Origin of the sequence: Fulvimarina uroteuthidis (assembly GCF_034321785.1) — a bacterium.
GTDB classification, from domain to species: domain Bacteria; phylum Pseudomonadota; class Alphaproteobacteria; order Rhizobiales; family Rhizobiaceae; genus Fulvimarina; species Fulvimarina uroteuthidis.
In genome coordinates, this window is record NZ_JAXLPB010000002.1 from 1 (window position 1) to 228122 (window position 228122).

The 228122-nt window shown below is 65.7% G+C and carries 207 protein-coding genes, 3 tRNA genes, 1 other RNA gene, 5 pseudogenes and 1 riboswitch (1 of these 217 running past the window's edge); of the genes and pseudogenes, 105 read left to right on the plus strand and 111 right to left on the minus strand.

What is annotated here, in order from left to right; translation table 11 throughout:
- Nucleotides 1–328 (plus strand): aminotransferase class I/II-fold pyridoxal phosphate-dependent enzyme (locus tag U0C82_RS04980; RefSeq protein ID WP_322185984.1); only part of this gene is annotated, 328 nt, incomplete at its 5' end.
- A gap of 158 nt (nt 329–486) precedes the next feature.
- A complete protein-coding gene (locus U0C82_RS04985; RefSeq protein WP_322185985.1) occupies nt 487–792 on the plus strand; it encodes a hypothetical protein in 306 nt (101 codons plus the stop codon).
- Nucleotides 793–1037: 245 nt separating this feature from the next.
- Here the strand turns inward: U0C82_RS04985 and U0C82_RS04990 are convergent, their stop codons facing one another.
- On the minus strand, nt 1038–1994 hold the full coding sequence (locus U0C82_RS04990; protein WP_322185986.1) for a DMT family transporter: 957 nt from the start codon (nt 1992–1994) through the stop codon (nt 1038–1040).
- 137 nt (nt 1995–2131) lie between these two features.
- Between U0C82_RS04990 and U0C82_RS04995 the strand changes: the two genes are divergently transcribed.
- On the plus strand, nt 2132–2593 hold the full coding sequence (locus tag U0C82_RS04995) for a YaiI/YqxD family protein (RefSeq protein WP_322185987.1): 462 nt from the start codon (nt 2132–2134) through the stop codon (nt 2591–2593).
- Between the two features lie 367 nt (nt 2594–2960).
- On the opposite strand, the gene U0C82_RS05000 is transcribed toward U0C82_RS04995, so the two are convergent.
- Nucleotides 2961–3860, minus strand: a complete 900-nt coding sequence (locus tag U0C82_RS05000; RefSeq protein WP_416186622.1) for an N-formylglutamate amidohydrolase — start codon at nt 3858–3860, stop codon at nt 2961–2963.
- Between the two features lie 221 nt (nt 3861–4081).
- Here U0C82_RS05000 and cpdR point away from each other — a divergent pair, with 221 nt between their 5' ends.
- Nucleotides 4082–4447 (plus strand): cell cycle two-component system response regulator CpdR, encoded by a 366-nt coding sequence (cpdR, locus tag U0C82_RS05005; protein WP_416186623.1) that lies wholly within the window; start codon nt 4082–4084, stop codon nt 4445–4447.
- Between the two features lie 115 nt (nt 4448–4562).
- Nucleotides 4563–4637, plus strand: a tRNA-Val gene (locus U0C82_RS05010).
- A gap of 674 nt (nt 4638–5311) precedes the next feature.
- Here the strand turns inward: U0C82_RS05010 and U0C82_RS05015 are convergent.
- From U0C82_RS05015 to ftsE, 4 genes are all read right to left on the minus strand, one after another.
- A complete protein-coding gene (locus tag U0C82_RS05015; RefSeq protein WP_322185989.1) occupies nt 5312–6103 on the minus strand; it encodes a lysophospholipid acyltransferase family protein in 792 nt (263 codons plus the stop codon).
- A 165-nt stretch (nt 6104–6268) separates the two neighbouring features.
- A complete protein-coding gene (locus U0C82_RS05020) occupies nt 6269–7042 on the minus strand; it encodes a YdcF family protein (protein WP_322185990.1) in 774 nt (257 codons plus the stop codon).
- 48 nt (nt 7043–7090) lie between these two features.
- Nucleotides 7091–8029: a cell division protein FtsX gene (locus U0C82_RS05025; RefSeq protein WP_416186646.1), complete on the minus strand. Its 939-nt coding sequence runs from the start codon at nt 8027–8029 to the stop codon at nt 7091–7093.
- Between the two features lie 43 nt (nt 8030–8072).
- Nucleotides 8073–8732 carry a cell division ATP-binding protein FtsE gene (gene ftsE / locus U0C82_RS05030; RefSeq protein ID WP_322185992.1) on the minus strand — a complete coding sequence of 220 codons (660 nt, stop codon included), beginning with the start codon at nt 8730–8732 and terminating at the stop codon, nt 8073–8075.
- A 278-nt stretch (nt 8733–9010) separates the two neighbouring features.
- On the opposite strand from ftsE, the gene U0C82_RS05035 reads away from it, so the two are divergent.
- The 3 genes from U0C82_RS05035 to U0C82_RS05045 all read left to right on the plus strand — a co-directional run bounded on the left by U0C82_RS05035 (nt 9011) and on the right by U0C82_RS05045 (nt 11035).
- A complete protein-coding gene (locus U0C82_RS05035; RefSeq protein WP_322185993.1) occupies nt 9011–9787 on the plus strand; it encodes a hypothetical protein in 777 nt (258 codons plus the stop codon).
- On the plus strand, nt 9784–10329 hold the full coding sequence (gene hpt, locus U0C82_RS05040) for a hypoxanthine phosphoribosyltransferase (RefSeq protein WP_322185994.1): 546 nt from the start codon (nt 9784–9786) through the stop codon (nt 10327–10329). The genes U0C82_RS05035 and hpt overlap by 4 nt, the downstream gene beginning before the upstream one ends.
- A gap of 301 nt (nt 10330–10630) precedes the next feature.
- Nucleotides 10631–11035, plus strand: coding sequence for a response regulator (locus tag U0C82_RS05045; RefSeq protein ID WP_322185995.1), 405 nt, complete (start codon nt 10631–10633; stop codon nt 11033–11035).
- Nucleotides 11036–11141: 106 nt separating this feature from the next.
- Here the strand turns inward: U0C82_RS05045 and U0C82_RS05050 are convergent, their stop codons facing one another.
- The gene (locus tag U0C82_RS05050) at nt 11142–11729 is read right to left on the minus strand and encodes a hypothetical protein (RefSeq protein ID WP_322185996.1); all 588 of its coding nucleotides are present in this window, start codon (nt 11727–11729) and stop codon (nt 11142–11144) included.
- 165 nt (nt 11730–11894) lie between these two features.
- On the opposite strand from U0C82_RS05050, the gene thrC reads away from it, so the two are divergent.
- The 4 genes from thrC to U0C82_RS05070 are packed head-to-tail and all read left to right on the plus strand — an operon-like array spanning nt 11895 to nt 18224.
- Entirely contained in the window at nt 11895–13304 is a 1410-nt protein-coding gene (gene thrC / locus U0C82_RS05055; RefSeq protein WP_322185997.1) for a threonine synthase, read from the plus strand.
- Nucleotides 13301–14611 carry a M16 family metallopeptidase gene (locus tag U0C82_RS05060; protein ID WP_322185998.1) on the plus strand — a complete coding sequence of 437 codons (1311 nt, stop codon included), beginning with the start codon at nt 13301–13303 and terminating at the stop codon, nt 14609–14611. Before thrC ends, U0C82_RS05060 begins: the two co-directional genes overlap by 4 nt.
- 18 nt (nt 14612–14629) lie before the next feature.
- The gene (locus U0C82_RS05065; protein ID WP_322185999.1) at nt 14630–15253 is read left to right on the plus strand and encodes a GNAT family N-acetyltransferase; all 624 of its coding nucleotides are present in this window, start codon (nt 14630–14632) and stop codon (nt 15251–15253) included.
- 31 nt (nt 15254–15284) lie between these two features.
- Complete coding sequence (locus U0C82_RS05070; RefSeq protein ID WP_322186000.1) at nt 15285–18224, plus strand: putative bifunctional diguanylate cyclase/phosphodiesterase; 2940 nt, start codon at nt 15285–15287, stop codon at nt 18222–18224.
- A 99-nt stretch (nt 18225–18323) separates the two neighbouring features.
- Here U0C82_RS05070 and U0C82_RS05075 read toward each other — a convergent pair whose 3' ends face one another.
- Entirely contained in the window at nt 18324–18926 is a 603-nt protein-coding gene (locus U0C82_RS05075) for a YqgE/AlgH family protein (protein ID WP_322186001.1), read from the minus strand.
- Nucleotides 18927–19123: 197 nt separating this feature from the next.
- Between U0C82_RS05075 and U0C82_RS05080 the strand changes: the two genes are divergently transcribed.
- A complete protein-coding gene (locus tag U0C82_RS05080; RefSeq protein ID WP_322186002.1) occupies nt 19124–19948 on the plus strand; it encodes a protein-disulfide reductase DsbD domain-containing protein in 825 nt (274 codons plus the stop codon).
- Nucleotides 19949–19993: 45 nt separating this feature from the next.
- Here the strand turns inward: U0C82_RS05080 and rnhA are convergent, their stop codons facing one another.
- The 11 genes from rnhA to coxB form a co-directional block, all read right to left on the minus strand.
- Nucleotides 19994–20446 (minus strand): ribonuclease HI, encoded by a 453-nt coding sequence (rnhA, locus tag U0C82_RS05085; RefSeq protein WP_322186003.1) that lies wholly within the window; start codon nt 20444–20446, stop codon nt 19994–19996.
- Nucleotides 20443–21423, minus strand: a complete 981-nt coding sequence (locus U0C82_RS05090) for a homoserine kinase (RefSeq protein ID WP_322186004.1) — start codon at nt 21421–21423, stop codon at nt 20443–20445. Before U0C82_RS05090 ends, rnhA begins: the two co-directional genes overlap by 4 nt.
- A 13-nt stretch (nt 21424–21436) precedes the next feature.
- On the minus strand, nt 21437–22465 hold the full coding sequence (gene ispH, locus U0C82_RS05095; RefSeq protein WP_322186005.1) for a 4-hydroxy-3-methylbut-2-enyl diphosphate reductase: 1029 nt from the start codon (nt 22463–22465) through the stop codon (nt 21437–21439).
- A gap of 31 nt (nt 22466–22496) precedes the next feature.
- Entirely contained in the window at nt 22497–23294 is a 798-nt protein-coding gene (locus U0C82_RS05100; protein WP_322186006.1) for an SURF1 family protein, read from the minus strand.
- Nucleotides 23291–23719 (minus strand): DUF983 domain-containing protein, encoded by a 429-nt coding sequence (locus U0C82_RS05105; RefSeq protein WP_322186007.1) that lies wholly within the window; start codon nt 23717–23719, stop codon nt 23291–23293. The genes U0C82_RS05100 and U0C82_RS05105 overlap by 4 nt, the downstream gene beginning before the upstream one ends.
- Nucleotides 23720–23929: 210 nt before the next feature.
- Nucleotides 23930–24802, minus strand: coding sequence for a cytochrome c oxidase subunit 3 (locus U0C82_RS05110; protein ID WP_322186008.1), 873 nt, complete (start codon nt 24800–24802; stop codon nt 23930–23932).
- Between the two features lie 111 nt (nt 24803–24913).
- The gene (locus tag U0C82_RS05115; RefSeq protein WP_322186009.1) at nt 24914–25540 is read right to left on the minus strand and encodes a cytochrome c oxidase assembly protein; all 627 of its coding nucleotides are present in this window, start codon (nt 25538–25540) and stop codon (nt 24914–24916) included.
- A complete protein-coding gene (locus U0C82_RS05120) occupies nt 25537–25686 on the minus strand; it encodes a protoheme IX farnesyltransferase (RefSeq protein WP_322186010.1) in 150 nt (49 codons plus the stop codon). Before U0C82_RS05120 ends, U0C82_RS05115 begins: the two co-directional genes overlap by 4 nt.
- The gene (locus U0C82_RS05125) at nt 25683–26615 is read right to left on the minus strand and encodes a heme o synthase (RefSeq protein WP_322186011.1); all 933 of its coding nucleotides are present in this window, start codon (nt 26613–26615) and stop codon (nt 25683–25685) included. Before U0C82_RS05125 ends, U0C82_RS05120 begins: the two co-directional genes overlap by 4 nt.
- A gap of 213 nt (nt 26616–26828) precedes the next feature.
- Nucleotides 26829–28430, minus strand: coding sequence for a cytochrome c oxidase subunit I (gene ctaD / locus U0C82_RS05130; RefSeq protein WP_322186012.1), 1602 nt, complete (start codon nt 28428–28430; stop codon nt 26829–26831).
- A gap of 32 nt (nt 28431–28462) precedes the next feature.
- Nucleotides 28463–29392, minus strand: coding sequence for a cytochrome c oxidase subunit II (coxB, locus tag U0C82_RS05135; protein ID WP_416186624.1), 930 nt, complete (start codon nt 29390–29392; stop codon nt 28463–28465).
- A 531-nt stretch (nt 29393–29923) separates the two neighbouring features.
- Here coxB and U0C82_RS05140 point away from each other — a divergent pair.
- Both U0C82_RS05140 and tldD read left to right on the plus strand, forming a co-directional pair.
- Entirely contained in the window at nt 29924–30595 is a 672-nt protein-coding gene (locus U0C82_RS05140) for an invasion associated locus B family protein (RefSeq protein ID WP_322186013.1), read from the plus strand.
- 116 nt (nt 30596–30711) lie between these two features.
- Nucleotides 30712–32127, plus strand: a complete 1416-nt coding sequence (tldD, locus tag U0C82_RS05145) for a metalloprotease TldD (protein ID WP_322186014.1) — start codon at nt 30712–30714, stop codon at nt 32125–32127.
- 73 nt (nt 32128–32200) lie between these two features.
- On the opposite strand, the gene U0C82_RS05150 is transcribed toward tldD, so the two are convergent.
- Complete coding sequence (locus tag U0C82_RS05150) at nt 32201–32881, minus strand: TetR family transcriptional regulator (protein ID WP_322186015.1); 681 nt, start codon at nt 32879–32881, stop codon at nt 32201–32203.
- A gap of 91 nt (nt 32882–32972) precedes the next feature.
- Between U0C82_RS05150 and U0C82_RS05155 the strand changes: the two genes are divergently transcribed.
- The 3 genes from U0C82_RS05155 (at nt 32973) to U0C82_RS05165 (ending at nt 38302) form a co-directional block, all read left to right on the plus strand.
- Nucleotides 32973–34343, plus strand: a complete 1371-nt coding sequence (locus U0C82_RS05155) for an efflux RND transporter periplasmic adaptor subunit (RefSeq protein WP_322186016.1) — start codon at nt 32973–32975, stop codon at nt 34341–34343.
- Nucleotides 34340–37522, plus strand: a complete 3183-nt coding sequence (locus U0C82_RS05160) for an efflux RND transporter permease subunit (RefSeq protein ID WP_322186017.1) — start codon at nt 34340–34342, stop codon at nt 37520–37522. Before U0C82_RS05155 ends, U0C82_RS05160 begins: the two co-directional genes overlap by 4 nt.
- A gap of 69 nt (nt 37523–37591) precedes the next feature.
- Nucleotides 37592–38302, plus strand: a complete 711-nt coding sequence (locus U0C82_RS05165) for an NAD-dependent deacylase (protein ID WP_322186018.1) — start codon at nt 37592–37594, stop codon at nt 38300–38302.
- 66 nt (nt 38303–38368) lie between these two features.
- On the opposite strand, the gene U0C82_RS05170 is transcribed toward U0C82_RS05165, so the two are convergent.
- Genes U0C82_RS05170 through pdxH form a run of 3 tightly spaced genes read right to left on the minus strand, consistent with a single transcriptional unit; the run spans nt 38369 to nt 40351 of the window.
- Entirely contained in the window at nt 38369–39001 is a 633-nt protein-coding gene (locus U0C82_RS05170; protein ID WP_322186019.1) for a TIGR04282 family arsenosugar biosynthesis glycosyltransferase, read from the minus strand.
- Entirely contained in the window at nt 38998–39708 is a 711-nt protein-coding gene (locus U0C82_RS05175) for a TIGR04283 family arsenosugar biosynthesis glycosyltransferase (RefSeq protein WP_322186020.1), read from the minus strand. The genes U0C82_RS05170 and U0C82_RS05175 overlap by 4 nt, the downstream gene beginning before the upstream one ends.
- Nucleotides 39709–39721: 13 nt before the next feature.
- Nucleotides 39722–40351 (minus strand): pyridoxamine 5'-phosphate oxidase, encoded by a 630-nt coding sequence (gene pdxH / locus U0C82_RS05180; RefSeq protein WP_322186853.1) that lies wholly within the window; start codon nt 40349–40351, stop codon nt 39722–39724.
- 287 nt (nt 40352–40638) lie between these two features.
- Between pdxH and U0C82_RS05185 the strand changes: the two genes are divergently transcribed.
- The 3 genes from U0C82_RS05185 (at nt 40639) to U0C82_RS05195 (ending at nt 43392) form a co-directional block, all read left to right on the plus strand.
- On the plus strand, nt 40639–41640 hold the full coding sequence (locus tag U0C82_RS05185; RefSeq protein WP_322186021.1) for a J domain-containing protein: 1002 nt from the start codon (nt 40639–40641) through the stop codon (nt 41638–41640).
- Between the two features lie 296 nt (nt 41641–41936).
- Nucleotides 41937–42758, plus strand: coding sequence for an enoyl-ACP reductase FabI (fabI, locus tag U0C82_RS05190; protein ID WP_322186022.1), 822 nt, complete (start codon nt 41937–41939; stop codon nt 42756–42758).
- A gap of 40 nt (nt 42759–42798) precedes the next feature.
- Nucleotides 42799–43392, plus strand: coding sequence for a histidine phosphatase family protein (locus U0C82_RS05195; RefSeq protein ID WP_322186023.1), 594 nt, complete (start codon nt 42799–42801; stop codon nt 43390–43392).
- Nucleotides 43393–43434: 42 nt separating this feature from the next.
- On the opposite strand, the gene U0C82_RS05200 is transcribed toward U0C82_RS05195, so the two are convergent.
- Nucleotides 43435–43686, minus strand: a complete 252-nt coding sequence (locus U0C82_RS05200) for a DUF1344 domain-containing protein (RefSeq protein WP_322186024.1) — start codon at nt 43684–43686, stop codon at nt 43435–43437.
- Between the two features lie 315 nt (nt 43687–44001).
- On the opposite strand from U0C82_RS05200, the gene aroC reads away from it, so the two are divergent.
- From aroC to U0C82_RS05235, 7 genes are all read left to right on the plus strand, one after another.
- Nucleotides 44002–45105, plus strand: coding sequence for a chorismate synthase (gene aroC, locus U0C82_RS05205; RefSeq protein ID WP_322186025.1), 1104 nt, complete (start codon nt 44002–44004; stop codon nt 45103–45105).
- An 89-nt stretch (nt 45106–45194) separates the two neighbouring features.
- The gene (locus U0C82_RS05210; protein WP_322186026.1) at nt 45195–46121 is read left to right on the plus strand and encodes a histone deacetylase family protein; all 927 of its coding nucleotides are present in this window, start codon (nt 45195–45197) and stop codon (nt 46119–46121) included.
- A 56-nt stretch (nt 46122–46177) separates the two neighbouring features.
- Nucleotides 46178–46450 (plus strand): exodeoxyribonuclease VII small subunit, encoded by a 273-nt coding sequence (locus tag U0C82_RS05215; RefSeq protein ID WP_322186027.1) that lies wholly within the window; start codon nt 46178–46180, stop codon nt 46448–46450.
- 189 nt (nt 46451–46639) lie between these two features.
- Entirely contained in the window at nt 46640–48559 is a 1920-nt protein-coding gene (gene dxs / locus U0C82_RS05220; protein WP_322186028.1) for a 1-deoxy-D-xylulose-5-phosphate synthase, read from the plus strand.
- A 97-nt stretch (nt 48560–48656) separates the two neighbouring features.
- Entirely contained in the window at nt 48657–49457 is an 801-nt protein-coding gene (locus U0C82_RS05225) for a TlyA family RNA methyltransferase (RefSeq protein ID WP_322186029.1), read from the plus strand.
- Complete coding sequence (locus U0C82_RS05230) at nt 49454–50692, plus strand: class I SAM-dependent RNA methyltransferase (RefSeq protein ID WP_322186030.1); 1239 nt, start codon at nt 49454–49456, stop codon at nt 50690–50692. Before U0C82_RS05225 ends, U0C82_RS05230 begins: the two co-directional genes overlap by 4 nt.
- Entirely contained in the window at nt 50689–51339 is a 651-nt protein-coding gene (locus U0C82_RS05235) for a DedA family protein (RefSeq protein WP_322186031.1), read from the plus strand. Before U0C82_RS05230 ends, U0C82_RS05235 begins: the two co-directional genes overlap by 4 nt.
- Nucleotides 51340–51370: 31 nt before the next feature.
- Here the strand turns inward: U0C82_RS05235 and trmD are convergent, their stop codons facing one another.
- Nucleotides 51371–52069 carry a tRNA (guanosine(37)-N1)-methyltransferase TrmD gene (gene trmD / locus U0C82_RS05240; RefSeq protein ID WP_322186033.1) on the minus strand — a complete coding sequence of 233 codons (699 nt, stop codon included), beginning with the start codon at nt 52067–52069 and terminating at the stop codon, nt 51371–51373.
- 10 nt (nt 52070–52079) lie between these two features.
- On the minus strand, nt 52080–52382 hold the full coding sequence (locus U0C82_RS05245; RefSeq protein WP_322186035.1) for a putative quinol monooxygenase: 303 nt from the start codon (nt 52380–52382) through the stop codon (nt 52080–52082).
- A 302-nt stretch (nt 52383–52684) separates the two neighbouring features.
- Between U0C82_RS05245 and U0C82_RS05250 the strand changes: the two genes are divergently transcribed.
- Nucleotides 52685–54274, plus strand: coding sequence for a solute:sodium symporter family transporter (locus tag U0C82_RS05250; protein ID WP_322186036.1), 1590 nt, complete (start codon nt 52685–52687; stop codon nt 54272–54274).
- Nucleotides 54275–54482: 208 nt separating this feature from the next.
- Here the strand turns inward: U0C82_RS05250 and U0C82_RS05255 are convergent, their stop codons facing one another.
- The 3 genes from U0C82_RS05255 to U0C82_RS05265 all read right to left on the minus strand — a co-directional run bounded on the left by U0C82_RS05255 (nt 54483) and on the right by U0C82_RS05265 (nt 57933).
- A complete protein-coding gene (locus tag U0C82_RS05255) occupies nt 54483–54617 on the minus strand; it encodes a hypothetical protein (RefSeq protein ID WP_322186037.1) in 135 nt (44 codons plus the stop codon).
- Between the two features lie 231 nt (nt 54618–54848).
- On the minus strand, nt 54849–57164 hold the full coding sequence (locus U0C82_RS05260) for an FdhF/YdeP family oxidoreductase (protein WP_322186038.1): 2316 nt from the start codon (nt 57162–57164) through the stop codon (nt 54849–54851).
- A 253-nt stretch (nt 57165–57417) separates the two neighbouring features.
- Nucleotides 57418–57933: a L,D-transpeptidase family protein gene (locus tag U0C82_RS05265; RefSeq protein ID WP_322186039.1), complete on the minus strand. Its 516-nt coding sequence runs from the start codon at nt 57931–57933 to the stop codon at nt 57418–57420.
- A gap of 115 nt (nt 57934–58048) precedes the next feature.
- On the opposite strand from U0C82_RS05265, the gene U0C82_RS05270 reads away from it, so the two are divergent.
- Together U0C82_RS05270 and U0C82_RS05275 are read left to right on the plus strand one after the other, a co-directional pair.
- Complete coding sequence (locus U0C82_RS05270; RefSeq protein WP_322186040.1) at nt 58049–58732, plus strand: response regulator transcription factor; 684 nt, start codon at nt 58049–58051, stop codon at nt 58730–58732.
- A gap of 24 nt (nt 58733–58756) precedes the next feature.
- The gene (locus tag U0C82_RS05275; RefSeq protein WP_322186041.1) at nt 58757–59215 is read left to right on the plus strand and encodes a cyclic nucleotide-binding domain-containing protein; all 459 of its coding nucleotides are present in this window, start codon (nt 58757–58759) and stop codon (nt 59213–59215) included.
- 170 nt (nt 59216–59385) lie between these two features.
- On the opposite strand, the gene U0C82_RS05280 is transcribed toward U0C82_RS05275, so the two are convergent.
- The 6 genes from U0C82_RS05280 to U0C82_RS05305 all read right to left on the minus strand — a co-directional run bounded on the left by U0C82_RS05280 (nt 59386) and on the right by U0C82_RS05305 (nt 66021).
- Nucleotides 59386–60840, minus strand: coding sequence for an alpha,alpha-trehalose-phosphate synthase (UDP-forming) (locus tag U0C82_RS05280; protein WP_322186042.1), 1455 nt, complete (start codon nt 60838–60840; stop codon nt 59386–59388).
- A complete protein-coding gene (gene otsB, locus U0C82_RS05285; protein WP_322186044.1) occupies nt 60833–61603 on the minus strand; it encodes a trehalose-phosphatase in 771 nt (256 codons plus the stop codon). The genes U0C82_RS05280 and otsB overlap by 8 nt, the downstream gene beginning before the upstream one ends.
- Nucleotides 61604–61686: 83 nt before the next feature.
- Nucleotides 61687–62493, minus strand: a complete 807-nt coding sequence (locus U0C82_RS05290; RefSeq protein ID WP_322186045.1) for an N-acetylmuramidase domain-containing protein — start codon at nt 62491–62493, stop codon at nt 61687–61689.
- Nucleotides 62494–62609: 116 nt separating this feature from the next.
- Nucleotides 62610–63884, minus strand: coding sequence for a D-amino acid dehydrogenase (locus tag U0C82_RS05295; RefSeq protein ID WP_322186046.1), 1275 nt, complete (start codon nt 63882–63884; stop codon nt 62610–62612).
- 218 nt (nt 63885–64102) lie between these two features.
- Nucleotides 64103–65200 carry a TRAP transporter substrate-binding protein gene (locus tag U0C82_RS05300; protein ID WP_322186047.1) on the minus strand — a complete coding sequence of 366 codons (1098 nt, stop codon included), beginning with the start codon at nt 65198–65200 and terminating at the stop codon, nt 64103–64105.
- 74 nt (nt 65201–65274) lie between these two features.
- Nucleotides 65275–66021, minus strand: a complete 747-nt coding sequence (locus U0C82_RS05305; protein ID WP_322186048.1) for a DUF6894 family protein — start codon at nt 66019–66021, stop codon at nt 65275–65277.
- Nucleotides 66022–66289: 268 nt separating this feature from the next.
- Here U0C82_RS05305 and U0C82_RS05310 point away from each other — a divergent pair, with 268 nt between their 5' ends.
- Nucleotides 66290–67042, plus strand: coding sequence for a gamma-glutamyl-gamma-aminobutyrate hydrolase family protein (locus U0C82_RS05310; protein ID WP_322186049.1), 753 nt, complete (start codon nt 66290–66292; stop codon nt 67040–67042).
- A 99-nt stretch (nt 67043–67141) separates the two neighbouring features.
- Here U0C82_RS05310 and cbiB read toward each other — a convergent pair whose 3' ends face one another.
- The gene (gene cbiB, locus U0C82_RS05315) at nt 67142–68128 is read right to left on the minus strand and encodes an adenosylcobinamide-phosphate synthase CbiB (RefSeq protein WP_322186050.1); all 987 of its coding nucleotides are present in this window, start codon (nt 68126–68128) and stop codon (nt 67142–67144) included.
- Nucleotides 68129–68295: 167 nt separating this feature from the next.
- The gene (locus U0C82_RS05320) at nt 68296–68562 is read right to left on the minus strand and encodes an SMc00767 family acetate metabolism repressor (protein WP_322186051.1); all 267 of its coding nucleotides are present in this window, start codon (nt 68560–68562) and stop codon (nt 68296–68298) included.
- A gap of 339 nt (nt 68563–68901) precedes the next feature.
- Between U0C82_RS05320 and U0C82_RS05325 the strand changes: the two genes are divergently transcribed.
- The 3 genes from U0C82_RS05325 to U0C82_RS05335 all read left to right on the plus strand — a co-directional run bounded on the left by U0C82_RS05325 (nt 68902) and on the right by U0C82_RS05335 (nt 71525).
- Complete coding sequence (locus U0C82_RS05325; RefSeq protein WP_322186898.1) at nt 68902–69039, plus strand: hypothetical protein; 138 nt, start codon at nt 68902–68904, stop codon at nt 69037–69039.
- 94 nt (nt 69040–69133) lie between these two features.
- Nucleotides 69134–70576 (plus strand): helix-turn-helix domain-containing protein, encoded by a 1443-nt coding sequence (locus tag U0C82_RS05330; protein ID WP_322186052.1) that lies wholly within the window; start codon nt 69134–69136, stop codon nt 70574–70576.
- Nucleotides 70577–70730: 154 nt separating this feature from the next.
- The gene (locus tag U0C82_RS05335; RefSeq protein WP_322186053.1) at nt 70731–71525 is read left to right on the plus strand and encodes an aspartyl/asparaginyl beta-hydroxylase domain-containing protein; all 795 of its coding nucleotides are present in this window, start codon (nt 70731–70733) and stop codon (nt 71523–71525) included.
- Between the two features lie 58 nt (nt 71526–71583).
- Here U0C82_RS05335 and U0C82_RS05340 read toward each other — a convergent pair whose 3' ends face one another.
- Nucleotides 71584–73422 (minus strand): ABC-F family ATP-binding cassette domain-containing protein, encoded by a 1839-nt coding sequence (locus U0C82_RS05340; protein WP_322186055.1) that lies wholly within the window; start codon nt 73420–73422, stop codon nt 71584–71586.
- Nucleotides 73423–73618: 196 nt separating this feature from the next.
- A complete protein-coding gene (locus U0C82_RS05345) occupies nt 73619–75196 on the minus strand; it encodes an alkaline phosphatase D family protein (RefSeq protein WP_322186056.1) in 1578 nt (525 codons plus the stop codon).
- Between the two features lie 253 nt (nt 75197–75449).
- Between U0C82_RS05345 and U0C82_RS05350 the strand changes: the two genes are divergently transcribed.
- The 5 genes from U0C82_RS05350 (at nt 75450) to U0C82_RS05370 (ending at nt 79659) form a co-directional block, all read left to right on the plus strand.
- Complete coding sequence (locus U0C82_RS05350) at nt 75450–77276, plus strand: flavin-containing monooxygenase (RefSeq protein WP_322186057.1); 1827 nt, start codon at nt 75450–75452, stop codon at nt 77274–77276.
- A 320-nt stretch (nt 77277–77596) separates the two neighbouring features.
- Nucleotides 77597–77764, plus strand: a complete 168-nt coding sequence (locus tag U0C82_RS05355) for a DUF1328 domain-containing protein (protein ID WP_322186058.1) — start codon at nt 77597–77599, stop codon at nt 77762–77764.
- Between the two features lie 267 nt (nt 77765–78031).
- The gene (locus U0C82_RS05360; RefSeq protein ID WP_322186059.1) at nt 78032–78604 is read left to right on the plus strand and encodes a sigma-70 family RNA polymerase sigma factor; all 573 of its coding nucleotides are present in this window, start codon (nt 78032–78034) and stop codon (nt 78602–78604) included.
- The gene (locus U0C82_RS05365; protein ID WP_322186060.1) at nt 78601–79368 is read left to right on the plus strand and encodes an anti-sigma factor; all 768 of its coding nucleotides are present in this window, start codon (nt 78601–78603) and stop codon (nt 79366–79368) included. The genes U0C82_RS05360 and U0C82_RS05365 overlap by 4 nt, the downstream gene beginning before the upstream one ends.
- Before the next feature lie 156 nt (nt 79369–79524).
- Entirely contained in the window at nt 79525–79659 is a 135-nt protein-coding gene (locus U0C82_RS05370; RefSeq protein ID WP_322186062.1) for a hypothetical protein, read from the plus strand.
- 22 nt (nt 79660–79681) lie between these two features.
- Here the strand turns inward: U0C82_RS05370 and U0C82_RS05375 are convergent, their stop codons facing one another.
- From U0C82_RS05375 to U0C82_RS05395, 5 genes are all read right to left on the minus strand, one after another.
- The gene (locus tag U0C82_RS05375) at nt 79682–80443 is read right to left on the minus strand and encodes an SDR family NAD(P)-dependent oxidoreductase (protein ID WP_322186063.1); all 762 of its coding nucleotides are present in this window, start codon (nt 80441–80443) and stop codon (nt 79682–79684) included.
- 273 nt (nt 80444–80716) lie between these two features.
- Complete coding sequence (locus tag U0C82_RS05380) at nt 80717–82996, minus strand: transglycosylase domain-containing protein (protein ID WP_322186065.1); 2280 nt, start codon at nt 82994–82996, stop codon at nt 80717–80719.
- Between the two features lie 317 nt (nt 82997–83313).
- Nucleotides 83314–83991 (minus strand): LutC/YkgG family protein, encoded by a 678-nt coding sequence (locus tag U0C82_RS05385; RefSeq protein ID WP_322186066.1) that lies wholly within the window; start codon nt 83989–83991, stop codon nt 83314–83316.
- Nucleotides 83988–85439 carry a LutB/LldF family L-lactate oxidation iron-sulfur protein gene (locus tag U0C82_RS05390; RefSeq protein WP_322186067.1) on the minus strand — a complete coding sequence of 484 codons (1452 nt, stop codon included), beginning with the start codon at nt 85437–85439 and terminating at the stop codon, nt 83988–83990. The genes U0C82_RS05385 and U0C82_RS05390 overlap by 4 nt, the downstream gene beginning before the upstream one ends.
- A 307-nt stretch (nt 85440–85746) precedes the next feature.
- Nucleotides 85747–86541, minus strand: a complete 795-nt coding sequence (locus U0C82_RS05395) for a (Fe-S)-binding protein (protein WP_322186068.1) — start codon at nt 86539–86541, stop codon at nt 85747–85749.
- A gap of 164 nt (nt 86542–86705) precedes the next feature.
- On the opposite strand from U0C82_RS05395, the gene U0C82_RS05400 reads away from it, so the two are divergent.
- On the plus strand, nt 86706–87986 hold the full coding sequence (locus U0C82_RS05400) for a DUF3422 family protein (protein ID WP_322186070.1): 1281 nt from the start codon (nt 86706–86708) through the stop codon (nt 87984–87986).
- 45 nt (nt 87987–88031) lie between these two features.
- Here the strand turns inward: U0C82_RS05400 and U0C82_RS05405 are convergent, their stop codons facing one another.
- Nucleotides 88032–88823 (minus strand): chromosome partitioning protein ParA, encoded by a 792-nt coding sequence (locus U0C82_RS05405; protein WP_322186071.1) that lies wholly within the window; start codon nt 88821–88823, stop codon nt 88032–88034.
- 394 nt (nt 88824–89217) lie between these two features.
- Here U0C82_RS05405 and U0C82_RS05410 point away from each other — a divergent pair, with 394 nt between their 5' ends.
- The 8 genes from U0C82_RS05410 (at nt 89218) to putP (ending at nt 96256) form a co-directional block, all read left to right on the plus strand.
- Nucleotides 89218–90711, plus strand: coding sequence for an FAD-linked oxidase C-terminal domain-containing protein (locus U0C82_RS05410; RefSeq protein ID WP_322186072.1), 1494 nt, complete (start codon nt 89218–89220; stop codon nt 90709–90711).
- Nucleotides 90712–90714: 3 nt separating this feature from the next.
- Nucleotides 90715–91329, plus strand: coding sequence for a Uma2 family endonuclease (locus U0C82_RS05415; RefSeq protein WP_322186073.1), 615 nt, complete (start codon nt 90715–90717; stop codon nt 91327–91329).
- On the plus strand, nt 91326–92579 hold the full coding sequence (gene glcE / locus U0C82_RS05420) for a glycolate oxidase subunit GlcE (RefSeq protein WP_322186074.1): 1254 nt from the start codon (nt 91326–91328) through the stop codon (nt 92577–92579). The genes U0C82_RS05415 and glcE overlap by 4 nt, the downstream gene beginning before the upstream one ends.
- 40 nt (nt 92580–92619) lie before the next feature.
- Nucleotides 92620–92835 (plus strand): DUF433 domain-containing protein, encoded by a 216-nt coding sequence (locus U0C82_RS05425; RefSeq protein WP_322186075.1) that lies wholly within the window; start codon nt 92620–92622, stop codon nt 92833–92835.
- Nucleotides 92832–93080: a DUF5615 family PIN-like protein gene (locus U0C82_RS18930; RefSeq protein WP_416186625.1), complete on the plus strand. Its 249-nt coding sequence runs from the start codon at nt 92832–92834 to the stop codon at nt 93078–93080. The genes U0C82_RS05425 and U0C82_RS18930 overlap by 4 nt, the downstream gene beginning before the upstream one ends.
- Nucleotides 93011–93193, plus strand: a complete 183-nt coding sequence (locus U0C82_RS05430) for a hypothetical protein (RefSeq protein ID WP_322186076.1) — start codon at nt 93011–93013, stop codon at nt 93191–93193. Before U0C82_RS18930 ends, U0C82_RS05430 begins: the two co-directional genes overlap by 70 nt.
- Before the next feature lie 123 nt (nt 93194–93316).
- Nucleotides 93317–94660 carry a glycolate oxidase subunit GlcF gene (gene glcF, locus U0C82_RS05435; RefSeq protein WP_322186077.1) on the plus strand — a complete coding sequence of 448 codons (1344 nt, stop codon included), beginning with the start codon at nt 93317–93319 and terminating at the stop codon, nt 94658–94660.
- 87 nt (nt 94661–94747) lie between these two features.
- Entirely contained in the window at nt 94748–96256 is a 1509-nt protein-coding gene (putP, locus tag U0C82_RS05440) for a sodium/proline symporter PutP (RefSeq protein ID WP_322186078.1), read from the plus strand.
- 364 nt (nt 96257–96620) lie between these two features.
- On the opposite strand, the gene U0C82_RS05445 is transcribed toward putP, so the two are convergent.
- The 6 genes from U0C82_RS05445 to U0C82_RS05470 all read right to left on the minus strand — a co-directional run bounded on the left by U0C82_RS05445 (nt 96621) and on the right by U0C82_RS05470 (nt 103245).
- The gene (locus U0C82_RS05445) at nt 96621–98855 is read right to left on the minus strand and encodes a xanthine dehydrogenase family protein molybdopterin-binding subunit (protein ID WP_322186079.1); all 2235 of its coding nucleotides are present in this window, start codon (nt 98853–98855) and stop codon (nt 96621–96623) included.
- Nucleotides 98852–99823: an FAD binding domain-containing protein gene (locus tag U0C82_RS05450; RefSeq protein ID WP_322186080.1), complete on the minus strand. Its 972-nt coding sequence runs from the start codon at nt 99821–99823 to the stop codon at nt 98852–98854. Before U0C82_RS05450 ends, U0C82_RS05445 begins: the two co-directional genes overlap by 4 nt.
- A complete protein-coding gene (locus tag U0C82_RS05455; RefSeq protein WP_416186626.1) occupies nt 99820–100368 on the minus strand; it encodes a 2Fe-2S iron-sulfur cluster-binding protein in 549 nt (182 codons plus the stop codon). Before U0C82_RS05455 ends, U0C82_RS05450 begins: the two co-directional genes overlap by 4 nt.
- 173 nt (nt 100369–100541) lie before the next feature.
- Nucleotides 100542–101021: a PIN domain-containing protein gene (locus U0C82_RS05460; protein WP_322186081.1), complete on the minus strand. Its 480-nt coding sequence runs from the start codon at nt 101019–101021 to the stop codon at nt 100542–100544.
- Nucleotides 101018–101296 carry a hypothetical protein gene (locus tag U0C82_RS05465; RefSeq protein WP_322186082.1) on the minus strand — a complete coding sequence of 93 codons (279 nt, stop codon included), beginning with the start codon at nt 101294–101296 and terminating at the stop codon, nt 101018–101020. The genes U0C82_RS05460 and U0C82_RS05465 overlap by 4 nt, the downstream gene beginning before the upstream one ends.
- Nucleotides 101297–101415: 119 nt before the next feature.
- On the minus strand, nt 101416–103245 hold the full coding sequence (locus tag U0C82_RS05470; protein WP_322186083.1) for a M3 family oligoendopeptidase: 1830 nt from the start codon (nt 103243–103245) through the stop codon (nt 101416–101418).
- Between the two features lie 246 nt (nt 103246–103491).
- Here U0C82_RS05470 and U0C82_RS05475 point away from each other — a divergent pair, with 246 nt between their 5' ends.
- Both U0C82_RS05475 and U0C82_RS05480 read left to right on the plus strand, forming a co-directional pair.
- A complete protein-coding gene (locus tag U0C82_RS05475) occupies nt 103492–104979 on the plus strand; it encodes a sigma-54-dependent transcriptional regulator (RefSeq protein ID WP_322186084.1) in 1488 nt (495 codons plus the stop codon).
- A gap of 359 nt (nt 104980–105338) precedes the next feature.
- Nucleotides 105339–106892, plus strand: a complete 1554-nt coding sequence (locus U0C82_RS05480; RefSeq protein WP_322186085.1) for a peptidoglycan L,D-endopeptidase MepK — start codon at nt 105339–105341, stop codon at nt 106890–106892.
- 110 nt (nt 106893–107002) lie between these two features.
- On the opposite strand, the gene U0C82_RS05485 is transcribed toward U0C82_RS05480, so the two are convergent.
- From U0C82_RS05485 to ssrA, 4 genes are all read right to left on the minus strand, one after another.
- Nucleotides 107003–107245 carry a ribbon-helix-helix domain-containing protein gene (locus U0C82_RS05485; RefSeq protein ID WP_322186086.1) on the minus strand — a complete coding sequence of 81 codons (243 nt, stop codon included), beginning with the start codon at nt 107243–107245 and terminating at the stop codon, nt 107003–107005.
- A complete protein-coding gene (locus U0C82_RS05490) occupies nt 107242–107466 on the minus strand; it encodes a DUF4169 family protein (protein ID WP_322186087.1) in 225 nt (74 codons plus the stop codon). The genes U0C82_RS05485 and U0C82_RS05490 overlap by 4 nt, the downstream gene beginning before the upstream one ends.
- A gap of 54 nt (nt 107467–107520) precedes the next feature.
- Complete coding sequence (locus U0C82_RS05495; protein ID WP_322186088.1) at nt 107521–108090, minus strand: SspB family protein; 570 nt, start codon at nt 108088–108090, stop codon at nt 107521–107523.
- 55 nt (nt 108091–108145) lie between these two features.
- Nucleotides 108146–108522: a transfer-messenger RNA gene (gene ssrA / locus U0C82_RS05500) on the minus strand.
- 243 nt (nt 108523–108765) lie between these two features.
- On the opposite strand from ssrA, the gene U0C82_RS05505 reads away from it, so the two are divergent.
- The 8 genes from U0C82_RS05505 (at nt 108766) to U0C82_RS05540 (ending at nt 117409) form a co-directional block, all read left to right on the plus strand.
- On the plus strand, nt 108766–109560 hold the full coding sequence (locus tag U0C82_RS05505; RefSeq protein WP_322186089.1) for a thymidylate synthase: 795 nt from the start codon (nt 108766–108768) through the stop codon (nt 109558–109560).
- Complete coding sequence (locus U0C82_RS05510) at nt 109557–110090, plus strand: dihydrofolate reductase (RefSeq protein WP_322186090.1); 534 nt, start codon at nt 109557–109559, stop codon at nt 110088–110090. Before U0C82_RS05505 ends, U0C82_RS05510 begins: the two co-directional genes overlap by 4 nt.
- A gap of 223 nt (nt 110091–110313) precedes the next feature.
- Nucleotides 110314–111531 carry an FtsH protease activity modulator HflK gene (gene hflK, locus U0C82_RS05515; protein WP_322186091.1) on the plus strand — a complete coding sequence of 406 codons (1218 nt, stop codon included), beginning with the start codon at nt 110314–110316 and terminating at the stop codon, nt 111529–111531.
- Entirely contained in the window at nt 111531–112736 is a 1206-nt protein-coding gene (gene hflC, locus U0C82_RS05520) for a protease modulator HflC (protein ID WP_416186628.1), read from the plus strand. The genes hflK and hflC overlap by 1 nt, the downstream gene beginning before the upstream one ends.
- Nucleotides 112733–112918 (plus strand): DUF2065 domain-containing protein, encoded by a 186-nt coding sequence (locus tag U0C82_RS05525; protein ID WP_322186092.1) that lies wholly within the window; start codon nt 112733–112735, stop codon nt 112916–112918. The genes hflC and U0C82_RS05525 overlap by 4 nt, the downstream gene beginning before the upstream one ends.
- 296 nt (nt 112919–113214) lie before the next feature.
- The gene (locus tag U0C82_RS05530; RefSeq protein WP_322186093.1) at nt 113215–115128 is read left to right on the plus strand and encodes a Do family serine endopeptidase; all 1914 of its coding nucleotides are present in this window, start codon (nt 113215–113217) and stop codon (nt 115126–115128) included.
- Between the two features lie 460 nt (nt 115129–115588).
- Entirely contained in the window at nt 115589–116407 is an 819-nt protein-coding gene (locus tag U0C82_RS05535; protein WP_322186094.1) for an outer membrane protein, read from the plus strand.
- Nucleotides 116408–116527: 120 nt separating this feature from the next.
- Complete coding sequence (locus U0C82_RS05540) at nt 116528–117409, plus strand: SMP-30/gluconolactonase/LRE family protein (protein WP_322186095.1); 882 nt, start codon at nt 116528–116530, stop codon at nt 117407–117409.
- A 139-nt stretch (nt 117410–117548) separates the two neighbouring features.
- Here the strand turns inward: U0C82_RS05540 and pnp are convergent, their stop codons facing one another.
- The 3 genes from pnp to U0C82_RS05555 form a co-directional block, all read right to left on the minus strand.
- Nucleotides 117549–119681, minus strand: a complete 2133-nt coding sequence (pnp, locus tag U0C82_RS05545) for a polyribonucleotide nucleotidyltransferase (protein WP_322186096.1) — start codon at nt 119679–119681, stop codon at nt 117549–117551.
- A 364-nt stretch (nt 119682–120045) separates the two neighbouring features.
- Nucleotides 120046–120315, minus strand: a complete 270-nt coding sequence (rpsO, locus tag U0C82_RS05550) for a 30S ribosomal protein S15 (RefSeq protein ID WP_322186097.1) — start codon at nt 120313–120315, stop codon at nt 120046–120048.
- 495 nt (nt 120316–120810) lie between these two features.
- Nucleotides 120811–121269 carry an ion channel gene (locus U0C82_RS05555; RefSeq protein ID WP_322186098.1) on the minus strand — a complete coding sequence of 153 codons (459 nt, stop codon included), beginning with the start codon at nt 121267–121269 and terminating at the stop codon, nt 120811–120813.
- A 398-nt stretch (nt 121270–121667) separates the two neighbouring features.
- On the opposite strand from U0C82_RS05555, the gene U0C82_RS05560 reads away from it, so the two are divergent.
- The 4 genes from U0C82_RS05560 (at nt 121668) to U0C82_RS05575 (ending at nt 125563) form a co-directional block, all read left to right on the plus strand.
- Entirely contained in the window at nt 121668–121850 is a 183-nt protein-coding gene (locus U0C82_RS05560) for a CsbD family protein (protein WP_322186099.1), read from the plus strand.
- Between the two features lie 255 nt (nt 121851–122105).
- Nucleotides 122106–122564: a (2Fe-2S)-binding protein gene (locus U0C82_RS05565; protein ID WP_322186100.1), complete on the plus strand. Its 459-nt coding sequence runs from the start codon at nt 122106–122108 to the stop codon at nt 122562–122564.
- Nucleotides 122565–122568: 4 nt separating this feature from the next.
- Nucleotides 122569–124758 carry a xanthine dehydrogenase family protein molybdopterin-binding subunit gene (locus U0C82_RS05570; RefSeq protein ID WP_322186101.1) on the plus strand — a complete coding sequence of 730 codons (2190 nt, stop codon included), beginning with the start codon at nt 122569–122571 and terminating at the stop codon, nt 124756–124758.
- Between the two features lie 112 nt (nt 124759–124870).
- Nucleotides 124871–125563: an Isoquinoline 1-oxidoreductase subunit gene (locus U0C82_RS05575; RefSeq protein WP_322186102.1), complete on the plus strand. Its 693-nt coding sequence runs from the start codon at nt 124871–124873 to the stop codon at nt 125561–125563.
- A gap of 153 nt (nt 125564–125716) precedes the next feature.
- Here U0C82_RS05575 and guaD read toward each other — a convergent pair whose 3' ends face one another.
- From guaD to minC, 11 genes are all read right to left on the minus strand, one after another.
- Nucleotides 125717–127135, minus strand: coding sequence for a guanine deaminase (gene guaD / locus U0C82_RS05580; protein WP_322186103.1), 1419 nt, complete (start codon nt 127133–127135; stop codon nt 125717–125719).
- The gene (locus U0C82_RS05585; RefSeq protein WP_322186104.1) at nt 127132–128406 is read right to left on the minus strand and encodes a urate hydroxylase PuuD; all 1275 of its coding nucleotides are present in this window, start codon (nt 128404–128406) and stop codon (nt 127132–127134) included. Before U0C82_RS05585 ends, guaD begins: the two co-directional genes overlap by 4 nt.
- 383 nt (nt 128407–128789) lie before the next feature.
- Nucleotides 128790–129881 carry a BMP family ABC transporter substrate-binding protein gene (locus U0C82_RS05590; protein WP_322186105.1) on the minus strand — a complete coding sequence of 364 codons (1092 nt, stop codon included), beginning with the start codon at nt 129879–129881 and terminating at the stop codon, nt 128790–128792.
- Between the two features lie 30 nt (nt 129882–129911).
- Complete coding sequence (locus U0C82_RS05595; protein WP_322186106.1) at nt 129912–130826, minus strand: ABC transporter permease; 915 nt, start codon at nt 130824–130826, stop codon at nt 129912–129914.
- Entirely contained in the window at nt 130823–131911 is a 1089-nt protein-coding gene (locus U0C82_RS05600) for an ABC transporter permease (protein ID WP_322186107.1), read from the minus strand. The genes U0C82_RS05595 and U0C82_RS05600 overlap by 4 nt, the downstream gene beginning before the upstream one ends.
- The gene (locus tag U0C82_RS05605) at nt 131908–133458 is read right to left on the minus strand and encodes an ABC transporter ATP-binding protein (protein ID WP_322186108.1); all 1551 of its coding nucleotides are present in this window, start codon (nt 133456–133458) and stop codon (nt 131908–131910) included. The genes U0C82_RS05600 and U0C82_RS05605 overlap by 4 nt, the downstream gene beginning before the upstream one ends.
- A 44-nt stretch (nt 133459–133502) precedes the next feature.
- Nucleotides 133503–134312 carry a xanthine dehydrogenase accessory protein XdhC gene (gene xdhC / locus U0C82_RS05610; protein WP_322186109.1) on the minus strand — a complete coding sequence of 270 codons (810 nt, stop codon included), beginning with the start codon at nt 134310–134312 and terminating at the stop codon, nt 133503–133505.
- 168 nt (nt 134313–134480) lie between these two features.
- Nucleotides 134481–135998 (minus strand): sensor domain-containing diguanylate cyclase, encoded by a 1518-nt coding sequence (locus U0C82_RS05615; RefSeq protein ID WP_322186110.1) that lies wholly within the window; start codon nt 135996–135998, stop codon nt 134481–134483.
- 233 nt (nt 135999–136231) lie between these two features.
- Nucleotides 136232–136498, minus strand: coding sequence for a cell division topological specificity factor MinE (gene minE, locus U0C82_RS05620; RefSeq protein ID WP_322186111.1), 267 nt, complete (start codon nt 136496–136498; stop codon nt 136232–136234).
- Nucleotides 136495–137310, minus strand: a complete 816-nt coding sequence (minD, locus tag U0C82_RS05625; protein ID WP_322186112.1) for a septum site-determining protein MinD — start codon at nt 137308–137310, stop codon at nt 136495–136497. The genes minE and minD overlap by 4 nt, the downstream gene beginning before the upstream one ends.
- Before the next feature lie 114 nt (nt 137311–137424).
- Entirely contained in the window at nt 137425–138222 is a 798-nt protein-coding gene (minC, locus tag U0C82_RS05630) for a septum site-determining protein MinC (RefSeq protein ID WP_322186113.1), read from the minus strand.
- Nucleotides 138223–138550: 328 nt separating this feature from the next.
- Nucleotides 138551–138650: riboswitch (TPP riboswitch) on the plus strand.
- 144 nt (nt 138651–138794) lie between these two features.
- Between minC and thiD the strand changes: the two genes are divergently transcribed.
- Both thiD and U0C82_RS05640 read left to right on the plus strand, forming a co-directional pair.
- Nucleotides 138795–139616: a bifunctional hydroxymethylpyrimidine kinase/phosphomethylpyrimidine kinase gene (thiD, locus tag U0C82_RS05635; RefSeq protein WP_322186114.1), complete on the plus strand. Its 822-nt coding sequence runs from the start codon at nt 138795–138797 to the stop codon at nt 139614–139616.
- Nucleotide 139617: 1 nt separating this feature from the next.
- Nucleotides 139618–140304: a TenA family protein gene (locus tag U0C82_RS05640; RefSeq protein WP_322186115.1), complete on the plus strand. Its 687-nt coding sequence runs from the start codon at nt 139618–139620 to the stop codon at nt 140302–140304.
- A 218-nt stretch (nt 140305–140522) separates the two neighbouring features.
- On the opposite strand, the gene U0C82_RS05645 is transcribed toward U0C82_RS05640, so the two are convergent.
- The 8 genes from U0C82_RS05645 to U0C82_RS05680 all read right to left on the minus strand — a co-directional run bounded on the left by U0C82_RS05645 (nt 140523) and on the right by U0C82_RS05680 (nt 149519).
- On the minus strand, nt 140523–141431 hold the full coding sequence (locus U0C82_RS05645; protein ID WP_322186116.1) for a dihydrodipicolinate synthase family protein: 909 nt from the start codon (nt 141429–141431) through the stop codon (nt 140523–140525).
- Between the two features lie 171 nt (nt 141432–141602).
- Entirely contained in the window at nt 141603–142349 is a 747-nt protein-coding gene (gene phoB / locus U0C82_RS05650) for a phosphate regulon transcriptional regulator PhoB (RefSeq protein WP_322186117.1), read from the minus strand.
- On the minus strand, nt 142346–143083 hold the full coding sequence (phoU, locus tag U0C82_RS05655) for a phosphate signaling complex protein PhoU (RefSeq protein WP_322186118.1): 738 nt from the start codon (nt 143081–143083) through the stop codon (nt 142346–142348). Before phoU ends, phoB begins: the two co-directional genes overlap by 4 nt.
- Before the next feature lie 131 nt (nt 143084–143214).
- Nucleotides 143215–143973 (minus strand): phosphate ABC transporter ATP-binding protein PstB, encoded by a 759-nt coding sequence (pstB, locus tag U0C82_RS05660; protein WP_322186855.1) that lies wholly within the window; start codon nt 143971–143973, stop codon nt 143215–143217.
- A 61-nt stretch (nt 143974–144034) separates the two neighbouring features.
- The gene (gene pstA, locus U0C82_RS05665) at nt 144035–145360 is read right to left on the minus strand and encodes a phosphate ABC transporter permease PstA (RefSeq protein WP_322186119.1); all 1326 of its coding nucleotides are present in this window, start codon (nt 145358–145360) and stop codon (nt 144035–144037) included.
- Nucleotides 145357–146847: a phosphate ABC transporter permease subunit PstC gene (gene pstC, locus U0C82_RS05670; RefSeq protein ID WP_322186120.1), complete on the minus strand. Its 1491-nt coding sequence runs from the start codon at nt 146845–146847 to the stop codon at nt 145357–145359. The genes pstA and pstC overlap by 4 nt, the downstream gene beginning before the upstream one ends.
- Nucleotides 146848–147012: 165 nt before the next feature.
- A complete protein-coding gene (locus U0C82_RS05675; protein WP_322186121.1) occupies nt 147013–148065 on the minus strand; it encodes a PstS family phosphate ABC transporter substrate-binding protein in 1053 nt (350 codons plus the stop codon).
- A gap of 191 nt (nt 148066–148256) precedes the next feature.
- On the minus strand, nt 148257–149519 hold the full coding sequence (locus U0C82_RS05680) for an ATP-binding protein (RefSeq protein ID WP_322186122.1): 1263 nt from the start codon (nt 149517–149519) through the stop codon (nt 148257–148259).
- 905 nt (nt 149520–150424) lie between these two features.
- Here U0C82_RS05680 and U0C82_RS18935 point away from each other — a divergent pair.
- The gene (locus tag U0C82_RS18935) at nt 150425–151384 is read left to right on the plus strand and encodes a GGDEF domain-containing protein (protein ID WP_416186647.1); all 960 of its coding nucleotides are present in this window, start codon (nt 150425–150427) and stop codon (nt 151382–151384) included.
- Between the two features lie 436 nt (nt 151385–151820).
- Nucleotides 151821–152693: an SDR family oxidoreductase gene (locus U0C82_RS05690; RefSeq protein WP_322186124.1), complete on the plus strand. Its 873-nt coding sequence runs from the start codon at nt 151821–151823 to the stop codon at nt 152691–152693.
- Nucleotides 152694–152882: 189 nt separating this feature from the next.
- On the opposite strand, the gene U0C82_RS05695 is transcribed toward U0C82_RS05690, so the two are convergent.
- Both U0C82_RS05695 and U0C82_RS05700 read right to left on the minus strand, forming a co-directional pair.
- Nucleotides 152883–152959, minus strand: a tRNA-His gene (locus U0C82_RS05695).
- A 97-nt stretch (nt 152960–153056) separates the two neighbouring features.
- Nucleotides 153057–153701 (minus strand): LysE family translocator, encoded by a 645-nt coding sequence (locus U0C82_RS05700; protein ID WP_322186125.1) that lies wholly within the window; start codon nt 153699–153701, stop codon nt 153057–153059.
- 175 nt (nt 153702–153876) lie between these two features.
- Here U0C82_RS05700 and U0C82_RS05705 point away from each other — a divergent pair, with 175 nt between their 5' ends.
- The 11 genes from U0C82_RS05705 (at nt 153877) to cysN (ending at nt 168198) form a co-directional block, all read left to right on the plus strand.
- On the plus strand, nt 153877–155100 hold the full coding sequence (locus tag U0C82_RS05705; protein ID WP_322186126.1) for an argininosuccinate synthase: 1224 nt from the start codon (nt 153877–153879) through the stop codon (nt 155098–155100).
- Nucleotides 155101–155272: 172 nt separating this feature from the next.
- Nucleotides 155273–156751: a glucose-6-phosphate dehydrogenase gene (gene zwf, locus U0C82_RS05710; RefSeq protein WP_322186127.1), complete on the plus strand. Its 1479-nt coding sequence runs from the start codon at nt 155273–155275 to the stop codon at nt 156749–156751.
- Between the two features lie 98 nt (nt 156752–156849).
- Entirely contained in the window at nt 156850–157554 is a 705-nt protein-coding gene (gene pgl / locus U0C82_RS05715; RefSeq protein WP_322186128.1) for a 6-phosphogluconolactonase, read from the plus strand.
- Nucleotides 157555–157681: 127 nt separating this feature from the next.
- Nucleotides 157682–159505: a phosphogluconate dehydratase gene (gene edd, locus U0C82_RS05720; RefSeq protein ID WP_322186129.1), complete on the plus strand. Its 1824-nt coding sequence runs from the start codon at nt 157682–157684 to the stop codon at nt 159503–159505.
- A gap of 173 nt (nt 159506–159678) precedes the next feature.
- Nucleotides 159679–161691 carry a nucleoside-diphosphate sugar epimerase/dehydratase gene (locus U0C82_RS05725; RefSeq protein ID WP_322186130.1) on the plus strand — a complete coding sequence of 671 codons (2013 nt, stop codon included), beginning with the start codon at nt 159679–159681 and terminating at the stop codon, nt 161689–161691.
- 198 nt (nt 161692–161889) lie between these two features.
- Nucleotides 161890–162240: a DUF2849 domain-containing protein gene (locus U0C82_RS05730; RefSeq protein WP_322186131.1), complete on the plus strand. Its 351-nt coding sequence runs from the start codon at nt 161890–161892 to the stop codon at nt 162238–162240.
- A gap of 88 nt (nt 162241–162328) precedes the next feature.
- On the plus strand, nt 162329–164017 hold the full coding sequence (locus U0C82_RS05735) for a nitrite/sulfite reductase (RefSeq protein ID WP_322186132.1): 1689 nt from the start codon (nt 162329–162331) through the stop codon (nt 164015–164017).
- Nucleotides 164017–164526: a DUF934 domain-containing protein gene (locus tag U0C82_RS05740; protein ID WP_322186133.1), complete on the plus strand. Its 510-nt coding sequence runs from the start codon at nt 164017–164019 to the stop codon at nt 164524–164526. The genes U0C82_RS05735 and U0C82_RS05740 overlap by 1 nt, the downstream gene beginning before the upstream one ends.
- The gene (locus U0C82_RS05745; RefSeq protein WP_322186134.1) at nt 164523–165296 is read left to right on the plus strand and encodes a phosphoadenylyl-sulfate reductase; all 774 of its coding nucleotides are present in this window, start codon (nt 164523–164525) and stop codon (nt 165294–165296) included. The genes U0C82_RS05740 and U0C82_RS05745 overlap by 4 nt, the downstream gene beginning before the upstream one ends.
- A 241-nt stretch (nt 165297–165537) precedes the next feature.
- Nucleotides 165538–166440 (plus strand): sulfate adenylyltransferase subunit CysD, encoded by a 903-nt coding sequence (cysD, locus tag U0C82_RS05750; RefSeq protein ID WP_322186135.1) that lies wholly within the window; start codon nt 165538–165540, stop codon nt 166438–166440.
- A gap of 3 nt (nt 166441–166443) precedes the next feature.
- Nucleotides 166444–168198: a sulfate adenylyltransferase subunit CysN gene (cysN, locus tag U0C82_RS05755; RefSeq protein ID WP_322186136.1), complete on the plus strand. Its 1755-nt coding sequence runs from the start codon at nt 166444–166446 to the stop codon at nt 168196–168198.
- Between the two features lie 474 nt (nt 168199–168672).
- On the opposite strand, the pseudogene secG reads toward cysN, so the two are convergent.
- Together secG and tpiA are read right to left on the minus strand one after the other, a co-directional pair.
- A pseudogene (gene secG, locus U0C82_RS05760) lies at nt 168673–169092 on the minus strand (preprotein translocase subunit SecG); the annotation flags it as partial.
- A 69-nt stretch (nt 169093–169161) separates the two neighbouring features.
- Nucleotides 169162–169971, minus strand: coding sequence for a triose-phosphate isomerase (tpiA, locus tag U0C82_RS05765; RefSeq protein WP_322186137.1), 810 nt, complete (start codon nt 169969–169971; stop codon nt 169162–169164).
- A gap of 174 nt (nt 169972–170145) precedes the next feature.
- On the opposite strand from tpiA, the gene U0C82_RS05770 reads away from it, so the two are divergent.
- The 5 genes from U0C82_RS05770 to U0C82_RS05790 are packed head-to-tail and all read left to right on the plus strand — an operon-like array spanning nt 170146 to nt 175628.
- Nucleotides 170146–172035 (plus strand): peptidyl-prolyl cis-trans isomerase, encoded by a 1890-nt coding sequence (locus tag U0C82_RS05770; RefSeq protein WP_322186138.1) that lies wholly within the window; start codon nt 170146–170148, stop codon nt 172033–172035.
- Nucleotides 172032–173063 carry an anthranilate phosphoribosyltransferase gene (gene trpD / locus U0C82_RS05775; RefSeq protein WP_322186139.1) on the plus strand — a complete coding sequence of 344 codons (1032 nt, stop codon included), beginning with the start codon at nt 172032–172034 and terminating at the stop codon, nt 173061–173063. The genes U0C82_RS05770 and trpD overlap by 4 nt, the downstream gene beginning before the upstream one ends.
- Entirely contained in the window at nt 173060–173890 is an 831-nt protein-coding gene (trpC, locus tag U0C82_RS05780) for an indole-3-glycerol phosphate synthase TrpC (protein WP_322186140.1), read from the plus strand. Before trpD ends, trpC begins: the two co-directional genes overlap by 4 nt.
- Nucleotides 173887–174420, plus strand: a complete 534-nt coding sequence (moaC, locus tag U0C82_RS05785; RefSeq protein WP_322186141.1) for a cyclic pyranopterin monophosphate synthase MoaC — start codon at nt 173887–173889, stop codon at nt 174418–174420. Before trpC ends, moaC begins: the two co-directional genes overlap by 4 nt.
- Nucleotides 174417–175628, plus strand: a complete 1212-nt coding sequence (locus U0C82_RS05790) for a molybdopterin molybdotransferase MoeA (protein ID WP_322186142.1) — start codon at nt 174417–174419, stop codon at nt 175626–175628. The genes moaC and U0C82_RS05790 overlap by 4 nt, the downstream gene beginning before the upstream one ends.
- A gap of 25 nt (nt 175629–175653) precedes the next feature.
- Here the strand turns inward: U0C82_RS05790 and clpS are convergent, their stop codons facing one another.
- Entirely contained in the window at nt 175654–175959 is a 306-nt protein-coding gene (gene clpS / locus U0C82_RS05795) for an ATP-dependent Clp protease adapter ClpS (RefSeq protein WP_322186143.1), read from the minus strand.
- Between the two features lie 291 nt (nt 175960–176250).
- On the opposite strand from clpS, the gene U0C82_RS05800 reads away from it, so the two are divergent.
- From U0C82_RS05800 to U0C82_RS05825, 6 genes are all read left to right on the plus strand, one after another.
- Nucleotides 176251–177297: an aldo/keto reductase gene (locus U0C82_RS05800; RefSeq protein ID WP_322186144.1), complete on the plus strand. Its 1047-nt coding sequence runs from the start codon at nt 176251–176253 to the stop codon at nt 177295–177297.
- Nucleotides 177298–177413: 116 nt separating this feature from the next.
- Nucleotides 177414–178022, plus strand: a complete 609-nt coding sequence (locus U0C82_RS05805; protein WP_322186145.1) for a CDP-alcohol phosphatidyltransferase family protein — start codon at nt 177414–177416, stop codon at nt 178020–178022.
- 63 nt (nt 178023–178085) lie between these two features.
- Nucleotides 178086–178760, plus strand: a complete 675-nt coding sequence (locus U0C82_RS05810; protein ID WP_322186146.1) for a ceramidase domain-containing protein — start codon at nt 178086–178088, stop codon at nt 178758–178760.
- A gap of 142 nt (nt 178761–178902) precedes the next feature.
- Nucleotides 178903–179844 carry an ABC transporter ATP-binding protein gene (locus tag U0C82_RS05815; RefSeq protein WP_322186147.1) on the plus strand — a complete coding sequence of 314 codons (942 nt, stop codon included), beginning with the start codon at nt 178903–178905 and terminating at the stop codon, nt 179842–179844.
- Entirely contained in the window at nt 179841–180602 is a 762-nt protein-coding gene (locus U0C82_RS05820; protein WP_322186148.1) for an ABC transporter permease, read from the plus strand. Before U0C82_RS05815 ends, U0C82_RS05820 begins: the two co-directional genes overlap by 4 nt.
- 111 nt (nt 180603–180713) lie before the next feature.
- Nucleotides 180714–181361, plus strand: coding sequence for an MBL fold metallo-hydrolase (locus U0C82_RS05825; protein ID WP_322186149.1), 648 nt, complete (start codon nt 180714–180716; stop codon nt 181359–181361).
- A 36-nt stretch (nt 181362–181397) separates the two neighbouring features.
- Here the strand turns inward: U0C82_RS05825 and U0C82_RS05830 are convergent, their stop codons facing one another.
- The 3 genes from U0C82_RS05830 to U0C82_RS05840 form a co-directional block, all read right to left on the minus strand.
- Nucleotides 181398–182135, minus strand: coding sequence for a hypothetical protein (locus tag U0C82_RS05830; protein WP_322186150.1), 738 nt, complete (start codon nt 182133–182135; stop codon nt 181398–181400).
- Between the two features lie 321 nt (nt 182136–182456).
- On the minus strand, nt 182457–183134 hold the full coding sequence (locus U0C82_RS05835; RefSeq protein ID WP_322186151.1) for an SDR family NAD(P)-dependent oxidoreductase: 678 nt from the start codon (nt 183132–183134) through the stop codon (nt 182457–182459).
- A gap of 76 nt (nt 183135–183210) precedes the next feature.
- Entirely contained in the window at nt 183211–184272 is a 1062-nt protein-coding gene (locus tag U0C82_RS05840) for a histone deacetylase family protein (protein WP_322186152.1), read from the minus strand.
- Between the two features lie 96 nt (nt 184273–184368).
- Here U0C82_RS05840 and apaG point away from each other — a divergent pair, with 96 nt between their 5' ends.
- A complete protein-coding gene (apaG, locus tag U0C82_RS05845; RefSeq protein ID WP_322186153.1) occupies nt 184369–184764 on the plus strand; it encodes a Co2+/Mg2+ efflux protein ApaG in 396 nt (131 codons plus the stop codon).
- 38 nt (nt 184765–184802) lie between these two features.
- Here the strand turns inward: apaG and U0C82_RS05850 are convergent, their stop codons facing one another.
- Genes U0C82_RS05850 through U0C82_RS05860 form a run of 3 tightly spaced genes read right to left on the minus strand, consistent with a single transcriptional unit; the run spans nt 184803 to nt 188012 of the window.
- Complete coding sequence (locus U0C82_RS05850) at nt 184803–185825, minus strand: Hsp33 family molecular chaperone (RefSeq protein ID WP_322186154.1); 1023 nt, start codon at nt 185823–185825, stop codon at nt 184803–184805.
- A 15-nt stretch (nt 185826–185840) separates the two neighbouring features.
- A complete protein-coding gene (gene argF, locus U0C82_RS05855; RefSeq protein WP_322186155.1) occupies nt 185841–186779 on the minus strand; it encodes an ornithine carbamoyltransferase in 939 nt (312 codons plus the stop codon).
- 18 nt (nt 186780–186797) lie between these two features.
- Nucleotides 186798–188012 (minus strand): aspartate aminotransferase family protein, encoded by a 1215-nt coding sequence (locus U0C82_RS05860; protein ID WP_322186156.1) that lies wholly within the window; start codon nt 188010–188012, stop codon nt 186798–186800.
- Nucleotides 188013–188514: 502 nt separating this feature from the next.
- Between U0C82_RS05860 and U0C82_RS05865 the strand changes: the two genes are divergently transcribed.
- The 4 genes from U0C82_RS05865 to U0C82_RS05880 all read left to right on the plus strand — a co-directional run bounded on the left by U0C82_RS05865 (nt 188515) and on the right by U0C82_RS05880 (nt 192280).
- Nucleotides 188515–189111 carry a GcrA family cell cycle regulator gene (locus tag U0C82_RS05865; protein WP_322186157.1) on the plus strand — a complete coding sequence of 199 codons (597 nt, stop codon included), beginning with the start codon at nt 188515–188517 and terminating at the stop codon, nt 189109–189111.
- A gap of 109 nt (nt 189112–189220) precedes the next feature.
- Nucleotides 189221–190213: a Bug family tripartite tricarboxylate transporter substrate binding protein gene (locus U0C82_RS05870; protein WP_322186158.1), complete on the plus strand. Its 993-nt coding sequence runs from the start codon at nt 189221–189223 to the stop codon at nt 190211–190213.
- A gap of 72 nt (nt 190214–190285) precedes the next feature.
- Entirely contained in the window at nt 190286–190717 is a 432-nt protein-coding gene (locus U0C82_RS05875) for a tripartite tricarboxylate transporter TctB family protein (RefSeq protein ID WP_322186159.1), read from the plus strand.
- An 18-nt stretch (nt 190718–190735) separates the two neighbouring features.
- On the plus strand, nt 190736–192280 hold the full coding sequence (locus tag U0C82_RS05880; protein WP_322186160.1) for a tripartite tricarboxylate transporter permease: 1545 nt from the start codon (nt 190736–190738) through the stop codon (nt 192278–192280).
- A gap of 27 nt (nt 192281–192307) precedes the next feature.
- Here U0C82_RS05880 and U0C82_RS05885 read toward each other — a convergent pair whose 3' ends face one another.
- The 12 genes from U0C82_RS05885 to U0C82_RS05940 all read right to left on the minus strand — a co-directional run bounded on the left by U0C82_RS05885 (nt 192308) and on the right by U0C82_RS05940 (nt 203652).
- A complete protein-coding gene (locus U0C82_RS05885; protein WP_322186161.1) occupies nt 192308–192928 on the minus strand; it encodes a nicotinate-nucleotide adenylyltransferase in 621 nt (206 codons plus the stop codon).
- Between the two features lie 38 nt (nt 192929–192966).
- Nucleotides 192967–194211 carry a glutamate-5-semialdehyde dehydrogenase gene (locus U0C82_RS05890; protein ID WP_322186856.1) on the minus strand — a complete coding sequence of 415 codons (1245 nt, stop codon included), beginning with the start codon at nt 194209–194211 and terminating at the stop codon, nt 192967–192969.
- Nucleotides 194212–194339: 128 nt separating this feature from the next.
- Nucleotides 194340–195491 carry a glutamate 5-kinase gene (proB, locus tag U0C82_RS05895; RefSeq protein WP_322186162.1) on the minus strand — a complete coding sequence of 384 codons (1152 nt, stop codon included), beginning with the start codon at nt 195489–195491 and terminating at the stop codon, nt 194340–194342.
- Nucleotides 195488–196546 carry a GTPase ObgE gene (obgE, locus tag U0C82_RS05900; RefSeq protein ID WP_322186163.1) on the minus strand — a complete coding sequence of 353 codons (1059 nt, stop codon included), beginning with the start codon at nt 196544–196546 and terminating at the stop codon, nt 195488–195490. Before obgE ends, proB begins: the two co-directional genes overlap by 4 nt.
- A 46-nt stretch (nt 196547–196592) precedes the next feature.
- Nucleotides 196593–197141, minus strand: a complete 549-nt coding sequence (locus U0C82_RS05905; RefSeq protein WP_322186164.1) for a DUF3833 family protein — start codon at nt 197139–197141, stop codon at nt 196593–196595.
- A 1-nt stretch (nt 197142) separates the two neighbouring features.
- On the minus strand, nt 197143–197715 hold the full coding sequence (locus tag U0C82_RS05910; protein WP_322186165.1) for a GNAT family N-acetyltransferase: 573 nt from the start codon (nt 197713–197715) through the stop codon (nt 197143–197145).
- Nucleotides 197716–197851: 136 nt separating this feature from the next.
- Nucleotides 197852–198121, minus strand: a complete 270-nt coding sequence (gene rpmA, locus U0C82_RS05915) for a 50S ribosomal protein L27 (RefSeq protein ID WP_322186166.1) — start codon at nt 198119–198121, stop codon at nt 197852–197854.
- 119 nt (nt 198122–198240) lie between these two features.
- On the minus strand, nt 198241–198543 hold the full coding sequence (gene rplU, locus U0C82_RS05920; protein ID WP_322186167.1) for a 50S ribosomal protein L21: 303 nt from the start codon (nt 198541–198543) through the stop codon (nt 198241–198243).
- Nucleotides 198544–198772: 229 nt separating this feature from the next.
- A complete protein-coding gene (nadC, locus tag U0C82_RS05925; RefSeq protein WP_322186168.1) occupies nt 198773–199642 on the minus strand; it encodes a carboxylating nicotinate-nucleotide diphosphorylase in 870 nt (289 codons plus the stop codon).
- Nucleotides 199643–199676: 34 nt separating this feature from the next.
- On the minus strand, nt 199677–201380 hold the full coding sequence (locus tag U0C82_RS05930; protein ID WP_322186169.1) for an L-aspartate oxidase: 1704 nt from the start codon (nt 201378–201380) through the stop codon (nt 199677–199679).
- A gap of 84 nt (nt 201381–201464) precedes the next feature.
- Nucleotides 201465–202466 carry a quinolinate synthase NadA gene (gene nadA, locus U0C82_RS05935; protein ID WP_322186170.1) on the minus strand — a complete coding sequence of 334 codons (1002 nt, stop codon included), beginning with the start codon at nt 202464–202466 and terminating at the stop codon, nt 201465–201467.
- Nucleotides 202467–202665: 199 nt separating this feature from the next.
- A complete protein-coding gene (locus U0C82_RS05940) occupies nt 202666–203652 on the minus strand; it encodes an NUDIX hydrolase (RefSeq protein WP_322186171.1) in 987 nt (328 codons plus the stop codon).
- Between the two features lie 196 nt (nt 203653–203848).
- Between U0C82_RS05940 and U0C82_RS05945 the strand changes: the two genes are divergently transcribed.
- Together U0C82_RS05945 and U0C82_RS05950 are read left to right on the plus strand one after the other, a co-directional pair.
- Nucleotides 203849–204400, plus strand: coding sequence for a TadE/TadG family type IV pilus assembly protein (locus U0C82_RS05945; RefSeq protein ID WP_322186172.1), 552 nt, complete (start codon nt 203849–203851; stop codon nt 204398–204400).
- 14 nt (nt 204401–204414) lie between these two features.
- Nucleotides 204415–204975 (plus strand): TadE/TadG family type IV pilus assembly protein, encoded by a 561-nt coding sequence (locus U0C82_RS05950; protein WP_322186173.1) that lies wholly within the window; start codon nt 204415–204417, stop codon nt 204973–204975.
- Between the two features lie 133 nt (nt 204976–205108).
- Here U0C82_RS05950 and U0C82_RS05955 read toward each other — a convergent pair whose 3' ends face one another.
- From U0C82_RS05955 to U0C82_RS05965, 3 genes are all read right to left on the minus strand, one after another.
- On the minus strand, nt 205109–206797 hold the full coding sequence (locus U0C82_RS05955; RefSeq protein ID WP_322186174.1) for an ABC transporter permease: 1689 nt from the start codon (nt 206795–206797) through the stop codon (nt 205109–205111).
- Between the two features lie 88 nt (nt 206798–206885).
- Nucleotides 206886–207932 (minus strand): Fe(3+) ABC transporter substrate-binding protein, encoded by a 1047-nt coding sequence (locus U0C82_RS05960; protein ID WP_416186629.1) that lies wholly within the window; start codon nt 207930–207932, stop codon nt 206886–206888.
- A gap of 409 nt (nt 207933–208341) precedes the next feature.
- Nucleotides 208342–212364, minus strand: a complete 4023-nt coding sequence (locus U0C82_RS05965; RefSeq protein WP_322186175.1) for an ATP-binding protein — start codon at nt 212362–212364, stop codon at nt 208342–208344.
- Between the two features lie 283 nt (nt 212365–212647).
- Here U0C82_RS05965 and U0C82_RS05970 point away from each other — a divergent pair, with 283 nt between their 5' ends.
- The 3 genes from U0C82_RS05970 to U0C82_RS05980 all read left to right on the plus strand — a co-directional run bounded on the left by U0C82_RS05970 (nt 212648) and on the right by U0C82_RS05980 (nt 215725).
- Nucleotides 212648–213112 carry a phasin gene (locus U0C82_RS05970; RefSeq protein ID WP_416186630.1) on the plus strand — a complete coding sequence of 155 codons (465 nt, stop codon included), beginning with the start codon at nt 212648–212650 and terminating at the stop codon, nt 213110–213112.
- 286 nt (nt 213113–213398) lie between these two features.
- Nucleotides 213399–213473 (plus strand) — tRNA-Gln (locus U0C82_RS05975).
- A gap of 104 nt (nt 213474–213577) precedes the next feature.
- Nucleotides 213578–215725, plus strand: coding sequence for a DUF6538 domain-containing protein (locus U0C82_RS05980; RefSeq protein WP_322186176.1), 2148 nt, complete (start codon nt 213578–213580; stop codon nt 215723–215725).
- A 286-nt stretch (nt 215726–216011) separates the two neighbouring features.
- Here U0C82_RS05980 and U0C82_RS05985 read toward each other — a convergent pair.
- A pseudogene (locus tag U0C82_RS05985) lies at nt 216012–216167 on the minus strand (IS3 family transposase); the annotation flags it as partial.
- A 333-nt stretch (nt 216168–216500) separates the two neighbouring features.
- Nucleotides 216501–217282 (minus strand): annotated as a pseudogene (locus tag U0C82_RS05995) (IS3 family transposase); the annotation flags it as partial.
- 87 nt (nt 217283–217369) lie between these two features.
- Here U0C82_RS05995 and istB point away from each other — a divergent pair.
- Nucleotides 217370–218110, plus strand: a pseudogene (gene istB / locus U0C82_RS06000) (IS21-like element helper ATPase IstB).
- A gap of 337 nt (nt 218111–218447) precedes the next feature.
- On the opposite strand, the gene U0C82_RS06005 reads toward istB, so the two are convergent.
- From U0C82_RS06005 to U0C82_RS06025, 5 genes are all read right to left on the minus strand, one after another.
- On the minus strand, nt 218448–219038 hold the full coding sequence (locus U0C82_RS06005) for an NADPH-dependent FMN reductase (protein ID WP_322186859.1): 591 nt from the start codon (nt 219036–219038) through the stop codon (nt 218448–218450).
- Nucleotides 219039–219081: 43 nt separating this feature from the next.
- Nucleotides 219082–220842, minus strand: a complete 1761-nt coding sequence (locus U0C82_RS06010) for a monovalent cation:proton antiporter-2 (CPA2) family protein (RefSeq protein WP_322186177.1) — start codon at nt 220840–220842, stop codon at nt 219082–219084.
- Between the two features lie 71 nt (nt 220843–220913).
- Entirely contained in the window at nt 220914–222167 is a 1254-nt protein-coding gene (locus U0C82_RS06015; protein ID WP_322186178.1) for a DUF5996 family protein, read from the minus strand.
- Nucleotides 222168–222252: 85 nt separating this feature from the next.
- Complete coding sequence (locus U0C82_RS06020) at nt 222253–223188, minus strand: pirin family protein (protein WP_322186179.1); 936 nt, start codon at nt 223186–223188, stop codon at nt 222253–222255.
- 174 nt (nt 223189–223362) lie between these two features.
- Complete coding sequence (locus U0C82_RS06025) at nt 223363–224256, minus strand: LysR family transcriptional regulator (RefSeq protein ID WP_322186180.1); 894 nt, start codon at nt 224254–224256, stop codon at nt 223363–223365.
- Between the two features lie 143 nt (nt 224257–224399).
- Here U0C82_RS06025 and U0C82_RS06030 point away from each other — a divergent pair, with 143 nt between their 5' ends.
- Nucleotides 224400–225053, plus strand: coding sequence for a hydrolase (locus tag U0C82_RS06030; RefSeq protein ID WP_322186181.1), 654 nt, complete (start codon nt 224400–224402; stop codon nt 225051–225053).
- On the opposite strand, the gene U0C82_RS06035 is transcribed toward U0C82_RS06030, so the two are convergent.
- Nucleotides 225022–225432 carry a hypothetical protein gene (locus U0C82_RS06035; protein ID WP_322186899.1) on the minus strand — a complete coding sequence of 137 codons (411 nt, stop codon included), beginning with the start codon at nt 225430–225432 and terminating at the stop codon, nt 225022–225024. The genes U0C82_RS06030 and U0C82_RS06035 overlap by 32 nt on opposite strands.
- 252 nt (nt 225433–225684) lie before the next feature.
- Here U0C82_RS06035 and U0C82_RS06045 point away from each other — a divergent pair, with 252 nt between their 5' ends.
- The 4 genes and pseudogenes from U0C82_RS06045 to U0C82_RS06060 form a co-directional block, all read left to right on the plus strand.
- Nucleotides 225685–226692 (plus strand): homoserine dehydrogenase, encoded by a 1008-nt coding sequence (locus U0C82_RS06045; RefSeq protein WP_322186182.1) that lies wholly within the window; start codon nt 225685–225687, stop codon nt 226690–226692.
- Nucleotides 226693–226706: 14 nt separating this feature from the next.
- Nucleotides 226707–226853 (plus strand): hypothetical protein, encoded by a 147-nt coding sequence (locus U0C82_RS06050; protein WP_322186183.1) that lies wholly within the window; start codon nt 226707–226709, stop codon nt 226851–226853.
- Nucleotides 226846–227106, plus strand: a pseudogene (locus tag U0C82_RS06055) (integrase core domain-containing protein); the annotation flags it as partial. The gene U0C82_RS06050 and the pseudogene U0C82_RS06055, both read left to right, overlap by 8 nt.
- A gap of 304 nt (nt 227107–227410) precedes the next feature.
- Nucleotides 227411–228122 carry the 5' portion of a LysR family transcriptional regulator gene (locus U0C82_RS06060; protein WP_322186184.1) on the plus strand. The gene runs 221 nt beyond the window's last position, so 712 of the gene's 933 nt are visible here — the first part of the coding sequence; the start codon lies at nt 227411–227413; the stop codon falls past the right edge of the window.

Consider the following 228122-nt stretch of genomic DNA (forward strand, 5'->3'; position numbering starts at 1 on the left):
GCGCCAGGCCGCGCGCACGAAGACGGTGCTCGGCGCCAGCGATCTGCCGGTCATGCCCTCCGACACGCATATCGTGCCGGTGCTCGTCGGCGATCCGGACCTTTGCAAGCGCGCCTCCGATCATCTCCTGGCCGTCCACGGCATCTACATCCAGCCGATCAACTACCCGACCGTGCCCCGCGGCACCGAGCGGCTCCGCATCACGCCGACCCCCCTCCACGACGACACCCTCGTCGAGCACCTGAAGATCGCCCTCGTCGAAACCTGGCAAACCCTCGGAATCGCGTTCGCCTCCGAGACGCAGGCCGCGCGACTGGCCGCCGAGTAACACCGCGCCACCCGGCGCCTTGGATTCATCCGGGAATTTTCCGGGCGGATTCGTCCGGGCGCCCGCGCGGGTCCGCTCGGCCTTGCGACATCGGAACCAAACGATGATGGTCCGTGTTTAGTGCCTGAAGGTTACCCTAACCAATCAGGAGACGTTTCATGTTGCCTTTTCGTCATCTCATTCTGGCCGCTGTCATTCCCCTCTCCACCCTCGGCCTTGCGGCGTGCGGCGATTCGGATGAAGCGGCCGAAACCGAGGTCGAAACCGAGGTCGAGACCGTCGAGCCCGCAACGGACAGCGCCGTGACGACCGATCCGGCGGATACGTCGACCGACAGCAACATGGCGACGGATGTCGGAAGCGGTGACGGCGCAACGAGCGGCGCAGGCTCCACCAATCCGGGCGTCGAGACCGACGGCGGCGAGAGCGATCCGATCACGGGGACGACGCAGCCTGCCAACTAAGGGTCGTTTTTCGATCCTCGACATTGCGGCGGCGGGAGCATTGCGCTCCCGCCGCCTTTTTTTCGACAGCCGTCGCTGCGGATATTTTCAACCCGGTCGCCTCTTCGTCGATATCGTGCCCCCCTAGCGCACGCGTCCCGCGACACAGGTGCGATGATGTGATGTTTGCGGCGGAACGCGCCCCTTCGGGACGGAAGCGGCGCAAGGCGGTGTTCGCCGCAACCCTGTCGCCGGCCTCGGCACGCCTACAGCGCGTTTGGGACAGGAGCCGGCACCTGTCGGCGTCGGTGGCTTCGCCGTTCGAGCCAGTAGAGGACGAGCCCGGAGACGATGACGATCACCATGCCGATCCAGCGGATGCGATCCGGCAGATCGCCGAAGAACAGGTAGCCCGCGATGATCGCAAAGATCAGTTCCGCATAGTTGAACGGCGCCAGAACCGCCGCGGGCGCGCGCGCGTATGCTTCCAAGGTGAGGAGGTGGGCGAGCGTTCCGACGACGCCGACACCGAGGACCAACCAGAAGGCGCGCCCCTCGCTCGGCCAGGAGAACGCCAGGATGCCGATATCGAAGGGCATGGCGAGCACCATGATCACGGCCACCGTGACTGCGCCGCCGGTGCCGGCATGAAACATCATCGCCAGCGGGTCGGTCCCGCGCGAGGCGAACCGGCTCAGAATGATATAGAGCGATACCAGGAAGGCGGTCGCGAGCGGCAGAAGCGAAGCGAGCCCGAAGATGGCATAGCTCGGCCGGACGATGACCAGCGCGCCGACGAGACCGATCAAGATGGCCAGGATGCGCTTCCAGCCGATCGGCTCCTTCAGGATCGGCACCGCCAGAAGGACCTGCAGCATCGGGGCGATCATGAAGATCGCGACCGCATCGGCGAGCGGCATGAAGCCGAGGGCCGCGAAGAACAGGATGCCGCCGACGCCGAGCAGCGCGCCGCGCAGGAGGTTCAACCCGAGTTGCGGGGTGCGGAAGCCGCCGACGCCCCGTCTCCAAAGAAGGAAGGGCACCATCCAGAGCGCCTGTTGCACGAGGCGCACCAGCGCGACTTCGGCGCCCGACATGCCATGGTTGGTGATCAGCACCTTTCCGCCCGCGTCGAGCACCGGAAAGATCGCTCCGGCCATCAAGAGGATGGCGATCCCGCGAAGGCTGCGGGCGGACAGGTCGGAGGGGGATGCAGGGCTCATGTCCGGATCATTGCCACGAACCACCTGTGCGGGCCAGTGGCCCCGGGCACCGGTTCCGACTGAGGATCCGTTGCGTTTCCATGGTAGGACATGCCGCAACCAACGATCCGCCGTTTCGAAAGGGCTTTCGCGTTCCCATGCCGACATCCGACCTGACCGTCCTCATCGATGCCGACGCCTGTCCGGTGAAGGACGAGGCCATCGATATCGCCATCCGGTACGGGGCGCGTGCCCTGCTCGTCTCGAACGGCGGCATGCGTCCCTCACGCTTTCCCGAGGCCGAGATCGTCACGGTCTCGGCGGGGCCCGATGCTGCCGACGACTGGATCGTCGAGGCCTGCACGGCACGTTGCCTCGTGATCACCACCGATATACCGCTGGCCGCCCGCGCGCTCGAACGCGGTGCCCAGGCGCTTCGCCCGACGGGCCGGGCGTTCACGCAGGAAACGATCGGCGAGGCGCTGGCCATGCGCGCCTTTTCCCAGCATCTGAGGGAAACGGGGGAATCCAAGGGCTACAATGCCGCCTTCACCGGCGCGGATCGCTCCCGCTTCATGGGGACAATGGATCGCCTGATGCGCCGGCTGGCACAGGCCTGAAAAACCGTTCGGCCTGACGCCACCTCTGGACAGGCCGCGACCGAGGCGCCCGCAGGCAGAGGGCCCGCCGGCTTTCCGCAAGGGAAGGCAGATATACAACAGTCGCCTCATCTTCGTAAGACCGGCCGTTGACGTCCGTCCTGTGTCGGCATAGCCTTTGGGTACAGTCGTATGGCTGCAGCCTTTCGAGGCGTTTCCTCCCTAGACTTCAAAACCGCGCTGGTGTCCAGTTGCGGTTTCTTTTTGTCCGGAGGCCCTACTCTCTTTCATCATGATCCGGGACCGGTCCCAAGAACAGACCATGTCTCGGCCGATCGGGAAGCGTGTCTTCGGCGCACCGATGCGTGATGGCCGAGCCGTGATGCCTCTATTCGGCTGCGATGGAGTGCGGATAGGTCTCGCGGATCTTGTGGGCGACCCAGCCGAACACCGACCGCAGATCCGCCTCCAGCCTCGGAAAATCCTCGCTTTGCCTGAAATGCGCCTCGTCCGCATAAAGCGCGCGCGAGATTTCCACCTGAAGCGCATGTTCGCCGATCGCCGGCTTGCCGTAGCGCTCGGTGATGTAGCCGCCCGCATAAGGCTTGTTGCGCATCACGTCGTAACCCTCGCGCGAAAAGCCGGACGTCACGAACGAGACGAGCCGTGCGGCGGCGCTGGTGCCGTAGCGATCGCCGATGATGATGTCCGGGCGCCGGCCGCCCGGCGCCGGGCGCACGCTCGAGGGCATGGAATGGCAGTCGATGAGGATCGCCATGCCGTGGATGCGCTTGGTTTCGGCGATCAGGCCGGAGATCGCGGCATGAAAGCTGTGATGATAGGTGTCGATCCGCGCAAGTCCCTCCTCCACCGTGATCTTGTCGCGATAGATCTCCGTGTTTTCGGCGACGATCTTCGGGATCGTGCCGAGCCCGCCTGCAACGCGGACCGAATGGGAATTGACGTAGAGCGGCAGTTCGCCTTCGAACATGGCCGGGTCGAGTTCGTAGGGTTCGCGATTGACGTCGAGAAAGGCACGCGGAAAGCGGGCCGAAATCAGCGGCGCGCCGATCGTCTCGACGAACCGGTAGAGTTCCTCGACATACAGGTCTTCCGAGCGGCGGATCGCATCGGTCGGCAGGCGGGAGCGGTCGAGGAACGAGGCCGGATAGTCGCGGCCGCCATGGGGCGAGCAGAAGATCAGCGGCGTCGTGCACGCCGCAGGTCTCCGAATGACGAATGCCGGCTTGTCTCCCTCATGGGTTCGGATGGTCGGAACGCTGTGCACATACGCCTCTTCACGCTTGTCGGCCTGTCGTCGTCGGTGGCAGTCGGACGAGCGCGGGCCCGTGCCCCGCGCCGACCCGTTGCGGAGCTTGTGTGAAAATAGCGTCTTAACCCTAGAGTTCCAATCTCTTTAGGTTTTGCCGCGGCGTTCTGTTATAAAGGTCTCTCCATGACAAGGCACGCTTTCGAGAGCTGCCCGCTTCAGCAACCTGGACAATGACGATGACGAAAATTCTGCTGGCGGAAGACGATAACGACATGCGCCGTTTTCTGGCCAAGGCGCTCGAGCGCGCCGGCTACGAGGTGATCTCGTTCGACAATGGCGGGAGCGCTTACGAACGCCTGCGCGAGGAGCCGTTCTCGCTTCTCCTGACCGACATCGTGATGCCGGAAATGGACGGAATCGAACTGGCGCGTCGCGCCACCGAGCTCGACCCCGACCTCAAGGTCATGTTCATCACCGGGTTCGCGGCGGTTGCGCTCAATCCCGATTCGAAGGCGCCGAAAGACGCCAAGATCCTGTCCAAGCCGTTCCATCTGCGCGAGCTGGTGGACGAGGTCGGCCGCATGCTCGAAGACGCCGCCTGAAGCCTCCGGGGCGGAAGGACGCCGGTCTTCGCACCGTCGTCCGCGAGGAACCGAAAAATCCTCCAGCCCCTATTGACCGGCGGCTAGGCCTATGGTCTACCGCGATCCGTCGGATGGGCGTGTAGCTCAGCGGGAGAGCACTTCGTTGACATCGAAGGGGTCACAGGTTCAATCCCTGTCACGCCCACCATCCGAACCTCCCAAAAACGAAAGCCGCGTGCGGCCCGTTGCATGATCGCAGCTGCCATCGCGTCCGGACAGGACGGCAGGATGACCGTGAGGCGATCGCGGCTCGATCCGCGCGGCGGACATGTCGCCTGTCCGGAGCGGACGATGGCGACCGCGTCAGACCGAATTGCATGACATTCGCCGCCCGGGCCTTCGGACGGGCACGGGACATCGTGCCGCCGCGGCCCCCCGTTTCAGCGCCGAGCCGGTGCGGCCGGCGCGACCCGTTCACGGGCTGTGCGGATGATTCGGGCAGCCGGAACCTTTTTGCGTCAAGGCTGGCGGCTTGCGATCACCACGCGCGTCCGTCCATTTCGCACATGGCCCTGGTTCGAACACGGCCCTTGCGACGCGGCCGCGCAACGCGCTTGGATTCCCGGTGCCGGTGGCTTGCCGCAGGCTCGGACGCCGTCCCATCTTGCCCGGACGCGGAGAATCGGCCCGAAGATCGGAGTCGCGTTCCGGAAGGCTCGATGCGTGAAAGCAAGGATTTAGCGTGAGCATCCTTGCGTCCGAATCCACGCAAGGACGCGCTACAGCCTCAGGCGACAACTCAGCATGGCCTCAGACTGTGGGCTTCTTGATCGGCGCGCCGGGTCGATCGAAACACCGGAACCGATTTTTTCGTCCGGCGCGCTAGCCGGCCGGCCGGCCGAGGATCTCCCGCAGCTTCTCACGGCCTGCCTCCTCGAGCGGCTCCATGCCATCGGTTCGGTAGGCCTCGGCGAGAAGTTCGTCCGACCGTTTCTCGATGCTGCCGCGCAAGTGCGGGAAGAAATCGACGCGCGACAGGCCGGCCGGGATCGGCTCGAGGAAATCGGCCCGGATCGTGCCCGGCCAGCGGCGCACGTCCTTTCGCGGCCAGTAGAGGCCGGAATTGAGCGCTACGGGAACGACCGGCATGGCGAGCGTCTCGTAGAGCCGGTAGATGCCCTGCCGGTAATCGGGCGCGGCGCCCGGCCGGCATCTCGTACCCTCGGGGAAGATCACGATCTGGCGGCCCTGGCCCGCGGCGATCGTCGCGTTCTCGAGCATGGAGGCGATGGCGCCGCCGCGCTTGGCCCGGTCGATCGGGATCATTCCGAGCTTGCGCGCATAGCGCCCGAAGACGGGAATGCGCATCAGCTCCTGCTTCAGGATGAAGGTCGGACGATCCAGATGGGGCACCAGCGCGATGATGTCCCAGAAGGACTGGTGCTTGGAGGCGATGATCGAGGGACGGGTCGGCACATGTTCGAGCCCGGTGACGACCGAACGCGTTCCGGCGACATGGCGCAGGAGCCACAGGCTCATGCGGCACCAGCCGTTGACGATGCGCCAGTTCATCTTTTCGGACAGCAGCGAGGTGAGCACCAGGGCGAAGCTCAGCCAGATGGCGAAGTTCACGTAGAACAGGACTTGAAACGCGATCGAACGCAGCATCAGCATGGGAAGACCTTTCGGCGGCGGCGCGGCTTCATGCCGGGCCCACCCGTCGGGCTCTTCGAAACCCCATTGCTTCGCGAAGGTCAACCGCGAAGCTCCGCGGCCCGCGCCGAGGCAGGGCATGAAAGCGCGACGGGAACCCGTGGCGTCGGCGCGCCGCGGCTCCGGTCAGCCGGCCGGTTCGGCGTTCGCCGTGGAGACGATCGGCTCGGCTCCGACGATCGCGGCGCGAATGCGGGCGGCCATCAGCTTGGCATATTCGGTGACGAGCACTTCCAGCCCGCGCCGGGTGGGTACGATGTCGTCCCGCCACAGATCGTCGAGACGAACGGCGACGGGGGTGATGCGCTTCAGGTCGCCCATGCGGTCGAATTCGATCAGGGAACGCGACATGTGATAGTCGCTCGTCACCAGGATGAGGTCGTCGAACCCGTGCTCGTCGGCCCATCGCAGCGCCTCGACGGCGTTGCCGACCGTATCGAGCGCCGCCATGTCGATATCGACGCAGCATGCGAACCATCTGGGATCGGTGTTGGTGGTCCTGGCGATGGCGCCGGCGCTCGTGTCCTTGTTGACGCCGCTGATGAGAAGCCGCTTGCCGTGCCCTGCCTTCAGAAGCGCGAGCGCGCGCTCGATACGGTTCGCGCCGCCCGTCAGGACGACGATCGCGTCGGCCTGCGGAACGTCGGCGATACGCGAGGCTTCCGCGGTCGATTCGGCAAAGCGCAGGAACCCGCCGGCGATGAACCCGCCGACGACGAGCAAGAGGAGGCACAAAAAGGCCAGACGCCGCTTGCGTCCCGCCGGGCGCGGCGCCGTCGACCGCTGCCCGTCCGGCGCGCGACCGTTTCGCTCGTTCCAGCTTCCGCCGGTCATGAAGTCCTCATCGGCATCAGGTTCCCAGCCACCATCGGCTTCGCTCGTGGTTTTATCAATAAGCATGCAGGCTGATGCCGGACCTGCCTCTTGATAAGAATGTTCAACTCGGCTTCAGGTTTCCACCGGCGACAACATGTCGATCAGGGACAATTGTTTCAGCACGGTGAAACGCGATGTGAGCCCCGTGACGAGACCGACAAAGGCGATCAGAAGCGCGACGCCCAGATAGCCGGTCCAGCCGATCGCGAACGATCCGAACAGGGCGGAGATCTGGTCGGCTTCCGGACGCGCCCGGTTGCTGGCCGTCCAGAGCCCCATGATCCAGAACAGGCAGACCGCGCACGCGCCGCCGCTGAGCGCGCCCAGAAGCCCGATCCGCAGGAAGTGCCTCTGGAACTGTTCGGCGATGAACTCCGAGCGCGCCCCGACGAAGTGCAGCACCTCGACGATCTGCTTGTTGCCGGCCATCGCGCCCCGCGTGGCGAAGACCACCGTCAGCGCGGTCGCGACGAGCACCAGGACGAGGACGCCGGTGCCGGTCAGGATCATCGCGTTCGCCATGGAGACGAGGCGCGAGACCCAGGCGCGGTGGTCGTCCAGTTCGGCCTGCGGAACCTTGTCTTCGAGCTCCTGTCGAAGCGCATCGAAATCCGGCGGCGCCTCCCCGTCGATCGCGATGATCACGAGGCGGGGAACCGGCAGTTCGCCAAGTTCCAGTCCGGCGCCGAGCCAGGGCTCGAGAAGCCGCGAGGTCGCGGCGTCGGTTAGCCGCGCGGCGCTGGTCACGCCGGGCGTGCGGCCGGCGATCTCCTCGACGGCTGCGAGCGCGGCGTCCATGTCGAGATCGTCCCGCGGAATGATCTGGACCGTGATTTCGCTGGCGATGTCGTTCTGCCATTCGCTCGCCGTTTCCGACACGAGCGTGACCGCGCCGACCGTGAGGCTGGCAAGGAACGTCATGATCGCGACCGTGATGACCAGCGCGCGGCCCGCAACGTTTCCCGGCGGCACGATCGGTGTCGGACGCACGGCCCTGCGGTGCTCGATCATCGTGCGGACACGGTCGAGGGTCGGCTGGAAGCGCGACAACAGGTCAGTCCTCGATTGCAAGTCGCCCCTCCCCCAGAACGAGTCGGCGTGCGCCGATCTGGTCCATCAGGCCGAAATCATGGGTCGCGATCACCACCGCCGTGCCCGTGCGGTTGAGCTCCAGGAACAGACGCAGGAGCCGCCGCGCCATGGGCGGATCGACATTGCCGGTCGGCTCGTCGGCCAGAAGGATGTCCGGCTGGTCGATCAGCGCGCGCGCGATCGCCGCACGCTGCTTCTCGCCGCCGGACATGGTGACGGGAAACGCGTTCATCCGTTCGCCGAGCCCGACCCATTCGATGAGATCGGTCACGTCCTGCCGATAGCTCGCTTCCGTGCGCCCGCGCACGCGAAGCGGCAGCGCGACGTTCTCGAACGTCGTCAGATGGTCGAGCAGGCGGAAATCCTGGAAGACGACGCCGATGCGGCGGCGAATGGACGGCAGGTCCTTGCGCGACAAGGTCGCGACGTCTCTGCCGAGCACGGTGATGGCGCCGCGTGTCGGACGCAGCGCCAGGAACAGCATGCGCAGGAGGCTGGTCTTGCCTGCGCCGGAGGGCCCGGTGAGAAACTGGAACGACTGCTTGCGAATCTCGAAATTGAGATCGCTTAGGATCTCGTGCCCCGCATCGTACCGCAAACCGACATTGTCGAACTTGATCACCGCTAGGCCGCTTTCTTCTTCTCTCGCTCGATCGGCGCGATCGCGCGCTCTTCGACCCTGCCGAAGAAAGCGGCGAAACTCCGACGCCCCCGTCCGGGCGATCCGCCCTTCGGACGCCGGGCGCCCGGAACCCCGGCGCCTGACACCAGCCGGGCCGCGCCGCGCAAGGTCCGCCCCGGCCTCGAATGTCGCGCACGCACCCTGCGCGAGGCTCGCGCGAGCTTTCGATGCTTGATATATCGCCGCGATCGAGAACCGCCGGAGCCCGCGTGACGAACATGAGCGAACGGAAAGACTTCGTCCCCCGTGCGCCGCGCGAGCGGCATGGGACGAGGCGGCGCAAACCGCTCGTCATCGACGGCAGTGCGCGGCGGCTCGACGAGAGCAGGTCCCGCCTCGGCGCACAGGGCGCCCACGGCCCGGCCCACTTCCCCGCGGCGCGGCGCGGTCCGGACGCCCCATCGGCTTTCTCGCCCCCCTCGCCCAATCCGTCGCGGCCGCAATCGGTCTCGTTCTTCGGACGGCGCGCTGAACCCGAAGTCGATCTCCTGCGCCATGGCGAGGCCCGCACGGATCAGCGCCGGGACTGGGACCGGGAGCCCGCACCGCCCCCCTCGAACATGCCGATCAAGATCGGAATGGTGGCGGGGCTCATCGTCGGCGCGCTCTTCATCCTGCCGGGCCTGTTCGGCCTTGCGAGCGGCCCCCAGACGCCGACGATCGTCGCGCCCGCGAGCGAGGTCGCCCTCGGCCAGGGCCTCGGCGTGTCGAGCATCACGGCGAACCTCGTCGACCGGGACGGCGCGTCCGTCCTGATGCTCGGCGCAACGCTTTCGAACGCCTCGTCCCGCCCGGCCATCGTCCCCCCGCTCGACATCGTCCTGACCGACGCGGCGGGCGGGCGCATCGTACGGCGCATCGAGATCCTGCGACAATCACTCGACGCCGGCGAAATCGTCGGCTTTTCGTCTTCCGTCATCGTTCCCGTTCCCGTTCCGGCTGCAAAGCGTTACGACCTTTCAATCGAAGCAAGAAAAACGGAAACGAACCGATGATCATCCATGGCAGGCACGTCCAGGAACTCTTCAGCGCCGATGCGATCGCCGCCGAGGTCGAGCGCATCGCCGAGGAGATCGCGGCGCATACGCCGGGCGACAATGCCAATCTGATGCTGGTCTCGGTGCTGAAGGGCGCCTTCGTCTTCACGGCCGACCTGATGCGCGCGCTCCACCGGGTGGGGATCGCCCCGGAGGTGGAGTTCATCTCCCTGTCGAGCTACGGCGCCGGCACGAGCGGCGGCGAGGTGCGGCTGTTTCGCGATATCGAGCGCCCGGTCGACGGCCGGGACGTGATTCTCGTCGAGGATATTCTGGAAAGCGGGCGAACGGTGGATGTCGCGCGCAAGCTGATGCTGGAGCGCGGGGCTCGATCGGTGCGCGTGGCGGTGCTCCTCGACAAGCCCGGACACCGCAAGGTCGCGATCGAGGCCGACCATGTCGGCTTCGTCTGTCCCGATAAGTTCGTCGTCGGCTACGGGCTTGACGCCGCCTATCGCTTCCGAGAACTGCCCTTCGTCGGCTACCTGACCGAGGACTAATGCGCGCAGGGACTGTGCACGCCCTCGCAGGGCCCGCCGCCTTCCGCAAGGAATTTCAAACGCTTGCTTTCGATGACTTGACTGTGGAAAAGCTGTTGGTGCACAGACGCTTGCCACCCAAATCCAGCCTCGGGACTGTTTCAGGTGGAAGTTTCGATTTCGGTGGCACGTTGAGGCTCTCCAAAACGTGAAAGCTGGACCCTCTGCGGACCAGTTCTCAAGGGCCGGCCGGCAATTCTACTGTCGGTCGCCGCAGTCGGCGAAAGCGTCTTGCCAGATGACGGGATGAGGAGACGGGACCATGGCGAATATTCTGGTGGCCGAGGACGAACAGGCCGTCCGCCATCTCGTCTCGCGCGCGCTGCGCATGGACGGTCACAGCGTCTGCGAAGCCGATGACGGCGAGGAAGCGCTCGAACTGCTGACCGAGGCGGGCGGTGGCTTCGACCTGATCCTGTCGGACATCCGCATGCCTGCCATGACCGGCATCGAACTGGCGCACGAGGCGGCCCGGCGCTGGCCGCGCATCAGGATCCTCCTCATGACCGGCTATGCCGAGCAGAAGGAAGCGGCCGAGGATCTTGTCGCGATCGTCGAGGATATCCTCGACAAGCCCTTCGCGATCAGCGACGTGCGCAAGCGTGTCTTCGAGATTCTGGCCAGGCCGGCCGGCACGGCGGCCGCCTGCGAGGCCGTCTGCGCCTGACCTGGCCGGCGCGCGAAGCACCAGGTGTCGATCGTTGCGGTTCAGGGACGCGCCGAGCCTGCCGTGCGGCCGCGATGCGGCAACGCCTGACACCGAGAGATCGGGCCTATTGCGGCGGACCTTCGTCGAAACCGGTGAACACGGTGATGTTCTGGTCGCTCGGCACGGCGAAGGCGATGCGGTCGTCGACATAGGAAAAGTTCTGCGCCTCGCCCCCCGCCACGGCCCTGGCCGATGCCCGGCCGAGCTCCGAATAGATGACGTCGTCGCCGCGCAGGATGGCGATGCGAAGCGGCAGTTCGACGGTGCCAGGCGCCGCCGGACCCGGCGCGACGCGCCCCGCGACCTCCACCTTCATCCGCAACTGTCCCGCGACGACGCGGCAGGTGCTCTGCGCGCCGATAATGTTGGCATTGTAGGCCGATTGCTGACCGGCGCGCTTGTCGATGATCCCCGTTCCCTCGCGCACCTCGACCTTGGGGCAATAGGGCGCAGGTTCGCCGAGGCTCGCAAAATCGGTCGCCGCCGCCTGCTGCGGCGCGGGTTCGAGGCTTGCGGCGGTCTCATCGAGCCCGTCGCCCGAGCCCGTCGAGGAGCAGGCCGCCAGGAAAGCAGCCAGAAGCGCGGCGCCGAGCGAGAGATGCGGGGCCCTCGTGGGGCGGGTGAGCTTGGTCGGCGGCTTGCCTTGTATCATCGATCGGTTCTTCCCTTTCCGGTCGGCGAAGGTCTATATCAGGCGATCGGGCCGGACGCGACCTTCGGCCTTCGACATGACAGAGGCTTCGAGCCCCAAAATGACATTGCCATGGCAGATAGCGCCAAACGAGGCGTTTAACTATCGCCGGCACCGGGAGACGATGTGGATTACGTAAGCACAAGGGGTGAGGCACCCCGTCTCGGATTTACCGACACTCTGCTCGCGGGCCTTGCGGCGGACGGCGGCCTCTACGTGCCGACCGCCTGGCCGCAGCTCAGCCAGGAGACGATCCGCGGGTTCCGGGGCGCGCCCTATGGCGAGGTCGCCTTCAAGGTGATGGCCCCCTTCGTCGGCGAGGACATCGCGCCGGAGGATCTGCAGCGCATGATCGACGACGCCTACGCGACATTCCCGCACCCGGCCGTCGCGCCGCTGGTGCAGATCGGCGCCAATCATTTCCTGCTGGAGCTCTTCCACGGCCCGACGCTCGCCTTCAAGGACGTCGCCATGCAGCTGATCGCGCGGCTCATGGACCACGTCCTTGCCGAGCGCGGGCGACGCGCCACCATCGTCGGCGCGACGTCCGGCGACACCGGTGGCGCGGCGATCGCGGCCTTCGCCGGCAGCGAGCGGGCCGATATCTTCATCCTGTTTCCCAAGGGACGGGTCTCACCGGTGCAGCAGCGCCAGATGACGACGTCGGGCGCGTCGAACGTCCATGCGGTCTCGGTCGACGGAACGTTCGACGACTGCCAGGCGCTGGTCAAGGCGATGTTCAACGACCCACGCTTTCGCGAGGATGTCGGACTGTCGGGCGTCAACTCGATCAACTGGGGCCGGATCATGGCCCAGATCGTCTATTATTTCACGGCCGCCGCCAGCCTCGGCTCTCCGGACCGGGACGTGTCGTTCACCGTCCCCACCGGCAATTTCGGCGATATCTTCGCGGGCTTTGCCGCCAAGCGCATGGGCCTTCCGATCGACCGGCTGGTCGTGGCGACCAATTCCAACGACATACTGGAGCGCACGCTGAAGACCGGGCGCTACGAGATGGACGGCGTCGAGGCGACCATGTCGCCCTCGATGGACATTCAGATCTCGTCGAATTTCGAACGGCTGATCTTCGAGGCGTGCGGGCGCGATGCCGAACTCGTCCGCCGGCTGATGGACCTGCTCAAGCAGTCGGGCGCTTTCACCCTCCCCGATGCCGTGATCGACGCGATCCGCCATGAATTCGATGCCGGCCGCACCGACGAGAAGGCGACGGCGGAAACGATCCGGGCGGTTCTCGAAGGTCAGGCCTATCTGCTCGACCCGCACACGGCGGTGGGCGTGCACGTCGCCGAAGCGCTCAAGGCCGTTCCGCCCATGATCACGCTGGCGACCGCCCATCCGGCCAAGTTCCCCGATGCGGTAAAAAAGGCCTGCGGCCGGTCGCCGGAGCTTCCGCCCAGCCATGACGGCCTGATGCAGAAGCGCGAGACGTTCGATACGATCGGCAACGATCTCGGCGAGCTACAGTCCTACATCAAACAGCGGTCACGGGCCGGCAACGGCGCGGAGACCGCATGAATCACAGGATCACGCAGCTCGACAACGGCCTTACTGTCGTCACCGACAAGATGGAGACGCTGGAAAGCGCGGCGCTCGGCTTCTGGGTGAAGAGCGGGGCCCGCGACGAGCGGGAGGGCGAGCATGGCATCGCCCACCTTCTCGAGCACATGGCCTTCAAGGGCACGGACCGGCGCAGCGCCCGCGACATCGCCGAGGAGATCGAGAATGTCGGCGGCGAGCTGAATGCGGGCACGAGCGTCGAATCGACCTCCTACTACGCCCGCGTCCTCAAGGACGACGTGCCTCTGGCGCTCGACATCCTCTCCGATATCCTTCTGAATTCCCGCTTCGACGCCGGCGAGCTCGAACGCGAGCAGCACGTGATCCTGCAGGAGATCGGCGCGGCCGAAGACACGCCCGACGATATCGTGTTCGACCATTTCCAGGAAACCGCGTTCTCCGGCCAGATCGTCGGGCGACCGATCCTCGGCACGCGCGAGAGCGTCAAGAGCTTTGCGCCGGACGATCTGCGCGCCTATCTCGCCCGTCAGTACGGTCCGGACAGGATCGTCGTCTCGGCGTCGGGTGCCGTGGATCACGACGCGATCGTCGAGCAGGTCTCGAAGGTCTTTTCGGGCCGCGACCACGCCATGAAACAGCCGGCCCGCAACGAGCGGATGCCGGCCCGCTACAAGGGCGGCGAGTTTCGCGAGACCCGCGACCTGGCCGACGCCCAGCTGGTTCTCGGATTCGAGGGCCGGCCATACTACAAGCGCGACTTCTACGCCTCGCAGGTCCTGTCCATGGTGCTGGGCGGCGGCATGTCGTCGAGGCTCTTCCAGGAGATCCGTGAGAAGCGCGGCCTGTGCTACTCGATCTACGCCTTCCACTGGAGCTTCTCCGATTCCGGCCTCTTCGGCATCCACGCCGCGACCGGCGAGGAGGAGCTCGAGGAGCTCGGGGCGACCATCGTCGAGGAACTCGGCAAGATGACCAGCCAAATCACCGAGGACGAGGTGAAGCGGGCGCGCGCTCAGATGCGTGCCAGCCTGATGATGGGCCAGGAAAGCCCGGCGGTTCGGGCCGGTCAGATGGCGAGGCAGCTGATGTTCAACGGTGCGATCATCTCCAACGAAGAGCTGATGGACCGGTTGCAGGCGATCGACGCCGCCCGCCTGACCGATCTGGCCGGCCGCCTGTTCATCGACGGCTGCCCGACGCTTGCGGCCATCGGCAAGCTCGACCGCCTCGCCCCCGCCGCTGACCTTGCAATGCCGCTGAAGTCGGACAAGGACGGGCGTCGCGGCATGGTCGGCATGGCCTGACACACCCGGGGCGGGCCCATGCACCTGATCGATACCCTTCTCAGGCCGCACTGCCCGGTTCTGGTGGGGGACCGGGTGCTCCTCAGGCTGCCGAAGCGGGAGGATTACGAGGCCTGGGCGCGCCTGCGTGGCGAGAGCGCGGCGTTCCTGAAGCCCTGGGAGCCGGAATGGAGCGCGGACGAGCTGTCGAAACACGCCTTCGTCTCCCGGTTGCGGCGCTACTACAGCGACGTCCACAGCAGGAGCGGATTTACCTTCTTTGTTTTCGATAGAATCGAATCGACCCTGATGGGTGGCTTGACCCTTGGACAAATTCGGCGTGGAGTCGCGCAGGTCGCCACGCTCGGCTACTGGATGGGAGAACGATTCGCCGGCCACGGGCTGATGCGCGAAGCGGTCGCAGAAGTGGTGCGCTTCGCCTTCTCGGTCGAGAACCTGCACCGGGTCGAAGCGGCCTGCCTGCCGACGAACCGGCGCTCGATCGCGCTTCTGGCTCGGTGCGGCTTCACGCACGAGGGACAGCTTCGGCAATATCTGAAGATCGCCGGCCACTGGGAAGACCACTGCCTTTATTCGCTGCTTGCCGAAGAATGGCCGCGATCGGGGACGATGGACGTTTCACGCGCGAGTTGGGAGTATTGAGTACGCCGTGTCGGTTTCACCAGACCCTTCCATGAGCGCCGGCCCGGGCCGTGCCCGATCCGTGCCGCACCCTCGGCATGCGTGCAGGCGTCTGCGTGCCGTCTTCGTGGCGCTGGTTGCCGTCCTGTCCGTCTTTCTCGCCCTGGCCTCGCCGGCGCGCGCGCTCGACGTCGTCGCCGTGTCGCCGAACGAGAGCGTCATCAATCTGAGACCGGCGATGGAAGTCTATCGCAACGCCGGACGCAGCTTTCAGGTCTCGGCGGTTCCCGGACCGGAAGGCATCGTGCGGCGCATCGAGATCGATGCCCTGACGCCGCAGGCGAACGGCGACTGGGCGGTGTTCGCGCTCACCAACGAGAGCAACGAGCAGATCGATCGGCTGATCGTCGCCCCGCATTTCAAGCTGGCCGGCTCGGGCATCCTGTCGCCGGATCTCGGCTCGCAGCGCATCGCCGCCATCACGCCGAGCCAGGGCTTTGCGCTGGAGCGGCAGGTGTCGAGCGAAGCGGACGAGTTCCTGGTGACGCTCGATCCCGGCGCGATCGTCACCTTCGTCGCCGAACTGACGGCCGAGCGCCTGCCCGACGTGCGGCTGTGGGAACCGGCGACGTACCGCGAAAACGTCAACGCCTTCACGCTCTATCGCGGCATCGTTCTCGGCATTGCCGGCCTTCTCGCCGTCTTCCTCACCATCCTCTTCGTGGTGAAGGGGTCGGCCATGTTCCCGGCCGCAGCCGCGCTCTCCTGGTCGGTGCTGGCCTATATCTGCATCGACTTCCAGTTCTGGGAAAAGCTCATCCCGTTCGCCCCCGGCCAGGAGCCGATCTGGCGCGCCGGCGTCGAGGTGGCGTTCCTGTTCACGCTTCTCCTTTTTCTTTTCGCCTATCTCAGCCTCAATCGCTGGCACGGATATCTTACCATCGCCTCCGGGCTGGTGCTGGCCGGCGTCGGCGCGCTCGGCGTCTACGCGCTGTTCGAGCCGGCCCTCGTCGCGGGGCTCACCCGCGTCAGCCTCGGCGCGACCGCCGTCCTCGGCCTCGGCGTCATTCTCACCTTGAGTTTCCAGCGCTTCGACCGGGCCGTGATGCTGCTGCCCACATGGCTCCTGCTGATCGTCTGGATCTGGGCGGCCTGGATGACCGTGACGGGCCGTCTTTCCAACGACATCGTCCAGCCGGCCCTCGGCGGCGGCCTCGTGCTGATCGTCCTCCTCATCGGCTTCACGGTGATGCAGCACGGCTTTGCCGGCGGCACGCTCGCCCAGGGGCTCGTGTCCGACATGGAACGGCGTTCGCTGGCGCTGTCGGGCTCGGGCGACGCGATCTTCGACTGGGACATCGCCCGCGACCGCATCTTCATCGATTCGGAAAGCGACATGCTCTCGGCCCTCCCCGTCGATACGATGAACGGGCCGGCGCGCAACTGGCTGCCGGTGCTTCACCCCGACGACCGCGACCGGTTCAAGCTGACGCTCGATACGATCATCGAGCATCGCCGGGGCCGCATGCACCAGGATTTCCGGGTCCGCGACGCGGACGGCCACTATCACTGGCTGGCGCTCAGGGCCCGCCCCATGCTCGGCACCGACGGCGAGGTGATGCGCTGCGTCGGAACCCTGAAGGACGTGACCTCGGCCAAGAAGGCCGAGAACCGCCTGCTGCAGGACGCGCTGATCGACCAGTTGACCGGCCTTCCCAATCGCGAGGTCTTCATGGACCGGCTCGGCGCGATCAACTGCCTGGCGGCCGATTGCGCCGACGTCTCGCCGACGGTGTTCGTCATCGACATCGACCGGTTCAGGCAGGTCAACGACGATTACGGGCTCGCGACGGGGGATACGATCATCCTCACCCTCGGGCGCCGACTGAAGCGCGTGATGCGCGCGCAGGACACGCTCGCGCGGCTGGGGGGCGACCAGTTCGGGGCGATCCTCGTCTCCGAGACCACCTCCGACGCGGTGGCGGATTTCGCCGAGCGGATGCGCGAGGCCATCCGCGCGCCGATCGGCTTTGCAGACCGGGAAATCGTCCTCACCGCTTCGATCGGCCTCACCGGGTGGTCGGCCGATCAATCGGCGCAGGAAGCCTTGATGGAGGCCGATCTCGCCATGCACCACGCCAAGCGCATGGGCGGCGACCGGATCGAGCCGTTCCGACCGGCCTACAAGGCGATCGGCTCGAGCCGGCTGGCGCTCGAGACCGATCTTCGCCGCGCGTTCGAACGCCACGAACTGGCGCTCGCCTTCCAGCCGATCGTCTCCCTGGAAGACGAGACGATCGCCGGCTTCGAGGCGCTTCTCAGATGGGATCATCCGCGCCGGGGCAAGATCTCGCCCGCCGAGTTCGTGCCGCTCGCCGAACGCTCCGGCCTCATCGTCCAGCTCGGCCAGTTCGCGCTCGAGGAAGCCGCCAAGCGCCTCAGCGACTGGCACCGTGCCACGGGAAACACCAAGCTCTTCATGTCCGTCAACGTGTCGAGCCGCCAGCTCATCACCCAGGATCTGCTCTCGGACGTGGATACGGTCCTCCAGCGCTACCGGCTGCCGCCCTCGTCCCTGAAGCTGGAATTGACCGAATCCCTCGTCATGGACAATCCGGAGCGGTCGGCGCAGCTTCTGAACCGCATCGTGGAGCGCGGGGTCGGCCTGTCGCTCGACGATTTCGGCACCGGCTATTCCTCGCTCGCCTATCTGATGCGGTTTCCCTTCGACACGCTGAAGATCGACCAGTCGTTCCTGAAGCACAATTCGCAGCCCCAGCGCCCGGTGATCCTGAAGAGCATCGTGACGATGGCCCACGATCTCGGCCTGAAGATCGTCGCCGAAGGCGTGGAGACGGAGGAGGACGTGATGACGCTGCGGCAGATGAAATGCGAATATGCCCAGAGCTTCCTTTACTCCAAGCCCCTCAATCACGAGGAGGCGCGTCGCGCACTGACCAGCAGGGAGACCTTGCTGAACAAGACCGCCTGATGCTCGAACCGCGCGGCGCCTGCGCCATGATCCGGGCGACCGGACGGATGGACCGCAGCAACGGCCCGGCCCGTGACCCAAGCTGCCGAACGCCGACGATCAGGCGTGGCCGGCCTCGGTGTTGAGGAAGGCCTGCTGGATGCCGAGAAGGCCGAGCGCCCGGTCGTACTTGTCGGTCAGTTCGTTGGAGAAGACGATCGACAGATCCGCCTTGCAGGTCAGCCAGCCGTTCTGGGCGATCTCCTCCTCCAGCTGGCCGGGTGCCCATCCCGAATAGCCGAGCGCCATGATCGCCGTCTTCGGGCCGATCCCCTGCGAGATGGCACGCAGGATATCCGTCGTCGGCGTCAGCGCGATCTCGTGATCGACCGCAACGGTGGATTCGGAATCGTAGTCGACCGAATGAAGGACGAAGCCACGGCTCTGCTCGACCGGCCCGCCGCGGCACACGGAGACTTCCGCACCGCCGGACGGCATGCGGATCTCGCCCTCGTGCTCGACGATGCCGAGCTGGGTCAGGAGTTGCGGGAAGCTCGTCGTCTGCGCCTTGTTGATGATGAAACCCATCGCGCCGTTGGCGGAATGGGCGCACAGATAGATCACCGTGCGCGCGAACACCTCGCCCTCGATGCCGGGCATGGCGATAAGAAAATGGCCTTCCAGCGATGTGGCCGCACTTCCGCCGATCTCGTCGAATTGCATGGATTGTCGCTCCCCGAACCCGCTACCGTGATCAAGGTGGCACCGAACGCGGACAAATTCCAGTTTCAATCGCGGCACCGTCTCGCCAGCGGTGTGGCGTACCTCTTTCGGCGGGCCGCAAGGTTGGCGGTCGATCGGGACGAAAGTCCCTATATCACGAGAAATCACCCGTTCCGGGCGATCGAAAGGCACCGATGATGACGACGTCCCACGCGACCATTCTTCGCAGAGCGATCACCGCCGGGCTCGGCACCCTCGCGGGGATCTGCGCCCTCGGTGCCACCGCGGCCAACGCCGCCGGGCAGACCTTCCAGAACGAATTTGCGACCTTGAGCCTTTCGGCGAGCGAACCCGGCAGCGACGGGTCGGTGCGGGGTGCGCTGACGATCGACCTCGAGCCCGGCTGGAAGACCTACTGGCTGGATCCCGGCCCGTCGGGCATACCGCCGCAGATCGATTTTTCCGCGACCTCCGGCGTCGCCGACACGAAGCTCTTCGCGCCGATGCCGGCGCGCTTCGGCGAGGAGCTCGCCCGCGCGAACGGCTACAAGCACGATCTGGCACTTCCCTTCACGATCGTGGCCAAGGACGGCGAGACGATCACCGGACCGATCGTCGCGAAGATCTTCCTCGGCGTGTGCGAGGAGATCTGCATTCCCGTCCAGACGACGCTGACCGCGACGCAGGAAAGCGACACGGGGCTCGTCGAGACCGCGTTCGCCACGTTGCCCGAGCCGATCGACGACAGCCGCGTGACGGCGCGGCTCGAGGACGGCGTTCTGGTGCTCGACGTGTCCGGGACGGGCAATGCGGGGGACAGGACCGCGCTGACCGACGCCTTCGTTCTCGGCCCGGCAGGCTGGTATTTCGGCGAGCCGAAGCCGCCGCGCTACGAGAACGGGATCACGACCTTCCGCGTCCCCGTCGACGAGCGGCCGAAGACCGGCGGGCTGCCGGCGCTCACGCTCCTGTTCGCCGATCACGAGAAGGGTCTCAGCGCGTCCGTCGAACCGCAACCCTGAGGGACGCGCGGAACGGCCGAGGCCGTTTCGAGCGACGGCCGGGCCTCAGCGCTTCTTCTTGAAGGGCGCCATGCCGTCATTGGCGAGCTGGTCCGCCCGCTCGTTGCCTTCGTGGCCCGCATGGCCTTTCACCCAGTGAAAGGTGACGTCGTGCCGGGCGCGTTCCTCGTCGAGGCGCTGCCACAGTTCGGCATTCTTCACGGGCTTCCGGTCGGCGGTCTTCCAGCCGTTCTTCTTCCAGCCATGGATCCACTTCATGATGCCGTCGCGCATATAGGCCGAATCGGAGTGGAGATCGACCGCGCACGGGCGCTGCAGCGCGGCCAGGGCCTCGATCGCGGCAAGCAGCTCCATCCGGTTGTTGGTGGTGTTCTGTTCACCGCCCTTCAACTCCTTCGAGTTCTCGCCGAACCGCATGAGGACGCCCCATCCGCCGGGGCCTGGATTGCCCGAGCACGCGCCGTCCGTATAGATCTCGACCCGTTTTGCCTCGCTCACGCTCGTCCTCCCGATGGGCTGTATCCATATTCGCCGGCACGCGTCACGCTGCGGTGGAAACGCAGCTTGCGAAGATATTCGCGCGGATCCTTCTTCATCACGAAACTGCCGTCCGGCACCGTGAGCCAGTCGTAGAGCCGGGTCAGGAGAAACCGCATCGCCGCCCCCCGGCACAGGATCGGCAACGCCTCGACTTCGGCCTCGGTCATCGGACGGACCGACTGGTAGCCGTTCAGCAGCGCCGCGCCCTTCGTCATGTTGAAGCTGCCATCCGCCTCGAAGCACCAGGCCGTCAGGGTGATCGCGATATCATAGGCAAGGAGATCGTTGCAGGCGAAGTAGAAGTCGATGATGCCGGACAGTTCGCCGTTGAGGAAGAACACGTTGTCGGTGAAGAGATCGGCATGGATCACCCCCGACGGCAGGCCCTGCGGCCAGCTGGCTTCGATTTCGCAGAGCTCCGCCTCGATCTCGGCCGAAAGCCCGGCTTCCACCTCGTCGACCCGGTCCGGGCAGGACCGGAACAGAGGCCGCCATGCCGTCATGGCGAGCCCATTGGCACGGTGCATGGAAAAGCCCCTGCCGATCTCGTGCAGGCGGGCCATGGCGGCACCGACCGCGCGGCAGTTGGCGGGCGAGGGACGCCGGGCCCCCATGCCTTCGAGAAAGGTGAAGATCGCTCCGGGGCGCCCCGCAAGCTCGCCCAGCGCCTCGCCGTCGCGGCGCTGCACGGGCAGCGGGCACGACAGCCCGTGCTCCGCCAGATATTGCATCAGCCCGAGGAAGAAGGGCAGATCGTTCCGGTCGACGCGCTTTTCATAAAGGGTGAGAATGAAGGTGTCGGCGCTCGTGCGCAGCAGGAAGTTCGAATTTTCGACCCCTTCCGCAATGCCCTTGTAGCTGAGCACCTGGCCGAGATCGTACCCGCTCAGAAATTCGACGAGTTCGGCTTCGCCGACATCCGTATAGACGGCCATGATCGCGTGTCCTTCAGGCGGCGCCGTTGACGAACGCCATGTCCGCCGGTGTCAGCGGCACGTCGCGGATCGCCCGCATGACCGGGAACAGCTCGTTCTCTTCCGCCGTCTGCACGATCTCGAGCGATACCTCGTAATCCGCCCGCGCCCGCGCGATGATCCCGTCGACCAGGATGTCGGGTGCGGACGCGCCCGCCGACAGGGCGATGGTGGCGCCGTCCGTCACGGTTTCCCAGGGAATATCGTGCTCGCTCTCGACGAGGATTGCGTCCTTCGCGCCGAAGCGCTTGGCGACTTCGACGAGGCGTCTGGAATTGGAGGAATTGGGCGCGCCGACGACGATGAAGAGATCGGTCTTCTCGGATGCCGCCTTCACCGCATCCTGCCGGTTCGTGGTCGCGTAGCAGATCGATTCGGACGCCGGCGCATGGAGCTCGGGGAACTTGCGCGCCAGCGCCGTCACCACGCCCGCGGTATCGTCGACCGAAAGCGTCGTCTGGGTGATGAAGCCTAGAGCCGACGGATCGGCGGGTTCGAACGCGGCCACGTCCTCCTCGGTCTCGATCAGTGTCACGGTGCCGGGGGGCAGCTGGCCGAGCGTGCCGACGACCTCCGGATGCCCGGCATGGCCGATCAGCAGCACGTGGCGGCCGAGCTTGACGTGGCGAAGCCCCTGCTTGTGGACCTTGGAGACCAGCGGGCAGGTCGCATCGAGGTAGAACATGTCCCGGGCCTCGGCCCGCGCGGGCACGGATTTGGGCACTCCGTGGGCCGAGAAGACGACCGGCTGCCCGTCGTCGGGCACCTCGTCGAGATCCTTTACGAACACCGCGCCCATGTCGCGAAGACCGTCCACCACATAGCGGTTGTGAACGATCTCGTGTCGCACATAGACCGGCGCGCCGTACTTCTTCAGCGCGAGGACGACGATCTGGATCGCGCGATCGACGCCGGCGCAGAACCCGCGCGGCTCGCAGAGTTTCAGCGTCAGCCGGGGCCGCGTGGCGGCGGTCGGGGGCGAAAGGGTCTCGGTATCGGTCATGGTGCGAATGAAGGCATGCGGCCCCGTCCTGTCAAGACGGTCGCGACGTTTCGCGTTTCGCGCGGAGCTGCCGCGCGACCAGCATCACGGTCATGACGAGGAGGACCGCGCCGATGCCGAACCAGGTGAAGGCGTATTGGAGATGGTTGTTCGTGATCGACACGATCGTCTGGCCGCCCACGGGAAGCGTGCGGGAAGCCGGATCGAGCTTGGCATCGACGAAGAACGGCACAAGATCGACGCCGGGATCGACGGTGAGGCCCGAGGTCATGGCGTTGAGGTCGCGCCAGAAGAAGGTGTCGTTGCCCGGCTCGTTCTCGGGCACGAAGTAGCCCGGCTTTTCCGCCGGCGCATTGCGGGCGACGCCCTCGATGGTCACGGTCTCGTCCGGCTGGCTTCCCGGGCGCGCGGACGGATCGCGCGCCTCGTAGGGGACGAAGCCGCGATTGACGATCACGAGCTTGTCGTCCGGCGTCAGAAGCGGCGTGTAGACGTTCCAGCCCGTCTGGCCGTCCGCCGTGGTGAAGAAGAAGCGCTCGCCGCCATGCAGGAACCGGCCCTCGACCGTCACCGGCTGATAGTCGACGTCGCCGGTCTCCTCGTACGCGTCGATCGCGGCCTCGAGCGGGATCGGGTCGGCGCCGATCCGAGCGTCGATCCGTTCGACGAGGGCGTTCTTCCAGGTGAGCCGCTCGACCTGCCAGGAACCGAGCGCGAAGAGAATCGCCATGCCGACGACGCAAAAGCCGAGGGCAAGAGCGAATTTCGTCCGGCCCATCGGTTCGAGTCGCTGTGCGGGGGATGCGGTTTCGCCGCTGGCGTCGCTCATGATCGCTCGTCTCCGTCGATTGCGGGACGTGCCGGCGGCACGTCCTCGTCCGGTCGATCGATACGGCCCTCCCGAGCCTTGTTGGCATATTGCAGCGCGATCATCAGGCCCTTCAACATGCGCAGCATGGGCAAAGCGAGGAGGAAGATCAGCGGGATCCACAAGAGCAGATGAACGTAGAAGGGCGGCGCCTGGGACACTTCCATCCAGAGCGCCAGGCCGCACACCACGAAGCCGATGATCAGGATGACGAAGACCGCCGGACCGTCACCGGAATCGGCGAACCCGTAATCGAGGTCGCATTCCTCGCAGCGCCGCGCAGGCGTCAGAAAACCGGCGAACAGCCGCCCCTCGCCGCAGCGCGGGCATCGCCCGGACAGGCCCGCCTTCACGGGATCGGTCTTCGTTTCGGCTGGATGGTTCACGGCGGTTCATCCTCAGATTGCGACGGGACGCCGAGGCGCCGCGACCAAATTGTGAACCTGCGGGTCGGATGACCGGCGGTTCCGCGAAAGAACCCTCGAGTCCGGGCGGCCCCCTGGAGCGCTCGGCGGTCCGGCCCTCGAAATGAAAAGGGGCGGGCCTTCCGGCACCGCCCCCGATGTCCTGTCCTGTTTCGCGCGGCCCCGTCCCGATCAGTGGAACTCGGCACCCCAGCTTCCCCACACATAGATGGCGAAGAACAGGAAGAGCCAGACCACGTCGACGAAGTGCCAGTACCAGGCGGCGGCCTCGAAGCCGAAATGCTTTTGCGGCGTGAACTGTCCGATCGACGCCCGGATCAGGCAGACGATCAGGAAGATCGTGCCGATGAGCACGTGGAAGCCGTGGAAACCGGTCGCCATGTAGAAGGTCGAGCCGTAGATCGAGCCCGCGAAGTCGAAGGATGCGTGGGCATATTCGTAGTACTGCACATAGGAGAACAGCACGCCGAGCGCGATGGTCAGCGCCAGGCCGGCGATGAGGCCCTTGCGGTCGTTGTGCAAAAGGGCGTGATGGGCCCAGGTGACGGTCGTGCCCGAAAGGAGCAGGATGATCGTGTTGAACAGCGGCAGGTGCAAGGGATCGAGAACCTCGATGCCGACCGGGGGCCACTGACCGCCGAGCACCTCGGTCCGCGCCGTCTGGATCGCCTCGTTCGGATAGAAGCTGGCGTCGAAGAACGCCCAGAACCAGGCCACGAAGAACATGACTTCCGACGCGATGAACATGATGATGCCATAGCGAAGATGCAGCGACACCACGCGCGTGTGCTTGCCCTCGAGGCTTTCCTTCACCGTGTCGGACCACCATGCGTACATGGTGTAGAGGACGATCGCGAGACCGAGGACGAAGATCCACGGCGTCGCCAGATTCAGGCCGAAGAGGAAGATGAAATCGGTACCGGCCGTCCACCGGAACAGCCCGACGGCGCCGAACAGCATGATGAACGCACCGACCGATCCGATGAACGGCCAGGGGCTCGGGTCCACCATATGGTAATCATGTTTGGCCTGTACGTTAGCCATGCCGCGTCTCCCAACTCATCTCGCCCGCCCCGGCCGGAACCGGCTGGACGTCGTCAGCTTCAATCGTCTCGGCCGCGACGTGATCCGCGTCGCCGCACCGGTTTGTCACGTTCATAGAGCGCCTTGCGCCTGATCGGAAGTGCCCGATGGGGCAGCTTTCGCGATTTCGCCCGAATTTTCGAGCGGAAAGAAAGTGTAGGACAAGGTGATCGCGTAGCCGTTCTGCAGCTCTTCGGCCTTCGTGATGTCCGGATCGATGAAGAAGGTGATCGGCATGTCCACGCTTTCGCCCGGCTGCAGCGTCTGCTCGTCGAAGCAGAAGCAGGCGATCTTGTTGAAATAGATCCCCGCCGCGTCGGGCGTGACGTTGAACAGCGCCTGCCCCTTGACCGGGCGGTCCGAATTGTTGACCGCGCGATAAGAGGTCTCGCTGGTCGCACCCAGCTGAACCGTCATCGACCGGTCGTTGGGGCGGAACGTCCAGGGAAGGCCGTTGGCGGTGTTGCCGTCGAACCGGACGACGATGGTTTCGTCGGACGTCTCGAGCTGGTTGGCGTCCGCCCGCTGGGTCGTTCCGCCATAGCCGGTCACCTGGCAGAAGAGCTCGTAGAGCGGCACCGAGGCGTAGGCCGCCCCGACCATGCCGAAGATGAACGCGGTGCAGGATGCGGCGATCACCATGCCGCGCCGGCGGGTCTTCTCGTCCTGTTTCAGCTTGCGGTCTTCATCGATCATCATGCACCCATTTTCGCGATGGTCACGACATAGAACAGCGCGACGAGCCCGATCAGCGTCAGGGCGACGGCGATCGAGCGCTTGCGCCGTGCCTTTTCCTCGGCGGGCGTCAGCTTGACGGTGTCCTTCAGCGGATCGTTCTCGCTCACGCCAGCACTCCGATCACGCCCATGACGGCTGTTTCGACCAGCAGCGTGACGAACAGGCCGAACAGATAGAGGATCGAGAAGCCGAACAGCTTCTTGGCCGGGATCATCGTCTCGTCCCCGTCCTGCATCTTCAGGACGGCATAGGCCTGCTTCAGGAAGATCGCCCCGAGAACGACCGAGACGACACCGTAGACCGGACCGGCGAACCCCATGACGGCCGGCAGGATCGCGACGGAGACGAGTGCCAGGGAATAGGCGAAGATCTGGCGGCGGGTGGTCTTCTCGCCGGAGACGTTCGGCAGCATCGGCACGCCGACATTGCCGTATTCCTTCATCTTGAAGAGGGCGAGCGCCCAGAAGTGCGGCGGCGTCCACAGGAAGATGATCGCGAACAGGATGAAACCTTCGATCGAGACGTCGCCGGTGACGGCGGCCCAGCCGATCATCGGGGGAAATGCGCCGGCCGCGCCGCCGATGACGATGTTCTGCGGCGTCGTTCGCTTCAGGCCCATGGAATAGACGACGACGTAGAAGAAGATGGTGAAGGCGAGGAATGCGGCCGCGAACCAGTTGGACGCAAGGCCGAGCACCATGACCGACAGGATCGACAGAATGATTCCGAAGCTGAAGGCGGCATCGGGCTTGATCCGGCCGGACGGAATCGGCCGCGTGCGGGTGCGGGCCATGTTCTGGTCGATGTCGGCATCGTACCACATGTTGAGAGCGCCCGAGGCGCCCGCGCCGACCGCGATGGCGAGGATCGAGATCACCGCCAGGAACGGATTGATCGCGCCCGGGGCGATCGCCATGCCGCAGATCGCCGTCAGAACGACGAGCTGCATGACCCGCGGTTTGAGGAGCGCGAAATAGTCCCGCGGCTCGGCCATGGAGATCTGCGGGGGCGCCGGAAGCGCGGTGGTTTCGAACATCGACAAAGGCACGTTCCCATTCGACTTCTGGATCGGCGGCGGACGGGCGGATGCGCCGTCTCCGGCGCCCCGTCACGGGCCGGGATCGAAGTGCGGGATCTTCGCGCGATGCACCTTCCGTGCCGCCCGACCGCCCATGCCTTCGATCCGTGAAAGCCCGGCCGCTTCCGGCCGGGCTTTTATGGCTTGACGTTTGCGACGCGTCCGATCCGCTCAGCTGACCTTCGGCAGCTCTTCCCACTGATGGTAGGGCGGCGGCGAGGAGAGCTTCCATTCCAACGTCGTCGCACCCTCGCCCCACGGGCTCGCACCGGCGACGCGCTTGGCGTAGAAGGCCTCCCAGACGCCGTAGAGGAAGATCAGGACGGCGAAGCCGGACAGGTACGACCCCATCGAGGAAACGTAGTTCCAGCCCGCGAACGCATCCGGATAGTCGGCATAGCGGCGCGGCATGCCGGCGGCCCCGAGGAAATGCTGCGGGAAGAACAGGATGTTCACGCCGATGAACGTCGTCCAGAAGTGAATTTTGCCGACCGTCTCGTTGTAGGTGTAGCCGGTCATCTTCGGGAACCAGTAGTACCAGCCGCCGAAGATGGCGAAGACAGCGCCCAGCGACAGGACGTAGTGGAAGTGCGCGACGACGTAGTAGGTGTCGTGGAGGACGCGGTCGAGACCGGCGTTCGCGAGCTTGACGCCCGTCACGCCGCCGAGCGTGAACAGGAAGATGAAGCCCATCGCCCACAGCATCGGCGTCTTGAAGGTGATCGAACCGTGCCACATGGTGGCGATCCAGGAGAAGATCTTGATGCCGGTCGGCACCGCGATGACCATGGTGGCGAACACGAAGTAGCGCTGCGTGTTGAGCGAGATGCCGCTCGTATACATGTGGTGGGCCCACACGACGAAGCCGACGACACCGATCGCGACCATGGCATAGGCCATGCCGAGATAGCCGAAGACCGGCTTCCTGGAGAAGGTCGAGACGATGTGGCTGACGATGCCGAAGGCCGGCAGGATCAGGATGTAGACTTCCGGATGACCGAAGAACCAGAACAGGTGCTGGTAGAGGATCGGGTCACCGCCGCCCTCGGGCGCGAAGAAGGTCGTGCCGAAGTTGCGGTCCGTCAGGAGCATGGTGATCGCGCCGGCGAGTACCGGAAGCGACAGGAGAAGAAGGAACGCCGTCACGAGCTGCGACCAGACGAAGAGCGGCATCTTGTGCAGCGTCATGCCGGGCGCGCGCATGTTGAGAATGGTGGTGATCAGGTTGATCGCGCCGAGCAGCGACGAGACGCCGGCAAGGTGCAGCGCGAAGATCGCCAGATCCACCGCAGGTCCCGGATGGCCGGACGTCGAAAGCGGCGGATACATGGTCCAGCCGGTACCGGCACCGTTCGAGCCCGGCGCGCCTTCGACGAAGAGCGAGGCGATGAGCAGCAGGAACGAGGGCGGCAGGAGCCAGAACGCGATATTGTTGACGCGCGGGAACGCCGTATCGGGCGCCCCGATCATGATCGGCACGAAATAGTTGCCGAAACCGCCGATCAAAGCGGGCATGACCACGAAAAAGATCATGATCAGGCCGTGGCCCGTCGTGAACACGTTGAAGATCTGCGGATCGGAGAAGATCTGGAGACCCGGCTCCTGCAATTCGGCGCGAATGCCGATCGACAGGGCGCCGCCGACGACGCCGGCGATGATCGCGAAGATCAGATAGAGGACGCCGATGTCCTTGTTGTTGGTCGAATAGACCCAACGAACCCACTTCGATGAAGGAGTGTGGTCGTCATGGTCGTGAGTGGCTCCGTATGCCATCTTTGTAAGGTCTCCTTAACCAGACGAATTCGTTAGTTCGCCGCGACGGCGCGGCCGTTCTGGGCAGCTTCGATCGACGCGTTCAGCTGTTCGTTCGCGCCCGCGACGTCTTCCTGGGCCGCCAGGTACCAGGCATCGTACTGCTCCTGGGACACGGCGCGCACGGCGATCGGCATGTTCCAGTGGGCCGAGCCGCAGAGCTCGGAACACTGGCCGTAGAAGATACCCTCGCGCGATGCCGAGAACCAGTACTCGTTGATACGGCCGGGAACCGCGTCGACCTTCACGCCGAGCGAGGGAACGGCGAAGGCGTGGATGACGTCGGCGGAGGTCGAGATCAGCCGCACGACCGTGTTGACCGGCACGACGACCTCGTTGTCGACGGCGAGGAGACGCGGATAGATCTCGATGTCGCCCTTGATATCGGCGATGTCTTCCTCGGCGACGGGATAGGATTCGAACGAGACGGGCTCTGCGACGGTGCCGTCGTCGCCCGGCGCGACTTCCGTCGGCTGGTACTCATAACCCCAGTACCACTGGTAGCCGGTCGCCTTGACGGTCAGTTCCGGCTCGCTCGGCGGATTGTACTGGGCGGTGAGGAGCTGGAAGGACGGGATCGCGAGCATCAGAAGGATGACGACCGGCGCAAGCGTCCAGATCACCTCGATGGTGGTGTTGTGCGCGGTGCGCGAGGCCACCGGGTTCTTCGACGCGCGATACCGCCAGACGCACCACGCCAGAAGACCCGCGACGAACGCGGTGATCGGCACGACGAACAAGAGCGAGTAATCGTTGAACCAGTGAATCTGCTCTTCGATCGGCGAGAACGCCTCCTGAAGACCCATCTGCCAAGGCCACGGCTTGCCGATGACGAGTTCGCCAGCGTCCTGCGCGAGGTCCTGCGCAAGCGCGGCACCCGTTCCGGCGAGCCATAGTCCGGCCGTCAAACTCCAAGCTTTCAACGCTTTTCCTCCTTGGCCGGCCCTTGCGGCCGGTCCGTCCTGCAAACCGAAAGCCAGGATGATGGTGGGCCCTTGCGAGACGACGATCGTTCGTCCGCCCCGTTCGGCTGCATGATCCGGCCAAAAGAATTCTTGCGCTTCAACCACGAAAACGCACCGCTCGCAACACCCGAAGCGCCGGTTTCCGTGCGACATAGCCTCCCGGATCCACGGTGGTTCGCGAAGGCTCCACCGGTTCGCTTAGCCGGCGAACGGCCGAGGGCGGAAGCGTCGCCCCCGTCGAGTCGAACGACAGGCGCTTTCGAAAGGACCGGGCTCTTCCGCGTAAGGCCGCGTGCGCGCGAGGAGACGAGAGGGGCAAGAAGGATACGAGGCCTGTCGCCTTCGAGCCGCCATGAGCGCGCGCAGGGCGCGGCGATGCTTCAGGCGCAGATGCTTCAAATTGTCGGCATGTCAGGATGGGGCCATGTTCGCCATGCAGGATCAGGATCGATTCTTCATTGATTCTTCGCCCCGCGGACCCGCGCCGCCGTGCCACGCCATATCGAGGACCCGATGCTCCGTTCGTTCAATGCTCCAGGCCGTGCCGTCAGCCGGTTCAGCTTCGCGATTCTGCCGCTCGTCGCGACAGTTTTCCTGTTCGGCGCGGCCGCCGGCGCGAACGCCCAGTTCGCCTCCGAGCCGATCGGCCGCCTGAAATCGCAGCATGGTGCCTGGGGCATCGTCTGTTCGACGCCGGCCGGGGCTCCGGGCGAGCAGTGCATGATGCGCCAGATCGTGCTGCCGCCCGACCGGCGCGAGATCGGTTTCGCCGTCAGCATCCTGAAGCTTGCGGACGGCACCGGGACGATCCTCAGGGCCCGCGCGCCGCTCGGCATCATCCTGCCGAACGGCCTGCGGCTGCACCTCGACGGCGAGTTCGTCGGAATCACCCCGTTCCTCCGGTGCTTCGAGACCGGATGCGTCGCCGACGTCGCGATGGACGAGGATCTGATCTCGAAGCTCTCGAAGGGCCGCGAGGCGACGTTCTCCTTCTTCCAGACGCCCGAACAGGGCATCGGCATTCCGGTTTCGCTCGAAGGCTTCACCGAGGCGTTCAAGAACCTGCCGCAGCCCGAAGCGCCTCCCGCCGCGACGGGGCAGACGGACGACGAGACGGGGACGGACACGAATGCGCAGTCCGGCGCCGGGACCGCGAACTGAATGCGCCCCTTCGCCCCCTTGGCGAAACGCGGGGACCGGGGTCGGTTTAAAGCGCGGGGCATCGGTCCTATCTTGCGGCAAGCCCCGCCTCACCCGTCCTATCCCGGAGTTCCCGAATGTCCATTTCCCTCATCGATCGCTTCGATGTCTCGCAGGCCGAACTCCAGGGCGTTCTCGACGACACGCTGCGCGGCGCGGATGACGGGGAACTCTATCTCGAATATCGCGAGGGCGAATCGCTCTCCTTCGACAATGGCCGCCTCAAGGGCGGAAATTTCGGAATCGATCAGGGCTTCGGCCTGCGCGCGGTGGCCGGGGAAGCCGTAGGCTTTGCCCATGCGGACGATTTCTCCATCGCCGCGCTGAGGCGCGCGTCCGACGCGGTCTCGACGGTGAAGTCCGGCTACAGCGGCACGCAGGCCCCGCCGCCCAAGGGCACCAACGAAAGGCTCTACGGCGAGGAGAACCCGATCGGCTCTCCGAGCTTCGAGGAGAAGGTGAAGCTTCTCCAGGCCGTCGACGCCTATCTGCGCGACCAGGGCGAGGACGTGCGCCAGGTCTCCGCGACGGTCGGCGCACAATATCAGGTGGTCGAGATCCTAAGGGCCGACGGGCGCCTCGTGCGCGACGTCCGCCCCCTCGTGCGCTTCAACGTGTCGGTCGTCTGCGGCGAGGGTGACAGGCAGGAATCGGGCTCGTTCGGCGCGGGCGGCCGGACCGGCTTCGGGGACTTCATGATCGAGGATACCTGGAAGGGCATCGCCGACAAGGCGATCGCCCAGGCCCGCGTCAATCTCAGGGCCGTGCCGGCACCGGCGGGCGCCTTCGACATCGTGCTCGGCTCCGGCTGGCCCGGCGTCATGCTGCACGAAGCGGTGGGCCACGGCCTCGAGGGCGACTTCAACCGCAAGAAGACCTCCGCCTTTTCCGGTCTGATGGGCACCCAGGTGGCGGCGCGCGGCGTCACCGTCGTCGACGACGGCACCTTGTCGCAGCGCCGCGGATCGCTGACCATCGACGACGAGGGCACGCCCACCAACCGCACCGTCCTGATCGAGGACGGCACGCTCGTCGGCTACATGCAGGATCGGCAGAACGCCCGGCTGATGGGCGTCGAGGCGACCGGCAACGGCCGCCGCCAGTCCTACGCCTACGCGCCGATGCCGCGCATGACCAACACGATGATGCTCGGCGGCGACCATACGCCGGACGAAATCCTCGCCAGCGTCAAGGACGGCATCTATGCCGTTTCCTTCGGCGGCGGGCAGGTGGACATCACCTCCGGGAAATTCGTCTTCGGCTGCACGGAGGCCTACCGAATCCGGAACGGCAAGGTGGAAGAGCCGCTGAAGGGCGCGATGCTCATCGGCAACGGGCCGGATGCCATGCACCGGGTCTCGATGGTGGGCAACGACGTCGCCCTCGACACCGGCATCGGCATGTGCGGCAAGAACGGCCAGGGCGTGCCGGTCGGCGTCGGCCAGCCCCATCTGCGCATGGACCGGATCACCGTCGGCGGCACCGAGGCCTGAGCCGGCGGCGGGACGCCTTCCATTCCGGTGGGCGGCACTCGCATCGCGGCGCTCGCCATCAGAGGCAGGCGGGCTAGGGCCGCGGCACCCTGCCCGAGGGATTGCCGGGCAGGCGCGACCGGCACGTCTCCACGTGATCGGCGACGATCGCACGGAGAAGCCGGCGCCCGACATCGACCAGATCGAAGCTTCCCTCCGTCCGCAGCCAGTTGGTGATCAGGCCTCCCACGCAGCAGAAATAGGCGGTCGCGAGCGCCTGCGGGTCGCGGTTGCCCGCCATAGGCCCCTCGCGTGACAGAGGCCCCTCGCGTGACAGAGCGTGCGCGAAGATCCGCTCGATCTCGAGCCGCATCGCGTCGTCGGCACAGTCGCGCCGGTGCAGCGCCGGCTGCATTTCGCCGACATATTCGCATCGGAAGTTGAGGATCGTCAGGACGCGCTGGGCCCGCATGTCAGACTTCAGGAATTCGAGCGCCTCGATCGTCTTGTCGTAGAGCTCGCCGATCGATGGCGGATGGTCGCGGTCGGATTTCTTGAAGAACTCTTCCTGCGGCAGGCGCGCCCGGTCCTGCATGGCGCGAAACACCGCGAGCTTGTTCTCGAAATGCCAGTAGATCGCCCCGCGCGTCAGACCCGAATGGGAGGCGATCTGGGAGAGCGTGGTGCCGGCCACGCCCTTTTCGAAGAACATCGCCTCCGCCGCGTCGAGGATGTTCTCACGCGTTTGTGCAGCCTCGTCCTTGGTGCGACGCATCGAATCCTCATTGCTCACCGACATTCGTGGCTGTATGTATCTTGCATTGCAACATAAGTATGGCGCAAGCCGCCGCGAAGAAAGTTTCCCAATGCACGATTTCAAGACAGCGCTGGTCGCCATCGCCGCTCTCGGTACGCTCGTGCATGGCCCCGCCTTCGCCCAGGGCGGCGGCACGCCGCCCCCGCCCGGCGTCACCGTCCAGACCGTCGTGGCGCAGGACCTGCCGGTCACCTACGATTATGCGGGCCGGGTCGCCGCATCCCGCGAGGTCCAGGTCCGCGCGCGCGTCGGCGGCATCCTGCTCGAGCGCGACTTCGAGGAAGGCTCGCGCGTCAAAGTCGGCGATCTTCTCTTCCGGATCGATCCCGCGACCTACGAGGCGCAGGTCGCGCTCGCCCGTGCGCAGGTGCTGGAAGCCCAGGCCGGCCTCTCGCAGGCCCAGCGCAGCGAGGAGCGCGCCCGCACGCTCGCCCAGCGCGGCGCCTCCAGCCAGGCCAATCTCGACGATGCGATCTCGGCGCGCCAGCTCGCCGAAGCCCAGGTCGCGGCCGCGGAAGCGCAGTTGCGCACGGCGAACCTCTCGCTCGAATACGCAACGGTCCGCGCGCCGGTCAGCGGCATCACCAGCCTCGAACAGGTGCCGGAAGGCAGCCTTCTGAGCTCGGGCGATCTCCTGACCCGGATCGACCAGCTCGATCCGATCAACGTCAATTTCTCCGCCGCCGACACCGAAGCCGCCTCGATTCGCGAACTTCTCGACGAAGGTCGTCTCGAGGGCGCGGACGAGGCCTCCGATCTCACCGTGACGATCCGGTTCGGCGACGGCTCCACCTACGACAAGACCGGCCGGATCGACTTCACCTCGACGACGATCGACACGCAGACCGGCACGATCCTGTCGCGCGCGGTGCTGCCCAATCCCGACCGGCGTCTCCTGCCCGGCCAGTTCGTGCGGCTGCAGGTCGAGGGCCTGTCCGTGGAGGACGCGATCACGATCCCGACCGAAGCGCTGATGCAGGGGCCGCAGGGCACGTTCGTCTATACGGTGGGGGACGACAATTTGGCCGAGGTCAAGCCCGTGACCGTGGCACGCGAGCTGGACGGCATGATCCTGATTTCCGAAGGTCTCGACGTCGGGGACAAGGTGGTGACCGAAGGCGTCGTCAAGGTGCGGCCCGGCGCGCCGGTCGATCCGCAGCCGTCCGGCACGCCGCCGGCCGAGGCGGAGGATAGGGGCGAAGGCTCCGAAGACGGCGAGGCCGGACCCGGCGGGACGTCCTCTCAGTCGGACGGCGCGGACCGCGCCGCGACCGCGCTGGCGAGCGAGGCCACGGCCGAGGCGACGCGCCCGCCGGTGCCGCGGACCGCGTTGCCCGACGGGCAGGCCGCCCGGAAGGCCCAGAACAATGTCGAACCCGAACGAACCGGCTCGAACGAGCGTGCGGAGCTGATTCGATGAACGCGCGTTTCTTCGTCGACCGGCCGATCTTCGCCGCCGTCATCTCGATCCTGATCGTCCTGGGCGGGTTGCTGTCGCTGACTTCCCTGCCGATCGAGCAATATCCCGAACTCGTCCCGCCGCAGGTCCAGGTGCGCGCGTCCTATCCGGGCGCCAGTGCCGAGACGATCGCCCAGACGGTTTCGGCGCCGATCGAACAGCAGATCAACGGCGTCGAAGACATGCTCTACATGCAGTCGACGAACTCCTCCACGGGAACGGCGACGATCACCGTGACGTTCGCCTCCGGCACCGATCCGGACCAGGCGACGATCAACGTCAACAACCGCGTCCAGCAGGCCGCCGCCTCCCTGCCCGAACAGGTGCAGCGCCTCGGCGTCACCGTCTCCAAGCAGAATTCGTCGATCCTCGCGGTCATCACCATGGCTTCGGACGATCCGCGCTACGACGCGACCTATGTCTCGAACTATGCGCTCCTCAACGTGCTCGACGAGCTGAAGCGCCTGCCCGGCATCGGCCAGGCGCAGCTGTTCGGCGCGCGCGACTATTCCATGCGCGTTTGGCTGCGCCCGGACGCGCTCGCCCAGTACGGCCTGACGCCCGGCGACGTCGCCGCCTCGATCCGCGACCAGAACGCCCAGTTCGCCGCCGGCCAGTTCGGCGCCGAGCCCAACAATTCCGATCTCGCTTTCACTTACTCGGTGACGACGGCGGGCCGCCTGCCCGATGCCCAGGCCTTCGAGAACATCATCCTGCGCTCCGACGAGAACGGCTCCTCGCTGCTCCTGAAGGATGTGGCGCGCGTGGAACTCGGCGCGCAGGACTACGGCTTCAACGGCTTCTACAACGGCACACCCGCCGTACCGATCGGCATCTATCTCCAGCCGGGCGCGAACGCGCTCGATACGCTGGCGGGCGTGCGCGAGCGGATGGAGGATCTGTCCGAGGCGTTTCCCGACGGCATCGCCTACGCGATTCCCTACGACACGACGAAGTTCATCGAAGCCTCCATCGAGGAGGTCATCGTCACCTTCATCGAGGCGATGGTGCTCGTCTTCATCGTCGTCTTCGTCTTCCTGCAATCGTTCCGGGCAACGCTCATCCCGATGCTCGCGGTGCCGGTCTCGATCATCGGCACGTTCGGCGTGCTCCTGGCCCTCGGCTTCTCGATCAACCTTCTCACCCTCTTCGGGCTGGTGCTCGCCATCGGCATCGTCGTCGACGATGCGATCGTCGTCCTCGAGAATGTCGAACGCATCATGACGACGGAGGGCCTCAACCCGAAGGACGCGACGGCCAAGGCCATGACGGAGGTCGCAGGTCCCGTCATCGCGATCGTCCTCGTCCTGTGCGCCGTGTTCATTCCGGTCGCCTTTCTCGGCGGCCTCGCCGGCACCATGTACCGCCAGTTCGCGGTGACGATCGCCGTTTCAGTGACCATTTCGGGCATCGTCGCCCTGACCCTGACCCCGGCCTTGTGCGGCGTTCTGTTGAAGAACAGCCATTCCAAGCCGTTTGCCCCGTTCCGCTGGTTCAATGCCGGCTTCACCAGGCTGACGAACTGGTACGGCGCGGGCGTCGCCTTCATCATGCGCCGGGCCTTCCTCGCCCTCGTGCTGTTTGCGGGGCTTCTCGGCGGCTCCTACTATTTCTTCCAGACCATTCCCGGCTCGCTGGTTCCCGAGGAAGACCAGGGCGTCAACTTCGCCGTTGCGATCCTGCCGCCGGCCGCCTCCCTGTCACGCACGACGCAGGTGATGGACCAGCTCTACGAGAACGTCTCGAAGAATCCCGCCGTCGAGGACGTCACCGCGTTCGCCGGCTTCGATCTCCTGTCGGGATCGCAGAAATCCTCGGCCGGCGTCGCCTTCATCACCTTGAAGGACTGGGCCGAGCGCACCGACCCCGCGCTCGACGCCCGCAATCTCACCGGCCAGTTCATCGGCATGAACGCCGGCATCCAGGACGCGATGGTGCTCGCCTTCAACCCGCCGCCGATCCAGGGCCTGTCGACGACGGGCGGGTTCGACCTGTTCATCCAGGACCGGCGCGGCGCCGGCGTCCAGCCGCTGCTGGAGACGACCAACGCGCTGGTCGCGGCGGCCGCCGAGCGTCCGGAACTGGCGGGCGTACGCACGACCTTCTCGGCCAGCGTGCCGCAATACGAGGTCGAGGTGGACCGCCAGAAGGCGCAGTCGCTGAACGTGCCGATCTCCTCGATCTTCGAGACCATGCAGTCGACCTTCGGCTCGCTCTACGTCAACGATTTCACCCTTCTCGGGCGCAATTTCCGGGTTTCGCTCCAATCGGAAGCCGATTTCCGCGAAAAGCCCGACGATCTGCGATTCGTCTACGTCCAGGCCACCAACGGGGCGATGATCCCGCTCGACACGCTGCTCAACGTCAAGCGGATCATCGGACCGGACCTTCTGGAGCGCTACAATGCCTTCACCTCGGCCAAGGTGTCGGGCAATCCCGCGCCGGGCTATTCGTCGGGTCAGGCGCTCGCCGTGATGCAGGAGATCGCCGCCGAGACCCTTCCCGACGGCTACGACATCGCCTGGACGGGTTCGGCCTATCAGGAGATCGCCTCGGGCGGCACGGGGCTGACGGCGATCGGGTTCGGCATCCTGATGGTGTTCCTGATCCTGGCCGCCCAGTACGAGCGCTGGTCGCTGCCCATCGCGGTGCTACTGGCGGTTCCCTTCGCCATGTTCGGCGCGCTGCTCGCGATCTATCTGCGCGGCATCGACAACGACGTCTATTTCCAGATCGGCCTGGTGACGCTGGTGGGGCTGGCGGCCAAGAACGCCATCCTGATCGTCGAGTTCGCGGTGCTGAAGCGCGACGAGGGCCTTTCGGCCTTCGACGCCGCGCTCGAAGGGGCGAAACTGCGTTTCCGGCCGATCGTGATGACGTCGCTCGCCTTCATCCTCGGCGTCGTGCCGCTGGCGATCTCGAGCGGCGCGGGCTCGGCCTCGCGCCACTCGATCGGTACGGGCGTGATCGGCGGCATGCTGTTTGCGACCTTCATCGCGATCTTCTTCATCCCGCTGTTCTACAAGCTCCTGTCGCCGAGCGACAAGGCGATGGCGAAGCAGCGCGAGGCGGCAGAGGCGAGGCGCCGCGAGGCCGAGATCCGCAGCGCCGGGGGTGGCGAGAGCGTTCCGGCGGAATAGGTTCCCGGAAGACCGGGCGGGGCCGTTCGCGCCGACCGGTCTTCCCGCCCCCACGACACCGGACGCCCGATGACCGAACGCAGGCCCTCTTCCCTCTTCATCCTCACCGGCGCCGGCATCTCGGCCGAATCGGGCGTCGAGACCTTTCGCGACAAGGGCGGGCTCTGGTCGAAGGTGCGGCTGGAGGACGTGGCGACGCCCGAAGCGTTCGTCCGCGATCTGGCCCGGGTGCAGGCCTTCTACAATGCGCGCCGCGCCGGCCTTTCGGCCGTCTCGCCGAACGCGGCCCATGAAGCGCTGGCGCGGCTCGAACACGAATTTGCCGGCACGCTGACGCTCGTCACGCAGAACATCGACGATCTTCACGAGCGCGCAGGGGCACGCCGCGTCCTCCACATGCACGGCGAACTCGCCAAAGCGTTCTGCAACGGGTGCGCAGAGCGCCGCGACGCGACGCGCGATCTTGCCGTGGACGATGCCTGCCCGGCATGCGGAAAGACGGGCACGATGCGGCCGGACGTCGTCTGGTTCGGCGAGATACCCTATCACATGGACCTCATTCTCGAACGGCTCGCAAGCGCCGATCTCTTCGTGTCGATCGGCACGTCGGGCGCGGTCTATCCCGCCGCCGGCTTCGTTTCCGAGGCAAGGCAAAGGGGCATCCGGACCCTCGAACTCAATCTGGAGCCCTCCGACGGCAGCTGGCAGTTCGACGAGGCGCGGCACGGGCCGGCAAGCCGTCTCGTGCCGGCCTTCGTGGACGCGATCCTGCGCCCCTGAGCAACCAGGCTTTCCGCCCGGCATGCTGCGAGCCCGCCGTTCCGCAGCATCCGGCAGGATCGCCGATCAGAGCGTTCCGGCGGCACGGTGACGTTCGAGCGCGGCCTCGTCGTCGAGATCGTCGAGCGTTTCGATCGTCGCATGACGCCCCGGCGGCAGGTTGCCGACGACACTGCGCAGCGTCGTCGGCGCCGACCATTCGACGCCGTCGAACAGCGTTCCGGGCGGGGCCTCCCGCGCGCCGACGAGATAGAATCCCCCATCCAGCGCAGGGCCGAACACGAAGGGCGCAACCTCGAGCGCGCGAAACGCCGCCGCGATCTGTCGCGCGGAAAGTCCCGGAATATCGCTGCCGACCACGAGGACCGGCGCATCGTTCGCAGCTCTTGCCAATGGCCGCAGCATGCGCGCGCCGAGATCGCCCGTTCCTTGCGCCATGCGGCGCGGCAGCGGCGGCCACAGCGCATCGTCGCACGCCGTCTCGTCGGGGGACACCGCAAGAACCGTGTCCCAGCGCGGATCGCGCACGCCCGCAACGGTCCGCGCCAACAGCCTTCGATAAAGGATCAGGACTTCGTGCGCGCCGATGGTTCCGGCGAGCCGCGTCTTCACCGTTCCAAGGATCGGCGCCTTCGCGAGAACGACCACGGTCGCCCGCGCGAAAGGCGTCGTCGTCTCTGTGCCGCCGCCTTCGCTCATCGCGCCTTCAATCGCGCATAGAGGTTCGCGATGCGGCCTGGCGGGACGCCGCAGACGAAGGCAAGGCGCAGAAGCCACATGGCCGCGATGGTACGGACCGCGCCGTTCGCGTCCCAACGCCGGCCCGACGTGATCGCCTTCGCCCGCACACAGGCGGGACGGGACAGACGGCGCAGACGCTTCGACATCGCGACATCCTCCATGAGCGCGATCTGCGGAAACCCCTCGACGGCCGCGAAGGCCTCGCGCGTTGCGAAGATCGCCTGGTCGCCGGTCGCAACGCCGGTCGACCGCGAGCGCAGATTCATCATCGCGGCGACCAGCGGAAGAAGGCGGGAGCGGCCCGCGATCGCGACGTCGAAGCGGCCCCAGGCGCGCCCGTCCGCCAGCCCCTCGGCGATCAGCCGTTCGGCGCCGTCCGGAAGCTGCGTATCGGCGTGGAGAAACAGGAGCACGGCAGCGTCCACCGTTCCGGCGCCCGCGTTCATCTGCCGGGCGCGTCCGGGCGGCGAGTGGGCGACGATGTCGGCCAGACCCTCCGCCATCGCGACCGTTGCGTCGGAACTGCCGCCGTCCACCACGATGATGACCCCGTTCGGGCAGGCCCGGCGGGCATCGCGCAGGGTCCGCGCAATAGACGCGGCCTCGTTGAGGACAGGGATGACGACGGACAGCGTCCGGTCGCTCGAAACAGGTCGGCGGCCCATGCCCGAAGACGCCTTACGGATAGAGGCGCGTGATCACCCAGGGCGCGTCGCGGTCGGCCCGCTCGTAGAGCGCCCGGTCGTGCAGGCGAAACGGGCCGTTCTGCCAGAACTCGATCGCCATCGGCACCAGCCGGAAACCCGACCAGTGGGGGGGACGCGGGATCTCCTCACCCTCATATTGTTCGGCGAGCTCGGCCACGCGCTTTTCCAGCATGGCGCGGCTTTCGAGCGGCTTCGACTGCTCGGAGGCCCAGGCGCCGATGCGGCTGCCGCGCGGGCGGGACTGGTAGTAGGCATCGGCCTCCTCGTCCGAGACGATCTCGATCGGGCCGCGGATGCGCACCTGCCGAAGGCTGGATTTCCAGTGGAAGGCCATCGCCGCCCGCATGGAGGCGAGGATCTGCCGGCCCTTCGACCCCTCGAAATTGGTGTAGAAGACGAAACCGCGCGCGTCGAAATCCTTCAGGAGGACGATGCGCACGTCCGGCTGGCCGTCGGGGAAGACGGTTGCGAGCGAGAGCGCGTTCGCATCGTTCGGCTCGTTGGCTTCGGCCGCCTCGAACCATGTCGCGAAAAGCGCGAACGGATCGTCGCCGACGGGCTCGTCGCCCAGCCGCACATCGCCGTTGCGCTGCGGCTTCATGCGCTCGTCCTGCGTCTGATCGGACATTGTCGTCAATCTCCCCAACGATCCCTATGGCCCATGACATAGGCCTCCGGATGGGTTTCGCCAAAGCGTCGTTCCGTCCTTGCCGAAAAAGCACGAGGCCGCGCAGCCGGCATCGGGCTTGCGCCTTGCGGCGACCAGCGCGAAGCGCCCTCTTTTATCGGAACGGAAAAAATCCCATATAGGCGCCAAGATGACGAAATGGCTCCACCCGAGCGTTTCACCGCCACCTTCAAGCGAACAGCACAAGGACGACGAGCGCGATGCGCGATCCCTACTCCGTACTCGGTGTTGCGAAATCGGCGAGTGAGAAGGAGATCAAGTCCGCTTTCCGCAAGCTCGCCAAGCAGTACCACCCCGACACCAATCCCAACGACAAGGCCGCGGCCGCCAGGTTCAACGAGGCCAACCAGGCCTACGAGATCCTTGGCGAGAAGGAAAAGCGCGCCCAGTTCGACCGGGGCGAGATCGACAATGAGGGCAAGCCCAAATTCCAGGGCTTCGGCAGCGGCGGCGGCTTCGGCGGCGGCGCGGGACCCTTCGGGGGCACGCGCGGCCAGGCGGGCGCGGGCCCCGGCGGGTTCGACTTCGGCGGGTCGCGCGGGGCCGGGACCGGGCCGCAGTTCGACGCCGAATCGATCTTCTCCGATTTCTTCTCCTCCACCTTCGGCGGCGCCAAGCGCGCCGGCCCGATGCCGGGTGCGGGCGCTGCAGGCGGTGGATTCTCCGCGGCCCGCGAAGCCTCGCGAAAGGGCGCGGACATCGAAGCCTCGCTCTCGATCACCCTGGAGGACATCGTCTCCGACAAGCGGATCGAGGTCGAGTTTTCGAGCGGAAAGCGGCTCGCGATCAAACTTCCCGAAGGCGTCGAGGACGGCCAGACCATTCGCCTGCGCGGTCAGGGCCAACCGTCTCCGACGGCGAGCGGACAGTCGGGCGACGCGCTCGTGCGCATCAGGATCCTGCCGCACGAGCGGTTCCGCACCGACGGCCGGGATCTGAAGGCCGACATATCGGTGCCGCTGCGCACCGCCGTGTCCGGCGGCAAGGTCGCGGTCGACACGCTGGACGGCCGGGTCAATCTGACGATCCCGGCCTGGACCGATTCGGGCCGCACCTTCCGGCTGAAGGGCAAGGGGCTGACGACCAAGATCGGCACGCGCAACGATCTCCTGATCACGACGCGCATCGCGCTGCCCGACAAGGACGATCCGTTGCGCGCGGTGCTCGAGCGGGAACTGGCGAAGGAACCGGTCTCCGACTGACGGCCGCAACCCCGTCCGGGGTCGCGCGCCGGCAGACCGATGCCGGTCTCTGGCCGAACCGCCGGCCAATGCCTGCAAGCTATTGATTTATTTGAATCAAGCAACCCGGTCTGGCGGCCCTTGCCGGCCGGCCGGCCGATGGGGTTCCACACCGCCCCGTCACATTGCGCGACAGTTGCAACAAAGGGTGTTCGCCGGCACCCCGTCGCTTTCTTGAAGGGCTTGCGGGCCTGTGCCATACCGCAGGTTCAAAAAAAGCAGCAGGATCCGCGAGGTTTGCGGAAAGGAGTGGCGCAATGTCCCAGATGACCGGTCTCATGAACGGCAAGCGAGGCCTGATCATGGGCGTCGCCAACAATCGCTCCATTGCTTTCGGCATCGCGAAGGCTCTCGCCGAACAGGGCGCGGAGATCGCCCTCACCTATCAGGGCGAAGCCTTGAAGAAGCGCGTCACGCCGCTTGCCGCCGAACTCGGCGCCCATGTCGCCGGCCATTGCGACGTGGGCGACGATGCCAGCGTCGACGCGATCTTCGATCATCTTGCCGAAAAATGGGGCAAGATCGATTTCTTCGTTCATGCCGTCGCCTATTCCGACAAGTCCGAGCTCACCGGCCGCTACGTGATGACGAGCCGCGAGAACTTCCTGCGCACGATGGACATCTCCGTCTACTCGTTCACATCGGTCGCCGCGCGGGCGCAGCGCCTGATGAACGATGGCGGCGCCATGCTGACGCTGACCTATTACGGCGCGGAAAAGGTGATGCCCCACTACAATGTGATGGGCGTCGCCAAGGCGGCCCTCGAAGCCTCCGTGCGCTATCTCGCCGTCGATCTGGGCGGGCAGAACATCCGCGTCAACGCGATTTCGGCCGGTCCGATCAAGACGCTCGCCGCTTCCGGCATCGGCGATTTCCGCTACATCCTGAAGTGGAACGAGTACAATGCCCCGCTGAAGCGCACCGTGACCACCGACGAGGTCGGCCAGTCCGCACTCTATCTCCTGTCGGACATGTCGAAAGGCGTCACCGGGGAGGTGCACCATGTGGATTCGGGCTACCACACGGTCGGCATGAAGGCGGTGGACGCGCCGGACATTTCCGTCGTCAAGGACGAATAGACGGCCGGGACCGCAGATCATTCCAGGGAATTGCAACATCATGGTCGCCGACGACATCTATTTCTGCCGGCATGGCCAGACCGAATACAATGCGCAGGATCGGCTGCAGGGGCGCCGCGAGGTTCCCCTCAACGCGCTCGGCCGCTCTCAGGCGCGGCGCAACGGCGTCTATCTCCGCAGGCGCCTCGGCGAGCGCGCGGAGACCTTCACATTCATCGCCTCCCCCATGGACCGCGCGCAGGAAACCATGCGCATCATCCGCACCGAACTGCGGCTCGATCCGGAGGATTACCGGACGGACGACCGGCTGGTGGAAGTCGGCTACGGCGATTGGGAGGGTTCGACCATTCCGGAGGTCGCTGCGCGCGATCCGGACGCGGTCGCGGCGCGAGAGGCGGACAAGTGGAACTATCGCTGTCCGGGCACCAATTCGGAGTCCTATGCCGAACTCCTGTTGAGGATCGAGCCGCTTCTGGCGAGCCTGACGCCGCAGACGATCATCGTCTCCCATGGCGGCGTCGGACGGGCCGTTCTCTGCGGCGTCGGCGGGATCAGCGAGACGGACGCGGCCATGACGATCGTGCCGCAGGACCGGATCCTCACCTTCGACCGGACCGGACCCCACTGGGTCTGATCCGGCTCATGCGGCATGGCTTTCGCGTGTCGTCTCTTCGCCTCAGGCCGAGAACGGATAGATGTTGTGGCCCGAGGCGACGTCGTAGATGACGTGGACGGGCATGCCCGGCAAGACCGCCCCATAATCGAAATCGTTCGGCAGATCGTAGGTCTGCCCGTCGGAAAGCTGGAGCTGCCGGGCTTCCTCGTTGACCTCCAGAACGAAACCCTCGGCTTCGATGGCACTGGCCGGAATGCTCATGGCAACGCTGAGAAACGAGCTGGCGAAAAAAGCGACGATACGTCGTGACATGGGACCCACCTCCGGGGCGTCGTCCGGCAAGGGCGACACTGCGTCTTGCCGATGGACGAACGCGAAAAAACCGTTCACGTCCGGGACCTTCTCCAGCGAAACGGACCTTGGACCATCCCCATGGCCTTCCGTCCGCCCGCACCGCTGCCGAAGGCGCCGCACGCTCAACAGATGGGCCCCAGATTATGGCAATTCCGCGCACCCCGGCTGACGAATTCGTGAGACCGGTTTGACGCTGGCCGCTCGCCTGCCCTATTGCGGCTCGGGGACGTGCGCCTGACGCTTTGCGCACAAGGTTTTTAGGTTTTGTGAACCATGTCGCACAATACGTTCGGTCATCTGTTTCGTGTCACCACCTGGGGCGAAAGCCACGGGCCGGCGATCGGCTGCACGATCGACGGTTGCCCTCCGGGCATCCGGTTCACGCTCCGCGAGCTTCAGGACGAGCTCGATCGCCGCAAGCCCGGCTCCTCCCGATTCGTCACCCAGCGCCGGGAGCCGGACGAGGTGAGCGTTCTGTCCGGTGTTCTGGCCGACGAGACCGACTCCGACGTGATGATCGCCACCGGAACGCCCATCGCCCTCCAGATCCAGAACGTCGACCAGCGCTCCAAGGATTATGGCGACATCGCCAGGCAGTACCGGCCCGGCCATGCCGACTACGCCTATGACGTGAAATACGGCCTGCGCGACTTTCGCGGCGGCGGACGCTCCTCGGCGCGCGAGACCGCCATGCGGGTCGCCGCCGGAGCCATCGCACGCAAGATCGTGCCGGGCCTCAGGGTTCGTGGCGCCATCGTCCAGATCGGCGACAAGGCGATCGACCGCGCCAACTGGGATTGGGCGGTCGTCGAGCGGTCCGACAATCCCTTTTTCACGCCGGACGCGGCTTCGATCCCGGTCTTCGAGACCTATCTCGACCAGATCCGCATGGATCACGACAGCGTCGGCGCGATCATCGAGGTGGTCGCGGAGAACGTGCCCGCCGGCCTCGGCGCGCCGCTCTATGCCAAGATCGACAGCGATATCGCGGCGGGCCTGATGTCGATCAACGCCGTGAAAGGCGTCGAGATCGGCGACGGATTTGCGTCCGCCGCGCTCAGGGGCACCCAGAACGCGGACGAAATGCGGATCGGGACGGACGGCAGGCCGGTGTTCGAGGCGAACCATGCCGGCGGCGTCCTCGGCGGCATCTCCACCGGCGCCCCCATCGTCGCCCGCTTCGCCGTCAAGCCCACCTCGTCGATCCTGACGCCGCGCCGCTCCATCGATCGGGACGGGCAGGAGATCGAGGTGGTGACCAAGGGCCGGCACGATCCGTGCGTCGGCATCCGCGCCGTGCCGATCGGCGAAGCCATGGTGGCCTGCGCCATCGCCGACCATTTCCTGCGCCACAGGGGCCAGACCGGCCGGATCTGACGCATGGCACGCTTCGGATCGCGTGCCGCCCGATCGATCCGGTCGTCCCCGAAATTGTCAATTGCCCGAAGCCGGGTTAGGTCTTGAACATGCTGACCCGTTACTATCACCACCCGATCTTCGTCGAGCACCTGACCGGTCCCGGCCATCCCGAGCGGCCCGAACGCCTCGTGGCGGTCGAGCGCATCCTCGAGGACGAGATGTTCCAGCTTCTCGACCGGGAAGAGGCGCCCGAAGGCGCGCTGGAATCGATCGTCCGCTGCCATCCGGAGGATTATGCCCGGGCCGTTGCGAAGGCCATTCCCGCGGACGGCCTTTCCCGCATCGATGGCGATACGATCATCAGTCCGAAGAGCTTCAAGGCCGCGCTCCACGCCGTGGGGGCGGCGACCGCCGCCGTCGACGGCGTCGTCTCGGGCGAGATCCGCAATGCCTTCATCGCGGCCCGCCCGCCCGGCCACCATGCCGAGAAGGCGACGGCGATGGGCTTCTGCCTGTTCAACACGGCGGCGATCGCCGCGCGACACGCGCAGGCCGTCCACGGCCTCGAGCGGGTCGCCATCGTCGACTGGGACGTTCACCACGGCAACGGCACCCAGGACATCTTCTGGTCGGATCCGAGCGTCCTCTATTGCTCCACCCACCAGATGCCCCTCTATCCCGGCACCGGCGCCAAGAGCGAGACCGGCGAAGGCAACATCGTCAACGCGCCGCTCGCCGCCGGCGACGGGGGCGAGAAGTTCAAGGATGCCTTCGACAGCCGCGTCCTGCCGGCCATCGACGCATTCCGGCCCGACCTCATCATCATCTCCGCCGGGTTCGATGCCCATTTCCGCGATCCGTTGGCCAACATTCAGCTGACCGAGGCGGATTTCGACTGGGCGACGGGCAAGCTGATGGATGCCGCCGCGACCCATTGCGGCGACAGGCTGGTGAGCGTCCTCGAAGGCGGCTACGATCTGCAGGGGCTCGCCGTTTCGGTGAAGGCCCACGTGAAGCGGCTGCTGGAAGGCTGATCGTCGCCCGTTCCGACAACCGACGCCTCGAAGCGACGAACCCGAGAAAAGACCTCATGGCCAACGATCAGACCGACGATATCCCGACGGACGATTCCGACATCAAGCGGATGAGCTTCGAGGAGGCGATGGCGTCGCTGGAGCGCATCGTCACCGATCTGGAACGCGGCGACGTGCCGCTCGATCGCTCGATCCGCATCTACGAGCGCGGCGAGAAGCTGAAGAACCATTGCGACAGGCTGCTGTCGGCCGCCGAGGACAAGGTGGAGAAGATCAAGCTCAATCGCGCCGGCAAGCCGTCGGGCACCGAGCCGCTCGATTCGCTCTGACCGTCACGAAGGCGGCGTGAGCGGCAAGTCCGGCCGGCTCGACGAGCCATAAGCGAGCGCACGGAAACGATTTGACGCAGACATACATTTGCGAAAAGCTTGATCGAAAACGCCATTACACGATTTAATGACAAGTCGGCCTTCACGAAAGCGGTCGAACGACAGGAAAAGACCGGGGGTTTTCGCGCAGTGTCCCAAACCTTGAATACGCCGTTGCTCGACCAGATCGACAAGCCTGCGGATCTGCGACGGTTCAAGGTGGCGGATCTGCGGCAGATCGCCGACGAACTGCGCGCCGATCTCATCGACGCCGTCTCGCAGACCGGCGGGCATCTGGGCGCGGGTCTCGGCGTCGTCGAGCTCACCGTCGCGCTCCATTACGTCTTCAACACCCCGGACGACCGGCTGATCTGGGACGTCAGCCACCAGGCCTATCCCCACAAGATCCTGACCGGCCGGCGCGAACGCATGCGGACCGTGCGCCAGGAAGGCGGGCTTTCGGGCTTTGCCAAGCGAACCGAGAGCGAATACGATCCCTTCGGCGCGGGCCACTCCTCCACCTCGATCTCGGCCGGCCTCGGCATGGCGGTCGCAAGCGAGCTGTCCGGGCGCACGAACAATGTCGTCTCGGTGATCGGGGATGGCGCGATGAGCGCCGGCATGGCCTACGAGGCGATGAACAATGCCGGCGCGCTCGATGCGCGCCTGATCGTCATCCTCAACGACAACGACATGTCGATCGCCCCGCCGACGGGCGCGATGAGCCACTATCTGGCGCGCCTCGTGTCCGGCAAGACCTACCGGACCCTGCGCAACCGCGCCCGCGACCTGTCCCAGAAACTGCCCGACTTCTTCCGCGAAGGGGCCCGCAAGACCGAGGAATATACGCGCGGCTTCTTTACCGGCGGCACGCTGTTCGAGGAACTCGGCTTCTACTATATCGGCCCGATCGACGGGCATGATCTCGACGCGCTCATTCCGGTCCTGAAGAACGTGCGCGACGCCGAGACCGGGCCGATCCTCGTCCATGTCGTGACCAAGAAGGGCAAGGGCTACGAGCCCGCCGAAAGCTCCGCCGACAAATATCACGGCGTCTCCAAGTTCGACGTCATCACGGGCGCCCAGTCGAAATCGAAGGGCAACGCCCCGGCCTACACCTCGGTCTTCGCCTCCAGCCTCATCGAGGAAGCGCGGCACGACGACAAGATCGTCGCCGTCCATGCGGCCATGCCGGCCGGAACCGGCCTCGACAAGTTCGCCGAGGTCTATCCCTCCCGCTCGTTCGACGTCGGCATCGCCGAGCAGCACGGGGTCACCTTTTGCGCGGGCCTTGCGACCGAAGGCTACAAGCCGTTCGCCGCGATCTACTCGACCTTCCTGCAGCGCGCCTACGATCAGGTCGTCCACGACGTGGCGATCCAGCACCTGCCGGTCCGCTTCGCCATCGATCGCGCGGGCTATGTGGGCGCCGACGGCGCGACCCATGCCGGTTCGTTCGACACGTCCTATCTGTGCCCCCTCCCTGGCTTCGTGGTCATGGCCGCGGCCGACGAGGCGGAGTTGCGCCACATGGTGCGCACGGCGGCCGCCTACGACGAGGGACCGATCTCGTTCCGCTATCCGCGCGGCAACGGGACGGGTGTCGAGATGCCCGACCGCGGCTCGATCCTGGAGATCGGCAAGGGCCGCCTGGTCAAGGAAGGCACCAAGGTCGCGATCCTTTCCTTCGGCACGCGGCTGGCCGACGCCATGAATGCAGCGGAGGAACTCGACGGCTACGGCCTCTCGACGAGCGTGGCCGACGCCCGCTTCGCCAAGCCCCTCGACACCGACCTGATCGAACGGATCGCCAGGAACCACGAGGTCCTGGTCACGGTCGAGGAAGGCTCGAGCGGCGGTTTCGCGTCCCAGGTCCTGCAGCATCTGGCAAGCGTCGGCCTTCTCGACAACGGCCTGAAGATCCGCCCCATCGTCATGCCCGACACGTTCGCCGATCATGCCGACCCGGCGAAGATGAACGCCTATGCCGGGCTCGACAAGGCGGGCATCGTATCGACGGTGTTCCGGGCGCTCGGCCGCGAGGAGAGCGAAGCCGCCAGGCGCGCCTGAACGAAGCCCCCTGAACACGGGGGGTTTCGGCGGCCTTCCCGCACAATCGGACGGGGTCTCCTTGCGCGGCGCGTCCCGGCGGCTCACATTCGCGCCAATGACCGATATCGATTCGCCGACCACCGCAGATGACGACGATCATGCTGCCGAATCCCAACGCCTCGATCAGGCTCTGGTCGAGCGCGGGCTGATGCCGTCCCGTTCGCGCGCACTCGACGCCGTCAGGCGCGGCAGCGTGACCGTCGACGGCAAGGCCGCCAGGAAGGCTTCCCAGCCGGTCGCCGCGCGCGCGACGATCACCGTCGACGATCCGGCGAGCGACTATGTCTCGCGCGCGGCGCTGAAGCTGATCGCCGGCCTCGACCAGTTCGGCGTCGCCGTGAAGGGCCGCGTCTGCCTCGATATCGGCGCCTCGACCGGGGGGTTCAGCCAGGTTCTCCTGGAGCGGGGCGCGGGCCATGTCATCGCGATCGATGTCGGGCACGAGCAGCTCCATCCCTCGCTGCACGACGAAGAACGGCTGACCAATATCGAGGGCCTCAACGCCCGCGACCTTACGGCGGACGATCTGGACGGCGAAGCGCCGGACCTCGTCGTCGCCGATGTCAGCTTCATCTCGCTGAAGCTCGCACTGCCGCCGGCCCTCGCACTGGCCGCGCCGGGCGCGCGCCTTGTCGCCCTCGTCAAGCCGCAGTTCGAGGCGGGCAAGCAGGCGATCGGCAAGGGCGGCCTGCTGAAGGACCCCGCCACCGCCGAGGCCGTCGCGCGCGACGTCGCGGACTGGCTCGGCGAACAGCCGGGCTGGCGCGTCGACGGCCTCATCGCCTCGCCGATTTCGGGCGGCGACGGCAACCGTGAATTCGTCCTTGCCGCGACCAAGACCGGGGCCGCCGCATGACCCGCGACGTCACGATCGACCGTCTCGGCGCGCAGGGCGACGGCATCGTCGAGACCGGGAGAGCCCCCCTCTTCGTGCCCTTCACGCTTCCCGGCGAGAGCGTCCGCGCCGATCTGTTCGACGGCGAGAAGCGGGGAACGCCACTCGAGATCCTGAAAGCTTCCCCGGAGCGCGTCACGCCGCCCTGCCCGCATTTCGGCGCCTGCGGCGGCTGCGAACTGCAGCACGCCTCGCCCGCCTTCTACGCCGAGTTCAAGCGCGCCATCGTCGTCGAGGCCCTGTCGCGGCACGGCATCGAGACCGAGGTCGCGCCGCTCGTGCCATGCGCGCCCGGCACGCGCCGGCGCGTGACGCTGACGGCGGTGCGCGCCGATCCCAAGGTCCTGATCGGCTTCCACGAGGCCCATTCCGACCGGATCGTGCCGATCGGCCCCTGCCCGGTTGCCATGCCCGGCATCGTCGAGGCGCTGCCATCTTTGGAAAAGCTCGCCCTTCTCCTGATCGATCGCAAGAAGCCGTTGAAGCTCACGGTCACCCAGACCGCGGCCGGCCTCGACATCGCGGCCCATGACGCGGCTAAGCTGAACGAGGAGCGCCAGCGCCAGGCGGTCCAGCATGCGCTGTCCGCCGGCTATGCGCGACTGTCCTCGCAAGGGGAAATCCTCGTCCAGGCGCGAAAGCCCCACGTGTTCTTCGGCGACATCGCGGTCGAGCCGCCCTCGGGCGGTTTCCTGCAGGCAGTGACGGCCGCCGAGGATGCGATGGCGGACCTCGTGATGGCGCATCTGGCCAAATCGAAGCGCGTCGCGGACCTGTTCGCCGGCTCCGGCGCGTTCGCCTTGCGGCTTGCCCGCAAGGCCAGGGTGCACGCCGTGGAATCGGAAGCCGATGCGCTGGCCGCCCTCGACGGCGCGTCCCGCCTTGCTCAGGGGCTGAAGCCGCTGACCATGGAACGGCGCGATCTCTATCGCCGGCCGCTGACGTTCAAGGAACTGAAAGCCTATGACGGCGTCGTCTTCGACCCGCCACGGGCCGGCGCCGAAGCCGTCTGCGAGGCGCTGGCCAAATCGGTGGTCAAGCGGGTGGCCGCGGTCTCCTGCAATCCGCAGACCCTTGCCCGCGACCTCAGAACGCTGATCGACGGCGGCTATACGCTTCTGTCGGTCACCCCCATCGACCAGTTCCTCTGGTCCCACCATGTGGAGGCGGTCGCTCTCCTCGAGCGCCAGCGTTGATCGGGTTTCTCACACAGTACGGCTACGGTTTCATCCTCCTCGTCGTGCTCCTGGAATCGGTCGCCCTGCCGGTGCCGGGCGAAAGCCTCGTCATCGCGGCGGGCATGCTGGCCAGCCGGGGCGATCTCGACATCGTGCTCGTCCTCGGCGCGGCCTTCGTCGGCTCGATCCTCGGCGACAATATCGGCTACGCCGTCGGGCGGCGCTACGGCCGCAGGGCGATCGTGCGGTGGGGCGGCAAGGTCGGGTTCGGCCAGGACAAGCTGAAGCTGGTCGAGACGAAGTTTCGGTCCTACGGCTTCGTCATCGTGCTCATCGCCCGCTTCGTCTTCATCCTGCGCCAGCTGAACGGGTTCGTCGCCGGCATGATGCGGATGCCCTGGCCGCAATTTCTTCTGTACAATTCGATTTCGGCCGCGCTCTGGACCGCGGCCTACGGCCTGACGGCCTTCTATTTCGGCAAGGCGCTCGAACTCTTCCTGGAAGAGCAGTCGACCTGGCTCATCCTCCTGATATCCGGCAGCGTCTGCGCCATCGGAATGTTCGGCACCTACAAGGTGCTGTTCGATGAAAAGCCGGGCGCGGCGACGGAGACCGGAACGGCGACGGAGACCGAAGACGAGCCCGGCAAGATCGCCCGGCCCTGATCACCAAACCCCGATCGCCGGATCCCGGTCGTCACGGCTCGTGGCGTGGGGCCCCGACGAGATCGGGCCGGCGCTCCCGCGTGATCCGACGCGCTTCGGCCGTCCGCCACCGTTCCACCGCGCCGTGGTCGCCGGAGGTGAGGACCTCGGGGATCGTCCGCCCCTCCCATTCGGCGGGCCGCGTATAGTGGGGATGCTCGAGAAGGCCGCCCTCGAAGCTTTCATGGGTGCCGGAAAGCTGGTTGCCCATCACGCCGGGCAGAAGCCGGACCACGGCATCCAGCATGACCAGCGCGGCCATTTCGCCGCCCGAAAGGACGTAGTCGCCGACGGACACCTCGGTGAGGCCCCGCGCCTCGATCACCCGCTCGTCGACGCCTTCGAAGCGGCCACAGAGGATCACCGCGCCCTCGCCCGCCGCCAGGTCGCGCACGAATGCCTGGGTGAGCGGCCGGCCGCGCGGGCTCATCATCAGGCGCGGCCGGGTGTCGCCCGCGGTGCTCGCGGCATCGATCGCATCGGCGACGACGTCGGCGCGCATGACCATGCCCGCGCCGCCGCCGGCCGGCGTGTCGTCGACCGCGCGATGCCGGCCGCGGCCGAAATCGCGGATCTGCAGCGTCTCGAGCGCCCAGTCCCCCCGCTCCAGCGCCTTGCCGGCCAGCGAAACGCCGAGCGGCCCGGGAAACATTTCGGGATAGAGTGTCAGGATCGTCGCGCGGAAGGCCATCGCTCGCCGCTCAGTCCAGCGCTTCGCGGGCGCCGGCTTCGATGATGTCGAGATCGCGCTCCAGCACCGTGACGGTCTCAAGGGCCCGGTGCCATGCGTCGACATGCGCGCTCTTGCCATGGGCGGCCAGATTCTCGCGGCTTTCCCACTCCTCGTAGATGCGGATCAGGCCGGGCTCGAGAAGATCCTCGGCGAAGGAATAGACGATGCAGCCGTCCTCCTCGCGGGTCCTGCGCAAAACGGTTTCGGCGGCGGCGCGAACCTTCGGCAGATCCGCCGGCGCGATCCTCAGAATGCCTGCGATGATGATCATGCGTGCCCTGCCCTCTGCGGTGATGGTGTCTCGGTCAGGGGAATGAAGTGCCGGCGCGCCGGCGTCAATCCCGAGGCGGTGCCGGGAACGCCAGCCTGTCCCGAACCCGCGTACCGGACGCGGTCACCCGACCACCGGTCCTTTCGCAAGTGCCGGCGTCCCATGTCCATTTGGCGTTGCGGCCATGGCTTTTTTCGGGTGTTGGCTATCTACTGCCCGTAAAACAAGATGAAGCTGGCCGCGACGCCGATTCGGCGTGCATCCGGGGCCTGTCGTCGGACACGCTGTTTCGGGAGAAAACGATGGGCGGCCTGAACATACTGGTTTTCATCGGCTTCACGGCCCTCGTCGGACTCCTGTCCTATTACTGGACGCGTGGTACGGACGAGGGCGATTCGGACGGTTACTTTCTCGGCGGACGAAGCCTGACGGCACCCGTCATCTGCGGTTCGCTTCTCCTCACCAACCTGTCCACGGAACAGATCGTCGGCCTCAACGGGCAGGCCTTCACGGACGGAATCCTCGTGATGGCGTGGGAGACGCTGGCGGCCATCGCGATCGTCGTCACGGCGCTCGTCCTCCTGCCGCGCTATCTCTACGGCGGCATCGCGACGATTCCCTCCTTCCTCGCCTCGCGCTACGACGAGATGACGAAGACCATCGTTTCGGCCCTGTTCCTGTCGGGCTACGTGGTCGTGCTCCTGCCGATCGTGCTCTATTCGGGCGCGCTCGCGCTTTCCACCATGTTCGACGTGCCGCAACTTTTGGGCGTGGGCGAGACCGCCGCGCTCTGGATCACGGTCTGGGCGATCGGCATCGTCGGTTCGATCTACGCGATCTTCGGCGGGCTGAAGGCGGTCGCCGTCTCCGACACGATCAATGCCGTCGGCCTGTTCCTCGGCGGGCTTCTCGTTCCGATCTTCGGCCTCCTCGTCGTCGGCGACGGCTCGATCATGGCCGGTCTCTCGACCCTGTGGAACGAGCATCCGGATAAGTTCGACGCGATCGGGGGGCCGGAATCCTCCATACCCTTCGCCACCATCTTCACCGGCATGATGCTGGTGCAGCTGTTCTACTGGGGCACCAATCAGGCCATCATCCAACGGGCCCTGGGCGCCAAGAACCTGAGGGAAGGCCAGAAGGGCCTTCTCTACGCCGCCTGCTTCAAGATCCTCGGTCCCATCATCGTCGTGCTGCCGGGGATCATCGCGTTCCACCTGTTTCCCGATCTCGAAACGCCCGACCAGGCCTATCCACGCCTCGTGACGGAAGTCCTGCCGTTCTATCTCGTCGGCTTCTTCGCCGCCGTCCTTTTCGGCGCGATCCTGTCGTCCTTCAACTCGGCGCTGAACTCCTCGGTCACGCTCTTCGGCATCGACATCTACCGGCAATATATCAAGAAGGACGCGACCGACCGGCAGGTGGTGAGGGCAGGCAAGACCTTCGGCATCTTCCTCGCGATCGCCGCGATGACCATCGCGCCGTTCATCGCGAACGCACCGCAAGGCCTGTTCGGCTATCTGCAGGAGGTGAACGGGTGCTACTCGATCCCGATCCTCACCATCATCCTCGTCGGCGTCTTCACCAAGCGCGTGCCGCCGGTCGCCGCGAAGGTGGCGCTCGCCTCGGGCGTCATCCTCTACATGGCGAGCCAGTTCGGCCTGAAGTTCATCGTCGGCGCGGACAATTATCCGCACTTCCTGCACGTGATGGCGATCCTGTTCGTTCTCAACGTCACGATCATGCTGGTGATCGGCAGGCTCTATCCAAGCGACACCGATTACGTCGCCTTCAAGAGCGGCGCGGTGGCGATGGAATCCTGGTCCTATGCCTGGCCGGTGAGCATCGCCGTCATCGCCATCGTCGCCTCGACCTACGTGATCTTCACCTGACGGGCGGCCTGTGGCGGGAAAACGCGAGAACCCCGAAGAGCGAGGCGCTCTCCGGGGTTTTCGCCTTATATCGTCGGTCGGATGGAAGCGGTGACGGACGCACCGGAGCGCCGGGCGAACAGCCTCACGGCACGTGCGTTCTCGCGCGCGGCCCCGTCATCGCCCGCCCGTCCGGGTGAACGTCGCGTCGGCGCGCAAGGACAGGCCGTTACTTGCCGTGGCGCTCGCGGGTCTGACGAAGGGTGTGCTCGAGCCGCTCCGTCCGGTTGCCGGATTGGCGAACGAGCTCGGAAAGGAACGAACGAAAGCGCGTGCCGATGGAATTGGGTGTGTTCTGGCTCATGGCTTATGCCCCGCTTGCCTGGATGTCTCTCTTGTCTCGGGGTGAATATGCCCATTTCGGCGGCAGGTGAGAAGTCGCACAATCGGAAGGCTTCCATGCAGTCAGCGTGACGCTTATGGGCCCCGCCGGTCATGTTTCCTTCATGAACCCAATGCATGGAAAACCCCTCGCGTCCGGTTCGGCGGACACGAGGGGCGCTCTCTTTCGTCTTCGACAGGGGATCCGGGCGCCTTACGCGGCGCTTCGCTTGATCAGCCGGATCGGCACGGATTTCGCCGCCGGGACATGGGCCCGGCGCGAATGGTGCCAGAGCGGCACGAGGGCGTTGAGTTCGGGATAATAGCCCGCGCAATTGCCCGCCGGTACGTCCCAGGCATGGACGCGGTAATCCTCGACCCGCCGCGTTACGCCGTCGTCGGCATGGGTCTCGATATCGACACGGCTTTCGTTGGTGAGGCCGAGCCGTTTCATGTCCGCCTCGTTCATCAAGATCACCATGCGCGTACCGTCGACGCCGCGCAGGCGGTCGTCATAACCGTAGACGGTGGTGTTGAACTGGTCGTTCGAGCGGACGGTCATCAGCTTCAGGACGTCCTGCGACGTCGTATCGATATCGGGATCGACGTCGAAGCTTTCCGGCGTCAGGAAGTTCGCCTTGCCGTTCTGCGTACGCCATTCGCGCTTGCTGGCGCCGATGTCGCGGTGGAAGCCGCCGGGCGTGCGGAACCGTTCGTTATAGCCGGCGAAATCGTCCGGATAGGCGCGCTCGATCGCGTCGCGGATCTTCGAATAGTCGGCGAGCCATTCGTCCCAGGGCACGCTCGACTTGTCCGCGACGGTCGCCTTGGCAAGCTCCACGACGATCCGCGGCTCGGACAGGATCTCCTTCGACGCCGGTTCGATCGTGCCGAGGGAGGCGTGGATGCAGGCGGTGGAGTCTTCGATCGAGACGAACTGGTCGACGCCGTTCTGGGTGTCGCGCTCCAGCCGGCCCATGCAGGGCAGGATATAGGTGTTCTGCGCCGCCAGAAGATGGTTGCGGTTGAGCTTGGTGGAAATCTGGACGTTGAGGCGCATCTTGCGCCACGCTTCCTCGACGAGACCGGTTTCGGGCACGGCGCGCGTGAAGTTGCCGCCAAGGCAGACGAAGCCCTTCACCGATCCGTCGATGATGCCTTCGCAGGCCTCGACCGTGTCGAGACCCTTTTCCTTGGGAACGGTGAAATCGTAGAATTGCTCGAACTTCTCGTGCGGGATGAGGTCGAGCTTTTCCGTGATGCCCACCGTGCGCTGGCCCTGCACGTTGGAATGGCCGCGGATCGGCGAGATGCCGGCCCCCTCCTTGCCCATCATGCCGCGCATGAGGAGAAGATTGCAGAGCATCTGGACGTTCTCGATGCCGTGGCGGTGCTGCGTCAGGCCCATGCCGTAATTGGCGATCACCCGCTCGGCCTTGGAATAGACCCGGCCGGTATGTTCGAGATCGCCGCGGGCAAGACCCGAACAGCGCTCGATCTCGTCCCAGTCCGAGCCGCGCACGAAACGCTCGAACTCTTCGAAGCCATGGCAGTGCGTGTCGATGAAGTCGAGATCGAGAACGCGTGGCTTGCCGGCTTCGCGCGCCGCGTCGTCGAGAGCGAAGACCGCCTTGGCGATGCCGGTCATCGCCGCGACGTCGCCACCGCATTTGAGCTGGTAATAGTCGCTCGACATCTTCGTCCCCTCGCCGGGAGACAGCATTTCGAGCGGATGCTGCGGGCTCTTGAAGCGCATCAGCCCACGCTCCTTGAGGGGATTGAAGGTGATCACCGGCGCGCCGCGCTTGCGGGCCTCCTGCACCCAATGAAGCAGCCTCGGCGCGTTGGTGCCGGTGTTGTGCCCGAAGAAGAACATCATGTCGCAGGCGTCGAAATCGGCGAGCGTCACCGTGCCGACGGGCGAGCCGATCGATTCCGGCAGACCGACGGAGGTGGATTCGTGGCACATGTTCGAGGAATCGGGCAGGTTGTTCGAACCGTAGATGCGCGCGAAGAGCTGCCACATATGCGAGGTTTCGAGCGCGGCGCGGCCCGAGACGTAGAACACGACGGATTCGGGATCCATGTCGTTCAGTTCGGCGGCGATCTCCCGGAACGCCGTTTCCCAGCGGATCGGAACGTACTGGTCGAGCGTCGCGTCGTACTTCATCGGCGTGGTCAGCCGGCCCTGCTTTTCAAGGTCGTGGTCGGTCCATTCGAGAAGCTCGGAAACGCGGTGTCTGGCGAAGAATTCGCGATCGCAGCGCTTCGGGGTGATTTCCCACAGCGTCGCCTTGGCGCCGTTCTCGCAATATTCGAAGGCGCGCGGCTCGGCGGGCTTGCCCCAGGAGCAGGACACGCACTGATAACCGCCCGGCTTGTTCTGGCGCGCCAGCGTCCCCCAGACGCTGGAGGCCAGGAGGCCTTCCTGCGCCGATTTCTCCACGAGGGATTTCACCGACCCCCACCCCCCGGTCGGCTGGTCGTAGGGCTCGAAGGTCGGCGTGTCGGTGTTCTCGCTGCGTTTCATGGCTGAAACCTTCCCATCATGCGCCGCAGGATCCCGGCAACAGGAGCGCAAGCGCGAAATCGTTCGATATCCAAGTCCCTCGCCATGATCGACGCGGCAGCGGGCAACTTGTTCCCTCAAGAGAATCGCGCGCCGGAACGGAATGGCAAGGCATCGGCGCCAATCGGTCGCTCTGCGCGCCCGCGCCCGTCACGGGACGGCGAGATCGAACCGGACCCGGATCGTCGTCCCCGGCCGGCCGTGCGCCGTTCGTTCAACGCACGACCGTCAGCACCGCGCCGGGTTTCAGCAGCGGTGCGATCTTCAGCATGTCGCGCGGCGCGATGGCGACGCACCCTTCGGTCGGCGGATAGCCGGGCCTTGCGATATGGAAGAAGATCGCACTGCCGCGATGGCGCCGCCTCGACCGGACGTTCCAGTCGAGGACCACGACGAAATCATAGAGCCTGTCCGCACGCGCCATGCTCTCGGCACTCGCACCGAACGGCAAGGTCACGGCACGGTTGTAGGCGGCGTGGCGGGGCGCGTCGCACCAGCCGTCCTGGGGCCGCGTGATCCTGCCGGGCAGCGTGCTGTCCGGCCGCTGCATCCGCCAGAGGCGATGCGACGTACTTAACAGGGCCATGCGCGCGACCGGGGTCGCCCCGTCGCCCTCGGCCTTGAAGACGGTCGTCGAGGACCGGCCGAGCGCACAGGGGATACGGTAGGGACCTGCGGCGAGAATGCCGCGAAGGGGCGAGAGCGGGGACCGGCGGACGAGAAACGACATCGCATCTGCTAGAAAGGCGAAGAATCATTTGTCAAGAAGATCAATTTATCTATGTGATCACAATGATTGACGGTCCCGGTATGAACGGCCCAGTGACAACCATGATGAAAGACGTATGAATCAGCGTACCATTCTGATCGTCGATGACGACGACGACCTCCGGCAGACGCTTGCGGAACAGCTGGCCCTGCACGAAGAATTCAGCGTTTCCCAAGAGGCGTCCGCGGCCAAGGGGATCGCGGCCGCACGCACCGGTGTGATCGACCTGCTGGTGATCGACATCGGATTGCCCGACATGGACGGCCGCGAGGCCGTCAAGCTTCTGCGCAAGGGCGGCTTCAAGTCGCCGATCGTCATCCTCACCGGTCAGGACGCCGATGCAGACACGATTCTCGGTCTCGAGGCCGGGGCGAACGACTATGTCACGAAGCCGTTCCGCTTCGCGGTGCTGCTCGCCCGCATACGCGCCCAGCTTCGACAGCACGAGCAGAGCGAGGACGCCACGTTCCAGGTCGGGCCTTACATCTTCAAGCCCAGCCAGAAGCTGCTCGTGGACGACAAGGGCACGAAGATTCGCCTGACGGAAAAGGAAACGGCGATCATCCGCTTCCTTTACCGCGCGGACAGGAACGTGATCACCCGCGACGTGCTGCTCGAAGAGGTCTGGGGCTACAATTCCGGGGTGACGACGCACACGCTTGAGACGCATGTCTATCGCCTGCGCCAGAAGATCGAGCCCGATCCCTCCAACGCACGCTTGCTCGTGACCGAATCCGGTGGCTACAAGCTGGTACCCTGACGCCTTCGCAAAGAGGATCGCGGCTTGAGCCTTCAAAGCGACATCGCGGTTCTGAGAAGCGTCAAGCTGTTCGACAGCCTCGACGAGGACGCCCTGCGCCTTCTGGCGTTCGGCGCCGAGCATCGACGGTTTCCGGCCGGCGACACGGTGTTTCGGGAAGCCGCGCTCGCCGATGCCGGATTCGTGGTGGTCTCGGGAACGGTGGTGCTGACGCAGGGTGACGCAAACCCGCCGAAGATCGTCGGTGCCTACGGTCCCGGCACGCTCATCGGCGAAATGGCCCTCATCACCGAGACCCGCCGCCCCGCGACGGCGCGGGCGGAAACGCCCGCCGACCTGTTGCGGGTGGGACGCACCCATTTCCGCCGGCTTCTGGAGGAATATCCGGCCTTCGCCGCGACGCTGGAGGCGCGCCTGCGTGACCGTTTCGTGCAGATGACGCGGCAGATCTCGGCGATGGAAAGCCGCTTCCGCGACCCGTGACCTGGCTGTCGCGCATAAGAATCAAAGCCATTTGACCTGGGCCCGTCCTGCGCCCCACCGGGAGCGCGGGCCCGACGGGACCTTGAATGCCCGCAACCGCTTCGGCAGCGACCTGCCGCAAGGGTCGCCTTCCCGGCAAGGGTACGCGGCCCTGCGGTTCGGCCTCCCGGTCAGCTGGGCGGCGATGGCGGGGAACCGGCACCGGCCTCGCCGACGGCCTCCAGCGTGGCGAGGAAGGATTGACACCAGTGCTGCGCGGTCCCCGTGAACACCGCTTCGCGCATCAACTCCCACCGGCGCTTGCGCTCCTCCAGCGGCATCGTCAGCGCTGTCTGCAGCGCGCCGGCGACGTCGTCGGTATTGTACGGATTGACGACGATGCAGCCGCATTCCAGCTCGGCATGCGCCCCGGCAAAGCGCGACAGAACCAGGACGCCGGGGTCCTCGGGATCCTGCGCCGCGACGAATTCCTTCGCCACGAGATTCATGCCGTCGCGCAAGGGGGTGACGAGGCACACGCGGGCGGCGCGGTAGATGCCCGCGAGCGCCTTGCGCGTGAAACCGCGCGTCATCATCTGCAGCGGCGTCCAGTCGAGCGTGGCGAACCGGCCGTTGATGTGGCCGGCCGTGCGCTCCAGTTCGCTGCGCAGATCGGCATAGGCGTCGAGCTCTGAGCGCGACAGGGGCGCGACCTGCAGGAAGATCGCGCAGCCCCGGTTTTCCGGATAATCCTCGAGCAGGCGCTCGAAACCGTAGAAGCGCTCGAGCAGACCCTTGGAATAGTCCATGCGATCGACGCCGACGATGAGCTTGCGTTCGGCTTCCTCGCCCTTGAGGTTGCGCCGGTCGCGGCTCATGTCGAGCAGCATTTCCTCGTGCGAACTGGCCTCCGGCGAGACGGCGAAACGGGAATAGCTCTCCGCATCGATGCCGATCGGGAAGGCCTTGGCGATGACGGTCCGGTCGCCCACCTCGACGCGCCCGTCCTCGAGTTTGCGTCCGCCGAGCTCACGGACGCAGAAGCCGACGAAATTGCGCCGGTCGGTGTCGGTCTGGAAGCCGATCACGTCGTAGGCCAGAAGCGCCCTGACGATGTCGTGGCTCGCCGGCAAGGCGGAGAACACTTCCGGCGCACAGAAGGGAATGTGAAGGAAATAGCCGAGCCGGCCGTTGTAGCCGGCCTGCCGCAGCTCCGATCCCATGTAGAAGAAATGATAATCGTGCACCCAGACGAGATCGTTCTCCTTCAGATGCGGCATCAGCCGCACCGCGAAGCGATGGTTCACCTTGCGGTAGATCCGGTCGGAGGCGCGATCGAATTCGGCGAGATCGAGCCGGTAATGCAGCAACGGCCACAAGGAGCGGTTGGCATAATCGTAGTAGAAGCCGTTCAGCTCCTCCTCGGTCAGGTCGATCGTAGTCATCGCCACATTGCCCTCGACTTCGGTCCGCTCCTGCGAATGGGTGCCCTCGTCGGAGGTCTCGCCGCTCCAGCCGAACCAGAGGCCACCGCGCCGCTTCAGCGCATCCGAAAGACCGACGACGAGACCACCGGCCTGTCCCTCGTCGCTCAAGGGACCGACCCGGTTGGAAACGGCGACGAGGCGGGATTCGGGCTCAGCCATCGATAGGGTCCTCATTCTTGTCTGTGTATCTTATGGATTGCGCGATCCAGCGATGAACGGCGGCGACGTCCGTCAGCCGGAACGCGGCGACACTGTCCTTCGCGCCGACCTTCACCGACACGCCGCCCCGCCGCCTGACCACGTCGAGCGCATATTCGTCGGTCGTGTCGTCGCCGGCATAAAGCGGGGTGCGGCCCTTGAACGGCGCCCGCTCCATCATGTCCGCCAGGGCCTTGCCCTTGTCCATCCCGGCCGGATGAACCTCAACGATGTTGTCGCCGTGCATGACGAGGAGATCGCCGCGATCGCCCACCGCCTCGCTTGCCGCACGGCGGGCGACCTCCTCGAGATCGGGCGCCGTGCGATAGTGGAGAACGAGGGCGAGGCCCTTGTCCTCGAGCCTCAGGCGCGGATGGTCCCGCACAAGGCTTGCGAACGCCTCTCGAACGGGATCGAGCTCCGCTTCCGTCATCAGGCGTTCCGTCTCGCCGTCCGGCGTCGCGCGCCGCTCCAGTCCGTGGACTCCGGCGGCGGCAAAGCGCATCGGCGACAGAAACCCGTCGAGGTCGCCGATCCGTCTCCCGCTCACGATGGCCAGCGCGCCGCCGCAGGCCTTTTGCAGCCGCATCAAGGGTTCCAGCGTGCCTTCCGGCAGCGCGACGGAGGCGGGATCGTCGACGAGCTCGGACAATGTTCCATCGAAATCGAGGAAGATCGCGTGGGCGGTCGGGTCGATCAGCGGCGGTGGGGTCGTGTCGGTCATGATGGATCATGATCTAGCGCCGCCTGCCGCAACGCCAACCGCCGCGATGCGCGTCGGAACGCCTCGCAGATCGGGAAATTCCGTCAGATCCCCAATCGCGAACGGGTCTCGGCACCGGCGAAGCCGGTCGCAGCCATTCCCGCGGCACGTTGAAAGGTCTCGAGGGCGGTCCTGGTGCGGGGTCCGAAGATCCCGTCGACGGCGATCGACGCGCCGGCGTTCCGCAGGGCCGTCTGGAGATGAAGCACCGCCGGACCCCGCGCGCCGACCTGCAGAATATCGCCCGCCCCCGACGCATGGAGTGCAGAGCGGGCCCGCTCCAGCGCGGCGGCGATCTTCTCGTCGTAGCGGTTGCGCCGATAGCCCGGCCCGTTATAGCGCCGCGCAAATCCCGGAAAGTCGCCATCCATCAACCGGTCGGCAAGCCGTCCGAGCGCGAGGAACCGCGCGCCGATCGTCACCTGCCCCAAGATCGAGGACCGCGCGGTGCTCGCCAGCGCCTCGGCCGTGCGGAAGCCGAGCGCCGCTGCATGCGCGCCCATCACCTGACAGAGTCCCCACGAGACCGATGCGCAGGCGGCCTCCGCGTCGATCCGGACGGCCCTTTGAAAAAGCGCCCAGCGGTCAGGCTGGGCGGCCGGACTGGCGATCCGCCCCGCCCGCGGGTGGGAAAGCCCCTCGGCCCGCGCTTGCGGGCGCAGGCGTTCGGGAAGCTGCCTGTCGAAATAATGCCCTTCGAACCGGATCAACGGCTCTTCGCGCCTGCCGATCCTGACAAGCGGGACCGCCCGCGTTTCCACCAGCGCGACGGCGAGCAGCACCTCGGGCGCCATGCCCGTTTCCCCGCCGACCGTGCGCACCGCCTCGATCGTCCGCCTGTCGATTGCCATCCGCGTCATCCCGCCCTTCCGATTGCCGACGAAAGGAGGATGGCGCGCGTCGAACGGGCCGCGGACAAATCGGCGGCACGGCAAGGGGAGAAGATGGCTGCGTGTCCAGGTTCGGCTCAGGCCGCCCGTGAGCCGGGCGAGGCGCCGCGCGCCCTCGCGGCATCCCCGCCGAACGCGGCCGCGATCGTCTCGGCGATCATGTCCGCCGTCACCGGACCGAGCGTCCAGCCGAGATGGCCGTGTCCGGTATTGTAGAACACCGTCCGCGCCTTGCCCGCCCCGACCTTGGGCAGCATGTTCGGCATCATCGGGCGAAGACCCGCCCAGGGCTCGTAGTCGGCGATGGCGACGCCGGGAAAGCGCGTCCGGCACCAGTCGAGCAGCGGATCGATCCGCGCCTGGCGGACGGTGCGGTCCTCGCCCGCGAACTCGGCCGTCCCGGCGATCCGCAGGCGCTCGCCGAGCCGCGTGCCGACGATCTTGGCATGATCGTCGAGGATCGAGACCTGGGGGCCGGCCGCCCGGCTCGCCTCGTCCTTCAGGGCGATGGTGATCGAATAGCCCTTGACCGGATAGATGTTCACCCGGTCACCGAAATACCGGGCGATCTTCCGGCTCTTGACGCCCGCGCACACGACGACGGCATCGAAGCGCTCGGTCGTCTCCGCCCCGTTCGCCGCAAGGTCGCGGATCGTGAGTTCGGCGCGCGTCCCGTCGGCGTTGGCGTCCGTGATCTCGCTCCCGTAGCGGATCGTGGCGCCCTTGCGCCGGCAGGCCTCGGCAAGGCCGCGCGTGAAGCTGTGGATATCGCCGGTGAAGTCGCTCTCGGTGTAGTAGCCGCCGACGAAATCCCCATTGACCGAAGGCTCGATCGCGTGGATCTCCCCGGGGGTCACGTAGCGGCGCGTGAGACCGCCCCGTTCGAGCAGCCTGTTGACCTTCGTGGCATGGTCGAGCTCGGCGCGATCCTCGAAGATATGCATGATCCCGCGGGTCTTCACGTCGAAGTCGATCCCCTCGCGCTCGGCCATGTCGAGAAGATGATGGCGGGCGGCGATCGCCATCCGGGTCGTTCGCACCGTATTGTCCTCGTAGGACCGCGCGGCGAGCGCGAACTCCATCAGCCATGCCAGCTTGTGCGGGTTCGGCGAGGGATGGACGAGCAGCGGCGCGTTGCGCGTGAACATCCATCTGATGCCTTTCAGGAACGTCGAGGGGTGGTTCCAGACCTCGGCGTTCGATGCCGACAATTGCCCGGCATTGGCGAAGGAGGTTTCCAAAGCGGCGCCCTGCAGCTTCTCGAAGATGGTGACCTCGAAACCGCGCTCGATCAGCTTGTAGGCGGTGGTGATGCCGGTGATGCCGGCTCCCAGAATGGCGATCGAGGTCATGGCGCAGCTCCATTCGGATCAGACAGGCACGCATTCCATCTTGTGCAGCGCGGGACGGGAATGCAAATTCAAAATCGCAGCGACGGGCACGCGAAAGAAACAGGCCCCGGATGCATCCATCCGGGGCCTTTGCAATGAAAGCCGACAGCGTTCCAGCCGGCCCTGCCGAGCCGCACCACGTCCCGGTCGCGCCGGACGGGACCCGCCGGCGGCCGCGATCAGATGGCGCCGTTGCGCTGCTGGATCATCATGAAGGTGTCGAACGTGTATTCGGAGAGCTGGGCCCAGAGATAAGCGTCGCGCTTGAAGGCCTGCTGGTTCTCGTAGATCTCCTTGAACTTCGGGTTCGAGGCGGAGATGTCCGCATAGATCTCCTTCGAGGCCTCGTAGGCGGCCTGGAGCACGTCCTGGCTGAACGAGCGCAGCTTGGCGCCTTCGTTCACCAGACGCCGGATCGCGGCCGGGTTCTTGTAGTCGTAGTCCGCCAGCATGTCGCAATTGGCGGCCTGGCAGGCGGCCGTCAGCAGCGACTGGTAGTTCTTCGGCAGCGCGTTCCACTTCTCCAGATTGATGAAGTTGTGAACCGTCGGCCCGCCTTCCCACCAGCCCGGATAATAGTAGAACGGCGCGACCTTCACGAAACCGAGCTTCTCGTCGTCATAGGGGCCGACAAATTCGGCGCCGTCGATGACGCCCCGTTCGAGGGCGGGATAGATATCGCCGCCGGCCAGCTGCTGCGGCACGACGCCCAGCTTCTCGACGACCCGGCCAGCCAGGCCCGCAATGCGGACCTTCTGGCCCTGAAGGTCGGCGAGCGAGTTGATCTCGTTGCGGTACCATCCGCCCATCTGCGCGCCGGTGTTTCCCGCCGGAAGGCCGTAGATCCCCTTCGTGGCGAAGAATTCGTTCATCAGCCGGTTGCCGTCGCCATGATAGAACCAGGCATTGGTCTGGCGCGCATTGAGCCCGAAGGGAATCGCGGTGCCGAGCGCGAACGTCTCGTCCTGGCCCCAATAATAGTAGGAGCAGGTGTGCGCCATCTCGACGGTGCCCTGCGTCACCGCATCGGCCGCCTGCAGGCCCGGAACGATCTCGCCGGCCGCGAAGACCTGGATCTCGAACTGGCCGTCGGACCCTTCGTTCACGTAGCGCGCGATCGTCTCCGCGCCGCCATAGATCGTATCGAGCGATTTGGGGAACGAGGAGGTGATGCGCCATTGAAGCTTGGGCTTCTCCTGCGCGATCGCGGGCGCCGCAAGGGCCGCCGCACCGATGGCGCCGGTCGTCGCGCCGGTCAAGAATTTCCGTCTGTCCATGTTCGATCCTCCCGGGAAGGCTTGGGTGTTGTTTCAGGATTCATGCCTATGGCCTTGCGAGCCGCGAGACAAGATCAGCCTTCGGTCACCTTTTGCCGTTGGTGCCGTCTCGACCGGAATTGCCTCGGGGGCGGATCGACCAGCGTACCGCTGTGCGCGATCCCGGCCAGCGTTCCGTCCTCGTCGAAGATCGGCCAGTTGTAGACGTCCCAATAATGTTCGGCCCAAGCCCCGTCGAGGTTGCGCACGTCGTAGCGCTGGCAGCGCCAGGACGTGGGTCTTGGATCGCGGAACATGGCGCGCAGTTCGCTTTCGAGCTTCCGGCGGCCCGCGAAACCATCGTTTTCGGCGCGGTCCGGAAACAGGTCGAAGAACGGGCGGCCGACCAGTGTCGAGACTTTCCGCACGCCACTCGCCTCGAACGCCTCGTTGACGGCGGCGATCCGGAAGTCGGGCAGAAGGAAGACGCAGGCGATCGGGAAGTTCATGAAGGCATTGAGCGTGAGCGGGCCGCCGGAATAGCGTTTCCCGTTCAGCCTCGACGAGACGATGGCCGCGGCCCGCGCATGTTCGAGGTCGAGGCGGCCCGCCCCGCGCACGGTCTCCCGGAACGGGATCTCCATCAGAAGCTGCCCCGCCTCGTCGGTGATCTCGAACGCGAAGCCGAGCGCATCGGTCCGCTGGCGCAGGAACTCGGCGACCATCTCCGGAATCTCCCGGCACGCGATCTGATAGGCCTCGTCGAGCGTCTCGAATTCCTGGCCGTCATCATCGCGGCGAACAAAGGTCGCCGACTTGCGGAGATGGAAGAACAGTCTCATTGGCAGTTGGGCTTACCTTTTCCTCGAACCGCCCGGACGCACGACCTCTCCGCCCGTCAGTCCATTCGATGGCAAAACATTACTCTTGGTCAGATCGTAGCGGCAATCGATAGCGAAATCGCCCGCAGCTTAAAAGACTTGGCCTGTTCTGGCACAGTTTTGTCCGCTACCGAACAAAGCGGCTCGGATTGAAAATCCGGGATGAAGGCCGATCTACCCTCGTGCCGCGGAGCCGTCCCGCAAACACCGATCCCAGCATGGAAGTCCGATGTCTCGCCCTCCCCTGATCGCCCTTCCGGCCGACGTCCGCACGTTCGAGAACTATTGCTGGCATGCCGCGCCCGACACCTATCTGAAGGCCCTGACCCGCGTTGCGGGCTCCATCCCGATCCTCGTTCCGGCCATGGCCGAGGAGATCGACGTGGAGGCGCTTCTTGCGCGCGTCGACGGCGTCATGCTGACAGGCTCGGTCTCGAACGTCCATCCGGACCGCTACGGCGCGCCGCCGAGCGTTGCGCACGAGCCGTTCGATCCCGACAGGGACCGGATGACAGAACGGCTGATCCGGACGACGATCGCGATGGGCGTTCCGCTTCTGGCCATCTGCCGGGGTCATCAGGAACTGAACGTCGCCTTCGGCGGAACGCTCGTTCCCGAGCTTCAGGAGGTCGAGGGCCGCATGGATCACCGGGCGATCAAGCATCACGAACAACGCGAACGCTTCGCGATCCGCCACGATGTGGCGATCGAACGCGGGGGGCTTCTGGCAAGCATTGTCGGCCCCGGTCCGATCCGGGTCAATTCCCTGCATCGCCAAGGTATCGATCGCCTCGGGGACGGGCTGACGGTGGAGGCCAGAGCGCCGGACGGCACGATCGAGGCGGTTTCGGTGACGACTGCGGCAAGCTTCGCGCTCGGCGTTCAGTGGCACCCGGAATATTGGGCCGAGACCGACGCCGCCTCGCGGGCGATCTTCGAGGCCTTCGCCGCCGCCTGCCGGGATCGGCCGCAGCTAAGCTAGAATCTCGACCCGAAGATCGGACCTGGTTTCCGCAAAGCCCGAGGCGTGAAGCCGAAGCGATAGCCGAAGCATCGTGCAGCTTCATGGACCCACGATGCGTCAGGCAAGCGAGGCGAGCCCCGCCAGGAGCATCGCTGTGCCCGATACGAAAATCAGCCGATTGAAGAGTTTTGCGGTGAGATCGAGCGCCGCGTCGATATCGGCGATTGCGGCACCGTGGCGCCCGCCCGCATTCAGGACGGGCGCATCGATCATGTCGCTGCCGTAGCGGCGCGGGCCACCCAGCGCCAGATCGAGGGCGAGCCCCATCGCGGTCTCCGGCCAACCGGCGTTCGGCGATCGGTGGAGCGCCGCGTCACGCTTCACCTTCGCCATCGCCGCCTTGCGCGTTGCCCTGCCCCCGAGCCTCGAGACCCGGATGAGGGCCCATGCGGTCAGTCGGGCCGGAACAAGGTTCAACAGGTCGTCGAGCCGCGCCGAGGCCCATCCGAAATCGCGGTAGCGCGCATCGAGATGGCCGACCATCGAATCGGCCGTGTTGATCGCCTTGTAGACGAGAAGGCCGGGAAGGCCGAGAACCAGGTACCAGAAGAACGGGGCGACGATGCCGTCGGAGGCGTTCTCCGCCAGGCTCTCGATCGCGGCGCGGACGATGCCCGCCTCGTCGAGCGCACTGACGTCGCGCCCGACGATCATCGCGACTTCGGCGCGGCCCGCCGCAAGCCCGCGCGCCGCCAGCGCCTCGCGCACGGCACGCACGTGATCGGTCAGACTCTTCTGTGCGAGAAAGACGGCGACCAGAGCGATTTCGAACAGGGCGCCGAAAAGACCGAACAGCGCGAAGATCGACGCAAGGCCGAGCCCTAGGAACAGGCCGCCGAGAACGAGAACCGCCGCCAGGATCACCCCGTTGCGCCGCCGCACGGAAGCGGCCGCGCGCCTGTCGTTGAGCTGCCCGTCGAGCGCTGAAATCACGGCGCCGATGGCGACGACGGGGTGGGGAATGCGGCGCCAGAGCCAGGGCGGGTCGCCGACCACACGGTCGAGGATCGTCGCGAACAGAAGAACCGCGAAATGTCCGGTCATCGCCAGTGTCCTGCCCTCATCCCTCCTGCGAAGGGCATGGCGTGCCGGATCGCCTCAAGCGCGCCCAAAGCGCTGAAGCCGGCCCGCTCGGGCAGCGTTGCCGGCTCGGCAAGCGCGACCGACGCTTCGAACGTGGTCGGTCGAGGACGCGCGTCGCGCGCCTTTCGTCAGGACGTTTCGGTGCGCACGATGACCGGGATCAGGAGATCGCCCCAGTTGCCGTTGCCCGCATGGTGGCGCGCCGAGCGCACGAGTTCCACCGAGACACCGGCTTCCACGGCTTTCATCACCGACTGGTTCAGGCGGTGAAGATCGTTGGCCAGCATGCGGATGGCGGCCTGCTGATCGTCGGCCATGGAGCTCGACTGCTCCTCGGCGCGTTCGCGGACGCGGGTGCGCGGACGGCCTTCGCCGGTCGTGTTGTTGTCGCTCATAGGTACACTCCCAAAAATCGGTTGGCCGTGTTTTGACCGTTTCCGACCCGCTTCGCAAGGCTTTCGGAGGGTGCCTCGGCCGGATCGGGCGGAAAAGCCCGCGGCATGCCGGCTGCTCGCTGCGCCGCGGCGAGCGGCCGGCGATTTTCCGCAGGCCCGCATGGCGGTCGCGCCCGCCGCCATGTTGCACGGCGACCACATGGGCCAACCTTCGGCATCGGCTTGAGTTCGTTGATCAAAGTTCCGCCCGAATGCATGCGCATTTGCAAATTCGCAACGCATTCAAGTCAGTTTGGGCCTGTTCTCGAAACACACCCGATGCCGGAAAGGATCACGCTCGTGTTCGCGTCATGGAAGCGCTTGATCACACGTCTCGAAGCCCTCCTTCGTCCGGGCTACCGCCCCGAGCGCTATTACATGCGCGGACCGGGCCCCGCCTGCGCCCGCCGCGGCCGAAACGGCCTCACCCTGTCCTGAAGGATCTTCTCTCCCCTTGCGAACGGGCCGGGCGATGCGGAAAGCTCCGCCCTCGAGGCAAGCGGGACGACCGGCGAACGGGGAGAGACGATCCATGGCCGACAACAAGATCTTTGCCGGCCCCCGCATCCGGCGCATGCGTCACGGGCTTTCCCTGACGCAGACCGCGATGGCCGAGGAACTCGGAATCTCGCCGTCCTACCTCAATCTGATCGAGCGCAACCAGCGGCCGCTGACCGCGCCCCTGGTGGCCCGGCTGCTCGACACCTACGATATCGATCTCGGCGATCTCGGCGGATCGGAAGACAAGACGCTGAGCGGGTTGAAGGCGCTGTTCTCCGATCCGCTCCTGACCGGCGAGATCGCCGATGACCGGGAACTGGCCGATCTCGTCGATGCCGCGCCCAACGCCGCCAAGGGCGTGCTGAAGCTCTACCGCGCCTACCGCGAACAACAGGGCCGGCTGACCGATCTGTCCACCCTGCTCGCGAAAAGCGGGCGCACCACCAGCGTCGCCGGCACCCGCCTGCCGATCGACGAGGTGCACGACATCTTCGAGGGCCGGCCGAACTTCTTCGCCCCCATCGACAGCGCGGCCGAAGCGTTCCACAAGGAGCTGTTCCCGGAATCGGGCAAGGATGCCAACGGCGTCCTGCGCACATGGCTGCGCGCCGAGCGCGAGGTCGCCGTGCAGACGCTTCCCGTCCAGACCATGCCGAACTACCGGCGCCGCTTCGACCGGCATTCGCGCCGGTTGTTCCTGTCCGAGCGCTTGTCCCATGCCGATCGCCTGCGCGAGATCGCGCTCCAGGCCTGCATGCTGAAATTCGGCGAAATCATCGACCGGGAATGGCGCACCTTCACCTTCACCACGGACGAGGCCGGCCGCCTCGCCCGGTTCGAATTGTTGCGCTACGCCGCCCACGCACTGCTGATGCCCTATGGCGCGTTCCAGCGGACGGCAGTCGCGGAAGCCTACGATCTCGACGTCCTGGCCGCGCGATTCCAGGTGTCGTTCGAGCAGGCCGCGAACCGGCTGACGACCCTCCAGCGCCAGGGCGCACCGGGCCTGCCGTTCTTCATGCTGGAGATCGACAATGCGGGCAACCATTTCCGCCGGGCCGGCGCACGCGGCTTTCCGGTGCAGCGGTTCGGCGGGGAATGTCCGAAACTGCCCGTCCACGCCGCCTTCGCCCAGCCCGGCCACATCATCGTGGAGGCGGCCGAGACGCCCGACGGGACGCAGTTCCTGCTGGTCGCCCGCACCCTGGAAGGGCTGCAGACCGGTTTCGAGGAGCGCCCGCGCCGGACCGCGATCCTGATCGGCTGCGATATCGGCTTCAAGGACGAGACGGTCTATGGTCGCCAGCTCAGAACCGACAGGCGCGAGCCCGGCAGGACCGGATTCACGAAGATCGGCACGGCGTGCCGCCTGTGCGAGCGCCAGGCCTGCCTTGCCCGCGCCGAGCCGCCGCTCACCCGGCCCTCGGGGTTCGACGAGATGGTGACCGGGCTCTCCGCGTTCGACTTTCAGTGACATGGCGCGGGTCGAGGCCTTGAACGGCGAGGCGCCGTGCTTACCCCTATGACGGAAAGATTGTATCAGAATCGTCAGGGGCTTTGCCTCCGCCAGGACGGCGTGGCGAATGATGCCGAACGAGACGAGAGCATGCGAGAGTATGAGTGAACCGATGAGCAAGACCAGCGCCACGCAGAAGACGAAGACGGAAGGTCTCGAAGACACGATGAGCGGCGGCGGCTTCGTCGCGCGGACCGTCCAGTCCCTCGTCGACAAGGCCGAGCGGCTGAACCTCAAACATTCCGCGGTCGGCAATCCGCCGGTCTTTGCGACCGACGACTTTCCCTGGGCGCGCAAGGTGGAGGCCGAGTGGCAGCTGATCCGCGCCGAACTCGACACGCTTCTGGTGCGCAAGGGCGATCTGCCCGCCTTCCACGAGATCTCCTCGGAGGTGCGCTCGATCTCGTCCGACAGCAACTGGAAGACGTTCTTTCTCTGCGGCTACGGCATCAGGTCGGAGGAGGCGATCCGGCAGTGCCCCGAAACCTGGCGCATTCTCCAGAACATTCCCGGCCTCAAATCCGCGATGTTCTCGATCTTCGAGCCGGGCAAGCACCTGCCGCCCCATCGCGGACCCTATAATGGCGTCCTGCGGTTCCATCTCGGCCTGATGGTGCCCGACCAGCCCGACAAGGTCGGCATCCGCATCGACGACCAGACCTGCCACTGGCAGGAAGGCAAGGCGCTGATCTTCGACGACGCCTACGAGCACGAGGCCTGGAACCACTCGGACGCGGTGCGCGTGGTGCTGTTCGTCGATTTCGAAAAGCCGCTGAACCAGCCCGCCAAGGCCGTCAACAAGGCGGTGCTCAACCTTGCCATGTTCACGCCCTTCATCCGAGAAGGCTACAAGGCCCACAAGAAGTGGGAGACGATGTTCTACGGCGAAGGCACCAAGCACCGGTAAACGGGTGCGGGCGCTCACAGCGGGTTGGACGGGACGGGGTGGGCCCGGCGGCGACGCATCAGCCGCCGGTCAGCATCTCCAGTTCCAGCCATTCGTCCTCGATCGTCGCCAGCCTCGACCTGTCCGCCTCGACCGATGCGGCAAGCCTTGCGAAGCGCTCCGGATCCTTGGCGAAGAGCTGCGGGTCGGACATTTCCGCCTCGGCCCTGGCGATCTGCTTTTCGAGCTTCGCCATCTCCTTCGGCAGGTTCTCGAGCGCGAACTTCTGCTTGAAGGAGAGCTTGCCGGATGCCGCCGTGGATTTCACCGGGGCTTCGCCGGCGGATCCGCCCGAGCCGCCCGCCGCGCCCCTGGCGCCGGATGATGGCTTGCCCTGCCTCGCATTCGCCTTCTCGGCCTTGGCCGCATCCCGCTTCTGGGCCAGCATGTCGGAATAGCCGCCGGCATATTCCAGCCACTGGCCGCCGCCGGCCGGGCTGACCGTCGCGGTCACCGTGCGATCGAGAAAATCGCGATCATGGCTGACGAGGAGGACGGTGCCCGGATAGTTCGCGACGAGCTCTTCCAGAAGATCCAGCGTCTCCATGTCGAGATCGTTGGTCGGCTCGTCGAGCACCAGGAGATTGGCGGGGGTCGCGAGCGTCTTGGCCAGAAGCAGGCGCGCGCGCTCGCCGCCCGACAGGTTGCCGACCGGTGTGCGCATCTGCTCGGGCTTGAACAGGAAGTCCTTGAGATAGCCCGCCACATGGCGCGGCGCGCCATTGACCATCACCTGGTCGCCGCGCCCGCCGGTGAGCGCGTCCGTCACGGTCTCGTCGTCCTTGAGCGCGGCGCGCTTCTGGTCGAGGAAGGCGAGGTCCAGATTGGTGCCGAGCTTGATCCTGCCGGAATCGGGCTTGATCTCGCCGATCAGCATCTTCAGCAGGGTCGTCTTGCCCGCGCCGTTCGGGCCGACGAGGCCGAGCCGGTCGCCCCGCGCGATCCGCGTCGAGAATTGCGAGACGAGGGTCCGCCCGTCATAGGCCTTCGAAACGTCCACCACTTCGATGACCAGCTTGCCGCTCTCGCGGGTTTCGCCGGCCGACATCACCGCCTTGCCATCGGCACGGCGGGACTCCTTGCGGTCGCGCCGCAACTGGTGCAGGCCCTCGAGCCGGCGCTGGTTGCGCGTGCGCCGCGCGGTCACGCCGTAGCGCAGCCAGTGCTCCTCGCGCACGATCTTGCGATCGAGCTTCTGAAGGTCGCGCTCCTCCTCCTCCAGAAGCTTGTCGCGCCAAGCCTCGAAGCTGGCAAAGCCCTCGTCGAGGCGCTTGGCCGCCCCGCGATCGAGCCAGACGGTCGCATCCGTCACGGTTTCGAGAAAGCGCCGGTCATGGCTGATCGTGACGATCGCGCTCTTGATGCCGCCGAGCTCGCCTTCCAGCCACTCGATGGTGGGCAGGTCCAGATGGTTGGTCGGCTCGTCGAGGAGGATGACGTCGGGTTCGGGCGCAAGCGTCCTGGCGAGCGCGGCGCGCCGGGCCTCGCCGCCGGACAGGTTGACCGGCTGCATATCCTCGGTCAGCCCCAGCGCCATCAGGCACATGTCCACCCGGTAAGGATCGTCGGCGGGGCCGAGCCCCGAGCGGACATAATCGCCCACATTCTCGAAGTCGCCGAAGTCGGGCTCCTGCGGCAGATAGCGCAGCGTCGTTCCCGGTTTCAGGAAGACCTCTCCGCCATCGGGCTCGATCTGGCCGGCGGCGATCTTGAGCAGGGTGGATTTGCCGGACCCGTTGCGGCCGACCAGGGCGATGCGATCGCCGGGCAGGACGTTGAGTTCGCAATCGGTCAGGAGCGGTGTCCCGCCGAAGGTGAGACGGACGCCGGAAAGGCGCAGAAGCGGAGGAAGAGCCATGGCGCCCATGTAGCGGCTGGACGCCGGCCGCGAAAGAGGATCGGACGGTTTCGCGATGGAATAAAACCCGCAATGGGCCGGTTCCGGTCGCCAGGGGCCACAGGAACCGGGCGTCGCCCGGCGCCGCACCCGTTCGGCCGACCCGAAGGCCGTGACCCGCGCCGGACAACGTTGCCCGGTCGCCGAAACGCCGCCGTCAGGCCGCGTGCTGCGGCTCCAGCGTCGTGGTCCACAGCTCGTTGTCGTCCCGGTCCATCAGCCGCACCGTCAGTGCCTCGCTGTCCCCGTCGATCTCGACGAGGCCGAAGAACTGGAGGCCTTCGGACGGCGGCAGGTTCACCCGGCCATCCTCCGGCGCCTTGACGAAGCGCACCTGCGGCCCGAACGTCGCGTCGAGATCGTTGGGCCCGAACGTGCCGGAATGGATCGGCCCCGAAACGAACTCCCGAAAGGGTTCGAAGTCCTGGAACGCGGCCCGGTCCGGCGAATAATGATGGGCGGCGGTGTAGTGCACGTCGGCGGTCAGCCAGACGGTGTTCAGAACGCCTTCCGCCTTGATGAAGCGCAGGATCTCGGCAATCTCCAGTTCGCGGCCCTTCGGCGAACCCGCATCGCCATTGGCGATCGCCTCGACGAACCGTTCGTCGCCCTGATTGTCCCAGACCTGGAGGCCGATCGGCATATCGGACGCGATCACCTTCCAGGTCGCCGTCGAGCGCGTCAGCGCGGTCTTCAGCCATGCGATCTGGCGGTCGCCGAGAATGCGGGTTTCGTCCGACCGCGTCTCCTGCAGCCCGACCGAATTGCCGGAGCGATAGGATCTGAGATCGAGGAAGAAGATGTCGACGAGCGGTCCGTAATGGATCGTCCGGTAGACCCGGCCCGGCTCTTCCGGCTGGTAACGGATCGGCGTCATCTCATGAAAGGCCTGCCCCGCCCGCGAGGCGAGCAGCATGACGTCCTTGACCCGGTAGCGGTCGTCGCCGGTGAGGTCCTTGGAGGAGGACCAGTTGTTGACGACCTCGTGGTCGTCCCACTGGAAGAAGGTCGGAACGAACGCGTTCAGCGCCTTCAGGTTCTCGTCCAGAAGATTGTACTTCCACTGGCCCCGGTACTCGTCGAGCGTCTCGGCCACCTTCGACTTTTCCGGCGTCACGATGTTCTTCCACGTCCCGCCATCCTCGAGGTCGACGCGTTCCTCGATGGGACCGTCGGCATAGATCGTGTCGCCGGAATGAATGAAGAAATCGAGGTCGTGATTGTTCATGGAGGCATAGGTCTTCATGCCGCCGCGGCTCTCGTCGATCCCCCAGCCCTGCCCGGCCGTATCGCCGGACCAGGCGAAGCGCACGGTCCGCCTTTCGGTCGGCGCAGTGCGGAAATGGCCCGTGATCCAGTCCGACCGGGCGTTGCCGTCGGTGAGATCCGTCGCCCGCGAACGCCAGAAGATCTCCTGATCGGACGGCAGGCCGGTGAGAAGGCGCTTGACCGCCAGATCCCTGTTCGGCGTCGCGTCGAGCCCGTGCAGCCGTGTCGGCTCCTTGAAGCTTTCCGTCGTCGCCCATTCGAATTCGAGGCGTGCGGGGCGGTCGGCCCGGACCCAGACCATGCCGGACGAGGCATCGACGTCGCCCGACTGAACGCCATGGGTGAAGCGCGGGCGGCTTTGCGCACGGCTGAGCGCCGGCATGAACAGTGACGATGCGGCAACGAGTCCGGTCGCGGCACTCGATTTCAGAAAGCTGCGGCGGTCGAAACGGGATCGGACGAACATCGAGGGCTCCTGGAGGGGACGGCGGGGCTTCCTCCCAACTGTGCACGTCGGCGATGGCGGGCTGATTGCAGATCGACAAAATTCTCATGACTTCCGGACCGGCCGATCGCCGGGCGAGGCGGTCGGGACATGGCCGCCTTGCGCTTCGCACGTCACGGGCGCAGACTTTCCGCGACGGACAGGACAGGCGTTTGGGAGAACGCCGCAATCGTCGATCTTGGGCCGGCGACGGCCGCCATCAGGGAGGAGCATCATGAGCGAAACGCTCGATCGACCGCAGACGACACCGAAGAGCCCGGCCCGGGACGCGGCCGAACGCTGGTTCTCCGAATTCGAGAACGCGCTCGCCGCAGGCGATGCCGAGGCGGCATCCGCAATGTTTTCCGCAACCAGCTTCTGGCGCGACCTCGTCGCCTTCACCTGGAACATCAAGACCGTGGAAGATCCGGCGGGCGTCAGGGACATGCTGTCCGAGACCCTCGACCGCGTCCGGCCGAAGAACTTCGCCCTCGCCGGCGAACCGACGCAGGATGGCGGCGTCGTCACCGCCTGGTTCACCTTCGAGACCGCGGTTGCGCGCGGCGAAGGCCTGCTGCGCCTGAAGGACGCGAAGGCCTGGACCTTCTTGACCGCGATGACCGAACTGAAGGGCCATGAGGAGCCCTTGCGCCAACACCGCCCGATGGGGGCCGAGCACGGCGCCGATCCGGAGCGCAGGAGCTGGATGGAAAAGCGCGCGGAAGAGACGAGAACCCTCGGCTATTCGGTCCAGCCGCATACGTTGATCATCGGCGGCGGACAGGGCGGCATCGCGCTGGGTGCACGGCTGCGCCAGCTCGGCGTTCCGGCGATCATCCTGGAGCGGCGCGAGAACGCCGGCGATTCATGGCGCCATCGCTACAAGTCGCTCTGCCTGCACGATCCGGTCTGGTACGACCACCTTCCCTACCTCAAGTTCCCGGAGAACTGGCCCGTCTTCGCGCCGAAGGACAAGATCGGCGACTGGCTCGAGATGTACACCAAGGTGATGGAGCTCAATTACTGGACGAAGTCGGAGGCGACGAGCGCCCGTTACGACGAGGCGGCCGGCCACTGGGTCGTCGAGGTGACGCGCGACGGCGAACGGCTCACCCTCAACCCGAAGGAACTCGTCTTCGCCACGGGCATGAGCGGCAAGATGAACAAGCCGGACTTTCCCGGCTCGGATATCTTCCGGGGCGAAATCCAGCATTCCAGCGAACATCCGGGCGCCGAGGGCTATGCCGGCAGGAAGGTCGTGGTGATCGGCTCGAACAATTCGGCCCACGACATTTGCGCAGCCCTTTGGGAAGAAGGCGCGGACGTGACCATGGTCCAGCGCTCGTCGACCCACATCATCAAGTCCGACAGCCTGATGGAGCACGGGCTCGGTGATCTCTACTCCGAACGCGCGCTCGATGCGGGGATCGATACCCACACCGCCGACATGATCTTCGCATCCCTGCCCTACCGGATCATGCACGAGTTCCAGAAGCCGATCTACGACAAGGTGAAGGAGCTGGACGCGGATTTCTACGCGGGATTGGAGAAGGCCGGCTTCGACCTCGACTGGGGGGCCGACGGCTCGGGCCTGTTCATGAAATATCTGCGCCGCGGCTCGGGCTACTACATCGATGTCGGCGCCTCGCAGCTGATCATTGACGGCAGGGTGAAGCTCGTCTCCGGCAGGATGACGGACTATACCGAAACCGGCGTGCGGCTTCAGGACGGCACCGAGCTCGAAGCCGACCTCGTCGTGCTCGCCACCGGATATGGCTCGATGAACGGCTGGATCGCCGATCTCGTCGACGAGACGACGGCGAAAAAGGTCGGCAAGGTCTGGGGGCTCGGCTCCGACACTCCGAAGGATCCGGGTCCGTGGGAGGGCGAACAGCGCAACATGTGGAAGCCGACGCAGATCGAGCACCTCTGGTGCCATGGCGGCAACCTCCATCAGTCGCGCCACTATTCGCTTTATCTCGCCCTCCAGCTCAAGGCACGCCAGGTCGGCATTCCGACGCCGGTCTACGGCCGGCAGGACGTCCATCACGAAGGCATCTGATCGCCGCAGCGCTGCCGCCTGTTCTCGTCTGCCGGCAGGGCGGATCGGGCACGTCCGAACGACGATGCCGGTCCCGCCCTGCCGCGACGAACGGGCACGGATAGCGGCGAGGCTCGATCGCAAGGGCCGGCGCCGGCTCCGCAAGGCCGATGGGCCTCACGCCGCCGTCCGATCCGCCAGTTTACGCAAACGTGATTTGGGCCACCGGATCGCCCGCGGGCCTGCGACGTTTTGCTACCAATCACCGACGACTGGCCAGAAGGACGAGACGGGATGGCCAAAGCCGATGATCGTTCATCGATCTTGAAAGGATCACGACCATGATGGGTTGGGCCATTACTTTTCTCGTTATCGCGTTGATCGCCGCCGTTCTCGGCTTCGGCGGCATTGCCGGCACTGCCGTGGGCATTGCGAAAATCATTGCCGTCATCGCGATCATCCTGTTCGTCGCCTCGCTGATCTTCGGTCGCCGCGGGCGCTCGCTCTAACCGGCACCACGAACGCGCCTGGAGAGCGGGCGCTCGCCGCCGCTCCTTGGCGGCAAAGCCTTTCAGCCGGGGCGGATCGCAAGGTCCGCCCCGGTCTTCGTTCGCGGCATGGCCGTCACGGGACCGGGCCCGTGATCGGCCGGCGGCGTGTACCCTCCCTACCGCCGGGCACGACGCCCCATTCGCGTTCGCATCGAGCCGTCCGGACGCCTTGACTTCCGCGCCACGAGCCTGTTGGCCTCTAGCGGGGAACGAAGGAGTGCGTAGATGGGGGATATGCCGGACCGGGACGCGGCGGTGGGCCGACAGGAGCTGGTCGCGCTGCTTCGACAGGTCGCGACCGGTGACAAGGCCGCGCTCAAGCATGTCTACGACAGAACCCAGGCGAAGCTATTCGGCGTGGCCCTGCGTATCTTGAACGACCGGCGGGAAGCCGAGGACGTCCTGCAAGACGTCTATCTTTCCGTCTGGATGAAGGCTGCCGATTTCGATCCCGAACGCGCAAGTCCCATCACCTGGCTTGCGACGATCGCGCGGAACCGCTCGATCGACCGGGTTCGCCAGATCGGGCGCCGTGACGAGAAGGACATCGACACCGCCCTCGAGATCGCCGACGCATCGCCCGACGCCTTCGAACAGGTGAGTGCCGAGGACGAACGCCAGCGTCTCGCCGCCTGCATCGAGGAACTCGACGGGCGAACGGGAGAGGCGATTCGTACTGCCTTCTTCGGTGGGGTCACCTACCAGGAACTGGCGGACAAGGCCGAGGTCCCCCTCGGAACCATGAAGAGTGTCATCAGGCGCGGCCTGATCAAGTTGAAAGGATGTCTCTCCCGATGAGCGACCTTCACGATCAGCCGGACGGAACACCGGACCTGGCCGCCGAATATGCCGTGGGCGTCCTCGGCGGCGCGGATCGGCGCATGGCCGAACGCCGGATGCGCGAGGATGCCGCCTTCGCCGCCGATGTCCACTGGTGGGAGAACCGTTTCGCGCCCCTGTTTCGCGAGATCAGGAGCGTCAACGCGCCCGCCATCGTCTGGGACCGGATCAGCGAGGACATCGACCGGATCGCGCGCGTCGGCGCGGCCTATCGCAACCATGTCCAGTCGCCGAAAGCCGCGCGCAAGGCCACGAAGGGTCTCGGTGGCGTCTCGCCCATCTGGCGCACGCTGGCCGGCGCCAGCACGCTCCTTGCCGTCGCCTCCCTCGCGGCCCTCGCCACCCTCGTGCCGGCGACCGGCCTGAAGACCCTCGGAACGCCGGGCGAGACGACGCTGACGGCCCGCCTTGCCTCCAGCACCGGCGAGACCTTCTTCACCGTCGTCGTCGACCTGCAGAGCCAGACCGCGACGCTGATCCCGGTCGCGGGCGTTGCCGACCAGTCCCGCGTTCCCGAACTCTGGCTGATCGAGGAGACGGCCCCGGCCCCGCGCTCGCTCGGCCTGATCGAAGCCGAACAGCCGCTGAAGCTGCGGCTCCGGGACCTTGGCGCCGACGCGTCCGACGCGACCCTTGCCGTCTCGCTCGAGCCCGAAGGCGGATCGCCGACCGGCGCGCCGACCGGCCCCGTCGTCGCCACGGGGGCGCTCGACCGGATCTGACAGCCGGCGCCGGAAGCACGCAATGCTGAACGCAGGCTTAATCCCAGACGCCGCGAAAAGGCATAGGCGCATCCCGCTGGGCGGCGTTGTGAGCTGCGGTGGCCGGGGCCATATTGCATTGCAGCAGAAGACAAACCGCAAGCAGGAATTCACCTCATGTCCAGAACCCCGCGCACCGCAAGCTATCGCAGCGTCGCCATGAAGCTGAGAAACGGCCAGAGCGATTTCGGGACCAACCCGTTCAAGCCGTCGCGCTTCCCGACCATGCATTCGCTGTTCGGCCGCAACTGAGACTGCGGGCCGAGGCCGACGTTCAGATCGAGCCGGCCTCGACCATGTAATTGTTGGCGGTGCACATGGCGGCATCGTCCGATGCCAGGAACAGCACCATCCGCGCCAGGTAGACCGGATCGATCAGGTCCGGCAGGCACTGGTTGGCACGATGCTTCTCGAGCGCCTCTTCGGTGGCCCAGAGCTCTTTCTGGCGCGGCGTCATCACCCATCCCGGCACGACCGTGTTGACCCTTATGCGATAGGGTCCGAGATCGCGCGCGAAGGAACGGGTCATGCCGTGCACGGCCGCCTTCGAAGTCGTGTAGACCGGCATGCCGCCGGATTTTTCCCACCAGGAATTCGAACCCATATTGATGATCGAGCCCTTGCCGGCCTCCATCATCTTCGGCGCGACCGCCTGGGTGGCGAAGAACATGTGCCGGATATTCGTCGCGATGCGTTCGTCGTAATAGGCGGGCGTCACGTCCCGCCAGTCGTGGCGGTCGTCGCGGGCGGCATTGTTGACGAGAACGCCGGGCGTGCCGATCGTCGCAAACAGGCGTTCCATGGCCGGCCTGATCGTGTCAACCTCGCGCAGATCGCAGAATTCGAACCGGACCGTCGCGCCCGTCCCCGACAATTCTTGCGCCAGCGCCTCGCCGCCCTCCCGGTCGAAATCGAGAAAGCCGACCTTCGCGCCCTGCGCGGCGAACGCCCGCACGATGTCGGCGCCGATGCCCGACGCCCCGCCGGTCACGATCACGCCGGTGCCGTCGAGGCTCGGATAGAAGGCAAATCTCATGGCGCGTCCTCGCTTGAAGAATGGGCCGGTCGAACCACACCGTCCGATCCGTCGCGAAGAATCTTAGAGCATCGGCCCGACGATCGGAATCGATTTTCGGATAGCGCGATGCGGGAAACCTGAGACGGCTGGAGCATTTTCCCGCGGCTGGATAGACGCTGGGGAATGCTCCAGCGGCAAGGGCCCGGCCGGCCACCGATCGACCTCTTCCGCAAAGACCGTCGCGCGACGAAAAACCCCCGGCCCTTTCGTGAGGGGTCGGGGGTCTGGTCGTCACATTCCGAAGATGCTTTCGAGGAGCGAGGGGTTGCGCACCCGGCGCTCGACGGTGACGCCGGGCGGTGGCGGCGTGTTGAAGACCCGTGCGGCCCCATCGGCCGCGCGCTGTTCGCCGCCGACATTCTCCGGCGGGATCTGGCCGGCGGGCGCATAATACTGGTCCGAAGCCCCGGCCATTTCCGGATCGTAGAATCCGCCGTCGGACCCGTCGGCGATCTGCGGCGCCTGCGGTCCGCCGATCTCGTAGCCGCCCGGAAGCGGTGTCGGGGGCAGGCCCTCGTGGGCGGCGGTCATGAAGGCGTGCCAGGCTTCGGCCGGAAGCGATCCGCCCGTCACCTTCTGCATCCTGGCGCCATTGTCGTTGCCGAGCCAGACGCCGGTCGTCAGGTTCGCGGTGTAGCCGATGAACCAGGCATCCTTGTAGTCGTTCGTGGTGCCGGTCTTGCCGGCCGCCTCCCAGCCGTCGAGGACCGCCCTGCGACCGGTTCCCGCGCTGACGACGCGCGCCAGCATGGCGTTCATCATGGCGACCGTGTCCGGATCGACGATCACCGGCGGCACTTCGGCGCCGCGTTCCCACAGCACCTTTCCGGTCTCGGACGTGACGCGGTTCACCAGATGGGGTTTTGCCTCGTAGCCGCCGTTGGAATAGGGCGTGAACGCATCGGTGAGTTCCAGAAGGGAGACCTCGGACGTGCCGAGCGCGATCGCGGCATTGTCGCCGATCTGCGACTTGATGCCCATGCGGTTCGCCGTCTCGATGACCGAGGCGGGCCCGACCGCGTCGATGAGCTGGGCGGCGATGGTGTTCAGGGAGTTCTGCAACGCCACGGCGATCGTGACCGGACCGCGATAGCGATTGTCGTAGTTCTGGGGCGTCCAGTTGCCGATCTGCACCGGCGCGTCGTTCAGCACCGTCTCGGGCCGCCATCCCTGTTCCATCGCCGTCTGGTAGACGAAGGGCTTGAAGGCGGAGCCGGGCTGGCGTCGCGCCTGGAAGGCGCGGTTGTACTGGCTCTTGGAATAGTCGACGCCCCCGACGAGCGCGCGGATCGCGCCGGTTCCGTCGATCGCCACCAATGCGCCCTGGCTGACATTCTGCTTGGCACCGTAGACCGTCGCCTTGATGACCTTCTCGGCTTCCTTCTCGAGATCGAGATCGATGGTCGTTTCGACGATGACGTCTTCCTTCACATCGCCGATAAGGTCCTTCAGATCCTCCATCACGACGTCGGCGGCATAGTTCTCCGCGCCCGTCCAGAAGCTCTTCGCCTTGGTCGGCTCCTCCGCCTTGGCCGCCTTGAATTCGGCTTCGTCGATGAAGCCTTCCTCACGCATCGCCGCGAGCACGATGTCGGCGCGCTGCTTGGCCGCCTCCGGATCGCGGGCGGGCGACAGCCGCGAGGGAGCCTTCAGGAGCCCGGCCAGAAGCGCCGCCTCATGCAGGTCCACATCGGCCGCGCTCTTGTTGAAATAGCGTCGGGACGCGGCTTCCACGCCGGTCGATCCGGATCCGAAATAGACCCGGTTCAGATACATTTCCATGATCTGGTTCTTGGTGAACTTCTGCTCCAGCCACAGGGACAGGATCGCTTCCTGGATCTTGCGCTGGAGCGACTGTTCGGGACTGAGAAAGATGTTCTTGGCGAGCTGCTGGGTCAGCGTCGAACCGCCCTGCACGGTGGCGCCGGCCTGATAGTTCTCGAATGCCGCACGGGCGATACCGATCGGATCGACGCCGAAATGATCGTAGAAGCGGCGATCCTCGATCGCCATCACGGCTTGCGGAATGAACGGGCTCACCTCGTCGAGGGAGACCTCGCGTCCGCCGGTCAGGCCCCGGTTCGCCATCATGCGGCCGTCGACCGCCACGATCTTCACGTTCGGCGGCCGGTCCGGGATCTCCCAGGCCTCCGAGGGCAGCTGCACGGCGAAATAGCCCAGAAGCACGGCGATACCGAGCGCGCCCCAGATGGCGAGCGTGAAACCCGTCCGGAACAGATGGCCGATGAAGCCACGCTTGCGCCGGCGCGACCCGCCGCCGCCATCGCCGCCGCCGCCGGACCCCGCGCTTCGGCGTCCGGCTTTCGCCTTGCGCGGGCCGAAGAAGGAGCGGCGCTGCTTCGGTTCGGCATTCGCCGTCTTGCGGGCGCGGTCGTTTGCGGCCGACGGCACCGCGCGATCGTCCGCGGTCACGCGGAAATCGTCGTCGCCCGTTGCATCGAGTTTCCCACCGAAACTGGGCTCGATCCGTTCTTGCCGTCTGGCTGCCATCGCTATGGCCCCCGCTTGTCTCACCGTTGTCGCGACCGGTTTGTAACCGCCAGGCAATGCCTGGACATGGAGACATGCCCCGTCCTGACGCGCCCCCTTGCCTGCCTCTCGCGGCGGACAAGACCGGGCTCGCTCCGACGCCCCCATGGCGGGCGACGTCCTTTCCAGACTTTAAATACGGCGATTTAACGGGACCTGAACCAATTGTGGCGCAGCGATGCTGCGGCGCAACGCGAAGGTGGACGCCGTCGCGCCCTCGCACCGGCTGGAACCGGGCGCGGGCGCGATCGTCCGGCGCGGACCGGCAGCTCGTCGCGCTAGAGGTCGTCGATCACCACGATGTGCAGGGATTTGGGGCCGTGCGCGCCTAGAAGCAGCGTCTGCTCGATATCGGCCGAGCGGGAGGGACCGGTGATGGTGTTGATGGTGCGCGCCATCCCCTCGCCCCATGTCCGGCGGATCGCGGCGAACGCATCCTCCATGCTTCCCTCGATGGTGGAGGCGTCGATCACCACGATATGGTTTTCCGGCAGGAAGTTGAGGCTCGTCGGATTGGCCTGCCCGGACACCAGCACCAGGGTTCCGGTCTCGGCGATGCCGGCCTCGGCATGGGAAAGCGAGTTCAGCTCCTCGCCGTCGCTCGGCCCCCTCGAGACCTCGATCGCCGTCGGCGTGAAATCGGCCCGCGCGAGGCGCGCATCGCTGCCGAGCCGGATCGTCGCCGGCAGGTTGCGTTCGCGCAGATAGCGCGCGACCTCGGCCGGCAGGCCTTCGATCGAGGGAAGAAGGGCGACGGTCGCGACCGCCGCTTCCGCCATGGCGACGAAGAGCGCCACCCGTTCGGCCGGCGGCAATTGCCCGCGCTCGGGAATGATCCCGCGCGGCCTGGAGGCGAGACGCTCGGCAACGCTTGCCTTGCGGGCAGCATCCTCCCCGCTCGCGCCATTGGCCCGGCGGATCCGGTCGAGGATCGCGGTTTTCGTCGACAGGCTCATCGTGACGTCTCCGGCTTCGCATGCACCCGCGGCCGGCCGTTCGCCTGCCTGTAGGCCTGCATGAAGGTCCGGCCCTCGGGAGCGGGCAGATCGCGATATTCGGTCCAGCCGCCGGCGAGCGGCAGCGACGAGAACCGTCCCTTGCGGCCGGCCAAGAGTTTCAGCGCCGGCATGGCGACGGAGGCGGCGAGGCGGTAGAGCGCCGGCCGGCGCGCGAGAAAGGCCCAGATCCCGAGCCCGAAGCGCGCGCCCTTGGGCTGGAGGTGCTTCTCGAACTCCTTCTCGCGCCAGTGGCGCATCATCTTCGGCAGCGGGATCTTCATCGGGCACACTTCCTCGCAGCGCCCGCAGAAGGTCGAGGCGTTCGGCAGGGCCTTGCCGTCCTCCACGCCGATGAGGGCGGGGGTCAGCACCGCGCCCATGGGACCGGGATAGACCCAGCCATAGGAGTGGCCGCCGACCGCGTGATAGACCGGGCAATGGTTCATGCAGGCGCCGCAGCGGATGCAGCGCAGCATGTCCTCGAACTCCGTGCCGAGCATGTTGGTGCGGCCATTGTCGAGAAGAACCACGTGATACTCCTCCGGTCCGTCCGGATCGCTCGGGCGCTTCGGACCGGTGGAAAACGTGGTGTAGACCGTCGCTTCCTGGCCGGTGGCCGAGCGGGCGAGGACGCGCAGGACCTGCGCGGCATCGTTGAGGGTCGGCACCATCTTCTCGATCGAGGCGAAGACCACGTGGCACTTGCCCAGGAGCTGGGTGAGATCGCCATTGCCCTCGTTGGTCACGATGACCGAACTGCCGGTCTCGGCGATCAGGAAATTCGCGCCCGTCACCCCGATATCGGCTTCGGCATAGCGCTTGCGCAGCACGCCGCGGGCCTCGGCGAGCAGGAGCTCCGGCGCGGTGAGGTCGCGGCCGACATCCAGATGGGTGTGGACGCGTCTGAAATCGGTCTCGATCTGATCGCGATTGGTGTGGATCGCCGGTGCGATGATGTGGCTCGGATGTTCGCCGCGCAACTGGATAATGTATTCGCCGAGATCCGTCTCGACCGGCGTGATGCCGTTGGCCTCGAGGAACGCGTTGAGCCCGATCTCCTCGGAGATCATCGTCTTGCCCTTGGTCACCGTCTTCGCCTTGCGGCGCCTGGCGATCTCGAGAAAGATCCGGCGCGCATGCTCGGCGTCCTCGGCGAAATGCACATGGCCGCCGCTCGCCTCGACCTTTTCGACATAGGCCTCGATGTAGAGGTCGAGATGCTTCAGCGTGTGCTGCTTGATCGCAACGGCCGAATCGCGCAGCGCATCGAACTCCGGCAGCTTGTCCACCACCGTCTGCCGCTTGCCGATGAAGCCCTTTTCCACATTGCCGAGCGCGCGCTGGAGGTCCTTGTCGGCCAGCGCGTGGACGGTGTTCGAACGGAAGTTCTGGGACGTGATCTGCATCAAATTCGCCTTATGCGGGCAGGAAGTCGCGGTCGCGAAGCCGGTCTAGAGCATCGGCGCGGGGATCAGAATCGATTTCCGGAAAGCCCGATGCGGAAAATCAAAGACATAACTGAAAGATCGGGTATCTGAACAGGCCCATGATGCTCCGGGGTACAGGGGAAGTGCTCCGGGAAGGTCGAGAGACGAAGCCCGGTTTCCCTTGCCGCGTTCCGCCGGACCGTCCGGCAGGCCGGGCCGATCCCGGCCGACGGGTGCGCGCAGCCGCGATCCGGCAGCCGAAACCTTCATGTCGGCCGCGTCCGGCTCATCTTGCGCCGCCGATCGGCGGCTTGTCGGTCATGCCGGCCAGCACCTCGGCGACATGGCGCACGGCGACGTTCGCGTCGAGGCGCTTCAGCTTGCCGTCCATGTTCATCAGGCAGCCGAGATCGCCGGCCAGCAGGGTGGCGGCGCCGGAGGCCTGGATGCGGCTTGCCTTCTTCGTGACCATCGCGTTGGAAATGTTCGGATATTTCACGCAGAACGTGCCGCCGAAACCGCAGCAGACATTGGCGTCCGCAAGCTCCGTGAGGGTCAGTCCCTCGACGCTTCGCAGAAGCCTGCGGGGCTGGTCGTGGACGCCGAGCTCGCGAAGGCCCGCGCAGGCATCGTGATAGGTCACGCTGCCCTCATGTCTCGCATCGACCGTTTCGACGCCCAGCACGTCAGTGAGGAAGCTGACCAGCTCGAACATGCGCTCGGACAGCTTTTCGGCACGCGGTCCCCAGGTCGGATCGCCCGCGAACAGTTCGCGATAATGCGTCTTGATCATCGAGGCGCAGGACCCCGACGGCGCGACGACATAGTCGTAGCCTTCGAACGTCTCGATGACGCCGCGTGCGATCGCCTTGGTGTCGTTCCGGTCGCCGGAATTGTAGGCCGGCTGGCCGCAGCAGGTCTGGCCTTCGGGAACGCTCACCGTGCAGCCCGCATCTTCCAGGAGCTTGATCGCGGCAAAGCCGACGCTCGGGCGAAACAGATCGACGAGACACGTCACGAACAGCCCGACATGGGGGGTGCCGCCGGGGTGCGCGTGCGAATTGGCAGGTGTTGCGGTCACGATTGGCCCTGTCTGAATGAGGATGGTCCCGATTACGACCGAACGGCATGCAAGACGCCGATCGGGTGGAGAATGTGGCCCGTTCATCGAAAAAGCGCAAACGCGATAGACTCGACGGCCGATTTCGACGTAACGCCATGCACGACGAGAACGCGAGAAACGCCATGACCGATAGAACGCTGCGGCAAATGGGCCGGGATCGCTTCCCGACGGATCCGAGGCGCGCGACCGTCCTCGGCGAGATCCATGCAAGGCCGTTCCCGCTCATCACCCTGCCTCGCGCGGTCATCACCATTGCCTTCATGACGCAGGATGGCGGCCTGAAGGATCGCGCCACCCTCGGCGAACTGTCGCGGCGCCAGGGCGTGCCGCCCCCTTCGGCCGACGCGCGCACCCATTCGCTGGTATTCGGGCGCGGACGCCTGCGCTGGGAGAGCCACACGGAATTCTCGACCTATACCTGGGACGGGCCGACGCCCGAGCGGTTCGGCAACCAGGTGGAAGGCCATCCGTTCGGCGCCGAGTTCACGCCGCCCGGCCCGATGATCGCGGGCGTCCACCTGGAGATCCGTCCAAAGGACGAGGACACCGAGAAGGGTCTGGCGATCTTCGACAAGACCAGCCTGTGCTATTCGGAAATGGAAGGCGGGCTTGCATTCGCCGCCACCGATTTCCGCCAGGATTCCGACGGTCTCACCCGCATGCTGATCCTGTCCAACGGCCTGACCCAGGCCCGCGCCGGCGCGCTCGCCATGCGGCTCGTGGATCTGGAGGTCTACCGCACCCTCGCGCTTCTGGGGCTTCCGCTCGCCCAGGACATCGCGCCGACGGTCCAGGGCCTCGAGGAGCATCTCGTCCACATCACCAACGAGATGAAGGGCGGGGCCGAGGAAAGCCGGGAGCTTCTGCAGGAACTGACCCTCGCCGCGGCCGAGGTGGAGGCCGCCGCCGCGCGCGTGCTTTATCGGTTCGGCGCGAGCCGGGCCTATGACGACATCGTGCGCGAGCGTCTGTCGGCGGTCGGCGAACAGCCGGTGCCCGGATCGGAAAGCTGGAACGCGTTCCTGCAGCGCCGCATGGCGCCCGCCATGCGCACGTGCCTGTCCATCGATCGACGGCTCGCGGTCCTGTCGGAAAAGCTCAGCCGCGCGGCCGATCTCCTTCGCACGCGGATCGATGTCGAGCTCGAACACCAGAACCGCGATCTCCTGACCTCGATGGACAAGCGCGCGCGCCTTCAGCTCAGGCTTCAGCAGACGGTCGAGGGGCTCTCCGTCGCGGCCATCGCCTATTACGTCGTCGGCCTGTTCGGCTACGTCGCCAAGGCGGTCGAGGCGGAAGGCTTTCCCGTCTCTGCGACCATCCTGACCGCGGCCTTCGTGCCGATCGCGCTGGTCGGCGTGTGGTCGGTCGTGCATCGCATCCGAACCTCGCACCGCGATTAGAGTGCGACGCGGCCAAGTCCGGCCGCTGAATGGCTCAAGACGATTTTATCCCGACGCCGTGCTGCGTGCCCCGGCCCCGCCGCGGTCTGATCCAAGCCCGCGGACGATCGGACGATCGTCCGCCGACGGGACCGCGCGCCGCAGCGCCGGCTCGGCGGCGCGAACGGGCGCGGCTTCGCGGTACCGGCGATCGGACAGACCGAGCGCGACGGCAAGGGCCATGGCTTCGGCACGCGCGCGGACAAGCCCGGGCGCATCCTCGTCCATCAGATCGAAGAGCGTGCCGCCACCGAGAAACGGCGCTTCGTAGGCCGCTCTCAGACCCAGACCGACCTCGAGCCGCCGCGTGGCGGAACTGGCCACGATGGCCTCGACCGCACGCGCAACCCGGCTGGGGATCGGCGTGATTGCGTTTGCGACAAGAATCCGTCGGTGGCGGTCCGCGGCCCGTCCGCCGCATTCGTCGAGATGACGTTCGGTCGCGATCACGGCCAGCGCCGAAGCGGGCGAGAGACGAACCGGAATGACCAGACGATCGCAAAGGGCCGCGACCCGCGCGATCGTTGCGGGGTCCCGCCCGGCATCGACGACGACGAGATGGCCACGGTTCGAAGCATCGTTCAATATGCCGGGCAGGCCGGCCGCCCGTTCTGCCCTGATCACGTCGATGTCAGGCGTGCCGAACCCCTTGCGCGCCCAGAGAGCGAGATCGGGATCGTGTGCCGCATCGACCAGAACAACGCGGCCTTCGCTGCACGCAGCCGCGCTCGCCGCCGTCAGGGCAAGGATCGTCGTGCCAGACGATTTGAACGTTCCTATGCCGATCGAGCGGATCACCCGGATCTTCCTTTCTGCCCTTCAACGGACTTGGCCAAAGCCAGTTCACCCTGGCCCCCCGTTTCGCATGACCGAGCGAAACAGGGTCGGCGAGCCGGTTTCATCAACCATCGCCCAGCGTGCACTTTCATACCTCAGGGTGAATTATGACAATTGCGTGAAGCTTGAACCGCAAGAATGTCATTGGGTTTTCCGACATTCCCGGTCTGGGCGAAACGTCGCCTACGCTTGCCTGACGCCTGTAACGGGCGCATATCGAGGCAGGTTGGACCTATTCCGTTTGCAATGGGCGCAACGCTCTTGTTTGATCCGTTTCGACGCGGGGTAAGGCAAGAGGGATAGGGATCGCGTCTTGATCCCTTGCCTGCCTTGATCGTTTTTCGGGAGGAAATTCATGTCGATCGCAATGCCGAAGCCGTCACAAGCCGTCCTGTCGATGCGGAGCGAGATCGTGTCCGCCTTGCGGGCGATCGTGCCGGGCGAAGGCGTGGTCGATGCGACGCGCGAGATGAAGGCCTTCGAAAGCGACGGCCTGACCGCCTACCGCCAGCTGCCGCTCGTCGTGGTTCTCCCCGAGACCGTCGCGCAGGTCTCGAAAGTTCTGAAATACTGTCATGCGAACGACATCCCGGTCGTGCCGCGCGGCGCCGGAACCTCCCTTTCGGGCGGCGCGCTGCCGCTCGAGGACGGCGTGCTTCTGGTGCTTTCCCGGTTCAACAGGGTTCTCGACGTCGATTTCGACAATCGCTGCGCCGTCGTCCAGCCGGGCGTCACCAATCTCGGCATCACCAAGGCGGTCGAGCATCGCGGCTTCTACTACGCACCCGACCCCTCCTCGCAGATCGCCTGCTCGATCGGCGGCAATATCGCGGAAAATTCCGGCGGCGTTCACTGCCTGAAATACGGGCTCACCACGAACAACGTCCTCGGCCTGGAATTCGTGACCATTGAGGGCGAGGTCGTGCGTATCGGCGGCAAGCATCTCGATGGCGACGGCGCCTACGACATGCTCGGACTGCTGACCGGCTCCGAAGGCCTGCTGGGCGTCGTCACCGAGGTCACCGTCCGCATTCTCCAGGCCCCGGAAACCGCCCGCGCCGTTCTCATCGGGTTTCCGACGTCCGAACAGGGCGGCGAATGCGTGGCGGCGATCATCGCCAAGGGCATCATTCCGGGCGGAATGGAAATGATGGACCGGCCCGCGATCCACGCCGCGGAGGACTTCGTTCACGCCGGCTATCCGCGGGACGTCGAAGCGCTCCTCATCGTCGAACTCGACGGGCCGAAAGCGGAGGTCGACCATCTCCTGGCCGAAGTGGAGGCGATCGCGAACCGGAACGGCGCGACCACCACGCGCGTCTCCCAGAACGAGGACGAGCGCGCGGCCTTCTGGGCGGGCCGGAAGGCCGCGTTCCCGGCCGTCGGACGCATTTCGCCCGATTATTACTGCATGGACGGCACCATCCCGCGCAAGGAGCTGCCGCGGGTCCTGGCCGGCATGAAAGAGATGGAAAAGAAATACGGGCTTCAGGTCGCCAATGTCTTCCATGCCGGCGACGGCAACCTCCATCCATTGATCCTGTACGATGCGAACAAGGGCGAACTCGACAAGGCCGAGGAATTCGGCAACGATATTCTGAGACTCTGCGTGAAGGTGGGCGGCGTCCTGACCGGCGAGCACGGCGTGGGCGTCGAAAAGCGCGATCTCATGCCGGACATGTTCTCCGAGACCGATCTCAAACATCAGCAGCGGGTGAAATGCGCCTTCGACGCCAAGCATCTGCTCAATCCCGGCAAGGTCTTCCCCCAGCTCCACCGCTGCGCCGAATTGGGCCGTGTCCACGTCCACAAGGGCGAGGTCGCCTTTCCCGATCTTCCGAGGTTCTGAGCGATGAGCGCGGTTGAAGAACTGGAAAGGCAGGCGCTCGAGAAGTTCGACGAACGGGCGTTCGTCGATTTTCTCCAAGACATAGACGATCGTTCCGGCTGGGGCGATGGCGGCCGCTGGGAACTTATCGGGGGGATACCGGTCGATCTGCCACCAGCCACGATCGGTCACAGCATCATCGCTCAAAATTTGGAGCGGATGCTGGCAAACGCCCTCGGTTGCAATCGTCCAGACCTCGACGTCTTGCGCGAAGTCGGCGTTCGTCACCCCTTGGACGAATATTTCCGCCCGGTTGCGGATGTTGTCGTCTACGAGGTTGCCGAGTTGAACGGGCGTGATCAGGACCGGTTCTTCGAAACCTGCCAGCTTGTGTGCGAGGTGCTCTCGCCCTCCACGCGGCATCACGATCTCGTCTTCAAGCGCCGACGCTATATCGAGCTTCCGGGGTGTCAGCACATCCTGTTTCTGGAGCAAAATGAGATGCGCGCTCGTCATTGGTCGCGCGCGTCGGGTTGGGCCGAGACGGTTTACTCCGCCCCCTCGGACCGCATCGCCCTTCCCGAATTCAGTTTTTCCTGCCATCTGAAAGACCTTTACGCCCGAACGGACCTCGCATGAGCCAGCATCAAGACGGTGCGCGCACGGATATTTCCGGCGCCGACGCCCGCATCTTCCGCCCGGAGACGAAAGAGCAGTTGCGCGAGGTCGTGGCGGGCGCGGTGTCGGAAGAGACCCCGCTTCTCGTCGAAGGCACGGGTTCGAAATCCGGTCTCGGCCGTCCGGTGCAGGCCGGCGCCACGCTCTCGCTGTCCCGCCTCACCGGCGTCACCCTCTACGAACCCGACGAACTCGTCCTGTCCGCCCGGGCCGGCACCCCGATCGCGGACATCGAGGCCCTGGTCGACAGCGAGAACCAGCGCCTTGAGTTCGAGCCGATCGATTACGGGCCGTTGCACGGCAAGCCGCGCGGGCTCGGCACGATCGGCGGCGTCGTCGCCTGCAATCTGGCGGGTCCCCGCCGGCTGAAACAGGGTGCCGCGCGCGACCACGTCCTCGGCGTCCAGGCCGTTTCGGGGCGGGCGGAGATCTTCAAGTCCGGCGGCCGGGTCGTCAAGAACGTCACCGGATACGATCTTTCCAAGGGTCTCACGGGCTCGTTCGGCACGCTCGCGGTGATGAGCGACATCACGATCAAGGTGCTGCCCAAGACGGAAGCCGAGACGACGCTCGTCCTGCGCGGGCTGATGGACGAGGACGCCGCGACCGCGATGGCCAGGGCCATGGGCTCGCCGGCCGAAGCATCCGCCGCCGCCCATCTGCCGATGCTCGTCGCCAGACGCGTCATCGACGGCGCGCTCGGCGACGACGCCGCGACCGTGATCCGGCTCGACGGCTTCGGACCCTCGGTCGACGCACGCGCCAACCATCTCGGCCTCGTGCTGGAACGGATGGGCCGGCTGGAGCGACTGCACGGCGAGGAATCCCGCGCGCTCTGGCGCGACATCAAGGACGCGACCCCCTTCGCGGACGGCACGGAGCGCCCGGTCTGGCGCGTTTCGGTGGCGCCGACGAAGGGCCATGCGCTCGTCATGGGGCTTCGCCGGCACGCCGCGATCGACGCCTTCTACGATTGGCAGGGCGGTCTCGTCTGGCTGCGCATGGAGAGCGGCGAGCCCGACGCAGACCTCGTGCGCGCCGGCGTCGCGCGCATCGGCGGCGGCCACGCCACCCTCGTGCGGGCATCGGAGCAGATCCGCGCCGCAACGCAGGTCTTCCAGCCGCAAGCGGCCGCCCTGGCGGGATTGTCGAAGCGGCTGAAAGAGCAGTTCGATCCCGGCGGCGTGCTCAATCCGGGGAAGATGGGGTAGGATCGCTGGGAGCGGATGCGTGGGCAAGGGAACGACCGACATGAACTGGAACGATCTTTTCGAATCCAAACCCGACGTGATGAGCGGCGCCGTCGTGTTCAAGGAAACCCGAATTCCGATCGAAGCCCTGTTCGACAATCTCGCCAGCGGGCTTTCGCTTGACGAGGTGCTGCAGAACTTTCCGAGGATCGGGCGGGAACGGGCGGAAGCAGCGCTTCAGCTTGCGGCGCGGGAACTTCACCATTCGGCGGCATGAGGCGGATCCTGCTCGACGAGTGCGTGCCTCGCCTGTTGGCACGGTCGCTTCAAGAGCTCGGCGTCGACTGCGAACCTTTCCCGGAGGCCTGGAAACAAGTCTCCGACAGTGCCTTACTGGAGCGAACGCAAACGGAAGGATTCGCGCTCCTTCTCACATGCGACAAAGATCTGCCATGGCAGCAAACCCTATCGAACAAGCCATTCGGCCTGATCGTCCTGCAACCAACAACTGGCCAAAACTGAAAATGCTTGCGCCATCGATCGCTGAACTCATCGGCTCCATGGACCCTGGCGCGAAGCTTCAGATGAATGTCGACGGCAGCGTTGCCGCTTTGACGGAACAATCGCGGAACTGAAACCAGAAAGCTCGTTCGAGACGCTTCGACCATATCGCCAGGACGCGGCCGGACATGATCCGATCGTTTTTTTTCAGACCATATGGCGACCGGGCCATCGAGGGGTGAGGAGGACCCTGACACATGCAAACCCATTTTGCCCCCCAGCAGCTCGACAATCCCGATGTCGCCCATTCCGCCGGCATCATCCGCAAATGCGTGCATTGCGGCTTCTGCACGGCGACCTGCCCCACTTATGTGACGCTCGGCAACGAGCTGGATTCGCCGCGCGGGCGCATCTACCTGATCAAGGAGATGCTGGAGAACGACAGGCCGGCGGATGCCGAGACCGTGACCCATATCGACCGGTGTTTGTCCTGCAATTCCTGCATCACGACCTGCCCCGCCGACGTCAACTACATGCATCTGGTGGATCACGCCCGCAACCATATCGAGGCGACCTACAGGCGTCCGCCGATCGACCGGCTGACCCGGCAGATCCTAGCCCTCACCCTGCCCTATCCGCAGCGCTTCCGTGCAAGCCTCACGCTCGCAAGGCTTGCGCGTCCGCTCGCCGGCCTTCTCGACAGGATCAAGCCCCTGAAGCCGATGGCCGCCATGCTGCGGCTGGCGCCCGCCCACGTGCCCGCACCCTCGGCGATCAACGAGCCGGGCACCCGCAAGGCCGCCGGAACCGCGAGAGCCCGCGTCGCGATCCTGACGGGCTGCGCCCAATCGGTTCTCGATCCGCGCATCAACGAGGCGACGGTCAGCCTTCTCAACCGTGTCGGCGTGGACGTCGTCGTCGCCCGAGGCGAGACGTGCTGCGGCGCGCTCGTCCACCATATGGGCCGCGAACACGAAGCCCATGCCTTCGCGAAGAAGAACATCGACGCCTGGACGGGCGAAGTCGAGCGCGAGGGTCTCGACGCGATCATCATCACCGCGTCCGGATGCGGCACCACGGTCAAGGACTATGCCCACATGCTGCGCCTCGATCCCGACTATGCCGAAAAGGCGGCCGCAATCTCGAACATGACCCGGGACATCACGGAATTTCTGGCGACCCTCGACCTGCCGGCGCCGGTCAATGCCACGGGTCTCGACGTCGCCTATCATTCCGCATGCTCCATGCAGCACGGCCAGCGGGTCCAGAAGCAGCCGCGCAAGCTGCTCGCCGATGCCGGCTTCATCGTTCACGAGGTGCCGGAAGGCCATCTCTGCTGCGGATCGGCGGGCACCTACAACATCACCCAGCCGGAGATTGCCGGCAAGCTGAAGGATCGCAAGGTCCGGAACATCGAAAGCGTGAAGCCGCAGGCGATCGCGACGGGCAATATCGGCTGCATCACGCAGATCGCGTCGGGCACCGCGATTCCCATCCTGCACACGATCGAACTGCTCGATTGGGCCCATGGCGGGGAGAAGCCGGCCCTGCTCTCGGGCCTCGAACCACGCCGCGAGTCACGGCCAATTGCGGCGGAATAGGGACGCGATCCGGGCCGATTTGTGTTGACGGTCCGGATGGGGGCTCTAGCTGAGGTCGGGTAGCCGTAACGACCGGAGCTCCGTTTCATGCAGTTTGGCGTCTATATCAGCCTCGCCGCCTATTTCATCCTGATGCTCGGCATCGGGTTCTATGCCTGGCGAAAATCGACGTCGAACTCCGAAGACTATATGCTGGGCGGGCGCCAGCTCAGCCCGTCCGTCGCCGCGCTTTCCGCCGGTGCGTCGGACATGTCCGGCTGGCTGCTCCTCGGCCTTCCCGGAGCCCTGTTCGCATCCGGCCTCGTCGAAGCCTGGATCGGCATCGGCCTCTTCGTCGGCGCCTTCTTCAACTGGATCATCGTCGCCCCGCGCCTTCGCGAGCAGACGGAGCGCTACGACAACGCCCTCACCATACCCGCCTTTCTCTCCAAGCGCTTTCCTTCGAAGGCCATGGCGCTGCGCACCGTGTCGGCGGTCGTCATCGTCGTCTTCTTCGCGGTCTACACCGCCTCCGGCCTCGTGGCCGGCGGCAAGCTCTTCGAAAGCGCGTTCGGCGATCTCATCGACATGGGCGGCTGGAGCGATTATTCGATCGGCATCTGGCTGACGCTCGCCATCGTTCTCACCTACACCGTCATCGGCGGTTTCCTCGCCGTCAGCCTCACCGATTTCGTGCAGGGCTGCATCATGATGTTCGCTCTGATCATCATGCCCCTCGTCGTGCTCTATTCGGGCCAGGGCTCGGGCTTCGGCGGCGCGGGGGAAACGCTGGCCGCCGTCGATCCGGACTTCCTGTCCCTGTTCAACGGGCTGACCTTCTTCGGCTTCCTTTCGGCGGTCACATGGGGGCTCGGCTATTTCGGCCAGCCGCACATCATCGTGCGCTTCATGGCGATCCGCACGCTCCGGGAAGTTCCGGCCGCCCGCAATATCGGCATGAGCTGGATGGCGATCTCGCTCCTCGGCGCCATCGGCCTCGGCGTCTTCGGCCGGGCCTATGCGGTGCGCAACGGTCTCGACGTCGCCGATCCCGAAACGATCTTCATCGTGCTCGCCGATCTCCTCTTCCATCCGCTGGTCACCGGCTTTCTGCTCGCCGCGCTTCTGGCCGCCATCATGAGCACCATCTCCTCGCAGCTGCTCGTCGCCTCGTCCTCGCTGACGGAGGATTTCTACCGGCTGTTCCTGCGCAAGGAAGCCGGCGAGACGGAACTCGTCAATGTCGGCCGGGCCTGCGTCGTTCTCGTCGCGGTCGTCGCCGCCTTCATCGCCGGCGATCCGAACTCTCAGGTCCTCGGCCTCGTGTCCAACGCCTGGGCCGGCTTCGGCGCGGCCTTCGGTCCGCTGATCATCCTGGCGCTCACCTGGCCGAAGATGTCGGGCGCCGGCGCCGTCGCGGGTCTCGTCACCGGCGCCGTCACCGTCATCGTCTGGATCTCGCTCGGCTGGGGATCGAGCTTCCTCGGCGGACCCGGCATCTACGAGATCATTCCCGGCTTCATCCTGGCCTTCGTCGCGATCATCCTGGTCTCGAAGGCGACGGAGACCGCCGGGGAGTTCCGCCCGATCGACGGACGCGCCCAGCCGGCACGATAGGCCGAACCGCGAACACCCGTTCGTCATTCCCCCGCGCGGATGGTCCGACCATCGGCGCGGGGTTTTTCGTTCGTGCCGTCTCGGACAAGCGGTGGCGGATCGCGATCGGTCTTCGGCTTCTCGATCGACGGGATATTGGTCAAACCCGTCGCGGCGAAGAGGCGAGGACGGGATTCCTCAAATCCGATCAAGCTTCCAAGTGCTCGGCGGTGCCTCCGGCCCGACCTCCGCATCGCCCGCCAAAGCCCCCCCCTATCCGGACGGCCGCCTCGCAGGCGCCGGATCGGCGCAGGCTCGAACACGCACATACGAAAAAGGGCCGGTTTCCCGGCCCTTCCGTTCGTCCCGAAGATGCGGCCGTCGTTCAGGCGGCCGTCAGATAATCGTCCGGCAGGCCGGCGAGCACCTTGTCGAGCGTTGCCGGATAGTCGCGCACGCGCACGCCGCAGGCGTTGTAGATCGCATTGGTGATCGACGCACCGACGCCGGCGATCGCGAGTTCGCCGATGCCCTTGCCGGCCAGCGGGCTCGCATGGGGATCGCGATCCTCGAGCAGCACCACCTCGAGCGCCGGGACGTCCGCATGGACCGGCACGTGATACTCGGCGAGATCGTGGTTGACGATCAGGCCGTTGCGCTTGTCGATGACGAGATCCTCTTCGAGCGCGTAGCCGATACCCCAGATCTGGCCGCCATAGCACTGGGAGGTGGCTGTCTTCTCGTTGAGGATGCGGCCCGCCGCGCCCACGGTGAGCAGTCGGCGGATGCGGGTCTCGCCGGTCACGACATTGACGCCCACTTCGCAGAAATGCGCGCCATAGCTCGCCTGATGGGTCTTGTCCGCCGTCTCGCCGGGCTCGATCGTGCCCGTCACGGAGATGGTCTCACCCTTCAGGATCTCCGAGAACGGGATCTGCCGGTTGCCGAAGATGGCATGGCCATCCTTGAGCGTCAGCGTTTCGGCATCCGCGTCGATGCGGTCCGCCAGCTCCCTGATGAGCGCGAGCGAAGCCACATAGACCGACGAGCCGGCCGAATTCGCGCCCCAGGAACCGCCCGAGCCCGACGAGGCCGGCAGGTCCGTATCGCCCAGAACCACGTCGACCCGATCGAGCGGCAGGCCGAGCATCTCGGCACAGATCTGCTGGAGGATCGTGTAGGTTCCCGTGCCGATGTCGGTCATCGCCGTGCGGATGGTGGCCCGTCCGTCCGGCGCCATTTCGATTTCGGCGGAGGATTGCTGCAACTGGTTGAGGCGCGAGGCAGACGACATGCCATAGCCGATCAGCCACTCGCCCTCGCGGCGCGAACCCGGCTTGGTCGGGCGATCCGACCAGCCGAAGCGCCTCGCGCCCTCGTCGATGCATTCGATGAGCCGGCGCGAGGAGAACGGGGTGTCGTCCATCGGATTGACCTCCGGCTCGTTCATCCGCCGGAACTCGACGGGATCGATGCCGAAACGCTCCGCGAACTCGTCGAGCGCGCTTTCCGTCGCCAGCATGCCCGTCGCCTCGCCCGGCGCGCGCACGGCCGAGGTCATCAGCACATCGGTCTCGACGAGGCTGTGGGTGATCATCCGGTCCTTGCCGGCATAGAGGAACACGGACGAAATGCCCGACGGCTCGAAGAAGCCGTTGCCCGGGGAATTGGTCGTATCGGTCTCGTGGGCGAAACAGGTGATCTTGCCCTCCTTCGTCGCCCCGAAGCGCACGCGCTGCACGGTTTCGCCGCGCCGCGAGGTTGCCTGGAACACGTTCTGGCGCGTCATCGCCACCTTCACCGGCTTGCCGATCGCCATGGTGCCGAGCGCGGCCAGAACCGCATCCGGGCTGGTGCCGAGCTTGGAGCCGAAACCGCCGCCGATATAGGGGCTGTGGACGCGCACCTTGTCCTCGTCGAGACCGACGCCGGCCGCGATCTGGCCGATGCCCGATTCCAGAAGCTGACACGAGGTCCACACTTCGAGTGTCGCGCCATCCCAGCTTGCGGTCGAAGCGTGCGGCTCCATTGCCGCGGCGTGATAGGACGGCGTCGTATAGGTCTCGTCGAACGTTACCTCGGCCTGCGCAAAGGCGTGCTCGAAATCGCCGCGCTTGTTGTTCGGCTCCATCGGAGAAGAGCCGGGCTCGCGCACCGTATCACGGGCGGCGATGTCGAACCGGCCGGCGGTTTCGTCATAGGTGACCGCCACGAGACCGGCCGCATTGCGAGCCGTCTCGAAACTGTCGGCGATCACCAGCGCGACCGGCTGATTGTAGTGGAACACCTGGCCGTCGATCGTCTGCGCGGCGGGTGCGCCCGGCTGCGACGCGGCCCGGGTGATCCGGTCGCCGGTGATGATCTTCAGAACGCCGGGAACGGCCTCCGCCCTCGACGTGTCGATCGAGGTGATCGTCCCGCGGGCAATCTTCGCCGGCACGATGAAGCCATAGGCGACATCCTGCTCGGCCAGCCGCTCGTAGGCATAGGGCGCGGTGCCCGTCACCTTCAGCTTGCCTTCGTAACGCGGCGCCCCCTTGCCGATGAGCCCCTGCGTGTTGCGATCAAGGCGGGTCTCGCCGATCGCTTCGTCCATCACGTGCTTGTTCATGTCGGTCATGCTCCTTGCGTCGCCTCGGCGAGCACCGAGATCAGGGTGCGCCGGGCGAGCGGAATCTTGAAATCGTTCGCGCCCTGGCCTTCCGCATCGGCGAGAAGACGATCGGCGGCCTTCGAGAACAGATCGCGCGACGGCGTTCCGCCGATCAGCATCTCTTCGACCTTCGGGTCGCGCCATGGCTTGTGCGCAAGCCCGCCGAAGGCGAGGCTCGCCTCGGAAATCGTGCCGCCATTGGTCTTGATGACCGCGGCGACCGAGACCAGCGCGAAGGCGTAGGACGCGCGGTCGCGCACCTTGCGATAGACATGAAACCCGCCGGTGGGCTTGGGCAGCCGAATGTTGAGGATCAGCTCGCCCGCGTTCAGCACGGTCTCGATGTGCGGCGTATCGCCGGGCAGGCAGTAGAAATCCTTCAGCGGGATCTCGCGGGTGCGTCCGTCGGCGCCTTCGGTCTCGACCACGGCGTCGAGCGCCATCATCGCCACCGCCATGTCGGAGGGATGGGTCGCGATGCAGTGATCGGACGCGCCGAGAATGGCGTGGATGCGGTTGTAGCCGCCGATCGCCGCGCAGCCCGAGCCCGGCTCGCGCTTGTTGCACGGCTGGGAGGTCTCGTAGAAATAGCCGCAGCGGGTGCGCTGGAGAAGGTTACCGCCGGTCGAGGCCTTGTTGCGGAGCTGTCCGGATGCGCCCGCCAGAAGCGCGCGCGACAGAACCGCGTAATTCTTGCGGACGCGCTCGTCGGCGGCCAGTACGGAATTGGTCACGAGAGCCCCGATCTTGAGGCCGCCATCCTCCGTCGCCTTGATCTCGTTCAGCGGAAGCCGGGTGATGTCGACGATCTTTTCCGGCGTCTCGACTTCGAGCTTCATCAGATCGAGAAGGTTGGTGCCTCCGGCGATGTAGCGGCCGCCGAGCGTGCGCGCCTCGCCGACGCTGGCCGCGCGCGTATATTCAAACGGTCTCATGCGGGCTCCTTGGTCTTGGCTGCGGCGGTCTCGATCGCGTCGACGATGTTGGGATAGGCCGAGCAGCGGCAGAGGTTTCCGCTCATGCGCTCGCGAATCTCGTCGCCCGAAAGGTCCGTTCGACCCTCAATGTCCGAGGTGACGTGGCTCGGCCAATTGTCCGCGATCTCGCCCAGCATGCCGACCGCCGACACGATCTGGCCCGGCGTGCAGTAGCCGCACTGGTAGCCGTCATGTTCGACGAAGGCGGCCTGCATCGGGTGGAGGTTCTCGGCCGTGCCGAGACCTTCGACCGTGGTGATGGAATCATTGTCGTGCATGACGGCGAGGGTCAGGCAGGCATTGATGCGCCGTCCGTTGACGAGCATGGTGCAGGCACCGCACTGGCCGTGGTCGCAACCCTTCTTGGAGCCGACAAGGCCCAGATGGTCGCGGCAGGCGTCGAGCAGGGACGTGCGCGGATCGATATCCAGCGCATGGTCCTCGCCATTGATGGTCAGTATAACGTTCACGAATTTCCCCTCGATCGGTCGTTGCGTTTCCAAAGGCCATGCATCGCGTGCCGGCCAGTTTGGAACGGTTCGAAGTAAGGGGGAAACTAAGAAGCGGGCCGAAAGGTTCGAGGGGGCGCTGTACTTTTCCCGTTCGCGACGAAAAGAAGCGGGCTTGATGGCCTGGCGCGTCCCGTGCGCGTTTCGGTTCGCAGTCTCGGCATCGATCAGTTGAAATCCGGACGCGCAGCCTGGATATGAGCGAAATTCTGGGCATCGAAGCCCGCCGACGCCGCGGCGAGATAAAGGGGAAGATCGTCTGTCAGGAGAACCGCATCGTTCCGGGCCAGATGCAACAGGACGCAGTCGGCAAGACCGAGACGGGAAAAATGCCGGTCCTGCGCCGCGGTTCGGCTTGCGACGACGCGCTCCTCGGTCGTGTCGATCAGACGCATCAGCACGAGCGACAGCCGCGAACGCAAAGGTTCGTCGACGTAACGCAGAAGGTTGGAAGTCTCCGTCAGGATGTGAGGGCTGAAAACGAGACCCGACGAGGCTGCCACGAGCGTCTTCAGAATGGCGAAATCCGTCTCGTCATAGCGTTGAAGGCGTTTGTGCGACCGGATGTATTGCGGCCCGAGCATGCCGACCACGAGCAGAACCACGAGATTGGTGTCGAGAAGGAGAGTGCGCGGCGCCGATCTCAATCGATCCCGTCCCGCTTGGTGAAGGACAGGACGCGTCCATCGGCATCATCGATTTTCACGACGCGATAAGTGCGCCTTGCGTCTTCCGCGCCGCTGATCATGGTGAAGGCGTTCTTCTGCATGTTCCACGGTCGCGAAAATCCGACCGTGACGTTCCAGGCTCGATCCCGATCGTCGAGAAAGACCTCTTCGAGACCGAGATCGGTCACGCCTTCCTCGGCCAGGAGATCGGCGACATATTCCTTCGCCTGTCTGACGACTGTCTTCACTTCCATCGAGAGCTCCGCTTACCGCCGCCCGACCGCGATAAAAACCCCGATCGGGCGCGCAATACCTCGAATATAAGGCCCTTCGAAACCGAACGGAAGGACGTTTCAGGCGGGATGCGGTTCCCTCACTCCATCGCTTCCAGTTCGTCGATGAAGCCGGAGATCATGGCGAGGCCCTTGGACCAGAAGGCGGGATCGGAGGCGTCGAGGCCGAAGGGGGCGAGGAGTTCGGAATGGTGCTTGGTGCCACCCGCCTTCAGCATGGCGAAATACTTGTCCTGGAAGCCCGTCTCGGCGTTCTCGTAGACCGAATAGAGCGAGTTCACGAGGCAATCCCCGAAGGCGTAGGCATAGACGTAGAACGGCGAATGGATGAAGTGCGGCACGTAGGTCCAGTAGGTCTCGTAGCCGTCGCCGAGACGCACGGACGGCCCGAGGCTGCGCCCCTGCACGGCCAGCCAGATCTCGCCGATCCGCTCGGAGGTGAGCTCGCCCGACTTGCGCTCCTCGTGCAGCGCCCGCTCGAACTGGTAGAAGGCGATCTGGCGCACGACCGTGTTGATCATGTCCTCCACTTTCTGGGCGAGCAGCGTCTTGCGCTCCTCGGGGGTCCGCGCCTCCTTCAGGAGCGAGCGGAAGGTCAGCATCTCGCCGAAGACCGATGCGGTTTCGGCGAGCGTCAGCGGGGTCGCCGCCATCAGCGCGCCCTGGTCGCCCGCCAGCACCTGATGGACGCCGTGGCCCAGCTCATGGGCGAGCGTCATCACGTCGCGCGGCTTGCCCATATAGTTGAGCAGCACGTAAGGGTGCACGCTCGGCACGGTCGGATGCGCGAACGCGCCCGGCGACTTGCCGGGGCGCAGGGAGGCGTCGATCCAGTCCCGGTCGAAGAAGCGCTGGGCGATCTCCGCCATTTCCGGCGAGAAGCCCGAATAGGCAGACAGCACCGTCTGGCGCGCGTCGCTCCAGGAGATGTCGCGGCGCCGGGCGTTCGGCAGCGGCGCGTTCCGGTCCCAATAGTCGAGGACGTCCATGCCGAGCCATTTCGCCTTCATGGCGTAGTAGCGGTGGGAGATCGAGGGATAGGCCTGGGTCACGGCCGTGTTCAGCGCGTCGACCACCTCGCGCTCCACCCGGTTCGCAAGGTGCCGGGAATCGGCGACGTCCTCGAAGCCGCGCCAACGGTCGGAGATCTCCTTGTCCTTGGCCAGGGTGTTGGTGATCAAGGTGAAGGTGCGCAGATTGCGCGAAAAGACGTTGGTCAGCGCCGCGGCCGCCTTGCGGCGCGTCTCGCGGTTCTCGTCCTGAAGCAGGTTGAGCGTCGCCTCGAGCGCCAGATCCTCTCCGTCGACGGTGAAGCGCAGGCTCGTCAGCGTCTCGTCGAACAGCCGGTTCCAGGCGCCAGCGCCGGTGATGCCCTTTTCGTGGAACAGCTCCTCGACCCGGTCCTCGAGCTGGAACGGCTTGTCCTTGCGAAGATCGACCAGCCAGGGGCGATAATGGTCGAGCGCCGGCTCGGCCGCCATCGCCTTGTCCATCGCGGCGTCCTCGATGCGGTTCAGCTCGAGCGTATAGAAGAGAAGGTCGGTCGCGATGTCCGTGACCGAGCCCTGGATGTCGCCGTAGAACTTCGCCCGCGCCGGATCCGACGTGTCGCCCGCATAGACGAGGCCGGCATAGGAAATGATGCGGCCGAGGAGCTCCTCCAGCTTCTCGTAGTCGGCAACCGATTGCGCGAGGCCCTGCGGATCGTTCGCGGCCAGATCGACGAGCTTGCCGCGCCAGTTCTCCTTGAAGCGCGTCGCCTCCTTGCGCGCGCGATCGAGATCGGACTGAAGCTCGCTCGAAGCCATCGAGGGATAGAGATCGTTCAGGTTCCATTCCGGCAAGGGCGAGGCTCCGTCACGGGCGGCCTCGACGGCGGAGTTCACGATCCTGGAAAAGCTGTTCGTCATGGCGGCGGCCCGATCCTTCGAAAATTTCCGGTTCGGCGAACGGCTTCCCGCCACTCGCCCGGCTTGGCTCTTCAATAAAGATGCGCCAGCATTTCGCCACCGAAAAAACCGAGACAATTCGACCTTATATCGCAGGACAATCTTGTCGACGTTTCTTGAGGCGACCTTCAGGCCTGCCGTGCCAGTTTGGGTCAACCCCGCACCAGAAGGGGACAGTCGCACGGGCCAGACAGGGACGCGATGATCATGACACGACAGGTTTTGGTGGTCGACGACGACCCGATCCAGCGCAGGCTTCTCGATGCGCAGATCTCCCGGATCGGCATGCGGCCGATCCATTGCGACGGCGGACGGGCGGCGCTCGACATTCTTACGGGTCCGAGAGCCCGCGACGTCGCCGTCGTCGTCCTCGATCTCGTCATGCCCGACAAGAGCGGGTCGGAAGTGATGGCCGAGATGCGCCGTCGGCGGATCGACATTCCGGTCGTCGTCCAGACCGCCAAGGAATCGGTCGAGACCGTGGTCGCCGCCATGCGGGCCGGTGCGTTCGATTTCGTCGTCAAGCCGGTGTCGCCGGACCGGTTGCGGACCGCTCTCACCAATGCGGTGAAGATGCTCGACATCCGCCCCGGCCCCATGCAGATCCCGGCCAGCTTCCGCAAGGCCAATCTGCCCGAACCGATGGCCTCGGTCGTCGCCAGCGCCGCAAAGGCCGCCAAATCCTCCATTCCGGTTCTCGTCTACGGCGAGACCGGTGTCGGCAAGGAATGGATCGCGCGCGCCATCCAGACCTGGGGCCCGCGCGCCGGCAAGCCCTTCGTCACCGTCAATTGCGGTGCGCTGCCGGCCGATCTCGTCGAGAGCATCCTGTTCGGCCATGCCAAGGGCGCTTTCACGGATGCGGGCCGCGACCATGTCGGCAAGTTCCGCGAGGCCGACGGGGGCACCCTGTTTCTCGACGAGGTGGGCGAACTCAGCGCCTCGGCGCAGGTCAAGCTGTTGCGCGCCCTGCAGGAAGGTCTCGTCGATCCGATCGGCGCCGATGCGCCCGTGAAAGTGGATGTCCGGGTGCTTTCGGCGACCAACCAGTCGCTCGCCGACGCGGTGCGCGACGGCCGCTTTCGCGAGGATCTCTACTACCGGCTGAACGCGTTCGAATTGACGGTTCCGCCGCTTCGCCAGCGGCGAGCGGAGATCCGCAGCCTTTGCGAACAGTTCCTCGCCCGCTTCGTTGAAGCCGAGCCGCAGTCGCCGGCCCGGCGCTTTTCGGCGGCGACGCTCGATCTCCTGGAAGGCTTCGACTGGCCGGGCAATATCCGGCAGCTCGAGAACATGGTGCGCCGGGCCGTCGTCCTTGCGGACCGCGACATCCTGCAACCGGACGATTTCCGCGCGCTTCTCGTCGCCGGCGAGGCGCAGGCCGCCGCCGCCGCAGGTCCGGTGCCGGATGGGCAAGGCGGCGCCCTCGCCTTCGGGACCCGGGAGGCGAACGCTGCCGAGCGCGGGAACCGGGTGCCGGTCGATCCGGCGGGCCAGGCCGGCCCCGCCGCGGCGAACCGCATCCTGCATGACGGGCGCGGCGAGTTGCGCACGCTCGATGCCATCGAGGCGGACGTCATCCGCATCGCGATCGACCAGTATCAGGGCCGGATGAGCGAGATCGCGCGCCGTCTCGGGATCGGCCGCTCGACGCTTTACCGGAAAATGCGCGAATACGAGATCACCGGCCCCTGAGCGCGCTCTTGCGGCCGGGCGCTCGGCATGCGCAGGCGCGAGCCGTGTCGGGCGCCGCGAAGGACCGCGGACCGGATCCGACCGTCCGCTACGGCAGGTTTTGAATGCGGCATGGTATGTCAAGCGATCGACTTTCCATCGGCAGCATCCTTTTCATGTTTCTGCAACGTTTGGAAAGCTTTAACCTTTACCAGGCCTTAACCCTTACGCGCTAAATTCGCACAATGGGGTCAAGGTGTCATTCTTATGCCGCAGTTCACAGGGAACTGTGGCGGCAAGGATCGCGGCAACCCGCTGACGTAGCCGATGCTTTGGGGGATACGAAGCTCGGAAACGCTCGATCGGTAAGGGGATGAGCTTTGAATTTTGCAATCACCGCCGTGCGCTTGCGCCACTGGGCCCTCGTCGGCCTGGCTTGCGCCTTCGCACTGGGCGCATTCGGGTCCGCACAGGCCTCGGCTGAAACACGCACGCTGAAACTCTACAATCTCCACACCAAGGAGCGTGGCAGTTTCACCTACAAGCGCAACGGCCGCTACGACCAGGGCGAGCTGAAGAAGATCAGCTGGATGCTGCGCGACTGGCGCCAGGCCAAGGCCACGGCGATGGATCCGAAGCTTCTCGATCTCGTCTGGGAAGCCTACCAGCAGGCCGGTGCGCGCGATTATATCAATGTCGTCAGCGGCTACCGCTCGCCGGCCACCAACGGCATGCTGCGCCGGACCCGAGGCGGTCAGGCCAAGAAGAGCCAGCACATGACCGGCCGCGCGCTCGATTTCTTCATTCCCGGCGTCAAGCTTTCCACGATGCGCGCCATCGGCCTGAAGATGCAGGTCGGCGGCGTCGGCTACTATCCGAAATCCGGATCGCCCTTCGTCCACTTCGACACCGGCAACGCCCGTCACTGGCCGCGCATGAACCGCCGGCAGCTCATGGCCGTCTTCCCGAACGGCGGCACCGTCCACGTTCCGTCCGACGGCAAGCCGCTTCCGGGCTACCAGCAGGCGCTCGCCTCCTACAAGGCGCGCCGCAGCTCCTCGGATCTGCAGATCGCCAACGCCTCCTCGTCCTCCGGCGGCGGCAAGACGCTGCTTTCCATGCTCTTCGGCGGTGGCGCCGACGAGGAAGAGGACAATGCCGAAGCGGTTGCGGCACCGGTCCAGGTCGCCCGGGCCCGGCCCCAGGCCGAACCACGCCAGACCGCACCCCAGATCGCCAGCGTGATCCCGTCCTCCCGTCCCACGAGCGGCAGCACGCCGCAGCCCGTCGCCGTCGCGATGCTCGATGCGGGCTTCGATACGGGACGCGATCCCCGCAACGATCCGGCCGCAGCCGTCAATGGCGAGCTCGCCACCTCGGAGGTCGCGTCGCTCGACATTTCGCGGGTTCCTTCGCCGCGCTGGGCGCCCTCGCGCGCCGTTCCGGCAACGCTCGAAAGCGCGACGCCCGAGCGCGTGACGCCGTCGCCGGACGCGACCGCGGCGATGATCGCAGCCCTCGAAACCCAGGCGAACGAAGAAAAGACGGTCGGCTCGGAACTCGCCTACGCCGTTCCGATGCCCCGGGGCCGTCCGGCCTTCAACGCCCTTCTCAACGATCAGGTCGCCGCCGTGATTCCGCCGGACGCCCCGAAGGCGCCGCCGGCCCTGCGTCAGGTGTCGCTGCCCGCACCGAGCGCGCGTCCGATGCAGGACGCCGCACCGGCCGCGCCGGCCATCGATCGGACTTCGATCAGCGCCGTTTCCGAACCGGTCGCGAAGGTCGAGGAGAAGGCCGCTGTGATCGAGACGAAGGGCGGATGGCCGCTCGCATCCCTGCGCAATGCGCCGGCACCGACGGCAAACCCGGGACCGGACGCCGACGGCACGGATGCCATCAGCGCGCGGATCGAGGCAGCTCTCGGCGCGCGATAGGACGCGGTCCGGCCGACGGCCCCGCCCCTGAAAACACAAGAAGCCGGCGCGTCCTTCGATGGACGCGCCGGCTTCTTGTGTTCCGAAAGCTCGCGCTGCCGCCCGGCGCTCTAGGAATCGGGATCGGGACCGCGCTCCGGTTCGAGCCGGGCCAGCGCCTCCTCCAACATATGCACGCGAAGGGCGGACGACAGGTTGACGGTGGGGTCGCGGGCCTCGTCGATCCGCGCAACCAGTTCGGCCGCGCTCACCCCCTCGTCGACGGCGAGCCTGTTGAGCCGGCGCCAGAACGCCTCCTCGAGCGTGATCGAGGTTCTGTGTCCGCGAACCGACAGCGAACGCTTGACGGTCACGGCTTTGCCGCACCATCCTCGGACGCTCCGGCGGCCGGGCCCGGTCTTGGCTCGCGCTTGTGCGCATCGAGGGATTTGACGGATTGGGCGTCGAGAGCGCCTTCGAGGCGCTTCCGGACGAGGGGAACGCCGAATCGTGCGCGGTTTTCGCTGGCCGCGGCCTCACGGTCGCTCCGCGCCTTCGCCTTGCGTGCCCGCCTCAGATTGACGACGTCACCCATCGCCCGCCCCTCTCATGCCCATGCCACGAGCCCGGCCGCCGATCCGGCAGCCGTTCAGGGCTTCTTGCGGAACGCGTCGAGCGACACGACCTGGGCGTCCGGACGCTCGTCGGCCTCCGTCGTCTCCCCGCCATCCGCCTTCGCTTCGCCGGCGGCCGGCTTTTCGCGCAGCGGCAAGGGTGTCGCCGACAGCGCGCCGCCGGACGTCGGCACCGCGCTTTCGCCGAAGACGCCGTCTTCGGCATCGTCGGTGTTGGCCGCTTCCGCGCCGCGCACATCGAATTCAAGCTCGAAGTTCACCGACGGATCGTAGAAGCCGCGAACGGACGAAAACGGCACGAAGAGCTTTTCGGGAATGTCGGAAAAGGACAGGCCGATCTCGAAGGAGGTCTCGGTGACGTTCAGGTCCCAGTACTGATGCTGGACGACGATCGTCATCAGGTCAGGATATTTCTCGCGCAGACGCGAGGAGATCCGCACGCCGGGCGCCGATGTCAGAAAGGTGATGAAGAAATGGTGCTCGCCGGGCAGACCGGTCTTCGCCACCTCTCCGAGCACCTTGCGAATCACCCCGCGAAGAGCGTCCTGCGCAAGCACATCGTATCGAATGAGGTCTTGGCTCATGCCGGGGTCCCGATCTGGTCGTCTCGACGGTGCGCCCGAGACGCATCGACAAAAAAGTGGAGGCTTCTGTTGCCAGGTGCCTCCGGACCCCGCCTAGAGGCGCGAACCCCCAGGGCTTGATTTGAAGCTATCGCACCGCTTACGCGGCGAGACGTGCTTCCGCATAGTTGTCGTTTGCAACTATTGAGACGGCCCGATGACGGCGGAACCATGCCGAGCAAAAATCCGATCTTTACGCCCTCGTCGATCCTATTTCGCCCCCGCCGCATCCCCTTGCGCACCGGCGCGACACGCCGGACGAAGGGGATGGGGTGGAGGCGCCGGGTACCGCCCCCGGGTCCGAAAGGTTTATTGCATCGAACGTTTATCGCCATAGCCGGAACACGTCCGGCAAGGCGTAATATAAGGGGGATGATGCTGCGTGAAAAGGGGATAAACGGCCGTTCGCTGCGACGATCGGTTCCGCGCGCTGGCATATCGTGCCCGGCAGCCGTTCGGCGGTTCGCAAGGCGCGTTGACGGGTCGTTGCAGACACGCCTCGACTCGCGCCCGCCCGTCATGGGATTGTCGCCGCTTGAAACCGCCGGACTTCGGCCGGGTCGGGCCCTGCGCTCACCGGGTACGAACATTTAAGTGTTTTCGGCGAGGGTCTTGCGAAAAGGATGGGCTTTTCGAATGCGTCAGTACCTGGATCTTCTCGGCCATGTCCTCGAACACGGCGTCGATCGCGGCGACCGGACCGGAACCGGCACCCGATCCGTCTTCGGCCACCAGATGCGCTTCGACCTGTCCGAGGGCTTTCCGCTTCTCACGACCAAGAAGCTGCACATCCGCTCCATCGTCCACGAACTCCTCTGGTTCCTGAAGGGCGACACGAACATCGCCTATCTCAGGGAAAACGGGGTGCGGATCTGGGACGAATGGGCCGACGAGAACGGCGATCTCGGTCCGGTCTACGGCTCGCAATGGCGTTCCTGGCCCGATTATGACGGCGGCCATATCGACCAGATCGCCGGCCTCCTCCATGCGATCCGGACGACGCCGAACTCGCGCCGGCTCATCGTCTCGGCGTGGAACCCGGCGCTCGTCGACGAGATGGCGCTGCCGCCCTGCCACTGCCTGTTCCAGTTCTACGTCGCGGGCGGCAAGCTGTCCTGCCAGCTCTACCAACGCTCGGCCGACATCTTCCTCGGCGTGCCATTCAACATCGCGTCCTACGCTCTCCTGACCCATATGGTCGCCCAGGCCTGCGACCTCGGCGTCGGGGATTTCGTCCACACGCTGGGGGATGCCCATCTTTATCACAACCATCTGGAACAGGCCCGGGTCCAGCTGACCCGGCAGCCGGGCGCCCTGCCACGACTGGCGCTAAACCCGGATGTTGACGATCTCTTCGCCTTCACCTTCGACGACATCGCCATCGAAGGCTACGAAGCTGCGGCGCACATTGCAGCGCCGATCGCCGTATGATCGGACCTTGCAGACTCATCGCCGTCGTCGCCGCGGCGAAGAACGCGGTCATCGGGGCCGATGGCGTAATGCCCTGGTCGATCCCGAGCGACCTGAAGCGCTACCGGCAGCTCACCATGGGCAAGCCGATGATCATGGGCCGCAAGACGCTGGACTCGATCGGCAGGGTTCTCGACGGTCGCGATTCGATCGTCCTAACGCGGGCCGGCCCCCTCGCCATCGACGGGGCTATCGCTGCGCACGATCCGCGGACGGCTTTGGCATTGGCGGCGGACCGGGCACGGGCGCGCGGCACCGAGGAGATCACCCTCGTGGGCGGTGCGGAGATCTATCGCCTGTTCTGGGACAGGATCGACCGAATCGCCCTCACCGAGATCGACGCCGAACCGGAGGGCGACGCGTTCTTTCCGCCGATCGAGGAGGCGCGTTTCGAATGTTTGTCCGTCGGACCATGGGAGCGGGGGGAAAAGGACTCGGCGGCCACGCGTTTCAAGTGCTACGCGCGAAGAACGCCGTCGGAACAAGATTAACGCTTCCCGTCCAAGTCGTTCCAGATCCGGCATGAAGACCATCGCGCGCATCGCGGCGCTCGTGCGCCCCATCATATCTTCGATCTTCAGGCGCGACCAATGCGCAAAACCGGCGATGGCGCGTTGAAAGCGGGATTCGCAGCACTTATAAGAACCAGTACACGGTTTACCGCGGACGGCGCGTTTTGCCGACACGGGTTTTTCATCAATCGAAAGGACTTCGATGCCTTGGAGCAATCAGACCGGTAACGGCGGTTGGAAGGGTGGCGGCGGCGGCAATGGCGGCGGTCCCTGGGGCCAGCGTCCGCAAGGACCACGCCCCGGCGGCGGTGGCGGCGGCGGCCCCAACAACAGCCCCGATCTTGAAGACATCCTGCGCCGCGGAGGCGACCGCCTGAAACGCGCCCTGCCCGGCGGCGGCGGCTCGGCCGGGGGATCGGCCGCGATCGTGCTTCTGGTCGTCCTGGCTCTCGGCGTCATCTGGGTGATGAAATCCGTCTATACCGTCCAGCCGGACGAGGTCGGCGTGGAAATGCTCTTCGGCAAGCCGAAGGAAGAACTGTCCGAACCTGGCCTTCACCTCGCCATCTGGCCGATCGAGACGGTCGATACGGTGCCCGTGGTCGAAAGCCAGATCACGCTCGGCTCGAGCCAGAGCGGCGACAATTCCGGCCTCATGCTCTCGGGCGACCAGAACATCGTCGACGTCCAGTTCGCGGTGCTCTACCAGGTCGACAATCCCCAGAACTTCCTCTTCAACGTCCAGGACCCGGCCTCGATGGTCCAGCAGGTCTCCGAGAGCGCGATGCGTGAAGTCGTCGGCCGCCGTCCCGTGCAGGACGTCTTCCGCGACGATCGTGCCGGTATTGCGGAAGAAGTCCGCGAAATCGCCCAGGCCACGCTCAACGAATATGGTGCGGGCGTGCGCATCAACGGCATCTCGATCGAGGACGCGGCGCCGCCGCCCCAGGTCGCCGACGCCTTCGACGAAGTCCAGCGCGCCGAGCAGGACGAGGACCGCTTCATCGAGGAAGCCAATCGCTACCGCAACCAGCAGGTCGGCGAGGCACGCGGTGAAGCGGCCCAGATCCGCGAGGACGCCGCAGCCTACAAGAGCCGCGTCGTTCAGGAGGCCGAGGGTGAGGCCCAGCGCTTCACGTCGATCCTCACCGAATACGCCAAGGCGCCGGACGTGACGCGCAAGCGCCTGTTCCTGGAGACGATGGAAGGGGTCCTGCGCGACTCCAACAAGATCATCCTCGAAGGCGATGCGAGCGGCCAGGGTGTCGTGCCCTACCTGCCGCTCAACGAGCTGCAGCGCCAGAACAACACCACCAACAACGACGACAACGCCGCCAACGCCACGAACAGCAACAGAACGTCAGACCCGGCAGCGCGCACCAGCGCCAACAGCCGGTCGGTGCCGGGGGGATCGAACTGATGGCCAATCGCTTCTACGCTCTCATCGCCGCGATCGCGGTGGTTCTGCTGGTCGTCTGGAACTCGATCTTCATCGTCAATGAGAAGGAACAGGCGATCGTCCTGCGCTTCGGCGAGATCCAGCGCGTGGTCGAGGAACCGGGCCTCTATTTCAAGATGCCGTTCGGCTTTGCCGGGGCCGACAACGTCCAGATGCTGCCCGATCGCCTGCTGCGCTTCGACCTCGACGATATCCGCGTCCAGGTCTCGGGCGGCCGCTTCTACGTGGTCGACGCGTTCCTCGTCTACAATATCTCGGACGCCGCCCAGTTCCGGCGCACGGTCTCGGGCTCGATCCCGCAGGCCGAGCAGCGTCTGCGCACCCGTCTCGATGCTGCGCTGCGCCGTGTCTACGGTCTTCGCGGCTTCGAGGACGCCCTGTCGAACGAGCGTGGCGAGATGATGCGTCAGGTGCGTGACGAGATCGTCGAGGATGCCGCATCGCTCGGCATCCAGCTCACCGACGTGCGCATCCGCCGGACCGACCTGACGGACGAGGTTTCCCAGCAGACCTACGAGCGGATGCAGGCCGAACGTCTCGCCGAAGCCGAGCGTCTTCGCGCCCGCGGTCAGGTGGCGGCGCGCGAAATCCGCGCCGGTGCCGACCGTACGGTCGTCGAGACGAAGGCAGCAGCCCGCCGCGACGCCGAGATCCTTCAGGGTCAGGGCGATGCCGAGCGAAACCGCGTGTTCGGCGAAGCTTTCAGCGCGGACCCCGAGTTCTTCGACTTCTACCGGTCGATGAGCGCCTATCGCGTCGCCCTCGAAAATTCCGGCACGACCCTCGTCCTGTCGCCGGATTCGGAGTTCTTCCGCTACTTCCAGAACGATGCGGTGCGCCAGGGCAATGCGTCGGGCTCGACGCCCTCCTTCCCGCTCCTGACGCCGCAGACCGGCGCGCAGACCGGGACGGACGCCGGCACGCAGCCGCGGGCCGGTGCCGGCGAGACCGGGGCAGCCGGCGACGAAGGCGCAGCGGCCGGGGATATTCCCGGCGTCATCGATCTTCGGGAAGCGGCGGCGGAAGCTGCCGCCGATACGCCGCCGGTCGTCACGCCCGACGAGCCGGCTGCCGCCGATACGCCCGCCGATGCGGCGGGCACGGCCGGAACGCCCGCCGACGCCGGCACAGGCGAGGCTGAACCCCAGGACAATCCGGCCCAGTGACGGATTTCCTCACCGCCCTCGGTCTCCTTCTGGTGATCGAGGGCGTTGTCTATGCAGCCTTCCCGTCTCTCGTGAAGCGCATGGCGTCCGAGGCCTTGAGCGCGCCCGACAAATCCCTGCGCATCGGCGGCCTCGTCGCAGCTTTTGCCGGCCTCGGCATCGTCTGGTTCCTGCGGTCCTGAAGCGATGGCGACGGAATCGGCGGAAACCGCCGTCGGCCTGCGGACTCGCGTGCTGCGCCGATCATTTGCCGCGCGACGCCCATGCCTGTTCCCGATATCCGCAACTTCGGTCTCAACCATCTGCGATCATGCCCCGCGCCGCACGCAATTGAACGTGAGCGCCGCTCCCCGAGACTTATGACGCACTTGCGCGCAGCCGGCCGAGCGTGGAAGCATGGCGGCAACGCACAGGCATTGCCGCCGCCGGCACCGCTTGGGCCCAGTGACGCTTGGAAAAAACAAAAGAAGATCCGCCGATGACCGCTCGACTGCCGCGCTTCTTCGCAACGACCGCGCTTTTCGCGGCCATGGCGATCAATCCCGCTCATGCGCAGGACCCCGGCGCAGCCGGAAGCGCGACCGACGGGGTCGCGCAGACCCCAGAGCCCGCCGCCCCATCGACGGACGGCGCGGCACCGCCGGCTGTCCCCGAGGCGCCTTCGCCGGCACCCCAGGCGCCTGCCCCTCAGGCCCCTCAGGCCCCGGCCGCCGAGATGCCCGCTCCGCAGGCCCCCGCGCCAAGCGAGCAAGCCCCGTCGCCTGACGGGTCGGCGGGCACCGACGGCGCGGGAAACAGGGAAGACGCCGACCCCGCCGCGCCGAGGCCCGAAGAGAGCCAGGGCGAATCCGTCGTCCCCGCTCTGCCCGCCCCGCCGGTCGATGAAGCTACACCGGGCAAGACACCGGCCGACGTCAGCCAGTCCACGGTCACCATGCCGCCCGCCCGTGCCGACCATGGGCCGCAATCGGTGTCCGATCTTGCCGAAAGCCTGCTCGACGCGGTCGTCAACATCTCCACGTCGCAGCGCGTCGAACGGCCGGGCGGCGGCATTCCGCCCCTCGAAGCGCCGGAAGGCTCACCCCTCCAGGACTTCTTCGACGACCTCCTGCGCGGCGACGACAGCCCGTCGGGAAGCCGCGTCCAGTCGCTCGGCTCCGGATTCGTCATCGACCCGTCCGGCATCGTGGTCACCAACAACCACGTCATCCAGGACGCCGACGAGATCACAGTCAATTTCGCCGATGGCTCCAAGCTCGAAGCCGAACTCCTCGGCCGCGACCCGAAGACCGATCTCGCCGTCCTCAAGGTCGATGCCGGCAAGGAGCTTCCCTCCGTCGCGTTCGGCGATTCGGAAGAGATCCGGATCGGCGACTGGGTCATGGCGATCGGCAATCCGTTCGGCCTCGGCGGTTCTGTCTCCATCGGCATCGTCTCGGCGCGGGGCCGCAACATCAATGCCGGCCCCTACGACAATTTCATCCAGACCGACGCCGCCATCAATCGCGGCAATTCCGGCGGCCCGCTCTTCGACATGGACGGCGACGTCGTCGGCATCAACACCGCCATCATGTCGCCGACCGGCGGCTCCATCGGCATCGGCTTCTCGGTCCCTTCCAATCTCGCCGTCAATGTCGTCAACCAGTTGCGCGAATTCGGCGAGACCCGGCGCGGCTGGCTCGGCGTGCGCCTGTCGGCCGTCACCGACGATATCGCGAACGGCCTCGGAATCGGCGAGGCGAAAGGCGCGGTCGTCGTGGGCACGATCGACGGCGGCCCCTCCGTCGGCGTCCTGAAAGCCGGCGACGTGATCACGTCCTTCGATGGCAAGAGCGTCGAGACCTCGCGCGACCTTCCGCGCATCGTCGCCGAAACGCCGGTCGGCAAGGAAGTCGACGTCGAGATCCTGCGCAAGACCTCGCGCGACACCGACGCGGAGCCCGAAACCGTGCAGATCACGCTCGGACGCCTCGAGGACGGCGAACGCCAGATGGCCAGTGCGGATGGCGAACCGGGCGATGGCACGGCGGAGGGGAGCGGCGAAGCCGAACCGGACGGCGGCGAGAGCGAGGCGTCCCCCGAGACGGACGAGGCCGAACCGGTTCTCGGCCTGACGCTGGGTGCGATCGACGAGGCCGCCCGCCAGGCGTACGGTCTGGCCGAGGATGCGAGCGGCGTTCTCGTCACCGAGGTCGTCACCGGCTCGAACGCCGAGGAAAAGGGGATCGAGCCCGGCATGACTATCCGCGAGGTCGCCCAGGAAACCGTCTCCTCGGTCGAGGAGGTGGAAGAAAAGCTTGCCGACCTGCGCGAACGGGGCCGCCGCAACGCGCTCATGCTTTTGGCCGACCCCGGAGGCGACCTGCGCTTCGTGGTCCTGCCCCTCGACTGACCACGAGTTCCGGGCCTTTGGGCCTTTGGGTCTTCGGCAAGCGGCGCGGCATGATCGCCTCTGCCGGTCCGCGGACACGCGCCGCATGGTCCGGGCGTGCTTCCGCGCCTCCGGCACGCGCACCCGCGGTGCGCGCGTGCCATCGGAACGTCCGAACGCTTCGCCGACCACGTTCCGGTGGTGATAAAGATGCAAGGTTCAACGAGCCGGGTTTCTTTTTTTTCTTCAAGATATGTTCACGCGAATGCGAGCCCTGCGCGGCAAGGGTTTCGCACTCGCATGACGAGCGAGACGTGCTCCGCCGGTAACAGGCTGATCGACAAGATCTTTCTCGACAGTGCCCGCCATTGTGCGAAGCTTCGCAAACGGTCACACTCATCCGGACAGATCGAATGGCGTCAATATCTCGCCGGGCCGCAACGGCCTCGATCAACAGGGTTTTCGAAGGGACACGACTATCATGAAGCATCTTCTTCTCTCCGCCGCCGCCATCGCCATGCTGACCGCACCATCGCTCGCAGCCGACGTCGTCTATCAGGAGCCGATGATGGATTCCGCGCCGATGATGGACGTCATGCCCGTCGCATCCGGCTGGACCGGCCTCTATGTCGGTGTGCAGGGTGGTGGCGCCTTCAATCCGGAAGATCCGGACAATGTCACGCTGTCGCCGAACGGCTTCGCGTTCCAGGGGTCCGCGATCCAGCGCGCATTCGGAAGCAACTTTGATTCGAACTTCGATTCGAGCTTCATCGGCGGTGCGCACATCGGTTACGACTACCAGATCGATCAGATCGTCCTCGGTGTCGTTGCAGACCTCAACGCACTCGACGTGACGCGCTCCTCGAACGCCGACTCGAACACCCCGGCCTTCTACCGCACCAACCGCAACCTCGACTATCTCGGCACGGTCCGCGCTCGCGCCGGTTACCTCGTCACCCCGTCGGCCCTGGCCTACGCGACCGGTGGTCTGGCCTATGGCGAAGTCGACTATTCCTTCTCGACCAATTCGCCGGCAGCGCTGGGCAACAATCCGCGCGCGATCGTCAGCGAAGACGAGGACGATTTCGGCTACACCGTCGGTGGCGGCATGGAAGTCAAGTTCACCGAGAACATGTCGTTCGGTGCCGAATATCTCTACACCAATCTCGGCGGCAGCGGCTCGACCCGCCTTTCGGGCGGACCTTTCGCCGGCGGCGTGAACGGCTCGACCGATTTCGACGTCAACGACGATTTCGACTTCCACACGGTCACCGCGAAAATCTCCTACAAGTTCAACTAAGCCTCCTCCAGCTTGGATCGAACCGTGCGAAAACCGGTGCCGAAAGGCACCGGTTTTTTCGTGCGCGCGGTGCAAAACGCCCTATCGTGTCCGCATCGTCGAACATGAGGAGCGAGGCCAATGGAGAGTGTTCCCACCCGGATCGTGGACGAACGGAGGCTCGAGCTCGGCGAGGGGCCAAGCTACGATGCGCTGACCGACACGGCCGCCTGGTTCGATATTCTGGGGCGCACCCTTTACGAGATGCCACTCTCGACCGGCACGGTCACAGCCCACGCACTGCCGCGCATGGCGAGCGAGATCGCGGCCATCGACGCGACGCGCCAGCTTCTGGCCATGGAGGACGGGCTCTATATCAGGGACCGGGCGTCGGGCGCCCTCACCCTTCACCTGCCGCTCGAAGCGGACGATCCGAACACCCGCTCCAACGACGGCAACGTCCACCCGTCCGGCGCGCTCTGGGTCGGCACCATGGGCAAGGGCGCCGAGCGCGAAGCCGGCACTATCTATCATTATCGAAAGGGCGTCCTCACGCCGCTCTATCGCGACATCTCGATCCCCAACGCCATCGCCTTCACCGAGGACGGCCGCACAGGCTATTTCTGCGACACGGTGGTGAACAAGCTGATGCGGGTGGCGCTCGATCCGGCAACGGGCCTGCCGATCGCCGAGCCTGAGCTCTTCCACGACCAGACGCAGCATGAAGGAGGCCTCGACGGCGCTTGCGTCGCCAGGGACGGGACGCTCGTCATCGCCTGCTGGAGCGCCGGCAGCCTGCTTGTCCTCTCACCCTCCGGCGAGACGCTGCGCACGATCGAGGTTCCCTCGAGCCAGCCCACCTGCCCCGCCTTCATCGGCAGGAAGGCCGACCGGCTCCTCGTCACCACGGCCTGGGAACATATGACACCCGACCAACAGTCGACCGACGCCAGTGCCGGCATGACCTTCATTCTCGACATCGGCCTCGAAGGCCGCCACGTGCCGCAGGTCGTGATCGAATAGACGATCGGGTGGTCGCAAGAAGGGGCCGCGCTGAGACGTCGGGATCGAAGCGGCCCGTTCGAACGCGAAAAGCGCGCCCGGTTGCCCGGACGCGCTTTTTTTCGGTGGCCGATCGACGATCGGCTGTGAGCTTGCCGGATCAGCCCTCGTCGTTGGCCGACGACTTGCTCTCTTCGCCGGTCTCCTGATCGACGACCTTCATCGACAGGCGCACCTTGCCGCGCTCGTCGAAGCCCATCAGCTTGACCCAGACCTTCTGGCCTTCCTTGACGACGTCCGTCGTCTTGGCGACCCGGCCTTCACCGAGCTGCGAGATGTGCACGAGGCCATCGCGCGAGCCGAAGAAGTTGACGAAGGCGCCGAACTCGACGGTCTTCACGACCGTCCCCTCGTAGATCTCGCCGACTTCCGGCTCGGCCACGATCGAATGGATCCACTTGCGGGCCGCTTCGATCTCCTTGGCCGAGGAGGAGGCGATCTTGATCGTGCCCTCGTCGTCGATGTTGATCTTGGCGCCGGTCTTTTCGACGATCTCGCGGATGATCTTGCCGCCCGAACCGATCACGTCGCGGATCTTGTCGGTCGGGATCTGCATGACCTCGATGCGCGGGGCGAACTCGCCGAGTTCGGCGCGCGCCTCGCCCAGGGAATTGGCCATCTCGCCGAGAATGTGCAGACGTCCGCCACGGGCCTGGTCGAGGGCGATCTTCATGATCTCCTCGGTGATGCCCTGGATCTTGATGTCCATCTGCAGCGCGGTGATGCCTTCGTCGGTGCCGGCCACCTTGAAGTCCATGTCGCCGAGATGATCCTCGTCACCCAGAATATCCGACAGAACCGCATAGCGGTCGTCTTCCTTGATGAGCCCCATGGCGATGCCGGCCACCGGACGCTTCAGGGGAACGCCGGCATCCATGAACGCCAGCGAGGTGCCGCAGACCGTCGCCATCGAGGACGAACCGTTGGATTCGGTGATCTCGGAGACCGCGCGCAGCGTGTAGGGGAACTGCTCGGGCGCCGGCAGGACCGGACGGATCGCGCGCCAGGCGAGCTTTCCGTGGCCGATCTCGCGTCGGCCGGGCGAACCCATGCGGCCGGTCTCGCCGACCGAATAGGGCGGGAAGTTGTAATGGAGCAGGAAACGCTCCTTGTAGGTGCCGGTCAGGGCGTCGACGAACTGCTCGTCCTCGCCGGTCCCGAGAGTCGCCACCACCAGTGCCTGGGTCTCGCCGCGCGTGAACAGGGCCGAACCGTGGGTGCGCGGCAGGATGCCGGCCTCCGAGACGATCTGACGGACCGTGTCGAGCGAGCGCCCGTCGATGCGGCTCTTGGTGTCGAGGATGTTCCAGCGGACGATCTTGGCCTGCAGGCTCTTGAATACCGTGCCGACGTCCTGCTTGGAATGGGCCGGGTTCTCCTCGCCCTCGGGCAGGAAATGGCCCATCACCTTCTGCTTGGCGACGTCGACCGCGGCCGAGCGCTGCTGCTTGTCGGTGATCTTGTAGGCCTCGCGCAGATCGTTCTCGATGAGCGTCAGCATTTCGCCCTCGAGCGCGGAATGATCCGGCGCATTGTGCTCGCGCGGCTCCTTGGCGGCGACTTCCGCCAGCTTGATGATCGCCTCGATCACCGGCTGGAACGCGCGATGGCCGGCCATGACGGCGCCCAGCATGATCTCCTCGGACAGCTCGTGAGCCTCCGATTCCACCATCAGAACGGCGTCCTGCGTGCCCGCGACGATGAGGTCGAGACTGGACTCGGGCATCTCGTCCACATGCGGATTGATCTTGTATTCGCCGTTGATGTAGCCGACCCGCGCGCCGCCGATCGGACCCATGAAGGGCACGCCGGAAAGTGTCAGCGCAGCGGACGCCGCCACCATCGCGACCACGTCCGGATCGTTCTCCAGATCATGTTGCAGAACGGTGAGCACGACCTGCGTGTCGTTCTTGTAGCCCTCTGCGAACAGCGGACGGATCGGACGATCGATCAGCCGCGAGGTCAGCGTCTCCTTCTCGGAAGGACGTCCCTCGCGCTTGAAGAAGCCGCCGGGGATCTTGCCGGCCGCGAACGTCTTTTCCTGGTAGTTCACGGTCAGCGGAAAGAAGTCGAAGCCCGCCTTGGGCTGCTTTTCGGACACGACCGTCGCCATCACCACGGTCTCGCCATAGGTCGCGAGAACCGCGCCGTCGGCCTGCCGGGCGATCTTGCCGGTTTCGAGCGTCAGCCGGCGGCCGGCCCAGTCGATATCCACTTTGTGGGAATTGAACATGTGTTCTTGCCTTGTCTTGCAGGCGATCCGGGCCGGGGGCTCACGGCCCTCGCAAAGCTCCGGTGTCCCGCCGTCCGCACCGTTTCGCAAGCTCTTGCAAAGCTGACGAAACCGGTTCGGGCTCGGGTCATCGGGGTCGGATCGCACATCGGGTGCGAACCTTGATCCACGGGCAAGACGACGGAATGTTTCGGATCGGATGCGGACCCCTGCCCGCCGGAAACATTCGGCAATCCTGCCCCATGACATCAAAATTCATCGGGTTGTCCGGGCGCTGGCCGCTGCGGTGAGGCGATGGCAGGTCCGGACATGAAAACCGGCGGGCCTCGATGAAGAGGCCCGCCGGGATTGCACTATAGCGGAACTAGCGGCGAAGGCCAAGACGCTGGATCAGCGTCTGGTAGCGCGCTTCGTCGGTCTTCTTCACATAGTCGAGAAGCCGGCGACGGGTCGAGACCATCTTCAGGAGACCACGACGGGAGTGGTTGTCCTTCTTGTGGTCCTTGAAATGGTCGGTCAGATTGGTGATGCGCTCGGTCAGAAGCGCGACCTGAACTTCCGGCGAACCGGTATCGTTCTCCTTGGTCGCATATTCCTTCATGAGCTCGGCTTTGCGCTCGAGTGTAATCGACATCGGGTACCCCTTTCATTGTGCGTTGTGGGTCGTGCCGCCCGGGCCGGGATGTCGTCCAGCATGGGCCGTGAATCATGGTGCGGGCGCGAGCCGGCATCCTGATGGGGTGCCTATAGGCGAATTGCGGCGCGATTGATAGGGGGATCGGGCAGGCCGGATCGGCGGGCGGGCGGTTTCAAGGTCTCGGTCGTCCGGAAGGGTGCTTGGTGGATTCCTCGTCCGGTCGAATGTCGGAGGTCGTCGTCGTCGGGCCCTCGTTCCGCACGTTCGCCTTTGGCTTTGATCCGCGTTGGCATCGCCCTCATTCCCAACCCTCGCAACAGGAGGAGAGGCCCGGCGCCCTCGCCGTCACCACGTCCGATCCACGCCCCCATTCCAAACCCTCGTCATCCCGGGTCGAGCCCGGGATGACGAAACTGGGGGGGAAGGCTTGAAGACCGGCGGGCATTTCGTGGACTGAGCACCAGAACGGAACGCACCGCCTGAACACCGCACTCAGCGATCGGACGCCTCGTCTTCCTCATAGCCGCCTTCGTGCCACGCCGTCCCTGAGACGGAAAAGATCAGCGTCGCCGACCATGTCAGCACCATGAAGCCGCCGAGCGACTGGAACATGCCGATCAGCCGGAGCGGCCCGATCGTGTCGATATCGGTAAAGCCGAGGGTGACGAAATTGATGCCGGAGAAATAGATCAGGTCGGCCCACGTTCCGCGGTAGGAGCCCCCGAATGCGCCGAGCGCCTCGAACTGAAGGAGAAGGGCGAATACGCCCGCGAATGCGAGGATCTCGCTCGTATGGAGGGTGAGCAGCCCGACGAAGGTGAACAGCACCGCCTTGTGACCGGTGTGTTCCGCATGCGGCGTCATGCGAAGGATCCACAGCATGCCGAAATGATGCGCGGTGCCGAGCGCGACGATCAGGGCGAACCCAATGATAAAAGCAATGAATGTCATAACAGCTTAGTTTCTGCACCCCTGCGAAAAGGCAAGGGACAAGGCGCGTCGCGCCGGACATTTTCGCCAGCCGGCAAATCCCGACCCCGACGCCCGTCGGGCAAATTCGCCACGACCGGCGATCACTCCTCGCAGCATCCGGCGTTCGGCTGGTTCGGTGCGGCGCGCAGGCGGCCTTCACGTCAGGCATGACAGGGCCTTGCGCCATACGCGTTCGTGAAGCGTTTCGGAACCGTTCCACGCGACGCGACGCGCGCTGGAATCGGCCGGATGGAACCCTTCATTAAAAATCGGAAAGCTTGACCGGCGCGCATGCTGGACCGGGAACATCGCGAACGGATTGCACGTTTAGGTCCTCGAAGCCGCCGGACGGGTGCGGCGATAAAGGAGTAACGGCCATGGTCGACAAGAACGAGATCAAGGGTGGAGCCAAGGAAGCCGGCGGCAAGCTTAAGGAAGCGGTCGGTTCGGCGCTCGGCAACGAGAAGATGGAAGCCGAAGGCAAGGCGGATCAGCTCGAAGGCAAGACCCAGAAGAATTACGGCAAGGTCAAGGATGCGGTCACCGATCAGACCCGGTGACCCGTCTCACCTCCGGATATTGTGAAGAGTGCGGGCCGTCCTGAAAAGGGCGGCCTTTTCGCTTGGGGGAGAGGGTTCGCACAGGTCGCCCCACCGGCATAAGCCTCTGGCGCTCTTGCGAAACGTTCTAAATCGAATAATCTGAGAACGATCAGGTTTCGGCTCGCGTGCCGTCTTTCCAGCCTTCCGGACATCGTCCGGCGGATGACCGGAAGGACGGATTCGACGCGTTCATCACGAAAAAAGGAGCGGCCGATGGTCTCTTTCACCCTCAATGGCCAGGAACGCAGTTTCGACGGCGACCCCGACACGCCGCTTCTGTGGGTCATCCGCGACGCGGAGAAGCTCACCGGCACGAAATATGGCTGTGGCATCGCCCAGTGCGGCGCCTGCACGGTTCATGTCGACGGCATGACGCGGCGCTCCTGCATCACGCCGGTCTCGACGCTCGAAGGCTCGTCCGTCACCACCATCGAAGGCCTCGAAGGGCCCGAGGCGAAGGCCGTCCAGGCCGCGTGGACCGCGATCGACGTGCCCCAGTGCGGCTACTGCCAGTCCGGCCAGATCATGTCCGCCGTTTCGCTCCTGCAGATGAACCCGACGCCCAGCGATGCCGACATCGACGGCGCCATGGCCGGCAATATCTGCCGGTGCGCGACCTACCAGCGCATTCGGCAAGCCATCCACGACGCATCCGACACGATGGAGGGCTGAGCCCATGGGCATTCACGACCTGACACCCGCAAGCATTCGCCCGAGCCGCCGCGCCTTCCTCACCGGCGCCGGTCTCGTCATCGGCATGACGCTCGCCCCCAAAGGTTTTGCCCGGGCCGAGGATCTCGGCGCGATCCAGGCCGACGTCCAGAACGAAGCGGCGGCTGCGTTCAACGCCTTCGTGCGCATCGCTCCCGATTCCACCGTCACGGTCCTGTCCAAGCATATCGAGTTCGGCCAGGGTCCCTATACCGGCCTGACGACGCTCGTCGCCGAGGAACTCGACGCCGACTGGAGCCAGATGCGCGTCGAGGCGGCCCCGGCCGACGACGATATCTACAAGAATCTCGCATTCGGGCTGCAGGGCACCGGCGGATCGACCGCCATCGCCAATTCCTACGAGCAGATGCGCAAGGCCGGTGCGACGGCGAGAGCCATGCTCGTCGCGGCCGCCGCCGACGAATGGGGCGTGCCGAGCGAGGAGATCGCCGTGTCGAACGGCACGATCAGCCACAAGGCCTCCGGCAAGAGCTCCGATTTCGGCTCGCTCGCGTCGAAAGCCGCGACGATGGACGTGCCGTCCGAGCCGGCCCTGAAGGATCCGAAGAATTTCGTCCTCATCGGCAAGGATCGCCCGAAACTCGATACGCCGGCCAAGGTCGACGGCACGGCGATCTTCACCCTCGACATCCAGCTCGACGGCATGCTCGTCGCCGTGGTCGCCCACCCCGAACATTTCGGCGCGACCGTCGCGCGCTTCGACGACACGCGGGCACGGCAGGTGCCCGGCGTCGTCGATGTCAAGCAGATCCCGCAAGGCATCGCCGTCTACGGCGAGAACACCTTCGCCGCCCTCAAGGGCCGGTCGATGCTCGACGTCGAGTGGGACCTGTCGCAAGCCGAGACCCGGTCGAGCGAGGAAATCTTCGAGGACTATATCGCACGGGCCAAAAGCGACGAGGCGATCGAAGCTGCCAACCAGGGCGATGTCGCCGCCAATCTCAACCAGGACGGACTGCGGACCATCGAAGCCACGATGCGCTTCCCGTTCCTGGCGCACGCCCCCATGGAGCCGCTCGACGCGGTTCTCGTGAGGCGCGAGGACGGCTCGATCGACTGCTATAACGGCGCGCAGTTCCCCGGCCAGGACAAGGCCGCGATCTCTGACGTCTGCGGCGTCGATCCCGCGAACGTGCGCGTCAACACGCAATATGCCGGCGGCTCGTTCGGACGCCGCGCCCAGTTCGGTTCGCCCTACATGCGCGAGGCGGCCGAGGTCTTCAAGGCGTCCGGCATGACCCGTCCGGTCAAGCACATGTGGACGCGCGAGGACGATATTCGCGGCGGTTTCTACCGTCCGATCTACGTCCATACGCTGAAGGGCGCACTCGATGCCGAAGGCAACATCGTCGCCTGGGACCAGGCGATCGTCGGCCAGTCGATCATGAACAAGGACGATATCGATTCGACCAGCGTCGAAGGCGCGTCCGACAGCCCGTACCAGATCGAGAATCGCCGCGTCATGTCGGTCAATACCGGCCTGCCGGTGCCGATCCTGTGGTGGCGCTCGGTGGGTCACACCCATACCGCGTTCGCGGTTGAGACCTTCCTCGACCAGCTTCTGGAAGAAGGCGGCAAGGATCCCGTCGAGGGGCGTCTGGCCCTCCTGCCCAAGGGATCGCGCGAGCGCGGCGTGCTGGTGAAAGTCGCCGAAATGGCCGGCTTCAAGGGCGGAACGCCCCCCGAGGGGCGGGCTTGGGGCGTCGCGGTCCACAAGAGCTTTTCGACCTATGTGGCCGAGATCGCCGAGGTCTCGATCGGCGAGGACGGCGGACCGACGGTGCATCGGGTCTGGTGTGCGGTCGATTGCGGCGTCGCGGTGAACCCGAACATCATCAAGGCGCAGATGGAAGGCGGCATCGGCTACGGTCTGGGCGCGATCCTTTACGACGAGATCGCGCTCGGTGAAGGCGGCGGCGTCGTCCAGTCGAACTTCCACGACTATCGCTCGCTGCGCATTTCCGAAATGCCCGAGGTTCAGGTCGCGGTCATCGCCTCGAGCCAACCGCCCACCGGCGTCGGTGAACCCGGCGTTCCGCCGATCGGACCGGCGGTCGCCAATGCGTGGCGCCGGCTGACCGGCCAGGCGGTCGAGCGGCTTCCGATCGTGCCTGCCAGGAGCGCGGGTGCCTGAGGCGCGGACGATCTCTTCAGTTTGGCCGGCCATGCCGCAAGGCGTGGCCGGTATTCCATTCAAGGACGAATTCTCCCCCTCGAGAATTCCTATGCTTAAAGCGAGTGCCGCCGTGACTTCCAAGCTTCGAAACGGCCTTGCCGGCCTCCTTCTCACCCTTGCCGCGACCCATCTCGGCGCGCCGACGCCCGCTCACGCGCAGAACCGCAATCCGGCGACGGGCGAAGCCTCCCGGCCCATCGAACAGCCGGAAGCCCCCGTGGGCCTGAAATCCGTCGCCGATTTCGACGTCATCACCGACGAAGCCGAGCGTTCGGTGGCGATCTTCGAGGAGACCGGCAAGGTCCTTCAGCATCCACGCTGCGTGAACTGCCATCCGGCCGGCAATTCGCCGCTGCAGAACATGGAGATGAACCCGCATCAGCCACCGGTTCAGCGGGGCGACGCCAATTTCGGCGTGCCCGGCATGATGTGCAACACCTGCCATGGCCCGGAGAACGCGGCCGTGATCGGCCAGAGCGAAGACATCAAGTCGATCCCCGGCAATCCGAACTGGCACCTGGCGCCGATCGAAATGGCCTGGGAGGGCAAGTCGCTCGCCGAGATCTGCGTGCAGATCAAGGACCAGAACCGCAATGGCGGCCTCGACCTCGCAGCCCTCGTCGAGCACATGGCCGAAGACGATCTCGTCGGCTGGGGCTGGAATCCGGGCGAAGGCCGCGAGCCCGTTCCCGGCACGCAGGAAGAGTTCGGCGCACTCTACGAAGCCTGGGCCGCGACCGGCGCCCATTGCCCGCAGGAATAGATCTCCGGCGCGGGAGGGTCTGGCGCTGCATTCTTCGTTCGACGCTTGCGCCCTTAATGACCGCCCGTCGCCTCTTCGATGGACACAAGAAAACGCCCGCGCCGGTTCTGCCGGCGCGGGCGTTTTCATATCCGACCCGCGATCCTGCCTCGCCTACTGGTCGGAGCCGCCTCGACCGTCGCCGGGGCTCGTCAGGGGCGCGCTGTTCTGGCGGGCGGGGGAGCCGCGTTCGGGCGGGGCGTCGGCCCGCTCGTAGATCGCTCTGCCGCCGGAATAGGTGGCGACGGTCGCGCGTTCGTCGCCGAGTGTCATGAGGGCGAAGAGCTCTTCCTCGAGCGTTTCCACGCGCTCCATGCGCCGCACGAGAGGGCGCGTCGCGCGGCTGTCGAGAACCGTGATGTCGGCTTCGAGGCCGGGCGCGAGCGTCCCGACGACATGGGAAAGACCCATGGCCTGCGCATTGCCGGCACTTGCCAGATGAAATGCCTCGAAGGCGGGAAGCTTCTGGCCGCGCAGGGCCAGCACCTTGTAGCCCTCGGCAAGGGTCCGCAGCATCGAATAGCTGGTGCCGCCGCCGATATCGGTCGCGATGCCGATGCGAACGCCGGCCGCGCCGAGGGCGTTTCGGTCGAACAGACCGGAGCCCAGGAAGAGGTTCGACGTCGGGCAGAAGATCGCCGAGGCTCCGCCCTCCCCGAGCGCACGACGTTCGCGCAGGTTCAGATGGATGCAATGGCCGAGGAGCGCGCGCGGCCGCACCAGCCCGAAGCGTTCGTAGACGGCGGTATAGTCGGCATCGTGCGGGAAGAGCTGTGCCACATAGTCGAGTTCGGCGGCGTTCTCGGACAGATGGGTCTGGATCGGCAGGTCGGGATAGTCGCGCGCGAGCGCCCCGGCGACCTCGAGCTGCGCCTCGCTTGAGGTCGGCGCGAAACGGGGCGTGATCGCGACCTCGAGCCGGCCCTCGCCATGCCAGCGCTCGATCGCCGCCTTCGTCTCGTCATGGGCCCGCTGGGGCGTGTCGATCAGCGCGTCCGGCGCGCCGCGATCCATCATCACCTTGCCGGCCAGCATGCGAAGCCCGCGCCGTCCCGCCTCGCCCAGAAACGCGTCGACGCTGGCCGGATGGGTCGTGCAGTAGACCGAACCGCTCGTCGTCCCGTTGGCGGCCAGCGTGTCGAGAAGCCAGCGCGAGGCATCGGAGGCGACGCGGGGGCTTGAATAGCGTGTCTCTTCGGGAAACGTGTATCGCTGCAGCCATTCGAGCAGCTCGGCGCCGTAGGAAGCGATCACCTGGGTCTGGGGCAGGTGGAGATGCGGATCGATGAAGCCCGCCATGATCAGATGCGGATGGTGGTTGACGACCGGGAACCCCGGCTGCAGAGCATCCAGCATCGCCTGCGCCTCGCCCACCGCCTCGATCAGCCCGTCGCGCACGAGAACGAGACCGTCGGAATGGAAGCGGACTGCCCGTTCGCCCTCCTGCGCCGGATCGCCGGCAAATGAGAGGACCCGTCCGCGCAGGGCGAGGGTCCGGCCCTTGGAGGCGACCGGCGTGATGGGGATGCTCATGGATTGCTCGCCACGCGTTGCAGACCGTTCTGTCCCAGTCGTACACCCTCGCCCGCCGCCAGCCAACGTGCCAGGATTCGGCGTTCCGCAGGGTCCATGGCGGTGACGTTGCCCGGCGGCATGGCATGGCTGCGCACCGCCTGACGCTCGATCGCGGAAGCGAAATGCACGATGTCGTCGCGGGTTTCCAGGGTGACCGCCTTCGGAGCGTGACCGATCCCCGGCCAGAGCGGTTCGCGCGCATGGCACATGGAACAGCGCGACAGGATCACCCCTTCCGCATCGTCGAGAAGCGGGGACGCGGCAAGCGCGACCTGCGGGTCCTTCGTCCATTCGCGTGCGGTCTCTTCGGCCGGTTCGGCCCGCCAGCCGGGCGCGCCCGACAGGGTGATGATGATGGCAAAGAGAAAGGCGGCAGCGCCCCAGCACCACCACAGGCGCTTTCCCGTGGCGTGCTCGGTGTTGAAATAGTGCCGCACGAGCGCCCCGATCAGGAGCACAAGCCCGGCGATCGCCCAGTTCCATTCGGTGGCGAACGCCAACGGGTAATGGTTGGACAGCATGAGGAAGATGACGGGCAACGTCAGGTAATTGTTGTGCAGCGAGCGCTGCTTCGCCGCCTTGCCGAGGGACGGGTCCGGCGTCCGGCCCGCCTTCAGGTCGTTCACCACGATCGTCTGGTTGGGAATGATCAGAAAGAACACGTTGGCGCTCATGATCGTCGCGATCATCGCGCCGGTATGGAGCATGGCGCCGCGGCCCGAAAACACCTGCGAAAAGCCCCAGCTCGCCGCCACCACGTAGACGAACAACGCGGCGAGCAGCCATGTGTCGTTGGTCCTCAGGGGCGATTTGCACAGGCCGTCATAGACCAGCCAGCCGAGCGCCAGGCCGCCGATGCCGATGAGGCTGGCGCCCCAGACCGGCAGATCGGCCTTCGCCGGATCGATCAGGTAGAGTTCGGCCCCCAGATAATAGACGAGGAACAGAAGCGCGGCGCCCGACAGCCAGGTGGCGTAGCTCTCCCATTTGAACCAGGTGAGATCCTCCGGCATCTCGTCGGGCGCGATCGTGAATTTCCGCATGTTGTAGAAGCCGCCGCCATGCACCTGCCAGGCCTCGCCCGACACGCCCTCGGGCAACCGGCGCGGCTTTCGAAGGCCGAGATCGAGCGCGATGAAATAGAAGGACGATCCGATCCAGGCGATCGCGGTGACGACGTGCACCCAGCGCACCGCGAACTGCAGCCATTCGGAGAAGTAGATCCACATGGGCAGGTTCCTTAGGCTGCAAGGCTGGAGCGCCGGGCGAAAACGTTAAATCCGGTTTTTCGATCGACCCGGCGCGCCAAGCAGTCAACCCACAGTCTCAGGCGATGCTGAGTTTTCGCCTGGAGCCGTAGGCATTTTTTTGGCTGCGAGCGGTTCGTCATCCTCGGGCTTTATCCCGAGGATCCAATGATGCTGCAGTTGCCCCCGTCTGACTGCGCCGGGGGCCTTGGTGCATCACGAGGGACGACGCCGGAAGCTGCGTTCGGTCCTCCATCATCCTCGGGACGGGGCCAGAGGATGACGGAGGCGAGAGTTGAAGCTCCCGCCAATCCCATCAGCCGCCTGCGGATCAGGGACCTGTCGGCGGCGTCAGGCCAGTCTTGTCAGCTCTTCACGCCTTCGACATACCAGTCCATCTTCAGGAGATCTTCCTCCGAAAGGGTCTCGCCTTCGGGAACGCGGACTTCGCCGGACTGGTCGGTGATCGGGCCGGTGAAGACCTCGTAGGTCCCGGCCTTGGTGTCGTCATAGACCTTCTGCGCGGCCTCCTTGACGTCCTCGGGCATCTTGTCGCTGAACGGCGACATGACGACCTCGCCGTCCGCCATGCCGAGCCATACATTGTCCGCTTCCCAGGAGCCGTCGAGAACCGCTTCGACGCGCTTGACGTAATAGGGGCACCAATCGTCGACGATCGCGGTCATGTGCGCGTTCGGCGCGAAGCTCGACATGTCGGACGCCTGGCCGAAGGCGATCGCGCCGGCCTTCTCTGCGGCCTGCAGCGGCGCGGGCGAATCGGTGTGCTGGGTGATGACGTCGGCGCCCTGGCTCAGCAGCGCGTTGGCCGCGTCCGCCTCCTTGGCGGGATCGTACCAGGAGTTCACCCAGACGACCTGGGTCTCGAAGTCCGGATTCACCTTCTTGGCCGCCAGCGTGAAGGCGTTGATGCCCATCACGACTTCCGGGATCGGGAAGGAGGCGATGTAGCCGGCCTTGCCGCTTTCCGACATCTTGCCGGCGATGGTGCCGAGGACCGCGCGGCCCTGGTAGAACTTGGCGTTGTAGAGGCTCATATTGTCGGAGCCGGTCTGGTAGCCGGTCGCATGCTCGAACTTCACGTCCGGAAACTGCTTGGCGACCTTGATGGTCGGGTTCATGAAGCCGAAGGAGGTGGTGAAGACGATGTCCGCGCCATCCTGAGCGAGCTGTCGGATGACGCGCTCGGAATCGGGGCCCTCGGCGACATTTTCCACGAATGTCGTCTCGACCTTGTCGCCGAGCTGCTCGACCATGCACTTGCGCGCTTCGTCGTGGGCGTAGGTCCAGCCGAAATCACCGACCGGGCCGACATAGACGAAGGCGGCCTTGACCTTGTCCTTGGCGCCGGAATCCTGGGCGAAGGAGGCCGGGATCGCAAGGCTTGCGGCGGCGAAGGTGGCGGCCGAAAGAAGCCGGCGCTTGGTGAGTTTGAACATTTGGATACTCCTGTGGGACGGGACGGGGTGTCAGGCGGTCGCCCGGAAGGACTTGCCGAGGCAGGCGGGCGCGTTGGCATCGCCCTTGCGGGCGAAGGAGATGATGGCGAGGACCGCGATCGTTGCCAGATAGGGAAGCGCGGCGAGGAATTCGGGCGCGAACATGTTGAAGCCCGCAGCCTTGGCCTGAAGCTCCATGGTGATGACGAGGCCGAACAGATAGGCCCCCAGCAGCAGGCGGCCGGGCTTCCAGGATGCGAAGACGACGAGCGCGATGGCGATCCAGCCGCGGCCCGCGGTCAGCCGCTCGGCCCACATGGGCGTCAGGACGAGCGAATAATAGCAGCCGGCAAGCCCCGCCATCGCCCCGCCGAAGAGGACGGCGAGATAGCGGATCTTCAGCACCGGATAGCCGATCGCATGGGCCGCCTCGTCGCTTTCGCCGACCGCGCGCAGAACGAGGCCGCGGCGCGAATGCCGGAGGAACCACCAGACGGCGAGCGTCAGGGCGAGCCCCAGATAGACCAGCGGCGAATGGCCGAAGACGAGCCGCATCAGCGGATCGTCGAACGCGAAGAGCGGCCCGAGCGTCGCGGTGGTGATGCCGACGAAGGGCGCCCCGATCAGCGCCGATACGCCGGTGCCGAAGATGGTGAGGGCAAGGCCCGTGGCGACCTGGTTCGCCATCAGCGAAAGCGTCAGGACCGCGAACACCAGCGAGACCAGCGCTCCGGCGCAAAGCGCCGCGAGCGCGCCGAAGGTCGGCACGCCGGTGACGTAGGCGACCGCGAAGCCTGTGACCGCGCCGATGAGCATCATGCCCTCGACACCGAGATTGAGAACGCCGGACTTCTCCACGACGAGTTCGCCGAGGGCGGCGATCAGGAGCGGGGTCGCGGCACCCGCCACGGTCATCAGGATGGCGACGAGGAGATCGAGAGTCATGCGCGCGATGCCTGCGGTCTGGCGGCCGTCGTCCGCTTCAACCGATAGGAAGCCAGGATATCGACGCCGAGAAGGAAGAAGAGCATCAGCGCCTGGAACACGCCGGCGGCGGCATTGGGCAGGCCGATCGCCGTCTGCGCGTTCTCGCCGCCGACATAGGTGAGTGCCAGAACGAGGCTGGCGGCGAGAATTCCGATCGGGTTCAAGCGCCCGAGAAAGGCGACGATGATCGCGGTGTAGCCGTATCCGGTCGGAAACTGGGGCACCATCTGGCCGAAGGGGCCCGACGCTTCCAGAATGCCGGCGAGCCCGGCCATGCCACCGCCGATGAGAAGCGCGAGCCAGATGGTGGAGCTTCCCGAAAAGCCGGCAAAGCGCGCAGCCTTCGGGCTGGCGCCCACGGTGCGCACCTGAAAGCCGACGATGGTGCGCGCCATCAGGGCCCAGGCCGTGAGGGCGAGCGCCACGGCGATCGGCACGCCGTAATGGACGAGCGTGCCGGGCACCACCATGGGCAGGGTCTGATCGGAGGTGAACATGGCCGTCTGCGGGAAGTTGAAGCCCATCGGGTCCTTCCAGGGCCCGCGCATCAGGTAATAGAGTAGCTGGATCGCGACATAGTTCAGCATCAGCGAGGACAGGATCTCGTTGACCCCGAGCTTCACCCGCAGAAACGCCGGCACCGCCGCATAGGCCATGCCACCCAGAATGCCGGCGAGGAGCATCACCGGCAGGATCCATGATCCCGCAAGATCGAGGGTGTGGAGCGCGACCCAGGTTCCCCCGAGGCCGCCGAGAATGTACTGGCCCTCCGCGCCGATGTTCCACACATTGGCGCGAAAGCCGATGGCGAGACCGGTCGCGATGATGGCGAGCGGCGCGGCCTTCACCAGAAGGTCCTGCCAGCGATAGGGGTTCAGGAGCGGCGCGACGAAGATCTCGTAGACGGCCGAGAACCCGTTATGGCCAAGCAGCGTGAAGAGGATCGCGCCGGTGAGAAGCGCGCCGAAGACCGCGATGACGGGCGCGGCGAGACTGGCCTTGCGGCTGACGTCCGCCCGCGGCTCGAGCGTGTAACCCATCATGCCGCCCTGTCCGTGCCGGAAACCTGCCTTGCATCGATGCCGTCCTCGCCGTGGACGCCGCCCATCAGGAGGCCCACCGTCTCGATCGAGACCGTCTTCACGTCCATCGCCTGCGACAGCGCCCCGCCATTGATGACGGCGAGCCGATCCGACAGCTGGAGAAGCTCGTCGAGATCCTGGCTGACGACGAGAATGGCGGCGCCTTCGGCGGCCAGGTCGATCATCGCCTGGCGGATGAATCCGGCCGCCCCCGCATCGACGCCCCATGTCGGCTGCGAGACGATGAAGACGGCGGGGCCGGTCATGATCTCGCGGCCGACGACGAACTTCTGCAGGTTGCCGCCGGACAGGCTGGCCGCGCGCGCCTTTGTTCCGGTGGCCCGCACGGAAAAGGCCTCGATGACGGAGCGTGCATATGCCCTCGCCTTGCCCGGGCGCAGGAAGCCGCCGGCGGCGAGTTGCCTTGGTCCGCGCGCCGAAAGCAGCGTGTTCTCGGCAAGCGACATGGCGCCGACCGCGGCGTGGCCGTTGCGCTCCTCGGGCAAGGCGGCAAGACCCTTTTGGCGCCGTCCGGTGACACCGAGCCGCGACAGGTCCTCGCCATCCAGAAGGATCGCGCCGGAAGCTCCGTGCAGCCTCTCGCCGGACAGGACCGAGATCAGCTCGTTCTGGCCGTTGCCGGCAACGCCTGCAATGCCGAGGATTTCGCCGGCCCGGATGGAAAAGGAAACGTCCTTGAGACTGGTGCCGAAGGGGGGCTCGCCGGGCGCCGAGAGGTTGCGGACGACGAACCGCTCGCGTCCGGCCGTGCCGTCGGCCTTCTGCGACAGATCCTTCAGCGATCCGCCAATCATCATCTCGGCCATGGACCGGGCGGTTTCCTCGGCAGGATCGCAGGTCGCGACCACCTTGCCGGCGCGCAGGATCGTCGCCGTGTCGCACAGCGCCTTGATCTCGGACAGCTTGTGGGAAATGTAGAGGATCGAGCAGCCCTCGGACTTCAAGGTGCGCAGGGTCTCGAACAGGCGATCGACCTCCTGGGGCGTCAGAACCGATGTCGGCTCGTCCATGATGAGCAGCCTGGGGTTCTGGATCAGGGCCCGCACGATCTCGATGCGCTGGCGCTCGCCGACCGACAGGGTGTGGACGACGCGGTGCGGATCGAGGGAGAGGCCGTAGGTCTTCAGCACCGCGCGAACCCGCGCTTCCAGTTCCCGGTTCGGCGGCGGCCTGTCCATGCCGAGCGCGATGTTTTCCAAGACCGTCATCGCCTCGAACAGCGAGAAATGCTGGAACACCATGCCGATGCCGAGCGCGCGCGCCTCGTTGGGCGAACCGATCGCGACGGTCCGGCCGTCGAAGGAGACGGTGCCCTCGTCGGCGTGCTGAACGCCGTAGATGATCTTGACCAGGGTCGACTTGCCGGCGCCGTTCTCGCCGAGAAGAGCGTGAATCTCACCGGGCGCCACGGCGAACGAAACGTCCTCGTTGGCGATCACGCCGGGAAAGCGCTTGGTGATGCCGGAGAGCTCGAGGCGCGGCGTCATGGAATGCGGGGTATCCCTGGAAGTTGCGTCGTCTTATTATGGCATTACAAAGGAGCGTCTGCCAAGCGAACGGGCAGTGTTTTCTGATGGTATGAAAGAAGGCACGTGCACAGTTCCGCGGCGGTCAGGGCGGCGATCACCGCAGGCCGCTTGTCGCGCAGGGCCGAGCCGCCCAGCGGCAGCGTCAGCCGCGCCAGATCGGCCTTCCGGCCAAGTTCGCCCAGATAGGAGCCGAACCGGGCACGCTTCGTCGCCGAGCCGATCATGCCGACATAGGCGGCGTCACGGCGCTCGAGCGCGGCGGCGGCGATGAGAAAATCGAGCGCATGGTCGTGGGTCATGACGACGAAGGCGGAGCCGGGAGGCGCGGCGGCGACCAGCGATTCGGGCATGGCGGCGGCGATCGTCCGGATGGTTTCGGGGACGGCGGCGAGCGCGTGCGCGCGCGAATCGATCAGCGTCGTCTGCAGCGGCAGCGGCGCGAGCGCCGCGGCCAGCGCCGAGCCGGTATGGCCCGCCCCGAACAGATAGACCGAGGCCTGCGCGGCGCGGGCGGCCTCGGCGTCCCGCGCCTTGCGCTCGGCAAGCGCCTCCGTCACCCGCTCGAAGAGGAGTTCGACCCGTCCCCCGCAGCACTGGCCGATGCGCGGCCCGAGGGCGATCGAACGCGTCTCCCGCACCGCACCGCTCTTCAGCATATGCCGCGCCAGATCGATCGCGTCGAATTCGAGGCGCCCGCCGCCGATCGTGCCGCGCTGGCCCGCCTCGGTGACTTCGAGCGTCGCGCCCGCTTCCCGCGGGGTCGACCCCTCCGCCGTCAGAACCGTCACGAGAATGCCGAAAGGTGCAACCAAGAGCGCGCGCCGTCTTGCTGGATCGATGGGCCGGGAAAGGTGGGCCGGAAACGGCCAGCCGTCGAAATGGCGGCGGCAGGCGCTTCAACTTCGCGCGTTCGCATGTCCGTGGCAAGACGGGACGGCGGACCGGGCGGAACCGGTCGATCGATCCGACCGGCTGGTCCGTCAGGGGCGGGCATCGGCTTGCGCGCGCACGCCGCGGCGGTTCCTGGCGGAGGACTCGTAATAGCTGCGCTTGGCCTCGTACATGAATTCGTCCGCCCGCTGCACCGCATCCTCCAGGCGTTCGTCCTTCTCGCAGACGGCCAGTCCCATGGCGAAGGAAAGCCTGGCGCCGGGGTAGAACTTGTTGTTGATCGCGACGAGCTTCTCGATCTGGCGCATCAGTGTCGTGCCGTCCTTCTCGCCCGTTGCAGGCATCAGGACGACGAACTCGTCGCCGCCGATCCGGGCGGCCTGCTGGGGCGCGGAAACGGCCTCGCGCAGCACCTCGCCCGCCCGGCGAAGCAGCATGTCGCCGGCGGCGTGGCCGAGCTTGTCGTTGACCGGCTTCAACCCGTTGAGATCGGCGACGATCACGGTGACCGGATGCGGGCCGCAGCGCTCGAGCCGCTGCAGCTCGTCGTCGAAGAAGGAGCGGTTGCGCAACCCCGTCAGGACGTCGTGCTTGCCGAGATATTCGAGATAGGCCTCGGCTTTCTTTCGGGCCGTGATGTCGGTCAGCGCGACCTGCGTCAAGGACCAGTCGCGCTCGTGGCCCGGGAAGACGGAAAACTGCATGTGGACGTGCAGGGCCGAGCCGGTCAGATCGTAATTGATGACCTCGCGGGTGTGGAACAGCTCGCCCTCCCACAGCTTGATGAGCTGTTCCTTGAAATGGGGCCGCATGTCGTCCCGGAAGACTTCGTTCAAACGCGCAAGCAGCTCCGACTTCGAGGAGGCCTTGAAGAGTTCGATCGTGTGCCGGTTGACGTCGACGACCTTGATCTCGCGCATGCAGCGCTCGACGAATTCGGGATGGACGTCGACGAAGGTCCGGAAGTCGCTGACGCCGCGTGCCTTGACGTCCTCCAGCAGCTCGCGGATCTTGCTGAAATCCTCGACCCAGAGCGAAACCGGCGAATGCTCGAACAGGCCGCGCGAGAAGGCTTCGCTCTCGCCGAGCCGCCGCAGGCTTTCCTCGCGATCCGACACGTCCTCCGTCGAGACGAGAACGCGTTTCCAGTCATGCTCGTGGCCCGGCATGATCCGCCCCTTGACCTGGATGTCCAGGGGTTCTCGATCCAGCGTGTAGTTGACGGCGAGACTGACGAAACCGTTGTCGCCGCGATACAGCTGGCACAACTCCCCCTTCAGCGTGCCGAACATGTTGCCCGAGAACACGATGTCGAGATTGTCCTGGAGCACGGCGAGCGAGGGGGCGGCGAGCAGCGACAGCGTGCGCGCGTTGACGTCGAGGATCCTGATGGCGCGCGCGGCCTCTTTGAGAAGGCCGGGCCGGGCGGCCAGATGGGCGTCGAGATCCTCGACCCCTTCGCGGCGCCAGGTGTCGATGAGTGCCTTGACGCCGCTCCAGTCCTCCAGCCAGAGCGGGACCGGCGCATGGGCGAAGGTGCTGTCGGCGTGGCGAACCCTCGGTTCCCCACGTTCCTGGCTCGAAGGCGATGCAACCGTATGCGTCATCGAAATGCCTTTTGAGATCGTCGCTTGCGTATTGAAGAACGAGACCCTTCGGAATGTTCCCCTCCGCAAGCCAGGCAAGGCTACCGGTTCTGACCTGATGTCACAACAACGCACACGCCGGCCGTGCAACGGCGTTCGCGCAAAGACCATGAAAAAGGCGACCCGCAGGTCGCCTCTTCCGATTGAAGGAACGCAACCGGACGCCGGTTTGCGCGGGATGGCGGAACGAGGTTTCAGGCCGCCTTCTTGAGCTTTGCGTCGGCGGGAAGCTCGATATCGACTTCGAGCGTCGAGACCGTGGCGCCCTTGTCCATCTTGACCATGACCTTTTCGCCATCGACCGAGATATGCTTGGCGATCACCTGGATGATCTCCTCGCGAAGCAGGGCGATCAGGTCCGACTGGCCGTCGTTGAGGCGCTCGTGGGCAAGGAGAATCTGGAGGCGTTCCCTCGCGAGTGGCGCCGATTCGCGCTTCTGGAAAAAGTTGAAGAGGTTCATGCGGCCCTCCGACCGAAGAACTTGCCGAACAGACCGCGCTTCTCGCCCGGGATGGACATCGCGATCTCTTCGCCGCAAAGACGGCGCGCCGCGTTCTGATAGGCGATCGACGGTGCGGAATTGTTGTCCGACATCGTCACCGGCGTACCGAGGTTCGATGCGCGCAGCACTTCGAGGCTTTCCGGAATGATGCCCAGAAGCGGGATCGAGAGAATGTCGAGAACGTCCTCGACCTTCAGCATGTCGCCGCGCTCGGCGCGGTTGTGGTCGTAGCGGGTGAGCAGCAGATGCTTCTCGATCCGCTCGCCGTTCTCGGCCTTCATGGTCTTCGAATCGAGAAGGCCGATGATCCTATCGGAATCGCGGACCGAGGAGACTTCGGGATTCGTGACGACGACCGCGATGTCGGCATGGCGCATGGCCAGGGTGGCACCGCGCTCGATGCCGGCCGGGCTGTCGCAGATGATCCAGTCGAACTCCTTCTTGAGCTCTTCCATGACCTTCTGGACGCCCTCGGCGGTGAGGTTGTCCTTGTCGCGGGTCTGCGACGCCGGCAGCAGGAACAGCGTATCGCAACGCTTGTCGCGGATGAGGGCCTGGGGAAGCTTGGCATCGCCCTGGACCACATTGATGAGATCGAAGACGACGCGGCGCTCGGCGCCCATCACCAGATCGAGATTGCGCAGCCCGACATCGAAATCGACGACGACGACTTTCTCGCCTCTCTGGGCAAGCGCCGCGCCGAGCGCGGCGGTCGACGTGGTCTTGCCGACGCCGCCCTTGCCCGATGTCACAACGATCGTCTTTGCCATGTTCATGCTCTCCTGTTCCTCGGCATCATGCCGGGATCGTCCCCGGTTTCATTGTTGAACCGCGTGGGTGCTGGGGACGACACGGCCACCGCGCCGCCCCGGACCCCGTCACGGCTAGATCTTGTCGGCGCGAATGGTTTCCCCGTCGAGCCAGATGGTTACGGCCTGGCCGACGAGGCCGGCATCGAGATCGTCGGGCATCTTGTACAGCCCATCGATCGCCACGAGTTCCGCCTCGAGCTTCGAGCAGAAAATGCGGGCATTGGTATTGCCGACCGATCCGGCCAGCGCACGGCCGCGCAGCGTGCCGTAGATATGGATCGAACCGCCGGCGACGACTTCCGCGCCGGAGGAGACCGAGCCGACGATGGTCACATCGCCTTCCGGGAAGATGATCGACTGGCCGGAGCGAACCGGACGGTCGATCACGATCGAAGGAAGCTGGGTGGACTGGTCCGAGACGAGGGGCGCAGGCTGCGGCCTGGTCTTTTCCGCGACCGCCGGCGTGCCGCCGGACGTCTCGTCCGCCTTGCCGTCGTTCGTCCCGGCGGGGGCGGCGTCCGGCCGGCCGACCGCGGCTGCCGGGTCGATGTCGGCGGCGGGGCGCCCGCCCTGCATGGCCGGCGGCATGCCGATGCCGAGAAGCGAATGGCGCGCGCCTTCGATGCCCATGATGCGGACCGAGCGCTCGCCCAGTTCGCCGATGAGATCCTTCAACTGCTCCTGCGTGATGTCGAGGCCTTCGACATCGAGGACGATCGGCCTGCCGAGGAAGAAGCCGGTGGAGCGACGGGCAAGATCATCGAGCCGTGCGAGCCAGTTTTCGAAAGGCAGTTCGGGCGACAGCTGGATCGCCAGGAACGAGCGTCCCTTGAGTCGGATCGGGCGCTTGTCGGAAGGGGTCTCGGACATTCGTTCGTCGTTTTCCAAAGGTTGGTTCCGACCGCGCCGTCATGGCGGGACAGGAAAGAAGTTAATTGGACGTTACCGGCCGAGGCCTGCGCAAAACTGACGCTTCACGCTGTTTGCCTTACAATGTGCGCCGGGACGTCCGGACGAGGTCGTTGAAAAGACGACGCTTTGCGGTTTCGCAGGCTCTGGCGGCGGCGCCCCCCCGCAAGCCGCAACGGGACAGGCGGGCCGCGACCCTCCATGCGCGATCCCGCCGCCGCGGCCCTTGCGGCTCCACCTGCGCCGCAAGGGCGCCGGTTTGACAAGGCCGGCCCTTTATGGGACCCAAAACGCGCGACAGGGGCATCCGGCTTTCGCGGCCGGGTTGAGAAGCACCCTTTGAACCTGAACCGGATCATACCGGCGGAGGAAGTTGCGGGTGTCGGCTTCGTCTGTCGTGACGGGGCAAAGCCCCTCCCTCTTGCCGAAGCAGAGGGACCGAGCATGCAAGACCCTTCCAGCACAGTCGGCCAGACGAAGGAACGAGCGCCTCGCGCCTGCGGCCGTCCCGGCACCGAACACGGGAGCGCGGCATGATCGCGAACATTCTTTCGATCGCCGGGTCCGATCCGTCCGGCGGGGCCGGCATCCAGGCCGACATCAAGGCGATCTCGGCCAATGGCGGCTATGCGATGGCCGCGATCACGGCACTCACCGCGCAGAATACGACAGGGGTGCAGGGCTTCACGCCCGTCGACCCTTTCATGGTACGCGACCAGATCGCGGCGATCGCCGCCGATATCAGGATCGACGCGATCAAGATCGGCATGCTCGGCAATGCCGGCATCATCGAGGTCGTGGCCGATGCCCTCGAACGGATCGAGGCGCCGGTGGTGCTCGACCCGGTGATGGTCGCCAAAGGCGGCGACCGCCTGCTCGCCGCGGATGCGGTCGCGGTGCTGCGCGAGCGCATCCTGCCGCGCGCGCGCGTGGTCACGCCGAACCTGCCGGAAGCCGGCGATCTCCTCGGCGAACCGGAGGCGCGGGACCTGAACGCCATGCGGGCGCAGGGCGAACGGCTCCTGGCGCTCGGCTCGAAGGCCGTTCTCATGAAAGGCGGGCATCTGCCCGGCGGCGAGGCGACGGATCTCCTCGTCACGCCGGGGGGCGAAACGGTGCTGAGCGCTGCGCGGATCGCGACGAAAAACACCCATGGCACGGGCTGCACGCTGTCCTCCGCGCTCGCCACGCAGCTCGGGCTCGGCCTCGACCTGACGCAGGCCGTTCGCCGGGCGAAAGCCTATATCGGCGGCGCGATCGCGGCGGCGGACGCGCTTCAGGTCGGCCACGGCCACGGCCCTGTCCATCATTTCTTCGACCACCAGACATCATCCACCACCACAGGAGCGTGCTGACATGTCCTTCGTCACGCAAATCGAGACCGAGAACGCGGAACGTCTCGCCGCCATCCACGCCATGCCCTTCAATGCCGAACTGACCGACGGGCGCCTGCCGCCGGAGACGTTCCGGTTCTACATCGTGCAGGACGCCCATTATCTCGAGGGCTTCGCCCGGGCCCTCGCCCTTGCCGCGTCCCGCGCGCCCGATCCCGAGACGATCGCCCGGCTCGCCGGTTCGGCGAACGGCGCGATCATGGTGGAGCGCCAGCTCCACGACGAATACATGACGCTCTACGGGGTGACGCGCGAGGCGTTCCTGAAGACCCCGCCCTCGCCGGCCTGCGACCATTATGTGAGTTCCCTCGTGCGCGCGGCGGCGATCGATCCGTTTCCCGTCGCGGTGGCGGCGCTCCTGCCCTGCTTCTCGATCTATCTCGCCGTCGGCGAGGCGATCCACGCCAAGGCGGTGTCCGATCATCCCTACCGCGCCTGGGTTGACACCTATGCGGGCGAGGAGTTCGCCTTTGCGGTGCGCGGCATGCGCGATCTCACGGACCGCCTTGCGCAGGAAGCGGACGCCCGCCTTCGCGCCAGGATGCAAGCCGCGTTCGAACGCTCGGTCTGGCACGAATGGATGTTCTGGCACAGCGCCTATCACCGCGACGCCTGGCCGATGCCGGACAGCGCCGGGCTCCAGATGTGACGGGGTGGAAGCTGCCGGCTTTCCGGCGCCGGCGCGGAGCATCGCGCGTCCGCTCAGCCGCACGATGCTGGCGCGATCTCTTCGACCTTACGCGCTGGGCTTTCCGACCATCGATCCCGATCTGCGGGCCGATCCCTGGAGGCGGAGCGAGCGCGGCTCCGGACGGTTGACGCGTCCCTGCCCCGCGCCAGCGGCGCCGGGCCCTGCCGGCGGGTTCGTCAGGTCAGGCTGGCGTCCCCGCTCAAGGGTGCCAGGGCGGCTTCGACCCGGGCGCGTTCGGCAGGGCCAAGGGGCAGAAGCGGCCGCGGCAGTTCGGCCGTGCCGAGATCGAGCAGGTCGAGCAGGGCGGTGACGACGCGCAGGCTGCCGAAGGACCTGAACGTGTTCCAGAGAGGCTGGCACGCCGCATCGATGCGCAACGCCTCTTCCGCGTCGCCGGATGTCGCGGCACGCGCCAACGTGACAGCGAGCTTCGGCATGATGCCGCCGATCACCGAATACCAGGCGTCCGCACCCGACATCAGCACCGAGCGCCCGTGCCAGTCGCAGCTGAAGCCGATGGCGATGTCGGTTCGCGCCCGCAAGGCCGCGAGTTCGGCCGCCACGTCCTGACCGTCCCGCGCCGGCATCTTGATCGCCTCGATCGTCCGGATTTCGGACAGGCGCGCGACGAGGTCGTGGCTGAAGGTGAAACGGGTCGTCGACGGATTGTCGTAGATGCAGAACGGCAGGCCGGAGACACCGGCGACGGCCCGGTAATGTTGGTAGGCCTCTTCATCCGTCAGCGGCGCATAGGAAACCGGCGCCATCAAAAGCGCGTCCGCGCCGTTGGCTTCGGCATCGCGGGCAAGGCCGATCGCCTCGTCGGTGCGCAGCGCGCCGACGCCGACGATGATCGGGAGACGATTGTCGACACATGCGACCGCCGCCTCGATGGCGCGCCAGCGTTCGTCGCGCGTGAGATAGGCGTAATTTCCGGTACTGCCGAGAAGACCGATCGAGGCCGGCCCCGCTTCGCAGATGCGCTCCAGGAGACGGCAGAGGCTTTCGACGTCGACCCGGCCGGACGCATCCGTCGGCGTGATCGGAAAGACGGAAAGACCATGGAACGGCGACGTACTGGACATGCTAGGAACCCTTCTCGATCCACAAGGGTCCAAAACGTCAGCCGCGCGGGCAAAGTCCTGTGCTGGTGATCGTCACGAAGATCGACGAGAGACCCAAAATCAGCATTATATGTGATTTTCTCCCGCGAGACGCGTATTCCTTCAACCCGTCTCCAAGCTGACCAGACGGCGTTACCCGGTTGCCGCCTCCTTCGTCCGGGCCCGCGGCTGCGGCGACGATTTGCCGGCGAGAAACTGCTCGTCCAGCGCATAGCCGGCGCCGCGCACCGTCCGGATGGGGTCGCGGTCCCTGGAGCGGTTGATCGCCTTGCGCAGCCGGCCGACATGGACGTCCACGGTGCGCTCGTCGACATAGATGTCGCGGCCCCAGACCCCGTCGAGCAGTTGCTCGCGGTTGAAGACGCGGCCCGGCGCCTGCATGAAGAATTCGAGCAGCTTGTATTCCGTCGGCCCGAGCTTCAGTTCGCGGCCCGCGCGGCGCACACGGTGCGAGGAGCGATCGATTTCCAGATCGCCGGCCGACAGGACGCTCGCGACCTTTTCCGGGTTGGCGCGGCGCATCATCGCCTTCACGCGCGCGGTGAACTCGCGCATGGAGAACGGCTTGACGACATAGTCGTCGGCCCCGACGGACAGGCCCTGGACGCGCTCGCTTTCCTCGCCCCGCGCCGTCAGCATGATGACGGGAAGCAGCGCGGTTTCGCTGCGCTGGCGCAGCCGGCGGCAGATCTCGACACCGGACAGGCCGGGCAGCATCCAGTCGAGCACCAGGAGATCGGGCACGTCTTCCTTGAGGCGAAGATCGGCTTCGTCGCCGCGCGCGATGACCTCGACCTGATAGCCCTCGGCTTCCAGATTGTAGCGCAGGAGAACGCCGAGCGCTTCTTCGTCCTCGACGACGGTGACGCGCAGGCTCATGGGGCGGCACTCTCGACGGCGGCCTCGACGGCGTTCTGGGTGAGCGTCGTGGAGCGGTCGTCCTTCGGACGATCGGTCGACATTTCCTCGCCGGTGCGAATGTAGAAGATCGTCTCGGCGATGTTGGTCGCATGGTCGCCGATGCGCTCGATGTTCTTTGCGCTGAACAGAAGATGGGTGCAGGCGGTGATGTTGCGCGGATCTTCCATCATGTAGGTCAGGAGTTCGCGGAAGATCGAGGTATAGACCGCGTCGATCTCCTCGTCGTTCGCGCGCACCACCTGCGCCCGCTCGTGGTCGCGCGTGCCGTAGGCGTCGAGGACGTCCTTCAGCTGGTCGATGGCGAGCTCCGACAAGTGCTCGATGCCGCGCACCAGCTGGTTCGGCTGAGGGTGGTTGTGGACGGCGAGAACGCGTTTGGCGATGTTCTTGGCGAGATCGCCGATCCGCTCCAGATCGCTCGAGATGCGGATCGCGCCGACGATCTCGCGAAGATCGGTCGCGAGCGGCTGGCGTTTGGCGATCGTCAGGATCGCCTTTTCGTCGACCTCGCGCTGGGCGGCGTCGAGGATCACGTCGTCGGCGATGACCGATTGCGCAAGGCCGGAATCGCCGCGCACCAGCGCCGTGACCGACTGTTCCAGCATCCGCTCGGCCTGCCCGCCCATCTCGGAGATCCGACGGACGATATATTTCAGTTCATCTTCGTAGGAAGAGACGATATGCGAAGCCATCGTGGCCTCCTTGTCGGGTTTTGGGGCCAGGGGCCCATTCTCATCCGGGTCGGGTCGGGTCGGGTCGGGTCGAATTGGCTCGGCCGGCTGCCCTATGGCGCGCCGCAATGGGCGGCGCGTGGCCTGAAGCGTCAGCCGAACCGGCCCATGATGTAATCCTGTGTTCTCTTGTCGTCCGGGTTCGAGAACATTTTCTCGGTCTCGCCCACCTCGGCAAGGTCGCCCAGATGGAACATCGCCGTCATCTGGCTCACGCGGGCGGCCTGCTGCATGGAGTGGGTGACGATGACGATGGTATAGTTCTGCTTCAGCTCGTCGATCAGGGTCTCGACCGTCGCCGTCGCGATGGGGTCGAGCGCCGAACAGGGCTCGTCCATCAGGATGACCTCCGGCGAGACCGCGATGGCGCGGGCGATGCACAGGCGCTGCTGCTGGCCGCCGGACAGGCCGGTGCCCGGCTCGTCGAGCCGGTCCTTGACCTCGTTCCACAGGCCCGCCCGCTTGAGGCTCGTCTCGACGATCCCCGCAAGCTCGTCCTTGTTGCGGGCAAGGCCGTGGATCTTCGGGCCGTAGGAGACATTGTCGAAGATCGACTTCGGGAACGGGTTCGGCTTCTGGAACACCATGCCCACCCGGGCCCGCAACTCGACGACGTCGAGGTCCGGATCGTAGATGTCGTCGCCGTCGAGAAGAATCTTCCCCGACACCTTGGCGGCGTCGATCGTGTCGTTCATCCGGTTCAGGCAGCGCAGATAGGTCGACTTGCCGCAGCCGGAGGGGCCGATCAGCGCCGTGACCTGACGCTCCTTCACATCGAGCGATATGCCGTTCAGCGCCTGCTTGTCCCCATAATGGACTTTGACATTCTCGGTCTTCATCTTGATCGGCATTTGGGCGGGCACGGCGGGACCTTTGTTCAGCGACGCTTGGAAATGTTCCATCATATTCATACTACCACCGTTGTTCGAACCGGCGACGCAGGAAAATCGCCGTGATGTTCATGAGGGCAAGGAAGCCCAGGAGGATCATGATCGCGCCCGAGGTGCGTTCGACGAAGGCGCGTTCGGCTTCGTTGGCCCACATGTAGATCTGAACCGGCAGGGCGGTGGCAGCGTCCATCGGCGTATCGGGATAGTCCGCGACGAACGCGACCATGCCGATGAGGAGCAGCGGCGCGGTCTCGCCGAGCGCCTGCGCAAGGCCGATGATGGTGCCGGTGAGAATGCCGGGCGCGGCGAGCGGCAGGACGTGCTGGAACACGGTCTGGTTCTTCGACGCCCCGAGCCCGAGCGCCGCCCAGCGGATCGAGGGCGGCACGGCGCGCAGCGCCGCCCGGGTCGCGATGATGATGGTCGGCAGGGTCATCAGGGTGAGCACGAGACCGCCGACGACGGCGGCCGAGCGCGGCAGGCCGAACCAGTTGATGAAGACGGCGAGGCCGAGGAGACCGAAGACGATCGACGGCACGGCGGCCAGATTGTTGATGTTCACCTCGATGAGGTCGGTGAACTTGTTCTTGGGCGCGAATTCCTCGAGATAGATCGAGGCCGCGACGCCGATCGGCAGGGCGAGCACCAGGACGATCAGCATCATGTAGGCCGAGCCGAGGATCGCGACGCCGACGCCCGCCGTCTCGGCGCGCGAGGATGCGCCGTGGGTGAACAGGCCCCAGTTGAAGCGCTGCTGCAGATAGCCTTCGGCCTCGAGCCGCTGGATGTATTCGAGCTGCAGGTCGCTGATCGGACGCCGGCTTTCGGGGACGTTCAGATCGTACTGGCCCTTCATCGCGCTGTCGAGTTCGGAATCGGCATAGAGCCAGACCTCTTCGGTCGTGCCGATCTTGGACAGATCGCCCATGACGATGTCGCGCAGTTCGACGCTGACGCCGGTGGAGACGAGCTTGCCGGCCGCCGTCATGGCCGCCTTGTCCTCCGGATCGATCTCGAGAAGCCGGGCGAGGCCTTCGCGCGCAAGCTGCGGATAGTTCGCCATCAGAAGCTTGGTCTGGCTTTCGGCCGCCTGTTCCGGGGTTCCGAGCATATCCTGCGAGAACGTGATCGGAACGCGGATCTCGGTCTGCCAGAAGGCCGTGTAACCCTTCGAGACGACGGTGAAGAGCAGGAAGACGAGCGCGAAGATGCCGAGCGATATCGCGGCGACGCCGTACGCCTTGAAGCGTTTCTCGGAGGCGTAGCGCTTCCGGATGCCGATGTCGCGGCGCCCCTTCGTGGTATCGGCAGCGTTGTCGGAAAGGCCGTTCGCCGTGACGTCGGTCATTCGTACTGCTCCTTGTATTTGCGCACGATGTAGAGGGCGTAGACGTTGAGGCAGAGCGTGATGACGAACAGCGTGATGCCGAGGGCGAAGGCGACCAGGGTCTGCGGCGACGTGAATTCCAGATCGCCGGTCAATTGCTGGACGATCTTCACGGTGATGGTCGTCATGGCTTCGAACGGATTGATCGTGATCGTCGCGGCGACGCCGGCCGCGAGCACCACGATCATGGTTTCGCCGATGGCGCGGGACGCCGTCAGGAGCAGCGCCGACACGATGCCCGGCAGGGCCGCCGGCAGCACCACCTGCTTGATCATTTCCGAACGCGTCGCGCCGAGCCCCAGGGCGCCGTCCCGCAGGGAGCGCGGCACGGAGGTGATGATGTCGTCAGACAGAGACGACACGAAGGGGATCAGCATGATGCCCATGACCAGACCGGCCGTCAGGACGCTCTGGGCCTGGATGAACGGCGCATAATCGCCGCTGACGAGACCGGAGAGCTGGCTCGAAAGATCCCGCAGGAACGGTCCCACCGTGACGAGGGCGAAGAAGCCGTAGACGATGGTCGGGATGCCGGCCAGGATTTCCAGCAGCGGCTTGACCACCGAGCGCGTGCTGTTGCGGGCGTACTCGGCCATGTAGATCGCGGCGAAAAGCCCGATCGGGACGGCGACCAGCATGGCGACGGACCCGATATAGAGCGTGCCGGCCAGGAGCGGGATGAGACCGAACTGGCCTTCCGTCCCACCGGAACCGGCCGCGGAGAAGCGGGGCTCCCAGGTGGTGCCGAAGAAGAACTCCATGGGAGAGATCCGGCCGAAGAAGTCGATCGTCTCGAACAGCATGGAGAAGATGATGCCGACCGTCGTCAGGATCGCGATCGAGGACGCCACGATCAGCATCACGTTGACGACGCTTTCGACCTGGTTGCGGGCGCGCAGCCTGAGGGCGAGCCGGCGATAGCCCCAGAAGGCGCCGGCGGCGGCCAGAAGGATGACGGTGACCGTCATCGCGATGCCGCTGATCGACTGCAACGCGTTGCGCTGGAGGGCTAACGGCACCATCCAGTCGGCCGTGGCGGACGCGACGGGCATGCCGCGCCGCTGCAGCATGGGCGTCAGTTCGGCGATCGGCGTCTGGTCGGACACCTCGGCGCGCTCGTCGTCCGGCAGGACGGTGAGGCCCGCACCGAGGGATTCGATCATGCCGTAGGCCAGATCCTCGGTCAGGGCCGACTGGGCGAGGACATTGTCCGGAAAGTCGCCGCGCACCGTGATCTGGATGAGGATCGGCGAGACGATCAGCCACGCGGCCAGCACCAGCAGCGAGGGGATCAGGGCCCAGGACACCACGTAGGATGCGTGATAGACGGGGCGCGAGTGAAGGCGCTTGCCGTCCTCGCTACGAAAGCCGCGCGCGCGGCGGTAGCCGAGCACGGCACCGATGGCGGCGATGACGAAGACGATGATCAGAATGGTTGACGTCGACAAGCGTCTCGTCCTCTTTCCGGCCGTTTCGGTGAAATCGTGTGCATGAACCGGACCGCGAGCTGCGGGCCGCTCCGAGAAGGCGCCCCGTCATTCCAGGGAACGACAGGGCGCGGCAGGCCTGGGATGCCGCCGATGGCGACATCCCGTTTCGTCCTGGGAGTCCGATCAGCTCGCGTTTGCGATATTGGTGCCGTCTTCGAACTGCTTGACCTGCTCCTCGCGCTCTTCGGCCGGCAGCGCGACGAGGCCGTAATTGACCGTCGGCGAACCCTCGCCGGTCATCTGCTCGGACAGGAAGAAGTTCACGTATTCGGCAAGGCCGGGAACAACGCCGAGATGGGCGCGCTTCACGTAGAAGTAGAGCGGACGCGACACCGGATATTCGCCGGACGCGACGGCCTCGGCGGACGGGACGACGTCGTTGATCGTCGCCACCTTCAGCTTGTCCTGGTTCTGCTCGTAGAAGGCGAGACCGAACACGCCGACAGCCTGCTGGTCGGCATCGATGCGGGCGAGCGTCTCGGTGTAGTCGCCGGAGATCTCGGAGACCGTGCCGTCGCCGCGGATGCTCATGCAAGCGTCTTCGGCAGCATCCTCGTCCATGCCGCCATCCATGAAGGCCTTCATGGCGCCGCTGTCTTCACAGCCCTGCAGAAGCACTTTTTCCTCGAAGACTTCGCGGGTGCCGTGGTTCGATGCGGGGATGAACGCCGTGATCTTCTGATCGGGAAGGGAGGCGTCGATCTCGGACCAGTTGGTGTAGCTGTTGTCCACCACTTCGCCATCCTTGGCGACCTTGGAGGCCATCGCCTGGAACACGGTGGCGGGGGTCAGCTTGAAGTCCGGACCATTCGCGGAGGAGGCGAAGACGATGCCGTCATAGCCGAACTTGATTTCGCTGATGTCCGAAACGCCGGCGGTCTTGCAGGCTTCGATCTCGTCCGGCTTGATCGCGCGCGAGGCGTTCGCGATGTCGATCGTGGAAGGGCCAACGCCCTGGCAGAACTGCTTCAGACCGGCCGAAGAGCCACCCGATTCGACGACGGGAGTCGGGTAGTTCGGGAAGGTCTCGCCAAAGTTCTCGGCGACGATCTGGGCGTAGGGGAGAACCGTGGAGGAACCGGCAACCTGGATCTGCTCGTTCGACTGGGCGAAGGCTGCACCGGTGAGAGCGGTCGTGGCACCGAGTGCCAGCGTGGCGATGAGAATCTTTTTCAAGGCTCTGAGTCTCCCTTCAAGGAGTTTGGGACGGGTTTTCTTGAGAAGCCGCGTCGGGGTGCAGCCTCCGAACAATCAAGTTCGACGGAGTCCTATTCCGTTTCGAAGAACGGTATATGACAGGAGAGCTACAGTTTTATGACAGTGCAAAGCACTGAAATGCATTGGCTTTCAGAATTTCTCAGGCGCCCTTACGACAATCGGCCGAAACGGGTCGTAAATGTCGCCCCGTGCCCGGGCTCGGATTGGACCAGCAGCCGCGCCTTGTGCCGCAGAAGGATGTTGCGCACGATCGCAAGGCCGAGGCCCGTGCCCTTCATCGCCCGCGAGCTGCCGACATCGACCCGGTAGAACCGCTCGGTGAGGCGCGGCTGGTGCTCGATCGGAATGCCGGGGCCGAAATCGACGACCGAGGCGTCGACGATCGGGCGGCCATGCTCCTCGCCGGTTCGCAGGCGCAGGATCACCCGCCCGCCGGAGCGCCCGTACTTGCAGGCGTTCTCCACGAGGTTGGAGAACACCTGGATCAGCTCGTCGGCATCGCCCGCGACGCGCGCCGGCTCCGCCCCGAGGTCCAGCTCGATCACAAGGCTCATCTGGCGCGCGAGCGGCGCCAGCTGATCGCCGACCTTCTTCAGCGTATCGCCGAGATCGACGGGTTCTGAGACCGGCAGATGACGCTTCATCTCGATGCGCGAGAGCGACAGGAGATCGTCGATCAGCCGCGACATCCGCCCGGCCTGGTCGCGCATGATCTCCAGAAACCGTTCGCGCGCGCCCGCATCGTCCTTCGCCGGCCCCTGCAGGGTCTCGATGAAGCCGATGAGGGAGGCGAGCGGCGTCCTGAGTTCATGGCTCGCATTGGCGACGAAATCGGTGCGGATGCGCTCCGTCGCGCGGGCCGCCGTGCGGTCGTAGAAGATGATGAGGAAGAAGACCGGCGGGACCCCGTCATGGCGCGGGATCGGCAGGACCTCGATCTGGAAACTGCGCTCGGCGCCGCGTCGCTCGTCGAACAGGGTGGACGTGCGCTGCCCCGTCGCGATGGCATCCTCGATCGCGGAGATCACATGGGGCGCGCGGAAACGCAGGGTGATCGATTCGTCGGACCGCAGCGGCCCGAGCGGTGCGAGCGAGGCCGGATTCTGGAACTTCAACGTCAGATTGCGGTCGACGACGAGAACCGGCTCGGCAAGCGCCGTGACGATGTCCTGCGCGCCGGGATCGAGCAGCGCAGGGTCGCGGCGGACCTCGATCGTCTCGGGTTCGATGCGGCGCGCCTTGGCGGGCCAGAACAGAACCGCGAGAACGAGCGCCGAGAGGATGGCGAGTTCGGGAAACGTCTCGGGATGCAGGAGGCCGATGCCGACCGCGCCGGCCAGAAGCACCAGCGCAACCCGCTTGCGACGCCTGGCCCGGGCCTCTGACGGCTTGTGCTTTTCGGACGATCTCATGGCTGGAAGGCTGTCATTCTCTGTCCCGTCCAGGCGACGTCGGGCAGAGCCCGCGCCCGCATCGGCCCGGGGCGAACCCCGTCATCGCGCGCCATGGCACGGCCGCGCGGTCCCGGACATTCGGCCTTCGGAGCCACGATCCGACGCGATGCATCGGACATCATCGGCATGACGGCCTCCCCGTCGCATCAGGCCGGGCCCGCCGCATCGAGGGATGCCGGCTCGTCGGCCTTGTCGCCATGTGGGACCAGGGAGCCGTGAACGTCCATCATCATCTGAATCGATCCCCTGTCCCCTGCACTCTCGATCGGGCTTCGACGGCAGGCCGGGCCCGCCGCCGCCGCGCCGATTGATAGACCACGCGGCACTGAATTGCCGCAAGGCGTGGACGCCGGAATAATTCGCCTTCCCCTCCCCTTTTATGACACCGGTTTGACTTCGGCCTGTCGACGCGCCCGACGCGCCCGACGCGCGACGGCGTTCGGCCGCACGGCCTGTCGTGTCGTGCCGCCGATCCTGGCCGGTTTTTTCATGCGCGTTTCGGGCGTCGCGCGTTGCCCGGCCGGCCGGCGGTAGGGCGACGCCGCAGCGAGCATTTTCTCGCTCGCTCCGCTGGAACCCAGGGGTGCGGCCAAGAAAAGCGCCGCCACGTCGACCCGTCCGGGAGGTGATGAGAATTGTAAATAACCTGTATTTAAGACTCCGTCGTCCAGTATGGGTCAAATCACGCTGGACGTATGATGATGGCGCATGATCTGAGCGAAGTTGCACACGCGTTGATCAGGGGAGTTGCGATTTTTGCTCTCATCACGCTCGCCTATGGCTTCCTGACCCGCAATGTTGCCGCCATTGTCTCGAAAGGCGTTGCCGTCGGCATGGCATTCGGTCTTGCCGCTGTCTACGCGATGTCGGATCCCTTCACCCTCGCGCCCGGCGTTATCATCGACGCGCGAGCCGTCATTCTCGTTCTTTCGGCACCTTTCGGCGGCTCCATAGCCGCCATCGTCAGCGGAACGATCGCCGGAACATACAGGATCTCGCTCGGAGGGGCCGGGGCGCCCGTCGGTGTCACGGTCATTTTCGCATCCGTCACGATCGGCATGGTGTGCGCCCGCCTCCTCGAACGCCACGATGGCGGATACAATATCAGGCAGCTGGTGATGCTTGCGACGGCCGGAACGGGTCAGAGCCTGCTCCTTCTCCTCATTCCGTTCTTCGCGCCCGGCATTAATGCGTCTGCGATGATCGTCCCTCACGTGATCGCAAACTGGATCGGCATTCTGCTCCTCGGTGGCTTTCTTACCAACGAAAACCGGCGACGGCACGAAGCGCGGGCACTGGAACGGTTTGCCATCACCGATCCGTTGACGGGTCTCCTGAATCGCCGGGCATTCGATTGGTCCGTCGCGGAAGCCGTGAACGCGTCCGGACAACTGAAAGGGCGAACCGGCTTGCTGATCGTCGATATCGACAACTTCAAGAGCTTCAACGATCGGTGGGGGCACGCGGTCGGCGACCAGGTTCTGCGCCATGTTGCGGAAGCAATCAAAGAAGAAGTCCGAAACGTCGATACGGTCGCGCGGTTCGGAGGTGAGGAGATCGTTGTGCTTCTGCCGGCCCTGGACGTTGCGCGAGCCTCGGCCGTTGCCGAACGAATCCGAACCACGATCGACGAGAACGTGTTTCACTTCAGCAAGATCGTCGGAAATGTAACCGTCAGCATCGGTGTCGCGGTTGGCGAACCCGCCGTCACGTTTGTGGAATTGTTCAATGCGGCCGATCAAGCCCTGTACCGGGCGAAGGCGCTTGGTCGAAACCGGATCGATATCGATCCGGTACCGCTTGATACCCCGATCGCGGCCTGAATTCGCGTCGAAGATGGCTCGGGATTTACACGCCGCAGGCCAGGGCCTGGCTGCCCGCAAGCGCATCGTCCTCCGATAGGACTCGCGGCCACTCCATTCTTCGGCGCGGGGCGTGCCTTTGGTCCTGCGAACGTCCGGGAGGTCGCGGCACCGGGGCGCCCGGGAGATGGGGCGAGCGCAACGGGGCGATGCACCCTGATCCGTCGAACGCATGATCGGCAGATCGGCCGCCGACGGCTTTCCCGCATCATGCCGCGAGACTTCCCGCCCCCTGAAATCCCGCGGCGTTCGACGGCTATCTGACTGGCCGACAACGAAATAATCGCGTTTTCCGTGACGGATATCGGGAACGGAGTGCCGGGCGAACGATTCCCGGAAGACCGATGGGCGCCGTTTCGAGATCCGGCGCTCCCCACTGATCGAAAGGACGGACACCATGGCGAAGGATCCGCGCACCGCTTATCCGCAACCCCCACAGCCCTTGCAGAGACAGTCGCTTCCCGGCGAGACGAACGCCATGGATCCCAAACCGGATCACGGCGAGGAAAGCTACAAGGGCTCCGGCAAGCTCGCCGGACAGGCCGCGATCATCACCGGCGGCGATTCCGGCATCGGCCGCGCCGTCGCCATCGCGTTCGCCCGCGAGGGCGCGGATGTCCTCGTGTCCTATCTCGACGAAGACGAGGACGCGGAGGAGACCAGAAACTGGGTGGAGAAGGCCGGCAAACGCTGCGTGTTGATGCCCGGCGACGTGAAGGACGAAGCCCATTGCAGCGCCATCGTGGAACGCGCCGTCTCCGAGTTCGGACGGCTCGACATCCTCGTCAACAACGCCGCGCATCAGAAGGTCATCGACGATCTCGAGGCGTTGACCGCAGAGGAACTCGACGTGACCTTCCGGACCAACGTCTATTCGATGTTCTTCATGGTCAAGGCCGCGTTGAAGCACTTGAAGCCGGGCGCGACCATCGTCAATACGACGTCGATCAACGCCACCGACCCCTCGGCGGGCCTCCTGCCCTATGCCGTCACCAAGGGCGCCATCTATAATTTCACCGGCGGGCTCGCCCATCGCCTGATCGATCGCGGGATCCGGGTCAATGGCGTCGCACCCGGCCCGATCTGGACCCCGTTCATCCCGGCGACCATGACCGACGAGAAGATCAAGTCGTTCGGCTCGTCGACGCCGATCGGGCGCGCGGGCCAGCCGGCCGAACTCGCGCCTGCCTATGTCTATCTGGCATCGGACGATTCGACCTATGTCACCGGCGAGGTGATCGCCGTCACCGGTGGCCGGTTGATGCTCTAGAACGCGCAGCGTCCCGCCCGCGGCCTGCCGGACATGTCTCCATCGCACCTTTCGAACGAAGTCCGCCCTCGCTGGGGCGGATTTCGGCGCGTAACCGCACGCGTTCGCACGCACCGCGACGCAACGCCAAAGGCGCCACTCCCACGATTGGCGGGGAACTCGAACCATCGATCTTGCCGAGAAAACGAATGGTACGGTTGGGTGGTCTCGAACCACCGACCTCCGGAGCCACAATCCGACGCTCTAACCAACTGAGCTACAACCGCACGGCGGGGCCGCCTCGTTTTCACGAAGGGCGCCGCGACGAGGAGGGAGATAAATCGTTTTCCATTCGCGTGCAAGGGCCGGATGTCGTGGGCTGGCCTACTTTGCCTGGGCGAACAGAATTCGCAACGCGAATGCCGAGAAGACGCCGGCGAACAACCAGTCGATGGCCCGCGTCACCTTCGGCCTGCGCATCAGCGTGGCCGACAGGCGTTCGGCGACGAAGATCATCGGGATCGTCAGGGGCAGCGCCACGGCAATGAAGAACAGGCCGAGAAAGACCAGCTTTCCTGCCGCGTGCGGATCGGATGCGGAGACGAATTGCGGCAGGAACGTCACGAAGAACAGGATAATCTTCGGATTGAGAAGGTTGATGCCGAGGCCGGTCAGCCAGTGCCGGACGATCGATTGTCCGCCCCCTTGCCGGCCCGCCCCGAGATTGAGCGCGGAGCCGGAGACGATCGCCTGGACGGCCAGGAAGACGAGATAGGCCGCGCCGACGATCTTCAGCACGAGGAAGGCCTCCGGGGAGGCCGCGATCAGGGCCGAGATCCCGAAGGCGGCCAGGCTGGTGTGGACGAGAATGCCGCTCGACGCCCCGAGCATCGCCGCCAGGCCGGCCGCCCGTCCGAACGAAAGGGTCCGTCCGAGGAACAGCGTCATGTCCGGCCCCGGCGTGATGGTGAGCACGACGGCGGCGAGGAAGAACGCGGCAAGCGTGGAGACGTCGGGAACGAAATGCATGGTGCTCGTGTCGATGGGGAGACCGGCGGATCGCGCCGGCCGGGTATCCTGCGCCAGGGATAGCAGGTCGCTCCTCCGCCCGAAAGCGTCCGCCGTCGCCGTCAAATGGTTTCTTCCCGCGCCAAGCTTGCTATAGAGCGCGAAACACACCCGAACCGTCATCGAAAGCGATTCCATGGCCCCGTCACGCGACATCAAGAAAGTCGTCCTCGCCTATTCCGGCGGGCTCGACACCTCGATCATCCTCAAATGGCTGCAGAGCGAGATGGGGGCGGAGGTCGTCACCTTCACCGCCGATCTCGGCCAGGGCGAGGAGCTCGGCCCCGCACGCGAGAAGGCCGAGCGCATGGGGATCAAGGAGATCTATATCGAGGACGTCCGCGAGGAGTTCTGCCGCGACTTCGTGTTTCCGATGTTCCGCGCCAACGCGGTCTACGAGGGCACCTATCTTCTCGGGACCTCGATCGCGCGTCCGCTGATCTCCAAGCGCCTCGTCGAGATCGCCCGCGAGACCGGCGCCGATGCGATCGCCCACGGCGCGACCGGCAAGGGCAACGACCAGGTGCGCTTCGAACTGTCGGCCTATGCGCTGGCGCCCGACATCAAGGTGATCGCGCCCTGGCGCGACTGGGAATTCAAGTCGCGGACCGACCTTCTGGATTTCGCCGAGAAGAACCAGATCACCGTGACCAAGGACAAGCGCGGCGAAGCCCCCTTCTCGGTCGACGCCAACCTTCTGCACTCCTCGTCCGAGGGCAAGGTGCTGGAAGACCCGAACGAGACGCCGCCGCCCTACGTCTTCATGCGCTCGGTCTCGCCGGAAGACGCGCCCGACAAGGCGACGATCGTCACCATCGGCTTCAGCAAGGGCGATCCGGTCTCGATCGACGGCCGGACGATGAAGCCGCACGAGATCCTGGCGGCGCTCAACGATCTGGGCCGCGACAACGGCATCGGGCGCCTCGATCTCGTCGAGAACCGCTTCGTCGGCATGAAGTCGCGCGGCATCTACGAGACGCCGGGCGGCACGATCCTCCTGGCGGCCCACCGCGCGATCGAATCGATCACCCTCGATCGCGGAGCCATGCACCTGAAGGACCAGCTGATGCCGCAATATGCGGAGCTGATCTACAACGGCTTCTGGTTCTCGCCCGAGCGCGAGATGCTGCAGGCCGCGATCGACGCCAGCCAGACCCATGTGGAGGGCACGGTGCGCCTGAAACTCTACAAGGGCAATGTCATCGTCGAGGGCCGGGAGAGCGCCAAATCCCTGTATTCCGACGCGCTCGTCACCTTCGAGGACGATCACGGCGCCTACGACCAGAAGGACGCCGCCGGCTTCATCAAGCTGAACGCGCTTCGCCTTCGCACGCTTGCCAAGCGCGACCGCCAGGCCTGACGAGGCGAGGCCGCCGATCCATGCCGCCGGCACCGCGGAGCCGGCGGCGATCGAGGGGCGGGGCCGACGCAGACGGGGGCCGGAGCTTTTTCCAACCCGTCGGTTTCATTTCTGCGACGCTTTATCATAAAGCTGGCAGAAGACGTTTGACCCGCCAGCATAGAAGTCTCCCATGTCCAGCCAGATCATTCCCGTCGATCCCTTCGATTACGTCGTGTTCGGGGGCAATGGCGACCTTGCCGCACGCAAGCTCCTGCCGGCGCTCTACCACCGCGACCGCGACGGCCAGATCCCGGATGGCGCCCGCATCATCGGCGCATCCCGCACCCTGTTCAGCCACGACGAGTACCGGGCCTTCGCCAGCGAAGCGCTGAAAGCGCACGTCAAGCCGGAGGACCTCCACGCCGGCACGGTCGCGCATTTTCTCGAACGGCTGTTCTACTGCCATGTCGATGCGCGCTCGCAGGAGGGCTGGGCGGGCCTGAAAGCCCTTCTCGACGAGAGCGGCGACATGCGGATCCGCGCCTTCTACATGGCCGTCTCGCCCAATCTCTTCGGGGAGTTCGCCGCGAAGGTCTCCGAATATGGCCTCACCCACGACAATACCCGCGTCGTGGTCGAGAAGCCGGTCGGAAGGGATCTCGCGTCCGCCAAGGCGCTGAACGCGATGATCGCGACCTATTTCCACGAGGATCAGGTCTTTCGCATCGACCATTATCTCGGCAAGGAGACGGTGCAGAACCTGATGGCGCTGCGTTTTGCCAATGCCCTTTACGAACCGGTATGGAACGCGCAGCATATCGACCATGTGCAGATCACGGTCGCCGAGCAGGTGGGCCTCGAGGGCCGCGCCGGCTATTACGATACGGCGGGCGCCCTGCGCGACATGGTGCAGAACCACATCGTCCAGCTCATGTGCCTCGTCGCTCTGGAGCCGCCTTCGGTGTTCAAGGACGATGCGCTGCGCGACGAGAAGTTGAAGATCCTGCGCTCGCTGCGCCCGCTCAACGCCTCCAACGTCGAGACGATGACGGTGCGCGGCCAGTACAAGTCCGGCGCATCGGGCGGCCATGCGGTGAAGAGCTATCTGGAGGATCTGGGCGAGCCGGAGAGCAACACCGAGACCTTCGTCGCGATCAAGGCGGAGATCAACAACTGGCGCTGGGCCGGCGTGCCGTTCTACCTGCGCACCGGCAAGCGCCTGTCGGACCGGATGTCGGAGATCGTCATCACGTTTCGCAAGCCCCCGCACAACATCTTCGCCGACATTACCGGCGAGGTCCAGCAGAACCAGCTGGTTCTGCGGCTGCAGCCCGACGAGGGCATGAAGCAGTATCTGATGATCAAGGATCCGGGACCGGGCGGCATGCGGCTGCGCCAGATCCCCCTCGACATGACCTTCGCGCAATCCTTCAAGGTCCGGAACCCGGACGCCTACGAACGCCTCCTGATGGACGTCATCCGCGGCAACCAGACGCTTTTCATGCGCCGCGACGAGGTGGAGGCGGCCTGGGACTGGATCGATCCGATCCTGAAGGGGTGGGAGGAGAAGGGCCAGAAGCCGCAGGGCTACACGTCCGGCACCTGGGGCCCCTCCGCCTCGATCGCGCTGATCGAGCGCGACGGCCGCACCTGGCACGAGCCGGACTAGGCGTCAGGCGCATGGCGCCCGGGCGAAACGAGGCCGAACCGCCGCCGGACGCGACGAAGACAGACGATGCCAGCGCACGAGCAGGAAGGCGAACCGAGATGACGAAACCGGCTTTTCACGCATATCCGACCCGGGAGGCGCTTGCCGAAGCCCTGTCCGCAGGCGTTGCCGCGGTGCTCGCCGGCGCGATCGCGACGCGGGGCTCGGCGACGCTCGCCGTCTCGGGAGGCTCGACGCCGAAGCTCTTCCTCGAGCATCTCGCACGCGCCGAGATCGACTGGGCGCAGGTGGAGATCATGCTCGTCGACGAGCGCTGGGTGCCCGAAACCTCGGACCGTTCGAACCATGCCATGGTCCGGCGCCATCTGATGAACGGGCCTGCGAGCGCGGCGCATCTGCTGCCGTTCTACACCGGCCACGAGACGCCCGACGCGGCGATCGAGGAACTGGAGCTGCGCTATTGCCGCCTGACCCGGCCCTTCGATGCCGTGATCCTGGGCATGGGTAGCGATGGCCATACGGCCTCGTTCTTTCCCGGCGCGGACAATCTCGACGCCCTGCTGCGTTCCGACGGCAACGACGCGGTCGCCGCGGTGCGGGCGCCGGGCGCGAACGAGCCGAGAATCACATTGACGCTCCCCCTCCTGGTGGACGCGCGGCTTCTCGCCCTCCACATAGAGGGAGAGGAGAAGCGTGCGGTCTACGAGAGAGCGCTTTCGGGCGACGACGCCTCGCAAATGCCGGTGCGGGCCGTGCTTCGCGCGCCCCGCCCACAACCGATCAACGTCTTCTGGGCTCCCTGAAGGGGACAGCGCCCACCTTGGAGCGAAGCGAAGGGCCCAGCCGGCCGCCGCCCCGCTTCGAAATCACAGACCGGATCTTCCGCCAGCAGCGCCAGGAGGCCGGATCGTTCGCCAAGAGGATTGAGCCATGACCGCCGACCGTCGCATCGAAGAGATCACCGACCGTATCCGCGAGCGCTCGAGGGACACGCGCGAGCCCTATGTGGCGCGCATCACGGCGAAGGGCTCGGAAGGCCCGAAACGCTCGACGCTCACCTGCGGCAACCTCGCCCACGGGTTCGCGGCCTGCGGTCCGACCGACAAGGACCGGCTGATGGGCGACGTGTCGGCCAATCTCGGCATCATCACCGCCTATAACGACATGCTGTCGGCCCACCAGCCCTTCGAGCGCTTCCCCGAGCTCATCCGCGATGCGGCGCGCGAGGTGGGTGCGACGGCGCAGGTCGCATCGGGCGTTCCGGCCATGTGCGACGGCGTCACGCAGGGCCAGGCCGGCATGGAGCTCTCGCTGTTCTCGCGCGACGTGATCGCGATGGCGGCCGCCATCGGCCTGTCCCACGACATGTTCGATGCCGCGGTCTATCTCGGCGTGTGCGACAAGATCGTTCCCGGTCTCGCCATCGCGGCGCTGACCTTCGGCCATCTGCCGGCGATCTTCGTGCCGGCCGGGCCGATGACGTCGGGGCTTCCGAACGACGAGAAGGCCCGCATCCGACAGCTCTACGCCGAGGGCAAGGTCGGGCGCGACGAGTTGCTGAAGGCGGAATCGGCCTCCTATCACGGGCCGGGCACCTGCACCTTCTACGGCACGGCGAACTCCAACCAGATGCTGATGGAGATCATGGGCCTGCACACGCCCGGTTCCTCCTTCGTCAACCCGAACACGCCGTTGCGCGACGCGCTGACCAAGGAAGCCACCAAGCGCGCGCTCGCCATCACGGCGCTCGGCAACGAGTACACGCCCGCCGGCCTCGTCGTCGACGAGCGCGCCGTGGTGAACGGCGTCGTCGGGCTCCACGCCACGGGCGGCTCGACCAACCACACGCTGCACCTCGTGGCGATCGCCCGGGCTGCCGGCATCAAGCTGACCTGGGCCGACATTTCGGACCTGTCCGACATCACGCCGCTGATCGCGCGGGTCTATCCGAACGGACTCGCCGACGTGAACCATTTCCATGCCGCCGGCGGCATGGGCTTCATGATCCGCGAACTCCTCTCGCGCGGCCTCCTCCACGAGGACGTGAAGACCGCATGGGGCACAGGCCTCGGCGCCTACGGCATCGAGGCGAAGCTCGCAGAGGACGGGCACAGCGTCGTGCGCGCACCGGCCCCGGCGGAAAGCGGCAACGCCAAGGTGCTGACCACCGTCGACAAGCCGTTCTCGGCCAATGGCGGCCTCAGAATGCTGAAGGGCAATCTCGGCAAGTCGGTCATCAAGATTTCCGCCGTCAAGCCCGAGCACCGCACGGTGGAAGCGCCGGTGCGCATCTTCAACGACCAGAACGAGGTGAAGGCGGCGTTCGAATCGGGCGAACTCAACCGCGACGTCGTCTGCGTCGTCCGCTTCCAGGGTCCGAAGTCCAACGGCATGCCGGAGCTGCACAAGCTGACGCCGATGCTCGGCATCCTGCAGGATCGCGGCCACAAGGTCGCCCTCGTCACCGACGGGCGCATGTCCGGCGCCTCCGGCAAGGTGCCCGCGGCGATCCATGTGACGCCGGAAGCCAAGGCGGAAGGCCCCATCTCGAAGCTGCGCGAGGGCGACGTCATCCGCCTCGACGCGGAAGCCGGCACGCTCGAGGTGCAGGTGGATGCCGCCGAATTCGCGGCACGCGAGCCGGTGAAGGTCGATCTTTCGGCCTATGAACATGGCGTCGGGCGCGAACTCTTCGCCCCGTTCCGCGCGCTCGTCGGCACCGCCGACGAAGGCGCGGGGGTCTTTGCCGCCTGACGCGCCGCGCGAAAACGGATCAAGGTCTTGCGGCCACCCGGCTGCGGGTGCGGCAAGGACTTGCCACCGAGGGCGCCCCGCGCTGGCCGCCCTTTGCGGCAGGACCGATTGCGTTTGATGGCGACACGCCGATTTGGTAGTGTCGGGCCCTTGGAATGCCTCGAAGGATGGGAATGGACGGCTTGTTCGCCAGCACGCTTTTGACCAGACTGCGTAGCCTGCGCCTGCCGCGCGCATCGCTTCGCCGTCTCGGCGTCGTGCACGACATCCTCGTGAGCTTTCTTGCGATCACCATCGCCATGGCCCTGTCCTGGGGCCTGACGCCGCTTTTGACGGTCTGGCAGATCTGGCCGCTGATCGGCATCTTCACCGGTCTGTGCGCGATCGTCTTTCCGCTGTTTTCCCTGAACAGCGGCGCCTGGCGCTACGCCTCGCTCCTCGACGTCGTCTCGATCGTCAAGGCGGCGACGGTCGCGATCTTCATCTTCCTCGGCATCAGCTTCTTCGTGTTTCGCGGCGCCTACGTTCCGCGCACGGCGCTCGTCATGGCCTGGTTCATCCTCATCGTCGGCCTCGGCGGACCGCGGCTCTTCTACCGGTTGATGAAGGAGGGCGGGCGGCGCTCGCTCGCAGCCGATTCCGAGATGAACGAGGGTTCGGCGATCCTCGTCTACGGCTATACCGACAATGCCGACCTCTTCGTGCGCAATGCGCGCCGGGCCGGGCGAGGCCACCGGATCGTCGGAATTCTCGACGAGCGCGGCAAGAACCGCAAGCGCCAGCTCCACGGGGTCCACGTCCTGGGCGGGCGCGACGATCTGCAGACGATCGTCGCCAAGCGCCAGGACGCCGGGCTTCGGCAGATCCGCGAACTGGTGGTCGCCGACGCCGAACTGCCGGCGCAGACGCTCTCCGATCTCGTCGCCACCGCCGCGCCGCTGAAGATCACGGTGAAGCGCCTTCCCGATATCAGCCGCACCGGCACCATCGACGAGAATGCGCCGATCGAGCCGCAGCCGATCGAACTGGAGGATCTGCTCAGCCGCAAGGTGGTCGATCTCGATCTGGCGGAAACCGGCCGGCTTCTCTTCGGAACCCGCATCGCGGTGACCGGCGCGGGCGGATCGATCGGCTCGGAACTCGTGCGGCAGATCGCGCGGTTCGAGCCGTCCTGCCTGATCCTCGTGGAAAGCAACGAATTCAATCTGTGGTCGATCGAGCGTCAGCTGAAGGCCGATTTTCCGAAGATCGACGTCATCGCCCGTACCGTCGACGTCCGGCACAAGACGCGCATCGACCGCCTTTTCGCGGACGTCCGGCCGCAGATCGTGTTCCATGCCGCCGCCATGAAGCATGTGCCGATCGTCGAGGACAATCCGATCGAGGGCATCGAGACCAATCTTCTGGGCACCCGCAACGTGGCCGACGCCGCGCTCGCCCACGGATCGAGGGCCTTCGTCATGGTCTCGACCGACAAGGCGGTCAATCCGACCAATGTCATGGGCGCGTCCAAGCGGGCCGCGGAAGCCTATTGCCAGTCGCTCGATCTCAGCCAGGACGAAACCCGCTTCATGACCGTGCGGTTCGGCAATGTGCTGGGCTCCACCGGCTCGGTCGTGCCGCTGTTCCAGAGCCAGATCCAGCGCGGCGGCCCGCTGACGGTGACCGACCCCAACATCGTCCGGTTCTTCATGACCATTCCGGAAGCCTCGCGGCTCATTCTCCATGCCGCGAGCCACGGGATGAACAATTCCGGATCGAAAGGGCTGATCTACGTTCTCGACATGGGCAAGCCCCTGCGCATCGCGGAACTTGCCGAGCGGCTGATCCAGCTCGCGGGGTTGAGGCCGCATATCGACATCGCCATCGAGTTCACGGGTCTGCGCAAGGGCGAGAAGCTTTACGAGGAGCTGTTCTCGACCGAGGAAATCCGCGAGGAAACGGGGCGCAAGGGGCTGATGTTCGCCCGCTCGCGCGTCCTTGACGTACAGCTTCTCTCGCGCAATCTGAAAACCGTGGAAGCTGCGATCGAGGCCGGCGAGACCGGCCGCGCCGTCGAGTGCCTGAAGCGCATCGTTCCCGAATTCGACGCGATCAGCTTCCATCAGGCCGGCGGGCTCCTGCCGACCGGAACGGATGCCTCGTCCCTGACCCTGCCCGCCCCCGCCAGACCCGTCGGCGAGTAGCGCCGGGACCGGGCCTTCAGCCACACGGCTTGGAACGAAACTGCCGCGACAACCCTTGCGGTGGGGAATAATGTTTCCCTCTCCCCCGCTTGTCGGCAATCGGCGCCGGTGCATCTTCTCGTCCAGCACACTAGATTGGAACAAAACCAAGGTGCGCCTTGCCGCGCGCACCGCTCAACCGACGACCGGAGACCATTCATGGCGAAAGACCACCGCGCCGGATCGAAAGTGAAGGGCGACAAGCTCCCCGCGATCGTGATGGCCAGCGATCTTCTCGAAGGCGATACGGTCTTTTTGACGGGCAAGGGCTGGACGCGCGACAGCAAGCACGCGCGCATCGCCCACGACCAGGAAACGGCGGACAGGATGGAAGCCGAGGGCAAGGCGTCGGCGGCTGCGAACGCGGTGATCGATCCCTATCTCGTGCCGGTTGAGATCAGCGACGGCGGCCATCCCGTCGCCAGGCATTTCCGCGACGTCATGCGCCAGAAGGGACCGAGCATTCACCCCGACATGGGCAAGCAGGCCGAGTTCGGCCCGTTGACCTGAAGGCGGTCCGGGTCCCGAACCGCCCTTCGATCGCCTCCCATTGGCGCGCCACCGCCACGGCAGCGCTTAGAACCTGAAGAGATATGCCATGTATCGTTATGATGAATTCGACGAGCGCTTCGTTCGCGAGCGGGTGGAGCAGTTCCGCACCCAGGTCTCGCGCCGCCTCGACGGCTCCCTGTCGGAAGACGAGTTCAAGCCGCTGCGTCTGAAGAACGGCCTCTATCTCCAGCTTCACGCCTACATGTTGCGGATCGCCGTGCCGTACGGCACGATGAGCGCGCGCCAGCTGCGCCAGCTCGCCCGGATCGCACGCGAGTACGACAAGGGCTACGCCCACTTCACGACGCGCCAGAACCTGCAGTTCAACTGGCCGAAGCTGAAGGACATTCCGGCGATCCTCGATCTTCTCGCCGATGTCGAGATGCATGCGATCCAGACCTCCGGCAATTGCATCCGCAACACCACCGCCGACCAGTTTTCGGGCGTCGCCGCCGACGAGAGCGAGGATCCGCGCCCGACCGCCGAGCTGCTGCGCCAATGGTCGAGCCAGCATCCCGAATTCGTCTGGCTGCCGCGCAAGTTCAAGATCGCTGTCACGGGCGCGCAGCACGACCGCGCGGCGATCCTCGTCCACGATATCGGCTTGAAGCTGAAGCGCAACGACGCCGGCGAGCCGGGCTACGAGCTCTCCGTCGGCGGCGGTCTCGGCCGCACGCCGATGATCGGCAAGATCATCCGCGACTTCCTGCCGAAGGACGAGCTTCTCGCCTATGTCGAGGCGATCATGCGCGTCTACAACGCCGAAGGCCGGCGCGACAACAAGTTCAAGGCGCGGGTGAAGATCCTCGTCCACGAGACCGGAACGGAAGAGTTCAAGGCCCGTGTCGAGGCCGAATACGCCAAGCTCGACGGGCCGACGATCAACGCGCCGCAGGAAGAGATCGACCGGATCGCGGCCTATTTCGCGGCACCGGACTATGAGGACCTGCCTGCAACCTCGCTCACACTGGAACAGGCGCGCAAGAGCGACAAAGGGCTCGACCGCTTCGTCGCGCAGAACGGCTTTGCCCACAAGCAGCCGGGCTACATCGCGCTGACCATCTCCCTGAAGCCGGTCGGCGGCGTGCCCGGCGACATGAGCGCCGACCAGATGGACGCGTTCGCCGACATTGCCGACGCCTATTCCCTCGGCGAATTGCGCGTCACCCACAGCCAGAACCTCGTCCTGCCCTACGTCAAGCAGGACGACGTGCCGGCGCTCTACGCCGATCTGAAGAGGCACGGGCTCGCCACCGCCAATGCCGGTCTCGTCACCGACATCATCGCCTGCCCGGGGCTCGACTATTGCAGCCTGGCCACCGCCAAGTCGATCCCGATCGCCCAGGAGATCGCGCGGACCTTCGCCGACGAGGATCGCCAGCAGGCGATCGGCGAACTGCCGATCAAGATTTCCGGCTGCATCAATGCCTGTGGCCACCACCATGTGGGCGCGATCGGCATTCTCGGCCTCGAAAAGGGCGGGCGCGAGAACTACCAGATCACCGTCGGCGGCGATGCGACGGAACATGCCGCGGTCGGCGAACGGCTCGGGCCGGGGATCGACGCGGACGACGTTCCGGGCGCCGTGGAGGTGCTGGTCGAGACCTATCTGTCCGAAAAGCAGGGTGCGGAGACGTTCATCGAGACCGTGCGCCGCACTGGCGTCGAGCCGTTCAAGGCAAGCTTCACCGGCTTCATCGAAGCGCGCGCCAGCGCCCAGGAGGCGGCCGAATAATGACGATCATCACGCCCGCGGGCGAGCGTAAGGACGCCTACACCCTGATCGAGACCGCCGACGAAGCGGCGCCGGCGCCCGCAAGGCCGCTCGTGCCGCTGACGCTTCTCGGCGCGATCGAGACGCCTGCCGCGCCGTTCGGCCTTCTGGTCGAGAACGATGCGGACATTGCCGAAATCGCGCGGCATTTCGGTGCCGTCGACCTGATCGCCGTCGTCTTTCCCGCTTTTGCCGACGGGCGCGGCTTCTCGCTGGCCAAGCGGCTCCGCCGGGAAGGCTTCGAGGGCACGCTTCGCGCCAAGGGCCCGCTGATCGCGGACCAGTTCGCCGATGCCCTCGCCTGCGGCTTCGACGAGGTGGACATTCCCGATACGATGGCGAACCGCCAGCCGGTGCAGCAATGGCTGGAAATGAAGGACTCGATGAGCGTCCACTATCAGACCGGCTTCGGCGAGGGGCAGAGCATTCTGCAGCAGCGCATCGCCGCGCGCAGAGGGCCGGACGCATGAGGGACGATGCCCATCCATCCGACCTGAAGGGGTTGGCGCGCGATCTCAACGCCGCCTTTCCGGGACTTTCGCCGCTCGAACGGCTGACGACCCTGCGCGAGACCGTTCCTGGCCGGCTGGTGTTCACGACGAGTCTCGGCATCGAGGATCAGCTGATCACCCATCTGATCTTCCGGAACGCGATCAAGATCGAGGTGGTCACCCTCGATACGGGTCGCCTGTTTCCCGAGACCTACGATTTGTGGCGGCGCACGGAGGAACAGTACGGCAAGCGCATCCACGCGAAATATCCGAACGGCGAGAAGCTGGAGGAGCTGATCGAGGATCAGGGCATCGACGGCTTCTACTATGCCAAGGAGTTCCGGCTGAACTGCTGCGGCGTGCGCAAGATCGAGCCGCTCGGCCGGGCGCTGGACGGCGCTTCCGGCTGGGTGACCGGCTTGCGGGCCGACCAGTCCGCCAACCGGCAGGACATGGATTTCGCCGGCTTCGATGCGGTGCGGGGCCTCGTCAAGGCGAACCCGATCTTCGACATGAGCCGGGCGGACGTGGCCGCGTTCTGCGCCGAGAACGCCGTTCCGGTGAACGTGCTGCACGATCGCAATTTCCTGTCCATCGGCTGTGCCCCCTGCACCCGCGCGCTTCAACCGGGCGAGCCGGAGCGGGCGGGCCGCTGGTGGTGGGAAGACGACACCAAGCGCGAATGCGGCCTGCATGTGCCGGATGCGACCGACGGCACCGACGGCGCGCGGGAACTGGCGCGACGCTAAGATCGGCCTTTGCCGGGCGGCGACGTCGCCGGGCAGAGGCCGCGACAGACATTCATCCCCGGCCGGGTGTCGAACCGTGGCTTGGCTTGCGGCTTCCCCGCCCGCCGTCGCCATCCTCGACCCCACGCCTTCGCCATCCTCGGGACGGGGCCCGGCATATAAGCCGCCGTAAATTTTCACGGCTGCCTTCGTTGGCAAAACGGGGGCGCCGACAGGACATGGAAGAAAAGGCCGAAGGCCCATGAAACACATGACCCATCTCCAGCGTCTGGAGGCCGAGTCGATCTTCATCATCCGGGAAGTGGCAGCGACCGCCGACAATCCGGTGATGCTCTATTCGATCGGCAAGGATTCGGCGGTGATGCTGCATCTCGCCATGAAGGCGTTCGCGCCCGGCAAGCCGCCCTTTCCGCTGCTGCACGTCGACACCACGTGGAAGTTCCGCGAGATGATCGAGTTTCGCGACCGGCGCGCGAAGGAACTCGGCCTCGAACTGATCGTCCACACCAATCAGGACGGCGTCGCCGCGGGTATCAACCCGTTCGATTCCGGCTCCGCCGTCCACACCGACGTGATGAAGACGCAGGCGCTGAAGCAGGCGCTCGACAAGCACAAGTTCGATGCCGCCTTCGGCGGCGCACGGCGGGACGAGGAAAAGTCGCGCGCCAAGGAGCGCGTGTTTTCGCTGCGCTCCGCCGAACACCGCTGGGACGCCAAGAACCAGCGGCCCGAACCCTGGCGCCTGTTCAACACCCGCAAGCGGAACGGCGAGAGCTTCCGCGTCTTCCCGATCTCCAATTGGACCGAGCAGGACGTGTGGGACTATATCGCCATCGAGAACATCCCGGTCGTGCCGCTCTATTTCGCGGCCAAGCGGCCGATCGTGAAGCGCGACGGCGCGCTGATCATGCGCGACGACGACCGCATGGAACTGCGGCCCGGCGAGAGCGTCGAGGAGATGATGGTCCGTTTCCGCACGCTCGGCTGCTATCCGCTCACCGGCGCGGTGGAGTCCGGCGCGGGCACCCTCGACGAGATCATTTCCGAAATGCGCGGATCGCGCGTTTCCGAACGCCAGGGGCGCGTCATCGACCGCGACTCGGGCGCTTCGATGGAACAGAAAAAGCAGGAAGGTTATTTCTAACCCATGTCCAATGCCCTGGAAGATAACCGTCCCGACGAGGCCGATTGGGCGCAAGGCTCGACGCCGGCCGCCCTCGAAGACCAGACATTCGCCGGTCCGGCGCCCGACAGAGCGGGCGCGGCTGCGCCGATCGTCGATCCGCAAGCGGCGATGGAGCCCGTCGTCGCGCCGGCCGAATCGCTCCTGCGATTCATCACCTGTGGCTCGGTGGACGACGGCAAGTCGACGCTGATCGGCCGCCTTCTCTTCGAGACCAACGCGGTCTTCGACGACCAGATGGAAGCGCTCGAAAAGGATTCGAAGAAATTCGGCACCACGGGCGGCGATCTGGATTTCGCGCTCCTCGTCGACGGACTTTCGGCCGAGCGCGAACAGGGCATCACCATCGATGTCGCCTATCGCTATTTCTCCACCGGCAAGCGCGCCTTCATCATCGCCGATACGCCCGGCCACGAGCAATATACGCGCAACATGGCGACCGGCGCCTCGCAGGCCGAACTCGCGGTGATCCTCGTCGATGCGCGCAAGGGCATCCTGCCCCAGACCCGGCGGCACTCCTTCATCACGTCCCTCGTCGGCATCAAATCGGTGGTGATCGCCGTCAACAAGATGGACCTCGTCGACTTCTCCGAAGAGCGCTACGAGGAGATCAAGAAGGGCTATCAGGAAATCCTGCCGCAGCTCGGCTTCACCGACGTCTCCTACGTGCCGCTTTCGGCCAAGAACGGCGACAATATCGTCACCCGTTCGCCGAACACGCCCTGGTACAAGGGCGAGACGCTGCTGGAACGGCTCGAGACCGCGACCCCCGAGACCTTCGAGGCGGACGGCTCCCCCTTCCGCATGCCGGTGCAGTGGGTCAACCGTCCGAACCTCGACTTCCGGGGCTTCTGCGGCACGGTCGCCAGCGGCACGATCCGCGCCGGCGACAGGATCGTCTCGCTCCCCTCCGGCCAGCGCTCGAGCGTCAAGGCGGTCTGGGGTCCCGACGGCATCACGGAGAAGGGCCGCACGGGGGATGCGATCACCCTGACCCTCAATGACGAGATCGACGCTTCGCGCGGCGACGTCATCGTGCGCGAGGGCGACGGCGTCCTGCCGGTCAAGACCGTCGAGGCGGACATCCTCTGGATGGTCGATCGCCCGATGGTGGCCGGCGGACGGCTCAACGCCAAGCTCGGCTCGCATCAGACGCCTGCGACGCTGCGGGCGCTCAACGGTTCGGTCGACATCCATTCCTACGAGGTGAAGCCCGCCAACGCCCTCCTCATGAACGAGATCGGCAAGGTGACGATCGCCTTCGACCGGCCGCCGGTGGCGACGACCTACACGGAAAATCGTGAGCTCGGCGCGTTCATCCTGATCGACCAGCTGACCAACGAGACGGTCGCGCTCGGTGTCATCAACAGCCTCGCAAGACCGGCCGCCGGCGGCGTTCGGACCACCGCATCCGCCGCCACTGCCGGCGCCCAGCCGAAATCCGGCTTTGCGAAGCTGAAGGCGGAATGGCTCGGCGGCGGCACCGCGGACGATCCGGACAAGGCGGCGGCGGCGACGGCTGCGCGGGCGACCGCCAGCGGCCTCATCATCGTCATCGCCGTCCTGATGGGGCTTCCTGTCCTTGCGGCCGCGATCCTCGGCGCGATCGACTTCCTCGTCCGCCCGTTCATCACGAGCCGGCTCGCCGACAACGACGAGAGAACAGGCCAGGCCGAACTCTCCGAGAAGCCCGCGCCCTATTACGGCGACGGCATCTGACGTCGTTCAGGACGGTTGCCGGTCTTTCGCAAGCAGCGCAGACCGGCCGCCACGACGGGAACGGTCATGACGAAAAACCCCGCCGACCGGTCCGGTCGGCGGGGTTTTTTCATAAGATCGATTCCGGATCGGCCCTCGCCTGACGGCGATCGATGATTCCTACTGATTCGTTCCGCCCGTGCCCGTCGTGTTCTCCGGCTCTTCGTCGCCGATCTCGGAGGCATCGGGCGCCTGCTCGACCGCCGAGGGGGCTTCGACGGGCGGGATGAAGGCGGGGTCGGCGGCGTTCGGAGCCGTCTCGCCGGGATTGGCCGGGACCGGCTCGACCGCGGCGGCGTTCGGCGTGTCGGCGGAGGCCGGCGCGTCTTCTGCCGCCGGCGCCGGGTTCCGATCGACAGACGAACCGTCGTTGGAATCCGGCGTCGCCGCCGGAGCCTCGGTCGCGGGCGCATCGCCGGACATGTCCGGGATCAGGGAGGGCGAAGGCTCGTCCGTCGCATCGCCGGTGGCTGGCGCCGCGTTCTCGGGCGTCGCGATGCCCTCGACGCCGGCGCCCTCGGCGCCCGTGCCCTCTTCGCTCGGGAGGCCGCCGAGCTGATCGAGCAGGCTGCCGCCGTCCGACGGCTGATTCTGGCCCGACGGAAGCTGATCGAGAATATCGGTCGGGGCCGCGCCGTAACGCGCGAGAATGCCCAGCGACAGCGATGTGACGAAGAAGCCCGCCGCCAGGATGCCGGTCGTCTTGGTCAGCGCATTGGCCGCGCCACGGGCCGACATGAGGCCGCCGCCGCCGCCGCCGATGCCGAGGGCACCGCCTTCGGAGCGCTGAAGAAGCACCACCACGACAAGCGCGACGACGATCATCAGGTGGATGACGATAAGAATGGTTTCCATGAATGTTCCAGGACGCGCGAAGTGTCTTTGATGAAGAGGATTTGCGCGCCTTCTATAGAAAGCGGCCTGTTATTCCAAGTCGATTTCGAGATCGGAGAAATCGGGTTCGAACGGATCGCGCCCCTGGGGCCGCGCCGCAGCCTCGCATATCGCAACGAAATCGGCCGCCTTCAAGCTTGCCCCTCCGACGAGCGCGCCGTCCACATTGTCGATATGCAGCAGTTCGAAGGCGTTGTCCGGCTTGACCGAACCGCCATAGAGAAGCTTGACGGCACTGCCGGTTGCCTCGCCGAAGCGCTCCTTCAGCCTGTTGCGCAGGAAGTCGTGGACCTCCGCGACGTTCTCGACCGTCGGCGTGCGACCGGTTCCGATCGCCCAGATCGGTTCGTAGGCGACCACCAGATTATCGCCCCTTGCGCCATCGGGCAGCGAGCCGGAAAGCTGCTCGCCGAGGCGATCGAGGGTCCGGCCCTCGTCGCGCTCGCCCTGGCTTTCGCCGATGCAGACGATGGCGATCAGCCCGGCGCGCCAGGCCGCCTCGACCTTGGCCCGCACCATGGCGTCGGTCTCGGCGTGATCGGCGCGGCGCTCGGAATGGCCGACGATGACGTAGCTCGCGCCGATATCCTTCAGCATCTCGGCCGCGATGTCGCCGGTGTGGGCGCCGCTCTTTTCGGCATGGCAGTCCTGGCCGCCCACTTTCGCCGCATTGTGGAGAATGCCGCGGCTGGCTGACAACATGGTGGCCGGCGGGCAGACGACCACGTCGGTCCCGTCGGTCTTGCCGTCCTTCACCGCGTCGGCGATGGCCTTCAGCTCGGTGAGCGAGCGCAGCGTGCCGTTCATCTTCCAGTTGCCGGCGATCAGCGGTGTCGTCATCAAAATCTCCCGAGGCGTTCGAAAACCTCCAAACAAGTCCACCGGACCTAACCCCAAGGAAGCGCGAAATCAATCGCGGGGGCCCGACTTGCGCCATTGCCGCCATGTTTCCTAATAAGAAGGTGAACACGCCGCCCGGGTTTTCGGCAGCGGCGACGAAACGGTGGGGATGTGATGCTCAATACGCTACGCAACGCGACGACGGGCTGGACCGCGAAAATCCTGCTCGTGCTTCTGGTCGCAAGTTTTGCGGTCTGGGGCATCGGCGACGTGTTTCGTGCAGGCAATCAGAACGCGGTGCTGAGCGTCGGCCAGACCGAGGTGTCGCTGCAGGAATACGCCCTCGCCTATCGCCAGGCGAGCTCGGGCATTTCCCGGCAGCTCGGGCGCCCCTTGACCGCGGAAGAAGCCGAGGTCTTCGGCATCGACCAGACGGTGCTGTCCCAGCTGGTGAGCGGGGCGATCCTCACCGAGCAGGCGCGCAGCATCGGCCTTGGCATTTCCGACCAGCGGCTTGCCCGTCTCATCGCGGACGATCCGAGTTTCCAGGATGCGTCGGGCAGTTTTTCCCGTGCCCAGTTCCGCAACCTCCTGTCCGAGGTCGGCCTGCGCGAAGCCGACTATATCGCGTTCCAGGAGGACGCGGCGATGCGCACCCAGATCGTCGATGCGGTCACCAACGGCATCGTCCTGCCCAAGGCCTACGAACAGGCGATCGGCCTGTTCAACGGCGAGCGGCGCAATGTCAGCTACATCTCGGTGGGACCGGCAGCCCTCGACGGCGAGCCGGAGCCGACGGACGAGGCGCTGCAGACCTATTTCGAGGCGAACAAGGCGACATACGCCGCACCCGAATATCGCGGCCTCAAGGTCGCGCGTCTGACCCGCGAGGCGATCGCCAACGAGGACGCGGTGACGGAGGAGGCGATCGCCGCCGACTACGCACAGTACCAGTCGCGCTACGGCCAGCCGGAACGGCGCGAGGTCAGCCAGATCGTGTTCCCCGACCGGGCCGCCGCCGAGGAAGCCGCGCGGAAGCTCGCCGATGGCGCGACCTTCGAGAACGTGGCGCGGGCCGCCGGCAAGAACCCGGCCGACACCTCGCTCGGCCTCGTTTCGCGCGAGGAGATCCCGACCCCGAACATTCGCGATGCCGCCTTCTCCCTCAATAGCGGGCAGACCTCCGACGTCATCGACGGGCGTTTCGGCCCGACGATCGTGCGGGTCGGCGCCATCGAGCCGGCGAGCGTCAGGCCGCTCGAAGAGGTTTCCGGCGAAATCCGCCGCGCCCTCGCCCTCAACAATGCCAGCGACGCACTGAATGCCGCCTATCAGACCTACGAGGATGCCCGCGCCGGCGGCGCGACCTTCGACGAGGCCGTCGAGGAGGCGGGCCTCAAGATCGAGACCTATCCCGCCGTCGACAGCGAGGGTCGCGACCCGTCCGGCGATCCGGTCGAAGGGGTTGCGGGCGCGGGCGAGCTGCTGCGCGAAGTCTTCCAGACCGAGCCCGGTTTCGACAACATTCCCATTCCCTCGGACGATAATGGCTACCTCTTCTTCGACGTGACCGATGTGCAACCCGCCCGCGACCGGACCCTCGACGAGGTGCGCGAACGGGTGGTCGCCGACTGGACGCAGGCCGAGCTCCTGCGCCTCGTCGAGGAGCGTGCGACGGCGCTGGCCGAAGCCGCCCGCGGCGGCAAGCCGCTGCAGGAGATCGCCGAGGAAAACGGCCTCACCGTCGAGAACGCCTCGGGCATCACCCGCCAGAGCGGAGCGGCCGAGATCGGCAGCCAGGCGAGCGCGGCGGCCTTTTCGGTCGGGCGTGGCGGCGTCGCTTCCGCCAAGGGACGCGGCGCGCTGGAGCAGGTGGTTCTGAAGGTCGACGAGGTCGCTCCGCCTGCATCGCCGCTCGACAATGTGAACCAGACCCAGATCAGCCAGGTGCAGTCCGGCCTCACCAACGATCTCGTCCAGAGCTACGTGTCGCGGGCGCGCACGCAATTTCCGCTGGAGGTCTATCCGAACGGCATCGAGAACGCCAAGAGCATGATGCGATGAGCGAGCGCCTCAAGCCCTATCTGGCGAAAGTCGCGAGCGGCCTGTCGCTTACGCGGACGGAAGCCGAGGACGCGTTCTCGATCATCATGTCGGGAGAGGCCACCGCGGCGCAGATCGGCGGGCTGCTGATGGCCTTGCGGGTGCGCGGCGAAAGCGTCGACGAGATCACCGGCGCGGTGACGGCGATGCGCGCCAACATGACCCGCGTGAAGGCCCCCGAGGGCACCGTCGACATCGTCGGCACGGGCGGCGACAATTCCGGCACGGTCAACATCTCGACGGCCTCCGCCTTCGTGCTTGCCGGCTGCGGCGTGCCCGTCGCCAAGCACGGCAACCGCGCCCTTTCCTCGCGCTCGGGCGCGGCGGACGTCCTCGCGGCCCTCGGCGTCGACATCGAACTGAAGCCCGAACAGCTCTCCACCGTGATCGAGCAGGCCGGCCTCGTCTTCCTTTTCGCGCCGAACCACCATGCCGCGATGCGCCATGTGGGACCGGCCCGCAAGGATCTCGGCACGCGGACCATGTTCAACATTCTGGGTCCGATGACCAATCCGGCGGGGGTCACCCGGCTTCTCATCGGCGTGTTCGCGCCCGAATGGATCGAGCCGATGGCCCTGACCCTCAGGGAACTCGGCACGGAAGCGGCCTGGGTCGTCCATGGCGAGGGCCTCGACGAGATGACGATCACCGGCGAGACGCAGGTCGCCGAACTGAAGAACGACGACATCCGCATGTTCACCGTGACGCCGGAAGAGGTGGGCCTGAAACGGGCCGACCTGGCCGATATTCGCGGCGGGGTGGCGGCCGACAATGCTTTGCGCCTGTCGGCTCTCCTTGCCGGAGAGGCGGGCGCCTACCGGGACATCGTCTGCCTCAACACCGGCGGTGCGCTGGTCGTTGCCGGCCGGGCGCAGGACCTGAAGGAGGGCATCGCGATGGCGCAAGGCTCGATCGATCGGGGCAATGCCAGGGCCGCCCTCGACCGCCTCGTCACCGTCACCCAACGCCTTGGAAAGAACGCCGCATGAGCGACACCCCGGACGACGTCGACATCCTGAAGACGATCGAGACCTACAAGCGCGAGGAAATCGCGGCGGCCAGGGCTGCGCGACCGCTTGCCGACCTGGAAGCCGCCATTTCGGGGGCGGAGCCCCCGCGCGGATTTCTCGACGCGATCCGAAGCCGCGTATCCTCCGGCGGGTTCGCCCTGATTGCCGAGGTGAAGAAGGCGAGCCCCTCCAAGGGCGTCATCCGCGAGGATTTCGATCCGCCGCAGATCGCGCGGGCCTACGAGCGCGGCGGCGCGGCCTGCCTGTCGGTGCTGACCGACGAGCCGAGCTTCATGGGAAGCCCCGACTTCCTGAAGGCGGCGCGCGCGGCGAGCGCCCTCCCTGTCCTGCGCAAGGACTTCATGTTCGACACCTATCAGGTCGCCGAGGCCCGTGCCTGGGGCGCCGATGCGATCCTCGTCATCATGGCGGCGATCGACGATGCGACCGCTCGCGATCTGGAGGACGCGGCCATCCATTACGGCATGGACGTTCTCGTCGAGGTGCACGACGAAGCCGAGACCGAGCGCGCGCTCGCGCTGAGATCGCCGCTGATCGGCATCAACAACCGCAACCTGCACACGTTCGAAACGAGCCTCGAAACCGCCGAGCATCTGTCCGGCATGATCCCGGACGACCGGATCATGGTGGGGGAGAGCGGCATCACCACACATGCCGATTTCCTCCGCCTCGCCGATCGCGGCATTCGCAGCTTCCTCGTCGGCGAAAGCCTGATGCGCCAGGACGATGTCGAGGCTGCGACGCGTGTGATGATGGGCGGGCAGCGTACGGACATGCCGGTGTGAGCCGGTCCGGGGCGACAAGCCCGGCCGACCGGCTGACCCATCTCGACGAGACCGGCGCGGCCTCGATGGTCGATGTCGGCGACAAGGCCGAGACCTCCCGCCTTGCGACCGCCGAGGGCTTTGTGCGCATGAGGCGCGAGACCCTTGCCCTCATCCGCGACGGCCAGGCCCGGAAAGGCGATGTCGTGGGCATCGCGCGGGTCGCGGGCATCATGGCCGCGAAGCGCACGCACGAACTGATCCCGCTCTGCCATCCGCTGCTTCTGAACAAGATCGGCGTCGAGATCGAGATGGACGAGACGCTGCCGGGCCTGCGGGTTTCCGCGCTCGCCCGGGTGTCCGGCAAGACCGGCGTCGAGATGGAGGCGCTGACCGCCGTCTCCGTCGCCTGCCTCACCATCTACGACATGGCGAAGGCGGTGGACCGCGAGATGGAGATCGGCGGCATACGGCTGCTGACCAAATCCGGCGGCAAGTCCGGCGATTTCGCGGCCGCGACCCCGCATGCGCACGGGACCGGCGCGCCGTGAGCCTGCTTGCGGTCGAAGCGGCCTATCGCCGCGTGCTTGCCGGCGCCGAGCCGGTCGCGCGGACCGAGCGCCTTCCCTTGCGCGAGGCGCGGGGGCGCGTCCTTGCCGACGATCTTCGTTCCAGGCGCACCCAGCCCGGCTTCGATGCATCGGCCATGGATGGCTACGCGGTGCGGGCACGCGATGCCGTCACGGGTGCGGAGCTCGCCATCGTCGGGGAAGCGGCGGCCGGCCACGGCTGGGCCGGCTCGGTGGGACCCGGCGAAGCGCTGCGCATCTTCACCGGCGCGCCTGTGCCCGAAGGCGCGGACGCGGTGCTGATCCAGGAAGACACCGAACGTCTCGCAGGCAGTGCCCGCATCAAGGTGACGGATGCCGCGACCGCCGGCGATCACATCCGCCGCGCGGGCGTCGACTTTGCCGAGGGCGGGCTCCTCTGCCCCGCCGGAACGGTGCTGTCGGCCGGAGCCATCGCGCTCGCGGCGAGCGGCGATCACTCCCACCTCACCGTCCGGGCGCGTCCCCGCATCGCGATCCTTGCGACCGGCGACGAGCTCGTCCTGCCGGGCGAGCCGATCGGACCGCACCAGATCGTCGCCTCGAACACGTTCGGCCTTGCCGCGCTCGCCGAGCAATCGGGCGGCACCGTCCTCGATTGCGGCATCGCAGCCGACGACGAGGCCGAGATCGGCGCGCGCTTCGACGAGGCGCTTCAGGCCGGTGCCGACGTCTTCGTCACCATCGGCGGCGCCTCGGTCGGCGATCACGATCTGGTCGGAAAGGTCTTCGAGGCGAAAGGCGTCGAACTCGATTTCTGGAAGGTCGCCATGCGGCCCGGAAAGCCGTTCATGGCGGGCCGCAAGGGACCGATGCGGATTGCCGGGCTGCCCGGGAACCCGGCCTCGTCGCTGGTTGCCGCGACCTTGTTTCTCGCGCCCCTCATCCGCCGGCTTTCGGGCCTGCCCGATCGCCCGCTCTACCGCGAGGGGGTGCTTGCCGACGCCATGCCCGCGAACGGTCCCCGCGCCAACTTCGTCCGGGCGATCGTTGCGGGCGAAACCGAAGGGCGGCCGAGACTGACAGCCCTTGGCAAGCAGGACTCCTCGCTGCTCTCGGTCTATGCGCGGGCCGACGCGCTTCTCATGCGGCCGGTGAACGCTGCGCCGGCCAGAGCGGGCGAACCCTGCCTCTACGTGCCGCTCGATTGATCCGGGCCGATAGACGCCCCGCCGATCATTCCTCGGGTTCGGTGGCGAACAGCAGCGGATAGCCGTTCTGTTTGGCAAGGTCCGTCGCCTCGGCAGCCTTGGTCTCCGCCACGTCCCGCGGGTAGACGGAGACGACGCAGCTGCCCTTCTGGTGCGCGGTCATCATCACGGTGCTCGCCTGGCTGCCGGACAGGCGGAACACGGCATGCAGCACCAGCACGACGAACTCGCGCGGCGTGTAGTCGTCGTTGAGAAGCAGGACCTTGTAGAGCTTGGGTCGTTCGACCTTCGGCGTCACGCTGGTCTTTCGCTCGACGGTGGTGCCGGCCATGATGGACTCCAACGATCGGTATCTCACTTCGTCCGCCCGATATGAGGGGGCGGATGCGGCATGTCAGCCCGCGCGGCGCTCGGGCGGGCACGAAACCGGCCCGCAAAAAAGCGAGCCGCCGGGCGCCGCGTGATGCGAGCGCGCGGCTTGCCCGTCGGCGACCTCGCGTCCGATCCTAGCATTTCGGGTCGCCGCGCTCCATCGCTTGAAGCCGGGCAACCTCTGCATAGCTTAGGGCGCACACGCAAACGCGCATCTGGCGCCCTTCCTTTCCTTTTCGAGAGTCACTTCATGAAAAAACGCTCCCTCGGACGCACCGGCCTGTCGGTTTCGGAACTCTGCCTTGGAACCATGACGTTCGGCAGCCAGAACACCGAGGCCGAGGCGCACCAGCAGCTCGACCGGGCGGTGGAGCGCGGCGTCGACTTCCTCGATGCCGCCGAAATGTATCCGACGACGCCAATGAAGCGCGAGACCGTCGGGCGGACGGAAGAATATGTCGGCACCTGGCTGAAGAAGCCCTCGAACCGCGAAAAGGTCGTGGTCGCGACCAAGATCACCGGCGAAGGCAGCGCGATGGTGCGCGACGGCGCGAAGATCTCGCGCCAGACCCTCACCGAGGCGATCGAAGGCAGCCTCAGGCGGCTCCAGATCGACGAGATCGACCTCTACCAGTTGCACTGGCCGAACCGCGGCTCCTACCATTTCCGCAAATCGTGGGATTTCGACCCGAGCACCCAGGATGCGGACCAGGCGAAGGCCGACATGCTGGAAATCCTGGAGACGATCGCCGACCTGCAGAAGGCCGGCAAGCTGAAGCATTTCGGCCTGTCCAACGAGACCGCCTGGGGCACGACGCGCTTCTGCACGATCGCCGAGACCAGCGGCCTGCCGCGCCCGGTCTCGATCCAGAACGAATACAGCCTGATGTGCCGCTACTTCGATCTCGACATGGCCGAGACCGCGCTGCACGAGGATGTGGGGCTCCTGTCCTATTCCTCGCTCGCCGCCGGCATTCTGACCGGGAAATATTCGGGCGGCCATATTCCAGAGGGTTCGCGCGGCTCGATCAATTCGGGCCTCGGTGGCCGGCTGGCCCGAAGCAATGCGACGGTCGTCGCCGACGAATATGTCAAGATCGCGCGCAAGCACGGGCTCGAGCCGGCGCAGCTCGCCTATGCGTTCTGCCTGACGCGGCCCTTCCTGACCTCGGTCATCATCGGCGCGACCTCGATGGAGCAACTGGACGTGGCGCTCGGCTCGGCGGACATCACCTTGAGCGACGCGGTGATGGACGAGATCGCGGAGGTCTACCGTCACCATCCCGTTCCGATGTAGACGACACGCAAGTCCCACCCCATCCCTTCGGCGCCGCGCCCTGCCGGGCTCTGCGTCGAGGGAGCCCTGCCTCCGGACCGGCGGGCCGGGCCGATCGCGAAAGACGCTGTCTCCCGATGCTCGACGCCCGTTTGCGCCAAACCACCGATCCCATCGTCGAACGGCTGGCCCGATGGCTCGCGGGCATGGGTGCGAGCGCGAACATGGTGACCGTTGCGGGCCTTGCCATCGGGCTTGGCGCCGCCTGGCTGATCGCCGAGCAGCATTTCATCGCCGGCCTCGCCGTCGGCGCCCTTTCGCGGCTTTGCGACGGCCTCGACGGTGCGGTCGCGCGCCGGACCGGCAAGACCGATTTCGGTGGCCTTCTCGACATCGTCCTCGACTTCGTCTTCTACGGCGCGATCCCGCTCGGCTTCATCCTCGCCGATCCGCAGGCCAACGCCATCGCCGGGGCGGTTCTCATCCTCACCTTCTATGCCAATGGCGGCAGCGTCCTTGCGCTTGCCCTGATGCTGGAAAAGCAGGGCAAGGCGGACGACCGCACCCGCGCCGGCAAGGCCCTCGCCTTCACCGAGGGCTTGATGGAGGCGAGCGAGACCTATCTGTTCTTCGCGCTGTTCTGCCTTTTCCCCGGCGCGTTTGCGACGCTCGCGCTCGTCTTTGCCGGCCTGACCGCCGTGACCTTCGTCGCCCGGCTCCGCCGCGCCGCAAGGATCCTGGATTGACGCGCCGGCCTTAGAACCGATCGGCTCTCAGGGACGGCCGATCGAACTGGATGAGGACATCGCATGGACTGGTTTGCCACGATCGACGCCTATTGCGAACGCACCGATGCAAGCTTCTGGTCGGAGCCAGTGAACGCCGTCTCGAACGCGGCCTTCGTCCTCGCCGCGGCCTTTGTCGGCGTCGCGATCGCGCGCGGCGCACGGCATGGCACCACGCAAAGCGCGTTCGCCGCTCTCGTCTGCGTCATCGGCGTCGGATCGTTCCTGTTCCACACGTTCGCGACACGCTGGGCGAGCCTTGCCGACGTCCTGCCCATCACCCTCTTCATCTTCGCCTATTTCGCGGTCGCGCTCTCGCGCTTCGTCGGGTTGGGGTGGATGGGAACGCTCGTCGGAACCGCCCTCTTCTTCGGGGCCTCGCTGATCGTCGAGTCGCTGTTCGCGCCGCTAGCCGGATCCTCCGCCGCCTACCTGCCGGCGCTTTTCGCCATGCTCGCCATCGGCATCCATCTTCTCGCACGCTCCCACCCGGCAGGGCCGGCGATCCTCCTCGCCGGCGCGGTCTTCGCCGTATCCCTGACGCTTCGCTCTCTCGACGGGCCGCTGTGCGGCGTGTGGCCGGTCGGAACCCATTTCCTGTGGCACGTCCTCAACGCGGTGACGCTCGCCATCCTCGTCCTTGCGCTGGGCCGCGGCCCGCGCGACGACGGACATTACACCCGGGAACGCCCACTGTGACGGAGGGCGAGACGCATCGTCGAGCCACCCGCATCTTTTCTTTCGGCGCGGGACGGCCTAGTTGCGGGAATGCTTCGGCGCTTCGCGTCCCCTTCGGAGCCCGATCGCTTCCAGCCGAAGCCGCCAGGAACGAAAGCCGGTCATGACCGAGACGATAAACGACCCGATCCTCTCCATCAAACATGTCGGCAAGACCTATGAAGGCGGTTTCACCGCTCTCAAGGATGTCAATCTCGACATCGCCAAGGGCGAGATCTTCGCGCTGCTCGGGCCGAACGGTGCCGGCAAGACGACGCTGATCTCGCTGGTCTGCGGCCTGGCGCGCCTGAGCGAGGGCACGATCCACGTGGACGGCCACGACGTCACGAAGGATTTCCGCAAGGCGCGCGCCAAGATCGGCCTCGTGCCCCAGGAGCTGACGACGGACGCCTTCGAGACGGTGTGGAACACGGTGTCCTTCTCGCGCGGCCTGTTCGGCAAGCCGAAGGACCCGGCGGTCATCGAGCGCGTGCTGAGGTCGCTGACACTCTACGACAAGAAGGACAACAAGCTGCGGACGCTCTCGGGCGGCATGAAGCGCCGCGTCCTCATCGCCAAGGCCCTGTCGCACGAGCCGGAGGTGCTGTTCCTCGACGAGCCGACGGCGGGCGTCGACGTGGCGCTGCGCCGCGAGATGTGGAACGTCGTGGGAGACCTGCGCAAGACCGGCGTCACCGTCATCCTCACCACCCACTACATCGAGGAAGCGGAGATGATGGCCGACCGGATCGGCGTCATCTCGAAGGGCCGGCTGATCCTCGTCGAGAAGAAGGACGAGCTGATGCGGAAGCTCGGCCACAAGGAGCTGACGATCAAGCTGCAGGAGCCGCTCGACCAGATCCCGGACAATCTGTCCGGCTACGAGCTCGAACTGTCGCCGGATCGGATGGATCTGACCTATTCCTACGACACGCACGCCGAGCGAACGGGCATCGCCTCGCTGATGCGGCTTCTGGCCGAGGACGGCGTGCGGTTCCGAGACATCGCGACCAAGCAGTCCAGCCTCGAGGAGATCTTCGTCGGGCTGGTGGAGGAAAAGGCATGAACTGGCACGCGGTCAAGGCCATCTACATGTTCGAGATCCACCGGGCGGTGCGCACGGTCGGCCAGTCGATCATCTCGCCGGTCCTGTCGACCTCGCTCTATTTCGTCGTCTTCGGCGCGGCGATCGGCTCGCGCATCCAGGAGATCGACGGCATCTCCTATGCGGCCTTCATCATTCCGGGGCTGATCATGCTCCAGCTTCTTACCCAGTCGATCTCGAACGCGGCCTTCGGCATCTACTTTCCGCGTTTCGCCGGCACCATCTACGAGGTCCTGTCGGCGCCCGTCTCGGCCGCCGAGATCGTGCTTGGCTATGTCGGCGCCGCGGCGACGAAATCCATCCTTCTGGGGCTCATCATCCTTGCCACGGCGACCTTCTTCGTCGATTTCGAGATCGCCCATCCTGTCTGGATGATCCTGTTCCTCGTCCTCACCGGTTTCACCTTCGCGCTGTTCGGATTCATCATCGGCATCTGGGCCGACGGCTTCGAACAGCTGCAGCTCGTGCCGCTCCTCATCGTCACGCCGCTGACGTTCCTGGGCGGCAGCTTCTATTCCATCGACATGCTGCCGCCGTTCTGGCGCGACGTCAGCCTCCTCAACCCGGTGGTCTATCTCGTCTCCGGCTTCCGGTGGGCGTTCTACGAAAGCTCCGACGTCTCGATCCTCGTCAGCCTGTCGATGACCCTTGCCTTCATGGCCGTGGCGATCGTCACGATCTGGTGGATCTTCAAGACCGGTTGGCGGGTGAAGCCCTGAAGCCGGCCGGCCCGCTCTGCCGCGCGACCGGACGCCGGGCGGCTTGACCTCGAGCGATCGTTCGGGTCTGAAACCCGCACGGAATGTTCATCAGACCACGAAGGAGCCCCGATGGCTCGGCTCAATGCGCAGATCGTCCCCGTCACGCCGTTCCAGCAGAACTGCACGATCCTGTTCGACGAGGAGACCCGGCTCGGCGTCGTCGTCGATCCGGGCGGGGACGTCGACACGATCAAGGGTGCCGTCGATGCGGCGGGCGTGACGATCGAAGCGATCTGGATCACCCACGGCCATATCGACCATGCGGGCGGCGCGATGGAGCTGAAGACGCTGCTCGGCGTCGACATCATCGGCTCGCACAACGACGACGCGATGCTGATGGACAATCTGGCCAGCCAGGCGCGGATGTTCGGGCTCGGCGGCGAGATCCGCAATTGCACGCCCGACCGCTGGCTTGCCGAGGGCGAGACCGTCGGCTTTTCGGGACACGCATTCGAGGTCTTCCACACGCCGGGCCACGCGCCCGGCCATGTGATCTTCGTCAACAGGGCGGCGAAGTTCGCGATCCTTGGCGACGTGCTCTTCAACGGCTCGATCGGGCGCACCGACCTTCCCGGCGGCGATCATCAGACCCTCCTCGCCTCGATCCGCGACAAGGTGCTGCCGCTCGGCGATGATGTCAGCTTCCTGTGCGGCCACGGGCCGGGAAGCCGGATCGGCGACGAACGCCGCTCCAATCCGTTTCTCCTCGGGCTCTGAGCAGACCCGGGCGCCCGTCAGGGCCGCGCCGAGGCGTCACGTACCGGGCGCGATGCGGATGATCTTCGATCCACCGCCGGTGATGATCACGTCGACGCCGGACTTCGGATAGGGCCGTCGGTCGAGACGCTCGGTCTGCACATCGATGAGTCTCGGGCCCGGATTGGCGTGGACACCGGCACGCGCTTCGGCGATGCGCTCGTCGCGGCCGCTTCCGGGCGACGCCGCGCCTTCCGTCGCAAGGCTCACGAACGAGCCGCTGGCCGAGGCGACCACGGCACGCGGCGTCGTCACGGAACGCCATCCGCGCTGGGCGGGACCCACCGAAAAGCGGACCGAGCCGTCGCGGGACAGACGCTGCCCCGAACCGGCTCTCGCCTCGCGCAGCCGCGTGCCCGTATCGGAATATCGCGTGCGCGGCACCGGGAGGGCCCCCGGCGTGTCGGTGATGCCGCCGCCATCTTCCAGGAACTCCTCGCGTTCGGGCGTGAACGCACTCACGTCGGCAGAAACGCTGCCGCCATCCTCGAGGAACTCTTCACGTTCGGAGGTGAAGGTCTCGAAACCGGAGGAGACGCCACCGCCGTCTTCGAGGAACTCGCCCCGCTCGCCTTCGTCACCGCCGGCCAGAACGTCGCCGTCGGACGGGTCGAGGCCGATCTCGTAGCCGGTGCTGATGCCGCCGCCATCGCTGAGAAAGCCTTGCGCTCCGGCGGCATGCGGAACGAGAAGCGCGGCGGCAGCGCCGGCGAGAAGCGATCGGTTGAAGCGCATCGGACAAACTCCTTAACAAAAGGTTAAGCGATAATTCGTCCATCAACCAGCAAATGCCGTGCCAGTTTCCGGATTCGTCCGAAACCGGGACCGTAAGAGCGCCTTTGCCGAGATGGCCCCGCGTTCCCGAAGGCCTGCCCTTCATGAACCGTTAACCAAGAATGCCGGGGACGACAGGGCGCGAGGGGGCCCGTGGGCTTTCGCCCGACCTGTCCGGCGCGCATGCGGATGCGGCTGACCCGGAACGGGACGGCGGGTCGAAATGAAACAGTCGCTTGCATGGGCCCGCACCCGGGATCGACCGGAGCGGCTTGCGGGCGATCAGTGCTCGTAGATCATCTTGCGCGTCATGCCGCCGTCGAGCGTCAGCATCTGGCCCGTCATGAAACCGGCATCGGCGAGATAGAGAACGGCATCGGCGATGTCCGACGCCCGGCCGACCCGGCCGACCGGATGCTGGGCGTGGTCCTTTTCGCGCAGGTCCCCGGCGCCCGAAATCCATCCCGGCGCGATGCAGTTGACCCGGACCTTCGGGCCGAGGCTGATCGCGAGAGCCTGGGTGAACCCGAAAAGCCCGCCCTTCGACGCGCCATAGGCCTCGGTCTGCGGCTCCGACATGAAGGCGCGGGTCGAAATCATGTTCACGATCGACGCCCCCTCGCGCAAGAGCGGCACGGCGGACCGCGTCGTCAGGAAGGCACCGGTCAGATGGCTGTCGGTGACCTCCCGCCAGGCGGCCAACGTCACGTCCTCGATCGGCCCGGTGACCGGGTCGGCCCGACCGGCATTGTTGACGACCAGATCGAGCCCGTCCCACCCAAGCGCCGCGAACGCGTCCCGAACCGAGGCCTCGTCGCCGACGTCACAGGGCACGTGCCGGGTCTCGCCGTCGCCCTCCTTCAGATCGAAGGAGGCGACGTCCCAGCCGGCCTTGCCCAATGTCCTGCAGATGGCGGAGCCGATCAGCCCCGATCCGCCCGTTACGATCGCTTGTTTCATGCGGCGGGAACTAGGGGCCGGCGGAGATGATACCACCGTCTTTTCTTCAAATGTTCGACGACGGCCAGCCGGTCCGTCAGCGCGACGCCTCGAGGAACGCCTCGACGAAGGCCGGGGCCGAGGTCGCCACGGCAGGGAGCGAATAGCCGCCCTCCTGCACGATCACCGTCGGCAGGTTCATGCGGCCGATGAGGGCGCCGATCGCCGGATAGGCCGCGTCGCCGACGTCGAGCCGCGACAGCGGATCGTCCCGGTGCGCGTCCCAGCCGGCCGAGACGACGAGGGCCTGGGCGCCGAAGGTTACCGCCGCTTCCACCAGCTTCTCGACGCCCGCGACATAGGCCGCGTCATTGGCGCCGAAGGGAAGCGGGATGTTGAGATTGCAGCCTTCGCCCTCACCGATGCCCCGTTCGTCGCCATAGCCGAGATAGAACGGATAATATTCGCCGGGGTCGGTGTGGACCGACCCGACGAACACGTCGCCGCGCTCGTAGAAAATGGTCTGCGTCCCGTCACCATGATGGGTGTCGAAATCGATCATTGCGACCTTCGCATAGGCCTGCCGCAGCCGCTGGGCGGCGATCGCCGCATTGTTGAGGAAGCAGAAGCCGCTGGCGCGGTCCGCATAGGCGTGATGGCCGGGCGGGCGGCAGAGCGCGAAAGCGGATGGCGCACCCGCGAGGACGAGGTCCGCGGCGCTCGCAGCGCTCATCGCCGAGGCGTGGACGGCCTCATGGGTGCGCTCGCCCATGGCGCAGGACAGATCGCCGATATACCAGCCCGCCTCCGCGAGAATTCCGGTCGCCCGGAGCTTGCGACGCGCGCCCCCGCCCGAATGTCCCGATGGTTGCGACAGGTAGGGATGTACGTTCGGCAGCACCTCCGGCCCGGCATTCTTCAGCGCCTGGAACCGCGGCCAGGCGCCGGCGAGAAACCGGACATAATCTTCGGTATGGACGGCGGTGATCGCCGCGAGCCCTACATCGTCCGGCTCGCGGTGGGAAAGGCCAAGGGATGCGAGGCGGGCAAGCAGGGTCTCGGCGCGGCTCGCATTTTCCACCGGCGCGACCAGCCGTCCGTGAACCCCGTATTGCCGGGGCCGGTGGACGAGCTGGCGGTCCGAAAAGACGATCTGCATTCGGGTTCTCCTTCTTCACGGCTCGCCGGCGCCTCTCGGGCGCCTATCTTCGGGCAGATAGCCGGAACATTCGCATACGCCAAGAAAATCGACGCCATGTATCAGCAGAGAACCAACAACATCGTGGTGTCCGTGACGCCGGTGTTTCTCGACGAACAGTCCAGTCCGGCCGAAGGGCGGTATGTCTGGGCCTACACGGTTTCGATCGAGAATATCGGGGACGAGACCGTGCAACTGATCGACCGGTACTGGAAGATCACCGACGAACGCGGCCATGTGCAGGAGGTCGCGGGCCCCGGCGTCGTGGGCGAACAGCCCGTGATCGCGCCCGGCGACAGCTACACCTACACGTCGGGCTGCCCGCTGCCGACGCCGTCCGGCTTCATGCAGGGCCATTACGGCATGCAGAACGGCGCGGGCGAACGCTTCAGGGCGCAGATCCCGGCCTTTTCGCTCGACATGCCGCAAAAGGGGCGCCGCACGCTCAACTGACGCCCGGCCGGCGCGGGCGATGCGCGCCGTGGCCGCGCCTATTCGGCGCTGTTCTGCGCCTTGCTTCTTTCCCCCTCGAACTCGGCGGGTTCGAAGACGTAGTGCGTCGAGCAGAACTCGCACGTCACCTCGATCTTGCCGTCCTCGATGCTCTCCTCGAACTCCTCGGGCGAAAAGCTTTCGAGCACGGTGCGGATCCGCTCGCGCGAGCAGGAACAATCGTCGGCCACGGGGTTGGCCTCGAACACCTTCACGCCCCGCTCGTGGAAAAGCCGGTAGAGCAGGCGCTCGACCCCGACCTCCGGATCGGTCAGTTCGGACGCGTCGACCGTATCGACCAGCGCGCGGGTTTCGAGCCACGTATCGTCGAACTCGCCCGTCTCGCCGATCTGCGCATCGTCCGGCGCATCGCCCCCGGGAAGATCGGGCATGCGCATGCGATCCGGCGCCTCGGGCAGGAACTGCACGACCATGCCGCCGGCGCGCCAGCCTTCCTTGAAGCCGTCATCGCCACGCCGCGCGATCCGGGCCACCGCAAGCTTGACGGTGGTCGGGATCTGCTCGGACTGGCGGAAATAGGATTCCGCCACCTCGTCCATCGATGCACCGCTGAGTTCCACGATGCCCTGATAGCGCTGGGTGTATTCGCCCTGATCGACGGTCAGCGCCAGGATGCCGGCCCCCAGCAGCGCTTCGGGGGCGGTGTCGCCGTCTTCGATCGCCGTCTTCAGCCTGTCCTCGTTGTAGCGGGCATAGGCGCGCACCGAGGAGGGCGTCGTGAAATCGACCACCAGAAGATCGACCGCGCCATTGGTCTGTGTCTGCGCGATGAACTTGCCGTCGAACTTGAGGGAGGTCCCCAAGAGCACGGTGAGCACGATCATCTCGGCCAGAAGCCGGGCGACGGGCTCGGGATAATCGTGCCGCGCCAGAATGCTGTCGAGCATCGGGCCGAGCTGCACCGCGCGGCCGCGCGCGTCGAGCGGCTCCACGTGGAACGGAACGACCGCATCGTCGCCGGCAAAGGTGATTTCGGCAAGCGTTGTTTCTTGTTCAGCCATGTCTTTCGAGGCCTCCTATGCAAGCCCTGTGGTGCTGTCGCTTATCGCGCCGAACACCCACGCCATGATGGATTTCTGGGCGTGCAGCCGGTTCTCCGCCTCGTCGAACACCACCGATTGCGGGCCGTCCATGACGGCGTCGGTGACTTCCTCGCCGCGGTGCGCGGGGAGACAGTGCATGAACAGGGCCTCGGATTTGGCATGCGCCATCAGCGCCTCGTTCACCTGATAGGGCATGAAGATGTCATGGCCGCGCGCCTGCGCCTCGCGGCCCATGGACACCCAGGTATCGGTGATGACGCAGTCCGCACCCGTCACCGCTTCCACCGGATCGCGCGTCGTCAGGATCTGTGCGCCCGCCTTGCGCGCCCAGTCGACATGGCGATGATCGGCTTCCGAGCCTTCCGGCGTCGCGATGGTCATGCGGAAGCCGAAGCGGGCGGCCGCCTCGATCCACGAGGCGGTGACGTTGTTGCCGTCGCCCACCCAGGCGAAGGTCTTGCCCTTCACCGGACCGCGCTTTTCCTCGAAGGTCAGGATGTCTGCCATGATCTGGCAGGGATGCGTATCATCGGTCAGGCCGTTGATGACCGGCACCGTCGCATTGTCGGCCATCTCGATGAGCCGGGCATGCTCGGTGGTGCGGATCATGATCGCATCGACGAAGCGGGACATGACTTTTGCCGTATCCGCGATCGTCTCGCCCGAGCCGAGCTGCATTTCCGTGCCCGACAGGAACAGGGTCTCGCCGCCGAGCTGGCGCATGCCGACGTCGAAGGAGACGCGCGTGCGCGTCGAGGGCTTGTCGAAGATCATGGCGAGGACCTTGCCTTCGAGCGGTCTCGGCGCGCGGCTCCCGAGGGATTTGCGCTGGGCGGCATCGGCCAGGATGATCCTGAGATCGGCCGTGCTCATCGCGGCGATATCGAGGAAATGCTTCGGCTTCTGGGTCATGGTGACGTCGCTTGGCGCTCAGGCGCTCTTCTCGTGTTGGGACAACGCGGCGATGCCGGTTTCCAGACGCTGCATGGCTTCGCGGATCTCATCCGGCGTGATCGTCAAAGGCGGAAGAAGACGCACCACATTGTCGCCCGCCGGCACCGAGAGGAGGCCCGCCTCGCGCAGCGCCGCGACCAGTTCGGTGTTGGCCGGAATTGCCTTGAGGCCCATCAGGAGACCCGTGCCGCGCACGTCCGAAATGACGTCCGGAAAACGGTCCTTCAGGGATTCCAGGGATTGCTTGAAGAGGATTGCCTTGTCGCGCACGCCCTCGAGGAAACCCTCGTCCAGCACCACGTCGAGCACCGCATTGCCGACGGCCATCGCCAGCGGATTGCCGCCGAAGGTCGAGCCGTGGGTGCCCGGCGTCATCGCCGATCCCGCCGCTTCGCTCGCAAGACAGGCACCCATCGGGAACCCGCCGCCGATGCCCTTCGCGGTGGCCAGGATGTCCGGATCGGCCCCGCCGGCATTCTGGTAGGCGTAGAAGCGCCCGGTGCGGCCGATGCCGGTCTGGACCTCGTCGTAGATGAGGAGGATGCCGCGCTCGTCGCACAGTTCGCGCAGTCCGGTGAGGCACGGCAGCGGCAAAGCGCGCACCCCACCCTCGCCCTGCACGGGCTCGACGAGGATGGCCGCGACGTCGGGCTCGGCCGCCGCGCGCTTCAGCGCCTCATGGTCTCCGAACGGCAGGGAGACGAAGCCCGGCGCCTTGGGCCCGAAGCCCTCGAGATATTTCTCCTGGCCGCCCGCGGCGATCGTGGCGAGCGTGCGCCCGTGAAACGCGCCTGAAAACGTCAGGATGTTGACCCGCTCGGGCGCACCGTTGACGTAGTGATAGCGCCGCGCGGTCTTGATCGCGCATTCGAGCGCTTCCGCTCCGGAATTGGTGAAGAAGACCCGGTCGGCGAACGAGGCTTCGCAGAGCCGGTCGGCGAGCCGCTTCTGGCCCGGAATCTCGAACAGGTTCGAGACGTGCCACAGCTTTTCGGCCTGCGCCTTCAACGCCTCGACGAGATGGGGATGGGCGTGGCCGAGGGAGTTGACGGCGACGCCGCCCGCGCAATCGAGATATTGCCGGCCGTCCGTGCCCGTCAGCCACACGCCCGCGCCCTTCTCGAACGCCAGGGGTGCCCGGTTGTAGGTCGGATAGATCGGCGATGTTTTCTCGGCGGCAACTGACGACATGATCTCGAACGGTCCCATAAACAGGCGTCGATCGCTGCCCGGCCCCTGAAATGCGAGAAGCCCGCCGCATGGGCAGGCTTTGGGGAAACCGGGTCGCAACCTTTAGTCTTTCGGCCTATACCACGGGCGCGCCCGTTTTTGTCAACGAAACCGCAATCGCGCGGCGAATGCACCTCGAAGATCCGCCGGCGGATCCTCGAGGCTGACCGGGCGCGCGCATCGCCGCGCCCCGTCCCGGCTCGCCCGGTCTTGACCGCGAGCCAGTGGCGTAAACCACCGTTTCGAGCCGCTTTCACCCCTCGAAGGTTGGGGAAAAGACGCCGTTGCGCGCGCCGTCAGTCGCATCACCCTTGCAAGATGATTCGCCCCCATTATAGATAGGTGTGAACAATACCAGATTTCGTATTGAAGCTCGGCCCCCAAACTAGATGCAGCGTTGCTGGCGCCTTTCCTGGCCCGCATGATCCGCTGCCCGGCCGAAAGCGGCGAAAAGGATGACAAGATGAGCTGGACCGACGAACGTGTCAGCACCCTCAGGCAACTCTGGACCGATGGCCACAGCGCCAGCCAGATCGCCGACCGCCTCGGTGGCGTGACCCGCAATGCCGTGATCGGAAAGGCCCACCGCCTGAAGCTTGAGTCGCGCGGCAAGAGCGCCAACGGCGCGGGCGAAGCGGAGGAGGCGGAGATCGCGCCGGCCGCCGAGGCGATCGAGCCGGAGCCGCAGGCCCCGCGCGTCGAGATCGCCGACGAGACCGTCGTCACCGGTCGGTTCGCGGCGACCGGAGCCGCCTCGATGGCCTCGTCCGCCCGCCCGCAATCCTTCGGCGCGACGGCGCTCAAGATGGAGCCGGACGAAGACGTGGAGTACGAGATCGAGGTGCAGAGCACGACGGATGCGATCACCGGCGAGATCGTGCCGATCGCGCGCAAGCTCACCCTCGTCCAGTTGACCGAGCGCACGTGCAAGTGGCCCGTCGGCGATCCGATGCATGACGACTTCCATTTCTGCGGAAACCCGTCACGGGATGCCTCGCCTTACTGCGAATTCCACGCAAAGCTTGCGTTCCAAGCCGTCGAGCGCCGCCGCGCCCGCTGAGGGCGGCCCGTCGGACTGTCCGCCAAGCCTGCAAATATACCTCCCAAGGTAGCTTGTTACCCTCTCGATAATTTGAGAATGTGCACGCGAACTTGATGGGAGGACCCCGATGAACCTGATTTCGATCCGCAGTTCGGCCGCCGTGGCTGCCGTGCTGCTCGCTGCCGCGGGCCCGCTGGCCGCGCAGGAATTTACCCCGCAGAACCCCGAATGCATCGCGCCGGCCAATGCCGGCGGCGGCTGGGACTTCACCTGCCGCCAGGTCGGCAAGACCATGCAGGACCCGGACCTCGTGCCGGGCACCGTGCAGGTCACCAACATGGCCGGCGGCGGTGGCGGCGTCGCCTATGCCGAGGTCGTCAACAAGCGCAACGATTCCAACGACAGCTTCGTCGCCGCCTCCTCGGCCACGACGACCCGCCTCGCCCAGGGCGCCTATCCAGGCAACACCATGGACCAGGTCCGCTGGCTCGGCTCCGTCGGCGCCGATTACGGCGTCATCGCCGTCGCCAAGGACAGCGAGATCAACACGCTTCCCGAACTGATGGACAAGATCAAGGCCGATCCGCAATCGGTATCGATCGGCGGCGGTTCGGCCGTGGGCGGCTGGGATCACCTGAAGGCGCTGATGGTGGCCGACAAGGCCGGCATCGAGGATCTGCGCCAGATCAAATATGTCGCCTTCGACGGCGGCGGCGAAGCCGTCACCCAGCTTCTGGGCGGCTCGCTCCAGGCCTTCACCGGCGATACGTCGGAGGCCAAGGGTTTCGTCGATTCCGGCGACATCAAGGTGCTCGCCGTACTCGCGCCCGAGCGCCTGGAGGGGGATTTTTCCGCCTTCCCCACCGCCAGGGAGCAGGGCCTCGACGTGGTGGGCGCCAACTGGCGTGGCTTCTACGGGCCCGGCGGCATGAGCGACGAGGCTTACGACTACTGGACGAAGACCTTCGAAGACGTCGCCGCGTCGGACGAGTGGAAACAGATCATGCTGCAGAGCGGCCTGGCGCCGTTCGACCTGTCGGGTGACGAATTCCGTCAGTTCGTCGCCGACAATATCAGCGAGATCCAGACGATCTCGCGGGAAATCGGTCTGGTTCAGTAAGACATTCGATCGCGGGCGGACGTCTTCGGAGTCCGCCCTTTTTCGTGGCCGATCGTTTGCTTGGGAAAAATCATGACCGATCGTATCTTCGGCAGCCTCATGGTGCTGCTCGCGGCCTTCTTCATCTGGGCCGCCTTCCAGATCCAGCTCTCCTTCATCACTGATCCGCTGGGACCCCGCGCGTTCCCCATCATCATCGGCGTGGTCTTGGGTCTTTGCGGGCTCGTCGTGCTCCTGAAGCCCGATCCGGAGCCGGAATGGCCGCAGCTCTCGCGCATGCTCGAGATCGCCGCGGCGACGATCGTGTTCCTGGCCTACGGCCAGCTCCTGCCCGAGCTCGGCTTCCTCATCTGCACCTTCTTCGCCGGCGGCTATCTCGCCTGGCGGCTCGGCTGCGGCTGGCTCGAAGCCATCGTCGCGGGCGCGGGCACCTCGATCGGCATCTATGTCGTCTTTCACCTCATCCTCGGACTGTCGCTCGCGCGCGGCCCCTTCGGCTTTTAGGACAAGGGTCCGCACATCATGGAAGCACTCTCCTCACTTGCCGAAGGCTTCGGCGTCGCGCTGACGGTCCAGAACCTGTTCCTCGCCTTCGTCGGCTGCTTTCTCGGCACCATCATCGGCGCCCTTCCGGGCCTCGGCCCGTCCAACGGCGTCGCGATCCTCATTCCCCTCGCCTTCACGCTCGGCCTCCCGGCGACGCCGGCGATCATCCTCCTCACATCCGTCTATTACGGCTGCATGTATGGCGGCCGCATCTCGTCGATCCTTCTCAACATTCCCGGCGACGAGCCGGCGATGATGACGACCCTCGACGGCTATCCGATGGCGATGAAGGGCCAGGCCGGCGAGGCGCTGGCGATTTCCGGCATCGCCTCCTTCATCGGCTCGTTCGTGGCGACCTGGGGCCTGGTCTTCCTCGCACCCATGCTCGTGACCGTCGCGCTTCTGTTCGGCCCGGCGGAATATTTCGCGCTCTATCTCCTCGCCTTCGCCACGCTCGGCGGCCTGTCCGCCCGCAACCAGGCCAAGAGCGCGCTCGCGGCGGCCCTTGGCATCGGCATCGCGATGGTCGGCGTCGACGGCCAGACCGGCGTGCCCCGCTTCACCTTCGGGGAAGTCCATCTCTACGACGGCATCGATTTCCTCGTCGCCATCGTCGGCCTCTTCGCCGTCTCGGAGGTCTTTCTCTTCCTCGAACATCGCGGAGACCGCTCGGGTCCCGGCGAAGAGAAGGTGAAGATCACCGGGCGCATCATGCCGTCGGGCGCGATGCTGAAGGACACGTCCGGCGCCATGGGCCGCGGGACGGTCATCGGCTTCATCGCGGGCGTCCTGCCGGGCGCCGGCGCATCGCTCGGCTCGTTCCTCGCCTACGCGTTCGAGAAGAAGTGGAGCGACAAGGACAAGAGCTTCGGCAAGGGCAATCCGCGCGGCGTCGCGGCACCCGAAGCCGGCAACAACGCCTCGGCCGGCGGGGCGCTGGTGCCCATGCTCGCCCTCGGCGTGCCGGGCTCGGGCACCACCGCGGTGCTGCTCGCCATGCTGCTCGCCCTCAACATCACCCCGGGACCGCTGCTGTTCACGCAGAACCCCGACGTCGTCTGGGGCCTCATCGCCGCGCTCTTCATCGGCAACGTCATGCTGCTGATCATGAACCTGCCGATGATCGCGATCTTCGCGCGGGTTCTCCTGATCCCGGTTCGCTACCTGATGCCGGCCGTTGCGATGATCTCCTTCGTCTCGGTCTACGGCATTTCCGGCTCGGCCTTCGACATCACCATGCTGGTGATCTTCGGCGTGCTCGGCTGGTTCCTGCGCAAGATCGACGTGCCGACCGTGCCGGTGGTCCTCGGCATTCTCCTCGGCAATTCGATGGAGGTGAACCTTCGCCGCGAGATGACCATCGCGAACGGCGACCTGTGGGCGCTGGTCGATTCGCCGATCTCGATCGTCCTGTGGATCGTCGCGATCGGCGGTTTCGTCCTGCCGATCGTGATGGGGCGCATCAAGAAGCAGCCGGCCAATGTAAGCCGGGCCGACGCCGAGGCCGCAAATCCGGATTGATCGGAACATCCCGATCTTCGGCGGGGCTCAGCCTCGCCGAAGATCCCGCAGCGTGCTCGAAGACATGGCCGTGCGGGCCCCGTGCAGGAATGTCCAGGCCGGCGCCTTGCGATAGGCCAGATCGGCCGCCTCATGTTCGGGCACGCGGAACCGCGCATAGCGGATGGCGAATTTCGACGACAGCGTCGACAGCGTATCGCCCGGGCGGTCGATGATGGCGATCGGCACGCTCCGCGCGATCTCCTCCCAATCCTGCCAGCGATGAAAGCCCGTCAGACTGTCGGCCCCCATGATCCAGACGAAACGCAGATGCGGTGACCGCGCGCGCGCGATGCGGATCGTATCGGCCGTGTAGCGCACCCTGTAGGCCGCCTCGAAGGCGGTGGCCCGATGATGCGGACCGGCGCCCAGCTTGCGGACCGCCGCAAGGCGCCTGGCCAGCGGTTCCAGATCGCCGTGATCCTTCAAGGGATTTCCGGGCGTGACGAGCCACCAGACGGCGTCGAGCGCCAGGCGCCTGGTTGCCCGCTCGGCGACCAGAAGATGCCCCTCGTGCGGCGGATTGAACGAGCCCCCGTAAAGTCCGACGACCTGCCCGCGCCCCGCATCGGGAATGCGCAGATCGCGGCGCGAAAGCCCCTCATCCACGGCGATCGCCGCCCCCGGCGCGATGGTTCCGAGCGCCGTCAGGGCCTCGTCTGCCCATGGCCTCGAACGCGGTAATTGAAGCTCGTCAGCTGTTCGAGACCGACGGGGCCGCGCGCGTGCATCTTGCCGGTGGCGATGCCGATCTCCGCGCCCATGCCGAACTCGCCGCCATCGGCGAATTGCGTCGAGGCATTGTGCAGGAGGATCGCGGAATCGATGCCGTTCATGAAGGTTTCGACCGCGCCCGCATCCTGCGCGATGATCGCCTCGGTGTGATGCGAGGAATGGCTCTCGATGAAGGAGACCGCATCGGCGACACCATCGACGAGCGCGACCGAGATGATCGCGTCGAGATATTCGGTGCGGAAATCCTCATCGCTCGCCGCCTTCGCGTCCGGGTAGAGCGCAAGCACGTCCGCGCTTGCGCGGATCTCGCAGCCCCTGGCGGCAAGCGCGTCGAGGATCGGCACCAGATGGGTGTCCTGCACAGCGCGGTCGACGAGCAGGGTTTCGGCCGAGCCGCAGATGCCGGTGCGCCGCATCTTGGAATTCACCGTGACGTCCACCGCCATGTCGAGATCGGCCGACGCGTCGACATAGACGTGGCACAGGCCCTCCAGATGGGCGAACACGGGAACGCGCGCCTCGGACTGGACACGCGATACGAGGCTCTTGCCGCCGCGCGGCACGATGACGTCGAGGTTCCCCTGCAGGCCCTTCAGCATTTCGCCGACGGCGGCGCGGTCCGTCGAGGGCACGATCTGGACGGCGTGTTCGGGAAGGCCCGCGGCGAGGAGGCCCTCGCGAAGCGCGGCATGGATCGCGGCCGACGAATTCACCGAATCCGAGCCTCCGCGCAGGATCACGGCATTGCCCGACTTCAAGCACAGCGCGCCGGCATCGGCGGTGACGTTGGGCCGGCTTTCGTAGATCACGCCGATGACGCCGAGGGGCGTGCGCACCCGGCTGATCTCGATCCCGTTCGGCCGCGTCCAGGAGGCGATCACGCCGCCGACCGGATCGGCCAGGCCGGCGATCGCGCGCAGGCCCTCGGACATGGCGACGACGCGGGCGGCGTTGAGCGTCAGCCGGTCGATGAAGGCGGCGGGGGAGCCCTTTTCCTGCGCGCGCGCGACATCGATCTCGTTCTCGGACAGGATCGTTCCGAGCGATGCGACGATCGCATCGGCCATCGCGATCAGCGCTTTGTCCTTTTGCTCGCTGGGGGCGGTCGCAAGGATACGGGACGCGGCACGGGCACGCTCTCCCATGCCCCGCATCATGTCGGCAACCGGCGGTGCGGCGGCCTCGCGCGTCTCATGGGTGTCGGCGTTGGTGCGGATGGGGTCGAGCATCACATGCTCCTTGCCTGTTGGATCTTTTGGGGACGGCGGGGTCGGGGTGTGCGGTGTCACTCGTGCTGCAGCAGGCCGTTCGGGGATTCGCGGAATTCGTTGACCACCATGTCGTCCCGGTGGATCACGACGTTGCGGCCCTCATAGCCGAGCGCGGCGCCGATCTTGTCGGAATGGAGTCCGGCGATGATCGAGGCGTCCTCATTGTCGTAGGTGATCAGCCCGCAGGCGACCTCGTTGCCCGACTGGTCGAGCACCGCGACCGTGTCGCCGCGGCGGAAGGTGCCCGAGACCTTCGTAATGCCCTTGGGCAACAGGCTCTTGCCCTGCTTCAATGCCCGGACCGCGCCATCGTCGATGGTGATGCCGCCGCTGGTCGAAAGATGGCCGGAAATCCAGCGCTTGCGCGCGGTCTGTGGATTGCCGCTGGCCAGAAACCGCGTCAGGCGGCCGCCGTTCTCGATCGCCGCCAGGGGATAGAGACGATGTCCGAGCGTGATGATCATCTCCGTGCCCGATGCCGTCGCGATGCGGGCGGCATCCATCTTGGTCTTCATGCCGCCGCGCGAATATTCGGAGGCCGCGGCCCCCGCCATCGCGTCGATCTCCGGCGTCACCTTCTCCACCAGCGGAATGTGCGTCGCCTCGGGATCGAGCGCGGGGGGCGCCGTATAGAGACCGTCGACGTCGGACAGCAGGATCAGGAGGTCGGCGTCCACCATGGTCGCGACCCGGGCGGCGAGGCGATCATTGTCGCCATAGCGGATTTCGGACGTCGCGACCGTGTCGTTCTCGTTGATCACGGGGATCGCCCGCATGGACAGAAGCGTGCCGATCGTCGCGCGGGCGTTCAGATAGGCCCGCCGATGCTCGGTGTCGTTGAGGGTGAGGAGGATCTGCCCGGTCTGGAAATTGTGCCGGCTCAGCATCTCCGAATAGGTGCGCGAGAGGGCGATCTGGCCGACGGCGGCGGCCGCCTGGCTCTCCTCCAGCTTCAGCGGCCCGGGCGCGATCTTCAGAAGCGTGCGCCCCATGGCGACCGCTCCCGACGATACGATGAGGATCTGGTGGCCCTGCGCGGCAAGACGCGCCACGTCCTCGCAGAGCGATTCCAGCCAGACGCGGCGAAGCCCCCTGCCCCGGTCGACGAGGAGCGCCGAACCGATCTTGATGGTGATGCGCTTGTAGCGTGACAGATCGAACGTCATCGCTCGTACGCTCCTTCGGGCTGCCAGCCCTCTTCGCCATCGTCCCCGTCGTCGGCGGGGGGATCGCGGTCGGCCGCGATCGTTTTGGCCAGAAGCCGCAACGTGTCCGTCAGCCCTTCCTGGCTGACGGCGGACAGTTCGATGACGGTCTTGCCGGAGGCCTGCTTCAGGGCGGCGAGCTTTTCGGCGCGCATCTCCTTGTCGAGCGTATCGACCTGACTCAGGCAGAGAATTTCCGTCTTGTCCTCGATGCCGTTGCCATAGGCCTCGAGTTCGCCGCGCACGGTGCGGTAGGCTGCCGCGACATCCTCCTCGACGCAGGAGACGAGATGCAGGAGAACGCTGGTGCGCTCCACATGGCCGAGGAAACGGTCGCCGATACCGACACCGAGATGGGCGCCCTCGATCAGCCCGGGAATGTCGGCGATGACGAACTCGTTGCCATCCACCTTGGCGACGCCGAGACCCGGATGCAACGTCGTGAAGGGATAGTCGGCGATCTTCGGTCGGGCGCGCGTCACCGTCGACAGGAAGGTGGATTTTCCCGCATTGGGAAGGCCGACCAGGCCTGCGTCGGCGATGAGCTTCAGCCGCAGCCAGATCGTCAGCTCCTGGCCGGGAATACCGGGATTGGCATGGCGGGGCGCCTGGTTGGTGGAGGATTTGAACCGGTCGTTGCCGAAACCGCCATTGCCGCCCTGGGCGATCTTGCGGCGATCGCCGATCTTTTCCAGGTCGCAGATCAGGGTCTCGTTGTCCTCGGCGAACACCTGCGTGCCCGCCGGCACCTTCAGCGTGATGCTTTCGCCGTTCGCGCCGTGCCGGTTCCGGCCCATGCCATGGACGCCGGTCTGCGCCTTGAAATGCTGCTGGTAACGATAGTCGATCAGGGTGTTCAGACCGGACACGGCCTCGATCCAGACATCGCCGCCGCGACCGCCATCGCCGCCGTCCGGCCCGCCGAATTCGACGAAACGCTCGCGGCGGAAGGAGACGGAGCCTGCTCCGCCGTCGCCGGAGCGGACGTAGACTTTGGCTTGGTCGAGGAATTTCATGGGTCTGGCCTGGCTTTGATCTGTGAGATGTCGAAAGAAAAGCGGATCAGCGATCCGGTTTATAAAAGGTGACGTTGGAGGATGCGAGCGGTAGATAATATTTGGACACCGTCACCGCGTTGGTCACCGTGCCGTCGTCCTGCGGCTGCATGACATGGTGGAAGCGAAACAGCGTGTCCGATCCGTTCGGTGCGTAGCCGTCATAGTCGAGCGTCAGTCTCGCCGGCGCGTATTCGCCCGTCACCCGCCGCGGCGCCGTCAGGGTTCCGTCCCCGATCTGCGTGCGCACGGTGCCGGAGATCGATCCGTCCCGGTGCGCGAAGAGTTCCCAGCGCTGCAGCGCCTCGCCTCCGGCAAAGGTGAAGCGTTCGTCGAGGGTGAGCTCGCCCCGCGCGTAAACGCCCTCGAAGCGTGCGGTGAACGCCTGCGTCGAGACGAACAGGGTGGTGATCGTGCCGTGCGAGCGCGACGTTCCGTCGAAGAAGGACAGCGGCGTCGGCGGGATCGTTCCGGCGTCGCGGGCAACGGCGAGGCCCGTGGCAAGGCTTCCAGCCAGAACGCCCGCGCCGAGAACCATCTTCCGCCAACCTATCATCCTATCGTCCCCACATGCGGATCGACCGCCAAGAATTTCTGTCCAGCATATAATGCTCCGATGCGACGCGGCCCGCCGAAAGCGAATCGATCATGCCGGGACCGGTAAACGCGAAACCGCATCGACGGATGAGCTGCCGGGATGCATCGTTGACCACCCGGCACGAAACGTCGATCCGGTCGAGTTCCAGGGTTTGGAAGCCGTAATCGATCAGGCGCTGGGCCGCTTCCGTGCCGTAGCCCGAACCCCAGAAGGCGCGGCCGAGCCAGTAGCCGAGTTCGGCCCGGCCATGGCGCAGCCTGTGCAACCCGCCGATGCCGATGAGATCGTCGCATTCGCGCCGCGCCAGAGCGAAGATCGCGTTCTTGCTCTGCTGCGGGATCGCCGCGACGAACGCCTCGGCATCGTCCGTCATGTAGGGCCAGGGCACCCGCGACAGCATGGAGACGACGTCGTAATCGGCAAGGTGCGCGGTGATCGCCGGCACGTCCCGCATGGTGGGTCGTCGCAGGATCAACCGCCGCGTCGTCAACCGTTCATCGTCTTCGCAGTCCAGGGTCAGGTCGTCGCTCATCAGAGCCTCCGGTAGAAACGAAACAAGGGAAGATGGCGGCCCATCTCCCCTGTTCGTCTTCTGTCGGATTTCGCCTGAAGCGGATGTCCTCAAGAATGCCGGGTCGGTGGGACGCCGGCACTCGAGAAAGCACCGGTCATTCTGCGGCGGCGGCCGCCGGAATTACGGACACGAAGGTCCGCTTGTTGGCTTTCTTCTGGAACACGACCGTGCCGTCCGCCTTGGCGAACAGGGTGTGGTCGCGGCCGAGGCCGACATTGGTGCCCGGGTGCCAGCGCGTTCCGCGCTGACGAATGAGAATGTTGCCCGCCGTGACCTGCTCGTTGCCGAACTTCTTCACGCCGAGGCGCTTGGATTCCGAATCGCGACCGTTGCGCGACGAACCGCCAGCTTTCTTATGTGCCATCTCGAAACTCTCCTTGCCTCTCGCTTCAGAGGCTTGCGGGCGGCTACGACGCCCAAAATAACCGTTTGATCAGGTTCCGCGACCCGTTTTTTCGACGGGGCGCGAAAATCCGCCCAGTGTCAGGCGCCGGCGATATTCGCCACGCGAACCTTGGTCAGGTTCTGGCGATGGCCGCGGGTGCGCTTGGAATTCTGGCGACGACGCTTCTTGAAGGAAATGACCTTCTTGCCGCGGGTCTGCTCGACGATCTCCAGCGTGACCTTGGCGCCGTCCACGAAGGGCGTGCCGATCTTGGTGCCGACCATCAGGACTTCGGCAAGCTCGATCTTGTCGCCGGCCTCGCCCTGGATACGCTCGATTTCGAACTGGTCGTCGGCGGTGACGCGATACTGCTTTCCGCCGGTTTTGATGACTGCGAACATTTTATCTCCGTTCGTCTGATCGGCTCTCATGTCGGGCCCTTCGGGGAAGGGATGACCGGGCCGTCTTCTTGTTCAGTCGGGTTCATCACAAGACACCAAAAGGCTGGAAGACGCAGCTCCGCCCCAGCCTTTGGATCTGCGCACGGTATAAGCACTTGTGTTCCGGGGCGTCAAGCCGTCGGGCGTTCGGGAACGATGGCATCGGACGCATCGCGCGTGAAGACGCTCCTCACACCTCGTCGAGCCCCAGATCGACGATCGGGGCCGAATGGGTGAGCCAGCCGACAGAGATGAGGTCGACGCCGGCGGCCGAGACCGGGCCGACGGTCTCGGCCGTCATCCGGCCGGAGGCTTCGGTCGTGGCGCGGCCCGCGACCATGCGGACGGCCTGCGCCAGGGTCTCGGGGGTCATGTTGTCGAGAAGCACGGCGTCGGGCTCGTATCTCAGGGCCTCTTCGAGCTGCGCCAGCGTATCGACCTCGATCTCGATCTTCAGCATGTGGCCGGCATAGGCCCTGGCGCGGCCCATCGCCTCCTTCACCGATCCGGCGACGGCGATGTGATTGTCCTTGATGAGGATCGCATCGTCGAGGCCGAAGCGGTGATTGCCGCCGCCGCCGGCCTTCACCGCGTGCTTTTCGAGCGTGCGAAGGCCCGGCGTCGTCTTGCGGGTGCAGACGATGTCGGCCGCGCCGTGGGCGCGCGCGGCGGCGACGAGATCGGCCGTCGCCGTCGCGATGCCGGACAGGTGGCAGACGAGATTGAGCGCCACCCGCTCGGCGGTGAGGATCGAACGGGCGGGCCCGGAAATCGCCAGCACCGTGTCGCCGGGCGCAAACCGTCCGCCATCTGCCATCACGCTTTCCAGCGCGATCGAAGGATCGATGAGCTCGAAGGCGAGGCGGGCCGCGTCGAGGCCGGCGAGCGTGCCGGACTGGCGCGCGGCGATCACGCCCTTCATCGTGGCATCGGCCGGGATGACGGCTTCCGACGTCACGTCGCCGCGCCGCCCGAGGTCTTCGTGAAGGGCGGCGCGCACGATCGGCTCGATCAGGAAGCGCGGCGGGCCGCTCGCGGCGGCCGATCTTTGATCAGGCATGACGCTTGTCTCGTTCGTGAAGGGAAAGACGTCCTCAGGCGGGCACGGCCGCCATGGGCGGGGCCGTGTGCGAGGGGTTCGAAGACAGTTCGGCAGCGGCGGGACGCCGATGGAACGCGATCGTATCGGCCACGACGCCATCCGGCAGACCCATGTCGCGGAGCGCCGCGCCGGCCGGACCCGGGTCGAGAACGGCGTCGAGCGTGGTCTCGCTGTGGACCGGCGCGCGCTGTTCGCGATGGTCCGACCGGTCGTGCCCGCCCCGGCTTTCGAGCCGCGCCCTTGCCGTCACGGCGATGACGAGGCCGATCTCTGCGGTCGCAAAGCCCTTTGCCGCAAGCGCCGACAATGCGAGAACGGCCGCGTCGAGCCCTTCGGCATCGCGGCTGACGCCCACGTGGCGCGCCATGATCCCGCGCACGAGCGCGAGCGCCGCGCCGACGTCGGCAAGCTTGGGCGAGCGGAGCGGCGGACCGGCGAGCCGCAGAACCGCGCCCTCGCACGGGCGATCGGCGGCGAGAATATCGGCCGCGATCCGCTCGCCGAAGACGAGGGCCTCGGCGAGCGAGTTCGAGGCCAGGCGGTTTGCGCCGTGAAGTCCGCTCGAGGCGCATTCGCCTGCCGCGTAGAGGCCGGCGATCGACGCGCGACCGCGATCGTCCACGGCGATCCCGCCCATGTGATAGTGGGCCGCCGGGCAGACCGGGATCGGCTGGCGGGCCGGATCGATCCCGTTGGCGCGGCAGAGTGCGGTGACGGTCGGAAATTTCGTCTCCATCGTGGCCGCAAGATGGGTGGCGTCGAGAACCACTGTCTCTCCCCGCGCCCGCTGCACGAAAATCGCCCGCGCGACGACGTCGCGCGGGGCAAGTTCGCGGCCCGGCACGTCGGCCATGAACCGGTCGCCCCGGCCGTTGCGGAGGATCGCGCCCTCTCCGCGCAGTGCTTCGGTCGCAAGCGGCAGCGGCGTGCCGGGTGCCGCGGCGATATCGATGGCGGTCGGGTGGAACTGGACGAACTCCATGTCCCGCAGCCTCGCGCCGGCGCGGCCCGCGAGCGCGAGGCCCGACCCGGTGGCGCCCGCCGGGTTGGTCGTCTCGGCATAGAGCGCACCGAGCCCGCCGGTCGCCAGCACCACCGCGCCCGCGCCGATGACGAGGCTGTCGCCGCCGATCGCCTGGCACAGGGCCCCCGCGACGCGGCCGCCATCGTCCGTCAGGAGCGCGGTCGCGACGACCCGTTCGAGGATGGTGATCCGCCGGTTCGCCCTCGCCGCCTCTACCAGGGTCGACAGAACGGCGTGACCCGTTCCGTCGCCGCCCGCCTTGACGATGCGGCGCGCCGAGTGGGCGGCCTCCAGGCCGAGGGCGAAGCCGCCGGTCGCGTCCCGGTCGAAGGGAACGCCGAGACCGGCGAGCCACCGGACGGCGGAGGGCACGTGCGTGGCGACGAGGAGAGCGATCGCCGGCTCGGTGAGGCCGGCGCCGGCATTGACCGTATCGAGGGCGTGGGCCTGCGGACTGTCATCGGCATCCATGGCGGCGGCGATGCCGCCCTGCGCCCAGTCGGTCGCCGCTTCGAGCCCGAGGGGGGCGGCCGTCACGACGATGACCTCTGTGTCTTCGGCGAGCCGCAAGGCGGTTGTGAGGCCCGCGACGCCCGCACCGATCACGAGCGCCGGGGTCGTGCGGTCGGGCAGCCGGGCGTCGAAACGGCCTGGATCTGGATGATGGGTCATGTCGCGGGCCTCCTCGAGGCTGGACGAAAGACGGTCCGGTGGGCGGCGCGTGACGATCACGCACCGCCGACCGGGGAGAAAGTCTCAGACCCGCACGTCGAGCATGCGCTCGACGGCGCGGCGGGCGGGGGCCATCAGATGCTCGGGCACGGTCACCTCGTGCTCCATGTTCTCGAGCGCGGAGCGGATGTTCTTCAGCGTGATCCGCTTCATGTGCGGGCACAGATTGCACGGCTTGACGAATTCGGTGTCCGGGTTCTCGGCCGCCACATTGTCGCTCATCGAGCACTCGGTGATGAGCGCGACGCGGGCCGGCCTGTTGGTCGAGACGAAGTTCGCCATCTGCGCCGTGGATCCGGCGAAATCGGCTTCGTCGACGACGTTCGGGGGACATTCGGGATGGGCGAGGATCGTCACGCCCGGATAGGCCTCGCGCATGTCGCGAATGTCCTGCGGGGTGAAGAGTTCGTGCACCTCGCAATGGCCCGCCCAGGTGATGAGCTCGACCTCGGGAATGTCGCGCTGGACGTTCTGGGCGAGATATTCGTCGGGCAGCATCAGGACGCGCGGCACGCCGAGCGAGCGGATGACGGCATGGGCGTTGCCGGACGTGCAGCAGATGTCGGACGCCGCCTTCACCTCGGCCGAGGTGTTGACATAGGTCACGACGGGTACGCCGGGATAGCGCTCGCGAAGCAGGGCGATGTCGGCGGCCGTGATGGAATCGGCGAGCGAACAACCTGCGCGCAGGTCCGGAATGAGCACGGTCTTGCCCGGATTGAGAAGCTTTGCCGTCTCGGCCATGAAGTGGACGCCGGCCATGACGATCACGTCGGCATCGGTCGTCACCGCCTCGCGGGCGAGCGCAAGCGAATCCCCGACAATATCGGAGACGGTGTGGAAGATTTCCGGGGTCTGGTAATTGTGGGCGAGGATGACCGCGTTCTTTTCGCGCTTCAGATCCAGGATCGCCTGGACATCCTCCTCCATGGTCGCCCATTCCATTCTCGGAACGAAGCGGCTCACCCTGTCGTAGAGCATGTCGGTGGTGCGCGCCGCCGGGCGCTCGAGCACGATCGTCGTCATCGAAGAAGCCTCCTGCTGCAGGACGGCGTCTGCCATCCGGCGCGGGTTGTCATCGCCGCCCCATCTGCGGACCGGCTTATGCTACATATGAGCATAAGTCCTGGAATGCAAGCGCGATCTGGACGGGACCATCGGGCGGGCCACGATCGGGTGCCCAAGACGCGGCCCGCGCCCGTCGTCGGACGGCCCGCCGGCCCGCTCACTCGTCCTTGCCGGGACGCTCCATCGTGATCTCCGGCCGATAGCGGAAGAGCTTGGCCGGACGGCCTCCGGTGTGGACGGACAGGCGGCCGGTTTCCTCGATGAGGCCCTGGCTTTCCATCAGGCGCCGGAAATTCGGCTTGTGCAGCCTGACGCCGGACAGGGCCTCGGCGATGCGCTGGAGATCGAACAGGGTGAATTCGTCCGGCATCAGCTCGAAGAGGACCGGCCGATACTTGATCTTGGCGCGCAGCCGGCCGATGGCGGTCGCCAGCATGCGCCGGTGATCGAGGGCAAGAGGCCATCCGCTCGCCGGGTTCGCTCCCGGCTCGCCGGCGGCACCTGGCCCCCGAATGTCGTGATCCGCCTCGCCGACACCGCGATCGCGGGCCGATTCGGCGACGAGCCCGGCCTCGTAGAGGAGTTCGTAGCGCTCCAGGACGCGCTCCTCGTTCCAACGCGCGCCTTCCCTTCCGAAGGCAGCCTCCACCCGTTCGAGCCGGCTGCGCCGAACCGCGGGGGCGGCGTCGAGCGTCCAGCGCGCGAGCGCCGCACGCAGCTCGCAGGCGGCCTGGGGCGGCCCCTCGCGCCAGTCCTCGTAGGGAAAATGCACATAGAGATCGGCCCATCCGGCGGCCGGACGCTCTTCGGCGGTGCCGCGCACCAGCGCGAGATAGGCGATGGACACGAAGCGGCGGGTTCCCGGACGGCTCTTGTCGCCGAAGGTATAGAGCTGCTCGACAAAGCCGAGCGGCTGGCCGGTCTGGCGCTCCACCCAGCTTCTGACGCCGGATTCGAGGGTGCGGTGCTCGGCCTCCAGCGGGCCGGACGGCAGGGATGAAACCCCGTCCTCGCCCGCATTGGCAAGCAGCACGCGCGGACCGGCCTCGTCGAACGCGATGACGACGGCATTGAGGCCGACGCCGACGGTCTGGCCGTGCGCGTGCGCGCCCATCGTCCACTCCGCGGCTTCGACCTTACTCATTGACGCTTCATCCCGATCGTCCGCCCCGCTGTTCCCATCGGCTTAGCAAAAGAGTGCCTCCGCGACAAAGCACAGTGAGGCGGGCATTTAGGGCGCGCTCGGGACGAAGCAGGCCGGCGCCACCTATCCGACCGTTCGATTCACCGCTTGTTGAAGCCTTGCGGGCATAATCGAACGGAACCGAAGGAGGAGAGACATGCGCCGGGACGCATTGCACCGTGACAGATCGTCGGCCATCCGCAGACGCTTCGCCGACTGGCGCGGCGACAGGCGGGGCGTCGCCGCGATCGAATTCGCGTTCTGCGCGCTGCCGTTCTTCATGATCGTCTTCGCCATCATCGAGACGGGCATCGTCCTGACGGCGGGCGTCGTTCTGGAAAACGGCGTGGATGCGGTGGGGCGGCAGATCCTGACCGGTCAGCTGCACCAGGGCGAGACCCTTCCCAGCAAGGAAGCGTTCTCCAAGCTCGTCTGCGATCAGGTCTCCTATTTCCTCGGCTGCGACAAGCTGGAGATCGATCTGAGGACGTTCTCGAACTTCGCGTCGATCGACCTCACCTACGATCCCACCGACCTGCAATATGTCCTGGGGGAAGGCGACCAGATCAGCGTTCTGCGCGTCTACTACAAATGGGAATGGATCACGTCCTTCCTGCACGGCCTTGCCAGCAGCGACGACGGTACGGTGCTGCTGTCCTCCGTCGCGGCTTTCCAGAACGAGGCGTTTCCGTGCGCGGCCTGCAAATGAACCGGTGGCTCCGCATGCGCCGCGCCATCGGCGCGTTCGCGCGGGCGCGCGACGGCGCCGTCGCGATCGAGTTCGTGCTGGTCCTGCCGATTCTCGTCCTGCTCTATCTCGGCGCGTTCGAGGGAAGCAAGCTGTTCGAGGTGAGCCGCAAGGCGAATACGGCGACGGAGACGATCGGCGATCTCGTCGGCCGCACACGCTCCGTCACGCTCAGAGAACTCAACAACATCTTCGATGTCGCGCGGGCCATCATCTCGCCGTTCGATCCCGGCGAGCTCGACGTGCAGATTTCCGCGATCTCGATCGACCCCCAAGGCAAGGCGACGGTCGACTGGTCGCGCAAGCGCAGCGGCGCCGGCACGCAGAGCATGCCAGGCCTTGCCAAGGGATCGCCCTATGCGCTTCCACCGGACCTCAAGGCGACCGGCAATCTGTTCTACATCATCGTCGACACGCGATATTCCTACCACTCCCCGCTGATACACTCGGTCATCGCCTCCTCGCTCGACATCGACATGACCTACGGGATCGTGCCCCGTCTCTCGTCGATCGTTCCCTGCAGCGATTGCGGCTAGTGCTTCGGCCCGCCCATCGGAATTCTTTTCGCAAGAATGCCCGATGCGTGACATCGAAAGGCGGGCCTGCCGCATCGTGCGCCCCGAGCAGACGCACGATGCGGCAGGCTGCGCGCGTCCGGCCCGGGCTTCTTTACCGGGCCTGTTTCAGGATCGTGCGCGTCAGGACGAGGACCGGCAGGATGCCCGTCGCAACGATCAGCAGCGCTGCGACGGCCGCATCCTCGAACGCCGAGCGCGAGGCGCTGGCATAGACGAAGGTCGCGAGCGTCTCGAAATCGAAGGGACGCAGGAGGATCGTGGCGGACAGTTCCTTCACCGAATCCACGAAGACCAGCATGAACCCGGTCAGAAGCGCCGGCGACATCAGCGGCAGAAGCACCGTGCGCAGCGTGCGTCCCGGACCGTGTCCGAGCGTTCGCGACGCGTGATCGAGATGGGGCGAGAGCTTGGCAAATCCCGATTCCATCGCGCCGTAACCCATCGCCATGAAGCGCACGAAGCAGGCGTAGACGATGGCAGCGCCCGAGCCCGACAGCAGAAGCCCCGTGGAAATCCCGAAATTGTTTCGTAGCACCGCGTCGAGCGCGTTGTCGAAGGCGGCGAGCGGTATCAGGATGCCGATCGCCAGAACCGTTCCGGGAATCGCATAGCCGAGCGTGCCGAGCCGCACGAGCGCAAGCAGCGTCGGCGACCGCGTCAGCCGGACGCCGTAGCTGGTCATGAAGGCGGCGAGCACCGTCAGGAGCCCGGCCGCGCCCGCGACGAGCCCCGTATTGCCCAAGGCGCTCCACAAGGCCGCATCGGTGAACTGATCGAGCCGCCGGAACGCGTAGTCCCCCAGAATATAGGCCGGAATGCCGAAGCCGAACGCGATGGGAAGCGCACAGGCGAGCCCCGCCAGGAGGCCGTAGCCGGCTTTCAGCGGGTGACGGCCGACGCTCGCCCTGTCGTCGCGGCTCAACGTGTAGCGCTGGTCGCGCCGCGCCGCCCGCTCGAGCAGCACCAGCCCGACGATGACGACCAGCATGGCAAGCGCGAGCTGGGTCGCCCCGGCCAGATCGCCCCGGTTGAGCCAGGTCGAGTAGACCGAGAAGGTCAGCGTGCGCACGCCCAGGAATTCGACCGCGCCGATATCGTTGATCGTCTCCATGAGGGCGAGCGCGACGCCCACCGCGATGGCGGGCCGCGCCATGGGCAGGAGGACCCTGACGAACGCCATGCCGGGCCCCGAGCCGAGGGTCCGGGCGACATCGGCCGCCTTGCGTCCCTGCATTAGGAAGACGAGCCGGACCGTGAGGAACACGTAGGGGTAAAGAACGGAGGAGAGGATGATGACGGCGCCGGGCAGCGAGCGCACGTCCGGAAACCAGTAGTCGCGCCCCGACGCATATCCGAAACCCTGCCGGATCGCGGTCTGGACGGGGCCGGTGAAATGGAGGAACTCGGTGACGCAATAGGCTGCGATATAGGTCGGGACGGCAAGCGGCAGGACGAGCGCCCAGGAAAACAGCCGACGGCCGGGAAAGTCGAAGCTCGCCGTCAGCCAGGCGGTCACCACGCCGACGATGCCGGTGACCAACGCCACCCCCAGCATCAGGAGGATCGTCACCCGCGTCGCCTCCGGCAGGACGGTCGACAGAAGATGGGCCCAGCTTTCGCTTGCCCCGGAGGAAACGGCGATCACGATCAGCGAGACGACCGGCATCACGGTGACCAGCGCAATCAGCGTCGCCATGACGAGCCAGCGCTTCCCGACGCCCGGCCGCGGGCGGCGGCGGATGCGAAGGTCCGGCTTCAGGAGCGAGGCGTGTGCTGACATTCGGAACGGGCGACCTGACGGTAAAACGGTAAAAGGCCCCGCCCGTCTTTGCCGGGCGAGGCCAAATCGCGAACAGGAAACGGTGCGCTTAGCTCTGCGGTCCGCTGTCGTATGCCACCTCGTCGACGATGCGCGAGGCCGCATCGCGGTGCGAGGCGATGGCCGAAAGCGAAATGTCGTCCTTGTTGAACTCGCCGAAGCCCTGAACGAGATCGGAGGTTTCGATGCCCGGCTCCAGCGGATATTCGTAATTGGCGTCCGCGTAGATCTTCTGGGCCTCCTCGGAGGACAGGAAGTTCATCAGCTTGATCGCGTTCTCCTTGTTCGGCGCGTTCTTGGCGAGCGCGATGCCGGAGATGTTGGCATGGGTCTTGCCGTTGTCGAACGTCGGCATGATCACCTTGATGGCCTCGGCCCATTCCTTCTGCTCGGGCTCCTTCTCGTTGGTCATCATCTGACCGACATAGTAGGTGTTGCCGATGGCGATGTCGCATTCGCCGGCGAAGATCGCCTTGGCCTGATCGCGGTCGCCGCCCTCGGGCCGGCGGGCGAGATTGTCGCGAAGACCGGTGACCCACTCGCGCGCGGCATCTTCGCCGTAATGCTCGATATAGGCGGCGATCAGCGCGATATTGTACTGGTGCTGGCCCGAACGGGTGCAGATGCGTCCCTTCCACTCGGGCGATGCCAGCTCCTTGTAGGTGAGCGCATCGACGTCGACCCGGTCCTTGGAGGCATAGACGACGCGACCGCGCGCCGTCAAGCCGAACCACTGATTGTCGGCATCCTGGAATTCGGCCGGAATGGTCTCGTTGATCGTCTCGCCGGTCACCGCCTGCGTGACGCCTTCCTGCTTGGCGGCATCGAGGCGGCCGATATCGACGGTCATGATGACGTCGGCGGGGGAGTTCGCACCCTCGGCGGAGACCCGCTGCTCCAGACCCTTGTCGATGAAGATCGTCGCCGTGGAAAGGCCGGTCTCTTCGGTGAAGGCGTCGAGCACCGGCTGGATCAGCTCGGGCTGGCGGGAGGTATAGATGTTCACGTCGGCAGCCGACGCGATGCCAGGGGTCATGGCCGCCGAAACGGCAGCGATCGAAAGCGTGAAGGCGCTGGCGGTGGTCTTGAAGCTCATGGGTCGTCAAACTCCTCGCGGTCAAAGGGCGATTGGTTCTTCATTCGAAGATCGAACGGCGGCGGCAGAACATCGTCAAGGGATGCAAACCCTGGCGCCCGCCGCCCATGCTCTGCCCGATGAACCCTGGCGTTTCAAGTCTTATCGGCGCGATAAGACAACAATAACAATGCTTTAGAACTCTTCTAAACTTGAATCGTTCTGAACTGTGCATGGATTTGACTGTAAAAAGAAGACGATAGGGCGGTGGGCGAAGATGGGCCCGACGCCGCTGCCAGTCTCCGCTTGCGATGCGCGACATGGCCGCGCGGGCAGCCGCCGGCGCGGTTCGCGGCGGGAGCGCCCTCCGGCGAACGAAGAAGGCAGAACGGCAGGCGATCGCCCGCCGCCTTGCGTCGGCCGCAGCCGCTCAGTCCGCAATGACCTGTTCGGGTGCAAACCGAAGCTCGACGACCGTTCCGCCATGCGGACTGGACTCGATCACCAGCTCCGCGCCGTTCGCCTCCGCCATCGCATGGGCGAGCGGAAGTCCGAGGCCGGTTCCCACGCTGCCCCGCCCGCCCGCATTCTTGACCCGGCCATAGGGGCTCTTGGCGATCTCGAGTTCCGTCTCGCTCATGCCGACGCCGTTGTCGCGGCACTTCAGCGTCACGCCGCCGTCCTCGCGATATTGGCTGGACAGGATGATCTGGCCGCCGGTCGGCGTGTAGCTGATCGCGTTCTGGATGAGATTGGTGATGATCTGGCGGATCGAGCGCGCGTCGGCGATCACCGGTGGAACGGAGGGCGGAAGATTGGAGCGCAGCACGATGCGGGCACTGCCGGCGACGGGTTGCATCATCGAGACGACTTCCCCGGCCACCTGATTGAGAGCGACGGCGCCGAAATCGAGTTCCAGCTTTCCCGATTCCGCCTTAGAGAGATCGAGAAGATCGTTCACCAGATCGAGGACGTGGCGGCCCGACCGTTTGATATCGCTGATATAATCCAGATAGCGCGGATTCCCGATGGGCCCGAAGGCCTCGCTTTCGATCGCATCGGAAAAGCCGAGGATCGCAGTCATCGGCGTGCGGATCTCGTGGGCGACGGCCGCGAGGAAGTGCGTCTTGCGCAAGGATTCGTCCTCGGCCCGCCCCGCATCGATGCGGTCGTTTCCGCCCCCGGCCCTTTCGGTCGCGGCGTCGGCGCCGGCCCGGTCGCGCAGGATCACGCACCAGCCGCCGGTCTCCAGCGGTTCGGCCATCGCGGCAAGCAGCTTGACGGCGCCCTCGCGCCCGCGCACGTCGAGATCGAACGCGGCGGTGCCGCTTGCCGCCTCGCCCTCGCTCGCGGCGGCCCGCACGAGATCGCGGGCGCGCTCGCGGCTTGTGCTCTCGAACAGGTCGGTGAACGCCCGGCCGAGCGGCGGCGCGCGCCCGGTCCCGTCGGCAGGCGCGTTCGTTTCGGCGAACAGGCTCGAGGCGCGCGCGTTCGCAGCCTCCACCCGGCCCTCGGGATCGAGAAGCAGCACGGCACTGCCGGCGGTCTCGACGCTTGCGGCGAGCGTCGACAGGCGCGCCGCATCCGCCTTCACGGCCGGCTCGCCTTCGGCCGGGACCGCGTCCCGCGACGTCTCGCCGAGACCTGCGACCGTCAGGCGGGGCGTGGCGAAGAACGAGATGACCAGGAAGGAGCGGGCCTGCATGACGATGCGCTGCATTCGTGCGCGCACGTCGATGGTCTTGCCGTTCGCCCGGCGAAGACGCACGCCTTCTCCGGCGGCGCTCTCATCGAAGAGATGATCGAGGCCGCCCGCCGCCGACAGGGCTCCGGCATCCCTGTAGCCGGTCAGGTCGGCGAACTCGTCGTTGGTGTAGACCGTGCGATCGCCGTTCTGGACGAGGATCGGCACGGGAAGCCGCCCGTAATAGGCCACGAGATCGGCGGCGACGCGGGCATCGAGGCGCGCGCTCGCCCCCGTTCCGGCCGCGCTTTCGTCGCGCACCTCGTCGCGGTCGCCGCTCTGGCCGGGTTCGGGAGAGGCGGCGGGAAGCTTGCCGCCGAACAGGGCGATCTTCTGCTTCGCCGTCTGGATGGCGCTTTCGAGCTTCTCGTTGCCGGTGGCCCCGGACAGGGCGACGCCGATGGTCCGGAAAGCCGCCGCCTCGTCGGCGCTCAGAAGCGCGTCGCGTCGGCGGCGTCGTTGCGAAAGCCGCACGACGCCGTCCCGGTCCTCGCCCGACCCGTGACCTGCGTCCGGCCCTTCCGCGGGGTCTGACGACGTGAACGCCGCTCCGACACCGTCGCCGTCACCCGGCGCGGCGGCTTCGGCCGCGAAGGCGGACAGATCGTCGGCCGTGGCGACCGCCGCGTCCGCCACGATCTCGCGCACCGTCCGGCCCGAGGCCAGCATCTGGCCGAACGCGTTCGGGTCGCTCTCGCCGTCGCGGGGACGCGCGACGCCGAAACCGCGAAATCCGTCGAAGCTGCGGTCGCGCGAATAGACCGGCAGAGCCGCCAGATCGATCGGAATACGCCTGTCCGTCCCCTCGACGGGCCAGAAGACGGTGCGGTCCGACCAGGTATCCCGGCGCGCCAGGAGTTCGGCGACCTCGCCGCTCGGATCGAGGTCGAACGCGTCCGCCATGTCGGCGAAGTGCACGCCGATGACGTCCGCCGCGCGCGGGCCGACCGTTTCGGAAAGCTCCGGCGAAAGCGTCTGGAACCGCCCTTCATGATCGAGGCGCCAAACGAAGCGGGCCGGCTCGCCATCAAGGTCGGGCCGAAAATTCACGGCAGGCCCGTCCTCATCGCTCACGACGGCCGTGTCCGCCCGGTCGGCCCCGTCCGGCTCGATCCAGTCCGACCCTATCTCGTCCGAGACGATCCCGTCCGACACGATCCCGTCCGGACGCGTAACCGGGCGGTTGAAATCGCCGGCCGTCGCCAGGCGGAATTCGCCTGCTCCCGCCCGCCCGGTGTCCTCTACCGTCCCGGCATCATCGCAAGCCGAAGCCCGATCCGGACCGGACCCGTTCGCCGGGCCGTCTTCCGCCGTCTTCGGCGCCGGCACGGAAACGGGTGTCGAACCCCAGTTCGAACGCGTGCGAGACGGCGCGGGGTCGCCGGCGACAGGGTCTGCGTCGAGGGGTCCGGGTGACCGATCGGCGGCCGGGTCCACATCCGTTTCGCCCGCCCCTTCGCCCGACGCTCCGGCCTCCTTCTGCGCGAAGGCGAAAGCGGCAGCGGCGCCGATGCCGGCGCCAAGGAAGGCCATGATCGGCGGGACGCGCAACGCGGTCTCCGACGCACCCTCGCCCGAAGGCGAACCCGGTTGCGGAGCGTTGTCGGCTTCCGGGCCGCGTGCCGGATCGGCCGTTCCGCGAGCCGAGCCGTCCCGATCGCCGGGAACCGGCTCGACGTCCGCCATGGCCGCCGTCGCGGCATCGTCGGCGCCTGCCTCGCTGCGCGAAGGAGCGTTTCCATCGCGATCACGGTCGCCCGCGATCCGCTCGAGCACCGCGCCACCCAGAGCGGCACCGGCGGCGGTCAGGAGCGACCCGCCAACGGATTTGAGCGCCTCGATCTCATGGGCGAACGACGCTTCGTTGCGCCCGGGATCGTCCTGACGCGGACCGTCATGGCCCGGATCGTCATGGCCCGGATCGTCATGGCCCGGATCGTCATGGTTTGATTCGTCATGGCCGCGGGGCGCGCCCGCCGGCGGGGCCTGAAGGGCAGCGTCACGATGCACCATGGCGTCCTCGGCCCTGTCGGCATCGGCGCGCGGGGCCGCTGCGTCATCGCCCGTACCGCCATCGCCCGCGAGGTCGAAGACGGCGAAACCGCCGCGATCCCTTCGCCAGACCGCGATCATGCGCCGGGTCAGCTTCATCAGCCCGATCGGCTCGCCGCCGGGCAGGAACGCCCCGTCGAACAGCGCCTCGCCGTCCTTCAGGTCGTAGAGGTCTTCCATGTAGACCTGCCGGGTCTCGCCGAATCCGGCGTCGAACCACGAACGGTCCGAGGTCCAGATCGCGATCGGCTGATCGCCGATGTCGGCGAGCGCGCGTTGCGCCTCGTGCCCGGACCCCTGCGCGCCGGCGGCCTCGAAGCTGACGAGAACGAGGGTCCGGCCCTTGTCGCCGATCGCAAGGCGTTCGGCCTTGAACGCGGACCCGGCCGAAGCGCCCCGGTGGAGGACGCCCGCCATGGCGGCGGGATCGAGTGCCGCCGCGATATCGTCGGCCAGCGCGCAGCCTCCCTCGCGCTGGGGGCCCGGCGCGATGCCGAAGCGCGCGGCCGCGTCGACATTCGCCCAGACGATCGCGGAAAGGTCCGGACGCAGCGCCAGGCATGCGCTGCCGGACCGGCGCGCCTCGACGACGCTGCGGCATGCCATCAGCACCAGCGTGTCGGGCAGGTCGTCGCGGGTCAGGTCTCCAAGAATCACGGCTCTGATGCCCCTGCTGCTCGTTCTTGCGGTGAATTCAAATCGGCGTATCCGCTTAACACTCTTTTCATAAAGCGCGACGACCGCGAACGCCACGTTGCGCGCGCCCTCCCGCGGAACTTCCGCACATCAGACTTAACCAACCCGTTTTGACGCAAATGCCGGGGTTTATGTTGCATTGCACAAAAACTTGTGCTACATAATTGGGCAGCAAGGCCGTTCGGGAACAGATTCCGATCGCGGCTGTTTGTATCATAACGTAAGAATGATTGAGGAGCTCTCCATGGCAAACGCCAAGAACAACGATCCATTCGGTCTCGGTAACGCACAGTCGATGATGGGCATGGATCCGTCGAAGATGACGGAAACCTTCCGCGCCATGACCGAAAAGTCCATGGAGCAGTCCAAGGATGCTTACGGCCGCATGCGCGCTGCTGCCGACGAGGCCTCCAAGGCCCTGGAGTCGACGATGGAAAATGCCCATCAGGGCTCGCTCCAGCTGTCCAAGAAGGCGCTCGACGCGATGCGCGCCAATGCCGATCTCGGCTTCAGGCATCTCGACGCGATGATGGGTGCGAAATCCTTCTCGGAAGTCATCGAGATGCAGACGGGCTTCCTGCGCGAGCAGGCCGAACTGAACACCACCCAGGCCAAGGAAATCCAGGCGATGACGCAGAGCGTTGCCCAGGAACTGATGAAGCCGGGCAAGGACGCCTTCGACAAGGCCGCCAAGCAGACCGGCAAATGATGGCGTCCGGCGCGATGCGATCCCACGCTTGCCGCGCGGGTTCGAACCCTCGCGCCCCGGCCGACCTCTCGTAACGGTACAATCCCGGCCCGTGCCGGGATTTCTCATTGGTGATGATTAATATATAGGCATCGGATCGGTTTTGGCGTGCCGCGCCCGCCGCAGCGCGAAATTTAGCCGCGGCGACAGCCGCTTCGGGGCCGGACCGATTTACAAGACCGAGCGGTCCCGTCTATAGACAGGCCGCGCCCCGATCATGTCTCCGGCCTGTTCGGCGCGCGTGCGTTGGGGCGTCGCCAAGTGGTAAGGCAGCGGCTTTTGGTGCCGCCATTCGCAGGTTCGAATCCTGCCGCCCCAGCCAGATCTTCCAAGCCATTGATTTTGCTCAATCCACCTTTGGCTGGGGCGCCCCCTGTGCCGAGTGAGACACAGGACTGCGACACAAACGTGAGACACGGAGTGTCGATGATGGCCATCGGATCGAACTTGGAGCGTCGCGGCGCTGTCTATTACTGGCGCAAGCGAATTCCCGAATTTCTCGCGCGAAGGATCGGCGCGAATCAGCTACGCTACAGTCTGGGAACGAAGGACCTTGCCGCTGCGCGTTATCTCGGGGCGGGCCTGAACGCGAAGGCTGCGGAACTGATGCTCGACGAACGTCCGGAGGTAACAAAGCAGCAGTTGGCTGCGGTTTTCATGGCGACGCTCAAGGCACACAAACGTAAGCTTTCCATCCTCGCAGATCTCTCGCGCAACGATCCGACCTTCGACATCGAGGAGGAAGCGCGGGAAGAGACTGCCATGGGCTACTCCTACAAGCTGTTGTCGCGATACGGCGCCGGTGTCGCGAACGGTTCGAAGGTGCAAACGGAACTTAGCGAAGTCGGTCTCGACGCGCCTTCGATTGAAGCGGTCTGCAACACGCTCCAGCGGATGAAAGAAAACGGACAGCATCGGCCATCACAGGTCCGGATTGCCGAAGCGATGAAGGCAGCAGGCATTATGGTGTCGGCGGCGACCATGGCGAGGGTCGAACCGGTCTATCTGCGCGCTCTCGGCGAGGCGCTACTCGACACGAAGTCCCGGTACGAGGACGAGCCAATCGATTTCGGAACCCTTATTAGCAGCCTAACCGAGGGAGAAACTGGCGTGTCGACGCCGTTGCAGGAACCTGCTGACGCCTCCCCCGAACGAGAAGGATCCTCAAGCGTCCGAGCTAGAAGCAAGGAAAAAAACCATCTCGCTTCATACGCTGACGAACCGCGATCCCCCGAAGACTGGAACGACGCTTCGCGCTGCGAGGCCCGTATGTCATCGAACGTTCGCGGTGATAGCCGAAAGGATCCGGCTGTCGACACGATCTACACCCCTTCGATCGATCCCGTTGCGCTCAAGGTGCGCTGGAACGACGGCAGGGCTTTACCGGTCGTTTCAGCTCCTGCGAACGTCGCTGACGACATCGACGCTATCGGTGCCAAGCTGATCGCCGGAAAGGTCGGAGAGAAGGAAGACGATCGGGAATGGGATGAGAAGACGGTCCGACAGGCTCGGATGATCTTCGACCTCTTCGCTCGCTTCTTGGCAGAAGAACGCGATGTCGCATCTCTTGCCGGACTTGCCCAAGCCGACCTCGACGCCTTCGACGGCTTTCTTCGCACTCTGTACAAATCCTACGGCAAGAGCCCTGCCGACAAGACGCGATCGATCGCCGAACTCCGTTCGGTTGCCGGAATGAAGCCTGCGGACGAACGCGGACTTTCGGGCCAGACCCGAAACCGGCATCTCACCTTCATCGGCCAGCTTCTCAGGCGCGCGAAGGCGTCCGGTCTCAAGCTCGATCGGGATCTCGACCTTTCCGAGTTCCGGGCGAAGAAGTCCAAGCGCGGACGTGACGATCGGCCGGTCCCGAAGCTTGAACAGATAGAAGGCTTCTTCCGTTCGCCGATTTTTACCGGTTGCCGCGACTGGGACGATATTCACCGGGAAGGTCCACTCACCTTCCATCGCGCCGCTTATTTCGGACCGCTTCTTGGAAACTATCAGGGTATGCGCCGTGAGGAGTATTGCGGCCTCGCGGTCGCGGATATCGTTTCAGATGTCGGCGACAACCCGTTTCTCATCATTGAGAAGAACGAATTCCGCCGCATCAAGAACGATCAGTCGAAGCGAAGCCTTGCACTCCATCCGGAACTGATCCGCCTTGGATTTCTTGAATATGTCAAAACGATCCGGGCTCTCGGTTACGACCGGCTGTTCCCCGACCTTCACTCGCCATCGACAAGTAGTCCTCTCGGCGACCGGCTCTACGACGAAATTTTGCCTGCCTTGAAAGCGTCAGGGTTCACGCCGCATCAGTCTCGCCATTTCTTCAACAATTCCCTCAAGCATTCGCGGGTGGCGGAGGAACTTCGAGCCGATCTGATGGGTCATGGCGGAAAAAGCGAGACCACGGAACGCTACTGTGATCCTGCTTCGATTGCGATGCAGCTCGAAGACATTGCAAAACTCCCAATTGTTACTGCGCATCTCGAAAGAATGCCAATCCGGCTTGTTTCGTGGGTCGACGCGAAGCAGTCTGCGCCGTGGGGACGTCCACGACGGCGAAAAAATTAAGCAATCTCATCCAGCTTGGTTGTTTCCAGAGTCGGAGAGAATTCAAGCTGTATGCGTTCGTCCTGAGATAATATCTTCAAGCGTGATGTAGCTGGCGTTGAGTGCCCTGCTCTCCGGCAGGGCCGGGATGGTCACCATGTTACGCCGGGCAGGCTGACGACGGGATCGTCGCTCAATGGCGCGATGGTTGCCAATGCATGTAGCGGCACGCTGGACCACCCATTCGTCGTTCTGTGCTAGCAGCAGGATTGGACTTGTTTCGCTAATGTGAAGAGCGTTTTCGGTTTTATGCTGCCAGCCTCTCGAATCGAAGCGGGCTGATGAAATCGAGCGCCGAGTGGCGGCGGACAGGCTTATAGAAGCCATCGATATATCGACCGATCGCGTTGGAGGCCTCGAAGCGGGTTTGGAAGATGGTGCGCCAGACGAGTGCCGCCTTCAACTGTCAAATCGCGTCGAACCGTGGGTCTGACGCAAACTCGATGACAGTCATCCTGCCCCAAGAATCCGAGCTTCCAGCAGATCAATCTTCGCGCGCCCGTACATTTTCCGCTCACGAACTTGAGTTTGTTGACCTGGCACTCGGTCTGACCGTTCGACCAAGACTCGGTAGACCGCCGTTCAGGGCGGGTGAGAGAGCTCGGGAGAGCTGGAAGGACAAGCTGTTCAAAGCAAGGCAAAAGGATACCGATGCCCGGTGGACGGTGAAGTTTTCCAAGGCCAAACCGGTGGAGAACGGCCAGAAGCAGCATATCGACATCGCGATCCCGACCTTCAGGACATCGATGACGTTGATCGAGTTCAGCTTCCGATCGATCCGGATCGCCAGACTTTCGCGGGTGAACTCGTCGATGACATTCAGCATGCGGAACTTCCTTCCGTCATGGGTCCGGCTCTCGACGAAGTCGTAGGACCAGACGTGATTGGGATACTCCGGCCGCAGACGGACGCATGATCCGTCGTTCAGCCAGAGCCGACCTTTTTTCGGTTGCTTCTGTGGGACTTTGAGCCCTTCCCGCCGCCAGATACGCTCGACGCGTTTGACGTTCACCGTCCAGCCTTCGCTCTTCAGCATGGCGGCGATCCGGCGGTAGCCGTACCGGCCGTATTCGCTGGCAAGCCGGATGATATCCGCGGTCAGCGCCTCCTCATCAGCCCGACCGCTTGCCTTCTTGCGCTGCGTCGATCGATGCTGACCAAGAACCAGGCATGCCATGCGCTCCGACACGCCGAGCTTGGAGACGACATGGTCGACGCATTCCCGACGACGCGAAGGGCTCAGAAGTTTCCCGACGCAGCCTCACTGAGAATCAGCTTCTCGAGCGTCAGATGGGAGACCGCCTTGCGTAGACGCTCGTTCTCCTTCTCAAGATCCTTCAGGCGCTTTACCTGGCTGCCCTTCAGGCCGCCATACTCCTTGCGCCAGCGATAATAGGTGAATTGCGTGACGCCGATCGCGCGAACCGCCTCCGCCACGCTTCGGCCCTGCGAAACCAAGACATCGACCTGCCGCAGCTTCGCGACGATCTCTTCAGGTTTGTGCTTCTTGTTCGGCATGCTCTCGTCCTCCGATGGTCTCAAAAACCATACTTCATTGAGGACCACTTTCGTGGGGGCAGACCAATGACGAAGGGACGTTCTCTCATGCTGAACCATCCGACCATCGACCAGATGCAGACCCTCGGCCTTGCCGGAATGGCGAGTGCCTATCGCGAATTGAGCGATCAACCTGGAGCGAGCGAGCTTGCCCGCGACGAATGGTTGGGTCTCATGCTCGATCGCGAGACCGCCGTTCGCGCTGACAAGCGGCTGACCAACCGCCTTCGGCTTGCCAAGCTCCGCTTTCCCGACGCTTCCATCGAGGATATCGATTTTGCCGCCGCCCGCGGTCTCGATCGACACCATGTGCTATCATTGGCCCAGGGCGAATGGTTGAAAGCCAACGAGAATTTGATTCTCAACGGCCAGACCGGCACTGGCAAGACGTGATAGGCCTGCGCCTTCGGCCGACAGGCGGCTCGGCTCGATCACTCTGTCCTCTATGTCCGAATGCCCCGCCTGTTCGAGGATCTGGCCATGGCCCGCCTCGATGGCCGCTTTCCGAGTTTGGTCGACAAGCTCGCTCGTGCCCAGCTTCTGATCCTCGATGACTGGGGAACCAACGGTCTGGGCGATCAACAGCGCCTCGACCTTCTGGAAATCTGCGAAGAACGCTACCGCCGGAAATCCACCTTGATCACCGCTCAGGTGCCCGTATCGCGCTGGCACGATCTCATCGGAAGCCCGACAATCGCCGACGCGATCCTGGATCGCCTCGTCCACAACGCCCACCGCATCAACCTGGAAGGAGAAAGCATACGCAAAACCAAAACCGTCGCCGCTTGACCGCGATCGCAATCCGCGAAATCAATCACCCTTGAACGAAACAAGGCTCTTCGATCTTCACGCCCAAAGCTGTCCGCGACTTTCCGAAACGAGTGTCCGCGACTTAGCGAAACGACTGTCCTGAATCAGCGAAATCCGCAAGCAAAATTTTCTGATTGCGGGTGCGGGCCGATACCGGACTGTCCGCTCGCAGATTTTCGGCGCAAGGAGCTGCCATCCAGCGTTCAAGTACCGAAGAGAAGTATTTCGTCTGAATCGGAAACTGCCACGTTTCCACACGGCTAAGATGGAGCATTCGTACCTGAATGCGCCCTTTCTCGAACCTGCGTTTTCCATGTCAGAAAGGGGGTGATCTCCGCTCCTTCTGGAACTTCGCCGCATCAGACCACCATTCGAGATCGGCTGCGAAGCGGTCGAAATTCCGTTCTAATGCCTCACCGGCTTTGCCTGTCGGAGCTGCGTCTTCGTCAAGTGTCGAAATGATCGGCCCAACTGCCAAAGTCGAGGATGTAACGACCATGCCCATTTCCGATAACGTCCCGTGCCAGGCGAGACCTGCACGAACGCCCGAGAGACGGCCGGCGGAATAGCTGGCCATCGCGGCTGGACGCCAAAACCACTCTTCCAGAAAGTGATCTGTCAGGTTTTTCAAACCCGGCTGGATGCCCCAGTTGTATTCGCCCACAACGAAAACGAATGCGTCGGCCGCAGTGATTTTGGCGGCAAGTGCCTGGAGAGCTTCGGGGGCCTCTCCGACGGGATATTCTTTGTACATGCGATCGAGCATCGGGAGTCCTACGGCTTTTGCGTCAATGAGCTCCACTTCGTGACCGCGTTTGCTGAAGGCGGTCACGAGGAAGTTTGCGAGCCGGATACCGGTTCGATCCTGACGGTAGGAGCCGTAGAAGACGAGGATCCGGTGGGACAAAGCGTTCTCCTGATGTTCGTATCGTTCCACGACGATCGCAAGTTTACCGTGCCGTTTGCGTGAGCGGTTCGGGCACGGGTGCGGTGTGAAGGTGCTCACGCCCCGACAACGCATGGCCTTGGATCTGCTCGGTAAGTCGTTGGGCGTCGCGTAGCCGAATGTCGTCGACTGCGTCTACGATGCTTGCGTCGTCGAAGCCGAGTGTCCGAAGGACCTGAGCGCCCATTCGATGCGCGGACTCGACTGTCTCACGGATCTCGAAATCGACGCCTGAGCGGATCAATTCGATCGCGTGATCTCGATCGTAGCTTCGAGCAAGGACCTTGGCATTCGGGAACTCTGTCATGACAAGCGATGCGATCGCGCTGATAACCTTACGATCTGCGGCGCAGATGACGATTGCTTGCACCTCCGCAGCGCCAGATGTGCGAAGGACATCAAGACGAGCGCCATCGCCGTAGTAAACCTTGAATCCGAAGCGAGCCGCCTCGTGGATTCGATCTGGATCGTTCTCAATGACCGAGACAGCGACGCCACGTGACAGAAGGGACTGCACGGCAATTTGCGCGAACCGGCCAAACCCGATCACAAGAACTCGGCCGCGCAGTGCATCGGCGTTCTCGACGCCATTGAGAGAAACAGTTTCTGCCCTCAAAAGCCTATCGGCACATATCAGTATAAGGGGCGTCATTGCCATCGACAGGATCACCACGGTTGAGAAGATCGCGTTGTCGCGACCATCGATCACCCCGCTCTCTGTTGCCGCAGTGTAGAGAACGAAGGCGAACTCGCCACCCTGCGCGAACATGGCTGTCCGCTGCAGCGCGCTTCGGTTCGAGCCGCCCCACAGGCGGGCAACCCCATAAACGGCGATCGATTTGACCACCACATAGGCGAGAAGCATGGACAGAAGCAGCGGCCATTCGCGTGCGACGACCGTCAGATCGAGGGACATGCCGACAGACAGGAAGAACAGACCCATCAGAAGCCCTTTGAAGGGTTCAATATCGCTCTCGATCTGATGGCGGTAGCTTGATCCCGACAGCATGACGCCTGCCAGGAAGGCACCCATCGCCATCGATAGCCCGACTGCTTCCATCAGAAGCGCAGCACCCAGCACGACCAGAAGGGCCCCGGCTGTCAAGACTTCTCGGGTACGCGCCCGGGCCAGCAGCGCGAAAAATGGCTCGAGCAGCCAGTATCCGACGGCCATCAGCAACAAAATACCCGCGAGCGCGACCGAGACGACCCCAAGTCCAGCCTCTCCCTGCCCCAATGGTGAAAGAAAGGCGACGATCGCGAGCAAAGGCACGATCAACAAGTCCTCGAACAAGAGGATCGAAACCGATTGTCGCCCCTCTTCGCTCGCGATCTGACCGCGCTCCTGTAGAACCGACATGATCACTGCGGTGGACGACAAGACGAAGCCTGCCCCTGCAACGAAAGCGACGGCTGGTCTTAAAGCGAACAGGGCGACGCCGGCGCCCGTCAGGAGCAGGATGGCGAGAAGAACCTGCGCCAAGCCGAGGCCAAAAATTTGGTTATGCATCAACCATAGCTTCTGAGGTCGCAGCTCCAGTCCGATGACGAACAGGAACATCACCACGCCAAGCTCGGCGACATGCAGGATGGCAGCTGGATCGGTGAACAGTCCCAAGATGGACGGACCAACCAAGGCGCCCGCCGTGAAGTAGCCCAACACGGAGCCGAGCCCGAGACGCCGGAAAAGGGGAACGGCCACCACGGCGGCTCCCATCAGCGTCACCATCGGCCCAACGATTGCGCCTACCCCCTCGGCTGCCATGCCTCTTCCTTCTCGGGCGAGTGTTTCCCGCGCATCTCAACCAGCATCAATTTGCCCAAGCCGGTCATGCGTTACGATCGCTGCAGGACGTCCTGCCATTCCGGGTGTCGTTCGATCTGTGCTTTCGCGAAGGGGCACAGCGGGATGATCGTAACTGCGTCACGGCGGGCATCTTCGACTGCCTGACGCACCAGCCGCTCGCCGACCTTGCGCCCGCGCAGGGCCGCCGGGACATCCGTGTGGTCGATGATGATCAGCCGTTCGCCCGCACGGCTATAGGTCATCTCGGCTTCGACTCCGTCGACGACCAGCCGGTACCGCCCTTTAGGGGTGCCGTCCTGCCGCTCGACGCCTTCACCGGTTGCCGATATCGCGGCCTTCTGCCGCTCGGCGTCCGGCGGCCGCACCTGACCGGGCCTGCCTCGCGAGCATTCCAGAAGGTCGCGATCCCATTTGCCGAGATCCGCAGCGGCCTCATAGGTCGAGACGAGGAAGGCCATCAGCGCCGCGTCGGGATCGGCGGACGACTGCACCGCATCGTAGGGCAGGACAAACTCGGATAGGCCGTCATGCCAGAACGCGGCCTCGGGCCGGATCTGTGCTGCACGGTAGGCGTTCGGCGCCGGATAGGCGTAGGCGTAGAAGGCGGGATAGTCGATGCCGCCACCGCCCGGCCAGAAACCAGCTGAGGAGACTTCGCGATCGTACGCTTCCTGCGCCACGTCATCCGGCAAGGCCGGGATGCCGGCGGGGTGGAGCGGCGCGCGCCGTCCAGAAAAACGAGTGACCGCGAGATCGAGCGCGCCCCAGAACAGGTGGACCGGACTGGACTTGCCGAGAAAGGACGTACGGAACGTCTGGAAGATACGGTCGATCGACTTCAACGCCTCATGATAGCGCTGAACGGCGTCGCGGTCGTACGGGCGCTCACGATGATCCTCCCGGAACGGCACGGGGTTCGGCAACTCGTTCGGCGATCCGTCGAAGGCCGCAGTGCCGCCGATCTTCGAAATCAGTTGGACGAACTGCGCGTGGAATGCCGCAACGGTGGTCTGGCCGAGCGCGAACGACGCCTCTCGACCATCGCCGCTCCGGCCGACGACCCTATGCTCTCGCAGATCGAAAAGGATCTCGATGCCGGGTCCGTCCGGGATCGGCGACGACGCCAGGCCGTTTGGAGTCACATAGAAGGTCGCGGTCCAGGAGTGGTTCAACCACGGGCTATGAGCCAGCCGGTACTTGCCGGCGACCTGAAGGTAGAGATGCAGGGCGGAACAGGTCTCGCGCCAGCTGAGATAGTCGATTCGGGGCCAGTGGTTGCTCATGGCGATCTCCCTTCGTCCGGTAGGCGATCTCGTCGATTTCATTCGCGAACGCGCGCCTCGAAACGGGCGAGCGCCTCTGCACCGCTCAATCGGGAAGCGGAATAAACTCGTCCCGATCGTCGACCGGGAGATCGAAGCGACCCTCGCCCCATTTCCCGGCGCGCCATTCGGCCTTAGCCTCCTCGATCCGCTCCTTGGAGGAGGCAACGAAGTTCCACCAGATATAGCGCGGCCCACTGAGCGTCGCACCGCCGAGGATCATCAGCCGCGCGCCCTGTGCGCCGGCGGCGACCGTGATCCTGTCTCCCTGGCGGAATACCATCATCTGTCCGCTCTCGTATTCCTTGCCGGCGACCGAGATCGAACCTTCGACGATGTAGATGCCGCGATCCTCGTGCTCGTCCGGCATTGGCAGCCGGCTGCCCGGATCGAGCTTCACATCGGCGTAGAAGGTTTCGGTGAACATCTTCGCGGGTGCGTTCTGGCCGTAGGCGTTGCCGAGGATAAGCCGAACCCGGACACCGGCATCCTCGATCACCGGCAGCGTTTGCTTGCCGTGGTGCTCGAAGGTCGGCGCCACATCCTCGTGACTGTCGGGCAGCGCCAGCCAGGTCTGGATGCCGAACAGGCTGTTCGGACCGCTGCGGCTGGCCTGGGAGGTGCGTTCCGAATGCGAGACGCCGCGCCCAGCTACCATCCAGTTCAGCGCACCCGGACGGATGACTTGGTCGGCGCCGGTGCTGTCGCGGTGATGGAAATCACCGCGGTAGAGATAGGTGACGGTGCCGAGGCCGATATGCGGGTGCGGCCGCACATCGACGCCCTGACTGGTCAGGAACTCGGCCGGGCCCGCCTGGTCGAAGAAGATGAACGGCCCGACCATCTGACGCTTCGGCGCCGGCAGCGCGCGCCGAACCTCGAAGCCGCCGAGATCGCGGGCACGTGGAACGATGAGGGTCTCGATCGAGTGGGCACCCACCTCCTCGGGGCATCCCGGTTCCATCGCTGGGTTCCAGCTCATGCGCGTCTCCTCACCCTGACCGGCAACTTCGTTCTGGCGATGCGGGAGAACTGAGCCCCCCCCACGTCACTTGCCGATTTAACGAGCATGCCTGTCGGCAACTAGCGATGAACTGCGTTGAGCTGTGTCGCGAAAAAGGGAACGCTGCAGAGACGACGTGTGGCCGCTTTCGAGCTAGAGAGCCGTGCCCGCGAAGCGCGGATCCTTTTCGAAAAGCTCGATCAGCAAGTCGGCGAGGACGCGGACCTTACACGCCGGGTACTGGCCCGGCGGGCGGATGACATAGGCGCCGGCGGGCGGCGGTGGGTAATCCGTCATGATCGGAAAGAGCGTGCCGGTGGCCAAATGGTCATGGATGATGCAGTCGGGAAGCCATGCTATGCCTAGCCCCGCGGCGGCGGCGGCGGCAAGCGCATTGGCATTGTCGGCCTTGAAACGACCCTGCGGGTTAACCGTGACGATCTGGTTGCCGTCCATGAACTGCCAGCTCTCGGTGCCCTGCATGACAGCTTGGTGGGATGCGACCTCGCCCGGCGCCTGAGGCGCGCCGTATTTCTCGATATATTCCGGGCTTGCGACGAGCTTGCCGTAGATCGGCCCAATGCGTTTGGCGATCAGGTTGGAATCCTGGAGGTAGCCGACGCGGATCGCGCAGTCGAAACCCTCCGCGATGAGATCGACGAAGCGGTCGCTGTAGGCGGTGTGCATATGGAGCTGCGGATGACGCCGCGCCATTTCCGCAAGCATCGGCGCAAAGTGGGTCGGGCCGAAAGACAGGGGCATCGCGATGCGCAGGCGGCCGCGAAGGTCTCCGGCCGGAAGGACCGCCTCTCTTGCCCCGTCCATTTCGTCGCGGACGCGGGCCGCGTAGTCGCGGAACGTGACGCCCGCCTCCGTCAGCGCGGCGCCGCGAGTCGTTCGTGCCAGGAGCTGAACGCCGAGTTCCGCCTCGAGCCGGGCGAGGCGCCGGCTGACGATCGATTTCGAAAGACCGAGCCGGCGTGCAGCGGGCGAAACGCCCCCCGCATCGGCAACTTCGACGAAGGTCGACAAATCTTCGATATTCATCCGGCGTTCCCGTTTGCGCGACACGGATTAACACAGAAGGGCGCTACCGAAGAAAGCAGAAATGGAAATGCTGATGCAGGAGACAAGCAACCGGCTTGTCTCGCAAACGCCACTCTCTTCCCACCGCGGCACAGGATGTGTTCATGACCTTTCGAAACGGCCTCGATTCGCTTCTTCGTCCCGAGGACTCGGTCATCGTTCTAATCGACCACCAGCCCTACCAGCTGACCAATCTGAACAGCCATGATCCGCAAATGGCGGTCAACAACACAGTGGCGTTAGTGAAGACCGCGAAAGCCTTCGGCGTGCCGACCATCCTGACCAGCGTGATCGCCAAGCAGGGCGGGCTGATCTTCCCAAACGTCACGTACGTGTTCCCCGATCAGGAGGTGCTTGACCGCACGTTCATCAACACGTGGGAGGACCGCTCTGTCGTCGACGCCGTCATGGCGACCGGCCGCAAGCAGCTGATCATCGCCGGCCTGTTCACCGAGATTTGCGTCGCGATGCCCGCGATCCAGGCGCTCGGCGAAGGCTGGGATGTGACGGTGATCACCGATGCCTCGGGCGGCACCTCGGTCGAGGCGCACGAGGTCGCCATCCAGCGCATGATCGCAGCTGGCGCGAACATGATGACCTGGATGGCACTGGCATCCGAGTGGCAGCGCGACTGGGCGCGGACGGAGAGCCTGCCTGGGCTAGTCGAGGTTATCAAGCAGCACGGCGGCGCGAGCGGCATCGCCTATCTCTGGGAGCAGCAGCTGCTCAATACGCCGGTCGCAAACTCGGCGCGTTGACCTGAAAAGGAGGGGGCAATCGGCCTCGATCGACGCGCCACGACGGCGGCAGGCTATCGGGCCTTATCGCCTCCCCAAAGGAAAGCGGCCGGCCCGGCACAGGTCCTTTGGCAGGGTCTTCGAGCCGGGCTGGTCTCCTCTCATCCAGACGGCGAGAAGTTGATTTCGGGCCCGCGGTCAGGTCCGACGCCTCCAGATCGATAGAGAGAACTCTCAAGGACCCGCAAAGGAGACCGGCGTCGACAGCTTGGCGGTCATCCTCCCTGATCAGGCGACGGGCAAACTGCCCTCGCCGACCGATCGCATGGCCGATCTTCTCGAGGTGGTCGAGGTTGCCGACCACGTCGAGCTCGATGTCTTCGGCATCGGCGAGGATCATCGCGCCGACTTTCTGGATTCAGCGCTGGGATCACCCTGGCCTCAGCGGCGGCTCGCAGCAACAGAACCCAGTTGTCGAGCGCGGTGACGGTACTGAGCGCCAGCGATATACGGGCTTCCGTCAACGCGCTGGGCGGTAGCGTGGAAGAGCGGTTGTCTCGCGCAGAAGGACGCTCGAACTGCCCCAGAGTACCCGTTGCGCGACATGACACGGAAGAAGATGATTTCGATGCACAGGAGCTGAATGGTGCGAATGCTGAAAATTGCCATTGCAGGCTTCGGAGGCGTCGGTCGCGCCACGGCGAACCTGCTTCTATCTCGGCGCCATCGCTACCGCCGGATCTACGGAACAGATGTGCGCCTGGTCGCCGTCTGCGGTTCGAACTCCGGCCTCTACGATGCCAATGGCCTAGAGGCCGACCGGCTGAACACGCTTGAACCTGCTCTGACGGGGCTAGACTTTGTGGCTGCGAGCGGCGCCGACATTCTGATTGAGGCGGGTCCCAGCGACTTTCGGACGGGCGGGCCTGGCCTTGCCTATATCCGCTCGGCCCTGTCCGATGGGCGCGACGCGATCGTGATCTCGAAGGGCGCGCTGGTCCACAGCGGCCGCGAACTGCGCAGACTTGCCACCGGCTCGGGGGCGATGCTGAAGATCAGCGGCGCGGCTGCCGCCGCCCTGCCGACGATCGACCTTCTCGATCAAAGCCTCCTCGGCTGCAATGTGCTGAAGGTAGAAGGCATCCTCAACGCCACCTCAAACTACCTCCTCGACGCCATGACGATGCGCGGGATCGGGTTCGAGGACGCTCTGCAGGAAGCCCAGGCGGGCGGGTTCGCGGAAGCTGATCCGCGCAACGATACGGAAGGATGGGACACGGCGGCCAAACTGCTGATCATCGCCAATTTCGTCCTCGGACTGGAGCTCGCGATGGATGATTTGAGCGTGGAGGGCATCCAGTCCGTGACCCCAAGAGAGTTGAAGGCATGGGCGGCGGACGGCCTTGCTCCTAAGCTCGTCGGCAGTCTCGTTCTAGAGAAGGGCGCGGTGCGGGCCGGTGTCGGCATCCGTACCTATCCGCCATCCGACCCGCTCGCGCATGTCGGGGGCAAGAGCAAGGCGATCCGCGTCACGACGGACGCCATGGGCGAGACGGTCTCGATGTCCCACGGCACGGAACCGCTTGCGACCGCAGCGGCGGCGCTGAAGGATTTCGAGCACATCGTCAGCACTCGATCAGCGGATCGGCCACTATCGTAGGAAGAGCTAACCTGATGGCCCAGAGCACCGTCCAGGCCATTCGTCATGTCAGCTTTGAGGATCTTGGTGGCTTTGAGGCTCCGCTGCGGGATGCTGGCTACGACGTCGAGTATGTCGATGCGGCGGAGCGCGATCTGACTCATCTCGACCCACTTGCGTGACGAATTGCTCAATGAGACACTGTTCTCGTCGATGACCGACGCACGGGCGGCGCTGGCGCTCTGGCGTGCCGACTACAACACGGCGCGCCCACACTCTCAGCTCGGCTGGAGCACTCCGGCCGAGTTCGCCGAGACCTTCAAACCGCGACGGGCTCCGGCGCGGCACTCGATGGATGGCTTCGCGCCGAAGCCCGCCGCATACCCCGCCCAACAGGGCAACATAAATGCCGGAAACGAACTCTCAGCTGGATAAAACTTGGGGGCAACGTCAGCGTCTCATACGAAGTCCGGTTGATCCCTTCGGGATACCGGACTTCAATCCGCTCAAACGCCGCGCGGGCTGTGATAGGGTTCCTGGTCCGATAGACCGGACCCCGTATCAGCGCCGAAAACTACGAGCGCCCCCTGCCCTAGAGATTTTTGAGCATGCGCAATTTCGGTTGTTTTCGGAATTTCAGTTTTCTTCTCTTTCCTGATGACGCTGGCTACAAACTTGCTAGAATACGATCGATTGGCCTGCCCCTACGATGACGGACCAAAAGACAAAGATTTAGGTTTTGAAAGACGACAGACTGCTAGAAATGCGAGTATTTCGCAGCGTTCTCGAGACCGGTGGTTTCACGAATGCCGCCTACGCGCTTGGCGTGAGCCAGTCGTTCGTCAGTCAGACCGTGCGGACGCTAGAGCGTCGACTGGGGGCAACGCTGCTGCACCGCTCGACCCGAGGACATCGCCTGACGGCGGAGGGCGAGCGCTTTCTCGAAGCCGCGATCGCTGCGATTTCGGCGGTCGACAAAGCCGACGCCGAGGTCACCTGCGAGGGCATGATGCTTGCAGGGGAACTTCGCGTCAGTGCACCCCTCGCTTTCGGTCTCGACCAGATCATCCCTCTTATCCCCGAGTTCAGCGCCTCCTACCCAGACCTAAGGCTAAGCCTGACTCTTCAGGATGAGACGTCCGATCTCATCGGAGACGTCATCGATGTCGCCGTGCGGATGGGGCATCTCGAGGACTCGACGCTCATCAGCAGAACCCTATGCGGTCTGCAACGTATCGTTATTGCATCCCCGGACTATGTCGAGCGCAACGGGGAGCCGCAGGTTCCAGACGATCTTGGCACTTTCGATTGTCTGCTCTGGCAGGGCAGACATGCACATCTCAACCGCTGGCCGTTCGAAGTCGAGGGGAAACGCCAGTTCGTGACCGTCGGCGGGCGGATCAGAAGCTCGAACGGGCTGACCCTCTTCGAGTTGTGCAAGGATGGCGTGG

Excerpts from the sequence above, each read along its gene's own strand:
- pdxH (WP_322186853.1), bottom strand. The coding sequence starts at position 40,351 with ATGAAGCCGCAGCGCAACGGCGATGTGCGGCTGGGCGACGAGCCCGTC.
- U0C82_RS05530 (WP_322186093.1), top strand. The coding sequence starts at position 113,215 with ATGACCGCTCGACTGCCGCGCTTCTTCGCAACGACCGCGCTTTTCGCG.
- U0C82_RS05535 (WP_322186094.1), top strand. The coding sequence starts at position 115,589 with ATGAAGCATCTTCTTCTCTCCGCCGCCGCCATCGCCATGCTGACCGCA.
- U0C82_RS05475 (WP_322186084.1), top strand. The coding sequence starts at position 103,492 with ATGACACGACAGGTTTTGGTGGTCGACGACGACCCGATCCAGCGCAGG.
- U0C82_RS05270 (WP_322186040.1), top strand. The coding sequence starts at position 58,049 with ATGAATCAGCGTACCATTCTGATCGTCGATGACGACGACGACCTCCGG.
- U0C82_RS05430 (WP_322186076.1), top strand. The coding sequence starts at position 93,011 with ATGGCAGCAAACCCTATCGAACAAGCCATTCGGCCTGATCGTCCTGCA.
- cysD (WP_322186135.1), top strand. The coding sequence starts at position 165,538 with ATGAAACACATGACCCATCTCCAGCGTCTGGAGGCCGAGTCGATCTTC.
- minC (WP_322186113.1), bottom strand. The coding sequence starts at position 138,222 with ATGTCCGAGACCCCTTCCGACAAGCGCCCGATCCGACTCAAGGGACGC.
- U0C82_RS05340 (WP_322186055.1), bottom strand. The coding sequence starts at position 73,422 with ATGGCTCTTCCTCCGCTTCTGCGCCTTTCCGGCGTCCGTCTCACCTTC.
- U0C82_RS05640 (WP_322186115.1), top strand. The coding sequence starts at position 139,618 with ATGTCCTTCGTCACGCAAATCGAGACCGAGAACGCGGAACGTCTCGCC.
- U0C82_RS05060 (WP_322185998.1), top strand. The coding sequence starts at position 13,301 with ATGAATCACAGGATCACGCAGCTCGACAACGGCCTTACTGTCGTCACC.
- U0C82_RS05320 (WP_322186051.1), bottom strand. The coding sequence starts at position 68,562 with ATGAGCGACAACAACACGACCGGCGAAGGCCGTCCGCGCACCCGCGTC.
- U0C82_RS05110 (WP_322186008.1), bottom strand. The coding sequence starts at position 24,802 with ATGGCTAACGTACAGGCCAAACATGATTACCATATGGTGGACCCGAGC.
- aroC (WP_322186025.1), top strand. The coding sequence starts at position 44,002 with ATGTCGCACAATACGTTCGGTCATCTGTTTCGTGTCACCACCTGGGGC.
- U0C82_RS05890 (WP_322186856.1), bottom strand. The coding sequence starts at position 194,211 with ATGATGCGGGGCATGGGAGAGCGTGCCCGTGCCGCGTCCCGTATCCTT.
- U0C82_RS05585 (WP_322186104.1), bottom strand. The coding sequence starts at position 128,406 with ATGTGGATCTACTTCTCCGAATGGCTGCAGTTCGCGGTGCGCTGGGTG.
- pgl (WP_322186128.1), top strand. The coding sequence starts at position 156,850 with ATGACGAAACCGGCTTTTCACGCATATCCGACCCGGGAGGCGCTTGCC.
- U0C82_RS05230 (WP_322186030.1), top strand. The coding sequence starts at position 49,454 with ATGACCCGCGACGTCACGATCGACCGTCTCGGCGCGCAGGGCGACGGC.
- cysN (WP_322186136.1), top strand. The coding sequence starts at position 166,444 with ATGTCCAATGCCCTGGAAGATAACCGTCCCGACGAGGCCGATTGGGCG.
- glcF (WP_322186077.1), top strand. The coding sequence starts at position 93,317 with ATGCAAACCCATTTTGCCCCCCAGCAGCTCGACAATCCCGATGTCGCC.
- U0C82_RS05680 (WP_322186122.1), bottom strand. The coding sequence starts at position 149,519 with ATGAGATCGTCCGAAAAGCACAAGCCGTCAGAGGCCCGGGCCAGGCGT.
- U0C82_RS05560 (WP_322186099.1), top strand. The coding sequence starts at position 121,668 with ATGGTCGACAAGAACGAGATCAAGGGTGGAGCCAAGGAAGCCGGCGGC.
- minE (WP_322186111.1), bottom strand. The coding sequence starts at position 136,498 with ATGAACCTCTTCAACTTTTTCCAGAAGCGCGAATCGGCGCCACTCGCG.
- U0C82_RS05100 (WP_322186006.1), bottom strand. The coding sequence starts at position 23,294 with ATGAGCGACGCCAGCGGCGAAACCGCATCCCCCGCACAGCGACTCGAA.
- U0C82_RS06010 (WP_322186177.1), bottom strand. The coding sequence starts at position 220,842 with ATGGCAGCCGAGGGGGTAGGCGCAATCGTTGGGCCGATGGTGACGCTG.
- U0C82_RS05835 (WP_322186151.1), bottom strand. The coding sequence starts at position 183,134 with ATGAAACAAGCGATCGTAACGGGCGGATCGGGGCTGATCGGCTCCGCC.
- U0C82_RS05360 (WP_322186059.1), top strand. The coding sequence starts at position 78,032 with ATGGGGGATATGCCGGACCGGGACGCGGCGGTGGGCCGACAGGAGCTG.
- U0C82_RS05930 (WP_322186169.1), bottom strand. The coding sequence starts at position 201,380 with ATGACCCATCATCCAGATCCAGGCCGTTTCGACGCCCGGCTGCCCGAC.
- U0C82_RS05200 (WP_322186024.1), bottom strand. The coding sequence starts at position 43,686 with ATGTCACGACGTATCGTCGCTTTTTTCGCCAGCTCGTTTCTCAGCGTT.
- U0C82_RS05355 (WP_322186058.1), top strand. The coding sequence starts at position 77,597 with ATGATGGGTTGGGCCATTACTTTTCTCGTTATCGCGTTGATCGCCGCC.
- U0C82_RS05415 (WP_322186073.1), top strand. The coding sequence starts at position 90,715 with ATGAGCGCGGTTGAAGAACTGGAAAGGCAGGCGCTCGAGAAGTTCGAC.
- U0C82_RS06050 (WP_322186183.1), top strand. The coding sequence starts at position 226,707 with ATGGCCCAGAGCACCGTCCAGGCCATTCGTCATGTCAGCTTTGAGGAT.
- U0C82_RS05820 (WP_322186148.1), top strand. The coding sequence starts at position 179,841 with ATGAACTGGCACGCGGTCAAGGCCATCTACATGTTCGAGATCCACCGG.
- nadA (WP_322186170.1), bottom strand. The coding sequence starts at position 202,466 with ATGACGACGATCGTGCTCGAGCGCCCGGCGGCGCGCACCACCGACATG.
- U0C82_RS06045 (WP_322186182.1), top strand. The coding sequence starts at position 225,685 with ATGCTGAAAATTGCCATTGCAGGCTTCGGAGGCGTCGGTCGCGCCACG.
- U0C82_RS05725 (WP_322186130.1), top strand. The coding sequence starts at position 159,679 with ATGGACGGCTTGTTCGCCAGCACGCTTTTGACCAGACTGCGTAGCCTG.
- U0C82_RS05510 (WP_322186090.1), top strand. The coding sequence starts at position 109,557 with ATGATCGGACCTTGCAGACTCATCGCCGTCGTCGCCGCGGCGAAGAAC.
- U0C82_RS05910 (WP_322186165.1), bottom strand. The coding sequence starts at position 197,715 with ATGAGCGACGACCTGACCCTGGACTGCGAAGACGATGAACGGTTGACG.
- U0C82_RS05295 (WP_322186046.1), bottom strand. The coding sequence starts at position 63,884 with ATGACCTCGATCGCCATTCTGGGAGCCGGCATCACCGGCATCACCACC.
- U0C82_RS05615 (WP_322186110.1), bottom strand. The coding sequence starts at position 135,998 with ATGACGCATACGGTTGCATCGCCTTCGAGCCAGGAACGTGGGGAACCG.
- U0C82_RS05740 (WP_322186133.1), top strand. The coding sequence starts at position 164,017 with ATGACGATCATCACGCCCGCGGGCGAGCGTAAGGACGCCTACACCCTG.
- U0C82_RS05870 (WP_322186158.1), top strand. The coding sequence starts at position 189,221 with ATGAACCTGATTTCGATCCGCAGTTCGGCCGCCGTGGCTGCCGTGCTG.
- U0C82_RS05290 (WP_322186045.1), bottom strand. The coding sequence starts at position 62,493 with ATGGCAATCGACAGGCGGACGATCGAGGCGGTGCGCACGGTCGGCGGG.
- U0C82_RS06015 (WP_322186178.1), bottom strand. The coding sequence starts at position 222,167 with ATGAGCAACCACTGGCCCCGAATCGACTATCTCAGCTGGCGCGAGACC.
- U0C82_RS05950 (WP_322186173.1), top strand. The coding sequence starts at position 204,415 with ATGCGCCGCGCCATCGGCGCGTTCGCGCGGGCGCGCGACGGCGCCGTC.
- U0C82_RS05225 (WP_322186029.1), top strand. The coding sequence starts at position 48,657 with ATGACCGATATCGATTCGCCGACCACCGCAGATGACGACGATCATGCT.
- U0C82_RS05155 (WP_322186016.1), top strand. The coding sequence starts at position 32,973 with ATGCACGATTTCAAGACAGCGCTGGTCGCCATCGCCGCTCTCGGTACG.
- U0C82_RS05960 (WP_416186629.1), bottom strand. The coding sequence starts at position 207,932 with ATGAGCTTCAAGACCACCGCCAGCGCCTTCACGCTTTCGATCGCTGCC.
- pstB (WP_322186855.1), bottom strand. The coding sequence starts at position 143,973 with ATGCCGATCAAGATGAAGACCGAGAATGTCAAAGTCCATTATGGGGAC.
- U0C82_RS05945 (WP_322186172.1), top strand. The coding sequence starts at position 203,849 with ATGCGCCGGGACGCATTGCACCGTGACAGATCGTCGGCCATCCGCAGA.
- U0C82_RS05745 (WP_322186134.1), top strand. The coding sequence starts at position 164,523 with ATGAGGGACGATGCCCATCCATCCGACCTGAAGGGGTTGGCGCGCGAT.
- U0C82_RS05365 (WP_322186060.1), top strand. The coding sequence starts at position 78,601 with ATGAGCGACCTTCACGATCAGCCGGACGGAACACCGGACCTGGCCGCC.
- U0C82_RS05770 (WP_322186138.1), top strand. The coding sequence starts at position 170,146 with ATGCTCAATACGCTACGCAACGCGACGACGGGCTGGACCGCGAAAATC.
- U0C82_RS05335 (WP_322186053.1), top strand. The coding sequence starts at position 70,731 with ATGAGCAAGACCAGCGCCACGCAGAAGACGAAGACGGAAGGTCTCGAA.
- U0C82_RS05505 (WP_322186089.1), top strand. The coding sequence starts at position 108,766 with ATGCGTCAGTACCTGGATCTTCTCGGCCATGTCCTCGAACACGGCGTC.
- U0C82_RS05880 (WP_322186160.1), top strand. The coding sequence starts at position 190,736 with ATGGAAGCACTCTCCTCACTTGCCGAAGGCTTCGGCGTCGCGCTGACG.
- U0C82_RS06020 (WP_322186179.1), bottom strand. The coding sequence starts at position 223,188 with ATGAGCTGGAACCCAGCGATGGAACCGGGATGCCCCGAGGAGGTGGGT.
- U0C82_RS05370 (WP_322186062.1), top strand. The coding sequence starts at position 79,525 with ATGTCCAGAACCCCGCGCACCGCAAGCTATCGCAGCGTCGCCATGAAG.
- apaG (WP_322186153.1), top strand. The coding sequence starts at position 184,369 with ATGTATCAGCAGAGAACCAACAACATCGTGGTGTCCGTGACGCCGGTG.
- U0C82_RS05045 (WP_322185995.1), top strand. The coding sequence starts at position 10,631 with ATGGCGAATATTCTGGTGGCCGAGGACGAACAGGCCGTCCGCCATCTC.
- U0C82_RS05300 (WP_322186047.1), bottom strand. The coding sequence starts at position 65,200 with ATGGACAGACGGAAATTCTTGACCGGCGCGACGACCGGCGCCATCGGT.
- U0C82_RS05875 (WP_322186159.1), top strand. The coding sequence starts at position 190,286 with ATGACCGATCGTATCTTCGGCAGCCTCATGGTGCTGCTCGCGGCCTTC.
- U0C82_RS05215 (WP_322186027.1), top strand. The coding sequence starts at position 46,178 with ATGGCCAACGATCAGACCGACGATATCCCGACGGACGATTCCGACATC.
- rplU (WP_322186167.1), bottom strand. The coding sequence starts at position 198,543 with ATGTTCGCAGTCATCAAAACCGGCGGAAAGCAGTATCGCGTCACCGCC.
- U0C82_RS05345 (WP_322186056.1), bottom strand. The coding sequence starts at position 75,196 with ATGTTCGTCCGATCCCGTTTCGACCGCCGCAGCTTTCTGAAATCGAGT.
- tldD (WP_322186014.1), top strand. The coding sequence starts at position 30,712 with ATGTCCATTTCCCTCATCGATCGCTTCGATGTCTCGCAGGCCGAACTC.
- U0C82_RS05805 (WP_322186145.1), top strand. The coding sequence starts at position 177,414 with ATGCTCGACGCCCGTTTGCGCCAAACCACCGATCCCATCGTCGAACGG.
- U0C82_RS05255 (WP_322186037.1), bottom strand. The coding sequence starts at position 54,617 with ATGAGCCAGAACACACCCAATTCCATCGGCACGCGCTTTCGTTCGTTC.
- U0C82_RS18935 (WP_416186647.1), top strand. The coding sequence starts at position 150,425 with ATGTCGGATCCCTTCACCCTCGCGCCCGGCGTTATCATCGACGCGCGA.
- trpD (WP_322186139.1), top strand. The coding sequence starts at position 172,032 with ATGAGCGAGCGCCTCAAGCCCTATCTGGCGAAAGTCGCGAGCGGCCTG.
- U0C82_RS05070 (WP_322186000.1), top strand. The coding sequence starts at position 15,285 with ATGAGCGCCGGCCCGGGCCGTGCCCGATCCGTGCCGCACCCTCGGCAT.
- U0C82_RS05390 (WP_322186067.1), bottom strand. The coding sequence starts at position 85,439 with ATGCAGATCACGTCCCAGAACTTCCGTTCGAACACCGTCCACGCGCTG.
- otsB (WP_322186044.1), bottom strand. The coding sequence starts at position 61,603 with ATGACCGACACGACCCCACCGCCGCTGATCGACCCGACCGCCCACGCG.
- hflC (WP_416186628.1), top strand. The coding sequence starts at position 111,531 with ATGGCCAATCGCTTCTACGCTCTCATCGCCGCGATCGCGGTGGTTCTG.
- U0C82_RS05350 (WP_322186057.1), top strand. The coding sequence starts at position 75,450 with ATGAGCGAAACGCTCGATCGACCGCAGACGACACCGAAGAGCCCGGCC.
- U0C82_RS05605 (WP_322186108.1), bottom strand. The coding sequence starts at position 133,458 with ATGACGCCGCGCCTCGAGCTCTCCGGCATCACCAAGCGCTTTCCCGGC.
- U0C82_RS05025 (WP_416186646.1), bottom strand. The coding sequence starts at position 8,029 with ATGATCGAGCACCGCAGGGCCGTGCGTCCGACACCGATCGTGCCGCCG.
- U0C82_RS05700 (WP_322186125.1), bottom strand. The coding sequence starts at position 153,701 with ATGCATTTCGTTCCCGACGTCTCCACGCTTGCCGCGTTCTTCCTCGCC.
- U0C82_RS05600 (WP_322186107.1), bottom strand. The coding sequence starts at position 131,911 with ATGATGGGTTACACGCTCGAGCCGCGGGCGGACGTCAGCCGCAAGGCC.
- U0C82_RS05450 (WP_322186080.1), bottom strand. The coding sequence starts at position 99,823 with ATGAGACCGTTTGAATATACGCGCGCGGCCAGCGTCGGCGAGGCGCGC.
- zwf (WP_322186127.1), top strand. The coding sequence starts at position 155,273 with ATGTCCAGCCAGATCATTCCCGTCGATCCCTTCGATTACGTCGTGTTC.
- U0C82_RS05860 (WP_322186156.1), bottom strand. The coding sequence starts at position 188,012 with ATGTCGTCAGTTGCCGCCGAGAAAACATCGCCGATCTATCCGACCTAC.
- U0C82_RS05165 (WP_322186018.1), top strand. The coding sequence starts at position 37,592 with ATGACCGAACGCAGGCCCTCTTCCCTCTTCATCCTCACCGGCGCCGGC.
- U0C82_RS05940 (WP_322186171.1), bottom strand. The coding sequence starts at position 203,652 with ATGAGTAAGGTCGAAGCCGCGGAGTGGACGATGGGCGCGCACGCGCAC.
- U0C82_RS04985 (WP_322185985.1), top strand. The coding sequence starts at position 487 with ATGTTGCCTTTTCGTCATCTCATTCTGGCCGCTGTCATTCCCCTCTCC.
- U0C82_RS05065 (WP_322185999.1), top strand. The coding sequence starts at position 14,630 with ATGCACCTGATCGATACCCTTCTCAGGCCGCACTGCCCGGTTCTGGTG.
- ctaD (WP_322186012.1), bottom strand. The coding sequence starts at position 28,430 with ATGGCATACGGAGCCACTCACGACCATGACGACCACACTCCTTCATCG.
- trpC (WP_322186140.1), top strand. The coding sequence starts at position 173,060 with ATGAGCGACACCCCGGACGACGTCGACATCCTGAAGACGATCGAGACC.
- U0C82_RS05265 (WP_322186039.1), bottom strand. The coding sequence starts at position 57,933 with ATGTCGTTTCTCGTCCGCCGGTCCCCGCTCTCGCCCCTTCGCGGCATT.
- U0C82_RS04995 (WP_322185987.1), top strand. The coding sequence starts at position 2,132 with ATGCCGACATCCGACCTGACCGTCCTCATCGATGCCGACGCCTGTCCG.
- U0C82_RS05810 (WP_322186146.1), top strand. The coding sequence starts at position 178,086 with ATGGACTGGTTTGCCACGATCGACGCCTATTGCGAACGCACCGATGCA.
- U0C82_RS05980 (WP_322186176.1), top strand. The coding sequence starts at position 213,578 with ATGATGGCCATCGGATCGAACTTGGAGCGTCGCGGCGCTGTCTATTAC.
- U0C82_RS05260 (WP_322186038.1), bottom strand. The coding sequence starts at position 57,164 with ATGAAACGCAGCGAGAACACCGACACGCCGACCTTCGAGCCCTACGAC.
- U0C82_RS05305 (WP_322186048.1), bottom strand. The coding sequence starts at position 66,021 with ATGAGACTGTTCTTCCATCTCCGCAAGTCGGCGACCTTTGTTCGCCGC.
- pstA (WP_322186119.1), bottom strand. The coding sequence starts at position 145,360 with ATGACCGACGTCACGGCGAACGGCCTTTCCGACAACGCTGCCGATACC.
- U0C82_RS05555 (WP_322186098.1), bottom strand. The coding sequence starts at position 121,269 with ATGACATTCATTGCTTTTATCATTGGGTTCGCCCTGATCGTCGCGCTC.
- fabI (WP_322186022.1), top strand. The coding sequence starts at position 41,937 with ATGTCCCAGATGACCGGTCTCATGAACGGCAAGCGAGGCCTGATCATG.
- U0C82_RS05465 (WP_322186082.1), bottom strand. The coding sequence starts at position 101,296 with ATGGAAGTGAAGACAGTCGTCAGACAGGCGAAGGAATATGTCGCCGAT.
- tpiA (WP_322186137.1), bottom strand. The coding sequence starts at position 169,971 with ATGACGACACCGCTGATCGCCGGCAACTGGAAGATGAACGGCACGCTG.
- U0C82_RS05540 (WP_322186095.1), top strand. The coding sequence starts at position 116,528 with ATGGAGAGTGTTCCCACCCGGATCGTGGACGAACGGAGGCTCGAGCTC.
- argF (WP_322186155.1), bottom strand. The coding sequence starts at position 186,779 with ATGACCCAGAAGCCGAAGCATTTCCTCGATATCGCCGCGATGAGCACG.
- U0C82_RS05735 (WP_322186132.1), top strand. The coding sequence starts at position 162,329 with ATGTATCGTTATGATGAATTCGACGAGCGCTTCGTTCGCGAGCGGGTG.
- U0C82_RS05590 (WP_322186105.1), bottom strand. The coding sequence starts at position 129,881 with ATGTTCAAACTCACCAAGCGCCGGCTTCTTTCGGCCGCCACCTTCGCC.
- edd (WP_322186129.1), top strand. The coding sequence starts at position 157,682 with ATGACCGCCGACCGTCGCATCGAAGAGATCACCGACCGTATCCGCGAG.
- cbiB (WP_322186050.1), bottom strand. The coding sequence starts at position 68,128 with ATGACCGGACATTTCGCGGTTCTTCTGTTCGCGACGATCCTCGACCGT.
- U0C82_RS05445 (WP_322186079.1), bottom strand. The coding sequence starts at position 98,855 with ATGACCGACATGAACAAGCACGTGATGGACGAAGCGATCGGCGAGACC.
- U0C82_RS05020 (WP_322185990.1), bottom strand. The coding sequence starts at position 7,042 with ATGCTTATTGATAAAACCACGAGCGAAGCCGATGGTGGCTGGGAACCT.
- U0C82_RS05160 (WP_322186017.1), top strand. The coding sequence starts at position 34,340 with ATGAACGCGCGTTTCTTCGTCGACCGGCCGATCTTCGCCGCCGTCATC.
- hpt (WP_322185994.1), top strand. The coding sequence starts at position 9,784 with ATGATCATCCATGGCAGGCACGTCCAGGAACTCTTCAGCGCCGATGCG.
- U0C82_RS05425 (WP_322186075.1), top strand. The coding sequence starts at position 92,620 with ATGAACTGGAACGATCTTTTCGAATCCAAACCCGACGTGATGAGCGGC.
- obgE (WP_322186163.1), bottom strand. The coding sequence starts at position 196,546 with ATGAAATTCCTCGACCAAGCCAAAGTCTACGTCCGCTCCGGCGACGGC.
- U0C82_RS04990 (WP_322185986.1), bottom strand. The coding sequence starts at position 1,994 with ATGAGCCCTGCATCCCCCTCCGACCTGTCCGCCCGCAGCCTTCGCGGG.
- U0C82_RS06025 (WP_322186180.1), bottom strand. The coding sequence starts at position 224,256 with ATGAATATCGAAGATTTGTCGACCTTCGTCGAAGTTGCCGATGCGGGG.
- U0C82_RS05490 (WP_322186087.1), bottom strand. The coding sequence starts at position 107,466 with ATGGGTGACGTCGTCAATCTGAGGCGGGCACGCAAGGCGAAGGCGCGG.
- glcE (WP_322186074.1), top strand. The coding sequence starts at position 91,326 with ATGAGCCAGCATCAAGACGGTGCGCGCACGGATATTTCCGGCGCCGAC.
- U0C82_RS05970 (WP_416186630.1), top strand. The coding sequence starts at position 212,648 with ATGGCAAACGCCAAGAACAACGATCCATTCGGTCTCGGTAACGCACAG.
- putP (WP_322186078.1), top strand. The coding sequence starts at position 94,748 with ATGCAGTTTGGCGTCTATATCAGCCTCGCCGCCTATTTCATCCTGATG.
- trmD (WP_322186033.1), bottom strand. The coding sequence starts at position 52,069 with ATGGCCTTCCGCGCGACGATCCTGACACTCTATCCCGAAATGTTTCCC.
- minD (WP_322186112.1), bottom strand. The coding sequence starts at position 137,310 with ATGGCAAAGACGATCGTTGTGACATCGGGCAAGGGCGGCGTCGGCAAG.
- cpdR (WP_416186623.1), top strand. The coding sequence starts at position 4,082 with ATGACGAAAATTCTGCTGGCGGAAGACGATAACGACATGCGCCGTTTT.
- U0C82_RS05800 (WP_322186144.1), top strand. The coding sequence starts at position 176,251 with ATGAAAAAACGCTCCCTCGGACGCACCGGCCTGTCGGTTTCGGAACTC.
- U0C82_RS18930 (WP_416186625.1), top strand. The coding sequence starts at position 92,832 with ATGAGGCGGATCCTGCTCGACGAGTGCGTGCCTCGCCTGTTGGCACGG.
- nadC (WP_322186168.1), bottom strand. The coding sequence starts at position 199,642 with ATGCCTGATCAAAGATCGGCCGCCGCGAGCGGCCCGCCGCGCTTCCTG.
- U0C82_RS05730 (WP_322186131.1), top strand. The coding sequence starts at position 161,890 with ATGGCGAAAGACCACCGCGCCGGATCGAAAGTGAAGGGCGACAAGCTC.
- U0C82_RS05865 (WP_322186157.1), top strand. The coding sequence starts at position 188,515 with ATGAGCTGGACCGACGAACGTGTCAGCACCCTCAGGCAACTCTGGACC.
- rpsO (WP_322186097.1), bottom strand. The coding sequence starts at position 120,315 with ATGTCGATTACACTCGAGCGCAAAGCCGAGCTCATGAAGGAATATGCG.
- U0C82_RS06035 (WP_322186899.1), bottom strand. The coding sequence starts at position 225,432 with ATGATCCTCGCCGATGCCGAAGACATCGAGCTCGACGTGGTCGGCAAC.
- U0C82_RS05375 (WP_322186063.1), bottom strand. The coding sequence starts at position 80,443 with ATGAGATTTGCCTTCTATCCGAGCCTCGACGGCACCGGCGTGATCGTG.
- U0C82_RS05080 (WP_322186002.1), top strand. The coding sequence starts at position 19,124 with ATGACGACGTCCCACGCGACCATTCTTCGCAGAGCGATCACCGCCGGG.
- clpS (WP_322186143.1), bottom strand. The coding sequence starts at position 175,959 with ATGGCCGGCACCACCGTCGAGCGAAAGACCAGCGTGACGCCGAAGGTC.
- U0C82_RS05840 (WP_322186152.1), bottom strand. The coding sequence starts at position 184,272 with ATGCAGATCGTCTTTTCGGACCGCCAGCTCGTCCACCGGCCCCGGCAA.
- U0C82_RS05825 (WP_322186149.1), top strand. The coding sequence starts at position 180,714 with ATGGCTCGGCTCAATGCGCAGATCGTCCCCGTCACGCCGTTCCAGCAG.
- U0C82_RS05330 (WP_322186052.1), top strand. The coding sequence starts at position 69,134 with ATGGCCGACAACAAGATCTTTGCCGGCCCCCGCATCCGGCGCATGCGT.
- U0C82_RS05310 (WP_322186049.1), top strand. The coding sequence starts at position 66,290 with ATGTCTCGCCCTCCCCTGATCGCCCTTCCGGCCGACGTCCGCACGTTC.
- rpmA (WP_322186166.1), bottom strand. The coding sequence starts at position 198,121 with ATGGCACATAAGAAAGCTGGCGGTTCGTCGCGCAACGGTCGCGATTCG.
- U0C82_RS05170 (WP_322186019.1), bottom strand. The coding sequence starts at position 39,001 with ATGAGCGAAGGCGGCGGCACAGAGACGACGACGCCTTTCGCGCGGGCG.
- U0C82_RS05075 (WP_322186001.1), bottom strand. The coding sequence starts at position 18,926 with ATGCAATTCGACGAGATCGGCGGAAGTGCGGCCACATCGCTGGAAGGC.
- U0C82_RS05035 (WP_322185993.1), top strand. The coding sequence starts at position 9,011 with ATGAGCGAACGGAAAGACTTCGTCCCCCGTGCGCCGCGCGAGCGGCAT.
- U0C82_RS05385 (WP_322186066.1), bottom strand. The coding sequence starts at position 83,991 with ATGAGCCTGTCGACGAAAACCGCGATCCTCGACCGGATCCGCCGGGCC.
- U0C82_RS05050 (WP_322185996.1), bottom strand. The coding sequence starts at position 11,729 with ATGATACAAGGCAAGCCGCCGACCAAGCTCACCCGCCCCACGAGGGCC.
- U0C82_RS05015 (WP_322185989.1), bottom strand. The coding sequence starts at position 6,103 with ATGCTGATGCTGCGTTCGATCGCGTTTCAAGTCCTGTTCTACGTGAAC.
- U0C82_RS05955 (WP_322186174.1), bottom strand. The coding sequence starts at position 206,797 with ATGTCAGCACACGCCTCGCTCCTGAAGCCGGACCTTCGCATCCGCCGC.
- hflK (WP_322186091.1), top strand. The coding sequence starts at position 110,314 with ATGCCTTGGAGCAATCAGACCGGTAACGGCGGTTGGAAGGGTGGCGGC.
- thiD (WP_322186114.1), top strand. The coding sequence starts at position 138,795 with ATGATCGCGAACATTCTTTCGATCGCCGGGTCCGATCCGTCCGGCGGG.
- U0C82_RS05400 (WP_322186070.1), top strand. The coding sequence starts at position 86,706 with ATGACCGATAGAACGCTGCGGCAAATGGGCCGGGATCGCTTCCCGACG.
- U0C82_RS05645 (WP_322186116.1), bottom strand. The coding sequence starts at position 141,431 with ATGTCCAGTACGTCGCCGTTCCATGGTCTTTCCGTCTTTCCGATCACG.
- U0C82_RS05195 (WP_322186023.1), top strand. The coding sequence starts at position 42,799 with ATGGTCGCCGACGACATCTATTTCTGCCGGCATGGCCAGACCGAATAC.
- U0C82_RS05125 (WP_322186011.1), bottom strand. The coding sequence starts at position 26,615 with ATGTTCGAAACCACCGCGCTTCCGGCGCCCCCGCAGATCTCCATGGCC.
- U0C82_RS05410 (WP_322186072.1), top strand. The coding sequence starts at position 89,218 with ATGTCGATCGCAATGCCGAAGCCGTCACAAGCCGTCCTGTCGATGCGG.
- guaD (WP_322186103.1), bottom strand. The coding sequence starts at position 127,135 with ATGAGCATCCCCATCACGCCGGTCGCCTCCAAGGGCCGGACCCTCGCC.
- U0C82_RS05495 (WP_322186088.1), bottom strand. The coding sequence starts at position 108,090 with ATGAGCCAAGACCTCATTCGATACGATGTGCTTGCGCAGGACGCTCTT.
- U0C82_RS05470 (WP_322186083.1), bottom strand. The coding sequence starts at position 103,245 with ATGACGAACAGCTTTTCCAGGATCGTGAACTCCGCCGTCGAGGCCGCC.
- U0C82_RS05090 (WP_322186004.1), bottom strand. The coding sequence starts at position 21,423 with ATGGCCGTCTATACGGATGTCGGCGAAGCCGAACTCGTCGAATTTCTG.
- phoB (WP_322186117.1), bottom strand. The coding sequence starts at position 142,349 with ATGAGCCTGCGCGTCACCGTCGTCGAGGACGAAGAAGCGCTCGGCGTT.
- U0C82_RS05565 (WP_322186100.1), top strand. The coding sequence starts at position 122,106 with ATGGTCTCTTTCACCCTCAATGGCCAGGAACGCAGTTTCGACGGCGAC.
- U0C82_RS05245 (WP_322186035.1), bottom strand. The coding sequence starts at position 52,382 with ATGATCATCATCGCAGGCATTCTGAGGATCGCGCCGGCGGATCTGCCG.
- U0C82_RS05380 (WP_322186065.1), bottom strand. The coding sequence starts at position 82,996 with ATGGCAGCCAGACGGCAAGAACGGATCGAGCCCAGTTTCGGTGGGAAA.
- U0C82_RS05210 (WP_322186026.1), top strand. The coding sequence starts at position 45,195 with ATGCTGACCCGTTACTATCACCACCCGATCTTCGTCGAGCACCTGACC.
- U0C82_RS05115 (WP_322186009.1), bottom strand. The coding sequence starts at position 25,540 with ATGATGATCGATGAAGACCGCAAGCTGAAACAGGACGAGAAGACCCGC.
- U0C82_RS05850 (WP_322186154.1), bottom strand. The coding sequence starts at position 185,825 with ATGGCTGAACAAGAAACAACGCTTGCCGAAATCACCTTTGCCGGCGAC.
- U0C82_RS05705 (WP_322186126.1), top strand. The coding sequence starts at position 153,877 with ATGGCCCCGTCACGCGACATCAAGAAAGTCGTCCTCGCCTATTCCGGC.
- proB (WP_322186162.1), bottom strand. The coding sequence starts at position 195,491 with ATGACGTTCGATCTGTCACGCTACAAGCGCATCACCATCAAGATCGGT.
- ispH (WP_322186005.1), bottom strand. The coding sequence starts at position 22,465 with ATGACCGATACCGAGACCCTTTCGCCCCCGACCGCCGCCACGCGGCCC.
- U0C82_RS05280 (WP_322186042.1), bottom strand. The coding sequence starts at position 60,840 with ATGGCTGAGCCCGAATCCCGCCTCGTCGCCGTTTCCAACCGGGTCGGT.
- U0C82_RS06030 (WP_322186181.1), top strand. The coding sequence starts at position 224,400 with ATGACCTTTCGAAACGGCCTCGATTCGCTTCTTCGTCCCGAGGACTCG.
- U0C82_RS05690 (WP_322186124.1), top strand. The coding sequence starts at position 151,821 with ATGGCGAAGGATCCGCGCACCGCTTATCCGCAACCCCCACAGCCCTTG.
- U0C82_RS05150 (WP_322186015.1), bottom strand. The coding sequence starts at position 32,881 with ATGCGTCGCACCAAGGACGAGGCTGCACAAACGCGTGAGAACATCCTC.
- U0C82_RS05185 (WP_322186021.1), top strand. The coding sequence starts at position 40,639 with ATGCGCGATCCCTACTCCGTACTCGGTGTTGCGAAATCGGCGAGTGAG.
- U0C82_RS05175 (WP_322186020.1), bottom strand. The coding sequence starts at position 39,708 with ATGGGCCGCCGACCTGTTTCGAGCGACCGGACGCTGTCCGTCGTCATC.
- U0C82_RS05570 (WP_322186101.1), top strand. The coding sequence starts at position 122,569 with ATGGGCATTCACGACCTGACACCCGCAAGCATTCGCCCGAGCCGCCGC.
- U0C82_RS05815 (WP_322186147.1), top strand. The coding sequence starts at position 178,903 with ATGACCGAGACGATAAACGACCCGATCCTCTCCATCAAACATGTCGGC.
- U0C82_RS05595 (WP_322186106.1), bottom strand. The coding sequence starts at position 130,826 with ATGACTCTCGATCTCCTCGTCGCCATCCTGATGACCGTGGCGGGTGCC.
- pnp (WP_322186096.1), bottom strand. The coding sequence starts at position 119,681 with ATGTTCAATTCCCACAAAGTGGATATCGACTGGGCCGGCCGCCGGCTG.
- U0C82_RS05830 (WP_322186150.1), bottom strand. The coding sequence starts at position 182,135 with ATGCGCTTCAACCGATCGCTTCTCGCCGGCGCTGCCGCCGCGCTTCTC.
- U0C82_RS05905 (WP_322186164.1), bottom strand. The coding sequence starts at position 197,141 with ATGATAGGTTGGCGGAAGATGGTTCTCGGCGCGGGCGTTCTGGCTGGA.
- phoU (WP_322186118.1), bottom strand. The coding sequence starts at position 143,083 with ATGGCTTCGCATATCGTCTCTTCCTACGAAGATGAACTGAAATATATC.
- U0C82_RS05250 (WP_322186036.1), top strand. The coding sequence starts at position 52,685 with ATGGGCGGCCTGAACATACTGGTTTTCATCGGCTTCACGGCCCTCGTC.